A 213,926-nucleotide genomic window follows, 5' to 3' on the forward strand; every position below is an offset into this window, starting at 1 on the left:
GCCACCGCCACAGCCTGACCGCCGCGACGCCGCCCGGCCGACAGGCCGGACGGCGTGTCATCCAACACCGTGAACGTTCGTGGTCACGGCACTAGACCTGATCGACGACCTGCGAGGCGTCGTGGTGACCGCGGATGCATTGCACTGCCAGCGTGAGCACGTCGCCTACCTCGACCGACGCGGCGCGCACTGGATCCTCACCGTCAAGGGCAACCAGCCCGGCCTGCACCAGCAACTGGCCGGCCTGCCCTGGCGGCTGGTGTCCGACGATGACCGCGACACTGCACGTGGGCACGGACGTCGGGAGATCCGCACCCTGAAGGTCCTGTCAGTCTCCTCCGGCATCGAGTTTCCCGGCGCAAGCCAGGCCATCCAGATCCGGCGCCGCCGACGCCGTCTCGACGAGCCGAAACGCTTCACCACCCAGACCGTCTACGCGATCACCGACCTCCAAGCCCATCAAGCCAAACCCATGCACCTCGCCGGCTGGATACGCAGACACTGGACCATCGAGAACAAAACCCACTGGGTCCGCGACGTCACCTACGACGAAGACCGCTCCCAGATCCGCACCGGCACCGGCCCCCAGGTCATGGCCACCATCCGCAACGCCGCCATCGGCGCCCTGCGCCTGGCCGGCGTCACCAACATCGCCGCCGCCAACCGCCACCACGCCCGCGACGCCAAACGACCACTGGCCCTACTCGGCATCACCTAACGACTTTGCCGGGACCCTGGGACTCGAACGACTTCGGCCGGGTCTTCGTCCATTTCAGGTGAAAATAGCTGCTGTCGCGTCTCGGCCCGGACTGGCGACCTTGTTGATGATGGTGTCGTCCGGACCGAGTTGTCGCCCGTCGTCGGATCGGACCTCCAGGGCGCGCAGCGGGTGCCCGTGCTGGCGGTCGATCATTTCCGAGTGCGGTTCGCCCGGCTCGAAGCAGTGGGTCTCGCCCCACTGCCGTAGTGCCACGATGACCGGAAAGAGGCCCTTGCCCTTCTCAGTCAGCGCGTACTCGTGGTAGCTGCCACCGTCCGTGGCCTCGACGATCTCGATCACGCCGCTGGCGACCAGGGTCCGCAGGCGGGCGGCGAGGATGTTCTTCGCCACCCCGAGGCTGCGCTGGAATTCGCCGAAGCGGCGGCTGCCGTCGAACGCGTCGCGCACGATGAGCAGCGACCACCAGTCCCCGATCGCGTCGACTGACCGGGCCACCGGGCACTCGGCGTCGTCGAAGCGGGTCCGTTTCACCATCGTGCTCTCCTCGTCACATGTCGGTTGCAACATGCTACCGCCCTCCCGTACCGTGCCCTGGTGGCAACATGCAACCATGACCCGGGGATGGGCCTGGCCGGCGCCGACCGGACGAGAAGCCGAGCGGCGTCGCCCCCTGGGCTGTCCGGGTGGCTCACCCTGCTCTTCGCCGTCGCCGCCGGGGCGACGGTGGCAAACGTCTACTTCGCGCAACCACTGCTGGTGACCATCGGCCGGGAGTTCGCGCTCAGCCCGGCGACCGTGGGCATCGTGGTGACCATCACCCAACTCGGTTACGGGCTCGGCCTGTTCCTCGTCGTCCCGCTCGGTGACCTGGTGGACCGGCGGCGGCTGGTCGTGACACAGCTGCTGCTCTTGGCCGGCGCGCTGGCCGTGGTCGGTACCGCCGGCACGTCGCTGGTTCTGCTCGCCGGCATCGCCACGGTGGGACTGCTCGCGGTGGTGACCCAGTCGATGGTGGCGTACGCCGCCGCGCTGGCGGGACCGGCCAACCGCGGTCGGATCGTCGGCCTGGTGACCAGCGGGGTGGTGATCGGCATCCTGTTCGCCCGGACGGTGTCCGGCATCCTGGCGGACCTCGCCGGCTGGCGGTCGGTCTACCTCGTCTCCGCCGCGTTGACCGTGACGATCGCGGGGCTCCTGTACCGGGTACTGCCGTACCACCCGCCGGCCCGCAACCGCCTCCGGTACGGCAGGCTGCTCCGCTCGACCGTGTCACTGTTCACCGAGGAACCCCTGTTCCGCGTCCGTGCCCTGCTCGCCCTGCTCATCTTCGCCGCGTTCAGCGTCCTGTGGAGCGGGGTCGCGCTGCCGCTCAGCGCACCGCCGCTGTCGCTGTCGCACAGCGCGATCGGCGCCTTCGGGCTTGCCGGGGTGGCGGGTGCGTTGGCGGCGGCTCCCGCGGGTCGGCTGAACGATCGTGGCCTGGCCGGGTGGACCACCGGCGTCGCTCTCGTCCTGCTCGTCCTGTCCTGGTTGCCGATCGGGCTCACCCGACAGTCGCTGTGGGCGCTGGCGATCGGCGCGGTCCTGCTCGACCTCGCCGTGCAGGCGGTCCATGTCACCAACCAGTCCGTCATCTACGAGTTGCGGCCGGACGCCGGCAGCCGGCTGATTGGCGGCTACATGGTCTTCTACTCGATCGGCAGCGGCGCCGGGGGGATCGCTTCGACCGCCGTGTACGCGCGGGCCGGCTGGGGTGGCGTGTGCGTGCTGGGGGCGGGGATCAGCGCACTCGCGTTCCTGCTCTGGGCGGTGACCCTACCCCGGGTGCGGCTGAAAAAATCGATCCATTGACATGCATGACATGTGCGCCTTGACGACTCGTTGACCCAATGTGCGGGGCTCGGAAGTGGGACAACGTTTGATTCAAATGCTGCAGGTTCTCGGTTGAGATGTCGGCCCGCAGCTCGTTGACCTGGGACCACTGGGTAATCTGCACCTACCAAGTGCCTTCCGCGCAAGGAACTGCGAACGACTCGACACCGGACAGTTTCCTTACGTGGCAGGCGCTTCGCCGCCTCCACCGAGCCTTCTCAACCCTCAAGATCACCGCCGCCGTGAAAGTCCGAGGTTAATGTACGGTCCGCCCTCGCCGCGCAGCGGCTGGATCGGATCCGTGAAAAGACTCGCCGCCGCCTCCATCGTCCACTCGTCGAGGCGATGCTCGTCGCTTAGTGCTTCTCGCCGCTAGTTCGTCAGGGGTTACGCGGCATCGGATATGGGTGGCATGGCGAGGCGTTTGCGGACCGATCGAGTCGATCTTCACGTGATTCGACGAGCAGCGTGCAGGCGCTGGCGTAGCGGGGTCTAGAGCGACTCGGGCGAGCCTGCCACGACTGTCAAACTCAGTACTCGCAACGATTGACGCTGAGCAGCACTATGTTTCCGCTCTGTGGCGGGCGAAGACCACGGTCGTGTGTGGCACGCCGTCCGGCTTCGTCACCGTTCGGCTGTCGATCCGCTGGAACCCGCTCTTCTCGGCGACCCTCACCGAGGCCAGGTTCGCCTCGTCAGCCTCGAGGAGGAGCTGGGTCAGCCCGACCTCGCCAAATGCCCACGCTGCGAGCAGTTGGACGGCGCGGGGCGCGATGCCGCGGCCACGACTACCGGGGAACACGCTGTAGGCGATGGTGGCCACGTTGTCATCTCGGAATTGCAGATTGATGATCCCGACGGGCTCGTCCGTCACGGCGTCCGCGATCACGAGCGGAGTCGCTCTGCCGCTGCGCCACGCCTCCTCGACACGAGCCATGCTCGTCCTGCGGGCCTCATCATCCATCGGCTCGTCGTCCAGCCAACGACGCGTCTCAGGGTCGTGGCTAGCCGCAGCGATGGCGTCCAGATCAGCAGCATGACGCACCCGCACCGCGACGACGCCGTCGACGAATGGCGCGGCCGGCGGCTTTATGGGTGTCGAACGCGCCATGACTTGATCATAGTGATCCGAGGCTGTGGGTAGGGGCGTGGTCGGCAAGGCGTTTGAGGAGTGCGTCGAGGTCCCTCTTCGTGTAGCGCCAGTTGAACGGGCGGCCGGCGAGGTTGTAGTGGTCGTGGAACGCGTCCAACCGGTTCTCGACGTCGGTCAGGTCGTAGAAGTCATTGGGCGTGACGACCTTGCGCTGCACGATCGAGAAGTAGATCTCGATCTGGTTCAACCAGCTGGCGTGCAGCGGGGTGTGCACCACGGTCGCGTTGGACCACGCGGCGCTCATGCGATCGATCGACGCCTGGCCACGGTGGGAGGAGCCGTTGTCGACGATCCAGAACACCCTGCGCGCCGAGGCGTAGGGCTCACGGGTCATGACCTGCTCGACAAGGCGCGCGAACGGGGCCAGCCCGGTAGTCGGTTCGCAGCGGCCGTAGACCTTCCCGCAGTGAACGTCGAGTGCCGCCAGGTAGGCCAGGGCTCCACCGCGGTCGTACTCGTGCTCCACGCGCATCAGCCTCGACCGGCCCGGGGGCAGGGTCGGATGGCAGCGGCAGCGGGCCTGGATGGAGGTCTTCTCGTCCGCGCTGATCACGAACTCGCCGGCACCCAGCGCCCGGCCCTGCCACAGGCGCGCATACAGGTCGAGCACCACATCGGCCTTCGCAGCGAAGTCCGGATCACGCGGAAAGATCCACGACCGAAACCGCCACGGCTTGATCGCATCAGCGGCCAGCCAGCGGGCCACGGTCGAGGCGGACACGTCGCCGACGACGCCCGCGGTGACCGCCTCGCCGGCCAGCTCGGCCGCGCTCCAGCGTGACAGCGGCACCCCACGGTCGGCAGGCAGTTCACAGGCCAAGGCCTTGACCTGCGCCTGCTGGGCCGGGGTGAACAGTGGCGGCCGCCCCGACCTGGGCGCGTCGCGCAGTCCGTCCATCCGCTGGGTGTAGAACCGGCTGCGCCACTTGCGTGCCGTGTCGACGTGCATCCCCAACTGGACGGCGATCGCGGTGTTCGTGTCGCCGTCGGCGGCGGCCAGCACGATCCGTGCCCGGGTCACCATCCGGTACGCGGCCGAAGGCCGCCGGGCCAGGGCCCGCAGCGCGGCGTGCTCATCAGGGGCGAGGACGATTACATAGGGGCTCATCGAGGGCATCGGCATGTTCTGCCACCCGGCACGCCGCGACGGTGGCACCGACACGCCGTACCGGGTGCGGCACCATGACTACCGTGGCCAAAGCCCCGCCCGAATCGACCAAGACCTCGCTACGCCAGCGCCTGGCCGCGCATGCCCGAAGCCACTGGCCCGCGCTGGCCGCCCTCGACGTGCGCTACCACGGCAGCTTCGCCTACGTCACCGGCCGGCTACCCGACGGCACTACGCTGCCGCTGTGCCGCCTGCCCTACGCCGGCTACGCCAACCTGTGGGGCTTCGCGATCTACCTGGCCAGCAAAGACGGCTACGAAGACTCCTTCCTGCCCAGCGGCCGCACGGCAGGCACGGCAGAAGAAGCCCTCGACTGCGCCTGCGGTCTCTATCTCGACGACTCGATGCTCTGACCTGCCCCCGACGAACTAACGGTGAGCAGCACTTAGCGTCCGCAACGCGTCAAGCAGGCGGTACAGCTGGTCGTCCTCGCCGTCGTCCGTGGGCTCCGTGGGCCTGGCCTCGACGCGGGCCAGTGCGCGGATCGCGGCTTCGGAAGCGGCACCCCAGTCACCGTCGTGATAGGAGCAGCATCCGCGGCCGCGGCGCCTCGGTGCCACTTGACGGCCGACACGCCGCCACCACGGCGCTCCCGATGGCATGCAGGGCGGATCGCCGTGCAGATCGGGTCGGGGGAGGCCGACCACTGCGGCGACTGCGTACCGCATCCGGCCCTCCTGCGGCCGCGCTGGCTCGATGTAGCCGTCTCCGCGCGACACGTCGACCGGACCCCCGACCAGCACGCGCAGCTCTGCCTCGCTTAGCCGCGGCCCCCACCTCGGCGCACCCACCGTGTGGGGGCCAGCGGCGGTAAATCCATAGTGCATCAACCCAAGGTCCTTGCTATCGAGCAGCTGATGCGCGATAAAGATCGGCGGATCCTGCTCATCCGGGCAGTGCCGCTGCCAGATCGCCGCGACAAACCGCTCCGCCCCGTTCATCAAAGCCGCGCCCTCGCGGTCAGTCTGCGTCGCCAACGCGACCGGTCGCACGCCGCTCCGGGCGAATAGCTGGAGCCGGAAGCTTGAGTTCCCCACCCGGAACATGTGCTCGTCGACCGTACGGTCGCGGACACCCGCCTGCTCGCGCAGCAGCGGCAGGTCACGTATCGGACCCTCAGGCACCTCCGCTTGATTCATGTCTATAACGGTAAGCCGTCCCCTCGACGATCGGTCTCCATGCCGGCGCAGTCCGTGGGAACGTTCCACGGGCATGCATATCAACCTTGGCGAGCGCACCGCTGGCGCCACACCTTGCGGTCGCAGATCGGATGGAGACCCGTTTCTGAGCGCATCGCGCGTGAGGCTGTCTGCCGGTGCCTGCTCTTGTTAAGCAACGCGCCGGGCAAGGGGCGCGCCGAGACAGAGTCCCGAGCGCGTACCTTGCTGGCTGTCCGGCCGGGCACCGGCGCGTGCGAGAGGGGCGACGATGAGCGAAACCGATACCGTAACCATCGCGGGAGTGCCGGTGCGCTACCACGACGAGTACGAGCTAAGCGTAGAGAGCGACTACGAGCAGGTACATCAAGACCATAAGCATGACAACGAGCACCTAGAAGGGCTCGACCGCGAGCCGGGCACCACTACCGCGCTGTACGCCGTGGCTAGTGCTCGCTACCTGGCGGAAAAGGCCGGGACGTTGAGCGACGCGCTGCGCGAGCCGTACGCGCTGCGGACCACTCGGGACGTCGACGCGGTGGTGGCAGCGCTCGGGCAGCACATCGATGCCCTCGCTGGCGTCGCCGAGGGGCTGGGCGTATGGCTCGACGCGGCGCATCAGCGCGGCGAGCTCGCCGGCGAGCCGGACGCCGCACGAGCAGAGTTGAACGAGGCAGCCGACCTTCTGCGAGACGCCAAGCTGCCTTTGCACAGGGTGGCTGCGCCGGATGACCGTAGTCCTGCGCTCGATATGGACACCCTGATCTTGGGGGTCGTAGAGCACCTACGATCCCGTGGTATCGAGGTTACCGACGTGCATGTCTTCGAATCGGAGACCCGTTGGGGGTTGGGAAGAGACCGACACCTGTCCCTGAGCAGCGAGGCCAGCTGGCAACTACTCTTCCCGACCGAAAGCGGGTCAACTTGGAAGCCTGTCTCATTCGGGCTGTACTGCTGGTACGCGCATCCGGAGCAGATCGCCGAACTGGTCGCCAGGACTCTGGCCGACGCGGAGGGGTGACGGAGGAACACAGCCTGGGCATACACGGGAACATCTGCAGTTCCCCGCCCAACTAGGCGGTTCGGGCCACCGTCAGTCGGCACCGATAGAGCGGCGCTGCTCGCACGGGGGAACGAGCAGCGCCGTCCCATCGACGATACTTCACCCCCGGTAGAACCGCTGCCCTCGAAAGAAGCGGCCAGTCCCATGCGAAGACGCCCCGACAGCCCCAGCACTCGGGCTCCCCATGGCGGCCAACTAACATGTCGTCGAACCTCTAGCGTGCGTCACGCCAACCGGACTCCGGCAGAGTCGCGGAGTCAACCGGACTTCGACGGGGTGGCCGCGTCTCGGTTGGCGCTGGTCATCCGCTCCCTGAACCGCCTCCTGTCCGGTCGTCCTTTCCCATGACAATCGTCGGCCGACTGCTACCATCGGAACCTCTTCGGCCTCACACCGCGTTCGCGGCGTGAGGTTGGGAACGTTGGTTGTTTCACGCGGCCGGGGGGTTGCCACTTCGTTCGTTCGCGGACGTTGTTCCCCCGGCCGTTCCAGCCGCTGGCCACTCGCGGGCAGGAACAGACATGGAGATCCGGTACATCGGTGGCCGACCACACACCGACATTGCCGGCGCAGCCGAGCTGACCCGCCGGTCCGAGGCGACCGTCCGACTCAAGACATCGCCAAAGCAGCGGGAGCAGGATTCCGGCTGGCCCGCGCCGGTTAAGCAGGACAAGAAGTCATGGTTTCCCGTCGATGAGCTGGAAAACGTCCGAGACATCCTCCTGCCGCAGATCGTCGAGGCGGGGCAAGCACGCGTTCACTGCGTCGACCTCGTCGGCGATCCAGAGGCACTGATCTCCGCGACCGAGTTTCGGAAGATTCTCGGCATCAGCCAAGGGACATGGGACTACTACGTCGGCCTCAGCAGGGCGGCGTGGGACCGCGGCGAGGATGGCTACCTTCCCCGGTTTGACGTCGAAGAGCCGGCCCCCGCACAGGGAATGATCCGATACTGGAAACGCCACCGAGTGCAGGCGTGGATCAACAGTAGGACGGGGAAGGTTCAGCGCCCCGAAGGGTACGGAGCAAGCCAGTCCCCAGGGCCGGAAGCAACGGCGTCCGCCCCTACTTCCGGCCACTAGCCCCGGACACAGCCCTCGTCGTCTCTGCGTCTCGAATCGGCCTCCGGCCGATGGCCTCCCGCCGGGTCAGCGTCCCGCCGCTGAACCGCGGCGCCTCGCCGGCGAGGCAGGCTCCGGGATGAGTCAGGGCAGCGTCGATTCTTCCCGGCGGCCTGCCCCAAGGGACAACCATGTTCGGGGGTGAGTCGCAAACCCACACCCCGGGCTTGCGACTCACCCCCGAACATGGTGGATCGAAGATCAGGCCGCCGGGAAGAATCTTCAACCTCGCGCACGGATGCGCGAAACGCGTCCCAAGAAACCGACCCGAATGACACGGACTCCAGGAAGCATGTATCATTAAATACATTGGTTATTCAGAGTGCCGCGCATTGGGTGGCGCGGGGGCCTAGGAACCCACACCACCGAATTTACCCAACAAAAAGGTGACCCCATGCAGCTCGTGCACGTTCAGTTTCCACGCCGCCAATCCGAGGTGCATCGCAACGACTGTACAAAGCCCCGCACTAAGCGTTATCGGCGACCGACCATCATTCGGAACACCTACGACGTCGCCACTCGCCGCGACCTCATCCTTGCCCTCCACCCGGAGACGGAGCCCACAAACTGGCACCAACACCTCGACTCCCTTGACCTCACCTGCTGGTGCATGTGCGTCGTACGAAGCGAGCCCTACACGAAAGCACAGTTGATGACGCTGGGTCGCTACAGCCTCCACAACGGCGTGTCTGAGGCGTTACGCGATCTCACGCTTAGTCAAATCCGTAACAGCGAACTGGCGGACCTCGCCGCAGAGGCCAACGACACCGCGCTCATCGGTGTTCTTGAGACCATCCAGGCGGCAACCGCCACTCTGCGACACGCGCAGATGCAACTCATTCCGGATCACCCGCGCCCCCTCCCGCCAACCGCCACCACCGGGCACAACGCCGCCGCCACCCAGAATCCCATTCGAGAGAACGGCCCCAACTAGACACAAAGGACCGCATCATGTATCATTAAATACATGAGGGAGGGGCGGCAACCCCCGACCGAATACCAACGATTCCCGACCGAAGGAAATCACCGTGAGTGGAACGCTCGACACCATTCCCCTGACCGCCCGACACGCAAGCCTGGCCGATCTGAACGCCATCCTCAACGCTCAGCACAGCCACAAGCTCGACATCGTCGCCGGCACCGGAATGCTGCGCGCCGAAGCCGGCCATCTTCGCATCACGGGCGCAGAGCCGATCCTCACCGACACCGGCGTCACCCCCGCCGATGGGCTGTACCTGCCCACCGAAATCGGCGACGCTGGAATCGGCGAAAAGCTCGGCATCCCCACCGCCTACCTGCGCAAGACCCGCGCCCAGGCCCTGCACCTCTACGACGATAACGTCAACGGCTGGTTTGATCTCCAGCACGGCAAGCGATACCTCGCCCGCTGCCTGTCAGACGGCAACGGCGGCGGAATCCTGCGCGCCTTCCTCAGCGACGGATACAAGATCATTGACCACCTCGACGTGCTGATGTCGGTGTTGTCCGGCATCCGGGAGTCCGGGTTGCGGGTGGAACTCGCGTGCGACCTGAGCGAGCGACGCATGGTCGTTCGGGTCCACTCCGAGGCCATCAGGTCTCTCGCCCCTGCCCTGCTGCGCAACTACCGCAGCCCTTTCAATGGGGCAACCGGCGCGGACAACCCGACCGTCTTCGCCGGGCTCGTCTTCACCAACAGCGAAACCGGCTCCGGCGCGATGACCGTTACCCCGCGCATCGTCGTCCAGGTGTGCGACAACGGCGTCACCATCACCAAGGACGCGCTGCGCTCCGTGCACCTCGGCGCGAAGATGGACGAGGGCACGATCCGGTGGAGCAACGACACCCACGAGGCAAACCTCAGTCTCATCGGCAAGCAGGCCCGCGACGCGGTACGCCGCTTTCTCGACGTCCGTTACGTCCGCCGCAAGATCGAGGAGCTTGAAGAGAAGGCGGGCCGGCGGATCCCCGACCCCGACACCACCATTCGGGTTGTCGGGCAGCGGCTGCGGTTCACCGAGGATGAGCAGCGGCTGATCCTGAACCACTTCATCGACGGCGGGGACCGCACCGCCGGAGGAATGCTGCACGCGGTCACCAGCGCGGCGCAGACGCTCAGCGACCCCGACGCCGCGTTCGACATGGAAAGCGTCGGCGTACGCGCCATGGAGATCGCGGCCACGGTCTGACCGGCCCGCCGGGTGCCGCTCCGCCGGCACCCGGCCCCCCGGCCGCGCCCGCTCATCGCCGGCTCGTCCGTGCTCTCGGGTCCGCACCCGTACGCGGGTTTCCCGCGTGCCGCCTCGCAATGTCCCTCCACCCCTTGATGGAGCAACCATGCCTATGTTCATCGGGCTGCCTCACGGTGTGTCGCTACCCCGCAACCTCCCCGAGCCCGACGCTCGGCACCTCGTATCCGTTCTCGCCCGCACCTTCCGTTGGACCGGCCCCCTGTTCGGCCGCATCGAGGTTGAGGCATACCTCCAAGCCCAGGCCGACGACCCGGCCAGCCTCCCTAGCCCGGCGCTGAGCGACGACGACTGGCAGCGCGTACAGGCGACTGCCGCGTGGAGGAGCCTTCCCGCCGCTGCCCACCGTGCGATCGCCACGGCGGACATCATCGGTCGCGCCCTTCGGCAAGCGGGCCGGTGTTGCGCTGACTGCGACATCCTCATTTCCGGTCCGCCGACCGCCAACTGGGGTCTATGCCCGATCTGCTTGAACCGCGCGGAGATCACCGATCTGCAGTGTCGGCCGTGCCCGGCAGGCGACGGCGCGAGCCCGCACCGCTGGGATGACGGCACATGCGCTGGCTGCACGATGCCGTCCCCGCCCAGCCGCCCGCACCTCACCGCCCTGCCGACAGCGGCCTGACCGATCGAACGCCGTTCCTTGACAACTCCACAGCGCTCGGCGCGCAGCCCGCCACCGCCGCTACCGACAACAATCCCGCAAGCCCCGGCGCGCTCTGGACGGCAACCCCAGACGCGACCGGACAACCAACACACCCACAGCCCGAAGGGAGCACGAACCGTGCTTACGGAAACCGAAATCGCACAGCAGCTCGATCCGCCGGTTGAGACCGAGGCCCCGAACAGCCCCCAAGACGCCGCATCCCTGACCGAAGCCGACGGAGCAACCGCTACCGATGTGGGCGTCGAGGAAACCGACGAGGCCCAGGAAGTACCCGCCCTGCCCGGCCGGCATTGCATGGTCAGGGTCAAGAACATCCAGCCGAACCCCGGCAACGCCCGCGATGATGCGCAGGCCCTGCCCGGCATCGTGCAGAACCTGCACCAGGACGGCGTTCGCGGCCTCCTCTCACCTCTCATCGTCGTCCCGCTCGGACCGGACGAGGACGGCCCGTATCTGATCATCGACGGCGAGCAGCGTTACCGGTCCGCCGTCGAAGCAGACCAGGAGTGGATCCCGGTCATCGTGCGCGAGGACCTGGCCGCGAACCGCGAGCAAATCATCAGCATGCTTCGGCAGGTTCACCGTACGGAACTCACCGCAACTCAGCAGGCCCGAGCCATCGAACAACTCGCCCTCGACGGCATGAGCGACAAGGACATCGCCGAGCGCACCGGCTACCAACCGGAGCACGTCAAGGCCGGTCGGCAACTCGCCACCCTGGACAAGCGCACCGCCGAGCGCACGCAGACCCTCGGCCTGGACCTCACTCAGGTCGCCGCGCTCGCGGAGTTCGCCGACGAACCCAACCGCGTCGAAAGACTGCTAGAGGAGGCCGAAGAAGGTCCGTTCGCGTTCGCCCGTGCGGTAGAGCACTATCGCGGCGCCCGCGCCGCCATCGCCGCAGAGGCGGCCCGCCGCGCCGAACTCGCCACCGCCGGGGTGACGCTGCTGTCCGAACACCCTCGGTACAACGACCCCAAGATCAAGGAGATTACCGACCTGCGCGACGCCGAGGGCAACCGCGTCGACGCCGAGGCGCACAGCGACTGCCCGGGGCACGCTGTTCGGCTGTTCCTCGCCTACGGCGACCGGCTGTCGGAGACGAGCTACTGCACCGACTGGCGCAAATACGGCCATGCCCTTCCCGCCCACGCTGTCACCTCCGCTCGCAGCGGTCCCATGACCGAGGAGGAGAAGGCGGAACGGCGGCTGGTCATCGGGAACAACAAGGCCATGGAGATCGCCAACAAGGTCCGCCGCGAATGGCTGGCCACGTTCCTGACCGCCAAGACCCCTCCCAAGGGCACGGCAAAGCTGATCGCGGACATGCTGGCCGACTCCGGTTACATCCTTTCCACCTGGGTCAATGGCGGCCGGAAAATGCTCGACGACCTTCTGTCGCCGGGCAAGGCCAAGCGTCCCGGCACCAAGCGCGTTCCGGCCCGGGGCGTCAGCGACGGCCGCTACACCGTCATCTCACTCGCGGCCATCGCCGCCGCCAACGAAAGCGGCATCACCCGATCCTCGTGGCGGGCACCCGACCCGGCGGTCGCCAAGTGGTTGCAATGGTGCGTCGCTAATGGCTTCCAGGTCGGCGAGGTCGAACAGCTCATCATCGACGGCGTAGCTAATGGCTTCCAGGTCGGCGAGGTCGAACAGCTCATCATCGACGGCGTAGCTAACCGCACGAAGCAGCGCGCCGGCCTCAGCGTCGTCGCCGCCCCAGAGCCCGACGAACTGCTGATCGAAGGCGACGCCGACACCATCGACACCACCACCAGCGCGGACGGACCGGACGAAGGGCCGACCCGCGCCCTCCGAGACGACAGCGACCAGCCCTCGGGGTCCGAGCTGGAAAGCACGCTCGCCGCATAAGCCTGCCGGTCGGGGGCCATACCAGGCCCCCGACCGGCACGGCCACCAACACCGCAACGGCCGCGCCGACACCCCTGGTCGTTCGTCGCGTCACCGAGCACCGCCAAACCTGACGCGCGGTGACGGAACCGGGGCGCATCGAGCGCACCGGCTCCGACGAGGGGCGCTCACGCGCCGCCCCCTCGCCTCCCCCGGCTCGGCGCTCACCCGCCGTCCGACCGGCACGCAAAGACCACATCACCACAGGCCACGCTCCGAACGGACCGCCATGCCCTCAAGAACTCCACCCTCGCTCCCTGGATCGGGCAGCTCTGCCGACCGCCTGCACGTTGTCCAATACTCCGGAGGCATCGCAAGCTGGGCCGCCGCGCAACGTGTCGCCGCCCAACACGGCACCGACCGACTGGTCTTACTCTTCGCTGACGTCCTCACCGAAGACCCTGACCTGTATCGCTGGCTGGACGACAGCAGCGCCCAGCTCGGTGTTCCCATCACTCGCGTTGCTGACGGCCGCACCCCCTGGCAGCTCTTCCAGGACGTGCGCTACCTCGGCAACAGCCGCGTCGCGCCCTGCACTCTCGCCCTGAAAATCCGACCGTGCCGCCAGTGGCTCGAAACCCACACAGACCCGGACTCCACCACCCTGTACATCGGACTCGACGCCTCACCCCGCGACCGGCGGCGCTCCCCCGCCATCGCCGCCGGCTGGAATCCCTGGGCGACTAGCTTCCCCCTGCTGGACCCGCCGCACCTGAGCAAAGACGACTTGTTGGCCTGGGCGCGTCGACTCGGGCTACGCCCACCGCGGCTGTACGACCTCGGGCTACCGCACAACAACTGCGGCGGGGCCTGCGTCCGGGCCGGCAAGAACCACTGGACGCGGCTGCTGCAGGTCCTCCCTGACCATTACGCTGCCGCCGAAGCGGCTGAGGCCCAGCTACGCGAGCAGCTCGGCGATGTCGCCATCCTCACCGAGCAGCGCCAACGGCAACGCCACCGGCTCACCCTGTCCGAGTTACACCACCGACTCACACCCGGCCGACAGCCATGACCGTCCCATTGCCGCATCGCAAACGACGACGGGAAGTGCCAGCGCTGGTGTCACCGCCGGAGGTGTCAGCAGCACTGCACGCATCCGGTCGACGCCGGCTGCCGCCGGTCCGGCCCGTGCCCCTTCCGGTTGCCGGACCCAGCTTTCTACCTCGGTCCGCGCCGGTCCCGACCGTTGCTCCCGCAGGCACCGGCCGCCCCGGCCGCTCGCTACGCTCGCAACCAGCCGCAACGGCCTGCCAGCTTCGCCGTCCGCCCTCCCGACGCCGCTGGGCCATCGAGCAGAGCCGCCCTACAACCGCCGCCCGTGCCTGGACACCAGCACGCCAAGCGGGTATAGTAATAGTTGTTCGGATGGGGAGGCGAACCCTCACCGGAACCCACACACCTGCCCCAAGGAGCCGGACATGCTGCCCACCCCCCTCACCGACTCCGAGCGTGCGACGGCACGTCACCTGCCGCTGTGCGGTCACTGGCAGTGCGCCGCAACACGGCCCCAGCCACTCGACGCACGGGCGGACGTGGTGTTGATCCGCGACTGCGCCGGCCGGCAGCACCTGTTCCGCGACGGTACCGCCAACGGCCTGGTCCTCACGGTCGATGGCGACCAGTGGTCGCTGACCCGCGAGCGGTACGCCCACGTCACCTCGGCCGACGGCGAGAGCTGGGAACTGGTTGCCGAGTCGACCCCGGTGTGCGTCGGGGGCTGGCAGGCATCGCGACGCGAGTACGTGGCGCGGCACCTGCCGAGCGGGCGGATCATTGCGCGCTGGGACACGCAGTACGGGCTGCTCGCCCGGACCGCCCGCCGCTACCTTCGCCTCGCCGCTCGCGGGCCATCGAGCCAGTGACGCCCGCCGGCCGAACGTCACCAGACCACACGACGTTACCGCTCCCACCACCGCACGTCGGCGGGTACGGCAACGGCCGGGGGGTTAGTTTGGCGAACTCCCCCCGGCCGCCTGGTGCCGACGCCACACAGGCCCCCAAAGGCCCATACGCCGAGCACGTGCCGCCCATCCTACGACACCCATCACCGGCCACCGGAGCAGGAAAGTGATCAACGTACGTGTCGGGCGGCTCGCGCAGCCCCTACGGCCGCCCAGCCGGTCGATGCGGCATCATCGGCGCATGCCCACCCGCAATCCCGACGACAGCAGCCGCGTAGGCCGCGCCCAGGCCGCAGCGATGCTCGGCATCTCCCTTAGCCACCTGGACAAGCTCTACGGCGAGCGGGCCACCAACGGCTTTCCCGAACGCGTCGACGGCACCAAATGGCTCGCTGAAAGCATCGCCTCCTACCAGCTGCCCCGAGTCAGAGCCCGACGCGCCGCGAGCGCCGCCGTAGACCGCAGCGGCGATCCCGACGAGCTCGTGAACAGCGCCACCGTCGCGCGCATGCTGGGCTACCGAAGCGCCGATTCGCTGCAAGGACAGAACCGAATCTGGCCGCTCCTGATTGAGCGTGTCGACGACGAATCCCTCACCCCAACCGGCCGTAAGCGCCGGCGTTGGAAGCGCCGCACGGTGTGGGACATCGCCGACAGCCGCACCGGGCAAGGCGCACCCCACACCGGCCGCCCTCGCGCCACGCCGCAGGGCCACCCTGACCGCTCCGGTGATCCCGATGACCTCGTCGGCGCCCCCGAGGCCGCACGGGTCCTGGGATACAACAGCCCGAACGCCCTGCCCGACGACGTGCTTCGCCAAGCCGACGAAGACAACGTCGGCCCCAGAGGCCGCCACCGCCGCAGATGGAAGCGCGCGACGCTGTGGGCGATCCTCGATCAAGCAGAGCAGCGCCGGTAGCTCTTCCCGGAACTCGAATCCGGCAACACCCACGCCAATCGTCGGGTGCTGCCGGGTTTCAGGCCCGGTCCTAGCGGACCGGAAACCGGAAGCGGCCTGCGGCCGCACTGCTCAAAACCCCTTCTCCTTCGGTGGGGGCCGAACAGGCTAGCGACGTGCTCGCTCCGGTCAAGTCCGGCCGCGGCTCGCAAAACATCATGCACACCCCGCATGATCTTTTCCTCGAAACCCCGCGCCCGAACTTGACCTCCACTGCGCGCGCCGCGGGTCGAGTGAACTCGCCCCCACCGCCGGAAGAAGTGGGGGACGCGCCACGACCGCGCCCCGCACGGTGGTCGGCGTACCCGCCGGCATCCACTTCTCAAGATCACAGAATCCGATGTCCGAACAGGCCAAACAGGGTAGCCACGAGACGTTAAACCGGGTAGAGTAATAGTTGTTCGGAGGGGACGGCGAACCCCCACCGCACACCACACAAACCCCCAACCCAAGGAGACGCATGGGTATCCATGACCACCCCCTGCCGATGGCCGACAGGTACGGTTGCAGAATCTGCGGCCGATCCCTGACGGCCGTTACCACCAGGGACGAGGTTTTTTTCCTCCACCCTGGCCGCAGCTTCGAGGACCACGATCCGGACCCCGTCCCGCTGACGCAACTTGCCAATTGGCAGCCCGTGTGCGACTTCTGCTCGGCACCGCGTCCCGTGGCAACCTTCGCCTTCGAAAACGTCGACCTGGCGGTTTCAACCGACCGCGCCGACGCGCAGTTGCACAACTTCGGCAACAAGTGGGACGCGTGCGAGCCGTGCGCGCGCCTGGTCGAGCAGCGCAACCCCGAAGGTCTCACCCAACGCGCCTACAAGCGCTTTAGCCGCCGAGACGGAACCATCTCGGTGCAAGTCCTGCGCACCATGCACCGGGCGTTGTTCACCGCGACGCCCATCACGCCCGCCCGGCAGCCGATGGCAGCGGCCGACCGCGCCACTCATCACGGTGGTGCAGGCAGCGCCGAGGCGGTCCCCGCTCCCGAGGTTCGATCACTCCGCCCACAGATGCTGCCGAAGGTGCGAGACAGGCTCGTGCGCTTCTGGCGGAACGCTGGCCCGAAACACCTACTTGACGCGCTCGCCCGAGGCGAGACGTACAAGGTCCCCGGACACATGCTGCCTGGCGCTCCCCTGGACGCGCCCGCCGTCATCGTTGACCGCCACAATCCCGAACTGCTGCGGCAGCATTGCGCCCTCATGGCCAACCACGTCGAAAACGCGCGCATCTTCTGGATCGACCCCGACTTCACCGCCCTGGCCGCGCACGCTGCGCGCGACCTCCCCGACGTTCGCATTGAGCAGGTCGAGATGCCTGCCCCTGACGGACTGCTCATCTGGCACACGCCCGTATACCAGCCGATCGAACCGATTAGCGGCATGGTGGTACCGGTCGTCGCCGCGCAATGGGGGCCCGTTCCCGGCGGTGTCTGGGTCTCGTTCTACGGCCCAGCCGATCTCGTCATGCAACGCCAGCGGCTCACGGAACCCGAGTTGCAGAAGTTCCGCGAGGATATCGGCTGGCTAGTGCCCGCGAGTACCGGCGTAGGGCTGCGTTTTGGCCAGCCCTACACGCCCGCCAGCGAACAGACCCGCATCATGCTGTGCTCCCTGATCGCCACATGGATCCTCATCACGCAGCCCGACGCGGAGATCACCGACGAGCCAGCCGACAAGGCAACCCGCAAGGCGTACCAACGCGCCAACCGGCCCGCCCCACTCGTACGACTCGTGCGGCTGCGCCGCAAGCAGCAGGCACGACGCGACGCCACCGACGACGCGCCGACGCGCGTCTACAGCCGCCGGTGGTGGGTCAGGGGGTTCTACCGGGAACAGCCCTACGGCCCCGGCCGCGCTCTGCGCCGCCGCACTTACGTACGCCCGCACATCAAGGGGCCGGACGACGCGCCGCTCATTCTGAACCAACAGGTACACGTGCTCGGTAACCCCAGTAACCAGAACGAGCAGTGACAAGCGCCCGGGGGAGTCGCCGCACGCGACTCCGCCGGGTGCCCCACTCCTTCTCAGTCCTTCCGAGTAGACACCCGACAGGTAACCGGGTATAGTAATAGTTGTTCAGGTGGGACGGCGAACCCCACCAGGACAGCCACCAAACCCCAAGGAGATTTCTCGTGAGTAGGCATCAGCTCGACGCCCTCCCCGACCGGGACGGCTACATCGTGGTTGTGGGGTGGGATCGCCCGCTACGCAGCTACTTCGCCCAGGTGATCAATGAGGGCGAGCTGAACGAGGACAACCCCGACTACATGCCGCTGTGGCTCGGGGTGGAAACGCGCATCACCGACCCTGCCACCATCATCGAGGCAGTGCGCCCTTACGCCGTCATCCCCGACACGCTGCGCGCCGACCTTGAGGCGGATCGCGTCTGGGAGGGAACCCGAGAGCAGCCGGGATCGGCACACACGCTGCCAGCGATTCCCGGACCGGCCCCGCTCGAAGCGACGGGCACCCTGATTTACCTAAGCGGCGGCGGAACCCCGGCAAGCTGCGACCTTCGGGTGTTTCGCACCGGCATCTTCTCGGTCGCGGTTGTCGTCACCACAACCACCCCCGGGCGGACGCGGGCCACGGACGACGCCGCCACGATCCACGCCCTGCTACTCATCACCTTCAGCGGGCAACACGTCGAGCACATCGAGCACACACCGGACGAGACCGGCGGGGTCTTTCACGCGTTCAGCGTCGCCTACGACGGCACCACGACCCGCACGGCGGTCCCGCTCGACAACATGTCGCGCCGCTTCGGCGCGGACATCACCGGATAGGCCGGGCGACGCCCACCCCCAGCCCATTCGTCGGTGCCGGCCGGGCACACCGGCCGGCACCACCACAGCCAGAAAGACTGCTCATGCCCGAGATCCCCATTCCCGTTCGGCTGCGACACCGCCCCACCGTCGGCGGCCTGGTCGTACCGTGGATCACCGTTCAGATGCCCGACGGCCGTTACCGCTTCGGAGCGATCGACGCCGCCCGGCTACAAGCCGCCTTCATCGACCAACTCTGCCAGATCTGCGGTGAGCAGATGGTCCGGCTGTGTGTCTTCGCCATGCGGACCATCGACTTTGAACGGCTCATCAGCACCGAACCCGCCATGCACCCCGAGTGCGCTCACTACAGCGTGACCGCGTGCCCCATGATCGCGGGCCACATGACCCACTACCGCGCCCAGGCGTCGGACGCCGCCACATCTGGCGGCGACCCGCACGGGGCTCGCCCCGGACACAGAGCCCACGAATGGCGCTTACTGTGGACGACCGGCTATCGCACGGCTTTGGACCCCCGGACCCGGACCCCTGCGGCCGAAATACCCATTGAACTCTTGCAGCGGGTACAGCGGATCAGGCCGCCCGCTCCGGACCAGTAGCTAACGTCGCCTGACGGCGGCCCGCACTGGGCCGCCGTCAGGTGCCGCCGGGTTTCAGGCCCGGTCCTAGCGGACCGGAAACCGGAAGCGGCCTGCGGCCGCACTGCTCAAAACCCCTTCTCCTTCGGTGGGGGCCGAACAGGCTAGCGACGTGCTCGCTCCGGTCAAGTCCGGCCGCGGCTCGCAAAACATCATGCACACCCCGCATGATCTTTTCCTCGAAACCCCGCGCCCGAACTTGACCTCCACTGCGCGCGCCGCGGGTCGAGTGAACTCGCCCCCACCGCCGGAAGAAGTGGGGGACGCGCCACGACCGCGCCCCGCACGGTGGTCGGCGTACCCGCCGGCATCCACTTCTCAAGATCACAGAATCCGATGTCCGAACAGGCCAAACAGGGTAGCCACGAGACGTTAAACCGGGTAGAGTAATAGTTGTTCGGAGGGGACGGCGAACCCCCACCGCACACCACACAAACCCCCAACCCAAGGAGACGCATGAGCACCGCATCCACGCTCCTGCTCGCAACCACCACCGCGTCGTGCATCGCGCTTCTCGCGCGCAACAGGAAGCTCCGCACCGATCTCGTCACCGCCCGCTACGAGGCCCACCACGACGCCCTGACCGGACTGCCGAACCGCCGCGCACTGCTCGTGCACCTTGACTACCTGCTCGCCGACCGAACCCGCCCGGTAGCCGTGACCCTTCTCGACCTCAACCGCTTCAAGGAGATCAACGACGAGCACGGCCACACCGCCGGGGACCTCGTGCTCTGCCGGGTAGCAGACACCCTGACGGCGCTCAACCTCTCACGGGCAATGGTCGGGCGGATGGGAGGCGACGAGTTCATGATCATCACCGATGACGGCATGTACACCGCCCGAAACAACGCCGAGGCCGCCACCCGGGCGCTCGACGCGGCAACCGTCACTCTCGGCGCAACACAGTTCGGCTGCTATGCGAGCCTCGGGCTCGCCCTCGCGGACCACAACGACGTCACCGCCGTCGACCTGATCCGGCGGGCAGACGCCGCCATGTACGCGGCCAAGCGACGCGGCGGAGGCGTCAAGGAGTGGCACCAGAACATCGGCGCGACCGTCACGGCAACGCTCCCGATGCAGCGCCGCCGCTACCGCTTCTAGCCCACCCCTGGGTGGCCCGGAACCCCGGACAGTTCCGGGCCACCCAGATAGACACAACACCCGGAACCGGGTATAGTAATAGCTGTTCGACAGGGACGGCGAACCCCTAACGGACACCCACCAAACCCCATGCGAGGAGTCCCACGATGTCCACGCTGACTGCTCCCACCGTCGCGCTCCCGGCCCTTCCCGCCGACCCCCACACGCGACACGTCCTGCACCTGCTCGACGCGGCCCGCCGCCGCATGGCACAGGTCATCACCTTTCTGCACCTGTGCGAGCACGCCCCAGCGTGGCCCACGACACCCACCCACAGCACCGCCGCCGCCATCGAACTACGCGCGGCCACCGTCGCCCTGATCAAGTACGCCCGCCGACACCAGTGCCACGCCTGCAACGCCGGCCGGATGCGCGCCACGCTGCTACTGGCCGCCTTGCTGCTCGACCTCTGGCAGAACGGCAAGCACCACGTACAGCGCCCCGACGTGTACCCCGTCACGCTCGCCCATCGCGCTGGACGGCTGTTCGGAGACACCGCCGGATGGGTCACCACCGGCGAGCCCGGCCGCCTGCTCGGTCAGCACCTCTAACCCGCGCATCGCCCGGCCGCCGACAAGGCGGCCGGGCGACCGCACCGCAGACGTCCCCGACGCGCATCGAGCGCGCCGCCGCCGGCGTCCGCACCCGTCGCCCGCTGCCGTACCCCACAGCGCAAACCCACCCAGCACACGAGAGGCACCAGCATGAGTCTGACCCGCCCCGAACTCGTCATGATCGCCCACGCCTGCGACGACTGGGCACCCAACTACTACAGCAGTCCAATGGGCGGAGGTAAGAACGAAGCCGCACGTCACATCGCAGACGGCCACCTTCAAACGCTGACCGACAAGTACGGCCGCTCCACAATTTGGGACGCCGTAGCTGCTCACCTCGACGCTAACCCCGACACGCTAACCGCGCCTCGCGTCACCTTCGCTGAGCGCGTCAACCGCGAGGCCGCCCGCATAGCACGGGCTGACGCCTACCTACGCGCCGCATTTCACCACCACAAGGCCGCCGAGCCATACGAAGCGCTCGCGCTCATCGATCGCGCGGAACTGGCCGCGCCCACCTTCAAGGACTTCACCCAGTACCGCCGCGCCGTGCACAGGAAGCTACCGCCGGCAGCCCCGACCGACCTCACCGGCACCGGCCTGCGCCACCGCACCACGCTCCCGCTAATCGACCCGCACCCCGGGCCGCCCGTCATGTTCCACGGCAGCCAGACCCGAGGATGGGTCTACCCCGGCCATCTGGTCATCCAAGGAAACTGGCCCGCCGCCATCCCCGAGCACTGCGCCGCCACTGACGACGAACTCATGGAATGGGTAGGCGAAGGGACGGTTCGGGTCTGCACCGGATGCGGACTCGACTGGACCTAACCACGCACCCGCAACGCTGGCCGGTTCGGGCATTCGCCCGAACCGGCCAGCCTCACCACTTCAGGACGGAGCGCCGCGCGCGACATCACCAGCCGAAGCCGGCCCCGCATTTCCGGGCACAGGGACAGCCGTACGCCGACGACGAGGCACCACCTCGCCCAACTCAGCAAGCCGAGCCCGCACCGCAGCCCCATCCGCGCCACGCCGATACGCACGCACCCGCGCCAGGTCCACCCCGGTCAGGTCCGCCGCTAGGCGGTCATCGCGCAGCAAGGTCGCCAGGACCGCCACGGCCAACCCATGCGCCGCCGCAGCCGCGCCGACCTCCTGATCCAGCCGCGCGACAGCCTCACGCCGACGCCGCTGAGCGTCCTGGACCGTCCCGGCAGCCTTCTCGACCGCCCGCACCGCGCGCAGCTCCAATTCCTGCCGCCGCCGCAGCGCCAAAGTCGCATCATTCCCCGTTTTACTCGCCATTCCCCGACCGTAGCGACCGCTCCCGGCAGCTCACCAGATCACACGCCACACCAATTCGCCTGTTCGTTCGATGCTGGCCGCAATTCGTCATCTTCCCCGGCCGACCGTTCATCCTCAGCCACGCACTCTGTGGCCTGCCTAAACGGCTACCGCATCGTTTCTTGCTCGCTTACGGGGGACACACCCCCTTGCATTCTCCGGCACTGTTCGAATAGTTGATCTTCTACGGTCGAGACATGTTGTCCGTCACGCGCATCTCGCCCGGCGACGGCTACCGCTACCTCATCGAGCAGGTCGCCGCCGGCCGCCATGACCTGCGCCCACTGGGCGATGGGGGGCCGACGCCCTACTACATCAACCACACCGCGCGAGGGGAGAGCCCTGGCTGGTGGGCCGGCGACGGCGCCGCCGTCCTTGGCGTCGGCGGCTGGGTCAACGAACGGCAAATGCGGTATCTCATCGGCCAAGGACGGCACCCGAGCGCCGGTTATCGGCTCGGGCAGAAATGGCGGATCTACACGCCGATGACCGACGAGTACCGCGAGAAGGCAGTCCAGCGGGCCCTGGCCCACTTGCCCGCCGATGCCACTGTGGAGCAGCGCGACAAGGTATGGCACGACATCATGAACGCGCCCGAGCGGCGTGCCGTATCCGCATACGACGTCACTGTCTCCCCGGTTAAGTCCGTATCGCTCTTGTGGGCGTTCGGCGACGACGCGGTCAAGCAGGACGTCGTGGCTGCCCATCACGCCGGTGTGCGGTCGTTGCTCGATCATCTCCAGCGCCACGGTGCGTTCGCCCGCGCTGGCGCGGGCGGTGTCCGGCAACTCGACACCGCGGGTTTGGCGGCGCTGGTCTTCGACCACCGGATGAGCCGCGAGCGTGACCCGCAGCTGCATTCGCACGTCGTCGTCTCCAGCAAGGTCAAGACGGTGACCCCGGACGGCGATCCGCAGTGGCTGGCCCTCGACGGCAAGGCCTTCTACCGCGCTTCGATCGGCGCCCGGGTCGCGTACGAACGCGCGGTGGAAGTCGAACTTCACCGCCGCCTCGGGGTGAGCTTCGCCCCGCGGGATGACTCCGGGATTCGCGAGATCGGCGGTTTCAGCGAGGCCTCGCTGCGCCACTACGGCAAGCGGCGGGGCGCGATCACCGAGGAGATGAACCGCCGCGTCGACCGGCAGGGCCCGGCAACCCGATCAGTGGCCGCGCAGTGGCGGCGCCGCGCGCAGGACGCGACGTTGCGGACCCGCCGGCCGCACAAGGGCGCCGAGTCCACCCACCAGGCCGTACAACGCTGGCAGGCCGAGGACCGCGCCGCACGACTCGACACCACCGGGCAAGTACGTGCCGTCCTCACCGGTGCTGCCCGTAATGACACCGCCGTCACCGCGCGGCGGGTGCTTCGCCGCGCGTACCGACTACACCCCGGCGGCGTCGACGAAACCGCTCTCCATGCGGTCGCCGCGCAGCTCGGTGTCCCCACCGCCGATCACGACCGCGTCGTCGACGCGGCCGTGCGTGCCGACGTGCGCCTTGCGCTCGCTCGCGCCGTGCGCACCCTCGGCCAGGAGCGGGCCGTGTTCGGCCGCGAACACCTCGAACTGGCCATCGGCCGAGTCCTCGACATCACTCCCGGCCAGTCACCACAGGCCGACTGGCAACGGGTGCAGAACCTCGCCGGGAAAGCCATCACCGAAGGTCTGGGCGGGCTGCGCGTTCTCACACCGCCAGCGCTCGTGCAGTGGGGACCGAGCCTGCTGCGCGGCAGCGACCGGCACAGCGAATACACCCGGCACCGCGAACTGCAGATGACCACCCACACGGTCCTCGCCGCCGAGAAGGAAGTCCTCACCTACGCCGGCCGCCGCGGAGCCATCCCCGCCCCAGAGGCAGCAATCACCTCCGCGACAGCGACCCTGCGGTTGTCTCCCGAGCAGGAGACGGCGCTGCGCTGGCTCGTCGGCGACGACCGGCGGGTCACCGGCGTTGTCGGGCCCGCCGGCACCGGCAAGACCTACCTGCAACGAGCCGTCGTCACCGCCGCCCGCGAGACCGGTGTGCCGGTGATCGGCCTCACCGTCGGACAGTCCGCAGCCCAGCTGCTCGCCGACGCCACCGCCGCGCCCGGACAGGCGCTGCGGACCGAGAACATCGCCCGATGGCTACACGCCCAACACCGGCCGCCACCCGGCACCACCGCCGCCGACTGGCAGTTCCGACCCGGGCAATGGGTCATCATCGACGAGGCATCACAGGTCTCCAGCCACGACCTCGCCCGCCTCGTCACCCACCTCGACAAGGTCAACGGCAAACTCATCCTCGTCGGTGACCCCGAACAGATTTCCGCGATCGGGCCCGGCGGCCTGTTCCGCTACCTCCAGAGCCTCGGCACCACCACCCACCTCTCCCAGGTCCGCCGGTTCACCCAGCCGTGGGAAGGAGCAGCGTCGCTGCGGCTGCGCGGCGGCGACCTCACCGTCCTGGCCGAATACGACCGCCGAGGACGCCTCATCGGCGGTCACCGCCAGCACCTCATCGGCCAGATGCTCGACCGGTGGGCCGCCGACATGACCACCGAGCACCGCAGCATGATCCTCGTCGAAACCGCCGACGAAGCCGCCGACATCGCCCGCCGCGCCCGCGACATCCTCATCCACGCCGGCCTCGTCCAAGCGGGGCCCGCCGTGCGGCTGCGCGACGGCAACTCAGCCGGCGTCGGCGACATCATCGTCACCCGCCGCAACGACCGACGTATCAGCGCCGGCGGCACGTACGTCGCGAACCGCGACCAATGGCGCGTCGACGCCATCACCAGCACGGGCCAGGTGCAGGTCACCAACCTGCGCACCACCGCGACCGCCATGCTGCCCGCCGCGTACGTCGCACAGCACGTCCAACTCGCCTACGCCCTCACCGTCGACTCCGTCCAAGGCCAGACCGTGCACACCGCCCGCGCGCTCGTCGACGACAACACCTCCCTGGCCCGCCTCTACGTCATGCTCACCCGCGGAACCAGCCTCAACGAGGCGTACGTCGTCACCGACGACGTACGCCTTGAAGGAACCCCGCCGCAGCCGCCCACTGCCCGCGTCGCGGTCCTGGCCGACATCATGCGTCGCGCCACACCCGACCGCTCCGCCACCGAAACCGAACAGCACCTCTGGGCCGACGTCGACGCGCTGCACACCTGGACACCGATCTACGACGACCTGTCCGCCCGCGCCCGCATCCCCCAATACCTCGCCATCGTCCGGCAGATCAGCGGCCCGCAGCTGGCCGACCGGCTCGCCCAAGACCTCGCGCTGCCCGCGCTCATCGCCCGCCTCACCACCCTGCGCGAAGCCGGCCACGACCCCACCGACGTGCTGCGCCGCGCCATCCGACCCCGCGAAATTGACTCCGCCGACGACATCGCCGCAGTGCTGTCCTGGCGCATCGACCGCATCATCGGCCGCGCCACCGCCGACCCCACCATCGCCACCACACCAGAGCTCGCCGCGACCTACACCGACCGCATGCCCACCGACCTCACCGGCGACATCGGAGACGCCCTGCGCCAGGTCGCCGGCATCTGCGACCGCCGCGTCCGCGCCCTGGCCGACATCGCCGCCGAACAGCAGCCCGCCTGGGCCCGCACTCTAGGCGACGTCCCCAGCGACGCGGCCGGCCGCGACCAATGGCTAGCCCGCGCCGAGGTCGTTACCACCTACCGGGACCGGTACCAGCTCACTAGCGACCACCCGATCGGACCGGAGCCCTCCAGCGGTGACATCGCCCGCTGGAACGCTTGGCACCGCGCCCGCGTCGTCCTCGGCGCCGCCACCCTCGCCGGCCGCCTCACCACCACCGACGACCAAGAACTCGCGCGACTCATCACCGCGCAACGCACCGCCGACGCCGCCGCGCCGCCCTACGTCGCCGACCAGCTGCGCGACGCGCACCTCACCCTCACCGACGCCGAGCAGCACCACCACGACCTCTCACTCCTCCTCACCGCCGTCGACGCCGCCGGCCAACGCGCCGCCGCCCACGCCCGGCAACTGCGCCCCCGCTGGTGGCAACGCGGGCCATCGCGCACCCGGATCCTCACCGCCCAACGCGCAACCCAACAACGGGTCGATGCCGCCACCGGCCGGGCCGCCAGTTTGGGCGCGGAGCTGGCCACCTTGCGCGAGGTCATCGACCAGCACCAGGCGCGGGTCGGTGACCTTGAGTCCCGGCACCGCACATGGAGTCGCTGGTACACCAGCGCCCTGCCCAGCCGCTACGCCGGACTCGCCGCCGCAGCCGAACAAGCCCGCCGCACCACCACCCGCCGGACCACCCTGGCCGACGCCGTCGCCACCACCACCGCGCGGGTCCGGGCCATCGACGAAACTCGGCCGCATCCGCACACCACACCCATCGCCGAGGGCCTGCCCCAGCACGCCACCGCCGCCCGGGAACACACCACCGCCCCCGACCTGGGGACCTCAGAGCAAGCGGAGATTGACTGATGGCCACTCACCCAAGCGCGTTCGTCGACGAGTCCTGGTTTCAGCAACGCAACTCACCGGGCGCCTACCTGATAGCCGCCGTCATCATCGACCACGACACCGTCCCCGACGCTGAGACCGCCGCGAAAGAAGCCACCGGCATCCACGACGGCTACCACTCCACGGCGCTGTACCACCGCGGGCACGTCGGCGTGATCGAAGCGATGCTCGACGTTGTCGCCGAACACGCCGGCTGGTCCGTCGTCTCCGCCCAAGTACCCATCAACCCAGGCAACCTGGCCGCCGTACCGAACAACCCACGCCACCTACACGCACACCTAGAGGGCCAACGCGAACACGCCCGACAGCTCAGCCTGGAGCGGCTCCTGCGCCACCTCAACGGGCAGCGAGTCCGCGACGTATACCTGGAAACGCGGGGCAGTCCCGCAGAGTGGCGCGACGCCCGGGAAACCGGCAGCCGGCTGCCCAGCATCGACCGCAACGACATCCGGGCCTACCGCCGACTCCTCGACCAAGGGGCCATCAGCCACCGCATGCGACTCATCCACGTCGAAGGCCGAAACGACCCCGGACTCTGGATGGCCGACGCCGTCGCATGGTCCGCAGGCCGCGCCATCCGCACCGACGAACCGCAATGGTGGAACCGAATCAGCGACGTCGCCACCATCCTCGAAGCCAGCACCGGCGCCGAACTTCACCTAAACGCGAGTGGGGCCGCTCCACCAGATGGCGAACGCGACCCCCACAACCTGAGCCAAAGAGCCCAGACCATGTCCTCACCCGCATTGTACTCCGCCTCGCCAGCCGATCACCAGGTCGGCGCAATCCTGAACAGCCTTATCACGCAAGCCGAGCACGCAAGGGCACCTGCTAACCAACTGACCCGTGAAGTGCTCGGCTACGTCCAGCAGATCGCCAAGCGCGTCGAACAAATCAGCGACACCGTCAACCACATCCTTCCGCGACCAGCCAGCGAATCCGCACGGCCACCCGCTCCCCGCGCCGAGGGCGCCGAACAGAACGATGTCGGCGTGTCGCACCATCGCGAGATTGACGATTGATTTCAGCTGCTCAAGCCGACCGCCGCGCGCAGGTCGACCGGCCATGGGTGGCTGCTCGACTGCCGCCGTGCGCATTGACCAGACGACCGCTCTCAAAGCAACTCACAGGCGGTGCGGAGCATCAGCTGCTTGCTGACAATGCCTAACCTCGGGCGGCCTCCGAGTCCAGATGCAAACGACCGCGCCAGAGAGCGCTCGACGGGTCGACAACATCCGAACATTCAACGTAACGACCGCCGGCCAGCGGCGGAACAAAGCCACCGACTGCCTTCGCATACCGCTCTCCCTCAAGAGTGCGCGACGCAGAGTGCCGAGGCTGGAAGGCCCAATGCTCGGTGTCCGCGGTGTCACACGCGAGAGACCACAGCGAGCGGGCGACACCTAACCTGCGGAAGCCCTCGACCGTGAACACGTCAAGAACGGACCCGGCCGGCAGGCCGCCAGGGACGGCAAGCGCAGGCTTCGCTGCTGCCGACAGTCGAAGGTGCGCGATCCGCGCCACATCCGCCAAGGCCACGAACCGGACCTCAACCGGGTGTTGTGGGCCGTCGAGGATCTCCGCGGTCAGCACCATGCCCACTCCACCGATCCGCACCCGAGCTTGCGCCTCAAGCCCTCGCCATGGCACGGGCGCTACTGCAGACGAAGGATCCATGCACCGACTTTCGATCAAGGTTTCGACAGTGGCCTGCGGTCGGCTGACAGTCGCCGCGCGCATGGTGCTAACCGACGTCCGGCGGGCTGACGACACCTCCAACCTGGAAGCGCCCTCGACACGGCTCGCTGAAGGCGGCCACGCTGCGGAGAATGGCCCTTACCTTCGTCTCGCCAGCGGCAACGTCACCGGTTCGCCGCAGCAGTTCGGCCAATTCCTTCGCGCTCCTGTCGCTCTGAGGGCTTCGCGCCAAGTGGTGAAGACACGCTCTGGTCAACGTAGCTGCAGGGTTGCGGTCCTCCGTGATCTCGGTCCAGGCTGGCTGGACTGGCAGGAGCGTTGCGAACTGACGCTTCGCGTCCTCCCGGTGCGCCAAGACCTCAGCCACGGCCGCAGAGACGCGCGACAGGCCCGTGCCCAACACCGTCTGCAACCTGCGCCGGGTCTCCGGTGCAACGAAGTAGCGGATCGTGCCGGCCGTAGCCAATGCACCGACCAAGAGCCACGGCCAAGGCACCCGCCGCGCCGTGGCGAAGACTCCATGGAACAAGCCCTCGGCTGCCAGACCGAGAAGTGCGTTGAGTGCGCCAATCAGCCCTCCGAGGGGGCCGAGATCGCCCACGGCACGCAACTCGTTCAGCCACTGTGCGTGGGCCAGATGGTCGTGCTGTTCGCCGTACACGGCTCGCAGTGGCGCTCTGTCTCTGCTCAACAGCGCCGCATTGAGCAGGATCGCCAAGGTCGCGGTGGGGACGTCATCGGGGTCGCAGTAGTCGCCGACGTGGGAGGGCTGAGCCAGGATGTCCAGACGCCGTTGCTCGACAGCGGTCGTCAACCCATCGGGTACCTGAACACACCGCAACAACGGCGCCACGTCGCCGCGCCAGGCCGCACGAACCGCAGCAGGTTCGAGCCTCTTCTGGGCCGACCACCTTTCAAGGTGCTTTTCGACCTCCTCCACAACGTGCGTCGCGCAGAAGAGGCGCAACACGCCGCTGTTGGCGGCGTTTAGCATGAGCGTGCGGCCCTTGCCGGCGGCCACTCGTAGCAGGTCGTCGCGCAGAGCATTGGCATCGACCACGACCGGGAAGACCTCGGGCAGCATGGCCGGTGCGAACCTACCGCGCTCGTCGGGGGTGCTCACCGGGCTCGCCGAGTTTCTGTGGTGAGCCTGTCTGAGAATCATGCGGACAGCATCGCCGTGCGCCACGGGGTGTGGATCGGCTGGCGTAGCAATCACTGCCCCAGCACCTCGCCGGAGTTGCGGGAAGCTCGCCGAGACTGCCTCGGCGTCGACTTGAGAGCAGAGTTCATGCCGTCATCCTTCCGTCGGTGACAACCGGATTCACGCCGCACGGCAACGCGCGACAGCACCGAGCGGCAACCCTGCGAGTCCTCGCCCCGGCACGACGCTGCCCACACCGCGCTTTCAGCCCGCAAGCCGTCTGCGGGCGGGTCGCGTGGCGGTGGACGGCGACTGCGTTGGTGACCGGGCTGCCCTGGACCGCAGCCCTCTCACGGACGCCGCTGGCTAAGCTCCTCCGACCGACATCGAGCGCAACTGTTCACCAATAAGACGACGATGCACGGCTGGCACAACACCATCTCGAAGGTTCTCGACAAGCAGCCGCTCATGGCCGATCACGTGCACCAGAGCCGCTGCAAGTCCTGCCGCCACTGGCTCTACCTCCAGCGCTCGCTGAATGACGGCAGCGTCCTCCGGCCTGCCGCCGTTCGCGGCGATGTGGCGAAGCGCAGCGGCGGCGGCGTGCAATAGGTCCGCTTCTTCGCCGGTACATGGATTAGTGAGGATTTCGACTTCGAAGTCTTCCCAACCCCTCGCCGGGTCGGGCTGGAGCACCGCGTCCGGGTGCCTCCTAACACCAGCGAGGCCGCGCACGCTGCTGTGCGCGCGGATCTCTTCGACGATCGCCGGAACCAGCTGTTGAAGTGCCGCTGCCGTCTCTCGCGTCGTGGACGTCCCTACCAGCGAGGCCCGCAGTCCCTCTGCCACTGCCGCGCGCTGGTCGTCGCCCGTGCTAGCGAAGCGCACCAGACATTTGGTGATCGGAGAGAGATCTGGCGGGTTGGGCTCTGTCAGAACCTTCAAACCGTGTGCGACGAGCCGGTCGCGCCACCTGGGGTAGGAGCGGGCCATGCCGTCGTCGATGATGTCCAGCGCAAGCCGCGGACCGATGGGTACGGCCTGGCCGAGGCGGTAGTCGGCGTCCTGGTCGTCGATGGTCTCGACGAGACGGACCAGGGCGTCGTGTTGATGCGGCTGAGGAGTGGAGAAGAGCTGGCCCGCTGCGAACAGCCAGGTGTTCCGCCAGTACGGGCTGGCGGCCGAGGAGCGGAGGCGTTGAAGGACGTCGTCGAGCAGCCCCGTGGTCAGGTGCATGGCTGCCATGAGTTCTTGCAGGGAGCGGACATCGAAGCCGTAACCCTCCGTGCCGCGAGGCGCGATCAGGACCAGCCGTTTGGTGGCGGCGTCGAAGATCTTGTCGAGCAGGGGGGCGTCTTTGCCCGATGGCTTGAACCCTGCTTCGTCGAGGACCTGCCACGCGATCTGCCGCAGCTCGGCTGCCGTGAGGCTGGCGTAGGAACGGTCGCCCGTCTCGGCGCGCACCTGCAGCTCGAAGCCAACCCGCTCGTGTAGTTGCTGGATCTGCTGGCCGAACTCCTGCAGCATCCTGTGCAACCCACCCGGCTTATCACGTTCTCGCCTAAAGACGGCGTCATAGTAGCCGCGGAAGAGGCTGTAGCGGTCAGGAGCCAGCTGGCCGGCGCCATCGATGATGATGGTCAGGATCAGGACTTGCAGCGGGGTCCTCAGCAGATGTTGTAGCGCCTCGTCCTCCGCGGCCTTATACAGGCGTGTGAGCACTCGTTCGATGCGGTCGAGGTCCGTGCGAAGGCGCACCTTGGTCGCGAGCTTGCCGTAGCGGACGGCCTCGGGTAGTTCGAGGAAGTCGAGGTCGATCCGTTCGAAGTGCGCTGGTGCGATGTTCTCGGTGTAGCCGACCGGGCGAGTGGTGAGAACAACCAGCACGTCGCAGTTGTCGGCCTCAGCGGTGTTGACGAACTCGGTGACGCGCTCGATTAGGCGCTTGCGCACGGCCGGTTCGGTGACTTCGTCCAAGCCGTCTAGGACGAGCAGCCAAGGCCACTTCTGCATCCAGGTTTTCAGCGCCCACGGCTTAACCTCTCCCATATCGGAGCGGCGCGAAACCTTGTGGGCGATCCACCGAAGCAGAGTCGAGTCGTCGCTGAGTCCTCCTTCCTGGGCGTACAGGGCCAGGTCGACGCGCATCGGCCATCGGCGGTTCTTTGGCAGCTCACGGCCAAAGCGCTTCAGGGCTGCCGCAGTGCCCCTGATGACGTCGCGGTGCCCGTCGCTGAGGTCGTCGGCTTGTTCGAGCAAGGCCGCTCGGAACACCTGGACGAGGAACTTGGAAATCGTCGTCTTGCCGTTGCCGGGCGCGCCGGTGACGATCAAGTGCCGGGGCGCCTCCTGGGTGGTGACGCCGGGAGCGAGCACATGTTCGGCGCGGTCGAGCACGTACTGCACCACGCTTGCACGCCGCGCGCCAGCGGCGAAGGTGATGGGCAGGTCGATGGCCACCTCGTGGACGGGAATCCCCTGACCGTCACCACTGCCCGCCTCGTCGAAGTAGATGAAACCCTCGCCCATGAGCGTGGTCTTGGCGTGCTCCCGGAGCCCTTCTTCGAGGTCCTTCGGCGGCACGCTGTCGGTGAGCTGTGCCAACGCGGCGAACACGTCGCCGGCGGTGAGGAACCCCGGAAACGCATTGCGGACGCCCGGGTGCACCCTGAGCATGGCCTGGATCTGGTTGCCGTCCCAGATACGCACCTTCTTGATGCGCTTCAGCCTCGCCAGGCGCGCAATCCGCTCCTTTATGGCTTCGGAATCGACCTCCCGACTGTTGTCGGCGAGGCGCTCCAGATAGCGCTTGACGTTCTCGTTGAGAAAGTCATGGCCGCCGACCTGCGGAAACGGCGTGAGCATCACGTTCGTGATGATGATCAGAAAATCGGGAACCGGATTGCGATCTCCGTAGGGGTTGGCCCAGTCATCGAGCTCGTCGCGGACGTGCCCCCACAGCCAGACCGCATTCTCTTTGTGGCTGGCCGAGCGGGTAGCCCGATGCTTCACCTGCAGGACGGTGTACCCCTCCCACACCTCGGCAGGCTGATCCTCCGTCGGCTTCCAGATGAGCGGACCCCGGTGGTACAGGTCCCGCCCCCCGTCCCGGCCCGAGCCCATCACCTGGACACCCGGTCCGAAGGAAGCGACCGCCAGGCTCGCCGCAAGGTCCTGGAAGCCTGTTGGACCCAACTTCTCCAAGTCGTCGCTCACATCACACCTTCTCGACCACCCTGTAACCCTGAGCAGGCTGCCTCAGTCCCGGAGGCAGCCTACGCGGGCAGTGCGCCAGGCCAGGCAGCCGCCGGTCCTCGCCCTCCTGCTCCGCCGAAGTGTTACCGAAAACCCGAACCCCGGTAAGCCCACCCAGCAGTGAAGTTTCCACAGCAGAGGGAGCCGGCAGCAGTGCCAGCTCTCAACCCATCACAGAGACAATCAGCAACTCCGCCCCTACCCTGCGACAGCAATGGGTGCCAGGGGACACCACTACTTCTATGCTCCAACACCCTGAATTCGGTTAACCAGCGCGCTTGCCACACCAAGCCTTTTACAATTGACCCAAACGGGTTACTCTGCAGTACCGTTAGGACTTGGATCGGCTTAGAGGAGCAGTAACGTGGCTCGGCGAATCATTCATAAACTGCTCGACGACCTGACCGGTGGAGACGCCGACGAGACTGTCACGTTTGCCCTTGACGGGGTCCAGTACGAGATCGACCTGTCAGACGCCAACGCCAAGCAGCTGCGTGACGTCCTCGCCCCTTACGTGAGCAAAGGCAGCAAGATCGGCCGGGCAGTCTCGGTCGGCGACGGCCGGCGGGCCACCCGGGCCGCGGCAGGCGCGAACGGGGGACGACGGGGAGCCAACACCACCGATCCGGAGCAGAACCGAGCGATCCGGGACTGGGCGAAAAAGGCCGGGAAGAACATCTCCGACCGTGGGCGGATCCCGGTAGAAATCGTTGACCAGTATCACGCGCAAGCAGGCCGCTGACCTCACACCGTGACCGCAAAGGCGTGACCAACGGCGCGCAGCAACTCGGCACGCCAATCGGCGAGCAGTGTTCACGGAGCGCCGCAGCGTCCAGCGCCAGGCCATGTGCCCCCTCGATCAGGGGTGAGGGCTCTCCTCACTCGTTCCGCTGCGGTAGTCCGTCCATCGGGGTCGCCTCTACGCGTGGGGGCCGAGTTCGGCCAGCGCGGTGCGGAGCATGATGCCTTAGTCACCGTCGGCGACGGGGCCGCACGGCGTGCGGTCCCCTGCCCGCCCCTAATCCTCAAAACTCCCGCGTCGAGCAACGTTGAAGCCGACGATTGCAAGGTGTGGGAGAAGGTCGAGGTACCGTGCGTAGGTGGTCCGGCGGATGGCCGGTCTCTTCGCGTACCGCTCGATGACGATGGTCTTCCCCCTGCCCAGATAGACCAAAGCTGGCTGTGGGTGGAGTACGGAAGCGAGCTGTTCGACCTCGACACGAACGGACAGTACGAGCTGGAGTCGGTCGCCGGCCATGGTCCGCCGTGGGTCTACGCCTGGGTCAGCCAGCCACTTGGACGAGCGCCTGCGACTTCGTCGTGAGAAGTGCCGGGACCGCGCTCGCGCCGGGTCATCAGCACGATGCCGACTCCGATCCCGGTAATCGTGACGATCAGCCACGGGGCGCAGGATCCTACGGAGGGGCGAGACGGCATCTCGCCGGTGTTTTTGCAGTGCGTAGAGCCCGAGGTAACGCACGATAGCTCAGTCTGCCCGCTGTGGCTCTCGCAGCACCGCTCGTGCTCCAGCCGCCGCCAGCGCCGGCATCGCCGCGACGATGGCGAGAGCAGCATGCAGCCCTAACGGCAGCCATAAGGCCGAACACGTCGCCGCGCCCAACGCGCCTCCTACGAAGAACATGAGATTCAGCAAGCCGAGCGCGCCACCTCGTTGCCGAGGATCGACGCGAGCCGTGATGGCGGCAGTCACGCTCGTTTGCGCGATGGCCAAGGCGGCGAAGCCGGCAGTCGTTGCGAGCATCAGCGTTGCGGGGCGCCGGTCCGCGGCGGCGAACAGCATGCTGGCACTAAACACCATGGGTGCGGCGACCAATACCCGGCGCCGGGTCAGATCACCCGCTGCGTAGCCGGCAACGCGGGCTGCCACTGAAGCCACGATCGCCCCCGGCAAGAGCATCAGACCGATGCTCCGAGCGCTGTATCCGCTGGAGGTGAGCAGCTGCGGGACGGCGTACACGCAGGCGAACATCCCACCGTAGATGCCAGCGCCGCTCAGACCGGCGAAGAGGAACCGCCGCTGGCTAATCACCTCGGGGATGAAGCCGTTGGGGTGTCGCCCGCGATGCTGATGGAGAAGGAACGCGAGTACGCAGGTTCCCGCCATAAGACCGGCAGCGGACAGCGGCGTGAAGTGCAACGTGGCGGACTGAATTGTCAGGAGCAGCCCTGCCGCGGTGAGTGCCAGCAAGGCTGCACCCATCCAGTCGACCCGGGTCGGCATTGCCTGTCGGGATTGGGCGAGCGGCCAGCACAGAGGGATGGCGGTAAGTGACAGCGCGGGAAGGACGAGAGCTGCTCTCCATGACGCGGTGACGGCCAGTGCCCCGGCAAGCGGTGCGGTGGCAGATGACAGGGCCATGGCGGCACCCAGCCGGGCCAGCACCGCCGTCCGCTGTGCTGACGGCCGGCCGGCGGCGAGCGTCAGGGCGGTGGCGGTCATGGCTCCCGATCCCATAGCGAGTACGCCTCGGCCTCCTACAGCCACGATGAGAACGGTCGCGAGCGCGCAGATCGTCCCACCCACCGCCAGCAACACCGCCCCAATGCTGAGTACGCGCCGGGGGCCCCAGATGTCGGTGGCCCGCCCGGCGACGGCGGCGCCGACGCCGAGGCCGAGAGCGTGGATAGTCAGGATCCATACGGCCGTTGCCGGCGCGGAGTGCAGCCCTTTGGCGGCGACGGGCAGGGCGACGGCCGCGGCGCTAACGCCGTAGATCGCCGGCCCGTAGAGGAACCCCAGGCGCCAGCCCGCACTGGTCGCGTAGGCGGCAGTGGGTTCGACTGTGGTGGCCATCAGAGGACTCCTTTGCCAAACGCTGGGCAGGAGACGGCGACGCCGGCCAGGGAAGTGCCGGCGCCGCCGCCGACCGTCACCGCTTCCTTGCGCGACGGCTTCGGGTGGACGCAAATCTCCCGGCACCCGGATTGAGGACGTCGTACGACCGGCGAGGCTGCACATCCATCACCGCCATCCGCCGTGACGGTGTGGCCGCGGTGGGCCGGGCCGGCTGCGTTCGGGCCGGCAGATGGCGCGGGGCAGGATGACGTCGCCGCCAGATCAGGGCAGCGGCAGCGACGGCCGCCGGGAGGACCACCAATGGGCCACCACATAGGGCGACCCCGCCAACGACAGCCGCGCCGATGGCCGCGCCGCCGCGGATCAGTGGTGAGCCGAGGAGCCGTACCGCTGCGGCAAGCCCCAGCAGGGTGACTGATGCCACCAAAACTGAGAACACGCGCATCAGCAGGTCCACGTCGACAACCGTCGGTACGGCCAGCGCCGCGACAGCGACCAACACCGCGCCGCCTGCCTGGACCGCGAGGCTGCGCCGGGGAACACCGTCGACGCCGGTGACGGCGAACCACCCCGGAAAAGCGCCGTCGCGACCCAAGGCCGCGCCGGCGCGGGCCGCAGCGGCGATGAACGTAAAGCACGCACCGAAGGTCAGCAGCAGTGCGCAGAACGCAGCCGCCGCCGTTGAGCCGACACCAGCCTGCGGGCCGAGTAGTCGCAGCAGTGGCACCTCGCTCTGACCACCGGACGCGCCGAGCACGCCGACGGTACAGATTGCCAGTCCGGCGTAGAGCAACGCGATGATGCTCAGGCTCCCGGCAGCCACAATCGGTAGTTGGCGGCGAGGGTGCGCGAATTCACCAGCCAAATGAGCGGCGGCTTCCCACCCACAGATCGCGACGAAGAGCACCGCAGCGGCGCTACCGATACCCGCGACGCCGTGCGGAGCGAACGGAGTGAACCGGCTGGCGTCGAGGTGCGGCACCGACACGAGGATCACCGTGGCCAGCAGCGCGCAAAGGCCACCGGTGAGCGCTAGGTGCAGGCGGCCGGACAGGTGCAGCCCGACGAGATTCATCGCGTATGCCGCCGCGAGCATGCCGGCGGCGATCCCTGCCGCTCCGCCTGGGCCGACGCCCAGCACAGTGGCGGCGTACCGCGTGCCCGCCATCGCGCCGGCGACCATGCCCATCGGCACGGCCGTGAAGAACCACCATCCAACAACTGCTCCGGCCGTCGGGCCGAATGCCCGTCGGGTGAAGGTCGCCACCCCACCGGCGTCGGGGTAGCGGATACCGAGGGCGGCGAACGCCGCCGCGATCGGTACCGACACGGCCAGCATGGCGGCCCAGGCCAGCAGCGACGCCGGGCCGGCGGCGTTCATGGCCAGCGCGGGTAGGACGAGAACGCCGGGCCCGAGCACCGCCCCGACGTACAGGGCGGTGCCGCGGGCTACGCCGATGCGCCCGGTCACCGGGTCGCGTCCGGTTGGGTGGCGTCGTCCTGCCGGGATCGGGTGGCGAGGGACCGCAGAACCCTGGCCAGGCTGTCTCCCGACGGCATACCGGGCTCGCTGAACAGGCGTGCTTGTTCGGCTTCGACGGGGCCCTGAACTCGGCGGGCCAGTTCCATGCCGGCTTGAGTTGGGCGAAGGACCACCCGCCGCCGGTCATCCTCTTGGAGGTCCCGGCGTACCAACCCGCGGTCGACGAGCGACACGAGCGCGTTGGTCAAGGTGGCCTTGGCGATGCCAACCTCGGCGGCGGCCGTGCGGGTTTCGACCGCGCGGCGCGCACACACCAACACGAGCACGTCGTAGGTGGTCCAGGTCAGTCCCTCGTCGCGCAGTACGTCGCGTTCCACTTGGGCGCGCAGGGTGTTGGCGGTGCGTACCAGCTGCGCGAGCGGCCCTGGCCGCGGTGGCGGCATCCGGGCGGCGTTGACCGGTGGTCGGTAGATGCCCGCGACTCGACGTGGCCGGCGGTCCGTGGTGGCGCTCATTGCATCCACCTGCGGTGTGCTGGGCGCCGGTTGGGCTTGCGGTTGCGGCGTTGGCCGAACTGCCCGCCGCGGTCCTGCGGCGGCGGCGGTTGCGGCGCCGGCCGGCGCGGACGCTCGGTGTCTTCATCCTCGTCGTACATGTCTTCCCCCCGTGCTGTTGGATCACCTACCTGCCGCCTCCGACCAAGGCCTCACCCCCTCTGCTCGCCGAGCGGGGCGCCGCGTTGGCGCATGAATTCGACCGGGTCGGTGGAGTTGGAGTTGTCCAGGTCGCATCGCGATCCCGAACACACCCGTTGGTGGGTTTGGAAGTGCAGGTGCGGGCCCGAGGAGTGGCCGCTGGTGCCGACCAGCCCAAGCCGCTGACCGGCCTGCACGGTGTCGCCCTCACTGACGTCGGGCCGGCGGACCATGTGGCAGTAGCGCGTGCCATAACCGTCGGCGTGCACCAGGTCGACGTACCAGCCGCAGCCCTTGGTGGTGGGGCTGCCGTCGACGTCACAGTTGCCGGTGCTCGAGTCGCAGCCCGCCCACACCACTCGCCCAGCGCTGGCCGCGTGGATGACCGTGTTACGGGCCGCGCCCATGTCGACTCCGGCGTGGAGCCTGCCGTCGCGCGGTCCGTAGTCGCTACCCACTGCGGCGCGCAGCGGCGCCGTCCACCCTGACGCCGTGACCGTCACCGGATCTGGCGAGCACTCGGCGAGGCTGGCCCCGGGTAGGTCGGCGATCGTCGCGACGCCAATGACCGCAGCGACGACCTGCTCGGCGTCGTCTTCATACGTGCCGTAGCGGTCGGGGAACGCGGAGACCTGAACGCGTTGCGCGGCGACGGTCAGCGGCAGGCTTTCCCACCGGGCGATGCGCTGCAGCTTCGTGTAGAACTTCGTGGCGGCGTAGACCGGGTCGATGATCTGCGCAGGTGTGCCCCACCCCTGGCTGGGACGCTGTTGGAACAACCCGAGGGAGTCGCGGTCACCCCCGTTCAGGTTGTGCAGACTCGACTCGACCATGGCCGTAGCCACGGCGATGACCCACCCGCGGGCCGGCACGCCATTCGCCCGCCCCACGGCAACGATCTGCGCGGCGTTGCCGACCTGCTCGGCGTCCCACCGTCCTACCGCGTCGACGGCCCCGATGGTCGAACGCAAGGGGCCGGTGGCGGCACACGCCGACGCCGGCGCGGGGTTGTTGAGCACCGCCGCCACGGGCAGCCCACACAGCAGCAAAGCGGCCGCTATCGCCACGCCGAGCCCGATCCATCCGCGGTTCACCGCGCCGCAGCCTCCTCGCGGACGGCGAGCGTGGCCACCAGCCACCGGGCGTCGCTGCGCACACAGACCACCCGCAACACCCCGGCGTCGGTGCTGACATCGACGTCGACACGCTGCGCCGTAGCCGCCGCCGCCCGGCCCACGCCAGTAACCCGGGTGGCGGGCACGTTGGCCGGATCCACCGTCGCGAGCAGATCGGCGTAGGCGGGAACGGCGTAGGGACGCACTCCTGCCAGCCAGCTTTCGGGGGGCAGGTCAGGGCGGGCCCAGGCCCGCACGAACCGCAGCGCGGCGGTCACCGCCGCTGGATCGGCCGTGCCTGGCGTGGACGGCAGGACGCCGTCGGGATCGGCGGCCAGCGTTTCGGCCGGCACCGCACCTTCGAGTTTGGGGCCGGTGGCAGGCGTACTGCTGCTCGGAGCGGGACCGCTCCCGGCACAGGCGCCGAGCAGCAGGGTGGCAGCTCCCGCGATGGCCGTCGTGACGAAACGTGGTGTCACTGCTGCTCCTCGGGCGGGACCGGCTCGGCTGGCGACCGAAGCGCGGCGTTCAGTTGCTGTCCCAGCAGGCGCACCTGGTGGTGGATCTCCACGAGCTGCGGGCGCGCTTGCGGCTGGCCAGCCACGACCTCGACCAGAGCGTCGATGTCGTGGCGCAGCTGCTCTAGACCGACGCCGATGCGGGCTAGCGGAGCGCTGGCGGTGCGCACGGTGACGCTCATTCGCCGACGTCGCGGGTGTAGTCCCCGTCGAGGTGTCCGTCGCTGGCCCAGTCCAGCTCCGTCTCGCGGCGCGTCATCTCGTCCAACTCTGTCCATTGCTGCCTGTCCTCCTGTTGGTCGTCGCGCCGGTTGTGGCGCGCGTCGTGTATCTCGGCGATGTAGTCCTGGAGCGAGTCGACGCCCTCGCGCAGCCCGAACAGTGCGGCCTCGAAGCGTTGCCAGTCCCAGGGGTTGGTGACCTCTGCCGGCTGAGTCATGTCGTCCCTCCTGCTGAGCGCGCCGGCGCCGCACGCTGCCGCGCGGCGATGTCGCCGGTGACGGCCTGTTCGGCGTCGTCGGGCCACGGTGCGGACCAGACGGCGTCGGCGCTGCGGGGTGTGTGGTGCCCGTGCCGACAGCGGGTGTTGTCCCACGCCTGCCACCGGTGCCGGGCCCGGTGCAGCGCCTCATGCCATCGCAGCGGCGCGTCCGGGTCGGCTTTGCCGGAGTACGCGTGGTGCCAGGACACGCTCAGCGCGGTCAGCTCCTCTACCAGGGCCGGGTGTGCTGGCCAGCACGCGCCGAGGTCCTGGGCCAGGCCGTAGCGGTCGACGAGCCACCGCGTCCAGGCGATCAGCCACGCCCACAGTTGACGCGCGGCATCGGCGTCCAAGTCCCGCCAGCAGTGGCCCGTCGGCGCCCACGCCGTGTCACCGTCGATCGCCTCGACGCGTTCGCCGAGCGCCACGTGCGCCTCGGCGAGGCGTTCTACGCTGACCCGCAGCGAGTCGATGAGCTCGGCAAGCTCAGCGATCGCCCGCTGCTCGCCCGACGCCTCGGCCGGGACATCGAACAGGAACGCGCGGTCGGTCATCAGCGTTGCCGCCCTTCGAGTCGGGCGGTGAACGCGGCCTGCGCGGTCTTGAAACGATGGGCGTCGGGGCGCTCCCACCACGCCGGTTGCACGACTTCGACTGGGGGCATGTTGCCGAGCAGCACCAGGGCGTGGCCGGTCGGCAGGGTTCGCAGCTCGGCGAGGTCGAGCAGGTTCTCCCGGCGGGCGTTCTCCTGCACGCTGGCGCGTCCGCCGCCCCAGGACGCGGCCGACGACAGCTCCTGCACCTGCCCGAGCAGTGACTGCGCGTCTTTGAGAGCCGCCACGTCCTGCGTGCCGCCCATCACGAAGCGGGCGTTCGCACCGTCGCGCAGGGCCTGCCCACCGTCGCGGCCCCACCGCTCCTCTAATTGGTGGGTGTTCTGGCAAGAGATCGACAAGGCGATACCGGCGCCACCGCCCTCGGATGCCAGTGCGGGCAGCGACGGCAACGGCGCGATATTCGTGATCTCGTCGCCGATCAGGTACAGGCAGGGCTCGACCCGGCCGCCCGGTGCGACGAAGGAGCGTTGCAGGGTGCGGTAGATGATGTCCTCGGCGATCGCGCTGAACAGCGGCGCGACCAGCGACTGCCCGCTGCGGGTGCCGACCAGATAAAGGGTGCCGGACTCATCCAGCCACTGCTCGGGCTGGAACTGCTCGCCGCGCGGCGGGGAGCAGGCGCGCAAGATCCGGGCGTTGCTGAACGGATCCAGCGCTCCGAAGACGACAGACTGGATACTCTCGCGGCCACGGCCCGTGGACTCGCGGTGGAATGCCAGCCGGTCGGCCCACGCCGTCTGCTGGTGATGGCGCAGGATCCGCTCGGCCCGTGGGTCGCTGGGGTTGGCCGCCCAACTGGCCACGTCGGTCAGGGTGGCCTTTTCATCAAGAGCGGCGGCGTGCAGCAGACCGCGGATGATCGATGCCGCCTGATCCTGGAAGTATTGACCGTTCTCCACGTCGCCCTTGAGGCCGGCACCAGCGGCGAAGCCCTTCGCGCGCAGCGCCGCGATGTCGGGATCGTGCGCCCCCTCGATCGGTGACCACCGCAGCCGGGGCAGTCCAGGCACCTGCCCCTGCGGTTCGAAAATCCATGTCGGACCGACCTCGGCGCGCAGGTCGTAGGTGACCGCCGCGACGTCGAGGCGGGTGGAGGTGGAGATGACTGCACCTCGGGCGTCCGCTACCCGGGGGACGATGTAGCGCGACGTCTTGTTGGCGAACCGGGCGGCGCCGGCGAGGAGTTCGGTGTACTCGTTGGCGAGGTACAGCGGTTCCCCGGTCAGCGCGTGATGCCCCAAGAACCGCGCCACCTCCAGAGGGTCCTTGCGGCGCTGAGTTTTCGAGTGCAGAGCCTCGGGGCGGTCGGTCGCCCGGATGGTCAGGCCAGGCCGAAGGACGTCGACGCGTCGAAGCACCGCCGATGCGGTTACTACCCGGTCGAGGTCCTTTCGGCTGGCGAACCCTCGCCGCTGCACCCGCCGCTGTATGACCCGGACCGCCGGCATGCCGAGACCGGCGAAGGCTCCAATGAAGAGGCCGAACCACAGCGCGTACAGCAGCGCGGTCGGGGGCAGGTCCGCCTGGGCGGCAGTGGGCCATGCCGCCGCCGGGTCGCCGCCGTTGAGGATCATCCGCCCGGCAATGCCGGGCGCGTCCTCAGGCGAGGTGTCCGGCCACGTGGCGTGGGTGAGCACGCCACCGACCTGTCCGGCCAGCCACAGGGTGAAGGTGCCCAGCAGCGTGCAGAACACGGCAAGGCCCAGCAGCGTCAGCCGGGCCAGGATGTCGGCGCGGGGCATGCCTCGGCGCGGCAGCCGGCTTCCGGGGGACATCAGCGAGCCGGCCATCAGCGCACCTGCCCCACCGCGGCGGACTCCCGCGCCTCGTACTCGGAGTCGGTCAACTCCCGCAGTTCGTTCTCGGGGTTGTCGCGCATCCGGCTATCGGTGTCGACCATGGCCTGCTCGACGCTGGAGAGTTGGTGCTTGACGACGTAGGAGCGCAGCCCGACCTTCCACAGCCCGACGCCGCGGCGCAGGTGCAGCAGCAGATTCGTCTCCGTGTCGGTGGTGCCGAGGAATTCGCGGGCGGCGTCCAGCGAGCCCGGCGCCTGCCGGTAAGAGACCCGCACACCGGTGTCCTCGATGAGGCCCCGGGCGATGCGGACCTGCTCGGAGTCGGCGCTGCCACTGGCCGCCAAGTCCGAGAATCGGTGAAACGCCAGGATGTTCTCCGTGCCCAGCGCCCGGGCCAACTTCAGTTGCTCGCGCATCCGCCGTATCAGGCCAAGGTGACGGGTGACCAACGCGAACTCGTCGTACAGGCACACCCTCGGCGGGGCGTCGGGGCGGGTAAGCTCTGCTTCCAGCCACGACTGGGCGCAGGTCATCGCCATCGCCGTCATCTGATCCGAGGTCCGCACCGCCCGCAGGTCAAGGATTGCCCCCGGCTGCTCGAAGTCCACCGTCAGAGTCGCTGCGGTTGGTGCGTCGAAAATCCCGCCGAGGACGCCGGTGATCAGCCGCTCCAACGCGAGACGGACCCGGCGGCTGTCGGCGGCGAACTGGTCGACGTCGTAGTTCACCCCAGCGAGGCGGTGCGCCCACGACTGCGGGTCACCCATCGCAGCGAGGACCAGCGACAAGGTCGGGGTGGCCAGCCGTTCGGCGCTGGTGCTGCCGTCGCTGTGGGTCACAGCGTCGAGGGCGTATTCGATCAGCGAGCGCTCCGCCTCAGTCAGGGCACCGCCGAGTTGAATCTCGAGGAGCCCTTCGAGCAGCAGCAGCCGGCGGGCCCGCTGGATCTGCAGCCACTCCGGCTCGGCCTGCCCCGGCTGGCGGCGGATGCCCGCGAGGGGGTTCATCACGACACCCGCGCCGGGGCCGACGCGCACCGGCTGGATCCCAGCGGCTTGGGCGAGGGCGTCGTACTCGCCCTTGACGTCGACGACGAAGAATCGGGTGCCAAACGGGATTCCCCGGAACGCGATGCTCTTGAGCAGCGACGACTTCGCCGAGCCGATCTCGCCGGTGACCACCATGTTCGGTGCGCTGAGCAGCCCGGCTCGGTACAGCTCCCGCATGGAGAATACGAATCCGGTCCGGGAGTACACCTCCTGGCCGATCAGCGGTCCGTCCACCCCGAGGCCGGGATCGGCGACGAACGGGTACACGCTGCACAGCTGCGCGCTGGTGGTCACCAGCGGCGGTAGCCGCAGCCGCCAGAACGCCCGCCCGGCGGCCCGACCCAGAGCGCCGCGCCCATCAACCGGCGGGGCGCCCAGCAGCCGCTCCGACATCCGCCGAAGAGCGCGCCGTTCACGTTCCAGGTCCGCCTCGGCCGCCGCAAGATCCCGCCGGTCCGCGGACTGTGCGATGCGGTGTGCGAGAGATCCTTCTCGTCGCACCCGTGCGCGGCTCACGCAAACCACCCCCGCATCGGCTTGAGCCCACGGGCCAAGGGAAGCGCCCCGGCTACGAAACCCTGGTCCTGCTCGCCGTAGAGCACCACCGCCTGGCAGCCGGTGCGGCCCAGCACCCGTTTGATCGCGCGCACGTCATAGCGGAGTTGCTCTTCACTGTCGGCGGTGACGGTGACGACGATCGCGTAGCGGTAGCGCACGTGCCCGGCCGCCTGCTCCCGGTCGACCTGCTCCACCGAGCGGGCCTCCTCGTCCTCCCGGGCGGTGCGCACCAGACGCATCTTGCGTTTGGTGATCTCGTCGCCGGCGCGGGCGACCTTGTCCCGGCGGGTCGCCAACTGGGCCAGCTGCGCGGGTACCGACTCGGCGATGACCGTCACCGCGCGTCGACCGACGGTGCGCGTGAACAGGGCGGTCATCCACGTCATCGCGACCGGCTGACGCGGCATCTCGTAGACCCACAGGCTCTGGGAGAACCCGGAATCGTGGCGGTAGGACGACCAGCCGATATTTTCCGCCGCGATCGGCCCGGCCATATGCGGCGCCACCCCGGGCGTGGTCGAGCCCCGCATGTCCACGTGCGGCTGGTCCTCGGGGTCGAACTGCGTGCGCAGCACCGCCGCATACTCACGGGGCGTCAACCAGCCGACGGTGTCGACGCCGGCCTCCGCGACCGCGGCCTGCACCCCGCCGAGCTTGTCGAGCACCACGGTGGCGATGGCCGCGTCGGTGCCGCCCGCGTCGGTGATCTCCGCCGATAGCTTCTTGGTGTCGAACACGACGCTCAGGTACACCTCGTGGCGCTGCGTCGACGGAGCCGCCGCGGCGGTCAGTTCCGCCAGCGATCGGTACGCGCGAGTGTCGGTGTCGACCGCTTTTTGCACCAGGTACCGCTGCGCCCGGTTGCCGGAGTCCGGAACCGCACGGGCCGTCAGCGCCCACCTGGCCAAACCACTGTCGGCGTACTCGGTGCCGAGCAGGTTCAGCACGTCCGCCCACGCGGCCAGGCGCTGCTGTTGCACCGACGTGTCAGCCAGGACCAGGTTGCTGCCCGCGCAGAGCAGGGACGCCGTGACGGTGTTCTCACGGCGGTGGTGCAGCAGCCCCACCTCGGTCAATCCGTCGGCGGCTACCGCCGGCAACCAGCGGTAGCCGGCGGCCGGACCGGGCAGATGCAGATGCGTGCTGCCGGGGGTAGCGGCGAAGGCACCACCGCGATAGCGGTCCTGCCGGGCGGCGCGCTGGGCGAGGGCCCCGGCGACGATGGGCGTCCACTCGGTTACACGCCGCCCGCGCAGCCGCAGCAGGCCCACCGTAAGCAGGAGCAGCGCCGCGAGCACCATGCCCCCGGCAGCGCCCTGCCGGCCGGTCGCGAGCAGGTTCGCGGCGACAACCAGGCAGATCACGCCGGCGACAGCCGTGCCGATCTGCCCCGCCGAGAAGCCCATGATCGAGCCACGCGTGGACCGCGGCGGAAACTGGAACTGGGTCACCTGGACTCCTCACCTAGACCGGGACGATGGGTACTTCGGCGGCGCCACCCGCGGCGGCACCTCCCGCGCGACCTGCCCCGGCGCCGGAGGCGGCACCACCCTGCGAAGGCTGGCCTGAGCTGGACGGCCCGCCTGAGCCGGCTGCTGGACTGTGCCCGGACGTCTCTGGCGTCGGAGCCGGCGGGGACGGCGCGTTGGCGGCAGAAGGTGCACCGGTCGGGGTGGTAGCGCCCCCACCGCTCGGGGTCTGCGGGGCGTCCTCGCCCTGCGAGCTGCCGGCTGCCGCGCCGGTGGCCTTCTCTCCGATGGCGTTCGGTGTGACCGGCAGCGCGGGCTGCCCGCTGGTGTCGCCGGGCGCGGTGAGCTGTCCCTCCGCCACATCGTGTTGAGCGGTGCGGGAATCGCGCTCGATCCCCTCAGCTTCTTGACTGTTCTCTCCGCCGTCGTTTTCAGCTCCCGGTTCACCGCTCGGCTTTCCGACCTGGTCGCCGTCGCCGCTTCCTTGCAGCGCTTCCACCGCCTCGGGAACGGCGCTGGGCCGCGTGCCGAGCGGGCCAGCACCGCTGGTGGGGTTTGTCGGGATCGCGTCGGCGTTGCCCTGCATCAGAGATGCGGCGTCCGGGCCGCCACCGCTGTCGCCTCCACCGCTGAGAGGATCGGCCAGACGGCGGGCGGCGGCATCCATACCGACCGCGCCAGCGGCGGAGGTCAGGAAACCCCTGGCGTCGACGTCAGCCAGGTAGCCGTCCCACATGCTCGTCAACCGCAGCAGAATCCACGGCGCGAGCACCATCAGGATGATCATGAACATGCCGCGCAGCACATTGAGGACGTTGTCGCTCTCGTAAGTGCTGCGCGTGCCGTAGATCCACAGGGCGGCGATGAAGAACTTCGAGCTGGCCAGGGCGTTGCAGGTCCAGAACCACCTACGACCCCACGAGCGGGTCTCGGCCATCACCTGACCGGTCATAGCCATCGCCCCGAACAACGCTGCCCCGGCGGCCAGCAGGGAGCGGAACAACAGCATCACGAATACCAATATCAGCCCGACCACGCTGATCACCGCGACGACGAAGGCCAGCAGGATCGTGCCGGTGTCCGCGGTCAGCGCGTTGAGCGCGTCCACCCACATGCTCGGCTGCCAGTCGCGTTCCTGATTGCGGGCGATCAGCGCCACCGTCGCCTCGTCCCACGCTGCCATCAGGATGTAGGCGATGCCGCCGGCGAAGGCGATCCCGAACATCGCGCGCACCAACCCGCCGAGGGTGGCCAGGGGCCCGGGGCCGTTCATGCGCAATCCGTTGATCGCCGTGGAGATGAGGAAGATGAGCAGCACCATCAAGATCAGGACGCCGGAGATGTCGTTGTAGACGTGGTAGAACGGCTCGTCTGGCACGGCGGAGGACTGCTCGAACACCACCTCGGCCAGCTTGCTCAACGCCCAGGCGAAACCTGCCACGGCGATGTCGGCCAAGCCTTCGAACCCGGACCGAGCGATGTCCTTGGCCTTCTCGTCGACTCTGCAGCTCACACTGAGCTTGCAGCCCTCGGGCTTGACCGACGAGAACGGCAGCAGCGACGCACGCAACGCGTCGCATCGATTTTTCTTGGCAGTCCACCGGTCGGCGTTTTCCGCATCCTCGGCGGCGCTGTCGGCGAACCGCTCGCACCTCACCGGCGAGGCGCCGTCTTTCGGAGACTGATCGTCGAGCACCGACGCCGTATCCGCCGGCGGCGGTGACTGCAGCGTGAGCGACACCGCGTCGCAGCGTTCCTGCTCCACAGCGCCGACAGCCTTACCGCAGTCGGTGATCCACCCGTCGCCGGACTCCCATTCGGCCCAGGGCAGGCACCAGTTCACCTGCGGTCTCGCCTGCTCCTGGCCAGGCCCTGACAGCTGCCCGTCAGACGACGGCGCTGGGCACGGTTTGGCCGGGGCGGACGGAGCCGGCGTGGAGGCGGGTGCTGCCATAGCAGGTTGCGCTGGCGATACCGCGCCGACCAAGGAGGCCAGCACGCCGATCGCCACGCCGATCCCCTGCCGGCAAGCGTTGACCCAGGACATGAGATTAGACCGTCCCCGGCACCCACGAGCGGGTGCTGAGCACGTCGAGTAGCGGTTGAGTGTCGCGCGGACCGCCGTCGCGTCGGGTGCCGCGCTGATCAGGCGGGGGTACCGGCGCCGGCCGTTGCGCGGCCACCACACGCCAACGGTCGAGGGTCCAGCGCACCGTCACCGACTGCACGTACCAGCCACCCGCCAAACCCGTCTCCGGGCCGGCGACCACTCCATCGGTCGGTGACCCGCTGAGCGCGCAGAGCAGCAACCGCGCCGTGACCTCGGTGCCCTGCTGCACCTGTGCGTCTACGTCCGCGTTGGGCACCCACACCCGGGCAGCAACGGTCTGGGAGATCCCTTCACCGTCGGCCGGCGGTGAGCTGGCGCCCATCATTTCGGCCAGCGCCGTGCCCGAACCGTCGACTGCGATCGTGTCGATCAGCGCATGCCGCTCGATGTCAGGGCGGCCCGCCGCGGCGGGCACCGCCACCACGTACGCTGCCGCCGCGTCACCGGCGCCGCGAGGCGTGTCAGCGAAGCCAACCGGCACTCCCCGGACGAGACGGTCGCCGTAGCGCTCAGGCGCAGTCCGCTCGGGCGCACTCCGCTCGGGTGCGCTCGCGCGGCCCGCAACGAAGACCGCCGCTCCTGCAACCACCGCGCAGAGAAGCAGCGAAGCTGCGGCCGATCCACGTCCGCCGTCGGTTGGTTTGTAAGTTGCTCCCCGCACGCGGGGCACCCCCTAAATCTCGCTCAGCAGGAAGCCGATGATCGATGTCGCCGAACCCACGACGATCGCCACGAGACCGGCCTTCCACATCATCGACTTGCCTCGATCGCTGATGATGTGCGCGCCGAAGATCGGTCCGATGCCGAACGCAATCGCGCCGGCCGCGAGACCGGCCACGGCGGAGATCACGCCGAGGAACAGCGCGGCGTTTGCAAGCTTGTAGAACAGGTCCGAACGCGGCACCGCCGCCGGGTCAGGGCTGATCCGACCGAAGTCGAAGCCCCCCGACGGCGACGGCGTCGGCGTCGGGTCCGGTGCCAAGGCGGCCACCACCGAAGGCACCCGCACCGTCATCACGGCAGCTATCCAATGCACGAACACAATCAATTCCTCCCCGTGCGAAGTCGCCGTCCTCAGGCGACAAAAGCCCCCTCGTGTGATGGGCCAGGATCAGCGGGGCAGTGTTCGACGACGATCAAGGCGATCTCGGTCAACGCGGTCCGCGTGGCCTTACTCAAGGACCGCGGATCGAGTGGGTCAGGGCGTGCGAGCACCGGATCAAAGGGCACCCGGACGAGATGCGTCGCCGCCTTTCGCGCCAGGTGCTCGACCGCGCGAACCTCTCGGGCGGTGGAGTGTGTGGTCGTCATGACCACCACCACCGCGGACTCCGCCACCTGATCGAGTCCCGCAGCGCGAAGATGCGCCAGCAACCGCATGGTGTGCTGCAACGCATCAACGGTCGCGCGGGTCACCAACACCGGCACTGTCGACCAGCCCAACGCCCGCCACGTCGGCGTGTTGTCCGCTGCGGGGAGATCCAGCAACGCCATGGCGTAGACCGACCGCAGATGGCCGATCACACCGAACGTCTCCGGCCAGGTGGTTGGGCGCCGCTGCGCCGTCATCTTGCTCTCACCGACCAGAACGCGTAGGCCAGTCGGCCCTTGCTGCATCAACCCTTCAGCGACCAGAGGGTCAGCCAACCGCTCCTCCGCTTCCGCCGCATCCCACGTTGATGCGGAGTTGCTCCGGGCCACACGATGGCCGAGCCCACCCCACGCACGCCCGGTCGCGTCCATCGCCACGACCGGAGCAGGGCTGGCAAGCGCCAGCACACCACCGAGCGCCGCCGTGAGCGTCGAACGACCAACACCGCCGTCCGCAGACGACAGGGCCACCAAGGGACACCCCGCCCGCAACGACGCCGCACGCAGCCACAGCGACTCCACCTGACTGCCGCCGCCGAACTCGCGGGGAATCTCCCGCGGAGCCTGCTCCGCTGCCCGCGACCACCACAGGCCGCTCTCCGCAGCCGCAGCTGGCACGACAGATCGGCCGGGTCCGCCTGGCGGAGCGGGTGATGCCCGCTCCGCCAGCGCCCCCCACTCGCCGGTCTCCGGCACCTCCGAAGAGGTCCCGGAGCCGGCGAGGTGGCCTGATCGGTCAGTCGATAAATCTGACACGTCCGCCTCCCCCCCGAGGGCTTGCCGCACAGCACTGGCCAGCGACGGCAGGACGCTGCCGCGAGCCGGTCCCCCGTTACTGTCACGACCTGGACGTCGACCACACGATCAGGCCAAATCAGAGTCCGCATCGCCATGAGGCGTCACGTCCTCACGAACGCATCACGAGCCTCGCGACCCCCTCCGTGGAGGCCGACCGATGCGCTACCCTCAACCAACCAAAGTTGGCGTGAGACCAACTTTGTGTGGATCGGGCACTGAGAGTCAAGCACAGATCACGGCAGGGTTCCACACAAACTTGGGTTCGGACCAACTTTAGTTGGAGTCGGGGGACCGCGATGCGACAAAACGAGACGCCACCCAGTGGCCCGAGCCCTGCGCTGATCAGCGAGCGGCTCCAGGAGCTGTACGTCAAGCACCGCCCGAACCACGTCTATACCGACGCCGAGGTGGCCGACGCGCTCAAAGCCAAGGGGCTCCGCATCTCGGCGGAGAACATCCGCAAGCTCCGAATCGGAGCGCACGGCAACCCCACAGCCTCGACGCTGACGGCCCTGGCCGACTTCTTCGGCGTCGGTGCAGGCTACTTCCTTGACCCGGCACCGGTCAGCGCGAAGGTCCAAGTGATGACGCGCTCCATCGAGCAACTATCCGACGGAGCAAGGGAAGGCATCGACGCCATCATCCAAAGCACCCTGAGGATGGAGCAAGCCGCGCGAGAGGCCGCCCAACTCGCCGCGGAACAAGCCCGGCGAGACACACAGTGAATATCGATGCCCAAGATGCCATGCCGGCAGGAAGGTTCGCCGCGACCTGGCTCAGATCGTCTTGGACGATGCGAATCGTCAAATGGTCACCGGCGTGCAGCTCCAATTCGGCGAGGAGCTTGGCGCTGCTATCGACCGCGAAGATGCTCGGATAACAGATCCTAGACAAAGCATCGGGCCCGGTCATCGGCAGCCAGGGACGGGGCGCTGTGTCGGGTCGCCGACAGCCGAGCGGTGGCCGGTGCAGCGCGGACTGGCGCGGGCGGAGCTGGGAGCCGCAGACGGCCGGTGGCGCTGTCGCATCGGGCCGATCACCGTGTCGGCTTGACGCTACGCATGCTCTAAAGTGCATTGCGTAACGACATGGTGAGGCTGGATGGGGGACTGTGGATCCGAGGCGCAGGTTCAACCCGACCGAACGCGCCGCTCTCTACCTGGCGGCCGACGGCAAGTGCATCGACTGCGGCACCGACCTGGCCGGCGGCTTCCACGCCGACCACCAGGATCCGCACTCGCGCGGCGGCTCTACCGACGTCATCAACGGGCAGGCACTCTGCCCCGCCTGCAACCTGCGAAAGGGAGCCACCGTGTCGAATCTGCGCCTGTGGCAAGAGTCGGCGATGAATAAGTTTTACGCCGTCAACCAACGGGACTTTCTGGTGTGCGCCACCCCCGGCGCCGGCAAGACACGGTTCGCGTTGACGCTCGCCAAGCGGCTCCTCACCGAGGGCGCGGTGCAGCGGATCGCGGTGGTCGTGCCGACCGACGCGCTGCGGCAACAGTGGGCCGACGCCGCCGGGCAGGCCGGCATCTCCCTGATGCCGGTCGGTGACTTCGCCGACTACGCCAAGCCCGGCTACCAGGGCTGTGTGGCCACATACGCGCAGGTCGCCCGCGGGAAGGGCGCCGACATGCTCCGCCACGCCACGCGAAACGCTACCTTCGCAATCCTGGACGAGATCCACCACGCCGGTGACAACAGGTCGTGGGGTGATGGGCTCAAGACCGCCGTGGAGCACGCAACATACCGGCTCGCGTTGACAGGTACGCCGTGGCGCGCGGATCCGACGTCCCCGATCCCGTTCGTAAACTACGACGACAACGGCACCGTGCAGGTCGACTACGGCTACGAGTACGGGGCGGCCGTCGCCGACGGGGTGTGCCGGCGCATCGAGTTCCACGCCTACGACGGGGAGGCGCGGTGGATTGACTGCGGCGTCGTGGAGACGGCCGAACTGGGCGCGAACCTCGGGGAAGAGGATGTTTCCGCCGCCCTCGACGTGGTGTACCACCCCGAGCGAGAGTGGATGCCCGTCCTACTGCGCAAGGCAAGCGAAGCGTTAGACGAAGTGCGGCGGGAGATTCCCGACGCTGCGGGTCTGATCGTCGCCGAGCGGCAATATTACGCCCGCGCGTACGCGGCCCTGCTCAAGAGCATCACCGGCAGAGACCCCGTGGTGGTCGTCTCGGACGATCCCGAGGCGAAAGCCGCCATCGACCGGTTCCGGGACAGCCGCGACCCATGGATCATCGCGGTGAAGATGGTATCCGAAGGCGTCGACATCCCCCGCCTAGCGGTCGGCGTATACGCCACGAAAACCCGCACCCCCCTCTTCTTCCGCCAGGTTGTCGGCCGCTTCGTGCGCGTGCGCCCAGACGAGGAATTCAACGCCCGTCTGTTCATCCCCGCTGTGCCCACGCTCATGAACCACGCCCGGGAGATCGAGCAGGAGCTGCGGCACCAGCTCGAAGCCGATCGCGTGCAGGAGGAGCGCGCTCGCGCGGAGGCCGGCGAGAGCGCCAACCAGGGCACGCTGGACTTCCGAGAGCCGCTGTCAGCGTCGGAGGCCAGGTTCGACCGTGCGATCCTCGGGGGGCAAGAAGCCGGCGCGGTGAAGGTAGAGGCCGCGCAGGCCGAATGCCGCAAGCTCGGCATCCCTACCCAGTTCGCGATGAACCTTTTGCCCCTGCTCGACCGCATGCAGGAGGCGGCATCGGCGGGTGTCGCCGCCGCAGCCGGCAATCCGCGCATCGAGGAGCCTCGGCACCGACGTGAGCGTGTCCTGCGTGGGGAGATCGACACCATCGTGGGTAAGGTGTCATACCGCACCGGCAAGGAAAAGCGGGAAATAAACGCGGAGCTGCTGCGCCGCGGATTCCCGTCCCGCAACAAGGCCAGCGTCGAGCAGTTGGAGCAGATACGCAACGAGCTCGCCCGCTGGCTGGGCATGTAATGGCCGACAGCCTGCGACGCAACGCCCACGTGGTTGAGGCGCTGGGGTCGGCGCTGCGTCAAGGTGAGCACGCCATCGGCACCGTACCGGCACTGGTAAAGCGGGTGCTCACCGAAGAGTCGTGGCGGGAGTTCGTAACCCAGCGCGGCGACCACGTGCTCCACGACCGGTTCGTGGACTTCGTTGTCACCCCTCCGCTGGCTGGTCTCGGTACGACCATCGACCTCATCCGTCGGGTGATATCCGCCGACGTCGAGGCGCTCGACATGCTCGATCGGACCCTTCAGGCAGCCTCACAGCCCGGCCGGCGCAATGACCTCGTCAATAATGTAGACGAGGTACCCCGACCACGGGGCACCAGCAAGGAAAACGCCCTGCGTCGGCTCCGCAAGGACGCACCCGACCTACACGCCGAGGTGCTGGCCGGGACACTGTCCAGCCACGCCGCGATGGTGAAGGCCGGGTTTACCGCCCGCCGCTTCACCGTCGAAGTTCGAACCCCCGAAACGATGGCGGCGACGCTGCGCCGGCAACTCCCAGCCGACCTTCTGGCGCAAGTCATCGCCGAACTAAACCGCGAGTAGCCGCATCGCCGCGCCGAGCCCGGCGGCGCGAGGGCCCCCGCAGCGTCCCGACTCGTGAAAGGGTGGGCGGCTCGCTGGCCACAGTTTGCCTGCTGGTCACCCCAAATTCGAGCACCAGGCAGCGCACACCGAACGCGTCCTGCCGGTGAACGTAGGCGATTCGCTGCCTCGCCGAGCTGGCCGTCCACCTCCGCAACACGTCTGAGATCGTCTTCGCGCAGCCACCGCCAGATCCGAACGGTGGCCGCACCTCGTCTGCCCGACCCCCACCAGCATGATCTCAAACGGCGGCTGCCGTACTACCCGTCTGTAATTGGTCAACCTGCTTGAATTACGAACCGAAGCAACCAATGGTGGGCGCATCTCCACGTACGCCAAAGCCGCAGGTCACCGTCGCCGCCGACGCCTCAAAGGCGCAAGACAAGCAGGTGCATGCCTGGTCAAAGCTCAGGTTCATCGCTAGCGTCACGAGGCTCCGACGCCATACGGCGTCAAGAGCCACCGGTGAACGCCACGGCCGGAAGGGGCGTATTGCATGGTAGATCGATGGGCCGTAGAGCGTGCAGTTCGAGACGCTGACTGCCCCCTTAGCCCTTCCGGGCGCCACCTTATCCTGACGCTCTTGACTTGGACCGATACCGCAACCGCAGTGATCCCTCCGCAATTCTCGCCGAGCTTGACAGACCTCGAACGTGCGACAGGCTTGGCCCGCTCCACAATCGGAGTCTGGCTGAACCGACTTGAGAAATTGGGCTGGGTCATCCGGTTCAGACCCAAAGTGGAAGACGCTCGCCGCAAAAAGGCACGGACCGCCTATCGCCTTCGAGTTCCCACGGGGGCAGGGGTTGGTACGACCACGGCACCACCGCTAGTCCGGCAGCCGGACAGATCTAGTACGGCTGCCGGACTGGATCCAAACAACAAACATCGTCCCACCGCGCGAAGCTCATCGAACACCCGCCCGAGTCACTCCTACACTCCAGGAGCCAATGGCTACTGCTCTTATCCCGATTGCGGCAAGTCCGCGCCGCTTCACTGAACGGATGAAACGGTCGTTCGGAGCACCGCCAAGGCGGACGCTAATGACAGGGCGTCCAATTAGCGGTCGAGGCCGCGCGGCGGACCGGGCGCACGGCGAGACACTTGCATCTCCATGCCGGCGACAGATCCCGCGGTGGGGTCCAGCCCCCAAGACCGGGCCCCACCAGACGACTAAGTTAGAGGGTGCGGCTCATTGGTAAGCGCTGACAGAGCAGCGGCGATTTCCTGCGGGGTTGCTTTCACGTAGGTGGCTGTAGTGCCAGCGTCGCCGCCACTCTCCGAATGACCGGCGTACGCTCGCGCGATAGCGTAGCCAAAGTTCCTTTCCACCCATGTCAAAGTAGTGTGACGTAACCAGTGGGTACTGATCTGTTGCACGCGGACCCACGGCAGGTGCTCGCCGATGCGTACCCACAGATGGTCGTAACGCCGGCGCGTGATCGGAGCGCCGTCCCGATAGCGCAGCAGGTGCCCCGCCTCCGTAGCGCCCCGCTCCTCAGCATGGCGCTGCAGGTATCTCATCAGCGTGGGGGAAACTGGTTGCCAACGCACTGAGTCCCCCTTCTCTCGAAGCAGAATCAAACATTGGTCCGGGTCAAGGTCAACCGGACGAAGTGCCAGAGCTCCACCGCGCCGACACGCCGTTTCGGTGTGCAGCCGCAAGAGCAAGGTGTCGAGGGCCGGATCGTTACCTGTGCTGGCCGCAACCTCGTTTATCTCGGCCAGCCGCGTGTCCGCCACCGCCCGACGCGTGCTTGGTAGACGCCGCGGCTTTGCCACCTTCAGAGCAGGGTTGTCAGCCTCTGCGATGAAACCATCGGCTACTGCCCTTTTGTAGAGACACCGCAAGGCGGCAATCAGGTGCTCCGCCGCGCTTCGGCCTCCGCGGGAATTCCGCCGAGCCACAACGTGCGTCTTGACGTACTCCGCCAACTTCTCAATTTCCGACGGCGTGGGCTCGTCGAGCCTGCGCTGCCCCCAGTGTTCCACCAAACGGTTCCAGTAGGAGCCATAGGCACGTTTCGTTCCTTCCGAGACTGCAGCCGCCACCACAGGAACGTATTCGGCGAAGGTCGGCGACGGAGGCCGAGCCACGGCGGCCTCCAGAAGGTCGGCAGGCGAGATGCCCATCCGAGCAAGAAGGAGCCGAGCCGCTGCCACCTCAGCTTGACTCGCCGATGCGTCACTCATGCTCGCCCCCGAAGACCGCATCGTGAGCCTGCCCGATCATCTCGTCGATCTTTGCCGGCGGATGAACCACCAGGCGGTTGCTGGCTGGTTCAGCCACGATAAGTACGCGGTCGCCGGCGGCAAGGCCGCACCATTGACGGACCACTGCCGGCAGTCGGATGTGGCCTTCCTTCGTTACCTTGAAGACGCCTTGCTCGTCAGCTGATACGACGATCAGCCCTCGACGCTCCCGAATGCTCAGTCGTAATCCGGGGGTCCACTGGAGTTCCTTCATCGCGCACCGGTCGGCGATCCGACCACGCGAGTCGAGCGTCGCCACACCATAGACAGCTGCGCTGCTTCGCGTGGCGGCAAGGCTCGGAAGTGGTAGCGGAGGACGCCTCATGGCCGTCGAGGGGGACCCAGCAGCAACGCGCACGCCAGGTGCCAGACCGGGCAGAGCAACGGCGGGAATCACTGACGAGCCGCCGCGCGTCATCGCGGAGCTCGCCCGGCGCTGGTCACTGAGAGTAGCGCCAGACGCGGTGTCGGATGAGTTTCGGCGGTGGTCAAGCATCCTTGACCACCGCTACGTCTACGTCGCACATATGAGACGTACTGGTGTCCGAGGGGGGACTTGAACCCCCACGCCCTATACGGGCACTAGCACCTCAAGCTAGCGCGTCTGCCATTCCGCCACCCGGACCTACACGTTCAGCCTACCTCGCCGGCCTGGATGATCTTTCATCGGAAGGCCGGCCCAGCGGGCCGCACGGGGAGTTACTGTACACGCCGCTCGTGGATCATGCACATCGCCGTGCACCCGCCTCGTCCAGGCTCTCCCGCCGCTGCTCAGATGGGCTCGCGGGAGGCCACCGACGCCGTCCGCAGCCGTGTCCGGGTAGCGGTCGGCGCCCCTCTGCCGGCAGCATTGGCACGTGCCCCATCCCTCTCCCCTGGCGGCCGCCCAGCACCGGGCCCTCGCCCTGCGTGCCGCGGGCGATCTGAGCGCCGCCCGGCAGTTGCTGGCTGAGGCCGTCGAATCGGCGCGCCCGATGTTCGGCGAGGACCACCCGGAGATGCTGCACACCGCGCATCTGCTGGCCCGCCTGCACCGTGAGGCGGACGACCCGCTCGCGGCCCGCCGGGTGTTGGAGGAGGCGTTCGCGGCGGGCGAGCGGCGGTGGGAGCACTCCGACCCGATGCTGCTCGCCCTCGCGTTCGAGCTGGCCGAGGTGGCCGAGGAACTGGGCAACCGGCACGAGGCCCGCCGCAACTACGCCCGGGTGGCCACTGCCGGGCCCGCCGCGCTCGGTGAGCACCACCCGGCGGTACGTGCCGCCCGCGCCTACCTCGGCGACGCCGCCCCCGCGTCGGCGACGGGCACGGTCCGGGCGGAGACAGGCAGCCAGTCGGCGCTCTCCGGTCCGACGCTGTCCCTGGCGACCTTGGCCGCGATGCGGCCGGCGGCGGGCGGTGCCCCCGGGCCCGCGTCACAGTGGGCTCCCCCGCAGCCGCCGGCTACGTCCCCACCGACACCTCCGGGGGTACGCGCACCCGCCGCGCCCGCCGCCCGTACCGGCGCCGCCGCGCCACTGGCATCCGCACCGGTCCAGCCGCCACCCGCCTCGCCCGCCCCGGCCCCGACCACCACGCCAGCGCAGCGCAACGCCCCGGCACAGACCACCATGCCAGCGCAGCGCTCCGCCCCTGGGCAGACCCTCACACCGGCACAGCCCACGGCACCGGCGCAGCCCCGGTCCGCCCCGCTCCCGCAGCAACCAACCGCGCCCGCGCTGCCGCCGCGTCAACGCGTCCACGAGACTCCTCCCGGGCCGCCGCCGGCGGCTGGACCGGCGACTCCGGCCCATGTCGGAGGCCAGGCAACGCAGCCAACGGGCCAGCCGCCCGCGCACCGGCCGTCCGGACCGGCCCTCCCGCCACGCCAGCGCACAGCGGAACCCGCGCCCCGCCCAGCCGTCGGCGCGCCGCCCGGGCCGTCGACCCCACCGGCACCCAATTCGGTCGCCGTACCGCCGGAACCGGCACCCCGTTGGGACAACCCGACGGTCCAGGTACGGCAGATCGAACCGCTACTCGCCGAGGAGGCCGCCCGTACCGCAGCCAGGCCCGGCGGGCCGAGCGGATCAGACACGGGTGGACCCGTCAGCGGAAGCGAATCCGACAGGACGCAGCACGCGGCCGGACCAGTGCGGCCGGCCAGCGGAGCACCCTCCCCCACGGTCGGCACTCCGCCCGCCTTCCCGCAACCGACCTCCGCGCCACCGGCCCATCCGGTGTCCGGTCCACCCGCGCAGACCTATCCCGTCTCCGGGCCGCCCGGCCAGGGGCAGCCCTACCCGGTGTCCGCGCCGCCCGGCTACGGACCCGTGTCCGGGCCGCCGTACCAGCACCCCATCTCGGCGCCGCCGGTGAGCGCCCCTCCCGTACCTCCGTGGGGGTTGACCGCACCGTCGTGGAGCGGCGGCGGCACGGCGACGCAGGTCCAGGCCCCGGTGAGCGCCGCTCCGGCGGACACCGACGTGGGCGGACCAGCCGCCGGAGGTGGGGACGTGTCACCACCTCACCCGGCCGACGTCGCGATGTCCGACGCGACTGTCGTGATGCCGGCGGTCCAGCCGGCGAGTAGCGGACCGCCCGGGGGCGACATCCGGGCGAACACGCCTGCCGAGCAGCACCCGTACCCCGTCCAGGAGCCGTACCAGCCGTACCGGCAGGGGTACGCCGATGAGGGTGGCGGGGCGACGGGCCGGAACCGGGCGACTCTGATCGGCGCGGTCGTGGCGAGCGGGGTGGCAGCGGTGGCGCTGGCCGGCCTGGGTGCGGTGGTGTTGACGCGCGACGACCCGACCCCGGCCGGGACCGGGGCGCCCGCGCCGACGGTGGCGGTGACGGCGAGCGGGCCGCCGCCGGGTGACCTCAAGCTTCGCGACGACTCGGTCACGATCACGCTGAGCTGGACGGACCCGACCGGCGGGACGGTGCCGTTCATGGTGGCCGGCGGCCGGGCCGGGTCGGCGTTGGGGGTGATGGCCACGGTGGACCCGGGCCGGACCAGCTACACGGTAAACGGGCTGAGCCCGCGGGTGGACTACTGCTTCACGGTGCTGGCGGTCTACTCCACTGACAACTTCGCGACCTCGGGGCAGGTGTGCACGACGCGGGAACGATCGACGCCCCCGAGCTGACCTGGTCGTCCACACCGCACACGCTGGGTATCCACAGAGGTGACGGTGCGGGTTCCCCCCGCCCCGGCCGGGCCATATGATGGCACCCGGCTCAGGGGAGGGGTTGCCGCGAGGCGCGCCACCTGCCACGACTCAGGGGAGGCAGCCGGCTGTGGCCAGCATCGACGACGCCGTGCGGACCGACGCCCCCCGCTCCCGGTCCCGGCTGCGCGGTGGGCTGGTGACCGTCGGCACGGTGACGGCGCTGTTGGCGGCCATGGGGTTGACCGTCCTCGGGTTGGGGGCGGCGGACAACGCGGTGGCCAACTACGACGCGAGTTCCTGGCTGTGGAGCGCGGCGCGCGGGGAGCTGGCCCGGGTCAACGGGGTCACGGCCCGGGTCGACACCCGCACCGAGGTCGCGGGCACGCGCCGGCACCCGATGCAGGTCACCCAGACCGATCGGCTGCTGATCCTGCGTGACCTGCAGAGCGGGCAGGTCAGTTCACTTGACCTGGCCACCCTGCAACTCACCGCGACGACCCCGACCACCCCCGGCCTCGGCGTGAGTGTGGCTCTGCACGAGGACGCGGCGTTCGTCGTCGACGCCGTGCAGGGCATCGTCCGGCAGCTCGATCCGCGTTCGTTGACGCCTGTCGGCGAGCCGGTGCGCTATCCCCCGGGCATCACCGGCGGCACGTTCGACGGCGAGGGGCGACTGTGGATCGCGGTGCCCAGCGAGGGCACCGTGTCGGCGGTGACCGCCGCGAAGTTGCCGTCCGCGGCGGCGTCGGGCACGCCGGCCGGCGGCGGGCTCAGCCCGGAGCGGGTCGAGACGTACGACGTCGCGGAGCCCAGCCACGAGCTTGTCGTCTCCACCCTGGACGACGGGGTGGCGGTGCTCGACCGTACGGCCGGCAAGCTGGTGCGGGTGCGGCGCGGTGAGGTGCGCCCGACGTCGTTGACGCTGCCCGGGCCGGCGGCGCTGCCCGCTCGCACCAGCGGGTCGCGCGTCCCGGTCACCGTGACCGGGGACCGGCGGGTGCTGGTGGTGGGTGAGGGTGGACAGGAGCGAGAGTTCACGGTCCCGGGCAGTGGTGACCGACTCAGCCCGGCGGTGGCGTGGGCGGACCGTTTCTACTGCGCCGACGAGGCCACCGGCACGATCTACTCCTTCGACGCCGGCGGCCAACTGGTCGACACCATCCGTGGCCGGGCGAACGGGCCGCTGGAGCTGGAGGTCCGCGAGAACCACCTGTTCATCAACTCCCCCGACGCGTCGACCGCCCGGGTGGTGGACGACAAGCACCAGGTGCGCGAGGTCGACAAGTACGCCAACGACGTGCTCGGCGGTGACCCGCCGCCCGTCCCTCCGCCGCCGCCCCCGCCGAAAAAGCCCCGGGTGGGCAAGCCGAGCGCGCCGCGCAGTGTCACAGCCGCCGCCGGCAACGCCCAGGCCCGGGTGAGCTGGCGGCCGGCCGCCGCGAACGGCGCCGAGATCATGAAGTACGTGGTGGAGGGTGCCGGCCAGCGCCTGGAGGTGGGTGCCAACCAGCGTGCCGTGGAGGTCAAGGGCCTGACCAACGGTGAGACGTACCGGTTCGCGGTGCACGCCGTCAACGCCAAGGGTGAGGGCCCCTCGCGCAGCAGCAATCCGGTGACCCCGACCGCCGCCGTGCCCGACCCGCCGGCCAGCGTCACCGCGCAGGCGCGGCCGGACGGCACGGTGGTGGTGAAGTGGCCTGCGGCGAACGGGCAGGGCAACAAGATCGCGAAGTACGCGGTGACGGCCAGCTCGGCGGGTACGAACGCGCCGGCTGGTGAGTCGACGAAGACCGAGCTGGTGGTGCCCGCCGGGGAGCTGGAGTTCGGCACCCAGTACGCGTTCACGGTGGTGGCGGTCAACAGCAGGGGCGCCGGTTCGGCGGCCTCGCCTGTCAGCAACACGGTGGTGCCGTTCGCGGCCCCGGGCAAGCCGCTCGACCTGCGCGCCGGTACGGTCGCCGACCAGCCGGGCGCGGTCAGCGTGCAGTGGGCGCCGGCGCAGGCGAACGGCCGTCCGGTGACGAAGTACCTGGTGGACGTCGGCGGGCGGGTCAGCGAGGCGACGGACACCAGTGCCACTGTCACCGGGCTGGGCAACGGCCAGAACGTCGCGGTGAAGGTGAAGGCGGTAAACGAGGCGGGGCCCGGCCCGGAGGCCACCACGACGGCGCGTACGGTCGCCGAGCCGAGGGTCACGGTGACCGGCTCGTCGGCGACCGCCACGTCGGCGACCGTGACGTTCACTGTGGACGCGGGCGGCGGAAGGGCAACCTGCTCGGTGAGTACGCCTGGGGAGCCGGCGAAGGCCGGGGCGTGTTCCAGCATCACGGTCCCGGGGCTGACACCTGGCACGAAGTACACGTTCACGGTGACGGCGAGCAACGCCGCCGGTAAGGGCACGGCCACGAGGGCGCAGCAGACCGAGCCGCTGTACGGCATCGCCACCTGCAACAACGGCCCGGACGGCGACCAGCGTACCTACTGCAACAGCGACGTCGACGGTCGAAACGGCAACGAGATCTTCTCGGTTCCCCGGCAGGACAACGACAAGCAGGTGGGCTGGGCCAAGCCGGGTCGCCGGCTCCAGGCGTACTGCAAGAAGTCTGGCGAGGACGTCGACTCGTGGATCTACAACAACCAGAAGCGCAGCACCTGGTGGGTGCAGGTCAACTACGACGGGAAGAACTACATTCCCTGGGCCTGGCTCAACCTGGAGGGCGGCGACAACATCAACGTCCTGCCCACCTGCTGAGCCACCAGCCAAGGAGCACCGCCGACCGTGAACATTCACGAGCCGCTCACCCAGCCGGAGGTGCAGGGCTTCGCCTCCCTGGCCGCCCGGCTGGCCGAGAACGTCAACGCGGTGGTGCTCGGCAAACCGCAGGTGGTGCGGCTGGCGTTGACGGCGCTGTTCGCGCAGGGTCACGTGCTGCTGGAGGACGTGCCCGGGGTCGGTAAGACGACACTGGCGCGGGCCATCGCCGCCACCGTGAAGGGTGAGTGGCGGCGCATCCAGTTCACGCCCGACCTGCTCCCCTCGGACGTGTCCGGCGTGACCATCTTCAACCAGGCGAGCAGGGACTTCGAGTTCCATCCGGGGCCGGTCTTCGCCAACATCGTCATAGCCGACGAGATCAACAGGGCGTCGCCGAAGACCCAGTCGGCGCTGCTGGAGGTGATGGAGGAGCGCACGGTCACGGTGGACGGTGTCCGGCATCCGGTGCCGTCTCCGTTCCTCGTGGTGGCCACCCAGAACCCGGTGGAGATGGACGGCACGTACCGGCTGCCCGAGGCGCAGTTGGACCGGTTCCTGGTGAAGCTCTCCGTCGGCTATCCGGACGAGGCGGTCGAGGTGGAGGTGCTGCGCGGCGCGACCGTGCGGTCCCCGGAGGCGCTCGCCCCGGTCACCGACACGACGACAGTCGGGGAGATGGTCCGGATGGCCCGTCGGGTGCACATCGCCGAGCCGCTCTACGCGTACGCGGTCCGGTTGGCTGCCGCCACACGTACCCACCCGCAGGTGCGGGTCGGTGTCAGTCCCCGGGGGGTCATCGCGTTGACCCGTGCGGCGTGCGCGTACGCGCTCATCGACGGGCGGGGCTGGATCATGCCGGAGGACCTGAAGGCGCTCGCCGAGGCGGTGTTCGCGCACCGGCTGCTGCTCACCCCGGACGCCCAGGTGCGCGGGGTGACCGCGGCGGAGGTGCTGCGCCAGGCCATCGCGTCGGTGCCGGTCCCGCTGCCGTCGGGGCAGCCGGCGCCGGTGCAGGGCTGACCGGCAGCAGCGGTATGGGGATCACCGCCCGAGGGGTCGGGCTGCTCGTCGCCGCCGTCGTCCTGCTGGGTGTGGGCTTCCGGTTCGCGTACCCCGAGTTGACGCTGCTCGGCGCGGCGGCCGGCGCGGCGGTCGGCTACGCGGCGCTTGTCGCGGCCTGGCGGCCCCGGCTGACGGTGACGCGGCGTGCCGACCCGGACCGGGTGGCCCGGGGCGAGCCGGCGAGCATGACGGTGACGGTCCGCAACACGGGGCGGTTGCGGTCGGCGAACCTGCTGGCCGAGGACCGGTGCGGGAAGCGGTCGGTGCCGGTGCCGCTGCTGCGGGTGCGGCCGGGTCGGGACACCGAGGTCCGGTACGAGGTGCCGACCGACCGCCGGGGGGTGGTGCCGGTGGGGCCGCTGCGGGTGACGCGGCGTGACCCGTTGGGGCTTGTGGCGTTGGCCCGCCCGTACGGCGAGACGACCCCGGTGTGGGTGCACCCGCGCATCCATCCGTTGACCGCGGTGCCGACCGGCGCGGGGCGCAGCCTCGACGGCCGGGTCGACGGGGTGCCGCACGGGTCGATCACCTTCGACTCGTTGCGGGAGTACGTGGTGGGTGACGAGTTGCGCCGCGTGCACTGGCGGACCAGCGCCCGCGTCGGTGAGCTGATGGTCCGGGAGAACGTGGACACCAGCCTGCCGCGTCTGGTCGTCCTGCTGGACAACCGGGCGGTCGCGCATCCGCAGCGGGTGGACGGTGTGGCGGAGTCGTTCGAGTCGGCCTGCGAGGCGGCGGCGTCGGTGGTCACCGCCGCGCACCGCGCCGACCTGCCGGTGCTGTTGCTGCTGGTCGGCCCGGAACTGGTCGAGCGCGGGGACGGCGACGCGGACGCCTCGCCCGCCCCGTTGGACCGGCTCGCCGCCGCCGGGTTCTGCGATGACGCTGACGCGCTGCGCGCGGCCACCACCCGGCTGCGCCAGGACCGGCTCGGTGACACGCTCATCGTGCTGACCGGGCCGGGTGGTCGGGACGAGCTGGGGCATGTCGGCGCGCTGCGCGGGGCGTATCCGTCGGTGGTGGTCGGGGTGTTCGGCGCGGCCGAGCCGACGCCTCCGGGCGCGGCGGGCCTGGTGGTGGTCGACGCGGCCGACGGCGCGCAGTTCGCCGCCGAGTGGGACGGGGTGCGCCGGTGGTGACCCGTCTCGCGGGGGCGCTCCGGGCCGCCGTGGTCCCGCTGGCGCTGCTCGGGCTGACCGCGCTCGCCGGGGTGGTGCTCGGCCGGGTGTACGCGGGTGACCTGCTCACCCGGCTGGTCATCGGCGCGGCGGTCGGGTCGGTGCTGGTGAGCGTGGCCGCCCGACGGCTGCCGTCGTGGCTGGTGGCGCCGGTGTCGGTGGCCGCGATGGCCGGGTGGACGCTGCTGTCGCTGCGGCTGGCGGCGTCGCGCGCCGACCTGCCGGGCAGCCTGCTGGAGGTCACCTCGGACGCCGCGCGCAACGGCATCCCCCGGCTGCTCACCGCGATGATCCCGGTGGAGCCCACACCGGACACGGTGCTGGTGCCGGTGGTCGCCGCCTGGCTGGCCGGGCTGGCCGGTGCGGAGGTGGCGTTGCGTACCGGTCGGGTGCTGCTGGGCTACCTGCCAGCGGCCGGGCTGTACGCAGCCGCCATCTACGTGGTCGGCCCGAACGCCGAACCGGCGGTGGGGCCGACGCTGGCGTTCGTCGCGGTAGCGGCGGTCGGTCTGGCGGTTCCGGCGGGCGTGGCACCGGCCAGCGGCGATCCGAGCGCCGACCTGACCCCCGGGGTACGCGCGGCGGTGCGACTGCGCCTCGCCGTCACCTCGGCGCTGGGAGTGGCCCTGGTGCTCGGGCTCGTGGCGCTGCTCGGCCCGGTGGTCGCCGCGCAGGTCGACGGCCGGCCGGTGGACCCGCGCCGGTACGTGGAGCCGCCGCAGGTGCAGTCACTCGACGAGAACCCGCTGATCCGGATCTCCGGTTGGGCGTTGCACCCGGAGCAGAAGCTCCTCGACGTGAGCACGGTGCCGTCCGACGAACCGGCCGGGGATGCCGGGCCGGCCGCGGACGGAGGCGACAGCCCGCGGATCCGGCTGGCGGTGCTCAGCGACTACGACGGGGTTACCTGGCGGGTCGGCGCGACGTACCGCAACGCGGGGCGGATCCTGCCGGCCACCACGCCGGCGGCCGACAACACGGTGCAGACCGTCAGGCAGCAGATCACGGTGGCGGACCTGAGCGGTCGGCTGCTGCCCGCCGTGGCGACGCCGCGCGAGGTCAGTGGCGCGCGGGTGGCGTACGACCCGGCGACCGGGACGATGATCCGGCCGGAGGGGTTGACGCCGGGGCTGCGCTACACGGTGACCTCGGTGCGGGAACGGCCGGACACCAACCTGCTCACCACCGCGAACGTGCCCGCCGGTGACGAGGTGGCCCGGGTGCTGCGGGTCGCCGACGGCGTACCCGACACGCTGCGCAGGCTCGCCACCCAACTCGCCGAGGACAACGGCGCCCCGTACGCACGCGCGTCGGCGATCGAGCAGTTCCTGGCCGAGCACTACCGGGTGGTGGCCGACGCGCCGAGCGGGCACGCGTACCCGAATCTGGGTTTCTTCCTCTTCGGACCGCGCAACGCCGGTGGCCAGGAGGGCACGTCGGAGCAGTTCGCGGCGGCGTTCGCGGTGCTCGGTCGACTCAGCGGCCTGCCCACCCGGGTGGTGGTGGGCTTCCGGTCGGGCGGGCAGGGGACGGTACGGGCCGGTGACGCGTACGCCTGGCCGGAGGTGCTCTTCGACGGGCTGGGCTGGGTGCCGTTCGACCCGCTGCCCCGCCCGAACGAGGAGCCGAGGCCTGTGGAGGAGGACTTCCGACCGACACCTGAGGACCCGCCGCCTTCGGAGGCGCCGGCGCCCACCGCGGAGCCGACCGCGTCGCCGGAGCCGGTGGCCGCCCCGGGCGGGCCGCCCGCGCCAGGCGGGGTGTCCACGCCGGTTCTGGTCGCCGGTGGCAGCGGTGGCCTGCTGCTGGTGGTGGGGGCTCTCCTGCTCACCCTGTTGGCGATGCGCCGCTCCCTCACCCGCAACCGGCTCGTCCGGGGCGACCCCGGCCAGCGCGTCGCCGGCGCCTGGCGGGAGGTCACCGACGCGCTGCGGCTGGCCGGGCGACCGGTCGGCGACGATCTGGCGGCCACCGAGGTCGCCGGGCACGCCCGCCAGGCCCTCGCCGACGCGCGGGCCCGCCACACCGGCGGCGGGCCGTCCGCCCCGGACGGTGTCGCGGGTACGGGCGACGGCGCGGCGGCCGTCGGGAACCCGGACGGCGTCGACGAGTTGGCGGTCCTGCTCAACGAGGTGGGTTTCGCCCCCGGCGCCGTGACGCCCGCCCAGGCGGGCCGGGCCGCCGAGATGGCCACCGCCTACGTGGCGACCCTGCGGTCCGCCCGCCCCTGGTGGCGTCGCCTCCTCTGGTCCGTCCACCCGGCCCCCCTACGCCGGGCCGGCCGACCCCCGCGCTGAGCAAGACCTGTTCGGGGTCGCGCCGACGCCTGCGGGTCGCCAGGCGCAGCCGCTCCGATCAGGCGCTCAGGCGGCGGACCAGTTTGCGCATGCCGGCCTGCCAGCCGTCCGGGTCCTCGGCGCGGCGGCGCGCGTAGTCGGCGACCTCCGGGTGCGGCAGGATGAGGAACCGCTCCTCGGCGAGCCCGGCGACCGCGGCGTCGGCGACCTGATCCGGGGTCAGCACCGCGCCGGACGCGGCGATCACCCGAGCGCCCAGGTGACCCTCGACGATGCCCTCGGCGAGCATCGGCGTGTCCACGCCCTGCGGGCACAGCGCGCTGACCCGGATGCCCCGGTCCCGGTAGGTGATTGCCAGCCACTCGGCGAACCCCACCGAGGCGTGTTTCGTCGCGGTGTACGCGGCGTCGCCCACCGCCGTCAGCACGCCCGCCGCCGAGCACGTGTGCAGCAGGTGCCCGCCGCCCCGGGCGAGCATCCCGGGCAGCACCGCACGGGCCGAGTAGACGTGGGCGAGCACGTTGACCCGCCACGCCCGGTCCCAGCCGGCGTCGTCGACCTCCACTCCCCCGCCTGTGGTCACGCCCGCGTTGGCGCAGAACAGGTCGATCCGGCCGTAGCGCTCCTCGGTGTCGGCGACCAGGTCGCGGACCTGCTCCTCGTCGGTGACGTCGAGGGCGATGGGGTGCGCGACAGGGCCGATGCCCTCGGCCACCGCGTCCGCCGCCTCGGCGTCCAGGTCGGCTACCACCACCGCGGCGGCGCCCTCGGCGGCGAAGCGGCGCGACAGGGCCGCTCCGATGCCGCCGGCGCCGCCGGTGACCACCACGATCCGGTCGGTGAGGTTCACGCGGAGGCTCCTGCCGTGTCCGTGCCCAGCTGGGCGATGAGGGTGAGCAGCGCCGTCGCGCCGCCGGCGGTCACCTCCGGGGTGGGCAGCAGCGCGAGCACCGGTACGTCCACGCCGGCGTCGGCGTAGCGGCGCACCTGGGCACGACACCGATCCGGAGTGCCGTGCAGCACCAACGCGTCGACCACCTCGTCCGGTACCGAAGCGCTGGCTCCGCGCCGGTCACCGGCGGCCCACGCCTGCCACATCGGCGCCAGCACCTCGTCGCGGCCCAGCCAGCGGTGGAACTCGGCGTACGCGGGGACGGTGAGGTAGCTGGTGATCAGCCGGCGGCCCAGCGCACGGGCGTACGTGGCGTCCTCGGTGGGGCACACGAAGATCCGGGCGGCCACCTCGAAGCCAGCGCGGCGCTCACCCAGCTCGCCGAGGGCGCGTGGCACGTCGTCGGCGCTGAGCCAGTTGAGGATGACCCCGTCGGCCTCGGCGCCGGCCAGCCGGAGCATCCCGGGACGCAGTGCGGCGAGCACGATCGGCGGCGGCACGGCGGGCGGCCGTTCGAGGGTGAACCGCCGCACGGTGAAGGTGTCGTAGACCTCGTCGACGGTCTCGCCGCGCAGTGCGGCGCGCAGGAAGCGCAGGACGTCCCGGGTACGCCGGAACGGCTCGTCGAAGCGCAGCGCGTTCCAGTCCCGTACGAGCACCGGCGAGGACGCGCCGATGCCGAGCGCGAACCGGCCCGGCGCGGCCTCGGCAAGCGCCGCGGCGCTCATCGCGAGCAGGCCCGGGCCTCTGGTGAACACCGGGGCGATGGCGGTGCCCAACCGCAGCCGAGGCTGCCAGGCGGCGGCGAGCGCCAGCGGGGTGAACGCGTCGGCCCCGGCGACCTCGGACGACCACACGTCGGTGAACCCGGCCCGGTCGAGGGCCGTGTAGGCGGCCTCGTGGTCGCTCAGTGCGAGCCCGCCGAACGGCACGGTCATGCCCCATCGATTCGTCACCGATCGATCGTGCCCGTTGACGGGGTGCCCGAGCAAGATCTTCGTACTGGGCAGAATCGCCGGTTTCCGGCTGTCGCATCCGAGAAGGGTGCTACGACTTCGAGGTGGAACGGACCACCGGCGCAGGCCGCTGACCATGGGTTCCAGGGCGGCGGGCCGCCTGGAGCCGGTCCCGGCGGCGGCTGCGCCGGGCCGGGCCACCTTCCTTGAACTCTTCTTCGACCTGGCGTACGTCTTCGCGCTCACCCGGATCTCCGCGCGGACGTTCGAGGACCTGACCGGCGCGCCGGCCCGTGAGCACAGTTGGGCGGCGGTCACCGGAGGCGGCAAGACGCTGCTGTTGCTGCTGGCGCCCTGGTCCGTCTGGCAGGGCACGGCGTGGACGACGAGCAGGTACGACCCGTGCAAGATCCCACTCCAGACGGTCGTCCTGACCGCGCTGGTCTCCGGGATGGTGATGGGTGTGGCGATCCCGCGGGCGTTCAGCCAGGCCGGCCTGATGTTCGCGGTGGCGTACGTGGTGGCGCAGGTGTCCCGGCCGGTGATCCTGTCGCTGGCGCTGGGCCCGCACCCGTATCGCCGGCTGAAGGTCCGCATGGCGGTGATCTTCGCGTTCACCGGGGTGTTGTGGATCGGTGGGGCGATGTTGCCGACCAACCCGCAGGTGGTGCTCTGGGCGGCGGCGCTCGCCATCGAGTATGTGGCCGCGCGGTGCGGCTGGCCGGTGCCGGGGCTGGGTAGGTCGACGATGTCGAAGTGGGAGATCGCCGGAGAGCATCTGGCCGAGCGGTACCAGCAGTTCTTCCTCGTCGCGCTGGGCGAGACGATCCTGGTGGCCGGCTTCGCGTACAGCAGCGGGGCGTACGAGGCGGGGCACGCGTGGGCGTTCGGGCTGGCCCTTGCCACGTCGATCCTGCTGTGGCGGATCTACGTCCAGCGCGCCGGTCAGATCCTGGGTGAGGCGGTGGTGAAGGCCCGACATCCCGCCACCATCGGCCGCTCGGCCGCCGACACCCACCTGGTCATGTGGTCGGCCTCTCCGCCACCGCGATCGGCTACGAGCTGCTCATCGAGCATCCGGTGGACCGGTTTCCGGCGGCGTGGCTGGCCCTGGTGCTCGGTGGACCGGCGCTGTTCATGGCCGGCCGCGCCCGCTTCGAGTACGAGGTGTTCGGCAGGGTCTCCCGGTCCCGGTGGATCGCCATCCTGGTCCTGGTGGCGGCGGCCGTGCCGCTGCGGTACGTGCCCGGGCTCGCCGCCGCCGCCGTCGCGGTGCTGGCGCTCGGCGCCGTCGCGGTCGCCGACGCCCGCCGGGCACGCGGCGCCCCGCCGGAGCCCGCCGCGCCACCGTTCTGACCCATCGGCGTACGGCACTGCCCGCGCGGTGCGGCCGGCTAATCTCGGCGGGTGACCTTCTCCCTCGTCGCCCGCTCCACCGACGGCCGCCTGCACGGTGTCGTCGTGGCCAGCAAGTTCCTCGCCGCCGGGGCGCTGGTGCCCGCGGCGGCGGCCGAGGTCGGCGCGCTGGCCGCCCAGGCGCACGTCAACCTGGCCTACCGTCCCCAGGGGCTGGCCCTGCTGCGCACCGGGGTGGCCGCCGCCGACGTGGTGGCCGGCCTGACCGCCGCCGACCCCGAACGGGAGCACCGGCAGCTCGGGGTGGTGGCCGCCACCGGTCCGGGCGCGAGTTGGACAGGGTCGGCCTGCCATCCGTGGGCCGGCGGGCGGACCGGCGACGGCTGGGCCGCGCAGGGCAACATCCTCACCGGCCCGGAGGTGGTCGACGCGTTGGCCGACGCGTGGCTGGCCGGGTCGACGCTGCCGTTCGCCGAGCGGCTGGTCGCCGCGCTGCGCGCCGGTGACGAGGCCGGCGGGGACCGGCGGGGCCGGCAGAGCGCCGGGCTACTGGTGGTCGAGCGCGGCGGCGGGTACGGCGGCGGCAGCGACGTGCTCGTCGACCTGCGGGTGGACGACCACCCCGACCCGATCACCGAGCTGGGTCGACTGCTGACCGTGCACACCATGCTGTTCAGCCGGCCCGACCCGGCCACCCTGCTGGACCTGAGCGGCGCGGTCGCCGAGGAGGTGGCCGCGTTGCTCGGCGCGCTCGGCCACCCGGTGGCCGGGGAGGGGCCCGAGGAGGCCCTGAACTCCTGGGCGGGGCTGGAAAATCTGGAGGAGCGGCTGGTGCCGGGGCGGATCGACCCGGTGGTGCTGACGCACCTGCGCCGCGTCGCGCCGCACGTCCCCGCCCCCCGCTCCGCGAGCTGACCTCGCGCCCCGGTCGAGGGTTCAGCCCTTGACCCTGGGGACGAGGCGGTGCACGACGGTCAGCACCAGCGCCATCACCACGGCCATCGTGCCGGCGATGCCGGCGGCGCTGCCCGCGTACCCGACGAAGAGTGGACGGCGGCTCAGCTCGTCCGGCCCGGTGCCGCGCAGGTCGACGAGCCAGGACAGCGCCAGCCCGCAGGCGATCAGGGCGAGGACACCTGCCACGCCGAGCACCAGCGCGGCGATCCGGTGCGCGTCGCCGGGGGCGACCTCGGCCTGTTCCCGCTGGGTGACGAGTAGGAGCAGACCGGCCAGAGCCGCCCACACCCCCACCACCAGGTACGCGGCGACCGCGTCGCTGGGCCGGTGCCAGCCGGCGGAGAGGGTGGCCACCCCGGCGAGGGCGGCGTAGCCGGCGCCGAGGAAGGCGCCCACCGCGCGCACCTTGCGGGGCAGGACGAGTACCAGCGCGACCGCCACCGACGCGGCCACCGCCGTGTGTCCACTGGGCAGGCTGTTGCCGACGGCGGCCCGCTCCGGGTCGACGCCGTAGTCCGGCCGGTTCAGCCCGTACTTGAGCAGTTGGGTGGAGACGTTCGCGCCGGCGATCAGCAGCGTCGCGGTGATGGCCAGCGCGATCCGCCCCCGGATGAGGGCGATGAACCCGATCACGGCGGTGGCTGCCACCAGGGACACCACAGACATCGCGTTGAGGATCCGGTCGACGGGGCCGTCGATGCGGTCCTGCCCGATCCGGTTGCCGGTCAGGGCGACCGTGTCCACCCACTGGCCGATCTCGGTGTGCACGGCCACCCGCCAGACGGCGAGGAAGGCGGCCGCCTGGACGAGGGCCAGTACGACCAACCAGACCGCAGTCCAACCCCGTGCCGTCGCGCGCATCCGCACACCGTAGCGGCAGGGGTCGGCCGGCCGATCGGTGGCCCGCCGCCTGTCGATGGTTAGGTTGGGCGCGGGTGAGGAGGTGGCGGTGGGCGACACACCGGAGCGCGACGCGGGCCAGGTGGAACGCGGCGATCGGCGGCCGGTCGGCGACGGGCCGGGTGGCGGTCCGGCGCGGGCCGAGTCGCTGGCGGACCTGCTGGGCGGCCGGAGCGGGGCCGTCGACGCCACGCTGCCGCCGCTGGCGTTCGCGGCGGGTTGGCTGCTCGGCGGCGAGTCTTTGTGGGCCGGGGTGGGCGCGGCGCTTGCCGTCGGCGCGACGGTGGCAGGCGTACGGCTGCGTCGGGGTGACCAGCCGCGCTCGGTGCTGATCGGCCTTCTGGCGGTCTGCGTCGCGGCGCTGATCGCGGTGCGGACGGGCCGGGCGGAGAACTTCTTTCTCATCCAGTTGCTCTCCAACGCCGCGAGCGCGCTGGTGTGGACGGTGAGCATCGTGGTGCGCTGGCCGCTGCTCGGGGTGCTGGTCGGCGCGGTGCTCGGTCAGCGGACCCGGTGGCGTCGTGACCCGGCGCTGCTGCGCGGGTACGGCCGGGCCAGTTGGGTCTGGACGGCGACGTACCTGCTGCGGGTGGCGGTGTTCGTGCCGCTGTACCTGGGCGGGCAGGTCCTCGGGCTGGTGGTGGCGCGGGTGGCGCTGACGTGGCCGCTTGTCGCGGCGGCGCTCGCGGTGAGTTGGCTGGTGCTGCGCCGGTCGTTGCCGGCCGGGCATCCGGGGTTGCGGCATCCGGTCACCGGTGAGCCTTCCGGCGGGTGAGCCGGGCGCCGGTCCGGGGCAAAAAGTGGAGAGGCCGCCACGGGGGGAGCGGCCTCTCCGGTGACGTACGTTACTCCGTCACAGTCCTTTGTGTGATCCCGCCAGGGCCCGAATTTCTGGGCTTTTTCGCGGCTTCCTCCAGTCCGGGCGGGTGGGGTGAGCCGGCCGATCCGCTGCGTTGTCCGGAGGGCCGGCCCACCCCGGCCTGACCGTGGGTGTCAGGCCGTCCGCCGGCCGGGTCCCATCGTTCCCCCGGACCCGGCCGAACCCCCGGGGTGGGCGGGGGCGCCACCCACCCCGGGTCGTTGTCAGCCGTTCGGGAACAGGTTGCCGTAGTCGGCGTACGCCATGGCGACGTCGGCCTGCGCCCAGAAGCGGTGGTAGTTGAACGTGGGTTCCGGGCCGCCGTCCAGGTACGCCTGCACCTTGGGCCAGTCCGGGTCGTTCTTGTAGAAGGAACGGATGTCCAGGAAGCTCTTGCCCGCGGCGATGGCGTCGCCGTTCGGCATCTTCCCGGTCCAGCCCGACGGGACGTAGAGGCCCTGCCCGGTGGACGCGTCGTAGGTGTCGTCGAAGCGCCGGTAGTCACCCCGCGACTCGGTGGTGGAGACACCCTTGGCGTCGCTGGCGGCGGACAGCGCGTCGAGCAGACCCTTCGCGGTGTCCTTGGCAGCCGTGTTGCCCGACTTGGCCGCGTACGCGATGAGGGTACGGGCGTAGGCGGCGGTGACGCCGACGTCCTGACCCTTGACCGTGACCTCGACGTGCAGGTTGGTGTTGGGCTGTGGGCTGGACGGGTTCCAGGTGGTCGGCTGGCCGGTCCACTTCATGTCCGACGGGATCGACCAGTTGGTGCCGAGGGTGGTGTTGGCGATCGCCCACGGCACCCACTTGTCCAGCAGCGCCTTTGCCTTCGCGTTGCCGGTCTGCAGGTACAGCTCGGCGATCCGCTGCATCGACCACGCCTGCATGCCGAACCACTGGTTCGACGGCGGGTCGTTGTAGACCGGGTCGACGTCGTAGAACATGCCGTAGAAGGTGCTGGTGCCGGCCGGCGGCTGGGCGTAGCTGCCGTCCCAGCTGTTGGTGGCGCCACCGGCGATGCCGCCCTCGGCGGACTGGAGCCAGGTGTAGAACTCCAGCTGCCGCTCGAAGCTCTTGGTCCAGTCGGCGACGGCTGTCGCCGACTGCGGCTTCAGCTCGGGGGTGTTGGTCAGCGCCCAGGCCGCGAACGGGTTCTGGTAGCCGAAGTGGTTGTGGCTGGAGCCGATCCGCCAGGACCAGTTCTGGCTGGTGTCGTACGCGCCACCCCAGGCGTAGTACCAGGACAGCAGGTAGTGCGCCGAGTCCTTGCCGCTGCCGGCGGCGCAGGTGCTGGCCCCGACGCAGTTGCCGATCTTCTTGAAGTACTTGTCGAACATGGCGTACCGCAGGTAGTCGCCCATCTTGGCGGCCTTGGCCACGGTGGCGGCGACGTCGGCCTGCTTGTTCTGCTCCTTGGCCCAGGTCAGCGCCCAGTACGCGGCCTGCACGGCGCGGGCGTCGGCGTCCGGGGCGTTCGTGTACTTCCACTGCTTGGCGGGGGCGCCGGTGTCCTTGACGAAGAGGTCGAGGTAGCCGTACTGACCGCCGTGCTTGAAGGTGTCGCAGGACGGCTGCGGGACGGTCTCCCACACCGATTCCTGCGTACCCCGCTGGAAGGTGTTGATGTAGGCCGGCTTGGTGGTGCCGTCGCCGCAGCGGCCGAAGCCGTAGGTGTTGTCGACGTCCATCAGCCAGTGCATGCCGTAGATGTCACCGGTGCCGTAGGTGGACTGGAGCTCCGAGCGGAGCGGGTCCTGACCGACCGGGACGTTCGGGTTCAGCGCCGAGGGGTACTGGCTGGGCAGGTTGTACTCCGCGGCGTACTGCGGGGTGCCGGCGGAGCCAGCGGTCGGCTGGTCGGCGTGGGTCGGGATGATGTACTTCTCCATCACCGTCCACGCGTTGTTGAACGGGGCCCAGTTCTGGGTGACCCGGCCGTAGTAGGCCTCCAGCCACAGCCAGAAGCTGAACGCCTCGGAGGTGGTCTCGTGGCCGTGGTCCGGCGCCTCGACGATCAGCGTCTCGACCGAGTGGTAGGGCACGCCCTCGGGGCTGAAGTAGCCCGAGTTCTTGATCTTGCCGTACTGGTCGAGGAACTTCTTGATGTAGGCGTTGTCGCCGCCGCCGGGGGTGTCGTTGTCGATCTCGGTGGCGGCGACCGCCAGCGAGGCGAGGCCGGTGGCGGAGGCGGTGATGGTGGCGGCGCCGCCCGCGGTGTCGCTGTCCTCCGCCGCGGCGACCGTGACGGTGACCCCGGTGTTCCAGTTGCTGGGCGTCAGCGTGACGGTGGCCGGCGAGACCGTGACATCGGTGTCGCCGGTGCGGGTGAGGGTGACCGGCACGTTGGCCGTCGGCGCGGAGCTGAGCTTCAGGTTGAAGGTGGCGGTGCCACCCTCGCTGACGCTCACCGCGGACGGGGTGGCGACAAGCGTCGGGCCGGTGGCGGCGCCGACTGTGAACGACTTCTCGTCGACACCGATGCCGTTGGCGTTGTCGTACGCCTTGGCCTGGACGGTGTAGCTGCCGGCCGGCAGGTCCTCCTGTGTGTACGCGTACGGCGCGGAGGTGTCGGTGTTGATCAGCAGGCCGTTGCGGTAGAACTCGACCTTGCTGATCGTCCCGTCCGGGTCGCTCGCGGTGGCGGTCAGCGGCACGTCGGCGGGTGCGGTGAACGGCCCGGACGGCACGCCGAGGGAGACCGTCGGCGGCTGGTTGGCCGCGGTGCCGTTGCAGGTGGTCCCGTTCAGGGTGAACGAGGTGGGCTTCGGGTTGCTGCCCGTGTGGGAGCCGTTGAAGCCGATGGTGGTGGACGCCCCGGTGCCGAGGTTGCCGTTGTACGACTCGTTTGTCGCGGTGACCTCGCTGCCGGTCTGGCTGAACCTGGCCGACCAACCCTGGGTGACCCGCTGGCCGCTGTTCGGGAAGGTCCACTTGAGGGTCCAGTTGCTGACCGCGTCGCCCAGGTTCTTGATTGTGACGTTCGCGGTGAAGCCGTTGTTCCAGTCGTTCGTCGCGTAGACCACGTCGCAGGCGGGTGCGGCCTGCGCGGCGCCGGCGGGCAGGGTCACCCCGCCGACGGCGAGCGCGACGGCGGCGATGATCGCCACGCGGCGGCGTCGTGCCAGTTGTCTCATGTGCGCGGTGTCTCCTCGGGCCAGGCCGGGATGGTCCCGGCGGGGCGCCTGCCCGCGAGGGTGGTGGTCGCGGGGGATTCGAGGCGCCGGGAAGGTGGTCTCCCCCGGGCCCGGCCGGGGTACGGCGGTGTGGCCGGCACGGGAGGGGTCCCGTCGGCCGCATTCGGGTGCCGTGACCGGATGTCGTGCTGCCGGCTGCCCTCGGCGGACCCGCGCTCACGCGATGTGGCTCCTGTCGCGTCGAATCGACAGTGTGCCATGGAAGCGCTCCCACGACAAGCGGAGAGCGGGACGAATCAGGTCCTTGTTTCGATCTCGTTTTGGGTCTTTCACAAAGGCGTGACGGGCGTTACAGTCGCAACATCGGTCGATGGGAGCGCTTCCATCGACAAGGTTCCAAAAAGAAGATCGCCGGGACCGTCTCCGGACGGACCCGGGGAATCAACCCGAAGGCCGACGGCGGGCCAGCCCGGACGCCGCCGTCAGCCATCGTCCCGCCACACGGAGGGAGGTGGAACCAGAGCCACTCGCGTGGCCCGGCTCCCGCGCGACACGCACGGCAGGACCCAAATTCCGCCCGTGTGTGTGCAGTTACGGTGGGGACGGGGGTTGCCCTCCCCCGTCCCCACACTAAACCCCCGTACACGATGGGAAAAGAGGCCGACGGGACAGGCGCACGGCGCCGCCCGGTCGGCCTCGTTCGCTGTCCGGGGCCCTCACCCGCCTCAACCCGACAGCGTCGGCCGCCAGGACGGCCGGCTGACCGGGAGGGCCGCCCCTGACCTATCCTGGGAGCGCTCCCGAATCTCGGCGGTGGCCCCGTATCCACGAGGAGAATCCATGTCGATACCCACCGGGCCCGCCGGCCCGCTGCGCTTCCCCGACGACTTCGGATGGGGCGCGGCCACCTCCGCGTACCAGATTGAGGGCGCCGCCAAGGAGGACGGCCGCGGCGAGTCGATCTGGGACACGTTCAGCCACGCCCCCGGGCGCACCCGCAACGGCGACACCGGCGACGTCGCCGCCGACCACTACCACAGGTACGCCGAAGACCTCGACCTGATGCGCGACCTCGGGCTGCGCAGCTACCGCTTCTCCATCTCCTGGCCCCGGATCCAGCCCGACGGCACCGGCGCCCCCAACCAGCGTGGTCTCGACTTCTACAGGCGCCTCCTGGACGGTCTGCACGACCGCGGCATCGCCCCGATGGCCACCCTGTTCCACTGGGACCTGCCGCAGGCGTTACAGGACGCCGACGGGTGGGAGTCGCGCGACACCGCCCTGCGCTTCGCCGACTACGCCGACGCGGTCTTCACCGCCCTCGGCGACCGGGTGCCGGCCTGGCTCACCATCAACGAGCCCAAGACGGTGGTGCAGAACGGCTACCTCATCGGCCACCACGCCCCCGGCCGACAGGACCCGGACGCCGCCTACCTGGTCGCCCACCACCTCCAACTCGCCCACGGGCTCGCCGTACGCGCGCTGCGCGCCGCCGACGGCACCGCCCGGATCGGCCCCGCGCTCAACCTGCACCCCTGCTACCCCGCCGACGACTCACCGCAGGCGGCCGCCGCCGCCCGGCTGTACGACGGCTACGAGAACCGCCTCTACCTCGACTCCCTGCTCAAGGGCAGCTACCCCGAGGACGTCCTGGCCGACCTGGGCCCCGGGAGTCGGATGGTCCGCGGCATCCGCGACGGCGACCTCGCGGTGATCTCCTCGCCCGTCGACCTGCTGGCCGTGCAGTACTACACGCCCATCTACGTCACCGCCGACGGCGGCACCGAACACCGCTGGCCGACCTCCGAGGCCCAGTGGCAGCAGATCTACCCCGACGGGATGTACGACATCCTGACCCGGGTCACCCGCGACTACGGCCCCATCCCGCTGACCGTCACCGAGAACGGCCTGCCCACCCCCGACACCCTGGCCGCCGACGACACAATCGACGACGCCGGCCGAATCAGCTTCCTGCGCGACCACCTGGCCGCCGCGCACCGCGCCATCACCGACGGGGTGCCGCTGGAGAGCTTCCACGTCTGGTCGATGCTCGACAACTTCGAGTGGGACGAGGGGTACGACCAGCGCTGGGGGCTCGTCTACGTGGACTACCCGAGCCAGCGGCGGGTGCTCAAGCGCAGCGCCCACTGGTATCGGTCGGTCATCGCCGACGGCGGCTTCTGAAGGCAGGCAACCCGGACGGACGGCCGGGCCCGGACGGCTCGGCTCCGGCGCAGAGCCGTGACCGTCCGGGCAGCGGTCGACCCTCGTCAGCGCGGCAGCGCCTGCTGCAACTCCGCCCGCAGCGCCGGCGTCAGCATCTCCCCAGCCTGCTTGGCCAGCCGGGCCATCTCATAGCCCACCACGCCGATGTCCGCGTCACCGGCGGCGAGGGTGGCCAGGATCGACCCGTCCCGCACCTGCATCACCAGGAAGTAGCCCCGCCCCATCTCGACCACCGTCTGCTTGACGACGTCGCCGTCGAACATCTGGGCCGCGCCCGCGGTGATGCTCATCAGCCCGGAGGTCACCGCGGCGAGCTTGTCGGCGTGATCGCGCGGCAGGTGGTCGGAGATCGCCACCAGCAGCCCATCGGAGGAGACCACCACCGCGTGCGCCACACCCGGCACCCGCTCCGCGAAGGCGCTCACCAGCCAGCTCAGGTCCCGCGCCTCCTGGCTCAACGTCGTCACTGTCGTCGTCCCCCTTCGTCGTGCCCCCTGGACGGTGGCACGGGTATCTCAGTGGTGTCCTCGGCCTCGGCACGCCGTACCCCGCTGTAGAGCCGGGAAAGCATGCCGCCTACCGCGTCCGGGTCCAGGTCGTCACGCGCCGGGGCCGATTCGGGTCGGGCCGGGCGGGTGACCGCGGAGAGCTGCGCCATGGGCACCCGCATCGGCAGGCCCCGTTCGTTCGTGCCGGCGGTCACCGGAGTGGCCGGCGGCACGGCCGGCCCGGGCGACACCGGCGTCGACGGACCCTCGCGGGACCACCAGCCTCCCCCGGCGCCCGACGCGGCGACGGGGGTGAGCACGTCCTCGGCCCGTACCGGCACCGGTCGGGCCTGACGTGGCACGGCTGTCGCCGGCGGGCGGCCGGCCACCGGCAGGTCCAGCGACGCCATGACCGGCGCCGGGGCCGCCTGCTGCCGCTGCACACCCACCCCCCGGGCTGCGCCCGCGGCCACCATCCGGGCCGGCGCCGGCGGATCCAGCTCCACCCCGCCCGCCGGCGCCAGCAACGCGGCAGGCAACGCGAGCCTGGCGACCAGGCCGCTCTGCCCCCCGTCGAGCCGCACCCGCACACCCAGACGGGCCGCCAGGTGACTCACCACGAACAGGCCCATCCGCTCGACCGCCGCGACGTCCGCGGCCGGCGGGGTGGCCAGCACCTCGTTCGCCTCGGCCAGCGCCGCCGGGCTCATGCCCAGGCCACGGTCGACGATCTCGATCAGCGCGCCGGCGGCCTCCAGCCGCACGTCCACCACGACCACCGTGTCCGGGCGGGAGAAGGCCGTGGCGTTCTCCAGCAGCTCCGCGAGCATGTGCACCAGCTCACCGACGGCGTGACCGACCACGTGCACGTTCCCCACCGGCTCGATCCGCACCCGCCGGTACTGCTCGATCTCGGCGGCGGCGGCGAGCAGCACCGCGCCCAGGCCGACCGGCCGGTTCCAGCGGCGGGTGGAGTCGGTGCCGGCCAGCACCAGCAGGCTCTCGTCGTTACGGCGCATACGCGCGGCAAGGTGGTCCAGTTTGAACAGGTTCTCCAGCTGGTCCGGGTCGCTCTCCTCGCGTTCCAGGTCGTCCAGCAGCTCCAGCTGGCGCTCCACGAGCACCTGGCTGCGCCGGGCCAGGTTGACGAACATCGCGTTGACGTTGCGGCGCATCATGGCCTGCTCGACGGCGACCGTGACCGCGCTGCGGTGCACCGCCACGAACGCCTCCGCCAGCTCACCGATCTCGTCGAGGGACCGGACCACCGCCGGCGCGACGTCGATGGGCGGCACGCCTCCGGTGACGGTACGCAGCCGGTCCAGCGCGTCCGGCAGCTCGACCTGCGCGATCCGCAACGCCTGGCTACGCAGCAGCCGCATCGACCGGGCTACCGACCGCCCGACCAGCAGCGAGATCAGCAGGGCGACAAGCAGCACCGCGACGATCCCGCCGACGACCAGCAGGGTGGCCCGCAGCTGCCCGGAGCTGGCCTCGTCGGCCTGCCGGACGGCGTCGTCCAGCACCCCGGCCTCGACCTGTCGCAGCAGCTCCTGACGCTGCTCGCTGGCCGACCACCACTGCTCCGACGGCAGCACGTCAGGCGCGGCGCTCCCGTCGGGGAGGCTGCGCTCCTCCAACTGGGTGGCGACCACGAACACCGGATCCACGGACGTCTCGTCGTACCGGCGGATCTGGTCGGTGGTCGCGGCCACCCGGAACGCGCCGAGGGCGGTCAACTGCTGGGCGCGCAGGTCGGCGAGGATCACCCGGTCCTCGGTGCCGTACCTGCCGGCGCGGGACGCGGCGTACAGCTGCGACCTGACCCGGGAGGACAGCTCCTTGACCCGGGCCAGCTGCACGTAGCGCAGCACCGCGTCGTTCAACGCCGCCTGCCCCTGCCCCGGCGTCGGCTCGGCGAGCAGGTCGAGCAGCGCGCCCACGGCCCGGTGGTAGTTGCTCAGGATGGTGTCGTTGCTGAGCACCGCCGGCGGGATCGCCGGACGGATGTCGATCACCTGGTCGTACGCCTCCTGCGCCTCGGAGAAGGCCACCCGCCAGGACGCGTCGGCGTCGGCGAGCGGCTGTGCCGCCCGGCTCAGGTCGGCCATCGCCCGGTCGGCGGCCGTCTGCAGGGGCTTGAGCGTGGAGGCCGCTGCCTCCCGGTCGGCGCCCCGGCGCAGCTCGCCCAGCTCCCCCGCCGTACGGTCGCGTTCCTGCTGGAGCTGGTGCACCGCCGCGGTGATCTGCCTGCCGATGCCCACCTGCCGGGCGAAGTCGTTCAACGCCGTCGTCCGCCCCACAAGCGTGCTGGTCTGCACACCGGCGAGCACCAGGAACGCCACCGACGGCACCACCAGCACGGTCGCCAGCTTGGTGCTCATCCGCCAGTCCCGCAGACGGAACGGGGACCGGCGTCGATGGGGAACGACGCGGACGTCGAAGCGACGCCGGCGATGGTTCGACACCGTGCCGTTCGCCGGGTCGGGACCTGCCGCCACCCTGCCTCCTCCGTCCTACCGCGTCCACCGCGGTCCGGGGAGCGCAGTCCATCCAACCAGGCTCGGGAGCGCTGTCAACGGCCCGAACGAGGCAGGAGTTCAGGAAGGATACTGCGGGTGGGACCCTCCTGCCGTCGTCGGTGACGCCAGTTCGTCCATCCGGCCGATGTCGGCGAGCTCCACCGCGTCCCCGAAGCGGCCCAGCGCCACCAACGCCGCTCCGGTGGCGCCGATCTCCGGGTTGCGTTGGTGCGACACCGGTCGCGGTGCGAGCGCCGCGGCGAACGCCTGCCGCCACCACACCGACGCGGCCACCGCGCCCCCGCCGAGCACCACCTCGACCGGTTTGTCGATCGTGGACTCCAGCACTGTCAGGTCGTCCGCGACCAGTTCGCACAGCCCCCGCATCAGGCTGGCCAGGATGTCCACGCCTCTGGTGCTGAAGCTGAGCCCGCGCAGCTCACCGGAGCCCGCCGGGGCCAGGCCGGGGGGCCTGTCGCCGCCGAAACGCGGGTCGGCCGGCCGGGCGCCACCGGGCGGCACCAGAGCCAGCGCCGCGTCCAGCTCCGCGCCCCGGGGCAGCCGCAGCTCCCGGTCGGCCCAGGCGAACAGGTTGCCGCCGCTGGAGTACGCCGCGCCGGTCACCACGTGGTCGTGGTCGACCCGGTAGCGCCAGAGCTGTTCGGGCAGCCGGGGCAGCGGCTCACCGGCGGGGACCCGCTGCATCAGTCGTACCGCCGCGGAGGTGCCCACGGTCACCGCGGCCCGGCTCGGGTCGACGCAGCCCGAGCCGACGTTCGAGGCCGCGCCGTCGCCCACCGGCGGTGACCACCGCGCAGCCGCCAGTTGGGGCCAGCGGCGGGCCATCTCGGCCCGCAGGCGACCGTGCCAGTCCAGCTCGCCCAGCGGCGGCAGGTCCTGCGGCCGCGCCCCGGCCAGCGCCAGAGCCTCCTCGTCCCACCGCAGACTCCGCAGGTCCAGCAGGCCGGTGCCGGAGGCCTGGGAGACCGACATGGGCGCCGTCTCCAGCAGCTCGCCCAGCACGTACTCGGGCAGCCCGACGAACCGGGCGATCGGGGTGCCGGACCGCTCCCGCAGCCAGGGCAGCCGCACCGACCAGTAGGAGCGGTGCCACCAGCAGCCGGTGCGCTGGTGGAAGTCGTCCGCGTCGGCCGGCCCGGTCGCCCCGTCGGCAGGCGTCGGCCGGGTGTCCAGCCAGGTGACCACAGGTCCCAGCGGGGTGCCGTCGCGGTCCAGCGGGAGCACCGAGTGCCACTGGGCGGAGACCGCCACGAGATCGACGTCGCGCAGGTGGCCGCCGTCGGCCAGCTCGTCGAGGCACTCGATCAGGCAGGCGAGATAGCCCGGACCGGAGACCGTGCCGGTGCCGTCGTCGCCGATGGTGAGGCTGACCTTGCGCCGGGCCAGCGCACCGGGCAGCGGCAGGGTGTCGGCGTCCAGCACCAGCCCGCGTACCGAGGAGGTGCCCAGGTCGAGCGCGAGAATGTTCATCGCCGGTCAAGTTACCCGGTGCCAACGCGACCGCGGGCTTGTAGGGTGGATCCATGCTCGCGCATCCGACCTGCTGGTGGCCCGCCGACCCGGCGGGCACCCTCCGCGCGTAGCTCCATCCACGCGGCCGCCACTTGAGGCGACCGCCGGATCTCCGGCCCCGGACGGCCGCCCCGAACGGCGGCGCCCCGGCCTGACGGAGACTCCGATGACCCACCTGACCGACCTGCTCGCCGCCGTGACCCGTGGCGCCGATCCGGGCCCCTTCGCGCTGCTGCGGCGCGACGGCGCGGACGAGCTGGAGCTGTTCACCGGCACCGTCGACACCGTCGACCGGCTGGCGGACATTCCCCTGCCGCAGGGCATGCCCGGGGCGCGGACGCTGGCCGTGGTGCCGTTCCGGCAGATCGCCGAACGCGGCTTCGCCTGCGTCGACGACGGCGCCCCGCTGGAGTGCCTCCAGGTCAGCGAGCACCACCGGATCCCGCTGGCCGACGTCCTGGCCGACCTGCCCGACGAGGCGGTCCGCGCGGTCGACGCCTCGTTCGACGTCACCGACGAGGAGTACGCGCGGATCGTCGGCCGGGTGCTGGCCGAGGAGATCGGGCGCGGCGAGGGCGCCAACTTCGTCATCCACCGCACCCTGCACGCCACGGTGCAGGGCCCGCCGCTGGTGGCCGCGTTTGCCGCGCTGCGCCGGCTGCTGGTCGCCGAACGCGGCGCGTACTGGACGTTCGTGGTGCACACCGGCACCCGGACGCTTGTCGGCGCCAGCCCCGAACGGCACGTCAGCGTCGACGACGGGCTCGTCATGATGAACCCGATCAGCGGCACCTTCCGGCCCCCCGGCGGCGTGCCCGACCGGGCGGCGCTGCTGCGCTTCCTCGCCGACCCCAAGGAGGTCGAGGAGCTGTACATGGTCCTCGACGAGGAGCTGAAGATGATGGCCACCGTGGCCGAGCACGGCGGCCAGGTCATCGGCCCGTACCTCAAGGAGATGTCGCACCTCGCGCACACCGAGTACCTGCTCGCCGGGCGCGGCACCCGCGACGTGCGGGAGGTGCTGCGCGAGACGATGTTCGCGCCGACAGTGACCGGAAGCCCGATGGAGAACGCCTGCCGGGTGATCGCCCGCCACGAGCGTCGCGGCCGGGGCTACTACGCGGGCGTCCTGGCCCTGCTCGGTCACGACGAGGCCGGCCGGCAGACGCTCGACGCGCCCATCCTCATCCGTACCGCCGAGATCTCCCCCGCCGGCGAGCTGCGGGTGCCGGTCGGCGCCACCCTGGTCCGGCACTCGACGGCGGCCGGTGAGGTGGCCGAGACGCACGCCAAGGCCGCCGGGGTGCTGGCCGCGCTCGGTCTCGGGCCGGCGGCGCCCGCCGGCGACCGGGGGGCGGTCGCGCGGCTTGCCGACGACCCGGCGGTACGCGACGCGCTTGCCGCTCGTAACGCGCCGCTGGCCCGGTTCTGGCTGGACCAGCGGTCGCCGGACGCACCCGGACTGCCGGGGCTGGCAGGGCGCCGGGCGTTGATCGTGGACGCCGAGGACACCTTCACCGGCATGCTGGCCCACCAGCTGGGCGCGTTGGGTCTCACCGTCACCCTGCGGCCGTGGCACGCCGGCGGCCCGGTCGACGACTACGACCTGGTGGTGGCCGGCCCCGGACCGGGCGACCCGGGCAGCCCGGACGAGCCGAAGATGGTGGCGCTGCGGGAGCTGCTGGCCGGGCTGCTCGCCGAGGGCCGGCCGACCCTCGCGGTCTGCCTCGGCCATCAGGTGCTTGCCGGGCTGCTGGGTCTGCCGCTGCACCGCAGGGACGCGCCCTACCAGGGGTTGCAGCGGGAGGTGTCGCTGTTCGGCCAGAGCCGCCGGGTGGGTTTCTACTCGACGTTCACCGCCCAGGCGCAGGCGGACCGGCTGGACACCGCGTACGGGCCGGTCGAGCTGGCCCGGGACGTACGCGACGGTGCCGTGCACGCGCTGCGCGGGCAGGGTTTCGCGGGGGTGCAGTTCCACCCGGAGTCGGTGCTGAGCCCGGACGGCCTCACCGTCCTGGCCGAACTGCTGGGCGGTCTGCTGCCGGCGAACCGGCCGGACGAGCTGCCCACGGCCGGCGGTCGGGCGTAGTCAGCGCTCCGGGCGGGTACGGCTGGGTGGCCGGCGGCGCGGACGGGTCGAGAGCCCCCGTCCGCGTCGCCGGTCCTCGGCCGTGGTCAGCCGGCTGCCAGGCCCGCCTTCAGCGCGGCTCCCATCTGGACGGCGCGGCGTGCGGTGAGCGCGCACGCCCCCAGCGCGACGGCGTCCGGGGCGACTTCCCCGTTGTTGCTCGTGTGCGACGGGCCGTACGGGTTGCCGGCGATGAACTGGCTGGTGTCGGTGTAGCCGGGGGTGACCACGACGCCACCCCAGTGGTAGAAGACGTTGAAGAGCGAGGTGAGCGTGGTCTCCTGGCCGCCGTGCGAGGTCGCCGTCGAGGTGAAGGCGGAGTAGACCTTGTTGGCCAGCGCGCCCTGCGCCCAGAGGGGTCCGGTGGTGTCGATGAACTGCTTCAGCTGGGCGGCCACCATGCCGTACCGGGTGGGCGCGCCGAGGATCACCACGTCGGCCCAGGCCAGGTCGTCGACCATCGCCTCGGGCACGTCCTGGGTCTCCAGGTGGTGCGCCTGCCAGCCGGAGTTGGAGCGGATCGCCTCGTCCGGCGCCAGCTCGCGCACCTTGCGCAGGCGCACCTCGGCACCGGCGTCCCCGGCGGCCTCACACACCGCCTGCGCCATCTGGTAGGTGATGCCGGTGGCGCTGTAGTAGATCACCGCTACCTTGGTCTGGGCAGCCATCAGATGTTCCCCTTCTCGTCCGGTTTCAGCTCCCGCGACTACCCGTGACCCGGGCCGACAAACGCCACCGGGGAGCTGCCGCCCGCACGACGGGCTCAAGTTTTCCGCAAGTTCCCGGTCATGGGTGCCTGGCGCCCGTCGCGGACAGCGATCCTGATGTCACCGGTGCCGACGGAAGCCATCCGCCGCCCCGCACCGGGAGCCTGAACGGGGGATCGCGCTCCGCCAGCAACGACGCTGGCGCAGCGCGATCAGGGGACGGCACGGGCCCGTCCGCTCAGCGGACCAGGGCCACCATCAGCCGTTCCAGCTCGGCCGCCGGGTCGGCGGTGAGCCCGGTGTGCACCGGCCCCGTCTGGATCATCGTGCTGCGGGGGGCGACCAGCCAGTGGAACCGCTCGCCCAGTCGCATCCGGGTCGCCGGCCCGTCACCGGAACATGTCCGGTCCCACGAGTCGAGCACCGCCGCCACTGCCGGCAGGTCGACGTCGGGCGCCAGCGCTTCGACCCGGTCGACGTCCAGATGGGTACGCGCGGACAGGAAGTCGCGCTGCTGGCAGTAGAGCAGCACGCCGACGTTGATCTGCTCGCCGCGCTCGATGCGGGGCACCAGCCGGATCAGCGCGTACTCGAAGGGATGCCTCACGCCACGCCCCCTGTCGGCAGCCAGTCCGCCGGCCGGGCGACGCGGCGGGACAGGTGCGCCACGTACGCGGCCCGCGCCTCGTCGGCGGAGTCGAAGTCGGCGGCGGTCAGCCACTGCGCCGGCACCAGGGCCAGCACCTCGGTGAGCAGTTCCGGGGTGACCTGCGGGGCCAGTTCGGCGTCGGCGTCCGCGAGCCGGTCGGCGTACGGCGCGAGCACGTGGTCGTCGGCCCGGTAGGCCCGGTGCACGGCGGCTTCGGCGCGGGGCCAGTTGTGGTGGAAGTACAGGGCCGCGCCGTGGTCGATGAGCCACAGCTCCCGATGCCAGACGAGCAGGTTCGGGTTGCGCCAGCTCCGGTCGACGTTCTCCACGTACGCGTCGAACCACAGCACCCGCGACGCGAGCATCGGATCGACGGGGTGTGCGACGGGGTCGAAGCCCAGCGCCCCGGGCAGGAAGTCCATCCCCAGGTTGGCGCCGCCGCTGTTGCGCAGCAGCTCCTGCACCTCCTGGTCGGGCTCGGCCCGCCCGATGACCGGGTCGATGTCGAGCACGACCAGCGGTGGTACGCGCAGCTCCAGCCGGCGGGCCAGCTCACCGCAGATCACCTCGGCGACGAGTGCCTTGGGCCCCTGCCCGGCGCCGGAGAACTTCGCCACGTACGTGCCGAGGTCGTCGGCCTCGACGACGCCCGGGAGCGAGCCGCCCTCGCGCAGCGGGGTGGCGTAGCGGATCGCGGTCACCTGGCGGAGCACGCCGCCCACACTACTGTGATCTCCGAGGGTGCCCGCCGGGAGTGCCGACACGTGTCACCGTGGTTGCGCCAGGCCCCGCAGGAGCAGGGCGACCAGGCGTCGGGGGTCGTAGCGGGGGTCCTTGTCGCCGCCGATGCAGAGGTTGCCGATGCCGCGCATCAGTTCGAGCGCGCCGGTGCCGGGTGTGATCTCGCCGGCGTCGACGGCGGCGTCGAGCAACTGCGCGCAGACGGGCACCAGGTTGTCGAGGAAGTAGGTGTGCAGGGCGTCGAAGCCGCCGGTGTCCGATTGCAGCGCGTTGGCGAGGCCGTGTTTCGTGACCAGGAAGTCGATGAAGAGGTCGACCCACTGCCGCAGCGCGGCGAACGGGGAGTCGGCGCTGGCCAGCAGCGCGGGGCCGGCGTCGGCGCAGGCCTGCACCTGGTGCCGGTAGACGGCGACGACGAGGTCCGCCCGGGTCGGGAAGTGCCGGTAGATCGTGCCGATGCCGACTCCGGCCCGGGCCGCGATCTCGCGGATCGGGGCTTCGACGCCGGAGGTGACGAACACCGCGGCGGCGGCGGTGAGCAGCGCCTGCTGGTTGCGTACCGCATCGGCCCTCTTGCCTCGGGCTGGCACCTGCGGGGACTGGCTCGTCGCCGACACCGGTTCTCCTTCACACGGACGGTTGGCAAATCGGATCAGTGTTCCGTATAGTTCTAGCGGAACGACGATCCGCTTTGACTGTAGCGGAAGCAGGAAGCGTCCTGCCCGGCCCCACCGCGCCGGCTCCGCACCAACAGCCCGGGAAGGCATCACCATCATGAACGCACCCACTCTCGTCGCCGACACCAGCAACGCCCCGGTCCTGTCCGTCAGCCCGATCGTGCTGCCGGCTCCCGGCCGCGCCGTGGACCTGCAGGTACGCGTCTCCGCACCGATGGCAGGCAGTGACTTGCCGATCATCCTGCTCTCGCACGGCCACGGGCAGTCGAACAACCTCTCCTCGCTCAACGGCTACGGGCCGCTGGCCAACTACTGGGCGGCGCACGGCTTCGTGGTTATCCAGCCGACCCACCTGGACTCGAAGACCCTGAGCCTCGATCCCGCCGACCCGGAGGCCCCGCTCTACTGGCGGTCACGGGCCGAGGACATGACACGCATCCTCGACCACCTCGACGCCATCGAGGCCGCCGCTCCGCAGCTTCACGGTCGCCTGGACCGGAGCAGGGTGGCCGTGGCCGGGCACTCGATGGGCGGACACACCGCGAGCCTGCTGCTGGGAGCGCGACCCACCGACCCCCGGGACGGGACGCCTCTGAACCTGGCCGAGCCCCGGATCCGGGCGGGGGTGCTCCTCGCCGCGCCCGGTCGGGGCGGGGACGCGCTCACCGAGTACGCGAAAGGCTTCTCGTTCTTCCAGAGCACGGACTTCTCCACGATGACGACACCGGCGCTCGTCGTCGCCGGTGACAGGGACGCCTCCGAGCACCTGACGGTCCAGGGTCCGCAGTGGCACGCCGACCCGTACGTCCTCTCCCCCGTCCCCAAGTCTCTCCTGACCCTCTTAGACGCCGAGCACGGTCTCGGCGGGATCTCCGGCTACGACGCCGCCGAGACCACTGACGAGAACCCGCGGCGGGTGGCGGCGGTCCAGGCGCTCACCTGGGCCTACCTGCGCAGCGCGCTCTACCGGGAGGATTCCGCGTGGCAGACGACGTGCGCGGAGCTGACCTCCGGAGCCGAGGCGGTCGGACGGGTCGAGTCCAAGTAGGCCCGGTCGGGGGCCACGGCACGCCGTGGCCCCCGACCATCGGGCCCCACTGTCAGTCGAGCTTGTCGCGCAGGTCGTCGACCTGCTGCTGGAGACGGTCCACCGCGCCCTCGTTGTTGACGAAGGTGGTGATGCCCGCGGCGAGACCCAGGCCGATGAGCACCGCGAGGATGCTCAACACCAGGCCGCCGATGGCCACGCCCCGACCGGTCACCCCGGGCCGTTGGCTCATCTTCAGTCCGACGATGCCGAGAATGATCCCGATGATGCCCAGCACCAGCCCGATCCAGGCCAGGATCGCGGTCAGGACGCTGAGCAGGCCGGCGACGCCGAAGACCAGAGCGAAGGTGGCGGCCGCGCTCGTCTTCGCGCGGGCGTCCCCCCGATGGGTCCGGGACCCGGCCGATGTGCCGGCACCCCGGGCCGGCTCACTTGCGGCGGTCATGAGACTCCCTTCCGCACGCGCGGCGCGCGTACTTCCGGGCGGCCGCTTTCCCACGTCGACCGCTGTTACGCCTCCCGCCTGCACGATGTGTCGGTGCCGCCGCCTAGGCTGGCGGCCCGGCCACCGGAGAGGGGCGTGGCGATGCCTGCCGACCTCAGCGCCGCCGAAGCGCTGGCACTGCGGATGACAAGCCTGCTGCTGCGTCCGCATCCCGGCGGCCAGCCGGGCACCGTCGCCGAGGTGGTCGAGTGGTTCGGCGCGATGCAGGCCCAGGACCTGGCCAGCGGGTTGTGGTCGCTGGGCGCCCGACTGCCCGGTTCCCGCCTGACCGACGTGCAGGAGGCGCTGGAGCGGCGCGAGGCGCTGCGCACCTGGCCGATGCGGGGCACCGTGCACCTCGTCCCACCCGCCGACGCGCGCTGGATGCTGGAGGTGACAGGCGTCCGCTCGCTGGCCGGCGCGGCGACCCGCCGGGCACAACTCGGTCTCACCGACGTCGACGCCGATCGGGCGGTGGACGTCCTCGGCGCCGCGTTGGCCGGGGGCGGCCGACTCACCCGGTCGCAGTGCCTGGCCACCCTGCGGGAGGCGGGGCTGGGCACCGACGGGCAGCGCGGCTACCACCTGCTGTGGTTCGCGAGCGTACGAGGGGTGACCTGCGTGGCCCCGAACGTCGGCACCGAGCAGACCTTCGCGCTGCTCGACGAGTGGGCGCCCGCGCCACGCCAACTGGACCGGGACGAGGCCCTCGCGGTGCTGGCCCACCGCTACGTCCGGGGGCACGGCCCGGTCACCGACCGCGAGTTCGCGGGCTGGACCGGCCTCACCCTGACCGACGCGCGACGCGGCCTGACCGCCGCCGGCGACGCGCTGAGCACGGTACGGGTCGACGGCCAGCCGATGTACGTGGACGCGGCGCTCGCCGACGCGCCGCGCACCCCACTGGACGAGATGCGGGCGCTGCCCGGGTTCGACGAGTACCTGCTCGGCTACCGGGACCGCACGCTGATGCTCGATGCCGCCCACCTGGCCGCCGTCGTGCCGGGCAACAACGGGATCTTCCAGGCCACGGTGGTCCACGCCGGTCGGGTGGTGGGTGTGTGGAAGCGTCGGATCGGCAGGTCCACGGTCACCGTGACGATCCAGCCGCTGACGCCCATGACCGCCCCGGCGCGCACCCGGGTGGAGCACGCCCTGGGCCGGTACGCCGACTTCCTCGGTCTGCCGCCCCGCTTCGACTGGCAGGCCTGACCGACAAGCGCGCCGGTCGTGGCGTGGCGCCGCTCAGCGCGCCGGCCGGGGCCGGGCCTCGGTCAGCAACGCGGCGATCCGGGCCACCCGGGGGTCGGAGCGGATCTGCGCCACGGTGGCCGGCAGCGGCAGTCGCCAGTTCGGATACTCGTCGACAGTGCCTGGCATGTTGGGCTGGCGCACCTCGCCCAGCACGTCGTAGAGGGACACACCGAGCAGTCGGGACGGGCTGGCGGCGAGGGCGGCGTGCATCGCCACAACAGCCTCCTCGCCGTCGGGCGACAACTCGCCGTCCGGCAGCAGACCCTCGGCGCGCAGCATCGTCAGCAACAGCTCCCGCTCCTCGGCAGCCCGCGTCCGCTCGACAACCGTGTCGGTGCTGAGCAGCTTCAACTCGTCTCGTACCCGCACGTGCTCGCCGGTGAGGAATCCGGGTGCGGTAGGCAGGTCGTGGGTGGAGATGGTGGCGAGCGCGTTGCGGGGCCACCGGCTCGGCGGGACGAAGTCGCCCTCGTCGTCGCGGGCGAACCACAGCACTGTCGAGCCGAGCATGTTGCGCTCCCGCAGGCCCCGGGTCACCGCCGGCTGGACGGTGCCCAGGTCCTCGCCGACGACCACCGCGCCGGCCCGGTGCGCCTCCAGCGCGAGGATGCCAAGCATCGCCTCGGCGTCGTAGCGCACGTAGGTGCCGTCGGCCGCGCCGCCGCCCGGCGGCACCCACCACAGTCGCCACAGCCCGGCGACGTGGTCGACACGCAGGCCACCGGCGTGCCGCAGGGCCCGGCGCAGCATGTCCCGGTAGGCCGCGTACCCGGTGGCGGCGAGCCGGTCCGGTCGCCACGCGGCGAGCCCCCAGTCCTGCCCGAGCTGGTTGAAGTCGTCCGGTGGGGCGCCGACGCGTACGCCCTGGGCCAGCACGTCGGCGAGCTGCCAGCCGTCCGCGCCACCCGGGTCGATGCCGACGGCGAGGTCGTGCACCACGCCGACAGGCATCCCGGCCGAATGGGCCGCCGCCGTGACCGCGTCGAGCTGCTCGTCGCACAGGTGTTGCAGCCAGGCGTGGAACGCCACCCGGTCGGCGAGCTGGCGGCGCTGCTCGGCGACCGCCGCCGAGTCGGGGTGGTGCAACTCGGCCGGCCAGGCCCGCCAGTCGTTGCCGTGCCGCTCGGCCAGCGCGCACCAGGTGGCGAACGACGCGAGCGCCGGGTCCGCGTCGAGGTCCACCGGTTGGGCGTACGGGTGCAGCAGCTCCAGGGCGCGCCGTTTGGCGGCCCACACCTCGTCGTAGTCGATCAGGTCGCCACGATCGGGGCGGAGGGCGTCGACGATCGCCCGGGTCGGCGGGTCCGCCGACCGGTACGCGGCGGTGGCGCCGACGCGCAGGTAGAGCGGGTTGACGAACCGCCTACTGGCAGGTGAATACGGTGAGGCGGCGACCGGGTGCGACGGGCCGACGGCGTGCAGCGGGTTGAGCAGCACCAGCCCCGCGCCGTTGGCGCCGGCCCAGCCGGTGAACTCGCCGAGGTCGCCGAGGTCGCCCATGCCCCAGGAGTGTTCCGAGGTGAGCGCGTAGAGCTGGAGCATCCAACCCCAGGTGGGGGGCGGCTCCGGCAGCCGTCGGGGCACCACGACGAGCGTCACCTCACGCCCGTCGCAGGCCAGCCGGTGCCAGCCCAGCGGCAGGTCCCCCGGCAGCTCGGCGTCGACCGCCCGGCGGCCCCCGTCCTCAAGGGTCACCACGCCGGGGCCGGGTAGCGCCCGGGTGGCGCCGTGGGTGAGCACCACTGTCGGCGGCAGCGCGGCCTTGTCGACGGCGCGTGCGGCGGCGAGCGCGTCGGCGATGGCGGCCGGGCTCGTGGCGTCCACACCGAGCAGACCGAGGACACCCACGACGGTCTCCGGGGCGACCTCGACGCGGCGGTGCCGCCAGTCCTCGTACCAGGTGGACACGCCGTGCGCGTTGGCCAGCGTGGCCAGTCGTCGGTTCATCCGTCCCCCGCTTCACGACGCGACCTGCGACCACCTTGCCACGACCGGGCACGCGGCGCAGGACACGCCGGGGCCGGCGGGCGAAACCCGCCGGCCCCGTCGCGGTGGACGCGGTCAGTCGGCGAGCGCGCCGGCCGCCCGGCCCTCGTGCAGGGTCAGGTTGCGGCCGGTGCTCGGGTCGAACAGGTGGATCTTCTCCAGGTTGAACCAGACCCGGCGGGTCTGCCCCTCGGTGACCGGGGACTCGGCGGACAGCCGGGTGACGAGGTTGCCGCCGGCGCCGGCGAAGTCGGCAGCGCCCGCGTCGGCTGCCAGCTCCTCCAGCTCGGCGGCGCTGGCCTTCTCCCCCTCCACCGTGAAGTAGACGTACTTGTCCGAGCCCATCGACTCCACGATGTCGGCGGGCGCCTCGAACTCCAGGCCCCGCCGGCGGGTGTCGTCGTCGACCAGTTCGGCGTCCTCGAAGTGCTCGGGGCGGATGCCGAGAATCAGCTCGCGGGGCGCGTCGGCGGCCTCCAGCTCGCGGCGTACCCGGTCGCCGAGCGGCACGTCACCCAGCGCCGTGTGCAGGCTGCCCTCCTGCACGGCGGCGTGCAGGAAGTTCATCGACGGTGAGCCGATGAAGCCGGCCACGAAGAGGTTGCGCGGGTGGTCGTACAGCTCCTGCGGCGGGCCCACCTGCTGCACCGCGCCGCCCCGCATGATCACGACCCGGTCGCCGAGGGTCATCGCCTCGGTCTGGTCATGGGTCACGTAGACGGTGGTCGTGCCGAGCTGCTTCTGGAGCCGGGACACCACGGTGCGCATCTGCACCCGCAGCTTGGCGTCGAGGTTGGACAGCGGCTCGTCCATCAGGAACGCCTTGGGCTGGCGGACGATCGCCCGGCCCATCGCCACCCGCTGCCGCTGCCCACCGGAGAGGTTGGCCGGCTTGCGGTCCAGCAGGGGCGTCAGCTCCAGGACCTTCGCCGCCTCGTCGACCTTCTGGTTGATCGTCTCCTTGTCCAGCTTCGCCAGCCGCAGGGGGAACGCCATGTTCTCCCGCACCGTCATGTTCGGGTACAGGGCGTACGACTGGAACACCATGGCGATGTCCCGGTCCCGGGGAGCCTTGTCGTTGACCCGCTGGCCGCCGATCCGCAGCTCGCCGGAGCTGATGTCCTCCAGACCGGCGATCATGTTGAGGGTGGTGGACTTGCCGCAGCCCGAGGGGCCGACCAGGATCACGAACTCGCCGTCAGCGATCTCCAGGTCGACGTCCTGCACGGCGACGGTCCCGTCCGGGAACTTCTTGCTCACCTTGTCGAGCACGATGTCAGCCATGACTACTCACCTATCCCTTGACTGCGCCGGAGGTCAGGCCGGACACGATGCGGCGCTGGAAGAAGAGGACGAACAGGATGATCGGAACGGTGATCACCACGGCGGCGGCGCAGATCGCCCCGGTGGGGTCCTCGAACTGCGACGCGCCTGTGAAGAACGACAGCGCGGCCGGCACCGTGCGGGACCGCTCGGTGGAGGTCAGCGAGATGGCGAACAGGAAGTCGTTCCAGCAGAAGATGAACACCAGGATCGCGGTGGTGAACAGGCCGGGTGCGGCCAGCGGGGCGATCACCCGGCGGAACGCCTGGGCCTGGGTGGCGCCGTCCATCTTCGCGGCCTTCTCCAGGTCCCACGGGATCTGCTTGAAGAACGCCGACAGCGTGTAGATCGCCAGCGGCAACGCGAACGTGATGTACGGCAGGATCAGGCCCGGCCAGGTGTCGAAGATCTTGAGCTGACGCTCGATCTCGAACAGCGGTGACACGAGCGACACCTGCGGGAACATCGCGATCAGCAGGGACACGCCGACCAGCAGACGCTTGCCGGGGAAGTCCAGCCGGCTGATCGCGTACGCGGCCATCGCGCCGAGCACCACCGCGATGAGCGTGGCGATCAGGGCGATTCCGATCGAGTTGATCAGCGCCCGGACGAACTGGTCGGTGTCGAAGATCGTCTTGTAGTTGTCGAGCGTCCACTCCCGGGGGATGAACTTCCCGTCGGTGAGGGTGGCCGGCGTCTTGAACGACAGCGAGGCGATCCACAGGACGGGGACCAGCGCGAAGACGACCACGAGGACGTCCAGCAGACCCCAGCGCAGCTTCGCCCGCGTGGTGGTTTCGACAGCCATCTCAGCGCCTCTCCCCGTCGTCGCTGCCGGGGGCAGCGGTACCGAACAACTTCACGAAGACGAAGGCGATGATCGCCACGGTGATGAAGATCAGCACCGACATCGTCGAGCCGATGCCCAGGTTCAGACCCCGGATCAGGTTGTTGTAGGCGAGCATCGACACCGACGAGGTCTCGTTGCCGCCGGCGGTCAGCACGAAGATGTTGTCGAAGACGCGGAACGCGTCGAGGGTGCGGAACAGCAGCGCGACGAGGATCGCCGGCTTCATCACCGGCAGCATCACCTTGGTGAACTTCTGCCAGGCGGTCGCCCCGTCGGTGGAGGCGGCCTTGAGCAGGTCCTCTGGGACCAGCGCCAGCCCGGCCATCAGCAGCAGCGCCATGAACGGGGTGGTCTTCCAGATCTCGGCGAGCATGATGATCGCCAGGGAGCTGGCCCTCTCGGTGAGCGGCGCGCCGTCGCTGAACAGGTCGGCCAGGTAGCCGGTGCCGGGCGTCCAGGCGTACCGCCAGGAGAACGCGGCGACGACTGTGACGATGCCGTACGGGATGAGCGCCGAGGTTCGCACCAGGCCACGTCCGACAAGTGTGCGGTGCATGATGATCGCCAGCCCCATGCCGAGGACCAGTTCCACGGCCACCGTGACCACGGTGATCAGCGCGGTCACCCCGAACGCGGTCCACCAGAACTCGTTGGTGAGCACGGTGACGTAGTTCTCCAGCCCGATGAACTCGCGCTGGTCGGGAAAGCGCAGGTCGTAGCGCTGCAACGACAGCCAGACCGAGTAGATGATCGGGTACGCCGTGACCGCCACCATCACCAGCGCGGCCGGTGCGCAGAGCAGCCAGCCGAGCCTGCGTTCGGCCTTCTTGTTCTCGCTCAGCGGCGCCTTTCGGCGTCCGCCGCCGCGCTGGGCGGGGACGGTGGCCTGCCGTTCGGTCTCCGCGACGGCGGTGTCCGTACCGGTTGGCGTGGCGTTGATGCTCACGGCAGGACCCCCTTGGACTGGAGGGCGTCGGCGATGGCGTCGCGCAGCTCGTCGGCGGTCTGTTGCGGACGGATCGCCGACGGCGGGGACAGGATCGCCGACATGACTGTGGAGATGCTCTGGTAGGCGGGGGTCAACGGCCGCGTCGCCGGCTCCTTCAGCTCCTCCAGGATGGTGTCCTTCATCGGGTACGCCTCGGTCATCTCCGGGTCGTCGAAGACCGCCTCGATTGTCGGCGGCACGCCGTCGTTGATGGCGGAGAACTTCTGGTGCTCGGCGCTGCGCAGGCACCGGGCCGCCTCGAACGACAGGTCCGGGTGCTTGGAGTACGAGCTGACGGCCAGGTTCACGCCGCCGATGGTGACCTTGCTGGGGGTGCCTTCGTCGACGCCTGGCACGCGGGCCCAGCCGACCTGCTTGGCCAGGTCCGGGTTGGCCTCCTGAAGGGCCGGATAGACGAACGGCCAGTTCACCTGGAACGCGCCGGCGCCGGACTGGAACTCCAACCGGACCGGGTCCTCGGTGGCGTTGCTGAACGACGGCGAGGTCACGCCCGACGTGGCGAACCGCTGCAACTGCTCCAGCGCCCGGACGGTGCCCTCGTCCATCACGGCCTGCTTGCCGTCGTCGGAGAGGATCTTCCCGCCGGCGCTCTCGGCCAGGGTGTTGTAGAGCACGACCAGTCCCTCGTACTGGGCGCCCATGGTCAGCACCTGGTGCGGCTTGCCCTGGTCCTTGAGCTGCTGGGCCGCGCTGATCATCTGGTCCCAGGTGGTGGGCGGCTGCGGCACCAGGTCCTTGCGGTACCAGAGCAGCTGCACGTTCGTGTTCTTCGGCGCGGCGAAGAGCTTGTCCTCGTAGCGGGCGGTGTCCAGCGGCCCGGCGAGAGTGCCCTGCTCGACCTCGGCCTTGTCCTGGCCGGTCCACTCCCGGATCCAGTCGGCGCTGGCGAACTCCTGGGTCCAGGTGACGTCGAGACCCAGGACGTCCATCCCTGGGTCCTCGGCGGCCAGCCGGCGCACCATCTGCACCCGCTGGTCGTCGGCCTGACGCGGCAGCACCATGTATTCGATCTTGTATCGACCCTGGGCCTGCGCGTTGCAGTCGTCGACGACCTTCTGCAGGTTCTGCTCCGGCGGGTAGTACAGGTTGATCGTCGGCGTACCGCCGCTGTCGTCGCCGCCGCACGCCGCCAGCGGCGCGACAAGCGCCAGCGCGGCGGCCGCCGCCCCCAGCCGGACAACCGGCCGCCGTCGGTGTCGAGCCGCTTCGGGGTCTGTCATCGCCCTCCCCCTCTCTTCGGCGAAAGACCGGGGAGGGCATCCGTGCCCCGGCGCACGGCGAGCCGTTCCAAGCCCGGGAGCTGCGAAAACGCCAGGCTCAGATGCTCTGTGCGGCTACACTGCCCCACCGGTGAAGTCGCGAAACCTACGCCGGGCACGCATCGCGCGTCACCGCGTGACGGGCGCCGTAAGGCGCGGGCGGCGCCGCGTGTCGACCTCCTGACAGGTACGCTCCGCGCCGGGCATGCTGGGACGGTGATCGCACGCTTCAAGGACCTCTGCCTCGATGCCGCCGACCCGCTGGCCCTCGGCGGCTTCTGGGCGCGGATGCTCAACGGCGACGTGGCCGATGCCGGCGACGGCGACACCCGGGTCGATCCCCGCTCCGCCCGCTCCGGCGCCGAGTCGATCTGGGTGAACCGGGTGCCCGAGCCGCGGGTCGGCAAGACCCGCGTACACCTGGATCTGCGGTTGGCCGACGCGGGCCCGGCGGCGCTGCTCGCGGACGGCGCCCGACTGGTCGCCGAGCCGTCCGGCGAGGCGGCCTGGTGGGTGCTGGCCGACCCGGAGGGCAACGAGTTCTGCGCGTTCGGAGCCCGCGAGGGCACCCGACCCGGCCCGTTCGAGCTGGTCGTCGACTCGACCGACCCGGTTGCGCAGGCGACCTGGTGGGCCGGCGTGACAGGCGGCACCGTCGAGCACGACTCGAGCGCCTCGTCGGTGCTCGGCGCGGCCGGGTTCCCGTGGGACTACTGGGTGTTCGTCGCGGTCCCCGAGCCCAAGGCGGTCAAGAACCGGATGCACTGGGACGTCGAGATGGTCGATGAGGAGCCGACCGGGCTGCTCGACGCGGGCGCGACGCTGCTACGCGAACCGATCGACGAGGCCCGCTGGTGGGTGCTGGCCGACCCGGAGGGCAACGAGTTCTGCGCCTTCGCGCCGCGCCCAACCGGGTGAACGACCGACTACCCAGCGCGGGCGGCGTCCGCTAGCGTTTTCCCCAGCGCCGCAGCCGGCGCGTTCGCCGCCGCCGTCGACACGCCTCCGGCCGACCCCAGCCTGCCCGATCGGTTGGTAATCGCGGGTTCGTCGCACCGCCGCTCCCCCGGTTCGGCAGGATCGTCCCAACGAGGAGGTGCCGTCGTGCAGGACACCCGCGCTCTCGCCCTGACGTTCGAGGTGAGCGGCCTGCCACCGGTCAAGACCGAAGCGTTGTCCATCTTCGCCGCCGGGCACCGGCAGGCGACGAGGGTCCGCACCCTGCTCCAGGCCGCCCTGACGGCGGCCCAGCGCACCGGCTGGACGCCGTTGCCCGGGCCCGTCGAGGTCGATCTGGTGCTGCGCTGCCCGCCCGGGCACCGCACGTCCGACGCCAGCACACTGCTCGGCGGGGTCTGTGCGGTGTTGCAGGACAAGAAGCGCGTGTCGAGCATCGGCCTGGCCCACCTCGGCGTCCTGGTGGACGTCGCCCTCTACGACGACGACAGGCAGATCCGCAGGTTGTCGTACCACGAGGAGCCGGCGGAGGACTTCTCGTACCAGGTGCGGGTCGCCGCCGTACCGACAGGGGTTTGACCGACGTCCGCGATGGGGTATCGCGGACGCCGACGAAGGGAGCACCGATGTCGGAGCCACATGTCACGCTCGACCCGCGCGGGCTCGACCCCGTGCAGCAGAAGCTGCGCGGCCCGCTGGAGGATCAGCTGACCTCGGCGCTCCAGGCTGCCATCGACCGGGTCCGCGGCGACTACGCCGGCGAGCCGGTCGAGCAGGTCTGCCAGCGGCTGCTGGACGAGACGCGGTCCGGGCTGCACCCCGACATCGCGGCCGGGTTCAACCCGGACATGGACGAGTTCTGCCGGGTGGCGGTGGCGATCGTCCGCGGCGACGGCTCCTGAGCGCGGGGCCCCGCGGTCAGTACCGGCCGATCTGGCCGTACGGGCCGAGCATGATCCGCGGTGACAGCGCCGGGTCCAGCCAGGCCAGCACATTGACGAGGTGGTCGTGTGCGAGGGCGACGCAGCCGGCGGTCGCGTTACCGCCGCTGGTGCTGAACTCGTGCAGGAAGATGCCGCTGCCCGCGTTCGGGATCGGCGTCGGCACGTTCGGCGGCATGTTGTAGGTGATCACCGCGAAGTGCGTGTACGCGGGAACCTCCTGCCACAGCGCCTCGCTGGCCCCACCGGGGTTGGTCGAGCTGTGCTGGAAGGTGTTGTACAGCGGGGACGACGGGTTCTCGTTCCACCAGTCGCCGCTGACCAACCGGTGGTACGGATACCGCACGCCGGGGTTCGCGGCGATGCCGTACATGGTGGGGCCGATCGAATAGACACCGGTGGGGGTGGTGGGCACGCCCTCCACGTGGTTGTCGCTGAACCCCTGGGAGCCGATCCGGGCCGGCATCGGCGCGGCGGCTGGCTGCCAGCTGCGGTTGACCCGCACGTACGTCTCAAGGGTGGCGTACGTGGTGGTGTAGTTGGTGGCGCTGACGATGATCGCCTGCCGGGTCTGGGCCGGCAGGATGGCCAGCCGAGCGGCCAGCCGGTGGTTCGGCGGGGTCGAAGTGGGCAGCGAGGCCAGCCCCACGGCCGGCGTCGACGGTCCGCCCGCGCCGAGCGCGGGGATCGTCGGGGCGACAGCCGCCGGCAGCGCCAGACCCGCCGCACCGAGCAGGAGATTTCTGCGTTTCATGCCGCCCATCCTGACAACTGACTGGTCTGTTGGTCTGCCCCGTGACAGGCGGCGGTCGGATCAGGACCGGGTCCGCAACTACCCGGCCCTGACCCTCGGCTGCCCGGCTTGGGAGCGGACAGCTCCGGCACCCTGCCGCGCGGGCGTGGCACGACGCCACACGCGGGTGACCGGCGATCCGGCCGCCGTGCACTCAGCTCCACGGTGCCCCCGCCGAACGCCGCCGCGCCCCCGGCACACCCCGAAGGACCGTGAGCGCCGGCCCAGGTTAGGCGGGCTCCGGCGGCCCGGACAAGGCTCGTCGGACGCCAGGCGGCGTGACTGATCTCAAGGTGAAAAACAGGCATGTCGGCGTAACGCGACAATGATCTAGGGCGCTGTTCGGGTGCGGGACCGTCAGAAGTGCCGCAGCAGGTCCCGGAACGCGGCGAGCCGCAGCACGCCACCGTCGGTCGGGTCCAGTTCGTCGTCCTCCAGCACCCACGTGTTCTCGTTCGGGATGAACACCGCGTTCAACCCGGCCGCCCGGGCCGGCAGGATGTCCGACCTCGGCGAGTTGCCGATCATCCAGGCACTGCCGGGTGTGAAGCCGTGCTCCCGGGCCAGCCACCGGTACGTGTCGGCGTTCTTCTCCGCGACGATGTGCGCCGCGGAGAAGTGGTGCAGCAGGCCGCAGGCGTCCAGTTTGCGCTGCTGCTCCGACCGGTCCCCTTTGGTCAGCAGCAGCAACTCGTGCCGGCCGGCCAGCTCGTCGAGCGCGTCGGCCACCCCCGGCATCAGCTCCACCCGGTGCTCGACGAGCGCCCGGGCCAGCCGGTCGATGTCCTGACGTTCGGCGTCGGTGGCCGGTCGCTCACGCAGCCGCTCCAGGCAGTCCGCGAGGCTGCGCAGGAAGACCTTGCTGCCGTACCCGTGCGCCACCGTGTTCGCGCGCTCGATGTCGTCGAGGACGGCCCGCAGTTGCGCCCGGTCCAGAGTGGGATGATCGAGCCAGTCCAGGAAGTCGTCGATCACCCGCTCGAAGACGACGTTGTTCTCCCACAGGGTGTCGTCCGCGTCGAAGATCAGCACCTGCGCCCCTCGACGGGCCGTCCCGTCCACCGTCATGCCGCCCCCCTCGCGATCATGCGCACTGCGGTCCGGAACTCTAGGGCATGTCGGCCGACGCACCCAGTGAGTTCCCGCCCGCCGGGCAGGGCCACCGCAGCAACCGTTCGGCGATCATCGCCTCCCGCTCCTCCTGCCCCTCGGGTCGCAGCCGGCCGCCCCGGGTGAGCATCACCACGCCGTGCAGGAGGCTCCAGCCCACCTCGGCGAGGGTGTCCGGATCCCGCCCCTCGGCGAGCGGAGCCAGGGCCGCCCGCAGCTCCGTGAAGACCGCGCGCGGCGCGGCTGGCACACCATCGACGCCGAGGGCCAGGTCGGGGGTCAGCGCGAGCATCGCGTCGTAGACCTCCGGATTCGCGTACGCGAAGTCGAGGTACGCGGCGGCGACCGACGGCCAGGCCCCCTCGGGTCCGTCTGTGGCATCCGCGTGCGCCTCGGCGAGATCGGCGGCCAGATCGGCGAAGGCGCACACCGCGACGGCCGCGAGCAGCGCCTCCAGATCGGCGAAGTGCCGATAGATGTCCCCGATGTCGATTTCGGCCCGCTCGGACAGCCGGCGGGTGCTCACCCCCGCCCAGCCCTCCGTCTCGGCCAACTCTCGCGCGACCCTGACGATGAGGTCGCGCCGGTCCTGTTCGGTGGCCTTCTCGGCAGGTCCGGACACGCTCACGAGCGTAAGGGCGAACACCGCACGCAGTCGCCCGGTGACGGATTGGTGACTGTCCGCGTGTGGATTTTGCCGTCCGGTCAGGGGCGCGCCCAGCGACGTAACGCCGTCGCGTGCCGCATGTGCGACAGCTTCTCGGGGTTGCGGACAGCGTAGAGCCCGCTGACCAGGCCGTCGTCGATGCGCAGTGTCAGGACGGTGTCGAGTTCGCCGTCGATCCGGACGATCAGCGCCGGATAACCGTTGACCTGGGCCGGATGCAGGGACAGTGCGGCGACCTCGACCTTGCGGGACGCCATCAGACGGGCCACCTTGTCCGCCCCGACAATGGGTCGCAGCACGGCCTGCTTGATGCCACCGCCGTCGCCGAGCAGAACGACATCCGGTGCCAGGATGTCGAGCAGACCCTGGACGGGGTTGTCCGATCCGGGCGCCGTTGACGAGGCGCACTGATGGTCGACCGCCGGCCGACGTCTTCAGCATTACGGGCGTCGAACCGACGGAAAGTCCTGCCGCTCAACTCGGACATTCGGGGTTGAGCGGCAGTCACCGATTTCAGTCAACCTCGATTTCGATCGCGCTCCTCCGCTCCCCGCAGGATCGCCGTGTTTTCTTCGGCTCGGAAGCTCGCTGTGGCCCGCCGGCAGTCGGCGGGCCACAGCGTTCGGGATTATTTACTTGTGATAAGCGAGAACAGCGGAGTTGCGCCTCGCAGTGGTTACTTAATCAGCGCTTCCAATCAGCGGCCAGTTGGTCTGCAAGCTCCAGCATTTCCTCGTCACTGAGCGGGGGAATGATGTAACCACTGGACCTGACGTGCGAGAGGAAATCCGCTGATAGTTCAACGTGATGTCTTCTCAGGTAATGCGCAAGGTCATAGCGCCACACCCAAGCCCCGTCGCTGATCCACGAGGAACACCCTGAAGCCTCCTCGTAACCGTACTCTCCAGTGATGACGTCTGGCCCACCCTCCATGACCGGAATGATCATGTGGCCAGAATCCAGGTACTGCAGAATCCTCTCTTCGTCTGCCTCCCCGACGGCGCGCACCGATGCGTGGATGCTGGGCTCGCCCGTCTCCCCAGCTCGCTTCGGGTCCAGCTCCGGAAAAAATCCGACCTTCTTCAGCACCTCAACCTCCGACGATGGGCAGGAACATGCGCCAGTAACCGCCATTGTCGACTACGGTTCCACCTCCACGAACACCGCGTACGCGGTCCGTCGCGCCACGGGTCGGAACGCCCAGCAAGTTCGCCATCTCCTGGGCGAAGCCTGAACTTCCCGCGTGACACACCAGAAGCCTGCACGTCTGTCCGGTGAAGGACGGGTTCGACCGAACCAAGTCCGCGATCTGGCCTGCCTCTACGGGGCTGTTGCCGATGATCGCCCGGCCGTCCGTGGCACCATGGTGGATCACATCGTGTTCACCCTCGTTGACCAGCCCGCGAGCATTCGCGGTGGTCGCCTTGTCACTGCCAATCGCGGTATAGGTCTTGCCGTAAGTAGCTGGCAGACCGTTCTCGAACGGGGCAGCCGCCTCTGCACCCATTGCCGGGACGCGAGAACCGCGTCCGGCAACTCCAGCTTTACTTGCAGCACCACCCTTGGACGCTCCGCCGCCGAGGAACAGCGTAGTCAGGTCAAAGACAGCGCGGCCTGCCGCATGAGCATCGTTGCCGTTCTTGATGTCCTCCTCGTAGGGCTGCTTCACCGCGTTCCATAGTTGGCTGGGGTTCTTGACCGCGTCGCCGCGTGCCTCCGCCCGTGCCTTCGTCTCGTTGCGGGTCTCCTCGGACACGAAGGGGCTGCTGCCGATGAACACGTCGTAGCCGAGTTGACCCAGGCCGCTGGCCGTGTCCTTGGCCCCTCCGCCGAACCCACTGCCGAAGTCCACGAGGTTCTTGCCGAAATCGCTGAGCCACGAGTGACCGTCGATCTCGATAGCGCTGATGGGGTTACCGCCGCCGAAGGCGTACCGGTTGCCGGTGAACGGGCTGGTTCCCAGTCTCATGTCCGCGAGGGCGCCGTTGTAGCTGTCCCGGGACAGGAACCTGTTCAGACCTGGGCTGTAGTCGCGGAAGCCCATGTCGTAGTTGCCGGATGCCTGGTCCCACCGCTTGGCGTTGTACCGGTACGCGTTGTACGGCTCCTTCGTCGGGTCCGCCGTGTCCGGCTTGTCGATGCCCGTGAACTGGGCGTCGTCGTTCTTGCCGTAGGCCGTGTAGCCGTAGGTCGCCTTGGTGTCCCCGGCCTTGTCGGTGACCGTCTCTACGTCGGTGTGCGGGTTGTAGCCGTAGTAGCCGTCCTCGGTGGTGCCGTCGGCGTTGTGAGTGATCTGCGACAGGCGCTGACCCCACGGCGAGTACTGGTACGACTTGGTCAGCTTCCCGGCGACCTCCTCGTCCAGGACCTCGCCCGACAGGCCGAGATAGTTGAACGTGGTGGTCTTGGCCTTGGCACCGCCGGCGTCCGTGGTCTTGGTCGTCGTGCGGTCCATCGGGTCGAAGGTGTACTTCGTCGTCGAGGTGCTGGTGCCGTTGTTCTTACGGTTCTCGACGATGTGGTCGAACCCGTCGTACACGTTCCGCTCGATCACCGTCCCGGCGGCGGTGATGGTGTCCAGGCGGCCGAAGGGGTCGTAGTTGTACGACGCCTTCGCACCCCCGGTCACCGCGGTCAGCAGCCGGTTGCGCTCATAGTTGAACGTGGTCGGCGTGCCCTTCACCGTCTGACTGGTGACGTTGTTGTTCGCGTCGTGCACGTAGGTTTCCGTGCCGGCGCCGTCACCGGTCTTCGTCAGCGAGGCCAACCGGTCTCGGGGGTCGTAGGTGAAGTCGCTGGTGGTGGTCAGATAGGCGCCGTGGTTGTCGGCGTTCATCTTCTTCGTGACGTCGTGTGAGCGGTTGCCGTTGAGGTCGTAGTCGAGGGTCGACTCGGAGACCAGGGTCGTCCCGTTGGCCTTTTTCTCCGTCTGGGACTTCAACCGCCCGTCGAGGAAGTACGTGTAGTCGACGGTGTTGCCGTTGGCCTTGACCTCCTTGAGCTTCTCGGCCCGGTCGGTGTAGGTGTACGTCGTCACCTTCGCCGACGTGTCGGCGGCCGACTTGCCGTTGGTCACCTTCGACACCAGGTCACGCTCGTCGTACGCGTAGGACGCGTACTGCTTGTCGTGGGTCGTGGTCAGCGGCGCGCTGTTCTCGTTGTAGCTGAACGACGTCGAGTTCACCACCGCGCCCGACTTCGACTCGGTGACCTTCTCAACCTGGTTCAGCTTCGTGTACGTCACCGCGTAGCTGTTGACCCGGGCACCCGGGGAGGCGTCCGTGATCGTGGTCAGGTTGCTGTTGGCGTCGTACCGGTAGCTGTAGTCGTGCTTCTCGTTGTCGACGTCGGTGGAGTTGTCCCGGACCAGCTTTACCGCGTCCGCGACGACAGTGCCGGTGGCCTGGTCCGACAGCGTCACCTTCTGGGCGTTGCCCTCGGCGAAGCTGTAGGAGCCCAGGCTCACCCACGTGCCGGCGCTGGCGGTCTGGTTGACCGTCTTCACCGTCGGGCCGGCGCTGGAGGTGACCGTGTACTTCGCGTCGGTCGCCGCCCCGGACACAGTCGGGAAGCGGGCGTACACCTCATAGCTGCCCGCCTGGGGCACGTTCAACTGCCAGGTGAACACGTTGGTGCCCGTGCCGGCCGCGTGGGTGGCGTAGTCAATGCCGTACCTGTTGGTGGCCGTGTTGGCCGTCGGCCAGGTGCCCGTCGCGCTCGTGTTGTTGAACTCGGAGTTGTCGACCAGGACCACGTGCTTGCCCACCGGCACACCGTCGTCCGAGCGGGACTTCAGCTTTCCGTCCGGGAAGTACGACCAGCCCATGGTCCGGTTCGAGGAGCCGCCGGCGGACGTGAGAGTCCGGGCCGTCTGCGCGCCCAGCGCGTCGTAGTCGTACGAGGTGACGATGTCCCACGGGTCCGAGGAGGACTTCGTCCACCCGTTGTCGTAGTAGCTGTAGGTGGTGTCGTTGCGCACCGACTGCCCCGCCGACGGCGGCGCGGACAACGTCGCCAACCGGCCCACCTCGTCGTACGTGTAGGTGGTCTTGTCGGCAGTGGTGTAGCGGGCGTCGTCCTTGTCGTACGCCGAGTGGGTCTCCTTGACCCGGTTCAGCTCGTCGTAGACCGTGACCTGGGCGAAGTCGTCCGGGTCGTCGCTGGTCGCCACGCCCCGCGGGCTGATGACCTTTGTCGTGTTGCCGACCTTGTCGTACTCGTACTTCGTGATCCGGTACGAGATGGTGCCGGAGACGTTCTTGTACGGCACCTTGACCTCGGTCGGCTTGCCCCGCCGGTCGAGGGACACCAGCGTGGTGTTGCCGAGCTGGTCGGTGCTGCCGGTGACCAGGCCGTCCTTGTCGTAGGTGCTGCTGGTGAACTTGCCCAGCGCGTCCGTGGTCTTCGTGACCCGGTGCGCGAGGTCGTACGCCATCGTCGACGTGTAGTCGAGGGTGTCGGTCGTCGCGTTCTTACGCGGGTCCACCACCTTCTGCACGTTGCCGACGTTGTCGTACTGGTAGGTGATCTTGTCGCCCTTGGCGTTCGTAACCGAAACCAGCTGGTAAATCTCGTCGTACGCGTTCGTCGTCCGGTAGTCGGCCGGGTTCGCCCCGGGGAGATTGCCCTTCGGCTCGGTGGTGGTGCGCAGGTTGCCGACCTTGTCGTACGTGAACGACGTCATGCGCTCCGGGTCGCCGGCCACGTCGATCGGCGCCTTGGTCCAGGTGAGTTGGTCGGCGGCGTCGTAGGAGGCCGTGGAGACGGCCCCGTTCGGCGCAATCGACTGGGTGACGTTGTCGTTCGCGTCGTACGTCGGCGCCGGAGTGGTGATGAACAGCCCGCCGGCCTGGTCCTTCGGCGTCTTGCTGACCAATGGACGGCCGAAGGTGTCGTACGTCTGGGTGATGTCCTTGCCCCGCGCGTCGGTGACCTTGGTGACCTGGCCGCGGACGTCGTAGACGAAGGTGGTCGCCCTGGTCAGGGCGTCCGTGATCGTCTGCGGGTAGCCGTTGGCGTCGTACCGGCTGTACTTGGTGCTGTGTTCGTTGGCGTCCTTGGCGACGTCGAGCTGTCCCCAGGCGTCGTAGGTGTTGGTGGTGGTGCTGCCCGCCGGGTCGGTGACGCTCGCCAGGTCACCGTCGGGCTCGTAGGCGAAGATCCACTTCCGGCCTTCCGGGCTGGTCTTCTCGGTGAGGTCGGCGACGTAGCCGTTGAGCTGACGTTGGTAGGTCAGCACCGTGCCCGCCGTGCCGTTCTTGACCGCCTCGGCGTCCCTGATCTCCGTCGGGTAACCGGTCTTGGCGTCGTACGCCCAGGTCGACACGGCCTGGTTGTCCTCGGTGAGCTTTGTGACGTTGTGGTCGCCGTCCCACTCGAGCTTGGTGGTCTGGTTCTTCGCGTTTGTGGTCTCGATCGGCCGGCCGTAGCCGTCCTGGAGGTAGACGGTGGAGTGGTTCTCCGCGTCGGTGACCGTCGTGCGGATGTTGCTGGTGGCATCCGGGTCGACGTAGGCGAACTGGGTCAGGTTGGTCTTGTCGATCCGGTCGGTGTAGTTCTTCGTCCGCCAGTGCCACGTCGGGTCGTCGCCGGCGGACGGCGAGAAGTACTGCAACTCGGTGGCGTTGCCGCGCGGGTCGGTGACCTTGACGAGCTTGACGTTCTTGTTGCCCTGGGTCATGTCGTAGGCGAACTTGAACGTCTTCGGCGCGCCCATGGTGCCGCTCGAGCCGTACCCGTCGACCATCTCGCCGAGCAGACCCTTGTCTGTGTAGGTGAAGGTCATCTTCCGACCGGAGATGTCGGTGATCTGCGAGATGTGGTCGATGATCTTCGGGTTGGTCAGGTTTGTCGCCCCGGACACCCGGGCCCAGGTGGTGTCGTTGATGTAGTCGAAGGTCTGACCCTTGGCGTAATAGTCAATCGTCAGGGTCTTCCGGCCGGCCGCGTCGGTGATGTACCGGAGGAACTTGGTCGGCTTGTTGTTCGACTTCCGCTCCTCGTAGGTGAACGTCATCGTGTTGCCGTTCTTGTCCACCGTGCTGGTGAGGAAGCCCTCGCAGTCGTACCAGAACTGTGTGCGGTCGGGCTTGGTCAGCCGCCAGGCCTTCGGCTGCTGGGTGTTCGGCTTGCAGTCCGAGGTGGTGATCTTCTCCAGGTAGAGGTGCACGCCCTTCGGGCTCTTCCACGTGGAGGTCGTCGAGTCCCAGGTGAACCAGTGGCTGGTGCCGTCACCATCGGTCATGGTGATCTTGGTGGGGTTCGGGTTGGGGTGGAAGTCCAGCGGGCTGCCGAGGCGCATCAGCGACGAGGCCTGCAACGACCAGCCGTACCCGGCGACGGTGTCGGAGGTGTCCAACGAGTTGTAGGACATCCGGACGAACGTCGACAGGCCCCGCGACGGGTTGCTCAACGCGTCGTACGACCACACCGTGTTGCCGGAGAACAGGTTGTTCATCAGGGTGCCGCCGGCACCTGTGTTCTTCCCCACGTACGAGTAGAACTTCTCCAGACCGAGCTGATCGGAGGTCGGCTCCACCACCGCCACGTTCTGCGCCAGGGCCGCGATCGGCGCGACCTGTGAGAGCCACTGCTGGGTCAGCTTGTTGCGCAACTGCCAGTTCAGCACGTAGTCGGTGCGCCTGTTGCCCTCGGCGGTGCTGGCAGGGGTCTTCACCTGCGCGGTCAGGTCCACGGTGCCGCCGGCCGGGATGTCCGCCGGCAGCGGGGTGGCGACCATCGCGTTGGCGTCGGTCACCGCCTCACCGTTGGCCCGGGTCCACTGGTACGCCAGCTCCCAGTCGCTGGTCTTCCAGGTCGCCTGGGTCGGGTTGGACACCGACACCGGGGCGGTGTAGGTCGACGCCGGGGCCAGGTTCGTCGGCGTCCTGGCGGCGTAGTAGGTCGACTCGGGGGTCTGCTCCAGGTAGGTGACCTCCAACGTCGGCTCGAAGATCGAGTCCTCGGCCTCGGAGGCGAGCATCATCGCCCGAGCGTTCTGGTTGACCTCGTCGCGCATTCGCAGCAGCAGGCCGTTGTTGGTGCTGGGCGTGGAGACCCAGCCCTTCACCGGCGTGGTGACGTCCCAGGTCTCCCACTCGGGGTCGTTGGTGAAGCCGTTGAAGCCGGCCTTCCACGACGTGTCGAAGTCACCGCCGGCCGTGGTCCACGCGTTGGTGCCGTCGTAGGTGTTCCAGGTCGCGGAACTCTCGGTGAAGCTCCGGTTGAGCTTGTAGACGTCGACGTACTGGGACTGGTCCGTGCCCGGCTGGAGGGAGACGTTCCACATCCGCAGTTGGGCGCCGGTGACCTGGGCGTTGGTCGGGACCGCCCCGGCCAGGGAGGACCACTTCACCACGCCACGGGTCACGCCGTAGGTGGGCGAGTTGTTGCCCACGCCGACGTACGGGTCACCGTCGTAGACGTTGACGTTGGTGGTCGGCAGCTTCTTCGACAGGGTGGTGTCGGTGACCCCGGTCCGGAAGATCTTGGTGATCTGCCCGGCCTTGGGCAGCATGGCCGGCGCCGTCGGTCCCGCGACGAGCTGCCCGTCTGCCGTCTTGGCCACCACCATGTAGTAGTAGAACTGCCGGTCCATCGGGTTCGTCTTGTCCGCCGGCGTCGGCGTGGCAGTCGTGTCCTGGAAGGACAGCGTGCTCGTCGAGACCGGAGCGATCAGCGTCGCCGCGCTCGGGGTGTAGGTCTGGTTGGGGCTGCGGTGCACCTGGTACTCGACGACATCGTCGGCGGTGCCGGTCTGCCCGTCCGGGTCCTTGTACTTCGGCCAGTCCAGCACCGCGCCGGTCGACGTGATCGTGGTCGGCGGGTTCACCGCCACGCCGGGCCGGCCGTAGGTGACGACGAGCTTCGGCAGGTTGTAGTCCCGCCTGTCGTTCATGTAGTTGTACTCGGAGGCCTCGAAGATCGCGCCGCCCTGCTTAGCCAGCGACTCGTTCTTGGCCTTCAGCATCACGCCGTAGTTGGGCTGGGTGCCGCTCGCCCACTGCTGAACGAGGCCGCGTACCGGGAACGACAGCCAGGTGCTGGAGTGCGACGCCTCCTTGAGCGCGCCGTTCTTGCTGAACCGCACGGCGTCGGCGATGACTGCCTTGTTGGCCTGGTCACCGAGCACGACCTTGCCGGTGGTGCCGGCGTCGAACTGGTAGAAGCCCAGGGTGGTCCATCCGCCCGTACCGGTCGGCGTCCGCTGGTCGACCGGCACGGTCTTGCTGCCGCCCTTGTGGTAGACGGTGTACGGTGCCGCGTCCGCCCGGTCGGAGGCGCCCACATAGTGCGCCTCGACCTTGTACTCGCCCGCCTCGGTGATCGTCGGCGTGTACGTGTACGTGTCCCCGGTGGTCGCGTCGCCGTTGGTCCGGTAGTCCTTGCCCACCGCGTACGCGGTGAGGTTGCTGGTGGAGGCGGTCCAGGTGCCCTTGGCCGTGGCGTTGGTGTCGCCGTCGTCCACGGTGACGATGGTGCCGGGCAGCGCGGTGTCACCGGCCGTCTTCATCAGGTTCCAGGTCGCCGAGCCCTCGGTCCAGCTCGACTTGACCCGCTGGACCTCCATCGGCACGTCGTTGGCGTAGATGCCGTCCAGGCTCTGGTCGTAGTAGACCATCACCTCGGCGTCGTCGATCGTCGTGTTCGCCGGGATCTGGCCCACGTCGAACTTCAGCAGCGAACGCCAGGTCGCATCGTTGCCGGTGCCCACCTTGAGCTGGTATTCGGTGGCGAAGTTCCGGTCGGGCTCGCCCGAAGAGATCTGCGCGTCCTGGCCGTCGGACGGCACCGGCTGGATCTTGATGGTCGGGTCGATCACCACCGGGTACGTCCGGGCCTTGTCGCGCAGCCACGAGGCGTCCGCCGAGACGGTCACAGTGGTCTGGCCGTACGTCTGCTGGACCCGTTGGCTGACCGCGGTGCTGTGGACCGGGGTCTTGGCGCTGTCGTACATGTAGGGCGGCGGCATGACCAGTTCCGGATCACCGCCGTCGGGCCTGACGAACGCGATGGAGCCGTCCGCCCGCTGCTGCGCCACCAAACCCTTGGTGTCGAGCGTGAAGGTGTACGACACCGGGCCGTTCGGGGCCTGGCGCAGGACGATCTTCTCCTTCAGCGCGCCGGCGGTGACGTCGTAGACGAGGTCCGCCCCACCGGCCAGGCCGGGGTAGGTGACCGTCGAGCCGTCGACAGTCGGCGCGGCGGCCTTGGCGCCACCGGCCAGACCGAGCTCGATCGCGCGGCCGTCCCGCTCGAAGCGCACCAGGTTGTCGCTCTTGGCGCCGAACTGGCTGGTGAAGCTGTTTGTGGTGTTGGCCGCGACGAAGCCACCCGCGTTGACGGGCCTGACCTTCGTGTCGATCGGCTGCCACTGACCCTTGGCGTCCCGGTAGTTCACCGGCAGCGCCGAGAGTTCGGCCTGGAGCCGTCCGTCGGAGAGCTGGAAGACCCGCCCGTTGGCGGTCCGCCGGTTCGGGACCTCCCGCACCCGCTTCGGCGCCGGCAGCTTCTTCGCCGCCGGGGGCTGCTCGTTCACGGACAGCCCGGCGCTGACCACCTCCGGCTCCGCGCCGCGCGGGCCGCCGTTCACCATCTGCCGGGCCGCCCCGCCCAGCCGGGACAGCAGGCCCTCGTCGTCCTTCGCGTCGGCCACCTGAGGGGCGCGCTCGGGAGTGCGGTCCGGTAGGACCTCCATCCCGCCCAACGTGGCCACCATGACCAGCGCCAGTCCCCCGATCAGGGGACCTCGTGATCGTCGTTTCACCCGTAACCCTCCGCCCGTTCGTGTGCACAACGGGTGAAGGCTAGAAACGAGGAATACTCAGCCGGCTATCTCCCAGATACCTTCAAGGTTTGCCGTGCCACCCACTGTGGAGCAGCGCGAACGCACTGGCCCGCCGGCCGCATACCGCGCGCATACTTCGCGGCGACGCCTCCGTGGAGCACGATCAGTGGCACCGCCCGGTTCAGGCCGCCGCCGGCGGATGCACCCGTCGCTTGGTCAGTGGGCGCATCGGCGTGGGCGGCAGCGCCAGTTCGGCGGCGTAGTCGCGGACCAGGGCGGGCAGTGTGTAGCGGCCAGCGGCGCAATGGACGAGGTACGCGTCGACCAGGCCCTCCAGGGCGCGGCGCAACCGCTGGTTGGAGACCCCGAGGTGCGCCGCGGCCCAGTCCAGCAGGGCCGGGTGGTCCGGCTGGGTGGCGAGGAACTCGAGGAGCCGCCCCGCCACCTCGTCATCGGATCGGACCGCCGCCACACCGGCGGCGAGGCTCGCCCGCACCGAAAGATCCTCATAGGCCAGCAGGTCCAACCGGTCCGACCCGTCGCGCAACTGCGTGACCAGACCGGCCACCGGCATTGCCGGATACCCGGCCAGGCGACTGCCCGCGATCCGCAGCGCCAGGACCGACCCGGCGCAGAGCCGTGCCAGCTCCACGGTGGCCGCCGGGTCGGCGACCAGCCGCTCCGGACCCGCGAACGCGGCCAGCAGGTCGCGCGCCGGAACCCCGTCGAGCGGGTGCAGCGTCACCCGGCGTACGCCGTCCAGGCTGCTGAGGTGCCGCTGACCGACGACGATGAGGGCCGGACCGGGGCCGGCTGGCAGCAGCGGTCGCACCTGGGCCGCCCGGGTGACCCCGTCGACGACCAGCAGCAACCGCCGCCTCGCCACGAGGGAGCGGAACCAGCCGGCCCGCTCGTCGGTGTTGGCCGGTACCTCGGCCGGGGCGACGCCGAGCGCGCGCAACACCCGGGCCAGCACCTCGCCCGGAGTCATCGCGGTGTCGTAGCCGAGGTCGACGAAGACCTGCCCGTCCGGGAAGTCACAGGCGACGGTGTGCGCCGCGCGTACCGCAAGCGCGGTCTTGCCGCTGCCCGCCGCGCCCGCGACGACCACGGCGGCCGGCGTCGCGGCAGTGAGCGCGGCCACGACCTCGGCCGTCTCCCGGGCACGGCCCACGAACGTCGCCGGAGTGGCGGGAAGTTCGCGGGGCACCGCCCACCCGGGGGCGGCTTGTGTCGGCGCGGATGGCGCCAGGACGGTCGGCACGGCCACCGGGACGTACGCCAGCTCCGGTGCCCGGTCGAGCATCGCACGGTGCAGGCCGACCAGCTCCTCGCCGGGTTCGATACCGAGTTGCTCGTGCAGGGTCGCGCGGGCGTGCCGGAAGACGGTGAGTGCGGCAGGCACGTCCCCACAGCGGTAGAGCGACAGCATCAGCTGCCCCCAGGCCCGCTCCCGCAGGGGATGAGTGGCGAGGTGTCCCCGCAGTTCGGGCAGCAGGTGACCGTGCTGCCCGGCGGCCAGCCGCGCTTCGGCCAACTCCTCGAACACCTGGAGCCGCTGTTCGTCAAGGCTGGTCCACCGGTTGTCCAGCGCGGTACCCCGGGGCAGACCGTCACCGGCGGGGCCGCGCCAGCAGGCCAGGGCGGCACTGAACGTGGCGATGGCGTCGGCGGGCTCGACGGCGGCCAGGGCACGCCCCTCCCCGGCCAGCCGCTGGAACTCGGCGACGTCCAGCTCGCCCGGCGCCAGCCGCAGCTCGTACGCGTTGGGTCGGGCGACCAGGCGGTCCCCCAGTGTGCGGCGCAGCACCGCGGCGTGGGTCCGCAGGTTCGCCACGGCGGACGTCGGCGGGGTTTCCGGCCAGACCATCTCCGCCAGTCGGAACAGCGAGACGACATGGTTCGCTTCGATGGCCAGGCCGGCGAGGACCGCTCGCCGCTTCGCCGCGCCGGGTGTGACGGTCTGACCGTCGACACACAGCTCCACAGTGCCCAAAAGCCTGATCTGTAGTTGCATCGCGCCGCTCCCCCGTTGAACTTGAGCGGGCTCAGGCTAGGTGGAGGTCACGCACGTAACAACAGGGAAACGACTGCTCACGAGCGTGACGAATATCAATGCTCTCGAGCGGTGTGTCCACGTAACGGGGGCGCGATCGCGAGCGCTTTCAGCGGCGCAGGGTGAGGATCAGGTCGGCGACCAGTGCCGTCCAACCCGTCTGGTGCCAGGCGCCCAGCCCGGCCCCGTTGTCACCGTGAAAGTACTCGGGGAAGGCGACCAGGTCCCGCCAGTCCGGGTGGGTCTGGAAGATGCGGCACGCGCCGTAGATCGGCCGTCTCCCCCAGTCGTCCTGGGTGAACAGAGAGATCAGTCGGGCGGAGAGGTCGTCGGCGATCTCGTCCAACGTCCGCTTCACACCGGAGCGGGTCGGATACTCCACCTGGAGGTCGTCGCCGAAGAACGCCGCGTAGTCGCGCAACGCGCTGATCAGCAGGAAGTTCGTCGGCATCCAGATCGGGCCGCGCCAGTTGGAGTTGCCGCCGAACAGGCCGCTCGTCGACTCGGCCGGCTCGTACCCGACCGAGAACTCCTGCCCGCCGAGGGTGACCGAGAACGGCTTGTCCAGGTGGGCGCGGGACAGCGTACGCAGGCCGAACTCGGAGAGGAACTCGTCGGAGTCGAGCATCCGGGCGAGCAGCCGGACCATCTGCTCCGGGCCGACCATGGACAGCAGCCGTTGCTGCCGGCCGTCGGGGCCGAGCCGGCGGGTGCCGATCACCTGGGCGTACTCGGGGCGGTTGGTGAGGAACCAGCGCAGCCGGGCCCCGAGTTCCGGTAGGCGGTGCAGGGTCCTCGCGGTGAGCCGGGTGGTGGCGGCCAGCGGCAGCAGGCCGACCACCGAGCGGACCTTCAGCGGCACCTTCGTGCCGTCGGCGAGGCGCAGCACGTCGTAGAAGAAGGCGTCCTCGTCGTCCCAGAGCCCCTGCTCGTACGCGGCGGCGGCAATGTACGCGAAGTGCTCGAAGAACTTGGTGGCGGTGTCCACCCAGGTCCGGTCGTGTTCGGCCAGGACGATCGCCATGTCCAGCAGGTTGAGCGCGTACATGGCCATCCAGCCGGTGCCGTCGGACTGCTCCAGCACACCTGCCACCGGCAGCGCCGCCGAACGGTCGAACGGCCCGACGTTGTCAAGCCCGAGGAAGCCGCCCTCGAACACGTTGTTGCCGCCGGTGTCCTTGCGGTTGACCCACCAGGTGAAGTTGAGCAGCAGCTTGTGCATCACCCGGCCCAGGAACTCGAAGTCCCGTCCGCCGTCGATCTCGAACACCTTCAGCGCCGCCCAGGCGTGCACCGGCGGGTTCACGTCGCCGAACGCCCACTCGTACGCAGGGATCTGCCCGTTGGGGTGCAGGTACCACTCGCGCAGCAGGAGCAGCAGTTGGTCCTTGGCGAAGCCCGGGTCGACGCGGGCGATGCTGACGCAGTGGAAGGCCAGGTCCCAGGCCGCGTACCAGGGGTACTCCCACGGGTCGGGCATGGAGATCACGTCGAAGCTGGTCATGTGCCACCAGGCGCTGTTGCGCCCGTGCCGGCGACCGGCCGGCGGGGGCGACGAGCCCGGATCGCCCTCCAGCCAGCGTTTGACGTCGAAGTGGTAGAACTGCTTGCCCCACATCAGCCCGGCGATCGCCTGCCGGGCGACAAGCGCCTCGTCGGGCGTGGCGGCCGGCGGGATCACCCCGGCGAAGAAGCGGTTCGCCTCGGCCCGTCGGGCCCACACCACGGCCTCGAACCCCGCGCCGAGGTCGGCCGGGGGCGGCGGGGCGGCGGCCGGCGGGGACGCGGTACGGGTCAGCCGCAACCGGATCTGCCGCTGCCCGCCGGCCGGCACGTCGAGCACGTAGTGCAATGCGCCCTTGGTGCCCTCCCGGGCCGGGTTGACAGTGGCCGCGCCGTTGACCACGTGGTCGTTGATGCCGTCCTTCGGGTACGGCGACCGGCCGGGCAGCCCCCAGAGCCGTTCGGCGTTGGTGTCGTTGTCGCAGAGCAGCGGCACCGGGTCACCGTCGCCCTCCAGCAGCAGCTGGCCGAACACCCGGTGATCACCGACCAGCCGGGCGCCCTCGCCGGTCAGCCGAGGAATCCGGTCCCCGCCGGGCAGGCCCCAGGACCAGGTGTTGCGGAACCACAGGGTGGGCAGCACGTGCAGGGTGGCCGCCCGGTCCCCCCGGTTCGCCACGGTGATCACCATGCACAGGTCGGTGGGGGACGCCTTGGCGTAGTCGACCGTCACCGCCCAGTACCTGTCGTCGTCGAAGATCCCGGTGTCCACCAGCTCGTACTCGGTGTCGTCCCGGCCGCGCAGCGCGTTCACCGCGACGAGTTCGTCGTACGGGAAGGCGGCCTGCGGGTAGTGGTAGCGCCAGCGCATCCACGAGTGGGTGGGGGTGCTGTCGAGGTACCACCAGTACTCCTTCACGTCCTCCCCGTGGTTGCCGCCGTCGCCACCGAGGCCGAACATCCGCTCCTTGAGGATCGGGTCGTTGCCGTTCCAGAGCGCGAGGGCGAACGCGAATGTCTGCCGTTCGTCGCAGACGCCCGCCATCCCGTCTTCGTTCCACCGGTAGGCTCTGGACCGCGCATGGTCGTGTGGGAAGTAGTCCCAGGCCGTACCGTGCTCGCTGTAGTCCTCCCGTACCGTCCCCCACGCCCGTTCGGACAGATAGGGACCCCATGCGCGCCAGTCCTGCTCACCCGAGTCGGCCTGGGCGAGCCGGAGCCGCTCAGCGTCGGGTGGCGAGGCGTCGGAGGACGATCGGTCAGTGATCACGTGCACATCTTTGACGCCGCCGCGGTACTTGACCACAGCGGCCATTCTCGTCGTGGCGTGTTACACCCCGCCGCCGGTGGAGGAAAGTTGATCGACATTCGGTTCGGCCCGCAGGTCTGCGGCGATCTGGGCAGCGCGGCGAGCCGGGAATGGCTGGTGCCCGACGGTGTCGGCGGGTACGCCATGGGCACCGTCGCCGGGCTGCGCACCCGTCGCTACCACGGTCTGCTGGTGGTGCCCGGCGAAACCCCGGCGTCCCGCCGGGTGGGACTGGTGAGCCTGGACCCGGCGGTCACCCTGCCGTCCGGCGCAAGGGTGCGGCTCGGCGCGCACGAGTGGTCCTCCGGCGTCGTCGATCCGCGCGGGTTCGAGCTGCTGGAACGCTTCGACCTGGTCGACGGCCTGCCCCGGTGGCGGTGGCGGATCGGCGCCGTGGTGATCGAACGCGAGCTGGCCATGCTGCCGGGTCGGTCCTGCGTGGCGGTGGTGCACCGGCTGATCGCCGGTGGGCCGGTCCGGCTGGAGCTGTCCGCCGCCTGCACCTGGCGGGACGCGCACGGCGAACGGCGCGCCGACGGCCCGACCCCGCAGGTCGAGACGGTGGCCGACGGGGCGGTGGTCGAGGGCGCGTACCGGCTGGCCGGCCCGGGCTGGGCGCCGGAGGGGCAGTGGTGGCTGGGCGTGCACCACCGCGAGGAGGCCGGCCGGGGTCTGCACCCGGACGAGGACCTCTGGTACGCGGGACGCTTCACCGGTGAACTGGAACGCCCCGGCGACACGGTGTCGGTACGCGCCTGGGCGGGTCGGCTCGACGAGGACCCGCCGCCCGCGGAGGACATCGTGGCGACGGCCCGGCGGCGCAACCGGCAGGTGGTGGCGACGGCCCAGCCCGCCGACCCGGTCGATGCCACCCTGGCGCTTGCCGCCGACGCGTTCGTGGTGCGGCCCAGCGGCGGCACGGTCGACGTGGTCGCCGGCTACCCGTGGTTCGGGGCGTGGTCGAGGGACACGATGATCTCGTACGAGGGGTTGTTCCTCTGCACCAACCGCGCCGAGTTGGGAAGGGCTCTGCTGCGGTCGTACGCGGCGACGCTTTCCGAGGGGATGCTGGCCAACACGGCCGACACCGGGCGGGTGGAGTACAACACGGTCGACGGCACGCTGTGGTTCCTGCACGCGGTGAGCCGGCACGTGACGGTCACCGGCGACACCGACCTCGGTGACGAGCTGCTGCCTGCGCTGCGGACTGTCGTCGACGCGCACGTGGCCGGCACCCGCTACGGGATCGCCGTCGACCCGGCCGACGGGCTGCTCGCCCAGGGTGCCCCGGGCACCGCCCTGACCTGGATGGACGCCCGGGTGTACGGGGTGCCTGTCACCCCGCGTACCGGTAAGCCGGTCGAGGTCAACGCACTGTGGATCAACGGGTTGGCCGGGCTCGCGGAGCTGACCGAGCTGGCCGGGCAGGACGCGGCCGAGCTGTGGCGGCGGCACGGGCAGGCGGTGGCCTCGTTCCGGGACCGTTTCCCCGCCCCGACCGGCTGGCTGCACGACGTGCTGGACGCGCCCGCGCCGGCGTACCCGCTGGGTGGCGCCGCCCTGCACGACGACGACGCGCTGCGCCCGAACCAGCTGCTGGCGTGGTCGTTGCCGTTCGCGCCGCTGGAGCCCGACGAGCAGACGCTGCGGCGGGTGGCGGCGGGGCTGCTCACCCCGCTCGGGCCGCGCAGTCTCGCCCCGGATTCGCCCGAGTTCGTGGGCCGGCACCAGGGCGGTCCCGCCGAGCGGGACGGCGGTTACCACCAGGGCACGGTGTGGCCATGGCTGCTCGGCCCGTACGTGGACGCGTGCCGCCGGAGCAAGATGTCGGTCGATGACGTGTTCGTCGGCATTGAGTCCCATCTGACCGAATATGGGCTAGGATCGGTAAGCGAGACGGCCGACGGTCTCGCGCCGCACTCCGCGACCGGCTGCCCCTTCCAGGCATGGTCGGTGGCCGAGCTGCTGCGGGTACGCCGAAAGGGCCAGTAGCGCTTTACACGACCGCAACGGCGGTGTCGCCGCTGGTTATCTCGGCGCCGGCAGGATTGGCCCCGATCCAGACGCGACGGCGACACCGACTCCGGTGTCGGTCGGCGCGCGCCCGGGGACAACTCAAAGGGGGCCGCATGTCACCCGAAGCCCACGTGATCGACATCCACCCCGTCCGACGCCTGCGGGTGCTGATGCTGTCCTGGGAGTACCCGCCGGTGCTCGTCGGCGGTCTCGGCCGCCACGTACACGCCCTCTCGGTCGCCCTCGCCGCCGCCGGCCACGAGGTCACAGTCGTCACCCGCCACAGCGACGGCGCACCCCTGGAGGAGTACGCCGACGGCGTCCGCATCCTGCGCGCCCCCGAGGACCCGGTCACCTTCCCCCTGGCCACCAGCTCCCTGCTCGCCTGGACGATGGCCTTCAACCACACCCTCACCCGCACCGCCCTGCGCGCCACCGAAGCCGGCACGTACGACGTCATCCACGCCCACGACTGGCTCGTCGCCCACACCGCCGTCACCCTCGCCGAGCACCTCGACCTGCCCCTGGTCACCACCATCCACGCCACCGAGGCCGGACGGCACCAGGGCTGGCTGCCCGAGGAGATGAACCGCACCATCCACGGCGTCGAACACTGGCTCAGCGGCTCGTCCACCCGCGTGATCACCTGCTCGGGGTACATGCGCGACCAGGTCACCACCCTGTTCGACCTGCCGGCCGCGCTTGTCGACGTGGTGCCCAACGGCGTCGACGACCGCGCCTGGCGGGCACGTCCGCGCGCGGTCGCCTCGGCCCGCGCCCGGTTCGCCGGCAGCGGCCCGCTGGTGGGATACGCCGGGCGGCTGGTCTACGAGAAGGGCGTCCAGCACCTCGTGCACGCGGTGCCCCGGCTGCGCGAGGAGCATCCCGGGCTGCGGGTGGTGATCGCGGGCGACGGCCCGTACCGCGCCGAACTGGAGGCGCAGGCCCGCCGCCTGGCGCTCAGCTCGACGGTCCGCTTCACCGGCTTCCTCGACGCCACCCAGCTGCCCGCCGTGCTCGGCGCCACCGACGCGACGGTGGTGCCCAGCCTCTACGAGCCGTTCGGCATGGTGGCGCTGGAGGCGGCGGCGGCCGGCGCGCCCCTGGCCGTGGCCCGCACGGGCGGCCTCGCCGAGATCGTCGAGCCCGGCGTGACGGGTGTGACGTTCCCGCACAGCGACCCGGACGCGCTCGCCGGTGCGGTCGGTCAGCTCCTCGGCGACGAGATCTTCGCCCGTCGGGTGGCCCGCCGGGCCCGCACCATGGTCGGCCAACGGTACGGCTGGGCCACGATCGCGGCGCGCACCGCCGCCAGCTACGCCGGCGCCCGTCGGGAGCACGGCCCTCTCCAGGCCCGGCGTGCCGCCGCCCGGCTGGCTGGCGGACGTACCCGGATCGCCATTCCGGAGGGCAATCTGCTCGCTGCCGTCGACCACGCCGCCTGCTGAGGTTACGTAAGATGACCTATAGGTGACTTCCGATCCGCTGGTTAGGGTGTAGCCCGGACAGCGGCCGAGGAGGAGCGTGCGCAGGTGCTGATCGCTGGTCGGTACCGGCTGCTCGACCTGGTCGGTCGCGGGGGCATGGGTCGGGTGTGGCGGGCCCGCGACGAGATGCTGCACCGCGAGGTAGCGGTCAAGGAGGTCGTGCCGCCGAGCTGGCTGGCCGACCACGAGCGGGCGGAGCTGCGCTCGCGCACCCTGCGGGAGGCGCGGGCGGCGGCCCGGCTCGTCCACCCCGCCGTGGTGCGGCTGTACGACGTCGTGCCGGTCGAGGACAGCCCCTGGATCGTGATGGAGTACGTCCCGTCGCGCACCCTGCAGGACGTCCTGGACGCCGAGGGGCCGCTGGAGCCGGCCCCGGCGGCCCAGATCGGCCTGGCGCTACTCGGCGCGCTGCACGCCGCGCACACGGCCGGGGTGCTGCACCGCGACATCAAGCCGCAGAACGTGCTCATGGCGCACGACGGTCGGGTGATGCTCACCGACTTCGGGCTGGCCACCTTCGACGGCGGGGACGGCGCGATGACCCGCCCCGGGATGGTGCTCGGCTCCCCGCAGTACGTCGCTCCGGAGCGGGCCGCCGAGGGGGTGTCCACGGTGGCCGCCGACCTGTGGTCGCTCGGGGCCACCCTGCACGCGGCAGTCGAGGGCCGCTCCCCGTACGCCCGCAGCACCGCGATGGCCACCCTGAGCGCGCTTGCCGCCGGACCGCCGGACCCGGCCCCGCACGCCGGGCCGCTCGCACCTGTGCTCGCCGGCCTGTTGAGCCGCGACCCGCGTGAGCGTCTCGACCACGAAGCGGCCCGCCGGCTGCTCACGAGCGCGGCGGGCGGCCACACCGATGCGCCTGTGGCGTCCGACGGGCCCGACCCGCGCGCGGCGTCCGCCCGCGACGAGCCGGCGCCCGACGGCCGGTCCGCCGATGCCGACGAACCGGCCGCCGACCAGGAGGCCACCCTCCCGCTGTCCGAGCCCGACGGGTCCGACATCGACCCGGCAGACCCCGTCTCCCCCGCCGCTCCGGCTCGTCGGCGCGGCGCGCTGATCGCGGTGGCGTTGTTGGTGGCAGCCGCCGCCGGCGTGGGCACGGCGTTGGCCGTCACCGCTGACCAGCCCCGCGACACCGCCGGCCAACCCACGGCGTCGCCGTCGAGCCGTCCCCCGGACGGGCCGGGCGGCCCGGGTCGCGGCCCCGACCGGCCCGGCCCACCGCCGGTGGGGCGGGGGGACGTAGCACCGCCGCCGTTCGAGTGTGTCCGCCCGTACGTGACGGGCGCGCCGGTGCTGGCCGGCGCGCCGCTGCCCGGCGAACGGCTCCGGCCGCCACCCGGCTGGGTCTGGCACGCCGACACCACAGGCTTCCGGGTCTCCGTACCGGCGACCTGGTACTACTCCCGCGACGGCGCGGTCGCCTGCTTCCAGGACCCGGCGACCGGCCGGGCCTTCAGCGTCGCCGCGGGCGACGGCACCGATCCGCTGGTCCGGCTGCGTGCGACACGCGACGCGGCGGCCGGGGCCGGGGCCTTGCCGGGGTACGACGAGATCCGGCTCGCCGTGATCGACGGCGGCGCGGAGTGGGAGTGCCGCTGGTCGGCGCCGTACGGCGCGTGGCTGCACGCCCGGCAACAGGCCGTCACGGCCGGCCGTTGGACGCTGGGTTGGATCACCGACGACAGGGACTGGATCGGGGCCGGCAGAGACTGGACGACAGTCCGAAACAGTTTCCGACCACCCCCCTGACCTGCACCGTGTGGTCATTATCCCGACCACCGTCCGGCGTGGACCGAGACCGGTCAGCGGATGAGAAAACCCGCTTTGGTGGTTATCGTGTAACTCGGGGTGACCGAGGGGGAACGAACCGTGCAGCAGTTGCTGATCGCGGGTCGGTACCGGCTGCTCGACCTGGTCGGCACCGGCGGGATGGGTCGGGTGTGGCTGGCTCGCGACGAGATGCTGCACCGTGACGTCGCGGTGAAGGAGGTCGTGCCGCCGTCCTGGCTGGCCGAGGCCGAGCGTGAGCAGGTGCGGCTGCGGACGCTGCGCGAGGCGCGTACCGCCGCCCGGCTCAACCACCCGAACGTGGTCCGGATCTACGACGTCGTGCACGACCGGGAGAGCCCCTGGATCGTGATGGAGTACGTGCCGTCCCGCTCGGTGCAGCAGATCCTCGGCGCCGAGGGGCCGCTGAGTCCGCACCGTACCGCCCGGATCGGGTTGGCGGTGCTCGCCGCCCTGCGGGCCGCGCACGCCGCCGGGGTGCTGCACCGCGACGTGAAGCCGCACAACGTGCTGGTGGCCGACGACGGGCGGGTGGTACTCACCGACTTCGGGCTGGCCACCTTCGACGGCGGTGACGGGTCGATGACCGGCCCGGGAACTGTGCTCGGCTCACCGCAGTTCGTCGCCCCGGAGCGGGCCCGCGAAGGGGTGTCGGATCCGCGTACCGACCTGTGGTCGCTGGGCGCGACGCTGTACGCGACGGTGGAGGGGCACTCGCCGTACGCCCGGTCGAGCGCGATGGCCACGCTCAGCGCGCTGGCCACCGAACCACCGGATCCGATGCGTCGGGCCGGGCCGCTGCGACCGGTCCTGACCGGTCTGTTGCAGCGTGATCCCTGGCGGCGGTTGACCGCCGCCGAGGCGGAGCCGTTGCTGCGCCGGGCAGCGGCCGACCCGGACGAGCCCGCCGCCGGGACGGCCCCCTCCTCGGCGGTGGCGGCGGTGCGCAGCGCGAGCCGGAACCTGGCCCACACCCCCCTCGGCCCGCTCGGCGGTCCCGCGCCGCCGACCGCCCGACCGAGGGGCCGGCCCGTCGGCCGGCGTCGACTGCTCATCGGCCTGGCGGGCGCGGCAAGCGCGCTGGCCATCGCGGGTGGCGTCACGGCGGTGCTGGCGACCCGGGACACCGAGCGGACACCGCCGTCCGGCTCCGGGGGCGGCGCGGCCACCGCCCGGCCGGCCGCATTCGTCTGTTCGACGCCTCCTCCCCCGACGGCGACTCCTGTGGTGTCGTCGTCGCCGGCCGCCGACGGACGGTACGGGCTGCGTGAGGGCTGGACCTGGCATGACGACCCGACCGGGTTCCGGATCGCCGCGCCCGTGGGCTGGGCGCGCTGGAACGAGGGTGCGGCGACCTGCTTCCGCGAGGCCGACGGGGCCCGGGTGCTCAGCGTCGAGGCGGGACCGCCGCGGGACGACCCGCTGGCGTACTGGAAGGCCGAGGAGGCTCGGCTCACCCGTGGCGACGCGTTGCCGGGCTACCGCAGGGTGGACATCTCGGCGATGGACATCTTCGAGGGCGGGGCCGTGTGGGAGTGCGGCTGGGAGAACGCGGTGGGCGAGCAGGTGCACGGTTTTCGCCTGCTGGCCAACACGTCGGCCGATCGTTCCTACACCGTCTCGTGGTTGACAAAAGAGTTCGACTGGCAGGTCAACGCGGCATACTTGCCGATGATCCGGCAGAGCTTCACCCCCGCTCTCTGACATGGTCCTTTGTGGACCGTCCGGGTGATGCCCCTGCGGCGCCGACGCTGACTACAGTGGCGTAGTTTTGGCGCTCAAGATCCCTGGGGAGGGTGAGCCGAGATGATGGGACCGTCGCATGCGCTGTCCGGCGCGGCGGTGTGGCTGGCCGGGTCCTGGGCACTGGACCACTTCGCCGACTACCACCAGTCACCGCTCGCGTTGGCGGTGGGCACCGCGGTCTGCGCGGGTGGCGCCCTCTTTCCCGACCTCGACATGTCGGGCAAGGTGACGAGGAACCAGGGCGGGGCCACCGTGGCCCGTACCTTCGGGGTCTTCTCGCTCTTCGCCGCCGAGGTGATGGAGAAGATCTCCCTCGGGGTCTACTACGCCACGAAACTCAGCAAGGATCCACGCCGCAACAACGGCCACCGGACGCTCACCCACACGCTCCCGTTCACGGTCCTCGTCGGATGGGGCACCACGGCGCTGTGCGCCGCGTACGGCAAGTGGGCGGTGATCACCATCCTGTTCTTCATGTTCGGCCTGGCCCTGCGCGGGTTGTTCGACGAGTGGGCCGAGCGGGCCGGCTGGGTGATCATCACTCTCGCGTCGGCGGGGGCGGCCTGGTTCACCTTCGCGAACCTCCCGGGCGGGCGCGGCTATCCCCTGATCGGCACGGCCCTGGGGGTGGGCTGTTTCGTGCACATCCTCGGCGACATGATCACCCGAGCGGGTGTGCCGATCCTGTGGCCCATCCCGATCAAGCGGCGCATGTGGACGATGATCGGCCTGCCGAACAGCATCGCCCTGCGTACCGGCAGCAAGGCCGAGGTGGTCGTGCTGCGTGCCGTGCTGACCGTCGTGGCGGTGCTCGCCACCACCGGCCTGATCGCGCCCTCGGTGCTGCAACGGTTCAACATCGAGATATGACCGGACCGGCGGAGCAGTCCCCGCCCGAGGCCGACCGGCAGGTGCCTGACATCTGGCGGGCGCTGGGGCTGCCGGGGCTCGCCGACGTGCACGTGCACTTCCTGCCGCCGCGCCTGCTGCGCCGGGTGTGGGCGTACTTCGACGCGGCCGGTCCCCTGGTCGGCACCGAGTGGCCGATCCGCTACAGGTGGAGCGACGCCGAGCGGGTCGCGCACCTGCGCCGGCTCGGCGTGCGGGCGTTCAGCGCCCTGGCGTACGCGCACCGGCCGGGCATGGCGGCGGACCTCAACCGATGGACGCTGGAGTTCGCCCGGGACACCCCGGGCTGCCTGGCCTCGGCCACGTTCTTCCCCGAGCCGGACGCCGTCGGGTACGTCGAGGCGGCCCTCGCCGAGGGCGCCCGACTGTTCAAGGTCCACCTTCAGGTGGGTGGGTTCGCGCCGACGGATCCGCTGTTGGATCCGGTCTGGGGGTTGCTTGCCGACGCGGCGGTGCCGGTGGTGGTGCACGCCGGGCACGCCCCGGTGGGGACCACGCACACCGGGCCGGACCCGTTCGCCGCCCTGCTCGCCCGTCACCCCCGACTGAGCGCCGTGGTGGCCCACCTCGGGGCCCCCGACTACCGGGCGTTCCTCGACCTGGCGGAGGCGTACGAGCGGGTCCGGTTGGACACGACCATGGCGTTCACCCCGTTCTTCGACCGGTTCGTTCCGTTCCCCGCCGACGAGCTGCCCCGGCTACGCGAGCTGGGTCTGGCCGGCAAGGTGCTGTTGGGCAGCGACTTCCCCAACATCCCCTACCCGTACGCCGACCAACTGGCCGGGCTGGTCCGGCTGGACCTCGGCGACGACTGGCTGCGGGCGGTCTGCTGGGACAGCGCCGCGGCCCTGTTCGACCTGCGCTGACGACGCGTCACCAGGCCGCGCCCCCGGGATCGCGCCCCGATCCTGTCCGGGCCGCCCGGCGCGAGCGTTACGACTTCTTTTCGACATCGGCTATTGACGTCCCCGTAACGGGTGGCCTAGCGTCCTGTCGAACCGCTTCGTCGAAACGCTTCGACGCAGGTTCGGTAGCGATCCCACGCCTGGCCGGAGGAGGTGCGCGTGGCCACCATGCACGACGTCGCCCGCCTCGCCCGGGTCTCGGTCAGCACCGTGTCGTACGTGCTCACCGGCGCCCGCCCGATCTCCCAGGCCACCCGGGACAAGGTGCTCGCCGCCATGGAGGAGCTGCACTACCAGCCCAACGCGATGGCCCGCGGCCTGGCCAGCCGGCGCAGCCGGATCCTGGGCCTGCTGATGCCGATGGACGAGCGTGGCCTGGGCGCCACCGAGACGGCCTTCGTCACCGGCGCCGCCGCCGCGGCCAGCGCCGCCGGCTACCACCTGGTGCTCTCCCCGGTCGGCGGCGGTGACCTCGACGACCTGCGTCGGCTCGCCACCCAGCGGATGCTCGACGGCGTCGTGCTGATGGAGGTGCAGCTCGCCGACGAGCGGGTCACCGTGCTCCAGGAGGCGGACGTGCCGCTGGTCCTGATCGGGCGCACCGGCGACACCAGCGGTCTCTCCTACGTCGACATCGACTTCGAGCAGACCGTGCGGGAGGCCGTCGGGCACCTGGTCGGCCTGGGGCACCGACGGATCGTCTACGTCAACCACTCCGCCGCCACGCTGGCCACCGGCTACGGCCCCGCGCTGCGCACCCGGGACGCCTTCGTCTCGGCGATGACCGACCACGGCCTGGAGCCGGTGATGATCGCCGCCGAGGACAGCGCCGCGGGCGGGCGGGCCGCCCTGGCCGCCGCGTTCGCGCAGGCCCCGGAGCTGACCGCCGTACTGGCCATGAACGAGACCGCGATCTTCGGCATCCTCGGCGAGCTGACCGGCCGGGGACTGTCGGTGCCCGACGACGTCTCGGTCGTCTCGATGGTCACCTCACCGCAGGTCGCCGAACTGGCCACCCCGGCGCTGACCGCGATGACGTCACCCGGGTCGGCGCTGGGCCGGATCGCGATCGAGGCGCTGCTGCGCCACCTGGACGGCCCCGGCGGCACCGCGCGCCATCAGCAACTGCTGCCGTGCGCGCTGGAGATCCGGGGCTCGACCGCCGCACCACGGAGCCGCCAGCTCATGGGCGCCGACAAGTGAAAACAGCCCGCCGCCGCGCTGCAACGCGACGACGGGCCTCATCGAGGTACCGCTAGATACTCAACGAGGAGGATAGCAATGCAGCGATTCCGCCGGATCGTCGCCGCGATCGCCCTGGCGGCGACCGCGACGACCGCCGTGGCCGCGTGCGGCGGTGGTGACAGCGAGGACGACAGCGGGGCGAAGACCCTCAAGCTCTGGCACTACGAGAGCGAGAACAGCGCCATGGGGGTCGGCTGGGACCGGGCCATCGAGATCTTCAAGGCCGAGCACCCGGGCGTCGAGGTGCGCTTCGAGCGCAAGGCGTTCGAGCAGATCCAGCAGAACGCCGGCATGATCATCAACTCGTCCGAGGGCCCGGACATCATGGAGTACAACAAGGGCAACGCCACCGCCGGCCTGCTGTCCTCCCAGGGCCTGCTCACCGACCTGAGCGCCGAGGCCGACAAGCGCGGCTGGGCCGGCAAGCTCAGCCCCAGCCTGCAGACCACCGCCCGGTACAGCGACAAGGGCGTGATGGGATCGGGCAACTGGTTCGGTGTGCCGAACTACGGCGAGTACGTCACTGTCTACTACAACAAGGACCTGTTCCAGCGCAACGGCGTCAAGGTGCCGACCACCATGGCGGAGATGACCGCCGCGATGGACACGTTCGTCGGCAAGGGCATCACCCCGCTGGGCATGGCCGGCGCCGAGTACCCGGCCGGGCAGCTCTTCTACCAGCTGGCCCTGTCCAAGGCCGACAGGCAGTTCGTCGACAACTACCAGCTCTACAAGAACCCCGTCGACTTCAAGGCCGACCCGCTCAAGTACGGCGCGGACACCTTCGCCGACTGGGTGCGCAAGGGCTACGTCGCCAAGGACTCGGCGAGCCTCAAGGCCGAGGACATGGGCACCGCGTTCATCGCCGGCAAGACGCCGATGATCGTCTCGGGCAGCTGGTGGTACGGCCGGTTCAAGACCGAGATGAAGGCCAACTGGGACACGTTCCTCTTCCCGGGCAACACCCTGCACGCCGGCTCCTCCGGCAACCTCTGGGTGGTCCCGACGAACAGCAAGGCCAAGAGCCTGGCGTACGACTTCATCGACATCACCCTGCGTCCGGAGATCCAGGACCTGATCGGCAACAACGGTGGTGTCCCGGTCGCCGGTGACCCCGCGAAGATCAGCGACCCGAAGGACCGCAAGCTGATCGAGGACTTCAACACGGTCAGCAAGCAGGACGGCCTCGCCTTCTACCCGGACTGGCCGGTGCCGGGCTACTACGACGTGCTGGTCGGCGGTTTCCAGGGCCTGATCAACGGGTCCAAGGCCCCGGACCAGGTACTCGACACGATCGCCAAGCCGTACGCCGATGGCGTCAAGGAGATCACCGGCAAGTGACACGGCGAGCGGCGGGCGCGACAGGTACGACCGGCGCGCCCGCCCGCCCCGCCGGGAAGGATCTTCCATGGCAGTCTCCGAGACCGTCGCCGCCACACAGCCGTCGGCGACTTCCACCCCGCCCCCGCCCCGCCGCAGACCTCGCGGCCGCGACGCGGCGTACTGGCTCTACCTGCTCCCCGGAGCGGTGCTGTTCATCCTGGTCATCGGCGCGCCGCTGGTCGGCACCGGCTACCTGTCGCTGACCAAGTGGTCGGGGATCGGCGACCCGACGTTCGTGGGCCTGGACAACTACCAGCAGCTGCTGCACGACGAGGTGTTCTGGGCGTCGTTCCGCAACACCGTCTGGATGATCATCGCGATGGTCGTGGTCCCAACGGCGCTCGGGCTGCTGCTCGCCGCCGTGCTCTTCGACGTCATCGGACGCCGCTTCAAGCCCCGCACGGCCGCCGCGCTGCGGGCCGCGTTCTACCTCCCGCAGGTGCTGCCCGTCGTGGTGGCCGGCATCGTCTGGGGCTGGATCCTGCGCCCCGACGGCGCGTTCAACAGCCTGCTCGACGCGGTCGGCCTGGGCGCGCTGCGTCACGACTGGCTCGGCGATCCGGGCACCGCGCTGCCGGCCGTGATGGCCGTGATGATCTGGGTGCAGATCGGCTACCCCGTTGTCGTCTTCATGGCGGCGCTGCAACGGGTCGACCCCGAGCTGTACGAGGCGGCCGAGGTCGACGGCGCGAACTGGCTGCACCGGTTCCGGGCCATCACCCTGCCGCAGATCCGGCCGGAGACCTTCGTGGTGGCCCTGACCTGCACCATCGCCGCGCTGAAGGTGTTCGGGCCGATCTTCGCCCTGACCCGGGGCGGCCCGGAGAACGCCACGAACGTGCCGTCGTACTTCGCCTACTACACGTTCTTCAAGAAGCTCCAGGTCGGCTACGGTTCCGCGATCTCCACGGTGCTCACGGTGATCATCGTGCTGGTGGCAGTGCTCTTCATCTGGATGCAGGCCCGCAGCGAGCGCCGCGACCGGGGGTTCTGAGATGGCGGTCATGATCACCGAAACGCCCGCGTCGGCCGGCCGGCCGGTCCGCGACCGGCACCACCGCGGCGCGAGCCGCTGGGTGGTGCTCGCCCTGGTCACCGTCGGCGCGCTCGTCATGCTCGTGCCGTTCGCGTTCATGCTGCTCAACGCGTTCAAGTCACCCGGCGACTACTCCTCGGGCGGGCCACTGAGCTGGCCTGGCGAGTTCTACACCAAGGGTCTGCGCACGTACTGGACCACTGTGAACTTCCCGCTCAAGCTCTGGAACTCCACGCTCATCGCCGGGTCCGTGGCGGTCCTCGGCGTGGCCGTCTCCCTGCTCAACGCGTACGCGCTGGGCATCGGCCGGGTCCGTGGACGGCTCTGGATCGTCGGGCTGTTCCTGCTGGCCAACATGCTGCCGCAGGAGGCGCTGATCTACCCGCTGTACTACGGGGCGAAGGAGATCGGCCTCTACAACACCCAACTCTCGGTGATCATCATCTTCACCGTGATCCAGAGCGCGTTCGGCACGTACCTGCTGGCCTCGGTCATGGGGACGTTCCCGCGCTCGCTGCTGGAGGCGGCCGCGCTCGACGGCGCCGGCAAGTGGACCGTGCTGTGGCGGGTGGTCTTCCCCAACCTGCGACCCACCCTCGCCGTACTGCTCATCTTCTTCTTCATCTGGACCTGGAACGAGTTCCTCATCCCGCTGGTCATGCTCATCGACAACCAGACGCAGACCATCCCGGTCGCGCTCGCGTCGTTGCAGGGTGACCGCCTGATGGACGCTCCGACCACGAACGCCGGCTCGCTGATCAGCCTGGTGCCGGCCATCCTCTTCTTCCTCATCTTCCAGCGCACCCTCGCGCGCGGCATCACGGCAGGAGCCGAGAAGTGAAGTTCACCGACGGGTACTGGCAACTGCGCCCCGGTGTCAGTGTCCTGCGACCCGGCACCGTCGAGTCGGTCGAGCCGGACGACCGCGGATTCACAGTCTTCGCGCCGGCCGGTCGGATCACCGGACGCGGCGACACCCTCAACCGGCCCGTCGTCACCGTCCGGTTCTTCACCCCCGCCCCCGGCGTCGTCGGAGTCACCATCGCCCACCACACCGGCGGGCTGCCCCGCGAGCCGCACTTCGGGTTGACCACCGACGACGCGCACCCGGTCACCGTCGACGTCACGGGCCTCAGCGCGACACTGACCACAGCTGACCTCACCGCACGCGTCGCGCTCATCGACGGCTGGCGGGTCGAGTTCCTGCACGGCGACCGGCTCATCACCGCGTCCACCGGGCGCAGCATCGGCGTCGTCACCGACGCCGAGGGCCGCCGGCACGTCCACGAGCGGCTCGCGCTGGGCGTCGGCGAGACGGTGTACGGGCTGGGCGAGCGCTTCGGCCCGTTCGTCAAGAACGGCCAGACCGTCGACATCTGGAACGCCGACGGCGGCACGGCCAGCGAGCAGGCGTACAAGAACGTGCCGTTCTACCTCAGCAGCGCCGGTTACGGGGTGTTCGTCGACCACCCGGAGCACGTGTCGTTCGAGGTCGGCTCGGAAGTCGTCGCCCAGACCCAGTTCAGCGTCGAGGGGCAGACCCTCACCTACTACGTCATCGACGGGCCCACCCCGAAGGACGTGCTGCGCCGCTACACGGCGCTGACCGGCCGCCCCGCCCGGGTGCCCGCCTGGTCGTACGGGCTGTGGCTGTCCACGTCGTTCACCACCTCGTACGACGAGAAGACGGTTACCGAGTTCGTCGACGGGATGGCCGAGCGAGGGCTGCCGCTGTCGGTGTTCCACTTCGACTGCTTCTGGATGCGCCAGTTCCACTGGGTCGACTTCGTCTGGGACCCGGCGACCTTCCCCGACCCGGAGGGGATGCTGCGCCGGCTGCACGAGCGCGACCTGAAGGTGTGCGTCTGGATCAACCCGTACATCGCCCAGCGCTCCTACCTGTTCGAGGAGGGCCGCGAGGCCGGCTACCTGGTCCGCAACCCGGACGGTTCGGTCTGGCAGTGGGACAAGTGGCAGGCCGGCATGGCGCTCGTCGACTTCACCAACCCGGACGCCGTGCGCTGGTTCACCGGCAAGCTCAAGGCGCTGCTGGACATGGGCGTCGACTGCTTCAAGACCGACTTCGGCGAGCGCATCCCGACCGACGTGGTCTGGCACGACGGCTCGGACCCGCAGCGGATGCACAACTACTACTCGTACCTCTACAACAAGGCGGTCTTCGAGCTGCTGGAGTCCGAGCGGGGAGAGGGCGAGGCGGTGCTGTTCGCCCGCTCGGCCACCGCCGGCGGGCAGCAGTTCCCGGTGCACTGGGGCGGCGACTGCGAGTCGACGTTCGTCGCCATGGCCGAGTCGCTGCGCGGCGGACTGTCCCTGGCCGCGTCCGGTTTCGGCTACTGGAGCCACGACATCGGCGGTTTCGAGGGCACCCCCGACCCGGCCGTATTCAAGCGGTGGGTCGCGTTCGGGCTCCTCTCCTCGCACTCGCGGCTGCACGGCTCCGGCTCGTACCGGGTGCCGTGGGAGTTCGACGACGAGGCCGTGGACGTGCTGCGGCACTTCACGCAGCTCAAGCTCAGCCTGATGCCGTACCTCGCGGCCGCCGCCCAGGAGGCGCAGCGCGACGGTACGCCGATGATGCGCCCGATGATCGTGGAGTTCCCGGACGACCCGGCCACCGCGTACCTGGACCGGCAGTACATGCTCGGCTCCGACGTGCTTGTCGCGCCGGTGCTCAGCGCCGACGGGGAGGTCACCTACTACGTGCCCGCCGGCACGTGGACGCACCTGCTCACCGGCGCGCAGGTAACCGGGCCGGCGTGGGTGACCGAGAAGCACGGGTACGACAGCCTGCCGGTGCTCGCCCGCCCCGGCGCGGTCATCCCGTTCGGCTCCCGCACCGACCGACCGGACTACGAGTGGGCGGACGACGTGCGGCTGCGGCTCTACGCACCGGCGCGAGGGCAGCGGACCCGGGTGCGGGTACCGTCTCCCGGGCACGGTCCGGGCGCCGAGTTCGAGGTGCGCTACGACGGTGTGGCGGCCAGCGCCGAACTGGTCACCGGCGCCTCGACGGGCTACATCTGCGAGATCCAGGGGACAGAACGATGACGCAACACCACTTCCCGGAGAGCTTCCTGTGGGGGTCGGCGACCGCCGCGTACCAGATCGAGGGCGCCGCGACCGAGGACGGCCGCGGACCGTCCATCTGGGACACGTACAGCCACACACCCGGGCGGACGCTCAACGGTGACACCGGTGACGTGGCCGCCGACCACTACCACCTGTGGCAGCAGGACCTGGACCACATCGCCGAGCTGGGGCTGGGCGCGTACCGGTTCTCCGTCTCCTGGCCCCGGGTCCAGCCGGGCGGGTCGGGCCGGTTCAACCAGGCAGGCATCGACTTCTACTCCCGCCTCGTGGACGGTCTGCTGGAGCGGGGCGTCCGCCCGGTGGCCACCATGTACCACTGGGACCTGCCGCAGGAGCTGGAGGACGCCGGCGGCTGGGCGGTACGGGACACGGCGCTGCGCTTCCAGGAGTACGCGGCAGGCATCGTGGGCGCGCTGGGCGACCGGGTGCACACCTGGACCACGCTCAACGAGCCGTGGTGCTCCGCGTACCTGGGCTACGCCTCCGGCGTACACGCGCCGGGCCGGACCGAACCGGCGGCGGCGCTGGCCGCGGTGCACCACCTCAACCTCGCCCACGGCCTGGCCGGACGGGTGGTTCGGGAGGTGGCCCCCGCCGCCGAGCTGTCGGTGACGCTGAACCTGCACGTCATCCGGCCGGCCTCGGACTCCGAGGCGGACCGCGATGCGGTACGGCGGATCGACGCCCTGGCCAACCGGGCGTTCCTCGGCCCGATGCTGGACGGGGAGTACCCGGCCGACCTGCTCGCCGACACCGCGCCGGTCACCGACTGGTCGTTCGTCCGCGAGGGCGACGAGAAGCTGATCGCGGTGCCGCTGGACGTGCTCGGAGTGAACTACTACTCCAGCACGCTCGTCCGGGCCTGGGACGGGGTGTCGGCGCGTTCCGACGCGGACGGGCACGGCGCCTCCACCTCGACGCCCTGGGTCGCCGCCGAGCACGTCGACTTCCTGCCGCAGCCCGGCCCGTACACGGCCATGGGGTGGAACATCGACCCGCCGGCCCTGACCGAGCTGCTGCTGCGTCTGCACCGGGAGTACCCGAGCCAGCCGATGATGATCACCGAGAACGGCGCGGCCTTCGACGACGTGGTGTCGGCCGACGGCCGGATCCACGACGACCGGCGCATCGACTACCTGCGCCGGCACATCGGCGCGATGGCCGACGCCCGGGCGCAGGGCGCGGACGTCCGTGGCTACTTCGTCTGGTCGCTGCTGGACAACTTCGAGTGGGGCTACGGCTACGACCGCCGCTTCGGGATCATCCGCGTCGACTACGACACCCAGGTCCGCACCTGGAAGGACAGCGCCCACTGGTACCAGCACCTGGCCACCACCGGCGAGCTGGCCTGACCAGAGAAACCCGCCCCCACCCACGCGCCGATCTTGCACTTCCTGCCGGGGCATAACGTGCATTGCACACATAAGAGCGACAGAAACCGCAAGATCGGCGTGGCGTGGGGTGGGGTGGGGTGGTGGGGTGGGGTCTGATCGCTACCGCTAGACGCCCACGCGCTGCGGTGGGACGGTCAGGCCGTACAGCGCCATCAGCTCCGGGGTGTCGACCCGGCTGCCGTCGGCCACCGAGTCGCAGGCGATGTCGACGATCTGGTCCTTGTGCGCCAGCAGGTACGGGCGTGCGCCCACGTCGGCGCTGGCCAGCGTGGCGATGCCGGGCCAGTGCCGACGGCCGAACAGCATCGGGTAACCGCGCAACCCGTCGTAGGTGGCGCAGACAAGCACGTCCGGGTACGGCAGCGCGGCCACCCGGCGGACCGCCGCGGCGGTCAGGCCCGGCATGTCGACAGGGACCACCACCACCGCCTCGATCCCGTCGTCGTCCATGGCGGCCAGGCCGGCCCGGATGGACGAACCGACCCCGGTGCCCCACGCTTTGTTGATCACAACGGTGGCCCTGCCCAGGTCCGCGGTTTCCCGGACCTGATCGGCGGCGGCACCCAGCACGACCACGATCTGCTCGCAGCCCGCCTCGGTCATCGTGTCGATCATCTGGTTGACCAGTGGCTTCTCACCCTGGTGCAGCAGGGCCTCGGGACCACCGATCCGTCGTCCCCCGCCTGCGGCGATGATCATTGCTGCGATCCGGTTCAGCTGCGCCCCCTCCAGCACGGCACCGACCGTGACCGGTCGGCCCCTCCTACGGACACTGCAACGAGGACGGCGGCTCGCGGGTGGCGGGGCGAAAAGGAGAAATAGTGCAACCGTTACGCATCGGAGCCCACCACCGTCGAGGACGCGATGCCGGACCGGCGATCACTGACGGGTCGGCGCCGACCGGTCAGGCCGCGTCCGCGTAACAGTCGACGATGGACAGATCCAGCGGAAAACGGACAGGTGTGGCACCGAACAGCAGCGCCGACGCCCGCTCCCCCGCCCGGCTGACCGCCTCGGCGACGTCGGCGGCCTCGCCCGCCGGGGCGTGCACGACCACCTCGTCGTGCTGGAAGAACACCAGCTCGGCGGTGCTGCCGGCCAGCTCCGTCCGCAGGGTCGCCAACAACGTCGACGCCCACTCCGCGGCGGTGGCCTGGATGACGAAGTTGCGGGTGAACCGCCCCCTCGACCGGGCGGCCCGCGCCCGAGGACCCTGCGGATCTGCCGCCGCGTCCGGATCGAGCGGCGCGTCGTCGGAGTCACCGAACCCGTACGTGCCCGGCGGGCACGTACGCCCGAGCCAGGACCGCACCAACCCACCCGCCTCACCAGTGCGCGCCGCCGCCTCGACGAAGCCGAACGCCGTCGGGTAGCTGCGCTTCAGCACCGCCAACGCGGGCACCGCCGCCCCGCCGGTCTGCCCGTACATCGCACCGAGCAGCGCCACCTTGGCTCGCGCCCGGTCACCGCCGAACGAGTCACGGGCGAGCGCGGCGTAGAGATCGCCGGCCCCGCCCGCCGCCGCCAGCCGGGCGTCGCCGGAGACCGCCGCCAGCACACGCGGCTCCAACTGACCGGCGTCGGCGACCACCAGCCGCCAGCCCGGGTCGGCCACCACCGCCCGGCGGATCACCTTCGGGATCTGCAACGCGCCGCCGCCCCGGGTCGCCCAGCGGCCGGAGACCACTCCGCCCGGCACGTACTCCGGCTGGAACCGCCCGTCGCGCACCCACTGCTCACGCCACGACCAGCCATGCGCCGTCCAGATTCGGTACAGCTCCTTGTATTCGAGAACCAACGGCACCGCCGGATGGTCCACACCGCGCAGCACCCAGGCCCGGGTGTTGGGCAGCTCCACGCCGACCCGCGCGAACGCCTTCAACAGCTCCGCCGGGGAATCGGCGTGCAGCCGGCGTACGCCGAATGCGTCGGCGATCCGGGAAGCCAGGTCGGCCAACCGGCGCGGCGGCCCACCCACCGGGGACGGCTCGCCCAGCAGCTCGGCGAGGATCGCGTCGTGCACCTCGGCCCGCCAGGGCAGCCCCGCGGCGCCCATCTCCACGGCGACCAACGCGCCGGCCGACTCGGCGGCCACCAGCAGCCGGAACCGGCCCGGGTGCTCGGTCGTGGCGACCCGGGCGAGCTGGTCGGCGTACACCTGGGTCAGTGCCTCGATGCCCGGGCCCGGCGGGCCGGGCAGCGCGTCGAAGAGCGCGCCCTGGCCGTGCCCGGGCGGCGCGGCGGCGCGCGGCGGCGGGTCGGGTGGCACCGGGCCGCCGCTCAGTCGGGCCCAGGCGGCGGCAAGCGAGCGGGGCTCCCCCCAACGGCCGGCGTGCCCGAGCAGCAACGCCTCGGTCAGCTCCACATCATGGCACCGCTCGACGCGCACGCCGGCCCGCAGCAGCGCCGGGTAGATCGCGCCGGCGGTGGCCCAGACCCAGCGCGGATGCTCGGCGGCCTCCCGTGTTGCCACCGCCGCCGCGAGGTCGCTGACGGTCTCGACCGGGCCGGCGGGCCGGCCGGCGGCGTCGAGCGGACGCAGCTCTCCCCCGCCCCGCTCGCCCGCCACCACCGCCACCAGCACGAATGTGATTCTGCCTTCCCCCTGCGACAGGAAAACGGGTCGGTGGGTCGACCGGACGCTCGGTAGCGTGTTCGGGTGCCCCCGCCGATCCCGCACTCCGAGCCCGGCACTCCCGACACTCGCGGTCCGATGCGGTACCTGTGGTGGCTGGTCCGCTGCCAGCCCGGGCGCGTGCTGCGTGGCAGCGTGCTCGGCACGGCCTGGATGGTCGGGCTGGCGGCCCGGCCCTACCTGATCTCCCGGGCCGTCGACGACGGGCTGCGCGCCGGTGACACACGCGCCCTGGTCCTCTGGGTCGCGGCGATCATCCTGGCAGGAATGGGCCTGTCGTACCTGGGCATCATGCGGCACCGCACGATGACCTTCATCCGGGAGGACGCCAAGGCCCGCTCGGCGGAGGTCCTGCTGCGTCACCTGTCCCGGGTCGGGGCGGCGCTGCCACGCCGGACCGCCGCCGGTGAGGTGGCCACCGTCGGTGGCTCCGACATCGACTGGTCGGCGCAGGTGCTCACGCTGACCGGGCCGGGAGTCGGCGCGGTCGTCGCGTACGGAGTCGTCGCCGTGCTGCTCTGGTCGATCTCCCCGGTGCTCGCGCTCTGCGTGCTGGTGGGAGTGCCGGCGGTCGGGCTGGTCGTCGGCCCGCTGCTGCGCCGGCTCGAACGGGCCGAATCGGCCTACCGCAGGCAGCAGGGCGCGCTCACGGCCCGCTCCGGCGACATCGTGGCCGGGCTGCGGGTGCTCGCCGGGGTGGGCGGCCGGGACCTCTTCGCCCGCCGGTACGCGGACCGCTCGCAGGACCTGCGCGCCGAGGGGTACCGGGTCGGTGCCGTGGTGAGCTGGATCGACGCGGCGACTGTCGCCATCCCCGGATTGTTCCTGGCGGCGGTGGTGTGGTTGACGGCCCGGATGGCGGTCGACGGCACCGTCACGGTCGGCGAACTGGTCGCCGTCTACGGCTACGTGGCCAGCCTGATCGTGCCGGTCTGGTTCCTGCTGGAGGGCAGTTACGAGCTGATCCGGGGTCGGGTCGCCGCCCGACGGATCGCCGACCTGCTCAACGTGCCACCTGACGACGTGGGCGGGCCGGGTCGCCGGTGGCCGGGCACCGTGCCGGACGCGCGCCACCCCGAGGGCGTGGCCGCGCCGGCCGGCCCCGCCGACCTGCACGACCCGGTGACCGGGCTGACCGTACGCGCCGGCCGGCTGACCGGTGTGGCCTGCGACGACCCGGCCGCGGCGGTGGCGCTTGCCGACCGGCTCGGCCGGTACGTCGCCGGCGACACCACCTGGGGCGGCGTGCCGCTGAGCGGGATCGCCCTGGACGAGGTCCGCGCCCGGATCCTGGTCGCCGACCACGACTCGTACCTCTTCGCCGGGACCCTGCGGGACGTCCTGCGCCCCGGTGCCGACGACGAACGGATCGGCGCGGCCCTGCGGACCGCCTCGGCGCAGGACGTCGTGGACGCCCTGCCGGCCGGGCTGGACACTCCGCTGGACGCCCGGGCCCGGACACTCTCCGGGGGTCAGCGCCAACGGGTACGCCTGGCCCGCGCGCTCCTGGCCGAGCCGGAGGTGCTGATCCTCGTCGACCCGACCTCGGCGGTGGACGCGCACACCGAGGCGCGGATCGCCGAGCGGCTGCGGACCGCGCGGGCCGGGCGGACCACGCTTGTGCTCGCCACGTCGCCGCTGCTGCTCGGCCGGGCCGACGAGGTCGCGTATCTGAGCGGGGGCCGGATCAGCGCCGTCGGCACCCACACCGACCTGCTCGACCGGGATCCGGACTACCGGCACCTGGTGGCCCGGGGCAGCGACGACCCCGACGCCGAGCGGCCCGCCGGCGCCGAGGAGGCGTACCGGTGAGCCGTCTGCCGGTCGCGGACCGCGGCACCGTACGACTGGCGCTACGGGACATGATCAGCCGGCACCGCCGGGCCGTCGCTGTCGTGCTGGCGCTGCACAGCGCCGCCGCGGTCGCCGGGCTCGCCCCGCCGTGGTTGCTGGGCACCATCGTCGACCGGGTCACCGCCGGGGCGGGCGTGGCCACTGTGGACCGGCTGGCGCTGGCCATCGCCGGCTGCGTCGTGGTCAGCGCGTTGCTCGCCCGGTTCGCCCAGTACGCCGGTCACCGCTTCGGTGAGCGGGCCGTCGCCGAGCTGCGCGAGCAGTTCGTCAGCCGGACGCTCGGGCTGCCGGTCTCGGTCGTCGAGCGCGCCGGTTCCGGCGACCTGGCGACCCGCAGCTCGGTCGACGTGGCGACGGTCGGGACGACGGTCCGCGACGTGGTGCCCACAATCGTCATCGCTTCGGTGCAGCTGACGTTGCTGTTCGGCGCGGTGTTCCTGCTGCACCCGGTGCTCGGGCTCGCCGCGCTCGCCGGGATGCCCTCGATCGTGGCGGTGACCAGGTGGTATCTGCGCCGGGCCAGCTCGGCGTACCTCGCCGAGGGGGCGGCGGTCGCAGAGTTGACCGAGACGCTGACGAGCACCGCCGACGGCGCCCGTACGGTGGAGGCGCTACGGCTGACCGACGACCGCATCCGGCACGGCACCACACGCGTCACCCGGGTGTGGCGAGCCCGACGGGCGACCCTGGCGCTGCGGACCGTCTTCTTCTCGGTGGTGGAGGCCAGCTATCCGCTGCCGGTCGCCCTGGTCCTGCTCGTCGGCGGCTACCTGCTCACCCGGGACATGGTCTCGCTCGGCGCGGTGGTGGCCGCCGCGCTCTACCTGCAACAGGCCATCGAGCCGCTGGACCGGCTGTTGCAGTGGACCGAGCAGGCGCAGCGCGGCTTCGCGTCGTACGCCCGGGTGCTGGGCGTGGGCCTGGTTCCGCCGGAGCCGTCCGGCAGCGCGGCCAGCTCGCGTGGCGAACGGCTCGTCGTGCGCGGTGCGCGGTTCTCCTACTCCGACGGGCACGACGTGCTGCACGGCATCGACCTGGAGGTGCGACCCGGTGAGCGACTCGCCGTGGTCGGGCCGTCCGGCGCCGGCAAGTCGACACTGGCCCGGCTGCTGGCCGGGATCGACGCGCCACGGCGCGGCGTCGTCAGCATCGGCGGCTGCCCGATCACCGACCTCGACCCCGCCGAACGCCGACGGCGGATCGCCCTTGTCACGCAGGAGCACCACGTCTTCATCGGCTCGGTCCGCGACAACCTGTCGTTCGCCGCACCCGACGCGACTGACGACCAGATGCTCGCGGCGCTGCGCACGGTGGGCGCCGACTGGTACGCCGAGCTGCCCGACGGGCTGGACACCGCGCTCGGCGACGGCGCCCGGCAGCTCGGCCCGGCGGAGGCACAGCAACTGGCCCTGGCCCGGCTGGTGCTCGCCGACCCGCACACGCTGATCCTGGACGAGGCCACCGCCGCGCTCGACCCGAGCACCGCCCGGCGTACCGAGCGGGCCCTGGCCGCCGTGCTCGTCGGGCGGACCGTCATCGCGATCGCGCACCGGCTCAACACCGCGCACGACGCCGACCGGGTCGCCGTCCTGGCCGACGGCCGGATCACCGAGATCGGCAGCCACGATGATCTCGTGGCTGCCGACGGGGCGTACGCGGCACTCTGGCACTCCTGGCACACGCAGGCCGACGAGCGCCCGAGGTGACCGGGGTTACTTCACCGCGCCGGAGGTGAGGCCGGCCTGGATCTGGCGTTGGAAGACCGCGTACACGATGATCATCGGCAGGATGGCGATGGTCAGCGCGGCGAACAGCCCGGACCAGTCGGCCTCGTAGCCGGCGTTGACCGAGATGTCGGCGATGCCCTGGGTGAGCACCCACTTGTCCTTGGCGTTGGAGAGCAGCACCAACGGCAACTGGTACTGCGCCCACTGGCCGATGATGTTGAAGATCGCCACGCTGATCAGGCCCGGCTTGGCCATCGGCATCATCACCTGGAAGAACAGCCGGGTGTGCCCGCAGCCGTCGATCATCCCCGCCTCGGCCACCGACGACGGCAGCGTCTTGAAGAACGCGGCCAGGAAGAACACGGTGAACGGCAGCGAGTAGGCGATGTAGACGAGCACCACACCTGTGTGGGTGTCCAGCAGGCCCAGGTTCTTCACCACGAAGAAGAGCGGCACCAGGGCCAGGAAGACGGGGAACGCCAACCCGGACACGAACAGGTAGTAGATCGCCCGGTTGCCCCAGAACTTGTACCGGGCCAGCACGTACGCGGCCATCGAGCCGAGCAGCATGGTGCCGAACGTGCTGCACGACACCACGATCACGCTGTTGAGGAAGTACCGTCCGACGTTCGCCTTGGTCCAGGCCCGGCCGAAGTTCTCCCAGCGCAGCTCCGCCGGCAGCGTCCACGGACTGCTGAAGATCTCGCTGGTGTTCTTGAACGCGGCGAGGAAGGTCCAGAGGATCGGCACGATCACGATCACCGCCCACACGGCGAGCGCGACGTGCCCCAGGCCCGCGAAGAGCCGTACCTCCGAGCGGGGGCCCTTGCGCCCCCGCCCGGTCGGGGCGGACGGGTCACCGGTCTTCGGCGGCAGGGCCGCCGGGGTCGGCGGCAGCGTCGACTGCGGATTCATCAGTACTCCACGCTTTCCCGCTTGCTGAGCCGCAGCGTCAACGCCGCGAACGTGAGGGTGAGGAAGAACAGCGCCACGCCCATCGCCGAGGCGTAGCCGTACTTCGAGTAGACGAACGCGTTGCGGTAGATCTCCATGGCCAGGACTGTGGTGGCGCCGTCCGGACCGCCACCGTCCACCGAGAGCACCGCCACGATGGCGAACGCGTCGAACGCCGCGATACCGAGATACACCCAGGCCACCTGGAGGGTGTCCCACAGCAGCGGCAGGGTGACCCGGAAGAACAGGGTCACCTTCGTCGCCCCGTCCATCTCGGCGGCCTCGTAGATCTCGCCCGGAATGGAGGCCATCCCGGCCGAGAAGAGCACCACGTAGAAGCCGACCGCCTGCCAGACCAGAACCGCGAGGATCGACCACAGGGCCAGGTTCGGCTTGACCAGGAAGAGGATCGGCTCCATGCCGAACTTCATCAGCACGCCGTTGATCAGGCCGGACTCGTTCGGCCGGTACACCATCTGGAACAGCACCGCGATGATGGCCACCGCCAGGACCTGGGGGAAGAAGAACACCACCCGGTAGAACTTCGACCCCCAGACCCCCTGGCGTTGACCACCACTGCTCTTGCCGCCCACGTTCAGCAGGAACGCGAAGAACAAGGCGATGGCGATGGTGATCAGCGGCAGGGCAAGCAGCAGTACGCCGTGGTGCTGGACCGCCTTCCAGAAGGCCCCGTCGTCGAGCAACCTCCGGTAGTTGTCGAAGCCCACCCACTGCGGGGCGGACAGGCCCCGCCAGTTGGTCATCGAGATCTGGAACGCCTGCGCGTACGGCCAGATCACGAATGTCACGTACAGCGCGACCGGGGCGAACAGGAACCCGACCACGAATGGATACTTGCCGTGCCGCATGACCCCTACGCTCCGATCAGCGCTTGAACTTGGTGACGGAGGAATCCTTCTTGATCGCGTCGGCGCGCTTCTGGATGCGTTCCACGAAGGCGTCCGCCTTGATCCGGCCGAACATCAGCTCGTTGGTGGCGGTGCGCGCCTCCGTGTCGAGTTCCTTGTACCAGTTGTCGAACAGCATGTTGAACACGTCGTTGCCGGCCGCCTTCAGCGCCGCCTGCGCGCTGGCCACGCCGGGCGGGAACTGGAAGCCCTCGCTGCCGGCCGGGACCACCGTGGCCGCGCCGACGGTCTCGGTGAAGCCCCGGGCGCCCGACTTGGAGAGCATCTGGCGCATGTACTCCATGCCGCCGCGTGGGTTCTTGCTCTTGGACGAGACGAAGTAGCCCTCGCCACCGGCAGCCCGGATGGCCGTCGCGGGCAGCTTGTCCGACGCGGTCAGGCTGGGCACCGGCATGAGCTGGTAGGTGAAGCCCGCCGGCGTGTCCTTCTTCTGCTCGTTCTCCAGCCAGTCGCCGGACGGGTAGAAGGCGACCTTGCCCTGGTTCTGCCGCAGCTGTACGTCGGTGTGCTTGAGCCCCTCGAAGCTCTTGTCCGAGTACTTCGCGCCGATCTCGGCCCACGCCTCGGCGGCCTGCTTGACGGCGTCCTGCTTCCAGGCGCCGTCCTCCAGGTTGTCGATGTTCTTCAGCACGTCCGCGCCGCCGATCTTCGCGGCCTGGCTGAGGATCACGTTCCACTGGTAGTAGGCCGCGTTCGCCCCGGCGTAGCCGTACGGGGTGATGCCCTTGGCCTTGATCTGCTCGCAGAGCGCCTTGAACTGCTCGAAGTTGGTCGGCGCGGTCCAGCCGTTGTCCTTGAAGAGCTTGCCGGAGTACCAGATGCCGTAGACCGTCGAGACGTAGTACAGGACGAACGGCTTGCGCTGCCCGTCGGCGGTGTTGAACATGCCCTGTTCGACGATGCCCGGGATGACGGTGTCGCGGACCTTCTTGCTCGGGTCGTCGACCGACGGCGCGTCCCACAGCTCGGTGAGGTCCTGGAGCTGGCCGTCGTTGACGAGCGCGCCGAAGTCGAGGAACTTCTCACCCGAGTTGTTCACGAACTCCGGCGGGTTGCCGGAGGCGAACCGGGGCTGGAGCACGGTGGAGACCGCCTGGGTCGCCTGGTGCTTCACCTCGGACTTCGGGAACGCCTTCTTGTACAGCGGCTCGTGCACGTCGGTGGCGTACTTCTCGCCGTAACCGCCGTTGAAGATGACCACCTCGATCGGGGCGTCCTCCTTCACGCCCAGCGGGTTCTTCTCGCTCTTGGTGCCGCCGGCGACCTGCTCGTTGTCGCCGTCGCTCCCGCTGGTGGCGCAGGCCCCCAGCAGGCCGATGGCCGGAGTGGCGAGCACACCCACGGCGGCGGCGCGGCGCAGCACCGTGCGGCGGTCGAGCGCGGCCGGGTGTTCGGGGGTAATCGACATCGTCGTCTCTCCTTGTGGAATTTCGGGTCAGGCGGTGCGCCGGAGACGCCCGGCGTACCGCGACTCGAGGGCGATGTTGTGCTCGTCCCCGCCGGGGACGTTGGCGGAGAGGTAGATAGGGGGCACCTCTCCGGCCTGGTGGAACCGTCGTACGACCTCCGCGGTCAGCAACTGCGCCAGCAGCGCCGTGGTGACCGAGGAGACCGCACAGACCGCGCCGCCGCCCTCGAGCGGCAGCAGTGCATCGCCGTACGGCGCGCCGTTGTCCAGCACGACGTCGGCGAGGTCGGCGAGCCGTTGACCGGACGGGTGCCGTGGGGCGACCCGTGCGGTGTGCTCGACGGAGGTGACCGCGATCAACGGGTGACCGCGCTCGGTGACCAGCGCCGCCAGCTCGACCACCGAGCCGTTGATGCCGGACTGGGACGCCACCACGAACACGTCGCGCGGCTGCGGCGCCGCGAGCGCGTAGATCTGGTGGGCGATCGAGGGGTCGCGTTCCAGCTTGGGGTCGGCGAGCACGTCGCGCGGAGCGTCACCGTGCACCACGAGGTCCCGTACCGAGAGCCGGTTGGTGGGGACAAGCCCACCGGCGCGGGCGACGAGTTCGGCGGCGAACGCCTCGGAGTGTCCGGCGCCGAAGGCCTGGAGCACACCGCCGGCGCGCAGGCTCTCGGCGATCAGGTCGGCGGCCCGGGTGAGCCCGTCGGCCTGCGAGTCGAGCAGCCGGTCGAGCACCGGGCGGACCGCGTCCGCGTACCCCTGGGCGCTGATCATGAGCTGGCTCCCTTCGCGGCCTTGTGCCCGTCGACTGCCTGCGCGGTGCGCTGGAAGGCCGCGTGGGCGCGGTCGTGGGTGCGCTGCGCGACGGCGATGTAGAGCAGGTCGAGCACCACCAGCTGGGGGTGCCGGGCGGAGAGCGCGTCCGGCCGGAAGGTCGTCGCCTGGCTGGCGGTGAGCAGCACGATGTCGGCCAGCTCGGCCAGCGGCGAGCGGGGGAAGCCGGTGAGGGCGATCGTGGTGGCGCCCCGGCTACCGGCCTCGGCGAGCATCTCGATGGTCTCGCGGGTCTGCCCGGTGTGCGAGATGCCCAGGGCCACGTCTCCGGCGCGCAGCAGCGCGGCGCTGGCCAGGCCCTCGTGCACGTCGTTCCACGCCCACGCGGCCACCCCGATGCGGTGCAGGCTGAACTGCATCTCCTCGCCGACCAGCGCACTGCCGCTGGCGCCGAAGATGTTCACCCGACTCGCGCCGGCGATCGCCACGGCGGCCCGTTCCACCTCGGCGAGGTCGAGCAGCGCGGCGGTGTCGTGCATGGCGCGGGTGTCCGCGGCCATGATCTGGTCGAGCACGCGGGCCAGCGGGTCGCTCGGCTGAATCTCGCGTCCGATGTCGACGGTCCATCCGGCGGAGCGTGCCCGGCCCGTCTCGGAGGCGATGCCGAGGCGCAGGTCGGCGTACCCCTCGAAGCCCATCGCCCGGCAGAAGCGGGTGATGGTCGCGGGTGAGGTGCCACTGCGTTCGGCCAGCTCCACGATTGTGGAGCGGGCTGCGGCCTCCGGGTCGCTGAGCACGTGCTCGGCGACGCGACGCAGCGCCCCGGTCAGCTCGGCGAGCCCGTTGCGGACGCGAGCCAGTACCCCGTCCGAGGCCGACCCGGGCGTGCCCCGCCGGTCGAACGCGTCGGCGTCGACCACCGCGGTCCCCGCGGCGGTGTCCACCTCGTGATCAACCATTGACGCCTCACCATCCGAAAGGACTGTTAACTGATAGTGGTAAAATTTCTTACTGCAGGCCCCTCCGTGTCAAGACCGTGGGAGAAGTTTTCAAACTGTTACCTGGCGCACAGCCCCTCCCGCACGCCGGACCTTGCCCGACGCGAGCGGGCCGACCAGCATGAACAGGCCCATCGCCGCGCAGCGCAAGGAGGCCCGTGCCGATGTCCGACACCGTCGTGGTCGGCCTCGACGTCGGCGGTACGTCCACCCGGGCGACCGCCCTGACCCTCACCGGTGAACGCCTCGGCACCGGACGCGCCGGCGGTGGCAACCCCACCAGCCACGGCGCCGAACGGGCCGCCGCCGAGCTGCTGACCGCGCTGCGAGGCGCGCTGCACGGCGTCGACCCGAATCGGGTGGCCGCCGGCACCATCGGGCTGGCCGGAGCCGCCCGACTACTCGCCGACCCGACCGGACGCGCCGCCTTCGACCGCGCCTGGCACGACGCCGGCCTGCGCTGCCCGTACGCCGTGCACGGCGACGCCCTCGTCGCGTACGCCTCCGGCACCGCCGAGCCCGACGGGACGGTCCTCATCGCCGGCACCGGGGCGATCACCGCCAAGGTCCGCGACCTGCGACTGGACCGCGTCGCCGACGGTCACGGGTGGCTGCTCGGCGACGCCGGGTCCGGTTTCTGGCTCGGCCGCGAGGCGGTTCGCCGGCTCCTCGCCGACCTCGACGCCGGCCACACGCCGGGCGCGCTGGCCACGGCGGTACTCACCGAACTGATGGGCAGCGCCGACATCGCCCCACGCCCCCGCGACACGGTCGACGCCACCATCCAGGCGGTCACCCGACGACCCCCCGTCGAGTTGGCCCGGCTCGCGCCACTCGTGGTCACCGCCGCCGCCGACGGCGAACCGATCGCCACCGCACTCATCGCCGAGGCCGCCGCGCACCTGGCGTCCAGTGTCAGCCGGATCCGCGCGGCCGGAGCCGACACACCCGTCGTGCTGGGCGGCGGACTGCTCACCGCTGACACCCCGCTCGCCACCGCCGTCCGGGCCGAGATCAGCCGGCACTGGCCGCACGCGCCGCTGCGTACCGCCGGCGACGGGGCCGCCGCCGCAGCCTGGCTCGCCGCCCGCGACCTGACCGAGCTGACCGACCCGGCCGCCCTGCACGCCCGCCTCTTCCCCACCGCCCCCTGACCCCGCCACGCGGCGCGACCCGCGCACTGTCGGGGAGACAGCTGTCCCGGGGCGCGTTGAGGCAGCAGTTTCCCTGAAGTTGCGCGGATCGTTAGCCGGGGGCCGAGGGCCGGGGAGGCGCGGCAGGCGTCTCTGATCGGGTTCGGTCGGGGCTACTTGAGCTGGCCGGCGGTCAGGCCGGTCTGGACCTGGCGCTGGAAGGCCACGTAGATCGCGAGCACCGGCAGCACCGCGATGCTCAGCCCGGCGAAGAGCCGCGCGTAGTCGCCCGCGTAACCCTGGCTGACCGACAACGCGAACAGTCCCTGGGCGAGCATCCACTTGGACTCGTCGCCCTGCATGAGCACCTGCGGCAGCAGGAACTGGTTCCAGTGACTGAGGAAATTGAAGATCGCTACGCTGATCAGTCCCGGACGCGCCATCGGCAGCATGACCCGGAAGAAGAGCCGGAAGTGACCGCAGCCGTCGACCATCGCGGCCTCCGCCACCGAGGTCGGCAGGGTCCGGAAGAACGCGGTCAGGAAGAACACGGTGAACGGCAGCGAGTAGGCCGCGTACACGAGGATGAGCCCGACCCAGGTGTTGAACAGGCCGGCGTTGCGGACCACGAAGAAGAGCGGCACCAGGGCGAGGAACACCGGGAACATCAGTCCGCCCACGAACAGGTAGTAGACGAACTGCCGGCCCCGGAACTCGTACCGGGCGAAGACGTACGCGGCGGTGGCGCCCATCAGCATGGTGAGGCTCACCGAGCCGGTGACCACCACGAGGCTGTTGAGGAAGTACCTGCCGATGTGCGCGCCGGTCCAGGCCCGCGCCCAGTTGTCCCAGTGCAGCGCCCCGGGCAGCCCCCACGGGTCGGCCAGGATCTCGCCGTTGGTCTTGAACGAGCTGAGGAACATCCACAGCAGCGGCAGGACGGTGAGCAGGCCCCAGATCAGCAGGAAGCCGTGCGACAGGGTGTTGGCGACGCCCAGTTCCCGGCGTACGGGACGGTCCCGCCGAGCGGTAGGGGTCGGTGCGGTCGCGGCGGGCTTGTCCAGTGTGGTCACGAGTACTCGATCCGTTCGCGCCGGCCGATCCGCAGCGACAGCACGGCAACCGAGAGGGTCAGGAAGAACATCACCACGCCGATCGCCGAGGCGTAGCCGAACTTGGTCTCGCTGCCGAAGGCGGTGTCGTACATCCGTACGCCGATCACGTCGGTGGAGAAGTTCGGCCCACCGTTCGTCATGAGCTGCACGAGGATGAACCCGTCGAGGGCGAAGATGGCCAGGTAGACCCAGGCGACCTGCACGGTGTCCCAGAGCAGCGGCAGGGTGACCCGGCGCAGGGTGGTGAACCGGGACGCGCCGTCGAGCAGCACCGCCTCGTAGATCTCCTTCGGCACCGCGGACATGGCCGCGCCGAACAGCACCACGTAGAAGCCGACGTTGCTCCACACCATCACCGCGAGGACGCACCAGAAGGCTGTCGCCGGGTCGCCGAGCCAGGTCGGCGAGGGCAGGCCGAGGCCGTGCAGTGCGCTGGTGAGCAGGCCCTTGTTGGGGTGGTAGACCTCCTTCCACAGCAGCGCGATGATCACCACGGAGAGCACCTGCGGGAAGAAGTACACGGTGCGGTAGAACGCGCCGCCGCGTACCCCGGTGACTCCGGCGCGGCCCTTGCGTCCGCCCATGGCGAGCATGGTGGCGAAGAACAGCCCGAGCACGATTGTCAGCACGGGCACCAGGGCCAGCAGGATGCCGTTGTTCTTCAGCGCGTTCCAGACGTAGTCGTCGCGCCACAGGGCCTTGAAGTTCGCCAGACCGACCGGGTTGGCGTCGGCGGAGTAGCCGAGCCAGTCGGTGGTGGAGATCTGGAACGCCTGAAGGTACGGCGAGACGACGAAGAACACGTACAGCAGCACCGGCGGCACCAGGAACGTGACGATCAGCGGCCACTTGCCATGTCTCACGAGAAGGACCTCTCCGAGGGAATACGGCCGGTGGGGGTGGTCGTCTCCCCCACCGGCCGGGCGGTCAGGCCGCTCGCTTGTACTTCTTGATCGAGCTGTCCTGGGCGATCGAGTCGGCGCCCTTCTGGCACTGGTCGAGGAACTCCGCAGGGCCGATCCGGCCGCTGAAGAACTCGCCGCACGCGGCGTCGACGAGGTTGCGCTCCAGCTTGCGGTAGTAGTTGTTGTAGACCCAGTTGAAGCCGTTGGCGCCTGACGCGTCGAGCGCCTTGACCACTGTGTTCAGCCCGTACGGCAGGTCCGCGCCCTCGCTGGCGCCGGCGACGACGGTGAGGCTGGAGACCTTCTTCGTGAAGTCCTGCGCACCCTTGCGGGACAGCATGGTGCGGAAGTACTCGAGCCCGCCGGCGAGGTTGCGGGCCTTGGCGGGCACCATGAACGGCTCGCCCGCAGTGCCCCGGATCGCCTCGAACGGCAGCTTGTCGCCGCTGCCCAGGCTCGGCGTGGGCGCGATGGTCATGTTGAAGCCGGCCGGGGTGACGTCCTTCTGCTCGCTCTCCAGCCAGGATCCGCAGGAGATGAAGGCGGCCTTGCCCTGGCACCAGGCGGTCTGCGACTGCTTGTGGTCCAGGCCGGAGGAGCCGTCGAGGATGTACTTGTCCTTGACGATCTGGTGCCACGCGTCGGCGGCGGTGCGCATCGAGTCGGACTTCCAGGCGTTCGGCTCCAGGTTGTCGATGGCGGTGGCCACCGACGGGCCGCCGAGCTTGATCGCGGTGGAGATCAGCGGCCAGCTCATGTAGCGCGGGTGCAGGCCGGCGTACGTCCAGGGGGCGATGCCGGCGGCCTTGATCTGCTTGCACAGGGCGATGTGGTCGTCCCAGGTCTTGGCGTACGTCCAGCCACGGTCGGTGAGCAGCTTGTTGGAGTACCAGATGCCGTACGCGGTGTAGGTGTAGTTCATCACCAGGAACTTGCCGTCGTACGAACCGATCTCGACCGCGCCGGGCAGCAGGGTCTCCCGGACCGTCTTGCCGGGGACGTCGAGGCTCGGCGCGTCGAGCAGTTCGCCGAGGTCGGCGATGGCGTTCTGGCTGACCAGGCCGTTGAAGTCGATCTGGCCGGCACCGGAGTTGTTGACCACGTCGGGCGGGGTGCCGTCGACGAAACGTGGCTGGAGGGTCTTGCTGATCTCCTGGGTGGCGGAATGCTTGATCTTCGCCTTCGGGTACTTCTCGGTGTACATGGCCTCGTGGGCCTTGGCGTACTCCTCGCCGAAGCCGCCGCCGAAGATCACCACCTCGAGCGGGGCGTCCTCCTTCACGCCGAGCGGGTTCTCGGCGCTCTTGGTGCCCTTGTAGGTTTCGGCATCGCCCTTGTCGGCGCCGCCGGTCGCGCAACCGGTCAGCAGACCGGCGGCGGGGGTGGCCAGCAGACCGGCGGCGGCGCTACGCCGCAGGATGTCACGCCTGTTCATGGGTTCTCCTCGGGTCGGGTCGGGCGGTCGCCGCGAAGGGGGAAGGCGTCCGTCGCACGAGGCGCGCGGGGGATGTGTTGCTTGTCTTCATTTCATTTAAAGTTGCTGAAGAATTTCTACGGCAGGAGCGCGCCGCTTTCAAGCCCCGGCGTCCGAACCGTTATCACCCTCGGACGGACTCCGGTGGCATAGCCTCGGGCCATGCGCCGTCTGCGGCAGCTCGCCGCCGGTACGCCGGCTGCCCGGGAACGCATCGTCGACCTGCTCCGCGCCCTGGCGATCATCATGGTCGTCCTCGGACACTGGACGGTCGCCGCCATCGGGTACGACGCCGCGGGCCGGCCGACCGCTCACTCCGCTCTAGACGAGCTGACCTGGGCGTACCCACTGACCTGGGTGGCCCAGGTGATGCCGGTCTTCTTCCTGGTCGGCGGGTACGCCAACGCGGCCTCGCTGACCGCCCGCCGGGCGCGTGGCGGCGACGCCACCGGCTGGTTGCTGAACCGCAGCGCGCGACTGCTGCGGCCCACCAGCGCGCTCCTGCTGGTGCTCGCCTGCGGCGCGCTGGTGGCCCGGCTGGCCGGCGCCGGGGCCGAGCAGATCCGCACCGTCGTCTGGTTCGCCACCATCCCGCTCTGGTTCCTCGCCGCCTACCTGCTGGTGGTGCCGCTGACCCCGGTGATGTACGCGCTGCACCGGCGCTTCGGCGTGCTCGTGCCGCTGGGGCTGGCCGCCCTGGTCGCCGCCGGTGACCTGGGCCGGCTCCGCGGACCGGACGAGTTGGCCTACGGCAACTACCTCTTCGGCTGGCTGGCCGTGCACCAGCTCGGCTTCGCCTGGCACGACGCGCGCGCCGCGCGCAAGGACGACCATGACGCGCGCACCGCGCGCAAGGACGACCATGACGCGCGGGCCAACTGGGTGGGCGACCGGCGGGTCGGGTGGCCGCTGCTGCTCGGTGGGCTGGGCGTCGCGCTGCTGCTGACCGCCGCCGGGCCGTACCCGGTCAGCATGCTCAACGTGCCCGGCGTGCGGCTGGACAACGCCGCACCGCCGAGCCTGGCGCTGCTCGCCCTGGCCACCGCGCAGTTCGGGCTGATCCTGCTGCTGCGCGAACGGGCGGAACGGTGGCTGCACCGGCCCCGCCCCTGGCAGGCCGTGATCGCGGTGAACGCGGTGGTCCTGACCGTGTTCCTCTGGCACCTGACCGCCGCGATCCTGCTGGTCGGCGCGCTCGACGCGGTGCGGGTGCTGCCGACGCCGCCGGTGGGCTCGGCCGCCTGGCTGGCCTGGCGGGTGCCCTGGGTGCTGCTGCTGTCGGTCGTGCTGGCCGCGCTGGTCGCCGTCTTCGGAAGAATCGAGGAGGGCACCAGCCGCCGCGAGCCACCGGCCGGGCGGCCGGCCGCCGGCTGGCGGGCGACCGCGCGGACGCTGCTCACCGCCGGCGGCTTCGCCGCGGTGGTGGTCGGCCTGGTGGTCAACAGCGAGGCCCCGAAGACCGCACCCGAGCCGCTGGGGGTGCCCGTCGCGGCCCTGGTGGCCTACCTGGTCGGGGCGGGCACCCTGCGGCTGCTCAGGTCTGGGTGGGGAAGCCGAGGTTGACCCCACCGTGCCGGGGATCGAGCCACCGGCTGGTGACCACCTTGCCCCGGGTGAAGAACCGCACCCCGTCCTCGCCGTGCGCGTGCAGGTCACCGAAGAGCGACGACTTCCAGCCGCCGAACGAGTGGTACGCCATCGGCACCGGGATCGGCACGTTGATCCCGACCATGCCCACCTCCACCTCGTGCTGGTAGCGCCGGCCCGCGCCGCCGTCGTTCGTGAAGATCGCCGTGCCGTTGCCGTACGGGCTGGCGTTGACCAGCTCCACCGCCTCGTCGTACGAGTCGACCCGGACCACGCTGAGCACCGGACCGAAGATCTCGTCGGTGTAGATCGACATGTCGGTGGTCACCCGGTCGAACAGCGTAGGGCCCAGCCAGAAGCCGTCCGGGTCGCCGTCCGGCGTCACGTCCCGCCCGTCCACCACCGGCACCGCGCCGGCGGCCACCCCGGCGTCCACGTAGGAACGCACAGTCGCGGCGTGCGCGGCGGTGACCAGCGGACCCATGTCGCAGCCCCGCCGTCCGTCGCCGGTGCGCAGACCGGCCATCCGCGCGGCGATCCGCTCGACGAGCGCGTCCGCGACCGGCTCCACGGCCACCAGCACCGAGATGGCCATGCACCGCTCCCCCGCCGAGCCGAACCCGGCGTTGACCGCCGCGTCGGCGGCCAGGTCCAGGTCGGCGTCGGGCAGCACCACCATGTGGTTCTTCGCGCCGCCGAGCGCCTGCACCCGCTTACCGGCCGCGGTGCCGCGCTGGTAGACGTACCTGGCGATCGGGGTGGAGCCGACGAACGACACCGACCGCACCTCCGGGTGGTCCAGCAGCGCGTCGACGGCCTCGGAGTCACCGTTGACCACGTTGAGCACCCCGTCGGGCAGACCAGCCTCGGCGAACCACTCGGCCAGCAGCAGCGCCGCGCTCGGGTCCTTCTCGCTCGGCTTGAGCACCACCGCGTTGCCGCAGGCCACCGCCACCGGCACGAACCACAGCGGCACCATCACCGGGAAGTTGAACGGCGAGATCACCGCCACCACCCCGAGCGGTTGCCGGATGGTGTACGAGTCGACCTCGGTGGACACGTTCTCGCTGAACGCCCCGCGCAGCGCCGACGGCAGACCGCAGGCGTACTCGATGACCTCCAGGCCGCGCTGCACCTCGCCGGCGGCGTCGGCGAGCACCTTGCCGTGCTCGGCGGTGATCGCCTCGGCGAGCCGGTCGCGGCGAGCGTGTACCAGCTCGCGGAACGCGAACAGCACCGCCGACCGCCTGGCCAATGACGCGTCCCGCCAGGTCCGCGCCGCGCGGGCCGCGGCCTGCACCGCGACGTCCACGTCCGCGGCGGAGGCCAGCTCCACCTCGGCGGTACGCCTACCGGTCGCCGGGTCGAACACGTCGCCACGCCGCTCGGACGTGCCGCCGACCCGCTTGCCGTCGATGAAGTGTCCGATGCTCATGCCGCCACCCCCGCCGACGAGCGGATCGCGTCGACGAGGATCGCCAGGCCCTCGCGGGCCTCCTCCTCGGTAAGCGTCAACGGTGGACCCATCCGCAGCACGTTGCCGTACAGGCCGCCCTTGCCGGCGAGCAGGCCACCGGAACGGCACGCCTCGAAGACCTGGTTGGTCAACGCCGGGTCGGGCTCGCTGGTGCCCGGCCTGACGAACTCGACGCCGAGCATCAGCCCCTTTCCGCGTACCTCGGCGACGCAGTCGAGACCGCCCACGGCGGACCGCAGGCCGTCGGCGAGGATCGCGCCGACGCGTGCCGCGTTCGCCTGGAGGTCGTGCGCGAGCAGGTAGTCGAGCACCGCGTTGCCGGCCGCCGTGGAGATCGGGTTGCCGCCGAACGTGGAGAAGCTGATCGCCGGCACGGCCTCGAGCACCTCGGCGCGGCCGACCACCCCGGCCAGGGCGAACCCGTTGCCGATGCCCTTGGCGAAGGTGAGCAGGTCCGGGGTGACGCCGTGCGCCTGGTAACCCCAGAAGTGCTCCCCGGTACGCCCCCAGCCGGTCTGCACCTCGTCGGCGATGAACAGGATGCCGTGCTTGTCGAGGACCTTCTTCCACCCGGCGAAGAGCCCGTCCGGCGGATGCACGAAACCGCCGACGCCCTGGATCGGCTCGGCGATCAGCGCGGCCACGTCACCTGTGGTCTGGGTGGCCAGCACCTCACGCAGGTCCTCCACCGCCGCGTCGACCTGCTCCTCGGCGCTCAACCGCGCCAGCAGACCGCGCACCCGGTCACCCGAGTGCAGCCAGGCCACCTGGAGCGGGTTGAGGGCGCTGGCCGACCAGTTGCGGTTGCCGGTGACACCCATGGCCGCGTACGACCGGCCGTGATAGCTGTTGCGCACGGCCAGGATCTGGTGCGAACGGCGGTGGTTGGTGGCGACAAGCAGCGCGGCCTCGTTCGCCTCGGTGCCGGAGTTGGTGAAGAACACCCGGGCGTCCGGGATGCCGGACCGCTGCGCGATCTTCTCGGCCAGCTCCACCTGCTGGCGGATCAGGTAGAGCGTCGAGCTGTGCACGATGCCGGTGGCGAGCTGGCGCTCGACCGCCTCCCGGATCTCCGGGATGTCGTACCCGATCATGTTGGTGAGCACCCCGCCGAAGAAGTCCAGGTAGCTGCGCCCCTGGGCGTCGACGACCCGGCGGCCCGAGCCGGAGACCAGCTCGATCGGCTCGGCGTAGTACAGCGGCATCCAGGACGGGAGCACGGCCCGGTGCCGGGCCAGCAGGTCGTCGGTCATCGTGGGCACCCTTCAGCGGCGTTCGTGGATACCGCACGCTCCCACCACCACGCCGGCATGGACAACTGCCACTGTGTAGCGCAGGGAGCGTCCGCTCCTGACAGTGCGTCAGCCCGCTCGTGGCGGTCGACCGCGCGCCGGGCGCTCCGGTCGGTACGATCCGGCGGTGCCCGAACTCCCCGCCCCGCCAGCGTCCGGGTCGGTGCGCACCGGGCCGGTGCCCGTCGGGCCGGACGTGCCGCTGCCCGCCGGAGCCCCGGATACGCCCACGATGATCGACGGGATCGCCGGCTGGGTCGGCGCCGACCCGCTGCGCCGGTTGGTCGCCCGCTTCGGCGGCACCTGGCCGGGCGGCGACCTCGCCGACATTCTCCGGTTCCTCGACGACTTCTCCGGCGTCCACTGGGACTTCCGCGGCGGCCGCGAGAGGCCCGACGCCCGGGAGCCGGCACTCGACCCGGACACCGCCGAGCTGGTACGCGTCACCGCCGCCGCGCTCGGGCTCGTCCGACCCGTGCCGCCGGCCCGGCCCGCGTACGCCCACCTGGTGGTGCTGGGCGGTCTGGCGCACGCCTGCCTGCGCCGCGTCGCGTACGCCGTGCACCTGCTGCGCGAGGGGCTGCGGGTGACCGGAGAGGTGGCGGTGCTGGGCAGCTTCCGGCCGCTCTCCGAGCTGGAACGCCTGACGCTGGCCGAGGCGGGGGTGCCCGACTGCGCGACGGAGGTGGACGCCCTGGACGCGGCGGTCCGGCTGGCATCGGGGATGGGCGCGCCGGCCCTGCGCGACGGGGTCGACGCGGGTCACCCGCACCACTCCTGGTCGTCGCGCACCTATCTGCCGGCCGGTCTGCCGCCGGTGCGGGTGCTGGCGGCGCCGTCGAGCGAGCCGCATCGGCGGCGCGCGCACACCGCGGACACCCAGCGGTTCTGGGCCGGGCACGTCCAGCTCGCCACCGACGACGCGGTGCTGCTGGTGACCGCGCCGATCTACGTGCCGTTCCAGCACTGCGACGCGCTGCGCACCCTGGCCCTGCCGTACGGCTGCGGGATCGACACCGTCGGGGTGGACTCCACTCTGCCCGACCTGGCCCGGCTGCCGGAGCCGACGCTCAGCCCCGGCCGCTACCTGCAGGAGATCCGCTCGGCCGTCCGGTCGATGCGCGCCCTGCACGCGGCGCTGGTCGCCGGCTGACCCGCGCGACGTCGAGGGCCGGCGCACGGCGGATCGCCGCGCACCGGCCCCGGTGCGACGTAATCAGTTCACGTAGACGGTGGCGTTGCCCTTGGTGCTGTCACGCACCGGCGAGTACGTCGCCGAGAAGTACGCGGTGCCGAAGCAGAGGGACGGGCCGGAGAACTTGGTGAACGGCTGGTTGGTGAAGGTGATCGAGTTGGCGGCGTTGGCCGCCACGCCGGTGAGGCTGTTGGTGCTGGTCCGGTAGACGCAGGTGATCGCGCCGAGCAGCGAGTTCAGCACGACGGTGCTCTGGACCGGCGCCGCCGCGGTGCCGGAGATCGTGACCACGCCGGCGCTGGTGACGGAGGTGGCGTACGGCAGGTTGTTGAGGGCGATGCTCTGCACCCCGGTGGTGCCGAACACGTTGGTCGTGCAGGTGCCGAAGCTCTGGGCGGTGAGGCTCTCGGTGGCGGTGCCCGGGGCGGTCGGGTTGGTGAGCACCTTGGCGCTGAAGCTTGACGCGGCGCACTTGATGCCGGTGGTGCCCGAGGTCGAGTTGTAGAAGGTGGCGTTGGTGCCGGTCTTGAGGCTGGCCTGGATGACGTCGTTGACGGCGACAGCGGTGCCGCCGGCCGTGGGGTAGGTCAGGACGTTGCCGGCGAGCGCTGCCGACGGGTCGGCGGAGGCTGGCGTGCCGGCCAGGAGGCCGGTGAGCAGCGCGAGGGCGACGAGGCCCCCGCCGATCTTTCCGTACCTGGGCATGGTGCTTCCTTCCGGTGGTGGGACGGGAACGAGCGGACCGCACAGGCGGTCACCGCCGGGCGGGTACGTCCGGGCGGCGAGTGTGGCCGTCCGTGGTGGACGGCGGTGGTGGAGGTGCCGGGCGACCGTCGGGTCGACCGCGGATGACGGAAGGCGCCGCGGGGTCAGCGGGCGGCTCGGCGTGGTGCACTGCGGCGGAGCCGCGTCACCTGCGCCTTTCCGGCATTGGGAGAGCGTTCGTGTTCGGCGATAATGACAGCCATCGAGCCCTCCTTCGACGAGTCGGGGTGACCATCCGAGAGATCACCAATGGTGACGGGGAGCGAACTGAGCGTGAGGAAAGTTATAAACCCCGGAGGGTCGCAAAGTCAACGAATCAACGGAGGTCAATGAGTTGACCACGCAGAGCCACCCCCCGCCGGCGCCGGCACCCCTGCCCGGCGCGCGCCCGGGCCGCGACCCGGACCGCGCGATCAAGCGCGGCCCGCGACGGGTCTCCGCGGAGGTCGTGGCCGCCACCCAACGTGACCGCCTCTTCGACGGGCTCGTGCACGAGGTGGCGACGAAGGGCTACGACAACGCCCGGGTCAGCGACATCTGCCACGCCGCAGGCGTGACCCGGCCAGCCTTCTACGCCCTGTTCACCGGCAAGGAGGACGCCTTTCTCGCCGCGTACCGGCACGGGATCGCCGTGGTGTCGCAGCTGATGGAGAGCGCCTACCGCGAGGCCGGCCCGGCCTGGCCGGACGCGGCACGCGCCGCGCTGCGCACCCTGCTGGAGGTGCTGGCGAGCGTGCCGGCGTTCGCCCGGATGGCGCTCGTCGAGGTGGACGCGGCAGGGCCCGACGCCCGCCGCGAGCGCGACGCGCTGCTCGCCAGCTTCCGCCGGTTCTTCGCCGACGCCGGGCCGGGGCCGACGCTCGCCGACGTGGGCCGCGACGAGCTGGTGTCCACGGTGGTCGGTGGCATCTACGCCACGGTCCGCGGCCGGGTGGCGCGGGGTCGGGCGGCGGAGTTGCCGCAACTGCTGCCGGTGCTCACCTACGCGGCCACGGCGCCGTTCCTGGGCACCGAGGGTGCGATTCAGGCGACCCGGCCGATACGGCCGGACGACGGTCCGAGTACGACCGCACCCTGCGCACCGATCCACCAGTCTTGATCACACGGTCGGAAACCGCAGCGGTTTTTCACTTTGGCCACATTTAACAAATACCGTCCAAATGGCCGCCACACGCCGTTGACCTCCCCTTTACTCAGCGGTAACTTCGGCTCTGCGCCTACCGGGCGCAGGCCACGGATGCAATTCCCATTGTCGGGGATGAATTGATCTTAAGGGGAGCCGCCATGTCGGAGGAAACCACACCAATCGCAGCAGGCCCGCCGCGCAGTGGCGTGCGCTGGCGCCGGTTCGCCGCCACGTTCGGCATCGTCGTGGCGGGCGCCGCCGGCATGATCATGCTCACCGCCCAGGGCGTGCTGGGCGCGCAGTTCGCCATCTCGGGCATGCCGTTCACCGTCACGGCCGACAGGCTCACCGGCACCGGGTTCGAGCAGTTCGCCACCCTCGACCAGATGATCCCGGACAGCCCCAACCAGGGCGACACCGGCGGACAGGTCCTGGTGATGGTCTCGGCGATCGACAAGGCGGAGCTGACCAACCTCTGCCAGAGCATCAACCTCGGTGGCATCTTCCTGAAGATCACCGCCGGCGGCGGCGACCGACCGGTCACCGCCCGGACCCTTGTGGTGGACGGCGACGAGGTCGCCGGCGACGCCGCCTTCCGCAACATCGACGTCGGGCAGGACGCCAGCACCCTGGACAAGGTGCCCGGCGTGAAGGGCAACCCCGGCGTCTTCTCGCAGCAGGCCGACTCGGTCGTCATCGAGAACCTGCGGCAGAACAACTACGCCACCACGGCGGCCGTCTTCAACCTGCCCAACCTGCGCATGGCGTTCACCTCCGACGGGTGCTGACGTGAGCGCCGAACGACACCAGGCGGCGTCTGCCGTCCGCGGATCCCGCGGGCGGTGGCGCCGCTGGCGGCGGGCCCGCCCATTCACCGCCGCCGTGCTGATCGCCCTCGGGGGCCTGGAGATGCTGGCGACCCTGCGCGCGCCGCTCGGAGTGCTGCTGCACATCGGCCCGCAGGGGCTCGCCGCGTACCTGGTACCCGCCATCCTCGTCATCTGCGGGGTGCTGCTGATCACCACCCCGCAGCAGCGGGTCTTCTACGCCGTGGTCTCGCTGGTGCTCGGCCTGGTCTCCTGGTTGACCTCGAACCTGGGCGGCTTCGTGGTCGGGATGCTGCTGGCCCTGACCGGCGGGGCACTCGCCTTCGCCTGGACCCCGGACAAGGACGGCCACCCCACCGGCGCCGGGACGGAACCCACGTCGCCCGAGAACGACGACGTGGACGAGGACGACACCGCGCTGCTGCCCGGGATGCCGTCACCGGACCCCAGCCCGGTCGACCGGGCCTGAGTCAACGGGCGGTGTCGGCGACCGCCTGCGCGAACACCTCGGAGCGGTGCTCGAAGTTGCGGAACCGCCCGTAGCTCGGCGCTGCCGGGGAGAGCAGCACGACACCGCCCGCGGGCGTCAGCTTGCGCGCCAGCCCGACCGCTGCCACCAGATCCTCGGCGACCTCGGTACGCACCATCGGCAGCCCGGCCAGCGCCTCGATGATCCGGGGGCCGCTGTCCGGGATGCCGATGACCGTGATCTCCCGCTCCGCCAAGTGCTCGGCCAGCGGCGTGTAGTCCAGGCCCCTGTCGTTACCGCCGACGATCACGGTCAACGGCCGCCCGTCGTACGCGTCGATGGCGTGCATGGCCGCGTACGGGCTGGTGGCCAGGGTGTCGTCGACGAACGTCAACCCCGACGGGTCGGTGATCTCGGTGAGCCGGTGGGCCAGCCCCTGGAACTCGGCGACGGCGATGGCGAGGCTGTCCTTCTCGGCCACCACGTCGACGCCGAGCGCGTCGAGCACGGCGAGGGCGACGCACAGATTGCCCTCGTTGTGCCGGCCGACAAGCGGCAGCACGGCGCGCGGGAACAGCGGCTGGTCGCCGACATGGAACCACTGCGTGCCGTCGGCACCTGTGGCGACGTGGGTGGTGTCCGGACGGCCGGCCCGCACCGCCGGCAGATCCCCCAGCTCGGCGGCGAGCCGGGGATCGCCGCCGTTCACCACGATCGTCTGCGGATCATGGGCGAGCAGGTTGAGCTTGTCCCGGTAGTACTCGCGTTCCCCGCCGTGCGCGTCCAGGTGCTCGGGGAACAACGCGGTGACCACCGCCACCCGGGGCGAGTCGGTCAGGTCGCTGCACTGGTAGCTGGACAGCTCCAGCACGTACAGCTCGGACTCGGGCAGATCGAGGGTGGGCACGCCGATGTTGCCGCCGAAGACGTTCGGCCGGCCCATCGCGGTGAGCAGGTGGCTGATCAGGCTGGAGGTGGTGCTCTTGCCCTTGCTGCCGGTGACCCCGACGGTGCGCGCGGCGTGGTCGGCCATCCAGAGCGCCGTGCCCTGGGTGACAGGTACGCCGTGCCGGCGCAGCTCGACCAGCCACGGGTGGGTCTGCGGCACACCTGGCGAGCGGACCACCACGTCGGCGGCGGCGAGCCGTTCGAAGCCCGCCTCGCCGGTGACCAGCGGCGCCGCCTCGGCCAGCGGGCCGTCCCAGGGCAGCGACAGGAAGTTCGCGCTGTCGTCGACGGCGACCAGGTCGGCGGGGCCGTGCGCGGCGATCGCTGTCACAGCGGCCCGGCCCTCCCGGCCGGTCCCCCAGACGGCGACGCTACGTCCGCGCAGGTCAGACAGGCGCACGGGACTCTCCTCGGGATTACGGCGGCGGTTGGGCAGGCCCGGTCCGGACACGGCCGGACGAACCAGGGCCTAGTATGGCGTGTGCCCAACGAGCAGCTCCGGCGGATGGACGCCTTCACCTTCCCGTCCTACTCGATCGACTTCGCGACCGGCGAGGTGTTGTTCGACTACGCGCTGACCGGCCCCGGCGGCGAGCAGCGGTTCACCGAGGTGATCACCCTCCCGCTCCCGGCGGAACCGCCGTCGGACGAGACGGTGGCCACCCTCAACCGGGTGCTGGAGGTGCTGCACCTGGTCGCCGGGGTCAGCTACTACAAGGCCGCCGCGCCGCCCCGACTCGTGCTGCCGGCGCCGCTGGGCGCGGCCACCGTCGACTACGTCACGGCCATCTACACCAGGGGCCTCGCCGAGTACGCGTACCGCAACCAGCTGCCGCACGTGCTCCAGCTGCGCCCGGAGGTGCCGGCCGGCTCTCCGGAGCCACCACGGGTGTACGACACCTCGGACCGCCGCCCCCTCTCCGCCGTCGGCGGCGGCAAGGACTCGATCGTCAGCCTGGAGGCGCTTCGCCGCGCCGATCTGGACCCGGTGCCGTTCTCGGTCAACCCGAACCACGTGATCGTCTCGGTGAACGAGGCGTCCGGGCTGACCCCGCTGGCTGCCCGGCGGCGGATCGACCCGGTGCTGTTCGACCTGAACGCGTCAGGCGCGCTGAACGGGCACATCCCGGTCACCGCCATCAACTCGCTGATCGCCGTGGCCACCGCCGTGCTGCACGGGCTCGGCCCGGTGGTGATGTCCAACGAGCGCTCGGCGTCCGACCCGAACCTCGTCTGGGACGGCCACGAGATCAACCACCAGTGGTCCAAGGGCGTCGAGGCCGAAGGGCTGCTGCGGGCGTCGCTGGCCGAGCACGCCGGCCTGACCGAACCGTACTTCTCGCTGCTGCGCTCGCTGTCCGAGCTGCACATCGCCCGGATGTTCGCCGAGTTCACCAGGTACGACGACGTGGTGACCAGCTGCAACCAGGCGTTCAAGCTGCGGGACGCGTCCGAGCGCTGGTGCCGTGACTGCCCGAAGTGCCGGTTCGTCTTCCTCGCCATGGCGCCGTTCATGGCCCGGGAGCGGGTGGTGGGCATCTTCGGCGGTGACCTGCTGGCCGACCCGCAGCAGATCCCCGGCTACCGGGAACTGCTCGGCGTGGACGGGCACAAGCCGTTCGAGTGCGTCGGCGAGGTCGAGGAGTCGGTGGTGGCCCTCGGCCTGCTCGCCGAACAGGACCAGTGGCGCGACGCACCGGTGATCCGGGCCCTTGTCGACGCCGTACCGGCCACGGCCTGGTCGGCGGTGGCGAATTCGGACGTCTTCACCCCCGGCGGCCCGAACCACATCCCCTCCACCTACGCGAAGGCCCTGACCGCCCTCGGCGCCTGACCCTCCCTGCGTTGATCATGAGGTTGTCGCCACTCGCACCGGCGTGTCACGGCAACAACCTCATGATCAACGCGCATGGCAGGGAGGGAAGGCGGCGGGGTCGGCCGGGTCAGGGGCTGCGGACTGCTTCCAGGGCCAGCAGGGCCACGTGCAGGGAGAGGCTGGTCTCCACCGAGTCCAGGTCTGCGTCGAGGATTCGGGCGATGCGGGCCAGTCGTTCGTAGAAGGCCGGGCGGGACAGGTGGGCGGCGGCCGCGCCTGCTGACTTGTTACGGCCCTGCTCCAGGTAGGCGCGCAGGGTGTCGAGCAACTGCTCCCGGGGGTGCCGGGCGTCGTACTCCAGCAGCGCGCCGAGTTCGCGCTCGACGAAGGTCTGCAACCGGGGCTCGTCGCGCAGCAGGTGCAGCAGCCCGGCCAGGCCGACGTGGGGCAGCCGGAAGATCGGCAGGTCACGCCGGTCCCGGCGGGCGGCCTCGGCGACCTGCCGCGCCTCGACCAGCGACCGGCGGGCCTCGCGCAGACTGCTCACGCCCGACCCGGCGGCCACGATCACCCCGCCACCGCCGCCGCCCCGGGACGGGTCGACACCTGCCACCGCCCGCGCGGGCTCCACAGTGGGCGCCGGGCGCGACACATCGGCGCCGGTGGCCGACCGGGACGCCTCGCCGGCGGGCGCGCGGCCGGTGCCGGCGTCGAGGCGTACCCGACGAAGTGCGCTGGCGAACGCGGACAGCGCGCGGTCCTCGGCGGCCGGGTCTGCGAGGGCCAGCAGGGCACCCACCGAGTTGTCGTCGACGGCGCTCGTGAGCGCGGTCAGCTTCGCCTCCCGCAGGGCCTGGCCGACCGCCTCGGACAGGTCGCGCAGTCGGGCCTGACCGGCCTCGGGGCCGGACTCCCCGGCGGGGTCGTCCGCGCGGTAGCGGACCATCACGCCGACGAGGTGCCGCCTGTCGAGCAGGACGCCGAGCGCCTTGGCCCGAAGCGCCACCTCGTCCACCGGCCGGGAGTGGTCGAGCAGCGCGGTGAGCAGGGTGCGGTGGATCTGCCGTTCCAGGCCCTCGGCGTCGCGGCGGATCAGCCGGCCCAGCGCGAGCGTGGACGCGGCGCGCTCGATCAGGATGCTGAGCCGGGTGGGCGGGCCGGCGGCCGGCTCGCCGGCCTGGACGCTCGGCACGTCGCCGTTGGCCGGCCAGCGCAGCAGCAACCGACCCCAGTCCTGCCCCCGGGCGCCGACGGCGGTCACCAGCCAGCCGCTGTCAGGGTCGTACGCGGTGCGTCCGGCCGGCCGGATCCGCCGCGAGTGCTGCTCCCAACCGTCCAGCAGCAGCTCGGCGCTCTCGCCCGCGTGGTCGTACCCGAGGACCTGCCGGGACAGGTTCTCCAGCACCACCGGGCAGCCGGACAGCTCGGCGGCCTGCCGGATGACCTCGGCGGCGTCGGCGCCCTCGACGGAGAGGTCGTTGAACCGCTGGTGGATCTCCTCGGTGGCGCGCAGCTCGGTGAGCTGCACGTCGACGATCAGCGCGTGCACCGCCTCGGTGATCCGCACGAACGGGGTGGCCCGGCGCAACTCCACCAGGGGCAGGCCGCGCCGCTCGGCGGTGGCCGCCATCACCCGTGGCACCCCGCTGACGTACCGGCGGCCCAGTTCGACGACGAGCCCGGAGACTCCGACGTCGGCGAGGTCGCCGATGAACGCGCGCAGTCCCGCGTCGTCGCCCGGCAGCCCGATGCCTGTGGTGAGGACCAGCTCTCCGCCGCCGAGCAGGGTGGCGATGTCCGGCACCTCGGCGACGTGCACCCAGCGGACGGGCCGGTCCAGCCCCGCGTCTCCGGCGACGACCCGCGGGGCGCCGTGGCGGACCGGGTCCAGGGCGAGGACCTCACGGACGGTAGGGAACACGGCCGCAACGCTACCGTCCGTGACACCGGCTCTCGACCTGGCGGGGTGGTGCTCAGTCCACGCCGAACTCCATGGCGGCCCGGTCGAGCGCCTCGTCGGCGGCGGAGGCGACGCCCCGCGAGGCGATGGCTTCCGCCCCGCCCTCGGGCATGGCACCGATCAGCCCGGTCGAGGCGGCCTGCGCGGCACCGATCATCCGCTGCGGAGCCCCGCCGCCGACCATGCCCAGCGAGGCGTACTGCTCCAACTTCGCCCGCGAGTCGGCGATGTCCAGGTTGCGCATGGTGAGCTGGCCGATCCGGTCCGACGGGCCGAACGCCGAGTCCTCGGTACGCTCCATCGACAGCTTGTCCGGGTGGTAGCTGAACGCCGGGCCGGTGGTGTCCAGGATCGAGTAGTCCTCGCCACGGCGCAGCCGCAAGGTGACCTCGCCGGTGACCGCCGTGCCGACCCACCGCTGAAGCGACTCGCGCAGCATCAGCGCCTGCGGGTCCAGCCAGCGGCCCTCGTACATGAGGCGACCGAGGCGCCGGCCCTCGTTGTGGTAGTTCGCCAGGGTGTCCTCGTTGTGGATGGCGTTGACCAGCCGTTCGTACGCGGCGTGCAGCAGCGCCATGCCGGGCGCCTCGTAGATGCCCCGGCTCTTGGCCTCGATGATGCGGTTCTCGATCTGGTCGGACATGCCCAGGCCGTGCCGGCCGCCGATGGCGTTGGCCTCCAGCACCAGGTCGACGGGGCTGCCGAACTCCTTGCCGTTGATCGTCACCGGGCGGCCCTGGTCGAAGCCGATCGTGACGTCCTCGGTGGGGATCTCCACCGACGGGTCCCAGAACCGGACACCCATGATCGGGCTGACCGTCTCGATGCCGGTGTCGAGGTGCTCCAGGGTCTTCGCCTCGTGCGTGGCGCCCCAGATGTTGGCGTCGGTCGAATACGCCTTCTCGGTGCTGTCCCGGTACGGCAGGTCGCGGTCGAGCAGCCACTCGGACATCTCCTTGCGGCCACCGAGCTCGGTGACGAAGGCGGTGTCGAGCCACGGCTTGTAGATGCGCAGCTGCGGGTTGGCCAGCAGGCCGTACCTGTAGAACCGCTCGATGTCGTTGCCCTTGAAGGTCGACCCGTCGCCCCAGATCTGGACGTCGTCGGAGATCATCGCGCGGACCAGCAGGGTCCCGGTGACGGCCCGGCCCAGCGGGGTGGTGTTGAAGTAGGCCCGTCCGCCGGAACGGATGTGGAAGGCGCCGCAGGTCAACGCCGCCAAGCCCTCCTCGACCAGGGCGGCGCGGCAGTCGACAAGTCGGGCGACCTCGGCGCCGTAGCTGAGCGCACGACCGGGCACCGACGCGATGTCGGGCTCGTCGTACTGGCCGATGTCGGCCGTGTAGGCGCAGGGGACGGCGCCCTTGTCGCGCATCCACGCGACCGCGACCGAGGTGTCGAGGCCGCCGGAGAAGGCGATGCCGACACGTTCGCCGATGGGCAGGGAGGTGAGAACCTTGGACACGGGGAAGATTATTCAACAAGACGCATGGTCATGCAAGCTGATCGTCGCGACCCAGTTCCCAGAACGCCACGGCAGCGGCAGCGGCGACGTTCAACGAGTCCACTCCGCGCCGCATCGGGATGACCACCCGCACGTCGCTGGCGGACTGGGCCGCCGCCGTGAGGCCCGGCCCCTCGGCTCCGAGCAGCAGCGCCGCCCGCTCGCGCTGCGCCGGGGTCAACCGCTGGATCGGTACGGCGTCCGGCGCCGGCGTCATGGCGAGCACCGTGAAGCCCGCCTGCCGCACCTGGTCCAGACCCGCCGGCCAGGGGTCGAGCTTGGCGTACGGCATCGCGAAGACCTCACCCATGCTGACCCGCACGCTGCGGCGGTACAGCGGATCGGCACAGGACGGCGACAGCAGCACCCCGTCGATGCCGAGCGCGGCGGCCCCCCGGAAGATCGCCCCCAGGTTGGTGTGGTTGTTGACGTCCTCCAGGATCAGGACCCGGCGCGCGGCGTCGAGCACCTCGGCCGCCGTCGGCAGCGGCCGGCGGTGGAACGACGCAAGCACTCCCCGGTGTACGTGGAACCCGGTGGCCCGTTGCAGCACGTCGGGTGTCGCGGCGTAGACAGGCGTGTCGCCGGTGTCCAGGTCGGCGAGCTGGTCCACCCGCTTGGCGTCGACCAGGTACGACCGGGCGGGGTAGCCCGCGCGCAGCGCCCGGCGCAGCACCAGCTCCCCCTCGGCGATGAACAGGCCGTGCGGTGGCTCCCAGCGGGTGCGCAGCTCGACGTCGGTAAGCGCGCGGTAGTCGGCGATCCGGTCGTCGTCGGGGTCGGTGATCTCGTGGACGGGCACCCGACGATTCTGCCGGACGTCGAGTCCACCCCTCCGCGGCCCGCCCGCGTGGTGTTTTGTCCGATGGAGAAGGGGAATGGCCTGCAGAACCGGACCGGACGGAAGGAAGCAGCCAGGTGAGCACCGACCGCACCGTGCCGTACGAGACCGGCCCTCTGCCCCGGAACCCGACAGTCGCGGACCACATCGTGTCCCGGCTGGCCAGCTGGGGCATTCACCGCTACTTCGGCTATCCCGGCGACGGCATCAACGGCATGACCTCCGCGCTGCAACGCGCCGGCGAGCGGGCCCAGTTCATCCAGGTCCGCCACGAGGAGACCGCCGGGTTCGCCGCCTCCGCGCACGTCAAGTACGGCGGCGGTCCGCTCGGTTGCGCGCTGGTGACCAGCGGGCCGGGCGCGATCCACCTGCTCAACGGCCTGTACGACGCCAAGCTCGACCACCAGCCGGTGGTCGCCCTGGTGGGGCACACGGCGACCACCGCCGAGGGCGGCGGCTACTACCAGGAGGTGGACCTGCTCGCCCTGTACAAGGACGTGGCAGCGGCGTTCCTGGCCCAGCTCGACAATCCGGCGCAGGTCCGGCACCTCGTCGACCGGGCCTGCCGTACGGCGCTGGCCCGACGTACCGTGACCGCCCTGATCCTGCCGCTCGACGTGCAGGACGAGCCGGCCGTGGTGGACCCGCCGCACGCGCACGGCTACTACCGGACCAGCAACGCGCCGAGCAGCACCCCGACCGTGCCACCGGAGGCGGACGTGCGCCGCGCCGCCGAGGTGCTGCGCGGCGGCGAGCGGGTGGCGATGCTCGTGGGGCAGGGCGCGCTGGGCGCGCAGGACGAGGTCCGCGAGATCGCCCACCGTCTCGGTGCCGGCGTGGCCACCGCACTGCTCGGCTTCACCGCCGTCGACCACAGCGAACCCTGGGTCACCGGCGCGATCGGGCTGCTCGGCACCCGGCCGAGCTGGCAGCTCATGACGGGCTGCGACAGGTTGCTCATCGTGGGCAGCAACATGCCGTACTCGGAGTTCTACCCGCCGCCCGGGCAGGCCCCCGCCGTGCAGATCGACCTGGACGGCACCCAGCTCGGGCTGCGGTACCCGACCGAGGTGAACCTGACCGGCGACGCGGCCCCCACCCTGCGGGCGCTGCTGAACGAGCTGGGCCCCGGCCCCGGGCCGACCGCCTGGCGGGCGACGGTCGCCGAGACCACCTCGGCGTGGCGCCGGACGCAGCGCGACCTGGCCGAGCAGAGCGCCGACCCGGTCAACCCGCAACTGCTCTTCCACACCCTCAACCAGCGGCTCCCCGACGACGTGATGCTCGCCGTCGATTGCGGCACCACCACCGCCTGGTACGCCAGGCACATCCAGGTCCGCCCGGGAATGCTGGCCAGCCTGTCCGGCACCCTGCTGTCCATGGGTGGCGCCATGCCGTACGCGCTGAGCGCCAAGTTCGCCCACCCGGACCGGCCGCTCGTCGCGCTGATCGGCGACGGCGCCATGCAGATGAACGGCGTCAACGAGCTGATCACGGTGGCGAAGTACTGGCGCAGCTGGGCCGACCCCCGGTTCGTGGTGCTGGTGCTCAACAACCGGGACCTGGCGTTTGTCAGCTGGGAGCAGCGCTCCTCGGAAGGGACGCCGATGTTCCCGGACAGCCAGCAACTGCCGGACATCGCCTATCACCAGTGGGCGGAAGTCCTCGGGCTGCGCGGTGAGCTTGTCGACTCCCCGGAGCAGGTGTCGAGCGCCTGGGACCGGGCGCTCACCGCCGACCGACCGGTGGTGATCAACGCGCTGGTCGACCCGGCCGAGCTGATGCTGCCGCCGCACTTCACCGCCGAGCAGGCCCGCAAGACCGCGGCGGCGGTGCTGCGCGGCGACACCGACTGGGCGGGCATCATCCGCCGCGGCCTACCGTCCACGATCGCCAGCTATCGCCCCCGCCGCCGCGAGCACTGACCCCGCTCCGCCCGGGTGCCGGGGTCAGCCGCGGCGGTCCAGCCAGCGCTGGAGGGCGCTGCGCGGGTCCTGGGTGGGCTGGCGGTCCGGCACCACGGGGGCCCGTTCGACAGGGCGGCGGGGCTCACCGGCCAACTCACGGCTGGGCGCGGCGAACGCCTTCTCCGGCTGACCCTTCACGGCTGTGGCGATGACCCGGGCGACCGCGTCGATCACCTTCGACTGCACCGCGGAACCCACCGAGTCGGCCGGGTCGTCCGGGTTGGCGGCGATGCCGGCCACCGCGACCTGCGGGGTGAAGCCGACGAACGTCTCGGTGGAGTTCTGCTCCGAGCTGCCCGTCTTGCCGGCCACCGGTCGGCCGTCCAGGATGTCGTCGACACCTGTGGCGGTGCCACCGTTGCACTGCCCGTACGGCGACTGCTGCCCCACCGGGCACCTGGCGGCGTCGGTCGCGGCGCGGGCCACGTCGGCGTCCAGGACCCGCTTGCAGGACGGCTCCCCCACCGGCACCTTCTCGCCGTCGGCGGCGGTCACCGAGACCACAGGCAGCGGCGTGCAGTAGGTGCCCTCGGCGGCCACCGTGGCGTACGCGTTGGCCAGGTCCAGCGGGGTGGTGGCCGCCACGCCGAGGGTGAACGAACCCCAGTTCGCGGCGTTGTCCTTGGCGAACGCGGCGTCCGAGTCGGCGCGGAACGTGATGCCGAGCCGCTGGGCCATCTCGACCACCTTGTCCTGGCCCACCTGCTCGGCCAGCCAGACGAAGTAGGTGTTCACCGAGCGGCCGAAGCCGTCCCACATCATCCGGTACCCGTCCATCCAGTCCGGGTTGGCGTTGGCCGGGCACCAGCGGCCGTCACAACTGCCCGGCCCCTCGGCCGGGTACCGGGTCGGCAGCTTGGCGGGCGCGTCGAAGCCGGTGGAGAGCGTACGGTCCGACTCCAGCGCGGCGAGCATCGTGAACAGCTTGAACGTCGACCCCGCCTGGTACCCGTCGACGCTGGCCCCGCCGGAGATCAGCGGGTTGACGGTGTTCCGGTAGTTCGCCTGGCCGGCCGGGTTGTCCGCGAGGCTGTAGTGCCTGTTGACGGCCATCGCCAGCACCCGACCGGTGCCCGGTTGCACGGCGGCGATCGGCAGGGCGCGCTTGTTGCCGTACCCGTAGACCTTCGTGGCCTGCTGCTGGGCGGTGGCCTGGACCTTCGGGTCCAGGGAGGTGACCACTGTGTAGCCGCCCGAGCGCAGGGCCTGCTCCCGCTCGGCCACGGTGGCCCCGAACGCCGGCTGCGTCAGCCACCAGCGCCGCAGGTAGTCGCAGAAGTAACCCCAGTCGTCGTGGCCCTCGGCCACGGCGGTGCAGCCGTTGGGCTGAGCGGTGGGACGCAGGGTCAGCGGCTCCGCCTTCGCCTGCGTGGCCTGGGCGGCGGTGACCGCCCCGGTCGCGACCATCGAGTCCAGCACGTACGACCGGCGGGCGAGCGCCGCGTCCCTGTCGCCGTCGATGGGGCTGTACGCGTCAGGCGACTGCACCAGGCCGGCGAGCAGCGCCGACTCGGCGAGGGTCAACCGCGCCGGGGCCTTGCCGAAGTAGCGCTGGCTGGCCGCCGCGATCCCGTACGCGCCGGAGCCGAAGTAGGCGATGTTCAGGTACCTGTGGAGGATCTCGTCCTTGCCGAGGCTCTTCTCCAGCGCGCCCGCGTACCGGATCTCCTGGATCTTGCGCCCGATTGTGGGGTCGGTCGCGGCGGCCCGCTCCTCGGCGGTGCGGCCGGGGTCGGTCTTGAGGACGTTGCGGACGTACTGCATGGTGAGCGTCGAGCCACCCTGCTCGGTGCCGCCGCCCTTGACGTTGGCCACCAGCGCCCGGGCGAGGCCGCGCAGGTCAGCGCCGCCGTGGTCGTAGAAGCGCCGGTCCTCGGCCGCCACGATGGCCTGGCGCATGACCGGGGCGATGTCGTCCAGCGCGACGTCGGTGCGGTTCACGTCGTAGAAGGTGGTGATCAGCGTCTTGCCGTCGTTGGCGTAGAGGTACGACCGCTGCGGGGTGGCCGGGGTGCGCAGCGAGTCGGGCAACGCGGCGTACGACCCGAGCGCCGAGCGCGCGGCGAACCCGAGCAGCAGGTTGCCCGGCAGTGCGGCGACTGCCAGGACCAACCCGGCCAGAAGGCCGGCGAGCAGCACGGTGAACAGCCGCGACAGCGGCGAGCGGAGGGCGGCCATGCAACCCAGGATTGCCACATAAAACACCAACCGACCACCCCCGCGGCACGACTGTCACCAACTTCACGGCTCCCCACCAGCCAACTCTCACCCCCGCACCCCGGTGATCATGGGGTTGGCCGGAGCTTTGATCACGGAATCGCCCGTCAACCTCATGATCACCGCAAAGGGTTGGGCGCCGGTGGGTCAGGGGGTTGGGGTGGTGAGGCTGGCGGAGGCGGCGTCGCGTGCCGTCTCGCGGGGCATCAGGCGGCCGGAGCGGTAGCCGATGCCGATGCCGGCGACCAGGACGAAGATCGCGCCGAAGGTCTGCAACGAGCCGATCAGCGCGCCCCCGAGGCCGAGCAGCGGCGCGGCGATGATCAGCATGACGCCGTCACCGAGGCTGAACGCGCCGGAACGCGCCACCGCCCACCCGGTCAGGAACCAGCCGGCGCTGTAGAAGGTCGCGCCGAGCAGCACCAGCGAACGCGCGGTGGTGCCGAAGACCGGCGTCTGCTCGGCGAGCCCGGCGAACGGCAGCATCAGTACCGTGCCGGCGATGCTCACCAGCAGCCCGGCGGCGGCCACCCGGCGGCTGCGGGTCGCGGCCAGCAGCCCGGTGAGCGCCAGGAGCGCGAGCAGGCCGAGCCAGACCGCGGCCACCCAGCCGATCAGGTACGCGGCCCGGCCGTCGGCCGGATAGGGGTCGTTGCCCACCCCTCCGTCGCTGGCCATCGCCACCGCGCCGTAGAGGATGGCGTACGCGGGCAGCAGCCACACCGCGGCCCGCGCGAACCGGCGTATCGACCAGGCCCAACTGGCGTTCGTGGCCGGGCCTGCCGGGGTCGGCTCACCGACGAACGGCAGGACGCCGAATCCGCCGCCGCTGCGTCGGGAACCCAGCGGGGCGACCGGGTCGTGCGCGCCGGGCACGGGGGCAGAGGACCACATCCGATCCGCCGGATCCTTCATGCGTCACCTCGCTCGTCCGCGAGCGGTGCGAGACGCGCCGGGGCGCCCCGATTGCCTGGTCACCACCCGTCCTAGGACCGATCGTGGCAGGCGTCGGAGCGCCCCATGAGCATTTCTCGTATTTAGCCGCCGTGGCGGCCGGGGATACTGATCAGCCGCGCTCGCGCTGGTCGGCCGGGTCGTTGACCAGGCTGTCCGGCGAGACCGGCTCCGGCGCGGGCAGCCCCTGCGGCTTGTTGCCGCCGGTGGCCTGCGCCTCGGCGACGCGTACCTCGTCGTGGATCTGCTGGGCGGCGTCGGCCGCGGCCTGGGCGGCCTCCGCGGCCTCGCGCTCCACCTGGCTCGCGTGGTCGGCCGCCTCCGGCGCGGGAACATCCCCCACCATCTGGCTCAGCCCACCGAGGGCGCCACCCATCCCCTCCAGGGCCTTGGTCAGCTCGGCCGGGACGATCCAGACCTTGTTGGCGCTGCCCTGGGCGATCTGCGGAAGCGCCTGGAGGTACTGGTAGGCGAGCACCTTCTGGCTCGGGTTCGCCTGGTGGATCGCGTCGAAGACCGTCCGGATCGCCTTCGCCTGGCCCTCGGCCTGCAGGATCCGGGCCTGCCGGTCACCGTCGGCCCGCAGCACCGCGGACTGCTTCTCACCCTCGGCCGTGAGGATCTGCGACTGCTTGTGCCCCTCGGCGGTGAGGATCGCCGCGCGACGGTCCCGCTCGGCGCGCATCTGCTTCTCCATCGAGTCGCGGATGCTGGCCGGCGGCTCGATCGCCTTGATCTCCACCCGGGTCACCTTGATGCCCCAGCGGCCGGTCGTCTCGTCCAGCACGCCGGACAGGTGCCTGTTGATCTCGTCCCGGCTGGTGAGCGCCCGCTCCAGATCCAGCGAGCCGATCACGTTACGCAGGGTGGTGACGGTCAACTGCTCGATGGCCTGCAGGAAGCTGGAGATCTCGTACGTGGCCCGGACCGAGTCGACCACCTTGAAGTAGAGAACGGTGTCGATCGAGACCACCAGGTTGTCCGAGGTGATAACCGGCTGCGGCGGGAAGCTGACCACCTGCTCGCGCATGTCGACCTTGGTACGCACCGCGTCGATGAACGGCACCAGCAGGTTGAGGCCAGGGCTGAGGGTGCGCTTGTACTTTCCGAGCCGTTCCACCACGTCCTGGCGCTGCTGCGGCACGATCCGCACCGCCTTGGCCAGCGTAATCACGGCGATCAACGCCACCGCGATGATCAGCACTCCGATGACCGTCATCCGTTCACCCTCTCGCTTCCGGCAGCTCGCCGGCGGAAGAAACATCGTCCTGCCACACCAGGGCTGTCGCGCCCCGGACCTTTATCACCCGAACCCGTTGACCGGGCTCGAAGGTCTGCGTCGTGTCGTACGACCGGGCGGTCCACAGCTCCCCGTCAATCTTGACCAGGCCGTGCTCGGCGTCCACCCGTTCCAGCACCAGGGCCGTGGAGCCCTCGATCGCCTCCACGCCGAACGGCTGCTCGCCGCTCTCCAGTGCGGACCGGCTGTGCCGCCGGATGACCGGTCGGACGAACACCAGGCTCAGCGCCGACACCACCGCGAAGACGAGCGCCTGCACGGCCACCGGCGCGCCCAGGGCGGCAGCGCCCGCGGCGGCGAACGCACCGACCCCAAACATGATCAGAAAGAGGGTCGTCGTGAAGATCTCGGCGACCGCCAGCACCACACCCAAAACGATCCACACCACGGCGTCCACACCGCAAGGGTGACACGTTAATGCACGAGCAGCCCACCCGTGATGATCAGTAGGCTCGGCGGAGCGACCGCCGGCCGGCCGCCGTCGCGTCCAGCACACCGATCGCCGCACCGGACCCGCCGACCGAGGAGACCCCCTTGAGCCTGCTGCCCGAGACCATCCGCACGATCGACACCCGGGTCGCCCAGGCGCAGGCCGACGGGCACACCCCCTCGCTGGTCGTGGGCGTGGTCCGCGACGGCACGCTGGCACACCTCGCTACCGCCGGCGACCACCCCCGTCCGGGCCTCGACCTCCAGTACCGGATCGGCTCGATCAGCAAGACGATGACCGCGACCCTGATCATGCAACTGCGCGACGCCGGCCGGCTCACCGTCGACGACCCGCTGGAAGCCCACCTGCCGGGCACCGGCGTCGGCACGCTCACCCTGCGCCAACTCCTCGGCCACGCCAGCGGCATGCAGCGCGAGCCCGAGGGCGAGTGGTGGGAGCGGACCGAGGGCACCGACCTCGACACCCTGCTCGCCGGCGTCACCGCCGACAAGATCGCCTACCCGCCGCACGCCGCGTACCACTACTCCAACCTGGCGTACGGGCTGCTCGGCGGAGTGCTCGAACGGCTCACCGGGACACCCTGGATCGACCTGCTCGACGAGCGGATCCTCACCCCGCTGGGCCTTCACCGCACCACGTACGCGGCCACCGAGCCGTTCGCCCGGGGCTACGTGGTGCACCCCTGGCACGACACCCTGCGCGAGGAGCCGCGTACCGACACCGGCGCGATGGCACCGGCCGGGCAGCTCTGGTCGACGATCGAGGACCTCGGCCGGTGGGCCGCCTTCCTCGCCGACCCCGACCCGTCCGTGCTGGCCCCCGGCACACTCACCGAGATGTGCTCCCCCGTCGTGATCAGCGACCTCGACTCCTGGACCGGCGGGCACGGCCTGGGGCTGGAGCTCTACCGCGATGGGGAACGGGTGTACGTCGGGCACGGCGGCTCGATGCCCGGCTACGTCGCCTCCCTCGCCGTACACCGGCCCACCCGCACCGCTGTCGTCGCGTTCGCCAACTCGTACGGCTTCCGCCGCGGCCACATCGGCACCCTCGGACGGGACCTGCTCACCCTCGTCCTGGACGCCGAGCCGGCGCTCCCGCCACCGTGGCGGCCCGCCAGCACCGCGCCGCCCGCCGAGCCGGCCGAGCTGACCGGCCGCTGGTGGTGGATGGGCACCACGCTGGACCTGAGCTGGGACGTGACGACGGCGGAGCTGGTCGCGCACGTGCGCGGTGAGCGGGTCAGTCGGTTCGCGCAGGAGGGACCGGACCGCTGGCGGTGCCACTCCGGGCCGGAGAACGGCGAGATCCTGACGGTGGTACGCGACGACGCCGGCGGGGCGGTCGTCCTCGACATCGCGACCTTCGTCTTCACCCGCAGCCCCGACGAGATCCCCTGAGAGGCCGCCACATCCCGGCCCCTGTTCGCGTCGTGCCGGCGCGACGGTCAGGCCGGCTCGGTGACGAAGTCGATGAGGCGTTCCATGGCGTTGATCAGGGGGGTCTCCACGTCGGCGAAGCTGTTCACGCGGGACAGGATGTGCCGCCACATGTCGGCCGGCTCGGCCACCCCGAGGGCCGCGCACACGCCTTCCTTCCACGGCCGCCCCGGCGGCACCACCGGCCACGCCGCGATACCCAGAGCCGCCGGCTTGACCGCCTGCCAGACGTCCACATAGGGATGACCCGTCACCAGCACGTACGGCGAGGTGACCCGGGCCACGATGCGGCTCTCCTTGCTGCCGGGCACCAGGTGGTCGACGAGGACGCCCAGTCGCCGGGTCGGTGCGGGACCGAAGTCGCGGACGTCGGCGTCGAGGGCGTCGATGCCGTCCAGCGGTTCCACGACGACGCCCTCGATCCGCAGGTCGTCGCCCCAGATCCGCTCGACGAGCGCGGCGTCGTGGATGCCCTCCACCCAGATCCGGCTGGCCTTGGCGACCTGGGCGCGGACGTTGTCCACGGCAACCGAACCGGACGCGGTACGTCGGCGGGCCGCCGGCACCGGCGCGCGCGCAGGGCGGCGCAGGGTGACCGGGCTGCCGTCGAGCAGGAACGCCGCCGGCAGCAGCGGGAAGTTGCGCCGCTTGCCGTGCCGGTCCTCCAGGATCACGGCACCGGCCTCGAAGCCGACCACGGCACCGCAGAACCCGGAGTCGGCGTCCTCCACCACGAGATCCGGTTCGGCGTCCACCTCGGGGGTGACCCTGCGCCGCCGCCAGTCCCCCGCCAACACGTCCTCGCCGTATCGCCCCGCCATGCCCGAGACGCTAGCCCGCCGACCACCGGCGCCCCACCACCGACACGCCCCCACCCACGCCCGTCGATCATGGCGCTGCGACGCTGCGGCGAGGTGGCCACGACCGGCGGTTTGCGCCCGCCACGGCGCCCTACCCCATGCCGGCGGGTCGGGCACGGCGGGGCCGAGCCGGCAGGCGGCCGCGCCGGGCAGGCGGGCCGCGCCGGGCAGGCGGGCCGCGCCGGGCAGGCGGGCCGCGCCGGGCAGGCGGGCGAGGCAGGCGGGCGGGCGAGGCAGGCGGGCGGGCGGGCGGGCGAGTCAGGCGGGCGGGACGGCCGGGACAGGGCGGGCGGGGGCCGTGTCGGCGTCAAGCGGATCGGGCGAAGGGGGCAGTTCGGGGCAGGGCGGGCGGCCCGAGCGGCAGTCGAGACAGGGCAGGCCGGGACCACGTACCCTTTCGGCATGTCCACCCCCGCAACGGGCGCGGCGACAGTCGCACCGCGCCGGTCGAGCCGGTTCGTTGCCTGGGTGCGCGCGTGGCGCGCCGGGCTGGTGCCGTACGACGAGGTCGCCGACGCCATCGCCGGCGAGGAGGAACACCTCGTCGCGGACGCCCCCGGCACCTGGACCGACGTGCCGCTGGGCTCGGCGTTGCCCACCCTGGCCAAACTCTCGCCGGACGAGATCCGCCTGGTGCTGCCCGCGCCCGGCGATCCGCGAGGGCTGCCCGGCCCCGGAGACTTCGCCGGCGCGGCGCTGGTGGCGGGTGAGGCGGTGGTCGCCGGCGGGCTCGGGTTGATCCCGGAGGTCCGCTCGCACACCTCCGGCTCCGGGGACTGTTTCGAAACCGTCCTGTGGCGGGTGTACCCGTTGCCGGCCAACGCGCCCGCCGCGTCACTCTCGTTGCCCGGCGCCGCCGAGGCGGAGGCCGAGTTGGCCGCCGCGCTGGCCGAGACGACCGCCGCGCTGACCCGCCTCGACGTCGCCCAGTGGCGGCCCGAGCTGGCAGGCGCGCTGGCCGCGCTGCGCCGCCCCGACGGCACCACCGATCTGCCACCAGGGTTCGACCCGAGGGCCCGTCGGCTCTTCGCCCGGGCCGCGGTGCTCGACCGGGTGCTCGCGCTGGCCGGGCATTCCGCGCCCGGCGGCGCGATCAACAACTATGAGGCGCAGCAACGGGACGCGGCGCTGCGACCACTCACCGCCGCCTGCCGCCAGGCCCTGGTGGCCGCCTGCAACGCTCCCCTGCGCCCCTGACCAGCCGCCGGTCGAGGGCGGCCGGTCAGACCTCGTCGAGCAGGTCCGCTACCGAGTTGATGATCCGGGACGGGCGGTACGGGTAGCGCTCGGCCTCGGTGCGGCTGCTGATCCCGGTGAGCACCAGGATGGTCTCCAACCCGGCCTCCAGACCACACAGGATGTCGGTGTCCATCCGGTCACCGATCATCGCGGTGCTCTCCGAGTGCGCGTTGATCGTGTTGAGCGCCGAGCGCATCATCATCGGGTTCGGCTTGCCGACGAAGTACGGCTCCACCCCGGTCGCCTTGGAGATCATGGCGGCGACCGAGCCGGCGGCGGGCAGCGCGCCCTCCACGGACGGGCCTGTCACGTCGGGATTGGTGCAGATGAACCGGGCCCCGTCGTTGATCAGACGGACCGCCTTGGTGATCGCCTCGAAGCTGTAGGTGCGGGTCTCACCGAGGACCACGTAGTCCGGGGCGAAGTCGGTGAGGACGTACCCGACGGCGTGCAGCGCCGTGGTCAGCCCGGCCTCGCCGATCACGTACGCGGTGCCGCCCGGCCGCTGGTCGGCGAGGAACTGCCCGGTGGCCAGCGCGGACGACCAGATCGACTCCTCCGGCACGTCCAGCCCCATCCGGCTGAGCCGGGCCGTCAGGTCCCGAGGGGTGTAGATCGAGTTGTTGGTGAGCACCAGGAACGGCTTGCCGGAGGCGCGCAGCCGGTTGACGAACTCCGGCGCGCCGGGCACCGGCTGGCCCTCGTGCACCAGCACGCCGTCCATGTCGGTCAGCCAGCTCTGCACGGGCTTGCGGTCATGCATCGGTGCTCCCAGCAGGCGTCGGGCGACGGGTCGGCACGCAGCAGACGGTGGGGCAGGTGTCCCACATCGGCAGCTCGCCGAGGCGGCGTCGCAGCTGCGCGCCGTCCGGGTCGGTGCGCTCGGTGACCAGCTCACGGACCATTGTCACGAAGCGCGGGTCGGTGCCCGGTGTGGCGGCGCGGACGAAGTCCAGACCGAGCTGCTTGGCGGTCTCCAGCGCCTCGGTGTCCAGGTCCCACACCACCTCCAGGTGGTCGGAGACGAACCCGATCGGGCTGACCACCACGCTCGTGGTGCCGTCCTGCGCGAGGGTGGTCAGGTGGTCGTTGATGTCCGGTTCCAGCCACGGCACGTGCGGCGGGCCGGAGCGGCTCTGCCAGACGAGGTCGTACGGCAGGTCGGGGGCGGCGGCCTCGGCGACCAGCCTGGCGCTCTCGCGCAGCTGCGCCTCGTACCGGCCGCCGTGCGGGCCGGCGTTGGCGGCCATCGAGCTGGGGATGGAGTGGGCGGTGAAGACCAGCCGGGTGCTGTCCCGCTTCGCCGGGTCGAGCTGACCCAGGGCGGTCCGGACGGCGTCGACGTGCGGCTCGACGAAGCCCGGGTGGTCCCAGAACTGGCGCAGTTTCTCGATCACCGGCGCGTCCGGGCCTACCGCGGCCCGGGCGGCGGCGATGTCCTCCTGGTACTGCCGGCAGGACGAGTACCCGCCGTACGCGCTTGTGACGAAGGCCAGCGCCCGGGTCACCCCGTCGTCCCGCATCTGCGTCACCGTGTCGGCGAGCATCGGGTCCCAGTTGCGGTTGCCCCAGTAGACGGGCAGGTCGAGACCGTGCGCGGCGAAGTCGGCGCGGACGGCGGCCAGCAGGTCACGGCACTGCTGGTTGATCGGGGACACCCCGCCGAAGTGCTGGTAGTGCTCGGCGACCTCGGCCAGCCGCTCGGGCGGCACACCTCGGCCACGTGTCACGTTCTGCAGGAACGGCATCACGTCCTCGGGCCGCTCCGGCCCACCGAAGGACACCAGTACCACCGCGTCGTACGACATGGGGTCATTCTTGCCGGTCGGGCGGGAGCGCCCGGCGACGCCCCCTGGTCTGGACCGCGTGGATCACACGGACGAGACTGGGGGCGTCGTCGGGAACGTCAGGCGCCGATGGCGTGGTAGCCGCCGTCGACGTGCACGATCTCGCCGGTGGTGGCGGGGAACCAGTCGGACAGCAGCGCCAGGCAGGCCTTCGCGGCGGGCTCCTGGTCGGTGAGGCTCCAGCCCAGCGGGGCGCGCTCGGTCCAGGCGTCCTCGAACTGGTCGAAGCCGGGGATCGACTTCGCGGCGATGGTGCGCAGCGGCCCGGCGGCGACGAGGTTGCTGCGGATGCCCTGCTTGCCCAGGTGCATCGCCAGGTAGCGGGACGCGGACTCCAGGCCGGCCTTTGCTACGCCCATCCAGTCGTAGACCGGCCACGCCTTCGTCGCGTCGAAGGTCAGGCCGACCACCGCGCCGCCCGGCGACATCAGCGGCAGCGCCGCCATCGCGAGGGACTTGTACGAGAAGGTGGAGACGTGCAGGGCGGTCGCCACGTCCTCCCACGGCGCGTCGAGGAAGCCGCCACCCAGGCAGCTCTGCGGGGCGAAGCCGATCGAGTGCACGACGCCGTCGAGGCCGTCGACGTGCTCGCGGACCCGGTCGGCGAGGCCGGCGAGGTGCTCGGTGTTGGTGACGTCCACCTCGATGATCGGCGCCGGCTCGGGCAGCCGCTTGGCGATCCGCTCGACCAGGGAGAGCCGGCCGTAGCCGGTGAGCACGACCTGCGCCCCGTTCTCCTGGGCGAGCTTCGCCACCGAGAAGGCGATCGAGGCGTCGGTGATGACACCGGTGACGAGCAGTCGCTTACCGGCGAGCAGTCCGGACATGCGGGGTTTCCTCCGTAGTCAGAAAGGGTCAGTGGCCCATGCCGAGGCCGCCGTCGACCGGGATGACAGCACCGGAGACGTACCCGGCGCCGTCCGAGGCCAGCCAGGTGACCACTGCGGCGACCTCGTCCGGGCTGGCCATCCGGCCGGCCGGGATCGACTTGCGGATCTCCGCCTTGCGGTCGTCGGACAGGCCTGCGGTCATGTCGGTGTCGATGAAGCCGGGCGCCACCACGTTCGCGGTGATGTTGCGGCTGCCCAACTCCCGGGTGATCGAACGGGCCACGCCGACCAGGCCGGCCTTGCTGGCGGCGTAGTTGACCTGGCCGGCTCCGCCGGACAGGCCGACCACCGAGGAGATGAAGATCATGCGACCCCACTTGGCCCGCAGCATCTTGCCCGAGGCCCGCTTGGCGACCCGGAACGCGCCTGTGAGGTTGGTGTCCACGACACCTGTGAACTGCTCCTCGGTCATCCGCAGCAGCAGCGTGTCGTCGGTCATGCCGGCGTTGGCGACAAGCACCTCGACCGGGCCCAACTCGGCTTCCACGGCGGTGAACGCGGCGTCGATCGAGGTCGCGTCGGTGACGTCGGCCCGTACGCCGAACAGCCCTTCCGGCGCGTCGCCGCTGCGGTGGGTGATCGCCACCCGGTCGCCCTGCTTGGCGAAGGCCTGTGCGATGGCCAGGCCGATTCCCCGGTTGCCCCCGGTCACCAGCACGGTACGGGCCACTGTTCCCCCTTGCTCAGCTGATCTCAGTCGCAGGCGAGCCTAGGCGTTACCGGCAGGTAAGCGCTAACGGGAGTCGTGTCACACCGGGGTACGACACCGGGATCAACCCCTGGTGGCACGCCCTGACCGGGGGTCGGCCCGTACCCTCCCGGTGGTGAACCGGCAACCGATCGCCGTGGCCCTGCGGGCTCTGCGGCAGACCCTGCTGGGCCCGGACGCCCCGGTGGAACGGCCGCTGCTGGCCCGCTGGCCCGGGCTGGCCCGCCATGCCGGCCCGGTCGGCCTGCTCGCCGCCCTCGGTCTCTTCTGGATCACGGTGACGGTGGAGAGCGACTGGGGCCTGCCGACGCCTGTCGCTGTGCTGTTCGCGGCGATGACCGTGGCACCGCTGCTGGCGCTGCCCCGGCGTCCGCTGCTGGCCTGGCGGCTGACGGTGCTGGCCCTGCTGGTGTGCACGTTCAACGCGCCGGCCGACCAGCCGTGGCCGTGGACCCCGCCGCTGGCGCTCGGCTCGGTGGCGGTGCTCGCGGGGGTCGTCGCGCGTGTCGACCGGCCGGTGCTGGCCTGGGTGGTGGCGATCAGCACGGTGCCGGTGTTCACCCTCGTGCACCCCGACAACCGGGCGGCCGTGCTGGCGCTGCTCGGCGCGTCGGCGATCGGCGGCGACCTGATCCGGCGCAACCGGCTGTCCCGGCGGGCGCTTGCCGCGCAGACCGAGGTGAGCGAGCGGGAACAGGAACGCCGCGCGGTGCTCGAGGAACGCACCAGGATCGCCCGCGAGCTGCACGACGTGGTGGCCCACCACATGTCGCTGATCGCCGTGCAGGCGGAGACCGCCCCGTACCGGCTCACCGACGTGCCGGCTCCGGCGGCGGCGGAGTTCGCCGCCATCGCCGACTCGGCCAGGGATGCGCTTACCGACATGCGGCGCCTGCTGGGGGTGTTGCGCAGCGAGTCGACAGGTCCGCAGACCGCACCACAGCCCGACCTCGCCGACCTGGGGGCCATGGTGGACGCGGCCCGCCGGGCCGGGCTGGCGGTGACCCTGGACGCCGGGCCGCTCGACGACGGGCGGGTGCCCGCGCCGGTCGGGCTGGCCGCGTACCGCATCGCCCAGGAGGGCCTGGCCAACGCGGCCCGGCACGCGCCAGGGGCCGCGGTGCGGGTCACCGTCGACGCCGGCCGGTCCACGCTGACGGTACGGGTGCGGAACGCGCCGACCGACGGGGTCGGGCCGGACGCCGAGGCGGGTACCGGGCACGGGCTGACCGGCATGCGGGAGCGGGCGGCCTCGTTGGGCGGTACGTTCACCGCCGGGCCGCTGCCCGACGGGGGTTACGCGGTGACGGCCGAACTACCGTACGACGCGGAGGGCGGGGACGCGTGATCAAGGTGCTGATCGCCGATGACCAGGCGATGGTGCGGCAGGGCTTCGGCGCGCTTCTCGCGGCCCAGCCGGACCTGCTGGTGGTGGGCGACGCGGCCGACGGCGCGCAGGCCGTCGCCGCCACCCGCCGGCTCGACCCGGACGTCGTGCTGATGGACGTGCGGATGCCTGTCATGGACGGGCTGGAGGCCACCCGCAGGCTGCTCGGCGACCGGTCGGCGCAGCACCCCCGGGTGCTCATCCTCACCACCTTCGACCTGGACGACTACGTGTACGAGGCGCTGCGCGCCGGGGCGAGCGGCTTCCTGCTCAAGGACGCCCCGGCGGCCGACCTGGTGCACGCCGTGCGGGTGGTGGCGGCCGGGGACGCGCTGCTCGCCCCGGCGGTCACCCGACGACTGATCGCCGAGTTCGCGGCCCGCCCGGACCGTCACCGACCCCGCCCCACCGACCTGGCCGGGCTCACGCCGCGCGAGACCGAGGTGCTGCGGTTGATCGCCCGGGGTCGCAACAATGCCGAGATCGCCGGCGACCTGGTGGTGGCCGAGCAGACGGTGAAGACACACGTCGGGCGGATCCTGGCCAAGCTGGGGCTGCGCGACCGGGCCCAGGCCGTGGTGCTGGCGTACGAGACGGGTCTGGTCGCCGCCGGCGAGTAGTCCCGTGGAGCCAGCGCGGGAACGGCTCCGCGGGACGACGACCGGGCACCACGCCTTCGCGCACTCTCCCTCCGGACGACATTCCGGAGGGAGAGCTGATGCGACGACGAGGTGCCAGCCGGGTGGCGGTGGCCGCGCTGCTCGGCGTGAACCTGGTCCTGCCGACCCGATCCGAGCCGGTCGCCGCGGTCGGGTTCGTCGAGGCGTACCCGGTGACCGCGGCGGCGATGCGCGCAGCCGGCCCCCCGTACGCGGACTGGGCCGCCGACGGACGCCGGTTCCTGCTGTTCGACGAGCGCGGCGACGGCCGTGCGGTCGAGGTGCTGGGTGACCTGGCCGGCGCGGATCGGATAGCGGTGCTGGTGCCAGGGGTCGGCACCACCCTGGCCGACTTCGACAGGGGGCTGGGTGGGGTGGCCCGGCGGGCGCCGGCGGTGCAGGCCGGGCAGCTCTACCGGGAGCTGCGGGCGGGCGACCCGGCGGCACGGGTCGCTGTGCTGGCCTGGCTCGGCTACGACCCGCCCGACGGGGTGCTGGCGGCCGCCGGTGACTTCGGCGCCCGGCGTGGCGCGGCCGGGCTGGCCGCGCTGCTGCGGGAGCTGGCGTCGCGCCGCCCCGGGGCGACGATCACCCTGGTCGGGCACAGCTATGGCGCGCTTGTGGTGTCGTTGGCCGCCGCGCACGCCCCGGCCCAGGTCACCGACGTCGTCAGCCTCGGCGGCATCGGCGCTGGCGTGCAGAGCGCCGACGACCTGCCCGGTGGGCGACGGTTCTGGGCGGCCGAGGCGGCCACCGACTGGATCCGTCGGGTGCCGCCGGTGCGGCTGCCCGGGCTCGGCTTCGGCCGTCGGCCGGGCGATCCCGCGTTCGGCGCCCGGCCGTTGCCGGTGGCCGGGGTGTCCGGGCACGACGACTACCTGACCGCGGGCAGCGCCACGCTGCTCGCGGTCGCGGGTGTCGTGCTCGGCGCCGACCCGGCCGGGGCGGTCCGGTGAGCCGCGACCGCGCGGTCGACGCGCTGCGGGCGTACGCCATCGGTGGGGTGGTGCTCGGGCACTGGCTGGTGACCGCCCTCGTGGTGACCGACGGCGGCGGGTTGCGGCAGACCAGTCCGCTGGCCGCGCTGCCCGGTCTGGCACCGGTGACCTGGGTGTTGCAGACCCTCGGGTTGTTCTTCTTCACCGCCGGGTTCGGTTCGGCCCGGTCGTTGGCCCGCCACGGCGTCCGGCCGTCGGGCTGGCTGGCCGGTCGGCTGCGCCGGCTGCTGCTGGGCGTGGTGGCGCTGCTGGGCGTGGGCGCCGCCGTGCTGCTCGCCGCCACGGTCGTGGGCACCCCGGACGACACGCTCGCCGTCGCGCTGCGGCTCGCGGTCAGCCCGTTGTGGTTCCTGGCACCCCTGGTGTTCCTGGTCGCCTTGACCGGCCCGCTGCGCGCCGCGGTACGCCGGTGGGGGCTGGCGCGTCTGGTCGTACCGGCGGTGGTCGTGGTGGCGGGGATGGACCTGGCGGTCCGTGTGCTGCCGGAGGGCGTCGACGTGCCGCCGGTGGCGGTGCTGGTGGCCTGGGCGGTGCCGTACCTGCTCGGCCTGGCGCACGGTGACGGACTGCTGGCGGACCGGCTGGCGGCGGCCGGGCTGGCGGTCGGCGGTGCCACCGCGCTGGCCGGGTTGCTGGCGCTGGGGTACCCGGTCAGCGCCGTCGGGGTGCCCGGCGCGGGGGTGTCGAACCTGAACCCGCCGTCGCTGCTGGCGGTGGCGCTGGCGGTCACGCAGGTCGGGGTGGGGTTGCTGGCCCGCCCCGCGCTGGAGCGGTTGCTGACCCGCCAGGCGCCGGCCCGCGCGGTACGCGCGGCGAACCGCGACGCGGTGCGGATCTACCTGTGGCACCAGCCCGTGCTGGTCGCGGTGACGGCCCTCACCGCTCGGGGCGGCGTGGCGCTGCCGGGTCTGCACACCCCGCCGGACGACCCGCTGTGGGTGCTGGCGCGCTGCTGCTGGCTGCCGTTGCTCGCTCTCGTGCTTGTCGTGCTGGTGCGGGCCGGAAGGGGCCACCGGGGGGCAGGGCAGCCGGGCGGGGGACGGGTCGCCGGCCGGTCGGCCGAGTGCGTCCGCCCGACACCTCAGGTGTACGATGATCGACGTTCCGGCCGGGCCGACTTGCAGGAGGTGATCGCTGTGCGAGATAGCGATCCTCCCAGTCGTGGCCGGGCCGATGGTCAGCCCCGCTGAGCCACGACTCAGTCAGGTGAGCTGACCCCGCTCCGCTCCCCACCGCCTCGGCGCCTGCCGAGGTGAGTGTGCCGCGCCGCCCGATCCCGGGCGGTCGCCGGGAGCCTCCCGGTCACGACTTCGTGTGCGCGTCCCCACCCCCTGCGGTCCGCCCCCGCTCGCGGACCGTCCAGCCGCCACCCGGAGCCGTCCATGAGCCGCTACGTCGCCCCGCTGGGCTTCACCCTCGCCGCCGTCTGGGTGGCAGTCGTCTTCGTACTGGCCGGCGGCGGTCACTGACCACCGCCGGCCCGGCGCCTCAGAGCATCCGTGACGACCAGAGCAGACTGAGCGCGCCCGCGCAGAGCGCCAGCAGCAACGCCACCCCGGCGTACCACTGGGTCACCTCGCGGGGCTCGGTCCGGAAGCCGATCGAGCTGCCCATGTCCTGGTAGACCTGCTTCAGCTCGCTCACCGAGGCCGCCTCGTAGAAGTAGCCCTCGGTGGTCTCGGCCAGCTCGGCCAGGGCCAGCCGGTCCACCGGCACCCGCTGGAGTTGCCCACCGATGTCGACCTGACCGGTGTCCGTGCCGAACGCGATGGTGGAGACCGGCACGTTCGCCGCCTGGGCGGCGGCCGCCGCCTCCTCCACCGACCGGCCGGACGTGCGGAACCCGTCCGAGAGCAGCACGATCCGGGCCGGCGGGATGCCGGCCGCGCCGTCGGCCGGCACCGACCGGATCGCCTCCAGGCAGGTGAACACCGCCTCGCCGGTCGCGGTCGCCTCGGCCAGCACCAGACCGTCGATGGCGGCGGTCACCGCGTCCCGGTCCTTACCCGGCGGCACCAGCACGTTCGCGGCCTTGGCGAACGACACGAGGCCCAGGTTGTAGCTCTCCGGCAGCTCGGCGACGAACTGCTTGGCCGCCTCCTGCGCCGCCTCCAGCCGGTTCGGCGCCACGTCGTCGGCCTGCATCGACAGCGACACGTCGATGGCGAGCATCACAGTCGCCCGCTCCAGCGGCTCCTTCGTGTCCACCGCGGGCCGGGCCAGCGCGGTGGCCAGCACCAGCAGGCAGAGCAGGAACGCCGTCGCCGGCACGTGCCGACGCCAGCCCAGCCCCTTGGGCGCCACCGTACGCAGCAGGTCCACGTTGGTGAACCGCATCGCGTACGCCCGGCGGTGCAGCTGCCGCCAGACGTAGAACGCGGCGAGGGCGAGCACCGGCAGCACGGCCAGCAGCCACCACGGTTGCAGAAAACGGATCATCGTGTCGTCCCCCGGGTACGCGCGTGCCGCTGCGCGGCGACGAAACGCACCATGTCCAGCAGCCAGTCTCGATCGGTACGCAGACGCAGGTGGGCCGCGCCGGCACCGCGCAACGCGGCGGCGATCGCGGCCCGCTGGGCGGCGGCAGCCTCGGCGTAGCGCTGCCGCAGCCGCGGGTCGGCGGTCTGCACCTCGTGCAGCTCACCACTCTCCGGGTCGACCACCGGCAGCACCCCCACGTCGGGCAGCTCCAACTCGCGCGGGTCGACCACCTCGATCGCCAGCACGTCGTGTCGTACGCGCAGCTTGCGCATCGGCCGGGACCACTGCTCGGCCGGGGCGAGGAAGTCCGAGACCACCACGGCCACGCCGCGACGGCGGGGCGGGCGGTTGAGCATCTCGATCAGGGCGCCCAGGTCACCCCGGCCGGGTTGGATGGCGGTGCCGGCGACGGCACGCAGCAGGCCCTGGGCCTCCTTGCGGCCGGAGCGCGCGGGCAGCCGCGTGAGCACTCCCGGCCCGGGCGGCGGTGGTCCGCCCCGCCAGCGTCGGGCCGGGGCCGACGCGCCGCCGCCGGTGCCGATCACCGCGCCGATGCGGTTGCCGCCCCGCACGGTCAGGTGGGTGATGGCGGCGGCGGCTGCCACCACCACCTCGCGTTTGAGCCACTGCCCGGTGCCGAAGTCGAGGCTTGCCGACAGGTCGAGTGCCAGCCAGGTCTCCAGTTCCCGGTCGGCGACCGTACGCCGCACGTGCGGCGTCGTGGTCCGTGCGGTGACCGGCCAGTCCATCCGCCGTACGTCGTCGCCGGGCCGGTACTCGCGCGACTCCCCCGCCTCGCTGCCCGGACCGGGGAGCAGGCCCGCGTAGTCGCCCTGCAGGAGGCCGTCGAGCTTGCGGGTGACGAGCAACTGGAGCCGGGACAGCACCGCCTCACTGCGGTCGGCGAGAGGGGCGGGGCGAGGGGTGGGTGAGGTCACGGGCGCTGCCCGGGCCAGCCGGCGCCCGGCGGCGGGGCCGTCGACGGGGTGGCCTGCTGGCGGGGAGCGACCGCCGGCAGCGGGATGGTGGACATCACGCGGTGCACGATGTGGTCGGCCGGCACGTCGTCGGCGAGCGCGTCGTAGCTGAGCACCAACCGGTGCCGCAGGATGTCCGGGGCGATGTCCTGCACGTCCTGCGGCAGGGCGTAGTCGCGGCCACGCAGCAGCGCCAACGCGCGGGTGGCCCGGACCAGCCCGAGCGAGGCACGGGGGCTGGCCCCGTACTGGATCAGCTGGGCGACGTCCGGCATGCCGTGTTCGGCGGGGGCGCGGGTGGCCAGCACCAGGCGTACCGCGTAGTCGACAAGCGCGTTGTGCACGAACACCTGGTCGGCCTTGCGTTGCAGCGCGATCAGCTCGGGGGTGTCGAACACCGCCGTCGGCTCGGGCGCGGCCACGCCCATCCGATAGACGATCTCGCGCTCCTCGGCGTCCGTCGGGTAGCCCACCACGATCTTCATGAGGAACCGGTCCCGCTGCGCCTCCGGCAGCGGGTAGACGCCCTCCTGCTCGATCGGGTTCTGGGTGGCCATCACCAGGAACGGGTCGGGCACCCGGTGACTCTCCCCACCGATGGACACCTGCCGCTCGCTCATCACCTCGAGCAGCGCCGACTGCACCTTGGCCGGCGCCCGGTTGATCTCGTCGGCGAGCAGGAAGTTGACGAAGACCGGGCCCAGCTCCACGTCGAACTTCTCGCTCGACTGCCGGTAGATCCGGGTGCCCATGATGTCGGCGGGCACCAGGTCCGGGGTGAACTGCACCCGGGCGAACGACCCGCCGACCACCTTGGCGAGGGTCTCCACGGCCAGGGTCTTGGCCACCCCGGGCACCCCTTCGAGCAGGCAGTGACCGCGGGCGAGCAGCGCCACGAACATCCGCTCCACCATCCGGTCCTGCCCGACGATCACCCGTTTGATCTCGAACAGCGCCTTCTCCAGCAGGCTGGCGTCCTGCGCGGGAGTCGTCACCGGAGCGGGTTTCTCCGGGGCCGACGCCCCGTTCGGCGTCGGAGCGTCGGGCGTGGTCGGCTGGGCCACCGGTCCTCCACAGCGTTGGTTGGTCGTCGCGGCTGGTGCGGTATCAAGACTCGCACGCCTTCCTGAGTGTCGAGGTGGGGAGAAGCCGATTTTCGCCGCGCCGTCCTCGACGGCCGAATCGCCCGTGACGGGTGGACACGGACCCGCCTGCCGCGTGTACGATTCACCCCGTCGCCGGGCGGCTCCCCCCGTGGCCGCCCGGCGCTCAAGCTCTCCGTCGCGTCGCCCTAGACTGGCCGCGATGAGCATCCCCTCCCCGGCCGATGAGCCCCTGGTCTGCTCGGCACGAGGGTGCCGCGCCGCCGCCGTCTGGGCCCTGGAGTGGAACAATCCGCGCCTGCACGACGCCGACCGCCGCAAGACCTGGCTCGCCTGCGCCGACCATCGCGGCACTCTCGGCGACTTCCTGGACGCTCGCGGCTTCCTGCGCGCGGTCACCGCGGTGCCAGGATCGCCTACCCTCGACATGTGAGCGGCGACCCACCGGCTTCCCCCGGCCCCACCTTTCCGTCCCAGCCGCCCGCTCCGGGCGCCCCACCGGCCGTCGAGCCGCCGCCCGGCGCCTTCCCGGCGCCCGGCACGCTCGGCCCGGACCCCACCGCGCCCGACGTCTCGTCGCCCGCCCCCCTGCCACCGGGCGCGCTTCCGCCGCCCGGGCACCGGCCGGCTCCCACCACCGGTCAGCGCGCGCCCGACCTGCCGGCGCCCGGCCTCCTGCCGCCCCGGCCGGTGGGGCGCGGGCCGCTGGAGCCCTGGCCGGACACGGTCCAGTGGCAGTCGATCTCCACGGACCTGATCTGGGTGGAGCTGATCCGGCTGGCGATCGTGGTGGCCATCGGGCTGGCGGTCACGGCGGTCGGCTGGGCGTTGAGCGGCCACTGGCTGTTCGGGCTCGCCCTCGCCGTCGTCGCGGTGCTCGGCCTGTGGCGTGCCGTGGCGATCGTCCGCGCCGTCCGGGCCTGGGGGTACGCCGAACGCGAGAACGACCTGCTCGTCCGGCACGGGCTGCTGGTCCGGCGGCTCTCCATCGTCCCGTACTCGCGGATGCAGTTCGTCGACGTCAGCGCCGGGCCGTTGGAACGCGCCTTCGACCTGGCAACCGTGCAGTTGCACACGGCGGCAGCGGCGAGCGACGCGCGGGTGCCCGGGCTACGCCCGGCGGAAGCGTCCCGGCTGCGCGACCGGCTCACCGCCCTCGGCGAGGACCGGGCGGAGGGGCTGTGACGCCCCGAGCCGACAAGCGTCGGAGGCCGCCCCGATGAGCGACCACCCGGCCGAGCCGCCCGTCGGCGCACCGCCGCACCACACCGTCCCCCACACCTGGCCGACGCCGCCACCGGGTGTCGACGCCGAGCCACGGCAGCGCCTGCACCCCCTGAGCCCGGCGCTGCACGGCGCCAAGTCGCTGGTCGTGGTGATCGCCGGGCTGTCCTGGTCGACGCTGTCCCGGGTCGGCTTCGGGTGGTTCGCCGCCATGGTGGCGGTGCTGGCGCTCGGCGCCACAGTGCTGTCGGTGATCAGCTGGTACAACACGGGCTACCACGTGGTGGGCCGCGAACTGCGGGTGCACGAGGGCCTGCTCTGGCGGCGTACGCGGGCGATCCCGCTGGAGCGTCTGCAGGCCGTGGAGGTGGTCCGGCCGCTGCTCGCCCAGCTCACCGGCCTGGCCGAGCTGCGGCTGGAGGTGGTCGGTGGGGGCAAGACGGAGGCGCCGCTGGCGTACCTCGGGGTGGCCGACGCGGCCCGGCTGCGCGAGCGGCTGCTGGCGCTGGCCGGCCGGGTGGCCCAGCCGTCCGCGCCGGACGCCGCTCCCTCGACCACGGCGGGACCGGCCCCGGCTGTCGTGCCGGGTCGGCCCCTGCACGCGGTACGCAACCGGGACCTGCTGGTCAGTCAACTGCTCACGCCGCAGGCGTTCCTGCTCCCGTTCGGCGTGGCCTTCGTCGTCGTGCAGTTCCTCACCGCCGGTTCGTGGTCGTTCGTCGCGGTGGCCAGCACGGTGACCGCGATGGCGGGCGTGCTGCTGCAACCGATCCGCCGGGTCCTCGACGACTGGAACTTCCGGCTGGGTCGCGACGGCGCCACGCTGCGCGTCCACAACGGCCTGCTGGAGACCCGGGCGCAGACCGTGCCGCTGGAGCGGGTGCAGACCGTGCGGGCCACCTGGCCGCTGCTCTGGCGGGTGAACGGCTGGCTGCGGCTGCGGCTGGAGGTGGCCGGGTACTCGCTCGCCGAGGCCGACGACCGCAACCGGCCGGACCGGCTGCTGCCGGTGGGTGACCTGCCGACGGCGGCCACGATCGTCGCCGAGGTGCTGCCTGGCGTACGCCTCGACGGGCTCGCGCTGACCCCACCGCCACCCCGCACCCGCTGGGTGCACCCACTGGGCCGGGGAGCGCTCGGCGCGGGTCTGTTCGACCGGGTGTTCGCGACCCGCTCGGGGCTGCTCACCCGGCAGTTGGTGATCGTGCCGTACGCCCGGATCCAGAGCGTGCGGGTGGTGCAGGGGCCCGTGCAGCGCCGGTTGGGGCTGGCCACCGTCCACGCGGACACCGCCGGCGGTGCGGGTGCCGCCGCCGAGGACCGGGACGTGGCCGAGGCGTGGGCCCTGGCGGCCGAGCTGACCGCCCGCGCGCACGCCGCCCGCCTGCGCCTCCCCTGATCAGGAGGTTATCGCCGCGACACGCCCTCCCCGCTGCCGACAACTTCATGATCGACGGGGTCCGGTGGTGGGGGTTGGGGTGAGCGGCGGGTCTGGCGGGCCCTCCAGGCCCGCTCGGCCAGGCCGACCACCAGGAAGGTCATCCCCACGTACGCCCAACCGACCAGCACGTCGATCACGTAGTGCTCGCCCGAGTAGACCAGGGTGAAGGTCATCGCCAGTGGGTACGCGAGCAGCAGCGGCCACCAGCGGCGACGGGTGGTGGTCAGGAAGAACAGCACCACGAACAGCGCCCACGCGGTGTGCAGCGACGGCATCGCGGCGACCGGGTTCGAGGCGATCTGACCGGCGTTGAGGACGTTGCCGGCACCGTGCATGCCGAACGCCTTCCAGCCCCGCGTGGAGATCCGGGCGACCTCGGTGAGCAGGCCGTTCTGCGCCGCCCACCACGGCGGGGCGGCCGGGTAGAGGAAGTAGGTCACCAGGCCGGCGGCGCAGAGGAAACCCCAGCGCCGCATGTACGCGGCCCAGCGGTGCCGGTCCCGCAGCCAGAGCACGGCGGCGGCGGCCAGTGCCACCACGAAGTGCGAGAAGTACACCCAGCTCGCGGCGATGTCCCACCAGTGCACCTGCGGGCGGTAGAGGTGCTCCTGCAACCAGACGGTGGGCACCTCGCCGCCGGTGGCCCAGCCGAACATGAACCGGTCGGCGACGATCAGCTCCATCGCGTGCGGGGTGGCGCCGTTGTCGGCGAACCCGCGCGAGAGGTTGTAGACGACGAACAGCAGCACCACGGGCACCCAGTCCCGGGCGAAGCGCAGGTGGCTGCGCCACGGCCGGTCGCTGTTCCAGGCGATCGTCGCCGCCCAGATCCAGACGAAGGCGTACGCGGGGTCGGTGGGCAGCCCGATCGCCAGCCACGCGGCGACGAAGGCGACCGCCCAGATCGTCATGGCGACGACGCGCCGACGGCCCCCGTCGGGCGACGCGGGCGGGTCGGTGCGGGCGGGGGGCTGGGGGTCAGTCACGACGGCCATCGCGGTCAAGGTTAACGACGGATACGGCATCGACCGACGGGGACCACCCGTAGGTCGTTCCGGGCGGGCGCACCGGGATCACCGGGCGCGTGCTCGGCGGCCCGGATGAGCACCTAGGCTGACGACCATGCAGGAGCAGCCCGAGCCGGCCTTCGCGCCGGGTCTGACCGCCCAGGTCGAGTTGACCGTCAGTGACGCGGACACCGCCCAGGCGGTCGGTTCCGGGGACGTACCGGTGCTCGGCACTCCCCGGGTGCTGGCGCTTGTCGAGGCGGCCACGGTCGCGGCGACGGCGATGGGCATGCCCTCCGGGTCGACGACTGTCGGCACCCGCGTCGAGCTGGAACACCTGGCGCCGACGGTGGTCGGACGGACGGTCCGGGCGCAGGCGCTGCTGGCAACCGTCGACGGCCGCAGGCTGTCGTTCGAGGTCACCGTCAGCGACGGCGACCAGACGGTGGCCCGGGGCCGGGTGGACCGGATCCTGGTGGACCGGCAACGCTTCGTCGAGCGCGCCGGGCGGTCCTCGTGACCGCCGGGTTCGTCGAGGTCGCCGACCGGGTGTACGTGCGCAGCGAACCGCTGCTGCGGGTCAACGTCACGCTTGTCGTCGGGGCCGACGAGGCGCTGCTGGTGGACACGCTGTCCTCCGCCGCCCAGGCCGTCGAGCTGCGCGACGCCGTCCGGGAAGTCACCGACCGTCCGCTGACCGTGGTGAACACCCACCACCACTACGACCACTGCTTCGGCAACGCCGTCCTGGCCGGCGACCCACCCCGACCGGTGTACGCGCACGCCCTCGCCGCCGCGGCCCTGCGTGAGCTCCCGGAGCGGCTGCGCCGGGAGGCGTACGAGGAGCTGCGTCACGATCATCCGGCGCTCGCCGCCGAGCTGGCCGCCACCTCGCTACTCGCCCCGACGCACACCGTACAGACCGAGACGGAGATCGATCTGGGTGGCCGGCCGGTGCTGCTGCGCCATCCGGGTCGCGGGCACACCGACGCCGACTTGGTGGTGCACGTGCCCGACGCGGATGTGCTCGTCGCCGGGGACCTGGTGGAGCAGAGCGGGCCGCCCGCCTTCGAGGACTCGTACCCCCTGCAATGGCCGGACGCGGTCGCGGACCTGCTGCGGTTGACCACTGCGCGCACGGTGGTGGTGCCGGGTCACGGCGACCCGGTGGACGTCGAGTTCGTCCGCGCCCAGCACGCCGACCTGGTGCGGTTGGCCTGGCTGATCCGGGCCGCGCACACCGGCAGCGCGCCGCCCGAGCGGGTGGCCGCCGAGGCCCCCTTCGGCGCCCGCGCCGCCCTGGTCGCCGCCAAGCGCGGCTACCTGGAACTGGACGGCACCGCCTAGGTCCCGAAGCGGCGGTCGACGTCGGCTCGGGTGGGCATGGCGGTGGCGCCGCCTGGGGATTCGCAGACCAGGCCGGCTACCCGCAGTGCGAACGCCACCCGCTCGACCCAGCCTTCGGGGCTCTCTGGCTCGCCGTCTAGGAGCAGATCGGCGATCAACGCGGCCATCACCGAGTCACCCGCGCCGGTGGCGTCGATCGCGTCGACCTTGGGCGCGGGCACGAGGACCGGGTCGGCGGCGGCGGCGAGCACCGCGCCGGTCGCCCCGAGCGTCACCACCACCGTGGCGGCGCCCAGCTCCCGCAGGTACGCGGCCACCCCCTCGGCCGGCTCGCCCGGGTAGAGCAGTTGCGCGTCCGCGCCGCTCAACTTCACCACGTGCGCTCCGGCGGCGAATTCGGCCACCACCTCGCGCAGGCCGGCCAGCGCGGCAGGCCCGTCCAGCAGGCGGGACCGCACGTTCGGGTCGAAGACCCGCAGACCGGTGGCGAGTGACCAGGCGCTGCGGGCGGCGGCCAGGGTGGAGGGTCGCAGCAGCACCACCGAGCCGCAGTAGAGCACGTCGGCGCCCTCCATCAGCGCCAGGTCCAGGTCGGCCGGGCCGAGCAGGCTGTAGGAGGGCGGTTCGCCGTAGAAGCGGAAGTCGGGTTCCGGGCCGGCGAGGGTGACCACGGCCAGCGAGGTGGACGCCGGCGCCGTCACCGCTCCGGCCAGCCCGACGTCGGCGGCGGCCAGGAACGCGCGGATCCGACCGGCCAGCACGTCGTCGCCGAGCGAGCCGACGAACTGTGCCGCGCCGCCGAGTCGGGCCACCCCGACGGCGACGTTGAGCGGGCCGCCACCGATGGCCTGCCGGTACACCCGTTCCCCGTCACACTCGCTGTCGATCAGGTCGACGAGCGCCTCGCCGAGCACCACCGCGTATCCCATGCCGCTCCCTCCGTTCGTCGCGGGCCGCCACCGCCCGCCGCACCAGGCTGGCACAGCGGGCGGCCCGGCGGGCGTGGAAGGCGACGCACGGCCGCGCTACGCCGGCTCGTGGATCGGCCCGGCGAGGGCCGTCAGCGGCCGGCCGGATCCGCCCCACCGGGCCGCGACGATCTGCGCGGCCACGCTCACCGCGGTCTCCTCGGGGGTACGACCACCGAGGTCCAGCCCGATCGGGGAGGCGAGCCGGGCGAGCTGGGCGCTGCTGAGTCCCGCCTCGCGCAGCAGCTTGTGCCGCTCGTCGTGGGTGCGTCGCGAGCCCATGGCCCCGACGTACGCGAGCCGGTGGCGCAACGCCAGTTCCAGCAGCGGCACGTCGAACCTGGGATCGTGGGTGAGCACGCACACCACGGTGCGTCCGTCGACCCGCCCGGCGTCCAGTTCGGTACGGAGGTAGCGGTGCGGCCACTGCGCCACGACCTCGTGGGCCTCGGGGAATCGTCGTGCGGTGGCGAAGACCGGCCGAGCGTCGCAGACGGTGACCCGGTAGCCGAGGAACGCGCCGATCCGGCCCACGGCGGCGGCGAAGTCGATCGCGCCGAAGACGATCATCCGGGGTGGTGTGGCGTAGGCGGTCACGAAGAGGCTGAGGCCGAGGCCCCGGCGTTGACCGTGGTAGCCGTACCGGAGCAGGCCACTGTGTCCGGCGGCGAGCAGCCCGCGAGCGTCGGTGGTGGCGGCGTCGTCGAGCCGGTCGTCGCCGAGCGACCCGGTGACCTGGTCGGCGGTCAGCACCAGCCGCCGGCCGAGCCGCCGGGCCGGATCGGTGGGGACCGCGCCCTCGCCGTTGTCGGCCGCCACGCAGGTGATCACCGCCGCCGGTTGTCCGGCGCGGCGGGCGGCGTCGACCGCCTCCAGCTCCGTACGACGCCAGGGGTCGACCCGCTCCACGAACACGTCGAGCACCCCTCCGCAGGTCAGCCCCACGGCGTACGCGTCGTCGTCGCTGACTCCGTAGCGGGTGAGTTCGGGTGCGCCGGTGTCGAGGACCCGGCGGGCGCGTTCGTACAGCTCGGCCTCGACACAGCCGCCGGAGACGCTGCCGGTGACCGTGCCGTCGGCGGCGACCAGCATGGCGGCGCCCGCTGGTTGCGGCGCGGAGCGCCAGGTGGCCACGACCGTGGCCAGGGCCACCGGTTCGCCGGCGCGGCAGCGGCGGTGCATCTCGTCGAACAGGTCCGGCACGCGCCGCCTCCCCGCTGTGGATCCCAGCTCATCCCTTTTGGCAGGATATGCCGCAGGCGGTGACGCTGCGGGCGGTCCGACATATCGAGAACCGGCTATTGCGAGCCGGCCGGGCGGCATGGTGGGATGGCGCATACCGGGCGGTGCGAGGGCTGCCGCGCCGCCGGTTGCCGGGTTGTTCGACGCGAGGGCGCCGGTCCGTGACAGGACCGCTGATGGCGCGCGTCCACTGGCCGCCTCCGGCCAGACACGTCGCCGTGATCGCCACATCCCACCCGATTGGGCGGGGCGGCTCGGGCGGCACGCCTCGCGAGTCAGGAGATCCCGTGAACCGTTCCCGTACGGCCGCGCTGCTCACCGCGGCCCTTACCCTCGCCCTGGGCGCCGTCGCCCTGGCGTCCAGTCCACAGCCGGCGGCCGCGCACGGCGCGGCGATGACCCCCGGCAGCCGCACCTACCTGTGCTGGCAGGACGGCCTGAGCCAGACCGGCGAGATCCGGCCCACCAACCCGGCGTGCTCAGCCGCGGTGGCGCAGAGCGGGGCGAACTCGCTCTACAACTGGTTCAGCGTGCTGCGCTCCGACGCGGGCGGCCGGACCACCGGCTTCATCCCGGACGGGCAGCTGTGCAGCGGTGGCAACTCCGGTTACCGCGGCTACGACCTGCCCCGCACCGACTGGCCGCTGACCCACCTGACCTCGGGTGCGCGGCTGGACTTCCGGTACAGCAACTGGGCGCACCACCCGGGCACGTTCTACTTCTACGTGACGAAGAACAGCTGGAGCCCGACCCGGGCGCTGGCCTGGAGTGACCTGGAGGAGCAGCCGTTCCTCACCGTGACCAACCCGCCGCAGCGCGGCGCGGTCGGCACCAACGAGGGGCACTACTACTTCAGCGGTAACCTGCCGTCGGGCAAGAGCGGGCAGCACATCATCTACTCCCGCTGGGTCCGCTCGGACTCGCAGGAGAACTTCTTCGGCTGCTCCGACGTCGTCTTCGACGGCGGCAACGGCCAGGTGACCGGCGTGAAGGACGGCACGACGTCGCCGACCCCGACGCCTACCACCCCGACCCCGACGCCTACCACCCCGACGCCCGGGCCGACCGACCCGCCGCCCACCACCACCCCGCCGCCCGCGGGTGGTGACTGCATGGCGGTCTACAAGGTGAGCAGCGCCTGGCAGGGCGGCTTCCAGGGCGAGGTCACGATCATGAACCACGGCAGTACGCCGTTCAACGGCTGGACCGCGAGCTGGACCTGGCCCAACGGGCAGTCGATCAGTCAGATCTGGGGTGCGACGCAGACGTCGTCCGGTTCCTCGGTGACAGCCACGAATGTCGCCTACAACGGCACTGTCGCACCGGAGGGCACCACGACGTTCGGCTTCCTGGCGAGCGCGTCAGGAACGAACGGACTCCCGACGGTCACCTGCGCCCGTCGCTGACCGATCCACTAGTTGATCAAGAGGTTTGCGTCACCGGACCCACTCCGGATGACGCAAACCTCTTGATCGACAGGAACTAGCGGACCATGGAGCCGACCACCGGCTTCGTGAGCAGGGCGGACTGGTTGCGCTGGATGCCCGGGTCGAGGGTCTTCGCCACGAAGATGGCGTGCCAGATGCAGAAGATCAGCACCGTCCACACCTTGCGGGAGTGGTCGGCCTCCTCCCGCTTGTGCTCGTCGAGCAGCCGCAGCGCGTACGACAGGTCGAGCAGGTCACCGGCCCCCGACGTGCTCAGCACGTGCCGGGCCCACTCGTACATCTCCCCGCGCAGCCAGACCCGGGTCGGGGTCGGGAAGCCCAACTTCTTGCGGTTCACGATGGCCGGCGGGACGACACCCTGCAACGCCTGACGCATCGCGTACTTGGTGGCGTCCGAGCGCGGCGGCAACTTCAGGTCCACCGGGATCTTCGCCGCCACGTCGAACACCTCGCGGTCGAGGAACGGCACCCGCACCTCCAGCGAGTGCGACATCGAGATCCGGTCGGCCTTGACCAGAATGTCGCCGCGCAGCCACGTGTAGAGGTCGACGTACTGCATCTTGGTGACGTCGTCCAGTTCGGTGCACTCGGCGTAGATCGGGGCGGTGACGTCGGTGTAGCGCACCGAGGGGTCGTAGCGACGCAGCAGGTGCTGCTTCTCCTCCTCGGTGAACATCCGGGCGTTGCCGTAGTAGCGCTCCTCGATCGGCGTGGTGCCGCGCTCCAGGAAGCTCTTGCCCTTGACCCCCTGCGGGATCGCCTTGGAGACCGCCCGCAGGCCCTTCTGCACGCCGCCGGGCAGGCCGTTCACCGTGCCGAGGGACAGCGGCTCCCGGTAGATCGTGTAGCCGCCGAAGAACTCGTCGGCGCCCTCACCGGACAGCACCACAGTGACGTGCTCGGCTGCCTTCTTCGCCACGAAGTACAGCGGCACCAGCGCGGGGTCGGCCACCGGGTCGTCCAGGTGCCAGACGATCTTCGGCAAGGCGTCGATCATGTCCTGCGGACCGATCTTGGTGGGGATGGTGGTGACGTCCAGGTGCCGGGCCGAGTCCTGCGCGACGTCGATCTCCGAATACCCGGGTACGTCGTAGCCGACGGTGAAGGTGAGGATGTTCGGGTTGAACTCGCGGGCCAGCGCGACCACCGCCGTGGAGTCGATGCCGCTGGACAGGAACGAGCCCACCGGCACGTCGGAGCGCATGTGCATGCGCACGCTCTCGCGCAGCGTCTCCCGGATCTCGTGGTAGAGCTTCTGCTCGTCGTCGACCGGCGCCGGCCGGAACACCGGCCGGTACCACCGGCGTACGTCGATCCGCCCGCCCGGCGTCCAGGTCAGGTACTCCCCCGAGCCGATCCGGCTGATGCCCTTGTGCAGCGTGCCGGGCTCCGGCACGTACTGAAGGGTCAGGTAGTGGCTCAGGTTGGCCGGGTCGACACCCGCGTCGCCCTGGTAGTTGCTGTGCGCGAACGGCAGCAGCGCCTTCTTCTCCGACGCCAGGTAGAGCCCGTCGGCGGTCTCCAGGTAGTGCAGCGGCTTGATGCCGAAGTAGTCGCGGCCACCGAACGCGCGCCGCTCCTGCCGGTCCCAGATGACGAACGCGAACATGCCCCGAAGCCGGGTGAGCACCTGCTCTCCCCAGTAGTGGTAGCCGGCGACGATCACCTCGCCGTCACCGGCGGTGGCGAACTGCGCGCCGAAGTCACGGACCAGTTCGTCACGCAACTCGATGTAGTTGTAGATCTCACCGTTGAAGGTCAGCAGGTAACGGCCGTTCGCGTAGGGCAGCGGCTCGTGGCTCGACGCCACGTCGATGATGGCGAGCCGCTTGTGGGCGAACACTCCGTCCGCGTACCGGCCGGAGGCGTCGCCGACCACCTCGACCCCTGTCTCGTCGGGGCCGCGGTGGTGCAGGCATTCCAATGCTCCGGCGATGTGGTCGCGGTGCGCGGCGGCATTGCCGTTCGCGCTGAAGAAGGCCAGGAGTCCGCACATGGTGGTCATCTTCCCACGCGCGCCACGGGCCCGTCGCAGCCGTCCGTGCATCCGGAGCGCTCCCCTGGCGGCACCACCGCGAACCGGGCGCGCGGTACCGTCGGGACCAGCAACGAAGCGAAAGGGAGCGGCGCAATGACCGAGGGACGCACCGACGGTACGCCGGCGGACGGTACGGAATCGCACGATCCGGACTTCCCGGAGGCGTTCCTGTCCTTCATGCGGCAGGGCTGGCGCGACACGGCACTGCCGGTGGCGCCTCGGGCCGAGGTGCCCAACTACGCCAAGCGGCGGGCCGCGCTCTCGGCGGCCTTCCCCGGCGAGACGCTCGTCATCCCGACCGGCACCGAGAAGGTCCGGGCCAACGACACCGACCACCCGTTCCGGCCGGGCAGCGACTTCGCCTACCTGACCGGCGACCACGACCCGGACAGCGTGCTGGTGCTGCGCCCGACCGGCTCGGGGCACGACGCGACTCTGTACATGCGGCCCCGCTCCTCGCGGGAGACCGACGAGTTCTTCCGCAGCCGCCATGGCGAGCTGTGGGTGGGCCGGCGGCACACGCTCAGTGAGAAGTCCACCGAGCTGGGGCTGCCCACCGCCGACCTGACCGGCCTGGAGGCGGCGCTGGCCGACCTGGCGCCGGGGCGTACCCGGGTGCTGCGCGGTTTCGACGCCCGGGTGGACGCCTCCGTCCGCCCGTACGACGGGGTCCGCGCCGAGGGGCAGCCGGCCCGTGACCGGGAGCTGGCGATCGCCATCTCGGAGATGAAGCTGGTCAAGGACGAGTGGGAGATCGGCCAGCTCCAGGACGCGATCGACGCCACCGTACGCGGCTTCGAGGACGTGGCCCGCGTGCTGCCCGCCGACCGGGCGGTCTCCGAGCGGCTGCTGGAGGGGGTCTTCGCGCTGCGCGCCCGGCACGACGGCAACGACGTCGGGTACGGCTCGATCGTCGGCGCCGGCGAGCACGCCACGATCCTGCACTGGGTGCACAACCACGGCGCCACCCGTCCGGGTGACCTGCTGCTCATGGACATGGGCGTCGAGGGCCGCAACCTCTACACCGCCGACGTGACCCGCGTGCTGCCGGTCAGCGGCCGGTTCACCGCCCTGCAACGCCAGGTCTACGACATCGTGTACGCCTCGCAGCAGGCCGGCATGGAGGCCATCCGGCCCGGTGTGAAGTTCAAGGACGTCCACCTGACCTGCATGCGGGTCCTCGCCGAGGGCCTGTCCGACCTGGGTCTGCTCCCGGTGAGCGTGGACGAGGCGATGGACGAGAAGTCGACCGTCTACCGGCGGTGGACGCTGCACGGCTTCGGTCACATGCTCGGCATCGACGTGCACGACTGCTCGAACGCCCGCAAGGAGACGTACCGCGACGGCGCCCTGGGCGAGGGCTACGTGCTCACCGTGGAGCCGGGTCTGTACTTCCAGCCGGAGGACGAGCTGGTCCCCGAGGAGCTGCGCGGCGTCGGTGTGCGCATCGAGGACGACGTGCTGGTCACCGCGACGGGTTCGGTGAACCTCTCGGCCGGGCTGCCGCGTACCTCGGACGAGGTGGAGACCTGGCTGGCCGAGCAGCGCGAGGCCGGTCCCCGACTCCCTGGCTGACAGCATCTGCTGGTCCACGACCAGACGTCGAAAGACGAAGAGGAACACAGGCGGGGCCCGCGCCGCGGACCACCGGTCCGGGCGGGGCCCCGCCTCTGTGCGACTGCCGCACGTCGGTGGCTGACCGCCCACGGCCTCCGTAGCCCGTCCGCGCACTGCGCACCCAGCCATCCCCTCTGCCCTCTTTAGGCCGACGTTACCCGGATGTGGGTTTCTTTCGGATAGCGCCTCGAAGCGAATATTGCTCTCCTACGGTGGTTTTCATCAGCTACAACCGATTTGTAGCCAAGGGGCGCCTCGCCATGACGCGCGACCTTGTTTGATGCGAGCAGAGACAGAGAGCTCCGATGTCCAATCACCTTAGGAAGACCGACGACGTCATCCCGGCGTCGAGGACTCACCGAAAGAAGTGGCTCGCCGTCGGCATCGCTGGCGTCGCGGGCGTGGTCGGCCTGGGCATGGTCGCCGCCACCAACGCCAGCGCAGTGACCCGGCTCAGCGATGGCGGGCAGCACGGCCAGAGGGACGACTCAGGTCCGGGCAAGGGCCGGGACGGGGGTGACGGCGACCGCCACGAAGAGGACGGTAAGAAGGCGTCGTTCGTGCCGTGCGACTCGACCGCCCTGTTCGCGGCGATCAACGAAGCGAACCAGCGGCTGGGCGCCACGCTGAAGCTGGCCCGCGGCTGCACCTACGAGCTGCGCAGCGGCACCGCGACGACGACGGGCAGCAACGCGCTGCCGCCGATCACCAGCGACATCACCATCCTGGGCGAGCACTCGGTTCTTGAGCGGGCCTTCGACCTGCCCAGCGCGCCACCCACCCTGTTCCGCATCTTCCAGGTCAGCGCCGGGGGCAGCCTGCGCCTGAGCGACACGACCCTGCGCAACGGTCTGGTCACCGCCGCTCCCGGCGGTGGCGCGATACTGGTGCAGGCCGGCGGTCGCGCCGAGCTGAAGGACGTCAAGCTGACCCAGAACAACGCGGCCGGCGCGGGCGTCAACGGTGGTGCGATCACCAACGAGGGCACCACGGTCCTGAAGGACACCAGTCTGACCCTCAACAACGCGGGCGCCAACGGTGGTGCCGTCTTCAACACCGGCACCCTGACATCCGAGAAGTCGTACTTCGAGGCGAACAAGGCCCAGTCCCCGGCACCCGCCGGCGGTGGCGCGATCGCCAGCGCCGCGGGAACGGTGACCATCCGCAAGAGCCAGTTCGTCGGCAACCAGACCGCCGGCAACGGCGGCGGCCTGCTGCTCGCCGGCGGCAGCGGCGACGTCAGCGACAGCCTCTTCCGGCTGAACGTGGCGCTGGGCAACGGCGGCGGTATCGCCAACACCGGCGGCAACCTGCAGCTGCGCAACGTCAAGTTCGTGCAGAACACCTCAATCCTCGCGGGTGCTGGTCTGTTCACCGGCGCCGGCACCACCACCACGATCCTTGACGGCGACGACAAGTGGCCGACCGAGCTGACCGAGCAGCACCGGGGCGAGGCCCGCGAGAAGGAGAGCAAGGGCAAGGCCGAGAAGGCCGACGGTCGCGGTGGCAACGACAGCGACAAGCAGTACGGCCCGGAGAGCAGGGACTACGAGAAGAAGCTGGAGCAGCACGCCGGCACCACCTTCTACGGCAACGTCGCCGGCACCACCGGTGGGGCGATCTCCAACGCCGGCATCCTGACGGTGGCCGACACCGTCATCCTGCGCAACCAGGCGGCCACCACGGGTGGCGGCATCAACAACGCCGCCGGGGCGACCCTCGTCGTTCGGGGCAGCGTCATCACCGAGAACCAGGCCGGCGCCACCGGCGGCGGCATCTTCAACGCGGGCACCGCGACCATCGACGTCCGGACACTGGTGTTCCGCAACAACCCGAACAACTGCGCCGGCACTGCGATCACCAACTGCCAGGGCTGAGCAGCCCGGCACGGAGTGCAGGTCCACACCATCACACCGCACCAAGCCGGCCCCGCCGGGCGCGACCTGGAGTCGCTGCCGGCGGGGCCGGCCCCTGTCGTTTCGGACTCGACCCTGGCGCGAAGGCTGCCGCACTGCGCGTCGGTACCCGTGGTGCGGGCCGCGCCGATCGACGGCCGCGCGAGCGCCCTTCGGCTGACCTCACCGCCGGGCCGCGACGTTTCGCCGTCGCCGCGCTCGGCGTCGGGATCCGTCGGCGTCGTGTCGAACACTTCCGTTCCTACCGATCCGACAGGGCGTGGTCCAATGTGAGGTGAATGCGGGCTTTTTTCAGATACGTCCGCATAGTGAAGATGGTTCTCATACAGTGGAGATCAGAAGATACATCCCGTTTGTAGCTGGTCGTGACGCCCCGGGGCGGTGCGACCCGTCTGATAGCAGGAATGGGGGAAGGCTCTGATGTCCGACGACGAAACGAGCACCGACGGCGGGGCCTCCGCAGCCCTGCCGGCACGACGACGGCGGGCGCTCTGGGTCGCCGGCGTAGCCGGGCTGACCGGCGCGGTCGGCCTGGCCGCCCTCGGTGGCGTGGCCGCCCGGGACGACAAGCCCACCTCCGACCGGGCATCCGACGCGCAGTCGGCCACCCGGCAGAACGTCAGTGACGCCGGTGGCTCTGACGACGCCGGCAAGCAAGACGGCGCCAAGCAGGACGGCGGTCGAAGCGACGACTGGAGCGGCGTCGACGACCGTTCCGGCAAGGACGACAGGCGCGACGACATGGGCCGCACCGAGCAGGTCCCGTGCGACACCGACAAGCTGATCCAGGCGATCACGTTCGCCAACAGCCGGGACGGCGGCGTGCTGGAGCTGGCCAGGGGATGCACCTACACCCTGACTCGCAACCAGAACGGCGACGGCCTGCCGGTGATCACTCAACCCATCACTCTCCGGGGCGAGAACACCACCATCGGCCGTGATGCCACCGCCGACTACTTCCGCATTCTCAACGTCGGACCGGGCGGGCACCTCACCCTCAAGGGCCTGAGCATCAGGGGTGGCCAGACGTTGGGGCGTGCCATGACCATGGACGCGGCGACGGTCTGGGCACCATACTCCCCCTCGGTCCGGAGCACGACGGCCAAGCCGGCCGACGCACCAACGGCCAAGCCCACCGTGGCCAAGGCAGCGACAGTCGGGAAGCTGGCGGCCAAGGCCAAGTCGCCGGCAACTGCCAAGGCAGCCGCGCCAACGGCGATGCCGGCGACGGCCGGACCCGCGGTGCAGCTCGTGGAGGAGCCCGGGCTGAATGACGGCGCCGGGGTGCTGGTTCAGCCCGGCGGCCGCGCGGAGATCCTGGACAGTGAGTTGCTCTACAACCAGGCCGGCGGGAACGGCGGCGGCCTGGCGAACTTCGGCACCACCAGGCTCAGCAAGACCACCGTCGCGCACAACACGGCCTTCTTCTTCGGCGGCGGCATCTTCAACGCCGGCGTGCTCCAGGTCGACGAGTCGAAGGTCAAGGACAACAACGCGATCATCGGCGGTGGCGGCATCGCCAACGGCGCGGCGCGGATCCTCACCGACGACGTGGACGGCGGATCGGCCTGGATCTACAAGAGCGAGATCGCCGACAACCGGACGCTCGGCTTCGGCGGCGGCGTCCTGGACGTCGGGGGCACCACGACCCTGCACGAGACGACGGTCCGCGACAACACGGCAGTTCTCGCCGGCGGCGGCGTCGCGGTGGCGAACAGCCAGCTCAGCCTCCAGCACGCCACGGTGGCCGGGAACAGCACCGCCGGCGTGGGTGGCGGCGTCGCTGTGACCTTCGACAGCATCGCCACCGTCGAGGACACCAGCAGCAAGGACAACACCGCCGGGTTCTTCGGCGCCGGCCTCTTCAGCGAGGAGAGCGTCACCGCGCTGCGCGACAGCGAGGTGGTGGGCAACCGGGCCGTCGGCCCGCTCGGGGCCGGCGGCGGCATCTACATCACCGACGGGGGCGAGGTCACCCTCCACCGCACGACGGTGGCGCACAACGTCGCCACCCTCGCGCCGGGGGGCATCTTCAACAACCTCGGCAGCACCGTGACCCTGGACGACGAGTCCTCGGCGTCCGCCAACCGCCCGACCAACTGCTTCAACGTTCCAGACTGCTTCGCCTGACCGGGCGGGGCTGAACCACATAGAGATACGCCCCTCCGAGCCGGTCCCGGTTCGGAGGGGCGTACCCGTTTGGGTGGGCACGGGCAGGCCGGGTCCGGTTGGACCGGGCCGCGCCGGAAGCGGCGTCTCTCCCGTCGCGGCCGGACACGAACCAAATGCGGGCTTCTTTCGGATAAGCCCGCCAGGTGAGGAACATTCTCATACGGTGTTTTTGGGAGCTACAACCGATTTGTAGCAGGGGACGCCCGCCTGAGGGGCGGCGACCCTGTCTGGTACGAGGAGAGGGCAGAGAGCTCCGATGTCCAACTACCTAACGAACAACGAAGCCTCCGGGCGGGCGGCGGCCAAGCGTCGCCGCAAGCTCTGGCTCGCCAGCGGCGTGGCCGGTTTGACGGGCGTGGTCAGTCTCGCGGCGGTGGGCGTCGCGGGCAGCGCCGGTGCGGTCGGCCTGAACTGGAACACCGCGCAGGTGAGCAAGGACGGCGACCAGCGCGGCGACGAGGGCCGCGACTGGGACAAGGACAAGGACCGCGACCAGGGCCGGGACAAGGACCACGAGCGCGGGAAGGAGGTGCCCTGCGACACCGACAAGCTGATCCAGGCGATCGTCTTCGCCAACAACAAGCACGGCGGTGTGCTGGAGCTGGCGAAGGGTTGCACCTACAACCTGAGCCGCAACGACTTCCAGGGCAACGGCCTCCCGGTGATCACCGAGGACATCACCCTCAAGGGTGACCACACGACGATCGCCCGGGAAGCCACCGCGGACTACTTCCGGATCCTCAACGTCGGCACTGGTGGGCACCTCACCATCAAGGGCCTGACCGTCAAGGGCGGCCAGACCCTCGAACTGTTCGAGGCTGTCGAGCCGGCGGCTGTCTGGTCGTCCTACTCGGACTCCGAGGCGATCGCGGCGCAGGTGAAGGCCGGCGTTCCGCTGAACCAGGCGCTCAGCGCCCGGCAGGCGAACCCGAAGGCGGGTCTGAAGGCGGCTCCGAAGGCCGCGCCCAAGGCCGCGCCGAAGGCCCAGGGCGGCGTCGTCACGCCGCTCGTACAGGAGCCGGACGCGAACGACGGCGCCGGCATCCTGGTCCAGCCGGGCGGCACCGCCGAGATCCTGGAGTCCGAGGTCGTCCTCAACCAGTCGGGCGGCAACGGCGGTGGCGTGGCCAACTTCGGCACCACGAAGATCTGGCACAGCACCGTGGCTCGCAACACCGCCTTCTTCTTCGGTGGTGGTGTCTTCAACGCCGGCGTGCTCAAGGTCGAGGAGTCGAAGATCAAGGACAACACGGCCATCATCGGTGGTGGCGGTATCTCCAACGGAGCCGCGCCGATCTTCACCGACGACGTCGACGGCGGGACCGTCGAGTTGAAGAAGGCCGAGATCACCGACAACGAGACGCTGGGCTTCGGCGGTGGCCTCCTCGACATCGGCGGCAACACCACGGCGTACGAGACGAAGTTCGCCTCGAACACCGCGGTCCTCGCCGGCGGTGGTCTGGCCGCGGCGGACAGCCAGCTGAACCTGCACCACGTCAGTGTCGAGAAGAACAGCACCGCGGGTGTCGGCGGCGGTGTGGCCATCGCCTTCGACAGCGCTGTCACGTTCGAGAAGAGCAGCATCAAGGACAACACCGCCGGGTTCTTCGGCGGCGGGCTCTTCAACGCCGACAGCGTCACCACGCTGCGCGACAGCGAGGTCGTCGGCAACCGGGCCATCGGCCCGATCGGGGTCGGCGGCGGCATCTTCAACATCTTCGGCGAGGTCACCCTGTCGAAGACGACTGTCGCCCACAACTTCTCCACCTTCGCTCCGGGCGGTGTCTTCACCTTCTTCGGCGAGGTGAACGTGGACGACAAGTCGGCGATCACGGCGAACCGTCCGACCAACTGCCTGGCCATCCCGGGCGGCACCATCGAGAACTGCTTCGCCTGATCACCCCTCGGGTGACAGCAGCAGGACCCGAACACACCAGAGACCGGCCCCCTTCCGCGCGACGCGGAAGGGGGCCGGTCCGTCGTCATTTCTGGACGAACACCGCCACGCTGCGCGCCGGCACCGTGAACGTGCCGGACGCCCTGTCGAACGCGGCAGTGCGCAGCACCGGGTCGGCCGACGTCAGCAGCACCGGGTGCAGTGCCACGTTCGCGCCGCGCAGACCTGCCACCGTCTGCGTCGCCACCGTCGGGGTGCTGTTGAAGACGACTGCCAGCGACGTGTACGGGCCGCCCAGCCCGCTGGCGTCCAGGGTCATGGTGAGCACGCCCGGCGTCTCCCGCTCCCCGGACAGCGGGAAGGCCACCCGCTGCTGCACCTGCGCGGCGGTGGCCAGCCCGAACACCGGAGACGACGCCCGGATGCGCAGCAGCTCGGCGTACCGGGCGTCGGTGGTGGTGATCGCCGCGCAGCCCGGCACCAGCGCCGGGTCGGCAAGCAGCGGCCTCGCGTACGACCACTTGTCCTCGTTGTCCTGCGCGGGTGGCAGGCCGGCGCCGAAGCCGTTGCCCTGTTCGCAGTTCCAGCGGATCTGGTTGAACCAGTCACCTGAGTTGTACGAGTTGCGGTCCAGCGACTTCGACCGCAGCCGTTCGGTGCCGGCGGTGACGAACCCGGTGCCCTGTCCCAGCACCACAGGGCCCAGCGCCAGCACCTGCATCCGGGAGCGGTCCGCCGCCGAGGTGCCCTGCGGCAGTTTGTACGCCAGCGCGTCGTACAGGATCTCGTTGTCGTGCGCGTCGACGTAGGTGACGGCCTCCCCCGGCGCTGCGGTGTAGCCGGCCGGGGAGCCGTTGTAGTCCACCTGTGCGCCGGTGACCTGCCGTCCGGCGGTGTCGGTGAACCGGTATTCGCGCAGGTTGCCGGTGAGCCCGACCTTGATCAAGTCGTGGGCGTGCAGCAGGCGGGCCTTCTGCTCGGCCGCCGACCCGTTGACGGCGTCGCCGTTCGGGTCGGTGTAGAGCCCGGACGCGAAGCCCTGGACGCGCGGATTGGCGTCGAACGGGCCGCCGCCGCGCACCGCGTCGCGCAGCCGGTCGTTGAAGGTGCCGATGCCGGTGCCTGCCATGTTGGCCTGGGTGGCCTGCACGAACCGGGCGTCGTTGGCGACCTCGCCGAAGTTCCAGCCCTCGCCGTACAGCATGATCGACCGGCCGTCCACGCCGTCGCGGGCGACCGTCAGCCGGTCGAGGGCCCTGCGGACGGCCAGGATGTTCGCCTTCGGGTGGTGCCCCATCAGGTCGAACCGGAAGCCGTCCACCTTGTACTGCCTGGCCCAGGTGACAAGCGAGTCGACCACCAGCTTGCCCATCATGGCGTGCTCGGGTGCGGTGTTGGCGCAGCAGGTGGAGTTGGCCACCGTGCCGTCCTCGAGCAGCCGGTGGTAGTAGCCGGGCACGATCTGGTCGAGCACCGACGTGTCGTCGGTGCCGGCGGCGGACGTGTGGTTGTAGACGACGTCCATGACGACCCGCAGGCCCGCGCCGTTGACCCCGGCGACCATCGAGCGGAACTCGGTGGTCCGCGCCGCGCCGGTCGGGTCGACGGCGTAGCCGCCCTCGGGCACCGTGTAGTGCAGCGGGTCGTACCCCCAGTTGTAGCCGTCGGTATCGGCGACCGCCGCCACGCACTTCTGCTGCTCGGCCGAGTCCGGTGGCAGCGCCGCCAGGTCACAGGCCGGCTGGCGCTGGTCGGCGCGCTTCTCCGGGATGGTGGCGAAGTCGAACGCCGGCAGCAGGTGCAGGTGGGTGACCCCGGCGTCGCCGAGCGCCCGCAGGTGGGTCATGCCCGCTGTCTTCGGGTCGGTGAAGGCGAGGAACGTCCCCCGCCGTTCGGCCGGCACTGTGTCGTCGGCCATCGAGAAGTCCCGCACCGACAGCTCGGAGACCTGCGCCTTCGCGGGCGGCACCGGCGCCGGTTTGCGCAGGGTGCGCCAGCCGGCCGGGGCCAGCGCCGGGTCGCTCAGGTCGACGATCTGGCTGTGCGTGGAGTCCGCGGCGAGAGCCACCGAGTACGGGTCGGTCACCGAGGCGGTGACCATCTTCTGCGCCGCCGGTTGCCACGCCTGCACCTGGTAGCGGTAGTACTTCCCGACCCAGGTGTGGTTGCCGCGTACCGACCACACACCGGTGCGGTCGTCGCGGCGCATCGGCACCGTCGTCGGCTGCGCGGTGGGCGAGTCGAACAGGTCCAGCGCGACCGTGCGGGCCGTCGGCGCCCACACCGCGAGGCTCGGCGTACGGCCGGTGAACGTCGGGCCGAGCGTCGCGTCGGCGGCCCGGGCGTACACGTCGTCGAGCACGCCGGGGATCTGCACGCCTGTCGCGGCGAGCAGGGCGCCGTCGGCGTCGCGCTCGGTGACGAGCAACTGCCCCCGCAGCGCCGCCGGGACCCTGGCCAGGTCACCCCGGTCCAGCGCGAAGCTCCGGTACGACCACAGGTGTGGGAACGCCGTGCGTTGGGCCTCGGTGAGCCCGTTGCGCTGCGCCCGCAACGGCAGACTGGTGTACGTCCCGGCCAGCTCCCCGTCGACCACGCTGACTCCGCCGGCCGGCGCGGTGACCAGCGCGTACGTCTTCCCGTCGGTGGGTCCGGTCTGCCAGGCCACTGTGGACCTGTCGATCCAGTGCGCCTTCTGCCTGCTGATGTCGGTGTCCCCGCTGGCGCTTGTCGCGGTCGTCGGCAGCAGGCGGCCCGGGGTGGCGGCGAGCAGCCACACCTCCCGGCCCGCGCTGGCGAAGTCGAGCCGCTGGTCGTCGGGCAGGTCCTTGGTGTCGCCGTTGTGGATGATGTAGTTCAGCCCGGTGGCGCCGGCCGCCAGCGGCACCCGGAACACCGCGCCGAACGCGTCGACCGAGGTCGGCCGCAGAGGGCTTGACCACTCCGTCGGGGTGGCCGCGCCGTCCCACAGGTGCAGGCCCCAGCCGTCGTAGTTGCCGTCGGCCCGCCGGTAGTGGATCACGGCGGTGCCCTCCTCGACAGGCGGGGCCGGTTCACCGACGGCCGCCTGCCTGCTCGGGTAGATCGCCGGGTCGCCCTGCTTGAGCCAGATCTCACCTGTGGAGGTGACGTCGATGCTGCGGTCCTGGGCGACGTCCTTGGTGCCGTTCCTGTCGACCACCAGGAAACTGACGGACTTCGCGCCCGGCTTGAGTTTCACCCACGCGAACCGGCCGTAGGAGTCCTCGCCGGCGAACGGCTGCCCCTTGGGCCACTCGGTGACGTACGCCGGGTCGATGTCCCCCCACGCGTACAGCCCCCAGTCGTCGTACCCACCGGCGGGGCGCTTGTAGTGCACCACCGCCCACTCCCGGGACGTGCCGACCGGCGGCGTACCGACGACGGCGGTGGACCGGGCCGTGGCGGTACGGCCGCGGCCGTCGCGGACCACCGCCTTGTACTCGATCCGGGTGCCGCCGGCCAGGCCGGTCAGGTCGTGCCGCACGGTGTACGGCGCGTGGTCGGCGCTGCCCAGCAGCGTCCACTTCCCGCCCGCGACCCGGGCGGCGACGGTGACTGTCGCGAGGGGGTCGCCTGTCACCTGGGCGGTGACGGCGGCCCGGGTGGTGACCGGCGCGTCCGGGGCAGGGCTGGTGATGGTGACGCGCGACGCGGCGGTCGGGCGCGCGATGGGGGTGCCGGCGCGGTGCACCACCGCCGACAGGGGCGGCACGGTGACTGTGAGTCTGCCGTCGGCGCCCGCCGTGGTGGTCTGGCTGCCGCCGTAGACGCCTGTGAAGGTGGCGCCGGCCGACCAGGTGTCCACCGTGACAGTCTGCGCGGTGTCGGCGTTGTTCACCGCCACCACGTACTCGGTGCGGTCGGCGGGAGCGATCCGGGAGGCGGCGAAGACACCCGGGCCGTCGGCGGCGTACCTGGTGACCTGCACACCGTCGCGCAGCGCCGGGTGTGCCTGGCGCAGCCGGCCCAGCTCGGCGATGGTCCGGTACAGCGGATGGTTCGTGTCGAACTGGTCGCTGGCGTGGGTGCGGTCCGTGCCGAGCAGGTCGTCGTCGAGGTAGTCGGGGACCTTCGACGCGAACATGTCCTGCCGGGCGTCCTTGTCCCCGCCGGGGCCGGTGAAGCCCTGCTCGTCGCCGGAGTAGACCACCGGCTGGCCACGGGTGAGGAACATCAACTGGTGGGCGAGCTGGTCACGCCGCAGGTGGCTGGCCGCATCGGTGCCACCCCCGGCGATGAACGAGCCGATCCGGCCCATGTCGTGGTTGCCGAGGAACGTGGTCAGGCGACCGGCGTCGGTGTCCCGGGCGGCGTACAGGTCGTCGCGGGCGTACACGTCGGCAATCGCCTTCGCCGAGCCGGCGCCGGCGGTGTAGCCCCGCGCGGCCTCCTGGAAGGCGAAGTCGAGGGTGGCCGGCAGGCCGCCCTGCCGGACGTAGCTGGAGGTGATCTCCGGGTCGGCGCTGTACACCTCGCCGAACATGAAGAAGTCCTTCTTGCCCGCCTTCTCGGCGGCCCGCTCGATGCCCGCGCTGAACTGCGGCCAGAAGTCCATGTTGACGTGCTTCACGGTGTCCAGCCGGAACCCGTCGACGCCTGTCGCGCCGATCCAGTCCCCGTACGCCTTGGTCAACCCTCGCACCACCTCGGGACGTTCGGTCCACAGGTCGTCGAGGCCGAAGAAGTCGCCGTACTCGCTGTTCTCGCCGGCGAAGGTCGAGTCGCCCCGGTTGTGGTACATGGTGGCGTCGTTCAGCCAGGCCGGCACCTTCACCGTGGCGTCCGCCGGCTCGTCGAACGTCGGCGTGTACGGGAACGACTCCTTGTCGACCGGCGGGAAGGCGCGGCTGCCGTCGGCGTAGTTGCGGTCCTCGAACGCCCGCCCCTGCGCGTCGGTGTACGGCGAGGTCGCCTTGTCCACGTAGGCGTACCTGTCCTCGGCGTACTTGATGACGTCGGCGGTGTGGTTGACGATCACGTCGAGGTAGATCTTGATGCCGCGCTGGTGGGCGAGCCTGACCAGCCGCTTCATCTCCTCGTTGGTGCCGAAGTGCGGGTCCACCTGGGTGAAGTCGGTGATCCAGTAGCCGTGGTAGCCGGCCGAGACGTCGTCGCCCTCGCCCTGCACGGGCCGGTTCTTGAAGATCGGCGCGAGCCAGATGGCTGTCGTGCCCATCCCCTGGATGTAGTCGAGCTTGTCGATGACGCCCTCGAGGTCGCCGCCGTGGTAGAAGCCCTTGTCGGCCGGGTCGAGCCCGGTGCGGAGCCGGTCGCCGGTGAGGCCGCCTCGGTCGTTGCGGGGGTCGCCGTTGGCGAACCGGTCCGGCAGGACGAAATAGAACTGCTCGGCGCGTGCGGAGGTGTCGCCCGCCTTCAGCAGCGCGTCGGCTGTGGGCTCGTCGCGCCACTGGACGGCGCCGGCGGCGGCCAGGGCGTCGGCGTCGGACGGACGGCTGTCGTCGGTGGCGCCGAGCTGGCGCACCGCGACCGGGGCGCCGACGAGGGTGACGGTGAGCAGGGAGACGAGAGCCAGCAGGGCGGTGCGCGGTATCGGCGGGGGTTTCATCGACGCCTTCCTCTGGTGGATTGGCCGCACGCTAACCCTTGCCGAAACATTCTGCAATACCTTGCAAACATGGTCGCAACAAAGCAGCGTCCTTGCGGAAGCGGCGCGTCAGAAGCCGCTGCACCGCACCCCGTCGACAGTGCACCCCCACGGTGTGACGGACGCCCGCTCCAGGTAGAACCGCAGCGCCGCCGACCCGCCGGGCGGCACGTCAACCCCGCTGACGTACGTGAAACCACCGTCGAACTGCCGCACCGTCCCCTGCGGCACTCCCTCCACCCAGGTCGTCACCAGCCGCCCCCCGCCGGAGAACTCGAAACGCACCGTCCAACCACGACGAACGCCCGACGCGTTGACGACAAGCACCTCACCGATGAACCCGCCGTCGAAGCTCTGCACCACCCGATACCGGCCACCGACCGCCGGCGCCTGCGGAGCGCGAGTGGCCGCCCGCGTCGGCGTCACCCCGGCCGTCGGTGCCCGCGACACCGCCGGACTGCTCGACGGCACCCCGGTGGCACGCGGCGACAGCCCCGGCAACAGCGCCGGCGACGACGACCCGGCAGGCGTCGGCGTCGGCTCCTCCGACGGCACCGACGGCAGCGGCAACGCCGGCGGAGGCGACCCGGCGTCCGGCGCCGGACTACGCCCCCGGTACGCGCCCAGGGCCACGATGAGCAGCACCACCATCACCACGACACCGGCCAGCACCACGATCCACGGCGACGACGTGATGGCTACCGGACCACGGGACGGTCGACGGGCACGACGCATGCCGGACATGTACCTCCCTCAGCAGGCCGTCCGGGCAGCGTAGCGACCGACGGCCAGGCCCGGAAGCGCCGACGGCGACCTGGCGATCAGCCGAGGCGGCAGGCCAGCCCGTTCACCGCGCACCGCAGCGGCCGGGAACCCGACTCGCCCCAGCCCAGCCGCAACCGCACCGTCCGGGTGTCGCCCGGGGCCAACGAACGGGTGCCCCGCAGGACGAACTCGCCGTCGCCCCGCCCCCACACGGAAACCCCCGAGTCGTCGTTCACCCGCAGGGCCCGCACGTCGCCGTCGTACGCCAACTCCACCCGCCAGTCCACCGACTGGCCCGTGGAGTTCGTGACCGACAGCACCGCCTCGGTCCCGTCGCGGCCATCGGTACCGACCTCGTACCGCGCGCTCACCGTCTTCGCCGACGTCGACGCCACCGCCGGCGCGCTCCCCCGCCCGGGCGACGGCGATGCCGTGGCGACCCGGGGCGACGGCGCGCGACTGCTCCGCGACGGCCGCGGCGACACCGTCCGCCGCTCCACCCCCGTTGGCGTCGGCCCACCCGTCGGCGACACCGCCGCCGGCGCCGTCGGCAGGAACACCGGCGGCGCGGCGCGCGGCGCGTCACCCTTCTCCCGGGTACGGAACGACAGCAACGCGACCACCAACAACGCCACAAGCACACACACGCCGAGCAGCACCACAACCCATGGCACCGACGCCAACAGTCGAGCCGTCCGCGCCTCTGCCGCACCCTCCGGCCGCACCGCCATCAGGTCTCCCCTCGTCCCCACCGACGCGCCAGCGTAGCCAGCACCGACGGATCGGGCCGATCGGCCCACCCGGCACCACGAACGGGCCGGTCGCGCAGGCGACCCCGGCCGATCAGGCCGTCCGGACGACCGTGCAGATGACCGGCTCCGAGTCGGCGGTACGCAGCAGATAGCGGTACCGCTCACCCGGCACCGAGCACCCCCGGCTGTCCAGGAACTCCCACTCCACCGCCACCATGGTCAGCAGGGCGGACACCGGCTGGACGTCCTCGATCCGGGCGTGCGCCGCGACCAGCTCCCGGTCCTGGTAGTCGGGGGCAGCGCCCACGAAGGACAGCGCCACCGCCGCCGGCGAGGTGAACGAGAAACTGTACGTGTCGGCCACCACCAGTCCGGGCAGGGCGTAACAGCCGGCGAGGGCCGGCAGGTCACCGGAGACCAGCGCCACGCCGTACCTGTCGAAGAAGTCCGCCAGCGTGTCGAGATCCGTGGAGGCGTTCACGGCGACAGCAATTGCCTGTCACCGGCCCGGCCAAACCTCAACGCGCCGGAACGTGGACCTCGATCTCCGCACCCAGGCCCGCACCCGAGGCCAGACCCAGATCGTCCCCGCTCCAGAACCGCCCCGGGTCGTACCAGTTCGGACGCCGTCCCTCCGGCAGCAACCCCATCGCCTCATAGGTCACCGCCACCACCTCCGCGCAGTACGCCGTCTCCAACGCCCGCTCCCGCGCCTCGGACGTCCGCGCCGGCTGCGACCCGAAGCGCCCGGGACGCGGCAGCGCCGGCACCCGTCCCCGTACCCACCGCCACGCCAGCTGCGCGGTCGACGGGAACGGCGTCCCGTCCAGCCGCGCGATCGTCCGCAGCACGGCCCGTTCCATCTCCCCGTCCGCCGGCGGGTCGAGCTGCCGCAGCCAGGCCCGCTGGCCGTACCGGTTGGCCCAGACGCAGACCGCGTCCCGCAGGTCGTGCAACTGCACGCCCCGCTGATGACCGCCCGACCACAGATCGGGCAGCGACCGCCCCAGCTCCGCGTGCCACATCAATGGCGGCATGTCGTCCAGGACCACCGCCATCCCGACGTGGTTCACCGGGCTGTTGGTGGTCAACTGGATCGCCCGGTCCGGCACGCTGCGGCCCCGGAACACCCACACGTCACCGGTGCGGGTCAACTCGACGGCCTCATCCAGGCTGATGCTCATGAGGGTCTACCCTAGGCCGATGCGGCAACGGATGCGGTGGTGGAAGGTCCTCGGGCTCGCCGGCCTCGCCGGCGTCGCGGCGTCCGGCGTGGTCATCGCCCGCGCCGAACGACGACGGCGCGCGTACACCCCCGAGGAGATCCGGCAGCGGCTCCTCGAACGGCACGCACAGGCCGGCGAGAACTCCCCTGTGGACGACGCGCGGGGCACCGTCACCGACGGGTGACCGATATCGTTCGCAGATGACGACACCCGTCGCCGAGCGACCCTTCGTCCTGACCACACCCGCCGCGCCCGTCGAACGGCACGGCACCGTCGACCTGCACATGCCAGCCCGCACCGGGCCGGCACCGGCAGTCGTCGTGGTGCACGGCGCACCACTGCCACCAGACGTGCCCGACCCCCGCGACTGGCTGCTCTACCGCGGCTACGGCGCACTGCTCGCCGAGAGCGGCGTGGTCGGCGCGCTGATCAGCTACCAGGTCACCGAACTGTCGACAATGCCCGCCTCGGCCGACGACATCGCCGCGATGGTCGAGCAGGTCCGCGCCGACCCTCGGGTCGACCCCGACCGGGTGGTGCTCTGGTTCTTCTCCGGCGGGAGCCTCTTCGCCGCCGACTGGTTCCGCGACGCGCCGCCCTGGCTGCGCGGGATCGCCCTGACCTACCCGCTGCTCGTCCCGTTCCCCGGCTGGGACGTCGACGCGCGGTTCCTCCCCGTCGACGCGCTCGCCGCCGGCCCCGGCGTCCCGCTGGTGCTGACCCGTGCCGGGCGGGACATCCCCCCGGTCCTGGCCGGCATCGACGCGTTCCTCCCGACGGCGGCCAACCACGGCTGGCAGGTCCAGGTGATCGAGGTGCCGGACGGGCAGCACTCCTTCGACATCCTCGACCACACGGCCCAGTCCAGCGAAGCCGTACTCGCCGCCCGCGACGCGGTCCTCGCCCTGCTCGACACCCAGTGACCCATCTGCTCGCATGATCGTGCTCGATCCTTGTTGTAGTGGTCACGTGCGTGCGGTGAGGGGCCTTTTTCCAGGATCGAGCACGATCGTGAGGGCGGGGGTCGTTGTCGGCCTTCTGGCCTGTGCTGCAACATGGGCCGCCCGCGTTGGTTGTCAGGTCTGACGCCCGGGTGGTCCCGGGCGGGTTCTCGTATCAGGCGACGTGCGAATCCGGGCCGCCCAAGATCGACAGCAACTTCGTTGCTGTCTCAGCGCGTGGTGAGGCAGCAGTTTCCCTGACGTTGTGGGGATATTGGGGGGTCGTGTCGGGTGGGTTAGACCTCCGGTCATGGTCAACACGCCGCCTCAGGTGCGGTCCGTCGCCTCGAGGGCGCGGTCTGGTGAGGCTGGCTGGTTGGGGGGCGGCCGGGTGGGAGATCCGGCCTGGCGGCGAATGGGTGCGCTGTCCGGTTTGGCGGGTCCGATTCTGGGGGCGGCTGTCCGGTTCGGGCGTCGCTGTCTCGTGGTTGGCGTCACCGTGGGGGCGGAATCGGGGGTGGGGTGGGGTCGTTATACCTGGCACGCCGCCGCGACTTCGGGTCGCGGGGCGGGGTGGCCGCCGGGAACACCGGCCGGTCGCGGTTGTATCCCCCGCACGGCCAAGCACGGGCTGTCAGCCCGGTGGAATGATCCGCTGTCGCCGGTCGTTGCACGGTCTCCCGACGCCGGCCCCCCGGGGCCGCCGGGAGCGAAGACTTTCCCCCTTGCACGTGCGGCGCATCCGCCCGTCCCCCGGTTGTGGGTGTGTCGTGTACCCCCGACATGCAGAGGAGCACGCCATCATGCGTACCGATCTGATTCGTAAGACCGCTCTGACCGCCGCTGGCCTGGCGTTCACCGGTGGCGCCA

164 protein-coding genes, 1 tRNA gene and 1 pseudogene are annotated in these 213,926 nt (G+C 70.8%); 79 read left to right on the plus strand and 87 right to left on the minus strand.

Annotated elements, in window-relative coordinates; translation table 11 throughout:
- Positions 1-121: 121 nt before the first annotated feature.
- Positions 122-718 (plus strand): ISAs1 family transposase, encoded by a 597-nt coding sequence (locus ACFY1S_RS23340; RefSeq protein WP_387121729.1) that lies wholly within the window; start codon positions 122-124, stop codon positions 716-718.
- A gap of 54 nt (positions 719-772) precedes the next feature.
- Here ACFY1S_RS23340 and ACFY1S_RS23345 read toward each other — a convergent pair whose 3' ends face one another.
- The gene (locus ACFY1S_RS23345; protein WP_387121732.1) at positions 773-1,255 is read right to left on the minus strand and encodes a winged helix-turn-helix transcriptional regulator; all 483 of its coding nucleotides are present in this window, start codon (positions 1,253-1,255) and stop codon (positions 773-775) included.
- Positions 1,256-1,315: 60 nt separating this feature from the next.
- Between ACFY1S_RS23345 and ACFY1S_RS23350 the strand changes: the two genes are divergently transcribed.
- Positions 1,316-2,572, plus strand: coding sequence for an MFS transporter (locus tag ACFY1S_RS23350; protein ID WP_387121735.1), 1,257 nt, complete (start codon positions 1,316-1,318; stop codon positions 2,570-2,572).
- A gap of 583 nt (positions 2,573-3,155) precedes the next feature.
- Here the strand turns inward: ACFY1S_RS23350 and ACFY1S_RS23355 are convergent.
- A complete protein-coding gene (locus tag ACFY1S_RS23355) occupies positions 3,156-3,704 on the minus strand; it encodes a GNAT family N-acetyltransferase (protein WP_387121738.1) in 549 nt (182 codons plus the stop codon).
- Positions 3,705-3,711: 7 nt separating this feature from the next.
- A complete protein-coding gene (locus tag ACFY1S_RS23360) occupies positions 3,712-4,869 on the minus strand; it encodes an IS630 family transposase (RefSeq protein WP_387121741.1) in 1,158 nt (385 codons plus the stop codon).
- Between the two features lie 68 nt (positions 4,870-4,937).
- Here ACFY1S_RS23360 and ACFY1S_RS23365 point away from each other — a divergent pair, with 68 nt between their 5' ends.
- Positions 4,938-5,267 carry a hypothetical protein gene (locus ACFY1S_RS23365; RefSeq protein WP_387121744.1) on the plus strand — a complete coding sequence of 110 codons (330 nt, stop codon included), beginning with the start codon at positions 4,938-4,940 and terminating at the stop codon, positions 5,265-5,267.
- Positions 5,268-5,282: 15 nt separating this feature from the next.
- Here ACFY1S_RS23365 and ACFY1S_RS23370 read toward each other — a convergent pair whose 3' ends face one another.
- On the minus strand, positions 5,283-6,053 hold the full coding sequence (locus tag ACFY1S_RS23370; protein ID WP_387121746.1) for a hypothetical protein: 771 nt from the start codon (positions 6,051-6,053) through the stop codon (positions 5,283-5,285).
- 289 nt (positions 6,054-6,342) lie between these two features.
- Between ACFY1S_RS23370 and ACFY1S_RS23375 the strand changes: the two genes are divergently transcribed.
- From ACFY1S_RS23375 to ACFY1S_RS23450, 16 genes are all read left to right on the plus strand, one after another.
- Complete coding sequence (locus tag ACFY1S_RS23375) at positions 6,343-7,092, plus strand: hypothetical protein (protein WP_334505356.1); 750 nt, start codon at positions 6,343-6,345, stop codon at positions 7,090-7,092.
- Positions 7,093-7,655: 563 nt separating this feature from the next.
- Positions 7,656-8,216, plus strand: coding sequence for a hypothetical protein (locus ACFY1S_RS23380; protein WP_387121749.1), 561 nt, complete (start codon positions 7,656-7,658; stop codon positions 8,214-8,216).
- Positions 8,217-8,649: 433 nt separating this feature from the next.
- Positions 8,650-9,189, plus strand: a complete 540-nt coding sequence (locus ACFY1S_RS23385) for a hypothetical protein (protein ID WP_387121752.1) — start codon at positions 8,650-8,652, stop codon at positions 9,187-9,189.
- Between the two features lie 94 nt (positions 9,190-9,283).
- Positions 9,284-10,423 (plus strand): DUF932 domain-containing protein, encoded by a 1,140-nt coding sequence (locus tag ACFY1S_RS23390; protein ID WP_387121755.1) that lies wholly within the window; start codon positions 9,284-9,286, stop codon positions 10,421-10,423.
- A gap of 844 nt (positions 10,424-11,267) precedes the next feature.
- Positions 11,268-13,025, plus strand: coding sequence for a ParB/RepB/Spo0J family partition protein (locus ACFY1S_RS23395; RefSeq protein ID WP_387121758.1), 1,758 nt, complete (start codon positions 11,268-11,270; stop codon positions 13,023-13,025).
- A gap of 268 nt (positions 13,026-13,293) precedes the next feature.
- Positions 13,294-14,076, plus strand: coding sequence for a hypothetical protein (locus ACFY1S_RS23400; protein WP_387121760.1), 783 nt, complete (start codon positions 13,294-13,296; stop codon positions 14,074-14,076).
- Between the two features lie 406 nt (positions 14,077-14,482).
- Complete coding sequence (locus ACFY1S_RS23405) at positions 14,483-14,926, plus strand: hypothetical protein (protein WP_387121763.1); 444 nt, start codon at positions 14,483-14,485, stop codon at positions 14,924-14,926.
- Between the two features lie 280 nt (positions 14,927-15,206).
- Positions 15,207-15,884 (plus strand): hypothetical protein, encoded by a 678-nt coding sequence (locus tag ACFY1S_RS23410; RefSeq protein ID WP_387121766.1) that lies wholly within the window; start codon positions 15,207-15,209, stop codon positions 15,882-15,884.
- 499 nt (positions 15,885-16,383) lie between these two features.
- Positions 16,384-17,901: a hypothetical protein gene (locus ACFY1S_RS23415; protein ID WP_387121769.1), complete on the plus strand. Its 1,518-nt coding sequence runs from the start codon at positions 16,384-16,386 to the stop codon at positions 17,899-17,901.
- A 161-nt stretch (positions 17,902-18,062) separates the two neighbouring features.
- Positions 18,063-18,716 (plus strand): hypothetical protein, encoded by a 654-nt coding sequence (locus ACFY1S_RS23420; protein WP_387121772.1) that lies wholly within the window; start codon positions 18,063-18,065, stop codon positions 18,714-18,716.
- A gap of 83 nt (positions 18,717-18,799) precedes the next feature.
- Positions 18,800-19,315, plus strand: coding sequence for a hypothetical protein (locus ACFY1S_RS23425; RefSeq protein WP_387121775.1), 516 nt, complete (start codon positions 18,800-18,802; stop codon positions 19,313-19,315).
- 495 nt (positions 19,316-19,810) lie between these two features.
- Complete coding sequence (locus ACFY1S_RS23430; protein ID WP_387121778.1) at positions 19,811-20,455, plus strand: GGDEF domain-containing protein; 645 nt, start codon at positions 19,811-19,813, stop codon at positions 20,453-20,455.
- 146 nt (positions 20,456-20,601) lie between these two features.
- Positions 20,602-21,045, plus strand: coding sequence for a hypothetical protein (locus tag ACFY1S_RS23435; protein WP_334505369.1), 444 nt, complete (start codon positions 20,602-20,604; stop codon positions 21,043-21,045).
- A gap of 153 nt (positions 21,046-21,198) precedes the next feature.
- The gene (locus tag ACFY1S_RS23440) at positions 21,199-21,876 is read left to right on the plus strand and encodes a hypothetical protein (protein ID WP_387121783.1); all 678 of its coding nucleotides are present in this window, start codon (positions 21,199-21,201) and stop codon (positions 21,874-21,876) included.
- A gap of 713 nt (positions 21,877-22,589) precedes the next feature.
- The gene (mobF, locus tag ACFY1S_RS23445) at positions 22,590-26,852 is read left to right on the plus strand and encodes a MobF family relaxase (protein WP_387121786.1); all 4,263 of its coding nucleotides are present in this window, start codon (positions 22,590-22,592) and stop codon (positions 26,850-26,852) included.
- Positions 26,852-27,913, plus strand: coding sequence for a hypothetical protein (locus ACFY1S_RS23450; protein ID WP_387121789.1), 1,062 nt, complete (start codon positions 26,852-26,854; stop codon positions 27,911-27,913). Before mobF ends, ACFY1S_RS23450 begins: the two co-directional genes overlap by 1 nt.
- A gap of 142 nt (positions 27,914-28,055) precedes the next feature.
- Here ACFY1S_RS23450 and ACFY1S_RS23455 read toward each other — a convergent pair whose 3' ends face one another.
- The 3 genes from ACFY1S_RS23455 to ACFY1S_RS23465 form a co-directional block, all read right to left on the minus strand.
- Complete coding sequence (locus ACFY1S_RS23455; RefSeq protein WP_387121792.1) at positions 28,056-28,487, minus strand: hypothetical protein; 432 nt, start codon at positions 28,485-28,487, stop codon at positions 28,056-28,058.
- A gap of 148 nt (positions 28,488-28,635) precedes the next feature.
- Positions 28,636-29,754, minus strand: a complete 1,119-nt coding sequence (locus ACFY1S_RS23460) for a PIN domain-containing protein (RefSeq protein ID WP_387121795.1) — start codon at positions 29,752-29,754, stop codon at positions 28,636-28,638.
- Between the two features lie 345 nt (positions 29,755-30,099).
- Positions 30,100-32,949: an NACHT domain-containing protein gene (locus ACFY1S_RS23465; protein ID WP_387121798.1), complete on the minus strand. Its 2,850-nt coding sequence runs from the start codon at positions 32,947-32,949 to the stop codon at positions 30,100-30,102.
- Between the two features lie 403 nt (positions 32,950-33,352).
- Here ACFY1S_RS23465 and ACFY1S_RS23470 point away from each other — a divergent pair, with 403 nt between their 5' ends.
- Positions 33,353-33,730, plus strand: a complete 378-nt coding sequence (locus tag ACFY1S_RS23470; protein WP_387121801.1) for an Lsr2 family protein — start codon at positions 33,353-33,355, stop codon at positions 33,728-33,730.
- 744 nt (positions 33,731-34,474) lie between these two features.
- On the opposite strand, the gene ACFY1S_RS23475 is transcribed toward ACFY1S_RS23470, so the two are convergent.
- The 5 genes from ACFY1S_RS23475 to ACFY1S_RS23495 form a co-directional block, all read right to left on the minus strand.
- Positions 34,475-35,803 (minus strand): MFS transporter, encoded by a 1,329-nt coding sequence (locus tag ACFY1S_RS23475; RefSeq protein WP_387121804.1) that lies wholly within the window; start codon positions 35,801-35,803, stop codon positions 34,475-34,477.
- Between the two features lie 76 nt (positions 35,804-35,879).
- Positions 35,880-37,277 (minus strand): APC family permease, encoded by a 1,398-nt coding sequence (locus ACFY1S_RS23480; protein WP_387121807.1) that lies wholly within the window; start codon positions 37,275-37,277, stop codon positions 35,880-35,882.
- On the minus strand, positions 37,274-37,804 hold the full coding sequence (locus ACFY1S_RS23485; protein ID WP_279519551.1) for a MarR family winged helix-turn-helix transcriptional regulator: 531 nt from the start codon (positions 37,802-37,804) through the stop codon (positions 37,274-37,276). The genes ACFY1S_RS23480 and ACFY1S_RS23485 overlap by 4 nt, the downstream gene beginning before the upstream one ends.
- Before the next feature lie 191 nt (positions 37,805-37,995).
- A complete protein-coding gene (locus ACFY1S_RS23490; protein ID WP_387121810.1) occupies positions 37,996-39,078 on the minus strand; it encodes a M23 family metallopeptidase in 1,083 nt (360 codons plus the stop codon).
- Positions 39,075-39,578 carry a hypothetical protein gene (locus tag ACFY1S_RS23495; protein ID WP_387121813.1) on the minus strand — a complete coding sequence of 168 codons (504 nt, stop codon included), beginning with the start codon at positions 39,576-39,578 and terminating at the stop codon, positions 39,075-39,077. Before ACFY1S_RS23495 ends, ACFY1S_RS23490 begins: the two co-directional genes overlap by 4 nt.
- Here ACFY1S_RS23495 and ACFY1S_RS23500 point away from each other — a divergent pair.
- Positions 39,572-39,745, plus strand: coding sequence for a hypothetical protein (locus ACFY1S_RS23500; RefSeq protein ID WP_387121815.1), 174 nt, complete (start codon positions 39,572-39,574; stop codon positions 39,743-39,745). The genes ACFY1S_RS23495 and ACFY1S_RS23500 overlap by 7 nt on opposite strands.
- A 50-nt stretch (positions 39,746-39,795) precedes the next feature.
- On the opposite strand, the gene ACFY1S_RS23505 is transcribed toward ACFY1S_RS23500, so the two are convergent.
- From ACFY1S_RS23505 to ACFY1S_RS23545, 9 genes are all read right to left on the minus strand, one after another.
- Positions 39,796-40,056: a hypothetical protein gene (locus tag ACFY1S_RS23505; RefSeq protein ID WP_387121818.1), complete on the minus strand. Its 261-nt coding sequence runs from the start codon at positions 40,054-40,056 to the stop codon at positions 39,796-39,798.
- Positions 40,053-40,652: a hypothetical protein gene (locus ACFY1S_RS23510; protein WP_387121821.1), complete on the minus strand. Its 600-nt coding sequence runs from the start codon at positions 40,650-40,652 to the stop codon at positions 40,053-40,055. Before ACFY1S_RS23510 ends, ACFY1S_RS23505 begins: the two co-directional genes overlap by 4 nt.
- On the minus strand, positions 40,652-42,505 hold the full coding sequence (locus ACFY1S_RS23515; RefSeq protein WP_387121824.1) for a type IV secretory system conjugative DNA transfer family protein: 1,854 nt from the start codon (positions 42,503-42,505) through the stop codon (positions 40,652-40,654). Before ACFY1S_RS23515 ends, ACFY1S_RS23510 begins: the two co-directional genes overlap by 1 nt.
- The gene (locus ACFY1S_RS23520) at positions 42,505-43,797 is read right to left on the minus strand and encodes a hypothetical protein (protein ID WP_387121827.1); all 1,293 of its coding nucleotides are present in this window, start codon (positions 43,795-43,797) and stop codon (positions 42,505-42,507) included. The genes ACFY1S_RS23515 and ACFY1S_RS23520 overlap by 1 nt, the downstream gene beginning before the upstream one ends.
- A gap of 278 nt (positions 43,798-44,075) precedes the next feature.
- On the minus strand, positions 44,076-45,572 hold the full coding sequence (locus ACFY1S_RS23525) for an SCO6880 family protein (RefSeq protein ID WP_387121830.1): 1,497 nt from the start codon (positions 45,570-45,572) through the stop codon (positions 44,076-44,078).
- A gap of 13 nt (positions 45,573-45,585) precedes the next feature.
- The gene (locus ACFY1S_RS23530) at positions 45,586-47,433 is read right to left on the minus strand and encodes a hypothetical protein (RefSeq protein WP_387121833.1); all 1,848 of its coding nucleotides are present in this window, start codon (positions 47,431-47,433) and stop codon (positions 45,586-45,588) included.
- Between the two features lie 208 nt (positions 47,434-47,641).
- Positions 47,642-48,181, minus strand: coding sequence for a hypothetical protein (locus ACFY1S_RS23535; protein ID WP_387121836.1), 540 nt, complete (start codon positions 48,179-48,181; stop codon positions 47,642-47,644).
- Between the two features lie 192 nt (positions 48,182-48,373).
- Positions 48,374-48,715: a hypothetical protein gene (locus ACFY1S_RS23540; RefSeq protein ID WP_238423983.1), complete on the minus strand. Its 342-nt coding sequence runs from the start codon at positions 48,713-48,715 to the stop codon at positions 48,374-48,376.
- Between the two features lie 59 nt (positions 48,716-48,774).
- On the minus strand, positions 48,775-49,542 hold the full coding sequence (locus ACFY1S_RS23545) for a MinD/ParA family protein (RefSeq protein ID WP_387121839.1): 768 nt from the start codon (positions 49,540-49,542) through the stop codon (positions 48,775-48,777).
- A 623-nt stretch (positions 49,543-50,165) separates the two neighbouring features.
- On the opposite strand from ACFY1S_RS23545, the gene ACFY1S_RS23550 reads away from it, so the two are divergent.
- From ACFY1S_RS23550 to ACFY1S_RS23560, 3 genes are all read left to right on the plus strand, one after another.
- On the plus strand, positions 50,166-50,594 hold the full coding sequence (locus tag ACFY1S_RS23550) for a hypothetical protein (RefSeq protein WP_387121842.1): 429 nt from the start codon (positions 50,166-50,168) through the stop codon (positions 50,592-50,594).
- 386 nt (positions 50,595-50,980) lie between these two features.
- The gene (locus ACFY1S_RS23555) at positions 50,981-52,828 is read left to right on the plus strand and encodes a DEAD/DEAH box helicase family protein (RefSeq protein ID WP_387121845.1); all 1,848 of its coding nucleotides are present in this window, start codon (positions 50,981-50,983) and stop codon (positions 52,826-52,828) included.
- A complete protein-coding gene (locus ACFY1S_RS23560) occupies positions 52,828-53,412 on the plus strand; it encodes a hypothetical protein (protein WP_387121848.1) in 585 nt (194 codons plus the stop codon). The genes ACFY1S_RS23555 and ACFY1S_RS23560 overlap by 1 nt, the downstream gene beginning before the upstream one ends.
- 1,212 nt (positions 53,413-54,624) lie before the next feature.
- Here ACFY1S_RS23560 and ACFY1S_RS23565 read toward each other — a convergent pair.
- From ACFY1S_RS23565 to ACFY1S_RS23575, 3 genes are all read right to left on the minus strand, one after another.
- On the minus strand, positions 54,625-55,644 hold the full coding sequence (locus tag ACFY1S_RS23565) for a tyrosine-type recombinase/integrase (protein WP_387121851.1): 1,020 nt from the start codon (positions 55,642-55,644) through the stop codon (positions 54,625-54,627).
- Positions 55,637-55,963 (minus strand): AbrB/MazE/SpoVT family DNA-binding domain-containing protein, encoded by a 327-nt coding sequence (locus ACFY1S_RS23570; protein WP_363926084.1) that lies wholly within the window; start codon positions 55,961-55,963, stop codon positions 55,637-55,639. Before ACFY1S_RS23570 ends, ACFY1S_RS23565 begins: the two co-directional genes overlap by 8 nt.
- A 279-nt stretch (positions 55,964-56,242) precedes the next feature.
- Positions 56,243-56,329 (minus strand) — tRNA-Leu (locus ACFY1S_RS23575).
- Between the two features lie 232 nt (positions 56,330-56,561).
- Between ACFY1S_RS23575 and ACFY1S_RS23580 the strand changes: the two genes are divergently transcribed.
- From ACFY1S_RS23580 to ACFY1S_RS23600, 5 genes are all read left to right on the plus strand, one after another.
- The gene (locus tag ACFY1S_RS23580; RefSeq protein WP_387121855.1) at positions 56,562-58,832 is read left to right on the plus strand and encodes a tetratricopeptide repeat protein; all 2,271 of its coding nucleotides are present in this window, start codon (positions 56,562-56,564) and stop codon (positions 58,830-58,832) included.
- Positions 58,833-58,983: 151 nt separating this feature from the next.
- Complete coding sequence (locus ACFY1S_RS23585) at positions 58,984-61,608, plus strand: fibronectin type III domain-containing protein (protein ID WP_387121858.1); 2,625 nt, start codon at positions 58,984-58,986, stop codon at positions 61,606-61,608.
- A gap of 27 nt (positions 61,609-61,635) precedes the next feature.
- On the plus strand, positions 61,636-62,631 hold the full coding sequence (locus tag ACFY1S_RS23590; protein ID WP_364362865.1) for a MoxR family ATPase: 996 nt from the start codon (positions 61,636-61,638) through the stop codon (positions 62,629-62,631).
- A gap of 14 nt (positions 62,632-62,645) precedes the next feature.
- Entirely contained in the window at positions 62,646-63,812 is a 1,167-nt protein-coding gene (locus ACFY1S_RS23595; RefSeq protein ID WP_387121861.1) for a DUF58 domain-containing protein, read from the plus strand.
- On the plus strand, positions 63,809-66,148 hold the full coding sequence (locus tag ACFY1S_RS23600; RefSeq protein WP_387121864.1) for a transglutaminaseTgpA domain-containing protein: 2,340 nt from the start codon (positions 63,809-63,811) through the stop codon (positions 66,146-66,148). The genes ACFY1S_RS23595 and ACFY1S_RS23600 overlap by 4 nt, the downstream gene beginning before the upstream one ends.
- 58 nt (positions 66,149-66,206) lie before the next feature.
- On the opposite strand, the gene ACFY1S_RS23605 is transcribed toward ACFY1S_RS23600, so the two are convergent.
- Both ACFY1S_RS23605 and ACFY1S_RS23610 read right to left on the minus strand, forming a co-directional pair.
- Positions 66,207-66,998, minus strand: coding sequence for an SDR family oxidoreductase (locus ACFY1S_RS23605; protein WP_364362862.1), 792 nt, complete (start codon positions 66,996-66,998; stop codon positions 66,207-66,209).
- Positions 66,995-67,978: an LLM class F420-dependent oxidoreductase gene (locus ACFY1S_RS23610; RefSeq protein ID WP_387122125.1), complete on the minus strand. Its 984-nt coding sequence runs from the start codon at positions 67,976-67,978 to the stop codon at positions 66,995-66,997. Before ACFY1S_RS23610 ends, ACFY1S_RS23605 begins: the two co-directional genes overlap by 4 nt.
- A gap of 154 nt (positions 67,979-68,132) precedes the next feature.
- Between ACFY1S_RS23610 and ACFY1S_RS23615 the strand changes: the two are divergent.
- Both ACFY1S_RS23615 and ACFY1S_RS23620 read left to right on the plus strand, forming a co-directional pair.
- Positions 68,133-69,352 (plus strand): annotated as a pseudogene (locus tag ACFY1S_RS23615) (low temperature requirement protein A).
- A 51-nt stretch (positions 69,353-69,403) separates the two neighbouring features.
- Positions 69,404-70,267, plus strand: coding sequence for a DUF1028 domain-containing protein (locus tag ACFY1S_RS23620; protein ID WP_387121867.1), 864 nt, complete (start codon positions 69,404-69,406; stop codon positions 70,265-70,267).
- 21 nt (positions 70,268-70,288) lie between these two features.
- On the opposite strand, the gene ACFY1S_RS23625 is transcribed toward ACFY1S_RS23620, so the two are convergent.
- The gene (locus ACFY1S_RS23625) at positions 70,289-71,176 is read right to left on the minus strand and encodes a phosphatase PAP2 family protein (RefSeq protein WP_387121870.1); all 888 of its coding nucleotides are present in this window, start codon (positions 71,174-71,176) and stop codon (positions 70,289-70,291) included.
- A gap of 115 nt (positions 71,177-71,291) precedes the next feature.
- On the opposite strand from ACFY1S_RS23625, the gene ACFY1S_RS23630 reads away from it, so the two are divergent.
- On the plus strand, positions 71,292-71,984 hold the full coding sequence (locus tag ACFY1S_RS23630) for a DUF3159 domain-containing protein (RefSeq protein WP_387122128.1): 693 nt from the start codon (positions 71,292-71,294) through the stop codon (positions 71,982-71,984).
- Positions 71,985-72,292: 308 nt separating this feature from the next.
- Here the strand turns inward: ACFY1S_RS23630 and ACFY1S_RS23635 are convergent, their stop codons facing one another.
- The gene (locus tag ACFY1S_RS23635) at positions 72,293-75,202 is read right to left on the minus strand and encodes a glycoside hydrolase family 48 protein (protein ID WP_387121873.1); all 2,910 of its coding nucleotides are present in this window, start codon (positions 75,200-75,202) and stop codon (positions 72,293-72,295) included.
- Between the two features lie 840 nt (positions 75,203-76,042).
- On the opposite strand from ACFY1S_RS23635, the gene ACFY1S_RS23640 reads away from it, so the two are divergent.
- Positions 76,043-77,386 carry a GH1 family beta-glucosidase gene (locus ACFY1S_RS23640; protein ID WP_387121876.1) on the plus strand — a complete coding sequence of 448 codons (1,344 nt, stop codon included), beginning with the start codon at positions 76,043-76,045 and terminating at the stop codon, positions 77,384-77,386.
- An 86-nt stretch (positions 77,387-77,472) separates the two neighbouring features.
- On the opposite strand, the gene ACFY1S_RS23645 is transcribed toward ACFY1S_RS23640, so the two are convergent.
- The 3 genes from ACFY1S_RS23645 to ACFY1S_RS23655 all read right to left on the minus strand — a co-directional run bounded on the left by ACFY1S_RS23645 (position 77,473) and on the right by ACFY1S_RS23655 (position 81,929).
- Positions 77,473-77,886 (minus strand): roadblock/LC7 domain-containing protein, encoded by a 414-nt coding sequence (locus ACFY1S_RS23645; protein WP_203178590.1) that lies wholly within the window; start codon positions 77,884-77,886, stop codon positions 77,473-77,475.
- A gap of 5 nt (positions 77,887-77,891) precedes the next feature.
- Positions 77,892-80,417 (minus strand): nitrate- and nitrite sensing domain-containing protein, encoded by a 2,526-nt coding sequence (locus ACFY1S_RS23650; RefSeq protein ID WP_387121879.1) that lies wholly within the window; start codon positions 80,415-80,417, stop codon positions 77,892-77,894.
- Between the two features lie 99 nt (positions 80,418-80,516).
- Complete coding sequence (locus ACFY1S_RS23655; RefSeq protein WP_387121882.1) at positions 80,517-81,929, minus strand: FGGY family carbohydrate kinase; 1,413 nt, start codon at positions 81,927-81,929, stop codon at positions 80,517-80,519.
- Between the two features lie 208 nt (positions 81,930-82,137).
- Here ACFY1S_RS23655 and ACFY1S_RS23660 point away from each other — a divergent pair, with 208 nt between their 5' ends.
- On the plus strand, positions 82,138-84,060 hold the full coding sequence (locus ACFY1S_RS23660) for an anthranilate synthase family protein (protein WP_387121885.1): 1,923 nt from the start codon (positions 82,138-82,140) through the stop codon (positions 84,058-84,060).
- A gap of 86 nt (positions 84,061-84,146) precedes the next feature.
- Here ACFY1S_RS23660 and wrbA read toward each other — a convergent pair whose 3' ends face one another.
- The 4 genes from wrbA to ACFY1S_RS23680 form a co-directional block, all read right to left on the minus strand.
- Positions 84,147-84,767: an NAD(P)H:quinone oxidoreductase gene (gene wrbA / locus ACFY1S_RS23665; RefSeq protein WP_364362853.1), complete on the minus strand. Its 621-nt coding sequence runs from the start codon at positions 84,765-84,767 to the stop codon at positions 84,147-84,149.
- A 277-nt stretch (positions 84,768-85,044) separates the two neighbouring features.
- Entirely contained in the window at positions 85,045-85,413 is a 369-nt protein-coding gene (locus ACFY1S_RS23670; RefSeq protein WP_364362852.1) for a DUF3037 domain-containing protein, read from the minus strand.
- Entirely contained in the window at positions 85,410-86,168 is a 759-nt protein-coding gene (locus ACFY1S_RS23675) for a HipA family kinase (protein ID WP_387121888.1), read from the minus strand. The genes ACFY1S_RS23670 and ACFY1S_RS23675 overlap by 4 nt, the downstream gene beginning before the upstream one ends.
- A gap of 54 nt (positions 86,169-86,222) precedes the next feature.
- Positions 86,223-86,813 carry a TetR/AcrR family transcriptional regulator gene (locus ACFY1S_RS23680; protein ID WP_387121891.1) on the minus strand — a complete coding sequence of 197 codons (591 nt, stop codon included), beginning with the start codon at positions 86,811-86,813 and terminating at the stop codon, positions 86,223-86,225.
- 157 nt (positions 86,814-86,970) lie between these two features.
- Between ACFY1S_RS23680 and ACFY1S_RS23685 the strand changes: the two genes are divergently transcribed.
- Entirely contained in the window at positions 86,971-87,921 is a 951-nt protein-coding gene (locus tag ACFY1S_RS23685; RefSeq protein WP_387121894.1) for an alpha/beta hydrolase family protein, read from the plus strand.
- A 52-nt stretch (positions 87,922-87,973) separates the two neighbouring features.
- Here ACFY1S_RS23685 and ACFY1S_RS23690 read toward each other — a convergent pair whose 3' ends face one another.
- Positions 87,974-88,366, minus strand: coding sequence for a hypothetical protein (locus tag ACFY1S_RS23690; RefSeq protein WP_139585133.1), 393 nt, complete (start codon positions 88,364-88,366; stop codon positions 87,974-87,976).
- Positions 88,367-88,507: 141 nt separating this feature from the next.
- On the opposite strand from ACFY1S_RS23690, the gene ACFY1S_RS23695 reads away from it, so the two are divergent.
- Positions 88,508-89,617: a winged helix DNA-binding domain-containing protein gene (locus ACFY1S_RS23695; protein ID WP_387121898.1), complete on the plus strand. Its 1,110-nt coding sequence runs from the start codon at positions 88,508-88,510 to the stop codon at positions 89,615-89,617.
- A 33-nt stretch (positions 89,618-89,650) separates the two neighbouring features.
- Here the strand turns inward: ACFY1S_RS23695 and malQ are convergent, their stop codons facing one another.
- The 5 genes from malQ to ACFY1S_RS23720 form a co-directional block, all read right to left on the minus strand.
- The gene (gene malQ, locus ACFY1S_RS23700; RefSeq protein ID WP_387121901.1) at positions 89,651-91,606 is read right to left on the minus strand and encodes a 4-alpha-glucanotransferase; all 1,956 of its coding nucleotides are present in this window, start codon (positions 91,604-91,606) and stop codon (positions 89,651-89,653) included.
- A gap of 114 nt (positions 91,607-91,720) precedes the next feature.
- Entirely contained in the window at positions 91,721-92,929 is a 1,209-nt protein-coding gene (locus ACFY1S_RS23705) for an ABC transporter ATP-binding protein (protein WP_387121904.1), read from the minus strand.
- A gap of 10 nt (positions 92,930-92,939) precedes the next feature.
- Complete coding sequence (locus ACFY1S_RS23710) at positions 92,940-93,776, minus strand: carbohydrate ABC transporter permease (RefSeq protein ID WP_357991893.1); 837 nt, start codon at positions 93,774-93,776, stop codon at positions 92,940-92,942.
- 1 nt (position 93,777) lies between these two features.
- On the minus strand, positions 93,778-94,764 hold the full coding sequence (locus tag ACFY1S_RS23715; protein WP_387121908.1) for a carbohydrate ABC transporter permease: 987 nt from the start codon (positions 94,762-94,764) through the stop codon (positions 93,778-93,780).
- Positions 94,761-96,047, minus strand: a complete 1,287-nt coding sequence (locus ACFY1S_RS23720; RefSeq protein ID WP_387121911.1) for an ABC transporter substrate-binding protein — start codon at positions 96,045-96,047, stop codon at positions 94,761-94,763. Before ACFY1S_RS23720 ends, ACFY1S_RS23715 begins: the two co-directional genes overlap by 4 nt.
- A gap of 255 nt (positions 96,048-96,302) precedes the next feature.
- Between ACFY1S_RS23720 and ACFY1S_RS23725 the strand changes: the two genes are divergently transcribed.
- The 3 genes from ACFY1S_RS23725 to ACFY1S_RS23735 all read left to right on the plus strand — a co-directional run bounded on the left by ACFY1S_RS23725 (position 96,303) and on the right by ACFY1S_RS23735 (position 97,945).
- Positions 96,303-97,004 (plus strand): VOC family protein, encoded by a 702-nt coding sequence (locus ACFY1S_RS23725; protein WP_387121913.1) that lies wholly within the window; start codon positions 96,303-96,305, stop codon positions 97,002-97,004.
- A gap of 186 nt (positions 97,005-97,190) precedes the next feature.
- Positions 97,191-97,622, plus strand: coding sequence for a hypothetical protein (locus ACFY1S_RS23730; protein WP_278122004.1), 432 nt, complete (start codon positions 97,191-97,193; stop codon positions 97,620-97,622).
- Between the two features lie 47 nt (positions 97,623-97,669).
- Entirely contained in the window at positions 97,670-97,945 is a 276-nt protein-coding gene (locus tag ACFY1S_RS23735) for a hypothetical protein (protein ID WP_139585144.1), read from the plus strand.
- Positions 97,946-97,961: 16 nt separating this feature from the next.
- Here the strand turns inward: ACFY1S_RS23735 and ACFY1S_RS23740 are convergent, their stop codons facing one another.
- The 8 genes from ACFY1S_RS23740 to ACFY1S_RS23775 form a co-directional block, all read right to left on the minus strand.
- A complete protein-coding gene (locus ACFY1S_RS23740) occupies positions 97,962-98,738 on the minus strand; it encodes a L,D-transpeptidase (RefSeq protein WP_387121916.1) in 777 nt (258 codons plus the stop codon).
- A gap of 396 nt (positions 98,739-99,134) precedes the next feature.
- Positions 99,135-99,845, minus strand: a complete 711-nt coding sequence (locus tag ACFY1S_RS23745; protein WP_387121919.1) for an HAD family hydrolase — start codon at positions 99,843-99,845, stop codon at positions 99,135-99,137.
- Between the two features lie 40 nt (positions 99,846-99,885).
- Entirely contained in the window at positions 99,886-100,509 is a 624-nt protein-coding gene (locus ACFY1S_RS23750) for a TetR/AcrR family transcriptional regulator (protein ID WP_387121922.1), read from the minus strand.
- 83 nt (positions 100,510-100,592) lie between these two features.
- On the minus strand, positions 100,593-100,853 hold the full coding sequence (locus ACFY1S_RS23755; RefSeq protein WP_387121925.1) for a hypothetical protein: 261 nt from the start codon (positions 100,851-100,853) through the stop codon (positions 100,593-100,595).
- 385 nt (positions 100,854-101,238) lie between these two features.
- Entirely contained in the window at positions 101,239-101,643 is a 405-nt protein-coding gene (locus tag ACFY1S_RS23760; protein WP_387121928.1) for a hypothetical protein, read from the minus strand.
- A 1-nt stretch (position 101,644) separates the two neighbouring features.
- On the minus strand, positions 101,645-110,149 hold the full coding sequence (locus ACFY1S_RS23765) for a DNRLRE domain-containing protein (RefSeq protein WP_387122131.1): 8,505 nt from the start codon (positions 110,147-110,149) through the stop codon (positions 101,645-101,647).
- A gap of 373 nt (positions 110,150-110,522) precedes the next feature.
- Positions 110,523-112,358 carry a BTAD domain-containing putative transcriptional regulator gene (locus tag ACFY1S_RS23770; RefSeq protein WP_387121930.1) on the minus strand — a complete coding sequence of 612 codons (1,836 nt, stop codon included), beginning with the start codon at positions 112,356-112,358 and terminating at the stop codon, positions 110,523-110,525.
- Positions 112,359-112,506: 148 nt separating this feature from the next.
- Positions 112,507-115,215 carry a glucosidase gene (locus tag ACFY1S_RS23775; RefSeq protein ID WP_387121933.1) on the minus strand — a complete coding sequence of 903 codons (2,709 nt, stop codon included), beginning with the start codon at positions 115,213-115,215 and terminating at the stop codon, positions 112,507-112,509.
- A gap of 42 nt (positions 115,216-115,257) precedes the next feature.
- Here ACFY1S_RS23775 and ACFY1S_RS23780 point away from each other — a divergent pair, with 42 nt between their 5' ends.
- The 12 genes from ACFY1S_RS23780 to ACFY1S_RS23835 all read left to right on the plus strand — a co-directional run bounded on the left by ACFY1S_RS23780 (position 115,258) and on the right by ACFY1S_RS23835 (position 132,193).
- On the plus strand, positions 115,258-117,201 hold the full coding sequence (locus ACFY1S_RS23780; RefSeq protein WP_387121936.1) for an amylo-alpha-1,6-glucosidase: 1,944 nt from the start codon (positions 115,258-115,260) through the stop codon (positions 117,199-117,201).
- 137 nt (positions 117,202-117,338) lie between these two features.
- Positions 117,339-118,673: a glycosyltransferase family 4 protein gene (locus ACFY1S_RS23785; protein WP_387121939.1), complete on the plus strand. Its 1,335-nt coding sequence runs from the start codon at positions 117,339-117,341 to the stop codon at positions 118,671-118,673.
- Positions 118,674-118,757: 84 nt separating this feature from the next.
- Positions 118,758-120,467, plus strand: a complete 1,710-nt coding sequence (locus ACFY1S_RS23790; protein ID WP_387121942.1) for a protein kinase — start codon at positions 118,758-118,760, stop codon at positions 120,465-120,467.
- Between the two features lie 99 nt (positions 120,468-120,566).
- Positions 120,567-122,210, plus strand: a complete 1,644-nt coding sequence (locus ACFY1S_RS23795; RefSeq protein ID WP_387121945.1) for a serine/threonine-protein kinase — start codon at positions 120,567-120,569, stop codon at positions 122,208-122,210.
- Positions 122,211-122,312: 102 nt separating this feature from the next.
- On the plus strand, positions 122,313-123,122 hold the full coding sequence (locus ACFY1S_RS23800; RefSeq protein WP_387121947.1) for a metal-dependent hydrolase: 810 nt from the start codon (positions 122,313-122,315) through the stop codon (positions 123,120-123,122).
- On the plus strand, positions 123,119-124,027 hold the full coding sequence (locus ACFY1S_RS23805) for an amidohydrolase family protein (protein ID WP_387121950.1): 909 nt from the start codon (positions 123,119-123,121) through the stop codon (positions 124,025-124,027). The genes ACFY1S_RS23800 and ACFY1S_RS23805 overlap by 4 nt, the downstream gene beginning before the upstream one ends.
- Positions 124,028-124,234: 207 nt before the next feature.
- The gene (locus tag ACFY1S_RS23810) at positions 124,235-125,269 is read left to right on the plus strand and encodes a LacI family DNA-binding transcriptional regulator (protein ID WP_387122134.1); all 1,035 of its coding nucleotides are present in this window, start codon (positions 124,235-124,237) and stop codon (positions 125,267-125,269) included.
- Positions 125,270-125,347: 78 nt separating this feature from the next.
- Positions 125,348-126,652, plus strand: a complete 1,305-nt coding sequence (locus ACFY1S_RS23815) for an ABC transporter substrate-binding protein (RefSeq protein ID WP_387121953.1) — start codon at positions 125,348-125,350, stop codon at positions 126,650-126,652.
- Between the two features lie 67 nt (positions 126,653-126,719).
- Positions 126,720-127,688 (plus strand): carbohydrate ABC transporter permease, encoded by a 969-nt coding sequence (locus ACFY1S_RS23820; RefSeq protein WP_387121956.1) that lies wholly within the window; start codon positions 126,720-126,722, stop codon positions 127,686-127,688.
- Positions 127,689-127,698: 10 nt separating this feature from the next.
- The gene (locus tag ACFY1S_RS23825) at positions 127,699-128,571 is read left to right on the plus strand and encodes a carbohydrate ABC transporter permease (RefSeq protein WP_387121959.1); all 873 of its coding nucleotides are present in this window, start codon (positions 127,699-127,701) and stop codon (positions 128,569-128,571) included.
- Positions 128,568-130,799, plus strand: a complete 2,232-nt coding sequence (gene yicI, locus ACFY1S_RS23830) for an alpha-xylosidase (protein ID WP_387121963.1) — start codon at positions 128,568-128,570, stop codon at positions 130,797-130,799. The genes ACFY1S_RS23825 and yicI overlap by 4 nt, the downstream gene beginning before the upstream one ends.
- Positions 130,796-132,193, plus strand: a complete 1,398-nt coding sequence (locus ACFY1S_RS23835) for a GH1 family beta-glucosidase (protein ID WP_387121966.1) — start codon at positions 130,796-130,798, stop codon at positions 132,191-132,193. The genes yicI and ACFY1S_RS23835 overlap by 4 nt, the downstream gene beginning before the upstream one ends.
- 147 nt (positions 132,194-132,340) lie before the next feature.
- Here ACFY1S_RS23835 and ACFY1S_RS23840 read toward each other — a convergent pair whose 3' ends face one another.
- Positions 132,341-132,934: an NTP transferase domain-containing protein gene (locus ACFY1S_RS23840; RefSeq protein ID WP_139585168.1), complete on the minus strand. Its 594-nt coding sequence runs from the start codon at positions 132,932-132,934 to the stop codon at positions 132,341-132,343.
- A gap of 205 nt (positions 132,935-133,139) precedes the next feature.
- Positions 133,140-134,849: a bifunctional 3'-5' exonuclease/DNA polymerase gene (locus ACFY1S_RS23845; RefSeq protein ID WP_387122137.1), complete on the minus strand. Its 1,710-nt coding sequence runs from the start codon at positions 134,847-134,849 to the stop codon at positions 133,140-133,142.
- 99 nt (positions 134,850-134,948) lie between these two features.
- On the opposite strand from ACFY1S_RS23845, the gene ACFY1S_RS23850 reads away from it, so the two are divergent.
- Positions 134,949-136,682 carry an ABC transporter ATP-binding protein gene (locus ACFY1S_RS23850; protein ID WP_387121969.1) on the plus strand — a complete coding sequence of 578 codons (1,734 nt, stop codon included), beginning with the start codon at positions 134,949-134,951 and terminating at the stop codon, positions 136,680-136,682.
- Between the two features lie 50 nt (positions 136,683-136,732).
- Positions 136,733-138,430 carry an ABC transporter ATP-binding protein gene (locus tag ACFY1S_RS23855; protein ID WP_387122140.1) on the plus strand — a complete coding sequence of 566 codons (1,698 nt, stop codon included), beginning with the start codon at positions 136,733-136,735 and terminating at the stop codon, positions 138,428-138,430.
- 6 nt (positions 138,431-138,436) lie between these two features.
- Here the strand turns inward: ACFY1S_RS23855 and ACFY1S_RS23860 are convergent, their stop codons facing one another.
- The 5 genes from ACFY1S_RS23860 to ACFY1S_RS23880 are packed head-to-tail and all read right to left on the minus strand — an operon-like array spanning position 138,437 to position 143,478.
- Positions 138,437-139,366, minus strand: a complete 930-nt coding sequence (locus ACFY1S_RS23860; RefSeq protein ID WP_364362821.1) for a carbohydrate ABC transporter permease — start codon at positions 139,364-139,366, stop codon at positions 138,437-138,439.
- Positions 139,366-140,274, minus strand: a complete 909-nt coding sequence (locus tag ACFY1S_RS23865) for a sugar ABC transporter permease (protein ID WP_364362820.1) — start codon at positions 140,272-140,274, stop codon at positions 139,366-139,368. The genes ACFY1S_RS23860 and ACFY1S_RS23865 overlap by 1 nt, the downstream gene beginning before the upstream one ends.
- A 16-nt stretch (positions 140,275-140,290) precedes the next feature.
- Positions 140,291-141,742 (minus strand): N-acetylglucosamine/diacetylchitobiose ABC transporter substrate-binding protein, encoded by a 1,452-nt coding sequence (ngcE, locus tag ACFY1S_RS23870; RefSeq protein ID WP_387121972.1) that lies wholly within the window; start codon positions 141,740-141,742, stop codon positions 140,291-140,293.
- Between the two features lie 27 nt (positions 141,743-141,769).
- Positions 141,770-142,519: an SIS domain-containing protein gene (locus ACFY1S_RS23875; protein ID WP_364362818.1), complete on the minus strand. Its 750-nt coding sequence runs from the start codon at positions 142,517-142,519 to the stop codon at positions 141,770-141,772.
- Positions 142,516-143,478: a MurR/RpiR family transcriptional regulator gene (locus ACFY1S_RS23880; protein ID WP_387121975.1), complete on the minus strand. Its 963-nt coding sequence runs from the start codon at positions 143,476-143,478 to the stop codon at positions 142,516-142,518. The genes ACFY1S_RS23875 and ACFY1S_RS23880 overlap by 4 nt, the downstream gene beginning before the upstream one ends.
- 203 nt (positions 143,479-143,681) lie before the next feature.
- Here ACFY1S_RS23880 and ACFY1S_RS23885 point away from each other — a divergent pair, with 203 nt between their 5' ends.
- Complete coding sequence (locus tag ACFY1S_RS23885; protein ID WP_387121978.1) at positions 143,682-144,671, plus strand: N-acetylglucosamine kinase; 990 nt, start codon at positions 143,682-143,684, stop codon at positions 144,669-144,671.
- A 152-nt stretch (positions 144,672-144,823) separates the two neighbouring features.
- On the opposite strand, the gene ACFY1S_RS23890 is transcribed toward ACFY1S_RS23885, so the two are convergent.
- The 3 genes from ACFY1S_RS23890 to ngcE (ACFY1S_RS23900) form a co-directional block, all read right to left on the minus strand.
- Positions 144,824-145,723 (minus strand): carbohydrate ABC transporter permease, encoded by a 900-nt coding sequence (locus tag ACFY1S_RS23890; RefSeq protein WP_364362815.1) that lies wholly within the window; start codon positions 145,721-145,723, stop codon positions 144,824-144,826.
- Positions 145,720-146,628 carry a sugar ABC transporter permease gene (locus tag ACFY1S_RS23895; protein WP_364362814.1) on the minus strand — a complete coding sequence of 303 codons (909 nt, stop codon included), beginning with the start codon at positions 146,626-146,628 and terminating at the stop codon, positions 145,720-145,722. Before ACFY1S_RS23895 ends, ACFY1S_RS23890 begins: the two co-directional genes overlap by 4 nt.
- A 64-nt stretch (positions 146,629-146,692) precedes the next feature.
- Positions 146,693-148,105 carry an N-acetylglucosamine/diacetylchitobiose ABC transporter substrate-binding protein gene (ngcE, locus tag ACFY1S_RS23900; RefSeq protein ID WP_387121982.1) on the minus strand — a complete coding sequence of 471 codons (1,413 nt, stop codon included), beginning with the start codon at positions 148,103-148,105 and terminating at the stop codon, positions 146,693-146,695.
- Positions 148,106-148,306: 201 nt separating this feature from the next.
- Here ngcE (ACFY1S_RS23900) and ACFY1S_RS23905 point away from each other — a divergent pair, with 201 nt between their 5' ends.
- Positions 148,307-149,707 (plus strand): acyltransferase, encoded by a 1,401-nt coding sequence (locus ACFY1S_RS23905; RefSeq protein WP_387121985.1) that lies wholly within the window; start codon positions 148,307-148,309, stop codon positions 149,705-149,707.
- Here ACFY1S_RS23905 and ACFY1S_RS23910 read toward each other — a convergent pair.
- Both ACFY1S_RS23910 and ACFY1S_RS23915 read right to left on the minus strand, forming a co-directional pair.
- The gene (locus ACFY1S_RS23910; protein ID WP_387121988.1) at positions 149,679-151,166 is read right to left on the minus strand and encodes a CoA-acylating methylmalonate-semialdehyde dehydrogenase; all 1,488 of its coding nucleotides are present in this window, start codon (positions 151,164-151,166) and stop codon (positions 149,679-149,681) included. The genes ACFY1S_RS23905 and ACFY1S_RS23910 overlap by 29 nt on opposite strands.
- Complete coding sequence (locus ACFY1S_RS23915) at positions 151,163-152,461, minus strand: aspartate aminotransferase family protein (protein ID WP_387121991.1); 1,299 nt, start codon at positions 152,459-152,461, stop codon at positions 151,163-151,165. Before ACFY1S_RS23915 ends, ACFY1S_RS23910 begins: the two co-directional genes overlap by 4 nt.
- Before the next feature lie 166 nt (positions 152,462-152,627).
- Here ACFY1S_RS23915 and ACFY1S_RS23920 point away from each other — a divergent pair, with 166 nt between their 5' ends.
- Positions 152,628-153,653 (plus strand): hypothetical protein, encoded by a 1,026-nt coding sequence (locus ACFY1S_RS23920; protein ID WP_387121994.1) that lies wholly within the window; start codon positions 152,628-152,630, stop codon positions 153,651-153,653.
- A gap of 63 nt (positions 153,654-153,716) precedes the next feature.
- On the opposite strand, the gene ACFY1S_RS23925 is transcribed toward ACFY1S_RS23920, so the two are convergent.
- Complete coding sequence (locus ACFY1S_RS23925) at positions 153,717-154,400, minus strand: Tat pathway signal sequence domain protein (RefSeq protein ID WP_387121996.1); 684 nt, start codon at positions 154,398-154,400, stop codon at positions 153,717-153,719.
- A gap of 394 nt (positions 154,401-154,794) precedes the next feature.
- On the opposite strand from ACFY1S_RS23925, the gene ACFY1S_RS23930 reads away from it, so the two are divergent.
- The 3 genes from ACFY1S_RS23930 to ACFY1S_RS23940 all read left to right on the plus strand — a co-directional run bounded on the left by ACFY1S_RS23930 (position 154,795) and on the right by ACFY1S_RS23940 (position 156,882).
- On the plus strand, positions 154,795-155,559 hold the full coding sequence (locus tag ACFY1S_RS23930; protein WP_387121999.1) for a TetR/AcrR family transcriptional regulator: 765 nt from the start codon (positions 154,795-154,797) through the stop codon (positions 155,557-155,559).
- A 185-nt stretch (positions 155,560-155,744) separates the two neighbouring features.
- Entirely contained in the window at positions 155,745-156,374 is a 630-nt protein-coding gene (locus ACFY1S_RS23935) for a DUF6230 family protein (protein ID WP_387122002.1), read from the plus strand.
- Position 156,375: 1 nt separating this feature from the next.
- The gene (locus tag ACFY1S_RS23940; RefSeq protein ID WP_387122005.1) at positions 156,376-156,882 is read left to right on the plus strand and encodes a DUF6114 domain-containing protein; all 507 of its coding nucleotides are present in this window, start codon (positions 156,376-156,378) and stop codon (positions 156,880-156,882) included.
- Between the two features lies 1 nt (position 156,883).
- Here the strand turns inward: ACFY1S_RS23940 and murD are convergent, their stop codons facing one another.
- Positions 156,884-158,230 carry a UDP-N-acetylmuramoyl-L-alanine--D-glutamate ligase gene (gene murD, locus ACFY1S_RS23945; RefSeq protein ID WP_387122012.1) on the minus strand — a complete coding sequence of 449 codons (1,347 nt, stop codon included), beginning with the start codon at positions 158,228-158,230 and terminating at the stop codon, positions 156,884-156,886.
- Between the two features lie 81 nt (positions 158,231-158,311).
- Between murD and ACFY1S_RS23950 the strand changes: the two genes are divergently transcribed.
- The gene (locus ACFY1S_RS23950; RefSeq protein WP_387122015.1) at positions 158,312-159,664 is read left to right on the plus strand and encodes a hypothetical protein; all 1,353 of its coding nucleotides are present in this window, start codon (positions 158,312-158,314) and stop codon (positions 159,662-159,664) included.
- Between the two features lie 109 nt (positions 159,665-159,773).
- Here ACFY1S_RS23950 and ACFY1S_RS23955 read toward each other — a convergent pair whose 3' ends face one another.
- From ACFY1S_RS23955 to ACFY1S_RS23965, 3 genes are read right to left on the minus strand one after another with little or no spacing between them, the layout of a single operon-like run.
- The gene (locus ACFY1S_RS23955) at positions 159,774-161,567 is read right to left on the minus strand and encodes a PucR family transcriptional regulator (RefSeq protein ID WP_387122017.1); all 1,794 of its coding nucleotides are present in this window, start codon (positions 161,565-161,567) and stop codon (positions 159,774-159,776) included.
- Positions 161,568-161,619: 52 nt separating this feature from the next.
- Positions 161,620-163,071, minus strand: coding sequence for an argininosuccinate synthase (gene argG / locus ACFY1S_RS23960; RefSeq protein WP_387122020.1), 1,452 nt, complete (start codon positions 163,069-163,071; stop codon positions 161,620-161,622).
- A gap of 28 nt (positions 163,072-163,099) precedes the next feature.
- Positions 163,100-163,912 carry an RNA methyltransferase gene (locus tag ACFY1S_RS23965; RefSeq protein ID WP_364362801.1) on the minus strand — a complete coding sequence of 271 codons (813 nt, stop codon included), beginning with the start codon at positions 163,910-163,912 and terminating at the stop codon, positions 163,100-163,102.
- 116 nt (positions 163,913-164,028) lie between these two features.
- Here ACFY1S_RS23965 and ACFY1S_RS23970 point away from each other — a divergent pair, with 116 nt between their 5' ends.
- Positions 164,029-165,876: a thiamine pyrophosphate-requiring protein gene (locus tag ACFY1S_RS23970; protein ID WP_387122022.1), complete on the plus strand. Its 1,848-nt coding sequence runs from the start codon at positions 164,029-164,031 to the stop codon at positions 165,874-165,876.
- 24 nt (positions 165,877-165,900) lie between these two features.
- On the opposite strand, the gene ACFY1S_RS23975 is transcribed toward ACFY1S_RS23970, so the two are convergent.
- The 4 genes from ACFY1S_RS23975 to ACFY1S_RS23990 form a co-directional block, all read right to left on the minus strand.
- Entirely contained in the window at positions 165,901-168,096 is a 2,196-nt protein-coding gene (locus tag ACFY1S_RS23975) for a transglycosylase domain-containing protein (RefSeq protein WP_387122025.1), read from the minus strand.
- Between the two features lie 186 nt (positions 168,097-168,282).
- Positions 168,283-169,050 (minus strand): hypothetical protein, encoded by a 768-nt coding sequence (locus ACFY1S_RS23980; protein ID WP_387122027.1) that lies wholly within the window; start codon positions 169,048-169,050, stop codon positions 168,283-168,285.
- Positions 169,051-169,201: 151 nt separating this feature from the next.
- On the minus strand, positions 169,202-170,308 hold the full coding sequence (locus ACFY1S_RS23985; protein WP_387122030.1) for an SPFH domain-containing protein: 1,107 nt from the start codon (positions 170,306-170,308) through the stop codon (positions 169,202-169,204).
- A 4-nt stretch (positions 170,309-170,312) separates the two neighbouring features.
- Positions 170,313-170,786, minus strand: coding sequence for an NfeD family protein (locus ACFY1S_RS23990; RefSeq protein ID WP_387122033.1), 474 nt, complete (start codon positions 170,784-170,786; stop codon positions 170,313-170,315).
- Between the two features lie 137 nt (positions 170,787-170,923).
- On the opposite strand from ACFY1S_RS23990, the gene ACFY1S_RS23995 reads away from it, so the two are divergent.
- Positions 170,924-172,240, plus strand: coding sequence for a serine hydrolase domain-containing protein (locus ACFY1S_RS23995; protein WP_387122036.1), 1,317 nt, complete (start codon positions 170,924-170,926; stop codon positions 172,238-172,240).
- Between the two features lie 47 nt (positions 172,241-172,287).
- Here ACFY1S_RS23995 and ACFY1S_RS24000 read toward each other — a convergent pair whose 3' ends face one another.
- A complete protein-coding gene (locus ACFY1S_RS24000) occupies positions 172,288-173,100 on the minus strand; it encodes a DUF3097 domain-containing protein (RefSeq protein ID WP_387122039.1) in 813 nt (270 codons plus the stop codon).
- 441 nt (positions 173,101-173,541) lie between these two features.
- Here ACFY1S_RS24000 and ACFY1S_RS24005 point away from each other — a divergent pair, with 441 nt between their 5' ends.
- Entirely contained in the window at positions 173,542-174,336 is a 795-nt protein-coding gene (locus tag ACFY1S_RS24005; protein WP_387122042.1) for a hypothetical protein, read from the plus strand.
- 25 nt (positions 174,337-174,361) lie between these two features.
- Here ACFY1S_RS24005 and ACFY1S_RS24010 read toward each other — a convergent pair whose 3' ends face one another.
- The 4 genes from ACFY1S_RS24010 to fabG form a co-directional block, all read right to left on the minus strand.
- Positions 174,362-175,141: an HAD-IIA family hydrolase gene (locus ACFY1S_RS24010; RefSeq protein WP_139587782.1), complete on the minus strand. Its 780-nt coding sequence runs from the start codon at positions 175,139-175,141 to the stop codon at positions 174,362-174,364.
- Positions 175,134-176,186 (minus strand): ferrochelatase, encoded by a 1,053-nt coding sequence (locus tag ACFY1S_RS24015; protein ID WP_387122047.1) that lies wholly within the window; start codon positions 176,184-176,186, stop codon positions 175,134-175,136. Before ACFY1S_RS24015 ends, ACFY1S_RS24010 begins: the two co-directional genes overlap by 8 nt.
- Positions 176,187-176,284: 98 nt before the next feature.
- The gene (gene fabI, locus ACFY1S_RS24020) at positions 176,285-177,052 is read right to left on the minus strand and encodes an enoyl-ACP reductase FabI (protein WP_364362790.1); all 768 of its coding nucleotides are present in this window, start codon (positions 177,050-177,052) and stop codon (positions 176,285-176,287) included.
- 28 nt (positions 177,053-177,080) lie between these two features.
- Entirely contained in the window at positions 177,081-177,785 is a 705-nt protein-coding gene (fabG, locus tag ACFY1S_RS24025; RefSeq protein ID WP_387122050.1) for a 3-oxoacyl-ACP reductase FabG, read from the minus strand.
- Between the two features lie 154 nt (positions 177,786-177,939).
- Here fabG and ACFY1S_RS24030 point away from each other — a divergent pair, with 154 nt between their 5' ends.
- From ACFY1S_RS24030 to ACFY1S_RS24045, 4 genes are all read left to right on the plus strand, one after another.
- Positions 177,940-179,172 carry a sensor histidine kinase gene (locus ACFY1S_RS24030; protein WP_387122053.1) on the plus strand — a complete coding sequence of 411 codons (1,233 nt, stop codon included), beginning with the start codon at positions 177,940-177,942 and terminating at the stop codon, positions 179,170-179,172.
- Entirely contained in the window at positions 179,169-179,831 is a 663-nt protein-coding gene (locus ACFY1S_RS24035; protein ID WP_387122056.1) for a response regulator, read from the plus strand. Before ACFY1S_RS24030 ends, ACFY1S_RS24035 begins: the two co-directional genes overlap by 4 nt.
- 98 nt (positions 179,832-179,929) lie before the next feature.
- Positions 179,930-180,826 carry an alpha/beta hydrolase gene (locus tag ACFY1S_RS24040; protein ID WP_387122058.1) on the plus strand — a complete coding sequence of 299 codons (897 nt, stop codon included), beginning with the start codon at positions 179,930-179,932 and terminating at the stop codon, positions 180,824-180,826.
- Positions 180,823-182,058, plus strand: coding sequence for an acyltransferase (locus ACFY1S_RS24045; protein ID WP_387122061.1), 1,236 nt, complete (start codon positions 180,823-180,825; stop codon positions 182,056-182,058). Before ACFY1S_RS24040 ends, ACFY1S_RS24045 begins: the two co-directional genes overlap by 4 nt.
- Positions 182,059-182,356: 298 nt before the next feature.
- On the opposite strand, the gene ACFY1S_RS24050 is transcribed toward ACFY1S_RS24045, so the two are convergent.
- The 3 genes from ACFY1S_RS24050 to ACFY1S_RS24060 are packed head-to-tail and all read right to left on the minus strand — an operon-like array spanning position 182,357 to position 185,390.
- Positions 182,357-183,307 carry a VWA domain-containing protein gene (locus ACFY1S_RS24050; protein WP_387122064.1) on the minus strand — a complete coding sequence of 317 codons (951 nt, stop codon included), beginning with the start codon at positions 183,305-183,307 and terminating at the stop codon, positions 182,357-182,359.
- A complete protein-coding gene (locus ACFY1S_RS24055) occupies positions 183,304-184,305 on the minus strand; it encodes a DUF58 domain-containing protein (RefSeq protein WP_364366015.1) in 1,002 nt (333 codons plus the stop codon). Before ACFY1S_RS24055 ends, ACFY1S_RS24050 begins: the two co-directional genes overlap by 4 nt.
- Positions 184,284-185,390, minus strand: a complete 1,107-nt coding sequence (locus ACFY1S_RS24060; RefSeq protein WP_139583809.1) for a MoxR family ATPase — start codon at positions 185,388-185,390, stop codon at positions 184,284-184,286. The genes ACFY1S_RS24055 and ACFY1S_RS24060 overlap by 22 nt, the downstream gene beginning before the upstream one ends.
- 241 nt (positions 185,391-185,631) lie before the next feature.
- On the opposite strand from ACFY1S_RS24060, the gene ACFY1S_RS24065 reads away from it, so the two are divergent.
- The 3 genes from ACFY1S_RS24065 (at position 185,632) to ACFY1S_RS24075 (ending at position 188,052) form a co-directional block, all read left to right on the plus strand.
- On the plus strand, positions 185,632-185,862 hold the full coding sequence (locus ACFY1S_RS24065; RefSeq protein WP_357989361.1) for a hypothetical protein: 231 nt from the start codon (positions 185,632-185,634) through the stop codon (positions 185,860-185,862).
- A gap of 224 nt (positions 185,863-186,086) precedes the next feature.
- Positions 186,087-186,614: a PH domain-containing protein gene (locus ACFY1S_RS24070; RefSeq protein ID WP_387122144.1), complete on the plus strand. Its 528-nt coding sequence runs from the start codon at positions 186,087-186,089 to the stop codon at positions 186,612-186,614.
- A gap of 34 nt (positions 186,615-186,648) precedes the next feature.
- Positions 186,649-188,052: a PH domain-containing protein gene (locus ACFY1S_RS24075; protein ID WP_387122069.1), complete on the plus strand. Its 1,404-nt coding sequence runs from the start codon at positions 186,649-186,651 to the stop codon at positions 188,050-188,052.
- 8 nt (positions 188,053-188,060) lie between these two features.
- Here ACFY1S_RS24075 and ACFY1S_RS24080 read toward each other — a convergent pair whose 3' ends face one another.
- Positions 188,061-189,089, minus strand: a complete 1,029-nt coding sequence (locus ACFY1S_RS24080; RefSeq protein WP_387122072.1) for a phosphatase PAP2 family protein — start codon at positions 189,087-189,089, stop codon at positions 188,061-188,063.
- A gap of 127 nt (positions 189,090-189,216) precedes the next feature.
- On the opposite strand from ACFY1S_RS24080, the gene ACFY1S_RS24085 reads away from it, so the two are divergent.
- Together ACFY1S_RS24085 and ACFY1S_RS24090 are read left to right on the plus strand one after the other, a co-directional pair.
- Positions 189,217-189,621, plus strand: coding sequence for a thioesterase family protein (locus ACFY1S_RS24085; RefSeq protein WP_387122075.1), 405 nt, complete (start codon positions 189,217-189,219; stop codon positions 189,619-189,621).
- Positions 189,618-190,448 (plus strand): MBL fold metallo-hydrolase, encoded by an 831-nt coding sequence (locus ACFY1S_RS24090; RefSeq protein ID WP_387122078.1) that lies wholly within the window; start codon positions 189,618-189,620, stop codon positions 190,446-190,448. Before ACFY1S_RS24085 ends, ACFY1S_RS24090 begins: the two co-directional genes overlap by 4 nt.
- Here ACFY1S_RS24090 and ACFY1S_RS24095 read toward each other — a convergent pair.
- Both ACFY1S_RS24095 and ACFY1S_RS24100 read right to left on the minus strand, forming a co-directional pair.
- On the minus strand, positions 190,445-191,377 hold the full coding sequence (locus ACFY1S_RS24095; RefSeq protein WP_387122081.1) for a carbohydrate kinase: 933 nt from the start codon (positions 191,375-191,377) through the stop codon (positions 190,445-190,447). The genes ACFY1S_RS24090 and ACFY1S_RS24095 overlap by 4 nt on opposite strands.
- 96 nt (positions 191,378-191,473) lie before the next feature.
- A complete protein-coding gene (locus ACFY1S_RS24100; RefSeq protein WP_387122084.1) occupies positions 191,474-192,619 on the minus strand; it encodes an XdhC family protein in 1,146 nt (381 codons plus the stop codon).
- A gap of 326 nt (positions 192,620-192,945) precedes the next feature.
- Here ACFY1S_RS24100 and ACFY1S_RS24105 point away from each other — a divergent pair, with 326 nt between their 5' ends.
- Positions 192,946-194,064 carry a lytic polysaccharide monooxygenase gene (locus ACFY1S_RS24105; protein WP_387122087.1) on the plus strand — a complete coding sequence of 373 codons (1,119 nt, stop codon included), beginning with the start codon at positions 192,946-192,948 and terminating at the stop codon, positions 194,062-194,064.
- Between the two features lie 76 nt (positions 194,065-194,140).
- Here ACFY1S_RS24105 and asnB read toward each other — a convergent pair whose 3' ends face one another.
- On the minus strand, positions 194,141-196,102 hold the full coding sequence (gene asnB / locus ACFY1S_RS24110) for an asparagine synthase (glutamine-hydrolyzing) (protein WP_387122090.1): 1,962 nt from the start codon (positions 196,100-196,102) through the stop codon (positions 194,141-194,143).
- 135 nt (positions 196,103-196,237) lie between these two features.
- On the opposite strand from asnB, the gene ACFY1S_RS24115 reads away from it, so the two are divergent.
- The 4 genes from ACFY1S_RS24115 to ACFY1S_RS24130 all read left to right on the plus strand — a co-directional run bounded on the left by ACFY1S_RS24115 (position 196,238) and on the right by ACFY1S_RS24130 (position 203,746).
- Positions 196,238-197,719, plus strand: coding sequence for an aminopeptidase P family protein (locus ACFY1S_RS24115; protein WP_387122093.1), 1,482 nt, complete (start codon positions 196,238-196,240; stop codon positions 197,717-197,719).
- Positions 197,720-198,066: 347 nt separating this feature from the next.
- On the plus strand, positions 198,067-199,638 hold the full coding sequence (locus tag ACFY1S_RS24120; RefSeq protein ID WP_387122098.1) for a hypothetical protein: 1,572 nt from the start codon (positions 198,067-198,069) through the stop codon (positions 199,636-199,638).
- Positions 199,639-200,097: 459 nt separating this feature from the next.
- On the plus strand, positions 200,098-201,807 hold the full coding sequence (locus tag ACFY1S_RS24125; protein ID WP_387122101.1) for a right-handed parallel beta-helix repeat-containing protein: 1,710 nt from the start codon (positions 200,098-200,100) through the stop codon (positions 201,805-201,807).
- A gap of 298 nt (positions 201,808-202,105) precedes the next feature.
- Entirely contained in the window at positions 202,106-203,746 is a 1,641-nt protein-coding gene (locus ACFY1S_RS24130; RefSeq protein WP_387122104.1) for a hypothetical protein, read from the plus strand.
- 85 nt (positions 203,747-203,831) lie between these two features.
- Here ACFY1S_RS24130 and pulA read toward each other — a convergent pair whose 3' ends face one another.
- From pulA to ACFY1S_RS24155, 5 genes are all read right to left on the minus strand, one after another.
- Complete coding sequence (pulA, locus tag ACFY1S_RS24135) at positions 203,832-209,333, minus strand: pullulanase-type alpha-1,6-glucosidase (protein WP_387122107.1); 5,502 nt, start codon at positions 209,331-209,333, stop codon at positions 203,832-203,834.
- 108 nt (positions 209,334-209,441) lie between these two features.
- On the minus strand, positions 209,442-210,116 hold the full coding sequence (locus tag ACFY1S_RS24140; protein WP_387122110.1) for a cellulose binding domain-containing protein: 675 nt from the start codon (positions 210,114-210,116) through the stop codon (positions 209,442-209,444).
- 77 nt (positions 210,117-210,193) lie between these two features.
- Positions 210,194-210,868, minus strand: a complete 675-nt coding sequence (locus ACFY1S_RS24145; protein WP_387122113.1) for a hypothetical protein — start codon at positions 210,866-210,868, stop codon at positions 210,194-210,196.
- A gap of 112 nt (positions 210,869-210,980) precedes the next feature.
- Positions 210,981-211,370: a hypothetical protein gene (locus ACFY1S_RS24150; protein WP_387122116.1), complete on the minus strand. Its 390-nt coding sequence runs from the start codon at positions 211,368-211,370 to the stop codon at positions 210,981-210,983.
- A gap of 37 nt (positions 211,371-211,407) precedes the next feature.
- Positions 211,408-212,073, minus strand: coding sequence for a hypothetical protein (locus tag ACFY1S_RS24155; protein ID WP_387122119.1), 666 nt, complete (start codon positions 212,071-212,073; stop codon positions 211,408-211,410).
- Positions 212,074-212,092: 19 nt separating this feature from the next.
- Here ACFY1S_RS24155 and ACFY1S_RS24160 point away from each other — a divergent pair, with 19 nt between their 5' ends.
- Positions 212,093-212,299 (plus strand): hypothetical protein, encoded by a 207-nt coding sequence (locus tag ACFY1S_RS24160; protein WP_364362769.1) that lies wholly within the window; start codon positions 212,093-212,095, stop codon positions 212,297-212,299.
- Between the two features lie 16 nt (positions 212,300-212,315).
- Positions 212,316-213,038, plus strand: coding sequence for a dienelactone hydrolase family protein (locus ACFY1S_RS24165; protein ID WP_387122122.1), 723 nt, complete (start codon positions 212,316-212,318; stop codon positions 213,036-213,038).
- Positions 213,039-213,926: the final 888 nt, after the last annotated feature.

This window comes from Micromonospora sp. NPDC000663 (assembly GCF_042898105.1).
Classification (GTDB): domain Bacteria; phylum Actinomycetota; class Actinomycetes; order Mycobacteriales; family Micromonosporaceae; genus Micromonospora.

Bases quoted from the DNA above. Each gene is read 5' to 3' on its own strand.
- ACFY1S_RS23345 (WP_387121732.1), bottom strand. From the start codon at position 1,255: ATGGTGAAACGGACCCGCTTCGACGACGCCGAGTGCCCGGTGGCCCGG.
- ACFY1S_RS23355 (WP_387121738.1), bottom strand. From the start codon at position 3,704: ATGGCGCGTTCGACACCCATAAAGCCGCCGGCCGCGCCATTCGTCGAC.
- ACFY1S_RS23360 (WP_387121741.1), bottom strand. From the start codon at position 4,869: ATGCCGATGCCCTCGATGAGCCCCTATGTAATCGTCCTCGCCCCTGAT.
- ACFY1S_RS23370 (WP_387121746.1), bottom strand. From the start codon at position 6,053: ATGAATCAAGCGGAGGTGCCTGAGGGTCCGATACGTGACCTGCCGCTG.
- ACFY1S_RS23375 (WP_334505356.1), top strand. From the start codon at position 6,343: ATGAGCGAAACCGATACCGTAACCATCGCGGGAGTGCCGGTGCGCTAC.
- ACFY1S_RS23380 (WP_387121749.1), top strand. From the start codon at position 7,656: ATGGAGATCCGGTACATCGGTGGCCGACCACACACCGACATTGCCGGC.
- ACFY1S_RS23385 (WP_387121752.1), top strand. From the start codon at position 8,650: ATGCAGCTCGTGCACGTTCAGTTTCCACGCCGCCAATCCGAGGTGCAT.
- ACFY1S_RS23400 (WP_387121760.1), top strand. From the start codon at position 13,294: ATGCCCTCAAGAACTCCACCCTCGCTCCCTGGATCGGGCAGCTCTGCC.
- ACFY1S_RS23405 (WP_387121763.1), top strand. From the start codon at position 14,483: ATGCTGCCCACCCCCCTCACCGACTCCGAGCGTGCGACGGCACGTCAC.
- ACFY1S_RS23410 (WP_387121766.1), top strand. From the start codon at position 15,207: ATGCCCACCCGCAATCCCGACGACAGCAGCCGCGTAGGCCGCGCCCAG.
- ACFY1S_RS23415 (WP_387121769.1), top strand. From the start codon at position 16,384: ATGGGTATCCATGACCACCCCCTGCCGATGGCCGACAGGTACGGTTGC.
- ACFY1S_RS23425 (WP_387121775.1), top strand. From the start codon at position 18,800: ATGCCCGAGATCCCCATTCCCGTTCGGCTGCGACACCGCCCCACCGTC.
- ACFY1S_RS23430 (WP_387121778.1), top strand. From the start codon at position 19,811: ATGAGCACCGCATCCACGCTCCTGCTCGCAACCACCACCGCGTCGTGC.
- ACFY1S_RS23435 (WP_334505369.1), top strand. From the start codon at position 20,602: ATGTCCACGCTGACTGCTCCCACCGTCGCGCTCCCGGCCCTTCCCGCC.
- ACFY1S_RS23440 (WP_387121783.1), top strand. From the start codon at position 21,199: ATGAGTCTGACCCGCCCCGAACTCGTCATGATCGCCCACGCCTGCGAC.
- mobF (WP_387121786.1), top strand. From the start codon at position 22,590: ATGTTGTCCGTCACGCGCATCTCGCCCGGCGACGGCTACCGCTACCTC.
- ACFY1S_RS23450 (WP_387121789.1), top strand. From the start codon at position 26,852: ATGGCCACTCACCCAAGCGCGTTCGTCGACGAGTCCTGGTTTCAGCAA.
- ACFY1S_RS23455 (WP_387121792.1), bottom strand. From the start codon at position 28,487: ATGGTGCTGACCGCGGAGATCCTCGACGGCCCACAACACCCGGTTGAG.
- ACFY1S_RS23460 (WP_387121795.1), bottom strand. From the start codon at position 29,754: ATGATTCTCAGACAGGCTCACCACAGAAACTCGGCGAGCCCGGTGAGC.
- ACFY1S_RS23475 (WP_387121804.1), bottom strand. From the start codon at position 35,803: ATGGCCACCACAGTCGAACCCACTGCCGCCTACGCGACCAGTGCGGGC.
- ACFY1S_RS23485 (WP_279519551.1), bottom strand. From the start codon at position 37,804: ATGAGCGCCACCACGGACCGCCGGCCACGTCGAGTCGCGGGCATCTAC.
- ACFY1S_RS23505 (WP_387121818.1), bottom strand. From the start codon at position 40,056: ATGACTCAGCCGGCAGAGGTCACCAACCCCTGGGACTGGCAACGCTTC.
- ACFY1S_RS23510 (WP_387121821.1), bottom strand. From the start codon at position 40,652: ATGACCGACCGCGCGTTCCTGTTCGATGTCCCGGCCGAGGCGTCGGGC.
- ACFY1S_RS23515 (WP_387121824.1), bottom strand. From the start codon at position 42,505: ATGGCCGGCTCGCTGATGTCCCCCGGAAGCCGGCTGCCGCGCCGAGGC.
- ACFY1S_RS23540 (WP_238423983.1), bottom strand. From the start codon at position 48,715: ATGACGGTGCGGGTGCCTTCGGTGGTGGCCGCCTTGGCACCGGACCCG.
- ACFY1S_RS23550 (WP_387121842.1), top strand. From the start codon at position 50,166: ATGCGACAAAACGAGACGCCACCCAGTGGCCCGAGCCCTGCGCTGATC.
- ACFY1S_RS23560 (WP_387121848.1), top strand. From the start codon at position 52,828: ATGGCCGACAGCCTGCGACGCAACGCCCACGTGGTTGAGGCGCTGGGG.
- ACFY1S_RS23565 (WP_387121851.1), bottom strand. From the start codon at position 55,644: ATGAGTGACGCATCGGCGAGTCAAGCTGAGGTGGCAGCGGCTCGGCTC.
- ACFY1S_RS23595 (WP_387121861.1), top strand. From the start codon at position 62,646: ATGGGGATCACCGCCCGAGGGGTCGGGCTGCTCGTCGCCGCCGTCGTC.
- ACFY1S_RS23610 (WP_387122125.1), bottom strand. From the start codon at position 67,978: ATGACCGTGCCGTTCGGCGGGCTCGCACTGAGCGACCACGAGGCCGCC.
- ACFY1S_RS23635 (WP_387121873.1), bottom strand. From the start codon at position 75,202: ATGAGACAACTGGCACGACGCCGCCGCGTGGCGATCATCGCCGCCGTC.
- ACFY1S_RS23640 (WP_387121876.1), top strand. From the start codon at position 76,043: ATGTCGATACCCACCGGGCCCGCCGGCCCGCTGCGCTTCCCCGACGAC.
- ACFY1S_RS23655 (WP_387121882.1), bottom strand. From the start codon at position 81,929: ATGAACATTCTCGCGCTCGACCTGGGCACCTCCTCGGTACGCGGGCTG.
- ACFY1S_RS23660 (WP_387121885.1), top strand. From the start codon at position 82,138: ATGACCCACCTGACCGACCTGCTCGCCGCCGTGACCCGTGGCGCCGAT.
- wrbA (WP_364362853.1), bottom strand. From the start codon at position 84,767: ATGGCTGCCCAGACCAAGGTAGCGGTGATCTACTACAGCGCCACCGGC.
- ACFY1S_RS23685 (WP_387121894.1), top strand. From the start codon at position 86,971: ATGAACGCACCCACTCTCGTCGCCGACACCAGCAACGCCCCGGTCCTG.
- ACFY1S_RS23690 (WP_139585133.1), bottom strand. From the start codon at position 88,366: ATGACCGCCGCAAGTGAGCCGGCCCGGGGTGCCGGCACATCGGCCGGG.
- ACFY1S_RS23695 (WP_387121898.1), top strand. From the start codon at position 88,508: ATGCCTGCCGACCTCAGCGCCGCCGAAGCGCTGGCACTGCGGATGACA.
- malQ (WP_387121901.1), bottom strand. From the start codon at position 91,606: ATGAACCGACGACTGGCCACGCTGGCCAACGCGCACGGCGTGTCCACC.
- ACFY1S_RS23705 (WP_387121904.1), bottom strand. From the start codon at position 92,929: ATGGCTGACATCGTGCTCGACAAGGTGAGCAAGAAGTTCCCGGACGGG.
- ACFY1S_RS23710 (WP_357991893.1), bottom strand. From the start codon at position 93,776: ATGGCTGTCGAAACCACCACGCGGGCGAAGCTGCGCTGGGGTCTGCTG.
- ACFY1S_RS23720 (WP_387121911.1), bottom strand. From the start codon at position 96,047: ATGACAGACCCCGAAGCGGCTCGACACCGACGGCGGCCGGTTGTCCGG.
- ACFY1S_RS23735 (WP_139585144.1), top strand. From the start codon at position 97,670: ATGTCGGAGCCACATGTCACGCTCGACCCGCGCGGGCTCGACCCCGTG.
- ACFY1S_RS23740 (WP_387121916.1), bottom strand. From the start codon at position 98,738: ATGAAACGCAGAAATCTCCTGCTCGGTGCGGCGGGTCTGGCGCTGCCG.
- ACFY1S_RS23745 (WP_387121919.1), bottom strand. From the start codon at position 99,845: ATGACGGTGGACGGGACGGCCCGTCGAGGGGCGCAGGTGCTGATCTTC.
- ACFY1S_RS23765 (WP_387122131.1), bottom strand. From the start codon at position 110,149: ATGGTGAACGGCGGCCCGCGCGGCGCGGAGCCGGAGGTGGTCAGCGCC.
- ACFY1S_RS23770 (WP_387121930.1), bottom strand. From the start codon at position 112,358: ATGCAACTACAGATCAGGCTTTTGGGCACTGTGGAGCTGTGTGTCGAC.
- ACFY1S_RS23775 (WP_387121933.1), bottom strand. From the start codon at position 115,215: ATGGCCGCTGTGGTCAAGTACCGCGGCGGCGTCAAAGATGTGCACGTG.
- ACFY1S_RS23785 (WP_387121939.1), top strand. From the start codon at position 117,339: ATGTCACCCGAAGCCCACGTGATCGACATCCACCCCGTCCGACGCCTG.
- ACFY1S_RS23800 (WP_387121947.1), top strand. From the start codon at position 122,313: ATGATGGGACCGTCGCATGCGCTGTCCGGCGCGGCGGTGTGGCTGGCC.
- ACFY1S_RS23805 (WP_387121950.1), top strand. From the start codon at position 123,119: ATGACCGGACCGGCGGAGCAGTCCCCGCCCGAGGCCGACCGGCAGGTG.
- ACFY1S_RS23810 (WP_387122134.1), top strand. From the start codon at position 124,235: ATGCACGACGTCGCCCGCCTCGCCCGGGTCTCGGTCAGCACCGTGTCG.
- ACFY1S_RS23815 (WP_387121953.1), top strand. From the start codon at position 125,348: ATGCAGCGATTCCGCCGGATCGTCGCCGCGATCGCCCTGGCGGCGACC.
- ACFY1S_RS23820 (WP_387121956.1), top strand. From the start codon at position 126,720: ATGGCAGTCTCCGAGACCGTCGCCGCCACACAGCCGTCGGCGACTTCC.
- ACFY1S_RS23825 (WP_387121959.1), top strand. From the start codon at position 127,699: ATGATCACCGAAACGCCCGCGTCGGCCGGCCGGCCGGTCCGCGACCGG.
- ACFY1S_RS23835 (WP_387121966.1), top strand. From the start codon at position 130,796: ATGACGCAACACCACTTCCCGGAGAGCTTCCTGTGGGGGTCGGCGACC.
- ACFY1S_RS23840 (WP_139585168.1), bottom strand. From the start codon at position 132,934: ATGATCATCGCCGCAGGCGGGGGACGACGGATCGGTGGTCCCGAGGCC.
- ACFY1S_RS23850 (WP_387121969.1), top strand. From the start codon at position 134,949: ATGCGGTACCTGTGGTGGCTGGTCCGCTGCCAGCCCGGGCGCGTGCTG.
- ACFY1S_RS23855 (WP_387122140.1), top strand. From the start codon at position 136,733: ATGATCAGCCGGCACCGCCGGGCCGTCGCTGTCGTGCTGGCGCTGCAC.
- ACFY1S_RS23860 (WP_364362821.1), bottom strand. From the start codon at position 139,366: ATGAATCCGCAGTCGACGCTGCCGCCGACCCCGGCGGCCCTGCCGCCG.
- ACFY1S_RS23865 (WP_364362820.1), bottom strand. From the start codon at position 140,274: ATGCGGCACGGCAAGTATCCATTCGTGGTCGGGTTCCTGTTCGCCCCG.
- ngcE (WP_387121972.1), bottom strand. From the start codon at position 141,742: ATGTCGATTACCCCCGAACACCCGGCCGCGCTCGACCGCCGCACGGTG.
- ACFY1S_RS23875 (WP_364362818.1), bottom strand. From the start codon at position 142,519: ATGATCAGCGCCCAGGGGTACGCGGACGCGGTCCGCCCGGTGCTCGAC.
- ACFY1S_RS23880 (WP_387121975.1), bottom strand. From the start codon at position 143,478: ATGGTTGATCACGAGGTGGACACCGCCGCGGGGACCGCGGTGGTCGAC.
- ACFY1S_RS23885 (WP_387121978.1), top strand. From the start codon at position 143,682: ATGTCCGACACCGTCGTGGTCGGCCTCGACGTCGGCGGTACGTCCACC.
- ngcE (WP_387121982.1), bottom strand. From the start codon at position 148,105: ATGAACAGGCGTGACATCCTGCGGCGTAGCGCCGCCGCCGGTCTGCTG.
- ACFY1S_RS23905 (WP_387121985.1), top strand. From the start codon at position 148,307: ATGCGCCGTCTGCGGCAGCTCGCCGCCGGTACGCCGGCTGCCCGGGAA.
- ACFY1S_RS23910 (WP_387121988.1), bottom strand. From the start codon at position 151,166: ATGAGCATCGGACACTTCATCGACGGCAAGCGGGTCGGCGGCACGTCC.
- ACFY1S_RS23915 (WP_387121991.1), bottom strand. From the start codon at position 152,461: ATGACCGACGACCTGCTGGCCCGGCACCGGGCCGTGCTCCCGTCCTGG.
- ACFY1S_RS23925 (WP_387121996.1), bottom strand. From the start codon at position 154,400: ATGCCCAGGTACGGAAAGATCGGCGGGGGCCTCGTCGCCCTCGCGCTG.
- ACFY1S_RS23935 (WP_387122002.1), top strand. From the start codon at position 155,745: ATGTCGGAGGAAACCACACCAATCGCAGCAGGCCCGCCGCGCAGTGGC.
- ACFY1S_RS23975 (WP_387122025.1), bottom strand. From the start codon at position 168,096: ATGGCCGCCCTCCGCTCGCCGCTGTCGCGGCTGTTCACCGTGCTGCTC.
- ACFY1S_RS23980 (WP_387122027.1), bottom strand. From the start codon at position 169,050: ATGAAGGATCCGGCGGATCGGATGTGGTCCTCTGCCCCCGTGCCCGGC.
- ACFY1S_RS23985 (WP_387122030.1), bottom strand. From the start codon at position 170,308: ATGACGGTCATCGGAGTGCTGATCATCGCGGTGGCGTTGATCGCCGTG.
- ACFY1S_RS24000 (WP_387122039.1), bottom strand. From the start codon at position 173,100: ATGGCGGGGCGATACGGCGAGGACGTGTTGGCGGGGGACTGGCGGCGG.
- ACFY1S_RS24005 (WP_387122042.1), top strand. From the start codon at position 173,542: ATGTCCACCCCCGCAACGGGCGCGGCGACAGTCGCACCGCGCCGGTCG.
- ACFY1S_RS24010 (WP_139587782.1), bottom strand. From the start codon at position 175,141: ATGCATGACCGCAAGCCCGTGCAGAGCTGGCTGACCGACATGGACGGC.
- ACFY1S_RS24015 (WP_387122047.1), bottom strand. From the start codon at position 176,186: ATGTCGTACGACGCGGTGGTACTGGTGTCCTTCGGTGGGCCGGAGCGG.
- fabI (WP_364362790.1), bottom strand. From the start codon at position 177,052: ATGTCCGGACTGCTCGCCGGTAAGCGACTGCTCGTCACCGGTGTCATC.
- ACFY1S_RS24040 (WP_387122058.1), top strand. From the start codon at position 179,930: ATGCGACGACGAGGTGCCAGCCGGGTGGCGGTGGCCGCGCTGCTCGGC.
- ACFY1S_RS24050 (WP_387122064.1), bottom strand. From the start codon at position 183,307: ATGATCCGTTTTCTGCAACCGTGGTGGCTGCTGGCCGTGCTGCCGGTG.
- ACFY1S_RS24065 (WP_357989361.1), top strand. From the start codon at position 185,632: ATGAGCATCCCCTCCCCGGCCGATGAGCCCCTGGTCTGCTCGGCACGA.
- ACFY1S_RS24075 (WP_387122069.1), top strand. From the start codon at position 186,649: ATGAGCGACCACCCGGCCGAGCCGCCCGTCGGCGCACCGCCGCACCAC.
- ACFY1S_RS24080 (WP_387122072.1), bottom strand. From the start codon at position 189,089: ATGGCCGTCGTGACTGACCCCCAGCCCCCCGCCCGCACCGACCCGCCC.
- ACFY1S_RS24085 (WP_387122075.1), top strand. From the start codon at position 189,217: ATGCAGGAGCAGCCCGAGCCGGCCTTCGCGCCGGGTCTGACCGCCCAG.
- ACFY1S_RS24095 (WP_387122081.1), bottom strand. From the start codon at position 191,377: ATGGGATACGCGGTGGTGCTCGGCGAGGCGCTCGTCGACCTGATCGAC.
- asnB (WP_387122090.1), bottom strand. From the start codon at position 196,102: ATGTGCGGACTCCTGGCCTTCTTCAGCGCGAACGGCAATGCCGCCGCG.
- ACFY1S_RS24115 (WP_387122093.1), top strand. From the start codon at position 196,238: ATGACCGAGGGACGCACCGACGGTACGCCGGCGGACGGTACGGAATCG.
- ACFY1S_RS24120 (WP_387122098.1), top strand. From the start codon at position 198,067: ATGTCCAATCACCTTAGGAAGACCGACGACGTCATCCCGGCGTCGAGG.
- ACFY1S_RS24125 (WP_387122101.1), top strand. From the start codon at position 200,098: ATGTCCGACGACGAAACGAGCACCGACGGCGGGGCCTCCGCAGCCCTG.
- ACFY1S_RS24130 (WP_387122104.1), top strand. From the start codon at position 202,106: ATGTCCAACTACCTAACGAACAACGAAGCCTCCGGGCGGGCGGCGGCC.
- pulA (WP_387122107.1), bottom strand. From the start codon at position 209,333: ATGAAACCCCCGCCGATACCGCGCACCGCCCTGCTGGCTCTCGTCTCC.
- ACFY1S_RS24140 (WP_387122110.1), bottom strand. From the start codon at position 210,116: ATGTCCGGCATGCGTCGTGCCCGTCGACCGTCCCGTGGTCCGGTAGCC.
- ACFY1S_RS24145 (WP_387122113.1), bottom strand. From the start codon at position 210,868: ATGGCGGTGCGGCCGGAGGGTGCGGCAGAGGCGCGGACGGCTCGACTG.
- ACFY1S_RS24155 (WP_387122119.1), bottom strand. From the start codon at position 212,073: ATGAGCATCAGCCTGGATGAGGCCGTCGAGTTGACCCGCACCGGTGAC.
- ACFY1S_RS24160 (WP_364362769.1), top strand. From the start codon at position 212,093: ATGCGGCAACGGATGCGGTGGTGGAAGGTCCTCGGGCTCGCCGGCCTC.
- ACFY1S_RS24165 (WP_387122122.1), top strand. From the start codon at position 212,316: ATGACGACACCCGTCGCCGAGCGACCCTTCGTCCTGACCACACCCGCC.